The sequence below is a fragment of the Azoarcus sp. Soil_N_20 genome (genome assembly GCF_057656155.1).
Genome location: NZ_JBDGKX010000001.1, coordinates 516,552 through 742,323, shown reverse-complemented (window position 1 = coordinate 742,323; position 225,772 = coordinate 516,552). Strand labels below are relative to the sequence as shown.

General features: G+C 65.7%; 214 protein-coding genes and 1 tRNA gene (2 of these 215 only partly in view). 113 read left to right on the top strand and 102 right to left on the bottom strand.

Translation table 11 applies throughout. The features are described from left to right. Nucleotides 1–582 carry the 3' portion of an HDOD domain-containing protein gene (locus AC3A35_RS03525; RefSeq protein WP_487434507.1) on the top strand. The gene continues 279 nt to the left of window position 1, outside the view, so the window shows 582 of its 861 coding nt (coding positions 280–861); its start codon lies beyond the left edge, outside the window; it ends in the stop codon at nt 580–582. Here the strand turns inward: AC3A35_RS03525 and AC3A35_RS03520 are convergent, their stop codons facing one another. The 19 genes from AC3A35_RS03520 to tpiA form a co-directional block, all read right to left on the bottom strand. Continuing rightward, complete coding sequence (locus AC3A35_RS03520; protein ID WP_487434719.1) at nt 583–1,497, bottom strand: alpha/beta hydrolase; 915 nt, start codon at nt 1,495–1,497, stop codon at nt 583–585. Between the two features lie 44 nt (nt 1,498–1,541). After that, a complete protein-coding gene (locus AC3A35_RS03515; RefSeq protein WP_487434506.1) occupies nt 1,542–2,099 on the bottom strand; it encodes an NUDIX domain-containing protein in 558 nt (185 codons plus the stop codon). 95 nt (nt 2,100–2,194) lie between these two features. Further along, nucleotides 2,195–3,664 carry an NADH-quinone oxidoreductase subunit NuoN gene (gene nuoN, locus AC3A35_RS03510; protein ID WP_487434505.1) on the bottom strand — a complete coding sequence of 490 codons (1,470 nt, stop codon included), beginning with the start codon at nt 3,662–3,664 and terminating at the stop codon, nt 2,195–2,197. 37 nt (nt 3,665–3,701) lie between these two features. Next, nucleotides 3,702–5,183 (bottom strand): NADH-quinone oxidoreductase subunit M, encoded by a 1,482-nt coding sequence (locus AC3A35_RS03505; protein WP_487434504.1) that lies wholly within the window; start codon nt 5,181–5,183, stop codon nt 3,702–3,704. A gap of 75 nt (nt 5,184–5,258) precedes the next feature. Continuing rightward, nucleotides 5,259–7,283, bottom strand: a complete 2,025-nt coding sequence (gene nuoL, locus AC3A35_RS03500) for an NADH-quinone oxidoreductase subunit L (protein WP_487434503.1) — start codon at nt 7,281–7,283, stop codon at nt 5,259–5,261. Between the two features lie 12 nt (nt 7,284–7,295). Then, nucleotides 7,296–7,601: an NADH-quinone oxidoreductase subunit NuoK gene (gene nuoK, locus AC3A35_RS03495; protein WP_487434502.1), complete on the bottom strand. Its 306-nt coding sequence runs from the start codon at nt 7,599–7,601 to the stop codon at nt 7,296–7,298. Nucleotides 7,602–7,656: 55 nt separating this feature from the next. Then, on the bottom strand, nt 7,657–8,259 hold the full coding sequence (locus tag AC3A35_RS03490; RefSeq protein WP_487434501.1) for an NADH-quinone oxidoreductase subunit J: 603 nt from the start codon (nt 8,257–8,259) through the stop codon (nt 7,657–7,659). 32 nt (nt 8,260–8,291) lie between these two features. Further along, nucleotides 8,292–8,777: an NADH-quinone oxidoreductase subunit NuoI gene (nuoI, locus tag AC3A35_RS03485; RefSeq protein ID WP_487434500.1), complete on the bottom strand. Its 486-nt coding sequence runs from the start codon at nt 8,775–8,777 to the stop codon at nt 8,292–8,294. Nucleotides 8,778–8,790: 13 nt separating this feature from the next. After that, nucleotides 8,791–9,840 carry an NADH-quinone oxidoreductase subunit NuoH gene (gene nuoH, locus AC3A35_RS03480; protein WP_487434499.1) on the bottom strand — a complete coding sequence of 350 codons (1,050 nt, stop codon included), beginning with the start codon at nt 9,838–9,840 and terminating at the stop codon, nt 8,791–8,793. Next, nucleotides 9,840–12,173, bottom strand: coding sequence for an NADH-quinone oxidoreductase subunit NuoG (gene nuoG / locus AC3A35_RS03475; RefSeq protein WP_487434498.1), 2,334 nt, complete (start codon nt 12,171–12,173; stop codon nt 9,840–9,842). Before nuoG ends, nuoH begins: the two co-directional genes overlap by 1 nt. After that, the gene (nuoF, locus tag AC3A35_RS03470; RefSeq protein ID WP_487434497.1) at nt 12,167–13,486 is read right to left on the bottom strand and encodes an NADH-quinone oxidoreductase subunit NuoF; all 1,320 of its coding nucleotides are present in this window, start codon (nt 13,484–13,486) and stop codon (nt 12,167–12,169) included. Before nuoF ends, nuoG begins: the two co-directional genes overlap by 7 nt. Beyond that, nucleotides 13,483–13,962, bottom strand: a complete 480-nt coding sequence (gene nuoE / locus AC3A35_RS03465) for an NADH-quinone oxidoreductase subunit NuoE (protein WP_487434718.1) — start codon at nt 13,960–13,962, stop codon at nt 13,483–13,485. Before nuoE ends, nuoF begins: the two co-directional genes overlap by 4 nt. Before the next feature lie 67 nt (nt 13,963–14,029). Next, a complete protein-coding gene (locus AC3A35_RS03460) occupies nt 14,030–15,283 on the bottom strand; it encodes an NADH-quinone oxidoreductase subunit D (RefSeq protein WP_487434496.1) in 1,254 nt (417 codons plus the stop codon). Next, complete coding sequence (locus AC3A35_RS03455) at nt 15,276–15,881, bottom strand: NADH-quinone oxidoreductase subunit C (protein ID WP_487434495.1); 606 nt, start codon at nt 15,879–15,881, stop codon at nt 15,276–15,278. Before AC3A35_RS03455 ends, AC3A35_RS03460 begins: the two co-directional genes overlap by 8 nt. A gap of 14 nt (nt 15,882–15,895) precedes the next feature. Further along, nucleotides 15,896–16,372 (bottom strand): NuoB/complex I 20 kDa subunit family protein, encoded by a 477-nt coding sequence (locus AC3A35_RS03450; RefSeq protein ID WP_011238548.1) that lies wholly within the window; start codon nt 16,370–16,372, stop codon nt 15,896–15,898. Between the two features lie 3 nt (nt 16,373–16,375). Continuing rightward, nucleotides 16,376–16,750: an NADH-quinone oxidoreductase subunit A gene (gene ndhC, locus AC3A35_RS03445; protein WP_487434494.1), complete on the bottom strand. Its 375-nt coding sequence runs from the start codon at nt 16,748–16,750 to the stop codon at nt 16,376–16,378. Between the two features lie 101 nt (nt 16,751–16,851). Beyond that, nucleotides 16,852–16,936, bottom strand: a tRNA-Leu gene (locus AC3A35_RS03440). A gap of 65 nt (nt 16,937–17,001) precedes the next feature. Continuing rightward, nucleotides 17,002–17,364: a preprotein translocase subunit SecG gene (gene secG / locus AC3A35_RS03435; protein WP_487434493.1), complete on the bottom strand. Its 363-nt coding sequence runs from the start codon at nt 17,362–17,364 to the stop codon at nt 17,002–17,004. Between the two features lie 27 nt (nt 17,365–17,391). Continuing rightward, on the bottom strand, nt 17,392–18,135 hold the full coding sequence (tpiA, locus tag AC3A35_RS03430; protein WP_487434717.1) for a triose-phosphate isomerase: 744 nt from the start codon (nt 18,133–18,135) through the stop codon (nt 17,392–17,394). 292 nt (nt 18,136–18,427) lie between these two features. Here tpiA and AC3A35_RS03425 point away from each other — a divergent pair, with 292 nt between their 5' ends. From AC3A35_RS03425 to AC3A35_RS03385, 9 genes are all read left to right on the top strand, one after another. Further along, on the top strand, nt 18,428–18,802 hold the full coding sequence (locus tag AC3A35_RS03425) for an ArsR/SmtB family transcription factor (protein WP_487434492.1): 375 nt from the start codon (nt 18,428–18,430) through the stop codon (nt 18,800–18,802). 2 nt (nt 18,803–18,804) lie between these two features. Beyond that, a complete protein-coding gene (locus AC3A35_RS03420) occupies nt 18,805–19,284 on the top strand; it encodes an arsenate reductase ArsC (protein WP_487434716.1) in 480 nt (159 codons plus the stop codon). Between the two features lie 31 nt (nt 19,285–19,315). Next, entirely contained in the window at nt 19,316–19,690 is a 375-nt protein-coding gene (gene arsD / locus AC3A35_RS03415; protein WP_487434491.1) for an arsenite efflux transporter metallochaperone ArsD, read from the top strand. 228 nt (nt 19,691–19,918) lie between these two features. After that, complete coding sequence (gene arsA, locus AC3A35_RS03410; protein ID WP_487434490.1) at nt 19,919–21,685, top strand: arsenical pump-driving ATPase; 1,767 nt, start codon at nt 19,919–19,921, stop codon at nt 21,683–21,685. Nucleotides 21,686–21,725: 40 nt separating this feature from the next. After that, nucleotides 21,726–22,802, top strand: coding sequence for an ACR3 family arsenite efflux transporter (gene arsB, locus AC3A35_RS03405; protein WP_487434489.1), 1,077 nt, complete (start codon nt 21,726–21,728; stop codon nt 22,800–22,802). Nucleotides 22,803–22,819: 17 nt separating this feature from the next. After that, a complete protein-coding gene (gene sigZ, locus AC3A35_RS03400; RefSeq protein WP_487434488.1) occupies nt 22,820–23,389 on the top strand; it encodes an RNA polymerase sigma factor SigZ in 570 nt (189 codons plus the stop codon). 96 nt (nt 23,390–23,485) lie between these two features. Further along, the gene (locus AC3A35_RS03395; RefSeq protein WP_487434487.1) at nt 23,486–23,881 is read left to right on the top strand and encodes a hypothetical protein; all 396 of its coding nucleotides are present in this window, start codon (nt 23,486–23,488) and stop codon (nt 23,879–23,881) included. A 73-nt stretch (nt 23,882–23,954) separates the two neighbouring features. Next, a complete protein-coding gene (locus AC3A35_RS03390; protein WP_487434486.1) occupies nt 23,955–25,268 on the top strand; it encodes a hypothetical protein in 1,314 nt (437 codons plus the stop codon). A gap of 249 nt (nt 25,269–25,517) precedes the next feature. Continuing rightward, the gene (locus AC3A35_RS03385; protein WP_487434485.1) at nt 25,518–25,748 is read left to right on the top strand and encodes a DUF2789 domain-containing protein; all 231 of its coding nucleotides are present in this window, start codon (nt 25,518–25,520) and stop codon (nt 25,746–25,748) included. A gap of 64 nt (nt 25,749–25,812) precedes the next feature. Here AC3A35_RS03385 and AC3A35_RS03380 read toward each other — a convergent pair whose 3' ends face one another. Together AC3A35_RS03380 and AC3A35_RS03375 are read right to left on the bottom strand one after the other, a co-directional pair. Then, nucleotides 25,813–26,121: a chaperone modulator CbpM gene (locus AC3A35_RS03380; protein ID WP_487434484.1), complete on the bottom strand. Its 309-nt coding sequence runs from the start codon at nt 26,119–26,121 to the stop codon at nt 25,813–25,815. Nucleotides 26,122–26,124: 3 nt separating this feature from the next. Continuing rightward, nucleotides 26,125–27,063 (bottom strand): DnaJ C-terminal domain-containing protein, encoded by a 939-nt coding sequence (locus AC3A35_RS03375; protein ID WP_487434483.1) that lies wholly within the window; start codon nt 27,061–27,063, stop codon nt 26,125–26,127. Between the two features lie 315 nt (nt 27,064–27,378). Between AC3A35_RS03375 and AC3A35_RS03370 the strand changes: the two genes are divergently transcribed. From AC3A35_RS03370 to AC3A35_RS03330, 9 genes are all read left to right on the top strand, one after another. Continuing rightward, nucleotides 27,379–27,642: a hypothetical protein gene (locus AC3A35_RS03370; protein WP_487434482.1), complete on the top strand. Its 264-nt coding sequence runs from the start codon at nt 27,379–27,381 to the stop codon at nt 27,640–27,642. Nucleotides 27,643–27,916: 274 nt separating this feature from the next. Then, complete coding sequence (locus AC3A35_RS03365) at nt 27,917–29,275, top strand: sensor domain-containing protein (protein ID WP_487434481.1); 1,359 nt, start codon at nt 27,917–27,919, stop codon at nt 29,273–29,275. Nucleotides 29,276–29,476: 201 nt separating this feature from the next. Next, entirely contained in the window at nt 29,477–31,018 is a 1,542-nt protein-coding gene (locus tag AC3A35_RS03360; RefSeq protein WP_487434480.1) for a serine/threonine-protein kinase, read from the top strand. Next, nucleotides 31,015–31,464, top strand: a complete 450-nt coding sequence (locus AC3A35_RS03355; protein ID WP_487434479.1) for a TssQ family T6SS-associated lipoprotein — start codon at nt 31,015–31,017, stop codon at nt 31,462–31,464. Before AC3A35_RS03360 ends, AC3A35_RS03355 begins: the two co-directional genes overlap by 4 nt. 270 nt (nt 31,465–31,734) lie before the next feature. Beyond that, the gene (locus AC3A35_RS03350) at nt 31,735–33,135 is read left to right on the top strand and encodes an ATP-binding protein (RefSeq protein WP_487434478.1); all 1,401 of its coding nucleotides are present in this window, start codon (nt 31,735–31,737) and stop codon (nt 33,133–33,135) included. Between the two features lie 74 nt (nt 33,136–33,209). Further along, nucleotides 33,210–33,560, top strand: coding sequence for a hypothetical protein (locus AC3A35_RS03345; protein ID WP_487434477.1), 351 nt, complete (start codon nt 33,210–33,212; stop codon nt 33,558–33,560). A 302-nt stretch (nt 33,561–33,862) separates the two neighbouring features. Further along, the gene (locus AC3A35_RS03340) at nt 33,863–35,608 is read left to right on the top strand and encodes a methanol/ethanol family PQQ-dependent dehydrogenase (protein WP_487434715.1); all 1,746 of its coding nucleotides are present in this window, start codon (nt 33,863–33,865) and stop codon (nt 35,606–35,608) included. Nucleotides 35,609–35,700: 92 nt separating this feature from the next. Further along, nucleotides 35,701–36,141 (top strand): c-type cytochrome, encoded by a 441-nt coding sequence (locus tag AC3A35_RS03335; protein ID WP_487434476.1) that lies wholly within the window; start codon nt 35,701–35,703, stop codon nt 36,139–36,141. Between the two features lies 1 nt (nt 36,142). Then, the gene (locus AC3A35_RS03330; RefSeq protein WP_487434475.1) at nt 36,143–37,036 is read left to right on the top strand and encodes a substrate-binding domain-containing protein; all 894 of its coding nucleotides are present in this window, start codon (nt 36,143–36,145) and stop codon (nt 37,034–37,036) included. Nucleotides 37,037–37,057: 21 nt separating this feature from the next. Here AC3A35_RS03330 and folE read toward each other — a convergent pair whose 3' ends face one another. Continuing rightward, nucleotides 37,058–37,786, bottom strand: a complete 729-nt coding sequence (gene folE, locus AC3A35_RS03325; protein WP_487434474.1) for a GTP cyclohydrolase I FolE — start codon at nt 37,784–37,786, stop codon at nt 37,058–37,060. Further along, nucleotides 37,779–39,050 carry an alanine racemase gene (locus tag AC3A35_RS03320; protein WP_487434473.1) on the bottom strand — a complete coding sequence of 424 codons (1,272 nt, stop codon included), beginning with the start codon at nt 39,048–39,050 and terminating at the stop codon, nt 37,779–37,781. The genes folE and AC3A35_RS03320 overlap by 8 nt, the downstream gene beginning before the upstream one ends. A gap of 194 nt (nt 39,051–39,244) precedes the next feature. Between AC3A35_RS03320 and folK the strand changes: the two genes are divergently transcribed. After that, nucleotides 39,245–39,760, top strand: a complete 516-nt coding sequence (gene folK, locus AC3A35_RS03315; RefSeq protein ID WP_487434472.1) for a 2-amino-4-hydroxy-6-hydroxymethyldihydropteridine diphosphokinase — start codon at nt 39,245–39,247, stop codon at nt 39,758–39,760. A 13-nt stretch (nt 39,761–39,773) separates the two neighbouring features. Here the strand turns inward: folK and AC3A35_RS03310 are convergent, their stop codons facing one another. From AC3A35_RS03310 to AC3A35_RS03280, 7 genes are all read right to left on the bottom strand, one after another. Beyond that, on the bottom strand, nt 39,774–40,451 hold the full coding sequence (locus AC3A35_RS03310) for an HAD family hydrolase (protein ID WP_487434471.1): 678 nt from the start codon (nt 40,449–40,451) through the stop codon (nt 39,774–39,776). Further along, on the bottom strand, nt 40,444–42,381 hold the full coding sequence (locus AC3A35_RS03305; protein WP_487434470.1) for a chorismate-binding protein: 1,938 nt from the start codon (nt 42,379–42,381) through the stop codon (nt 40,444–40,446). Before AC3A35_RS03305 ends, AC3A35_RS03310 begins: the two co-directional genes overlap by 8 nt. Nucleotides 42,382–42,425: 44 nt before the next feature. Then, complete coding sequence (gene fae / locus AC3A35_RS03300; RefSeq protein ID WP_487434469.1) at nt 42,426–42,956, bottom strand: formaldehyde-activating enzyme; 531 nt, start codon at nt 42,954–42,956, stop codon at nt 42,426–42,428. Between the two features lie 63 nt (nt 42,957–43,019). Beyond that, the gene (locus AC3A35_RS03295) at nt 43,020–43,838 is read right to left on the bottom strand and encodes a formylmethanofuran dehydrogenase subunit C (protein WP_487434468.1); all 819 of its coding nucleotides are present in this window, start codon (nt 43,836–43,838) and stop codon (nt 43,020–43,022) included. After that, the gene (fhcD, locus tag AC3A35_RS03290; RefSeq protein WP_487434467.1) at nt 43,835–44,785 is read right to left on the bottom strand and encodes a formylmethanofuran--tetrahydromethanopterin N-formyltransferase; all 951 of its coding nucleotides are present in this window, start codon (nt 44,783–44,785) and stop codon (nt 43,835–43,837) included. The genes AC3A35_RS03295 and fhcD overlap by 4 nt, the downstream gene beginning before the upstream one ends. Then, the gene (locus AC3A35_RS03285) at nt 44,782–46,461 is read right to left on the bottom strand and encodes a formylmethanofuran dehydrogenase subunit A (protein WP_487434466.1); all 1,680 of its coding nucleotides are present in this window, start codon (nt 46,459–46,461) and stop codon (nt 44,782–44,784) included. The genes fhcD and AC3A35_RS03285 overlap by 4 nt, the downstream gene beginning before the upstream one ends. Then, nucleotides 46,458–47,762: a molybdopterin-binding domain-containing protein gene (locus tag AC3A35_RS03280; RefSeq protein ID WP_487434465.1), complete on the bottom strand. Its 1,305-nt coding sequence runs from the start codon at nt 47,760–47,762 to the stop codon at nt 46,458–46,460. The genes AC3A35_RS03285 and AC3A35_RS03280 overlap by 4 nt, the downstream gene beginning before the upstream one ends. Before the next feature lie 197 nt (nt 47,763–47,959). On the opposite strand from AC3A35_RS03280, the gene AC3A35_RS03275 reads away from it, so the two are divergent. Together AC3A35_RS03275 and AC3A35_RS03270 are read left to right on the top strand one after the other, a co-directional pair. Beyond that, nucleotides 47,960–49,081 carry a YncE family protein gene (locus tag AC3A35_RS03275; protein ID WP_487434464.1) on the top strand — a complete coding sequence of 374 codons (1,122 nt, stop codon included), beginning with the start codon at nt 47,960–47,962 and terminating at the stop codon, nt 49,079–49,081. 152 nt (nt 49,082–49,233) lie between these two features. Beyond that, nucleotides 49,234–49,755: an SRPBCC family protein gene (locus tag AC3A35_RS03270; protein ID WP_487434463.1), complete on the top strand. Its 522-nt coding sequence runs from the start codon at nt 49,234–49,236 to the stop codon at nt 49,753–49,755. A 165-nt stretch (nt 49,756–49,920) separates the two neighbouring features. Here AC3A35_RS03270 and AC3A35_RS03265 read toward each other — a convergent pair whose 3' ends face one another. The 8 genes from AC3A35_RS03265 to AC3A35_RS03230 all read right to left on the bottom strand — a co-directional run bounded on the left by AC3A35_RS03265 (nt 49,921) and on the right by AC3A35_RS03230 (nt 57,431). Beyond that, a complete protein-coding gene (locus tag AC3A35_RS03265) occupies nt 49,921–50,739 on the bottom strand; it encodes a quinoprotein dehydrogenase-associated SoxYZ-like carrier (protein ID WP_487434462.1) in 819 nt (272 codons plus the stop codon). Nucleotides 50,740–50,742: 3 nt separating this feature from the next. Continuing rightward, the gene (locus AC3A35_RS03260) at nt 50,743–51,789 is read right to left on the bottom strand and encodes a quinoprotein relay system zinc metallohydrolase 2 (RefSeq protein ID WP_487434461.1); all 1,047 of its coding nucleotides are present in this window, start codon (nt 51,787–51,789) and stop codon (nt 50,743–50,745) included. Between the two features lie 58 nt (nt 51,790–51,847). After that, nucleotides 51,848–52,189 (bottom strand): hypothetical protein, encoded by a 342-nt coding sequence (locus tag AC3A35_RS03255; RefSeq protein ID WP_487434460.1) that lies wholly within the window; start codon nt 52,187–52,189, stop codon nt 51,848–51,850. Nucleotides 52,190–52,236: 47 nt separating this feature from the next. Beyond that, nucleotides 52,237–52,911 (bottom strand): hypothetical protein, encoded by a 675-nt coding sequence (locus tag AC3A35_RS03250; RefSeq protein WP_487434459.1) that lies wholly within the window; start codon nt 52,909–52,911, stop codon nt 52,237–52,239. A gap of 23 nt (nt 52,912–52,934) precedes the next feature. Further along, entirely contained in the window at nt 52,935–53,867 is a 933-nt protein-coding gene (locus tag AC3A35_RS03245; RefSeq protein WP_487434458.1) for a quinoprotein dehydrogenase-associated putative ABC transporter substrate-binding protein, read from the bottom strand. A gap of 4 nt (nt 53,868–53,871) precedes the next feature. Further along, a complete protein-coding gene (locus tag AC3A35_RS03240; protein ID WP_487434457.1) occupies nt 53,872–54,282 on the bottom strand; it encodes a c-type cytochrome in 411 nt (136 codons plus the stop codon). Nucleotides 54,283–54,418: 136 nt separating this feature from the next. Beyond that, the gene (locus AC3A35_RS03235; protein ID WP_487434456.1) at nt 54,419–56,221 is read right to left on the bottom strand and encodes a methanol/ethanol family PQQ-dependent dehydrogenase; all 1,803 of its coding nucleotides are present in this window, start codon (nt 56,219–56,221) and stop codon (nt 54,419–54,421) included. 502 nt (nt 56,222–56,723) lie between these two features. Further along, the gene (locus AC3A35_RS03230) at nt 56,724–57,431 is read right to left on the bottom strand and encodes a HisA/HisF-related TIM barrel protein (RefSeq protein WP_487434455.1); all 708 of its coding nucleotides are present in this window, start codon (nt 57,429–57,431) and stop codon (nt 56,724–56,726) included. Between AC3A35_RS03230 and AC3A35_RS03225 the strand changes: the two genes are divergently transcribed. From AC3A35_RS03225 to AC3A35_RS03215, 3 genes are read left to right on the top strand one after another with little or no spacing between them, the layout of a single operon-like run. Further along, nucleotides 57,430–58,458, top strand: a complete 1,029-nt coding sequence (locus AC3A35_RS03225; RefSeq protein ID WP_487434454.1) for an ATP-grasp domain-containing protein — start codon at nt 57,430–57,432, stop codon at nt 58,456–58,458. The genes AC3A35_RS03230 and AC3A35_RS03225 overlap by 2 nt on opposite strands. Continuing rightward, on the top strand, nt 58,445–59,527 hold the full coding sequence (locus AC3A35_RS03220; RefSeq protein WP_487434453.1) for a hydantoinase/oxoprolinase family protein: 1,083 nt from the start codon (nt 58,445–58,447) through the stop codon (nt 59,525–59,527). Before AC3A35_RS03225 ends, AC3A35_RS03220 begins: the two co-directional genes overlap by 14 nt. After that, complete coding sequence (locus AC3A35_RS03215; RefSeq protein ID WP_487434452.1) at nt 59,518–60,120, top strand: amino acid kinase family protein; 603 nt, start codon at nt 59,518–59,520, stop codon at nt 60,118–60,120. Before AC3A35_RS03220 ends, AC3A35_RS03215 begins: the two co-directional genes overlap by 10 nt. Nucleotides 60,121–60,214: 94 nt before the next feature. On the opposite strand, the gene AC3A35_RS03210 is transcribed toward AC3A35_RS03215, so the two are convergent. From AC3A35_RS03210 to AC3A35_RS03190, 5 genes are read right to left on the bottom strand one after another with little or no spacing between them, the layout of a single operon-like run. Continuing rightward, a complete protein-coding gene (locus AC3A35_RS03210; protein WP_487434451.1) occupies nt 60,215–60,934 on the bottom strand; it encodes a (5-formylfuran-3-yl)methyl phosphate synthase in 720 nt (239 codons plus the stop codon). Beyond that, the gene (locus tag AC3A35_RS03205; protein ID WP_487434450.1) at nt 60,931–61,515 is read right to left on the bottom strand and encodes a DUF447 domain-containing protein; all 585 of its coding nucleotides are present in this window, start codon (nt 61,513–61,515) and stop codon (nt 60,931–60,933) included. Before AC3A35_RS03205 ends, AC3A35_RS03210 begins: the two co-directional genes overlap by 4 nt. Continuing rightward, nucleotides 61,499–62,953 carry a DUF6513 domain-containing protein gene (locus tag AC3A35_RS03200; protein ID WP_487434449.1) on the bottom strand — a complete coding sequence of 485 codons (1,455 nt, stop codon included), beginning with the start codon at nt 62,951–62,953 and terminating at the stop codon, nt 61,499–61,501. The genes AC3A35_RS03205 and AC3A35_RS03200 overlap by 17 nt, the downstream gene beginning before the upstream one ends. Then, nucleotides 62,932–63,525: a flavoprotein gene (locus tag AC3A35_RS03195; RefSeq protein WP_487434448.1), complete on the bottom strand. Its 594-nt coding sequence runs from the start codon at nt 63,523–63,525 to the stop codon at nt 62,932–62,934. The genes AC3A35_RS03200 and AC3A35_RS03195 overlap by 22 nt, the downstream gene beginning before the upstream one ends. Before the next feature lie 4 nt (nt 63,526–63,529). Continuing rightward, entirely contained in the window at nt 63,530–65,536 is a 2,007-nt protein-coding gene (locus AC3A35_RS03190) for a sigma-54-dependent Fis family transcriptional regulator (RefSeq protein WP_487434447.1), read from the bottom strand. A gap of 202 nt (nt 65,537–65,738) precedes the next feature. Between AC3A35_RS03190 and AC3A35_RS03185 the strand changes: the two genes are divergently transcribed. Beyond that, nucleotides 65,739–66,371, top strand: coding sequence for a dihydroneopterin aldolase (locus AC3A35_RS03185; protein ID WP_487434446.1), 633 nt, complete (start codon nt 65,739–65,741; stop codon nt 66,369–66,371). A gap of 99 nt (nt 66,372–66,470) precedes the next feature. On the opposite strand, the gene fae (AC3A35_RS03180) is transcribed toward AC3A35_RS03185, so the two are convergent. The 7 genes from fae (AC3A35_RS03180) to AC3A35_RS03150 form a co-directional block, all read right to left on the bottom strand. Further along, nucleotides 66,471–66,980 (bottom strand): formaldehyde-activating enzyme, encoded by a 510-nt coding sequence (fae, locus tag AC3A35_RS03180; protein WP_487434445.1) that lies wholly within the window; start codon nt 66,978–66,980, stop codon nt 66,471–66,473. 21 nt (nt 66,981–67,001) lie between these two features. Next, the gene (locus AC3A35_RS03175) at nt 67,002–68,051 is read right to left on the bottom strand and encodes a triphosphoribosyl-dephospho-CoA synthase (protein WP_487434444.1); all 1,050 of its coding nucleotides are present in this window, start codon (nt 68,049–68,051) and stop codon (nt 67,002–67,004) included. After that, nucleotides 68,039–69,025 (bottom strand): ATP-grasp domain-containing protein, encoded by a 987-nt coding sequence (locus AC3A35_RS03170; RefSeq protein WP_487434443.1) that lies wholly within the window; start codon nt 69,023–69,025, stop codon nt 68,039–68,041. Before AC3A35_RS03170 ends, AC3A35_RS03175 begins: the two co-directional genes overlap by 13 nt. Continuing rightward, a complete protein-coding gene (gene mch, locus AC3A35_RS03165; protein WP_487434442.1) occupies nt 69,022–70,002 on the bottom strand; it encodes a methenyltetrahydromethanopterin cyclohydrolase in 981 nt (326 codons plus the stop codon). The genes AC3A35_RS03170 and mch overlap by 4 nt, the downstream gene beginning before the upstream one ends. Next, nucleotides 69,989–71,230 carry an ATP-grasp domain-containing protein gene (locus AC3A35_RS03160; protein ID WP_487434441.1) on the bottom strand — a complete coding sequence of 414 codons (1,242 nt, stop codon included), beginning with the start codon at nt 71,228–71,230 and terminating at the stop codon, nt 69,989–69,991. Before AC3A35_RS03160 ends, mch begins: the two co-directional genes overlap by 14 nt. Before the next feature lie 31 nt (nt 71,231–71,261). Further along, nucleotides 71,262–72,179, bottom strand: coding sequence for an NAD(P)-dependent methylenetetrahydromethanopterin dehydrogenase (locus AC3A35_RS03155; protein WP_487434440.1), 918 nt, complete (start codon nt 72,177–72,179; stop codon nt 71,262–71,264). A gap of 69 nt (nt 72,180–72,248) precedes the next feature. Continuing rightward, nucleotides 72,249–73,250, bottom strand: a complete 1,002-nt coding sequence (locus tag AC3A35_RS03150) for a beta-ribofuranosylaminobenzene 5'-phosphate synthase family protein (RefSeq protein ID WP_487434439.1) — start codon at nt 73,248–73,250, stop codon at nt 72,249–72,251. 468 nt (nt 73,251–73,718) lie between these two features. On the opposite strand from AC3A35_RS03150, the gene AC3A35_RS03145 reads away from it, so the two are divergent. Beyond that, the gene (locus AC3A35_RS03145) at nt 73,719–74,213 is read left to right on the top strand and encodes a formate dehydrogenase subunit gamma (protein WP_487434438.1); all 495 of its coding nucleotides are present in this window, start codon (nt 73,719–73,721) and stop codon (nt 74,211–74,213) included. Here AC3A35_RS03145 and AC3A35_RS03140 read toward each other — a convergent pair. Beyond that, the gene (locus tag AC3A35_RS03140; protein WP_487434437.1) at nt 74,176–74,727 is read right to left on the bottom strand and encodes a hypothetical protein; all 552 of its coding nucleotides are present in this window, start codon (nt 74,725–74,727) and stop codon (nt 74,176–74,178) included. The two genes, AC3A35_RS03145 and AC3A35_RS03140, sit on opposite strands and share 38 nt — an antisense overlap. A gap of 31 nt (nt 74,728–74,758) precedes the next feature. On the opposite strand from AC3A35_RS03140, the gene AC3A35_RS03135 reads away from it, so the two are divergent. From AC3A35_RS03135 to AC3A35_RS03120, 4 genes are all read left to right on the top strand, one after another. Next, nucleotides 74,759–75,427 (top strand): molybdopterin oxidoreductase family protein, encoded by a 669-nt coding sequence (locus AC3A35_RS03135; protein WP_487434436.1) that lies wholly within the window; start codon nt 74,759–74,761, stop codon nt 75,425–75,427. Between the two features lie 20 nt (nt 75,428–75,447). Next, a complete protein-coding gene (gene fdhD / locus AC3A35_RS03130) occupies nt 75,448–76,341 on the top strand; it encodes a formate dehydrogenase accessory sulfurtransferase FdhD (RefSeq protein WP_487434714.1) in 894 nt (297 codons plus the stop codon). Nucleotides 76,342–76,344: 3 nt separating this feature from the next. Continuing rightward, nucleotides 76,345–76,572 carry a formate dehydrogenase subunit delta gene (locus AC3A35_RS03125; RefSeq protein ID WP_487434435.1) on the top strand — a complete coding sequence of 76 codons (228 nt, stop codon included), beginning with the start codon at nt 76,345–76,347 and terminating at the stop codon, nt 76,570–76,572. Between the two features lie 90 nt (nt 76,573–76,662). Continuing rightward, entirely contained in the window at nt 76,663–77,313 is a 651-nt protein-coding gene (locus tag AC3A35_RS03120; protein ID WP_487434434.1) for a response regulator, read from the top strand. 140 nt (nt 77,314–77,453) lie between these two features. Here the strand turns inward: AC3A35_RS03120 and AC3A35_RS03115 are convergent, their stop codons facing one another. From AC3A35_RS03115 to AC3A35_RS03075, 9 genes are all read right to left on the bottom strand, one after another. Next, a complete protein-coding gene (locus AC3A35_RS03115; protein WP_487434433.1) occupies nt 77,454–77,999 on the bottom strand; it encodes an arsenate reductase ArsC in 546 nt (181 codons plus the stop codon). 64 nt (nt 78,000–78,063) lie between these two features. Next, entirely contained in the window at nt 78,064–78,828 is a 765-nt protein-coding gene (pstB, locus tag AC3A35_RS03110) for a phosphate ABC transporter ATP-binding protein PstB (protein ID WP_487434432.1), read from the bottom strand. 33 nt (nt 78,829–78,861) lie between these two features. Further along, a complete protein-coding gene (gene pstA / locus AC3A35_RS03105) occupies nt 78,862–79,704 on the bottom strand; it encodes a phosphate ABC transporter permease PstA (protein ID WP_487434431.1) in 843 nt (280 codons plus the stop codon). Nucleotides 79,705–79,714: 10 nt separating this feature from the next. After that, nucleotides 79,715–80,767 (bottom strand): phosphate ABC transporter permease PstC, encoded by a 1,053-nt coding sequence (gene pstC / locus AC3A35_RS03100; protein WP_487434430.1) that lies wholly within the window; start codon nt 80,765–80,767, stop codon nt 79,715–79,717. A 13-nt stretch (nt 80,768–80,780) separates the two neighbouring features. Continuing rightward, a complete protein-coding gene (pstS, locus tag AC3A35_RS03095) occupies nt 80,781–81,824 on the bottom strand; it encodes a phosphate ABC transporter substrate-binding protein PstS (RefSeq protein ID WP_487434429.1) in 1,044 nt (347 codons plus the stop codon). A 166-nt stretch (nt 81,825–81,990) separates the two neighbouring features. Further along, complete coding sequence (gene glmM, locus AC3A35_RS03090; protein WP_487434713.1) at nt 81,991–83,343, bottom strand: phosphoglucosamine mutase; 1,353 nt, start codon at nt 83,341–83,343, stop codon at nt 81,991–81,993. Between the two features lie 31 nt (nt 83,344–83,374). After that, entirely contained in the window at nt 83,375–84,196 is an 822-nt protein-coding gene (gene folP, locus AC3A35_RS03085) for a dihydropteroate synthase (RefSeq protein ID WP_487434428.1), read from the bottom strand. A gap of 84 nt (nt 84,197–84,280) precedes the next feature. Further along, nucleotides 84,281–86,173: an ATP-dependent zinc metalloprotease FtsH gene (ftsH, locus tag AC3A35_RS03080; RefSeq protein ID WP_487434427.1), complete on the bottom strand. Its 1,893-nt coding sequence runs from the start codon at nt 86,171–86,173 to the stop codon at nt 84,281–84,283. Nucleotides 86,174–86,374: 201 nt separating this feature from the next. Then, complete coding sequence (locus tag AC3A35_RS03075) at nt 86,375–86,992, bottom strand: RlmE family RNA methyltransferase (RefSeq protein WP_487434426.1); 618 nt, start codon at nt 86,990–86,992, stop codon at nt 86,375–86,377. A gap of 39 nt (nt 86,993–87,031) precedes the next feature. Between AC3A35_RS03075 and AC3A35_RS03070 the strand changes: the two genes are divergently transcribed. Then, on the top strand, nt 87,032–87,499 hold the full coding sequence (locus AC3A35_RS03070; protein WP_487434712.1) for a YhbY family RNA-binding protein: 468 nt from the start codon (nt 87,032–87,034) through the stop codon (nt 87,497–87,499). Nucleotides 87,500–87,527: 28 nt separating this feature from the next. On the opposite strand, the gene AC3A35_RS03065 is transcribed toward AC3A35_RS03070, so the two are convergent. The 7 genes from AC3A35_RS03065 to AC3A35_RS03035 form a co-directional block, all read right to left on the bottom strand. After that, on the bottom strand, nt 87,528–87,989 hold the full coding sequence (locus AC3A35_RS03065; RefSeq protein ID WP_487434425.1) for a DUF4149 domain-containing protein: 462 nt from the start codon (nt 87,987–87,989) through the stop codon (nt 87,528–87,530). Nucleotides 87,990–87,996: 7 nt separating this feature from the next. Next, nucleotides 87,997–88,473 carry a transcription elongation factor GreA gene (gene greA / locus AC3A35_RS03060; RefSeq protein ID WP_487434424.1) on the bottom strand — a complete coding sequence of 159 codons (477 nt, stop codon included), beginning with the start codon at nt 88,471–88,473 and terminating at the stop codon, nt 87,997–87,999. Beyond that, complete coding sequence (gene carB / locus AC3A35_RS03055; protein ID WP_487434423.1) at nt 88,470–91,697, bottom strand: carbamoyl-phosphate synthase large subunit; 3,228 nt, start codon at nt 91,695–91,697, stop codon at nt 88,470–88,472. The genes greA and carB overlap by 4 nt, the downstream gene beginning before the upstream one ends. 54 nt (nt 91,698–91,751) lie before the next feature. Continuing rightward, complete coding sequence (carA, locus tag AC3A35_RS03050) at nt 91,752–92,894, bottom strand: glutamine-hydrolyzing carbamoyl-phosphate synthase small subunit (protein ID WP_487434422.1); 1,143 nt, start codon at nt 92,892–92,894, stop codon at nt 91,752–91,754. Nucleotides 92,895–93,062: 168 nt separating this feature from the next. Beyond that, the gene (locus AC3A35_RS03045) at nt 93,063–95,552 is read right to left on the bottom strand and encodes a response regulator (protein WP_487434421.1); all 2,490 of its coding nucleotides are present in this window, start codon (nt 95,550–95,552) and stop codon (nt 93,063–93,065) included. An 8-nt stretch (nt 95,553–95,560) separates the two neighbouring features. Then, the gene (gene dapB / locus AC3A35_RS03040; protein ID WP_487434420.1) at nt 95,561–96,367 is read right to left on the bottom strand and encodes a 4-hydroxy-tetrahydrodipicolinate reductase; all 807 of its coding nucleotides are present in this window, start codon (nt 96,365–96,367) and stop codon (nt 95,561–95,563) included. 51 nt (nt 96,368–96,418) lie between these two features. Beyond that, entirely contained in the window at nt 96,419–96,832 is a 414-nt protein-coding gene (locus AC3A35_RS03035) for an outer membrane protein assembly factor BamE (RefSeq protein ID WP_487434419.1), read from the bottom strand. A 118-nt stretch (nt 96,833–96,950) separates the two neighbouring features. Here AC3A35_RS03035 and fur point away from each other — a divergent pair, with 118 nt between their 5' ends. After that, a complete protein-coding gene (gene fur / locus AC3A35_RS03030; protein ID WP_487434418.1) occupies nt 96,951–97,382 on the top strand; it encodes a ferric iron uptake transcriptional regulator in 432 nt (143 codons plus the stop codon). A 105-nt stretch (nt 97,383–97,487) separates the two neighbouring features. On the opposite strand, the gene recN is transcribed toward fur, so the two are convergent. Then, a complete protein-coding gene (recN, locus tag AC3A35_RS03025; RefSeq protein WP_487434417.1) occupies nt 97,488–99,143 on the bottom strand; it encodes a DNA repair protein RecN in 1,656 nt (551 codons plus the stop codon). 61 nt (nt 99,144–99,204) lie between these two features. After that, nucleotides 99,205–100,089, bottom strand: coding sequence for an NAD kinase (locus AC3A35_RS03020; protein WP_487434416.1), 885 nt, complete (start codon nt 100,087–100,089; stop codon nt 99,205–99,207). A 125-nt stretch (nt 100,090–100,214) separates the two neighbouring features. On the opposite strand from AC3A35_RS03020, the gene hrcA reads away from it, so the two are divergent. From hrcA to AC3A35_RS03000, 4 genes are all read left to right on the top strand, one after another. Beyond that, nucleotides 100,215–101,246: a heat-inducible transcriptional repressor HrcA gene (hrcA, locus tag AC3A35_RS03015; RefSeq protein ID WP_487434415.1), complete on the top strand. Its 1,032-nt coding sequence runs from the start codon at nt 100,215–100,217 to the stop codon at nt 101,244–101,246. 52 nt (nt 101,247–101,298) lie between these two features. Further along, a complete protein-coding gene (gene hemH / locus AC3A35_RS03010) occupies nt 101,299–102,396 on the top strand; it encodes a ferrochelatase (protein ID WP_487434414.1) in 1,098 nt (365 codons plus the stop codon). Next, nucleotides 102,396–102,764 carry a phage holin family protein gene (locus AC3A35_RS03005; RefSeq protein WP_487434413.1) on the top strand — a complete coding sequence of 123 codons (369 nt, stop codon included), beginning with the start codon at nt 102,396–102,398 and terminating at the stop codon, nt 102,762–102,764. The genes hemH and AC3A35_RS03005 overlap by 1 nt, the downstream gene beginning before the upstream one ends. Before the next feature lie 98 nt (nt 102,765–102,862). After that, a complete protein-coding gene (locus AC3A35_RS03000) occupies nt 102,863–103,888 on the top strand; it encodes a hypothetical protein (protein ID WP_487434412.1) in 1,026 nt (341 codons plus the stop codon). Between the two features lie 5 nt (nt 103,889–103,893). Here AC3A35_RS03000 and AC3A35_RS02995 read toward each other — a convergent pair whose 3' ends face one another. Then, complete coding sequence (locus AC3A35_RS02995) at nt 103,894–105,258, bottom strand: serine/threonine-protein kinase (RefSeq protein WP_487434411.1); 1,365 nt, start codon at nt 105,256–105,258, stop codon at nt 103,894–103,896. A gap of 451 nt (nt 105,259–105,709) precedes the next feature. Here AC3A35_RS02995 and AC3A35_RS02990 point away from each other — a divergent pair, with 451 nt between their 5' ends. From AC3A35_RS02990 to ribD, 12 genes are all read left to right on the top strand, one after another. Continuing rightward, nucleotides 105,710–107,029 carry a TRZ/ATZ family hydrolase gene (locus tag AC3A35_RS02990; protein WP_487434410.1) on the top strand — a complete coding sequence of 440 codons (1,320 nt, stop codon included), beginning with the start codon at nt 105,710–105,712 and terminating at the stop codon, nt 107,027–107,029. Nucleotides 107,030–107,131: 102 nt separating this feature from the next. Then, complete coding sequence (locus AC3A35_RS02985; protein WP_487434409.1) at nt 107,132–107,845, top strand: OmpA family protein; 714 nt, start codon at nt 107,132–107,134, stop codon at nt 107,843–107,845. A 118-nt stretch (nt 107,846–107,963) separates the two neighbouring features. Further along, nucleotides 107,964–108,668 carry a bifunctional 2-polyprenyl-6-hydroxyphenol methylase/3-demethylubiquinol 3-O-methyltransferase UbiG gene (gene ubiG, locus AC3A35_RS02980; RefSeq protein ID WP_487434711.1) on the top strand — a complete coding sequence of 235 codons (705 nt, stop codon included), beginning with the start codon at nt 107,964–107,966 and terminating at the stop codon, nt 108,666–108,668. 172 nt (nt 108,669–108,840) lie between these two features. Continuing rightward, nucleotides 108,841–110,280 carry a DUF294 nucleotidyltransferase-like domain-containing protein gene (locus AC3A35_RS02975; protein ID WP_487434408.1) on the top strand — a complete coding sequence of 480 codons (1,440 nt, stop codon included), beginning with the start codon at nt 108,841–108,843 and terminating at the stop codon, nt 110,278–110,280. A gap of 123 nt (nt 110,281–110,403) precedes the next feature. Continuing rightward, complete coding sequence (locus tag AC3A35_RS02970) at nt 110,404–110,769, top strand: HPF/RaiA family ribosome-associated protein (RefSeq protein ID WP_487434407.1); 366 nt, start codon at nt 110,404–110,406, stop codon at nt 110,767–110,769. A gap of 311 nt (nt 110,770–111,080) precedes the next feature. Next, nucleotides 111,081–112,163: a TRAP transporter substrate-binding protein gene (locus tag AC3A35_RS02965; protein WP_487434406.1), complete on the top strand. Its 1,083-nt coding sequence runs from the start codon at nt 111,081–111,083 to the stop codon at nt 112,161–112,163. 173 nt (nt 112,164–112,336) lie between these two features. Further along, nucleotides 112,337–112,918 (top strand): TRAP transporter small permease subunit, encoded by a 582-nt coding sequence (locus AC3A35_RS02960; RefSeq protein ID WP_487434405.1) that lies wholly within the window; start codon nt 112,337–112,339, stop codon nt 112,916–112,918. Continuing rightward, a complete protein-coding gene (locus tag AC3A35_RS02955; RefSeq protein ID WP_487434404.1) occupies nt 112,915–114,609 on the top strand; it encodes a TRAP transporter large permease in 1,695 nt (564 codons plus the stop codon). The genes AC3A35_RS02960 and AC3A35_RS02955 overlap by 4 nt, the downstream gene beginning before the upstream one ends. Continuing rightward, nucleotides 114,603–115,250 carry a histidine phosphatase family protein gene (locus tag AC3A35_RS02950; RefSeq protein ID WP_487434403.1) on the top strand — a complete coding sequence of 216 codons (648 nt, stop codon included), beginning with the start codon at nt 114,603–114,605 and terminating at the stop codon, nt 115,248–115,250. The genes AC3A35_RS02955 and AC3A35_RS02950 overlap by 7 nt, the downstream gene beginning before the upstream one ends. 108 nt (nt 115,251–115,358) lie before the next feature. Beyond that, nucleotides 115,359–116,609 (top strand): serine hydroxymethyltransferase, encoded by a 1,251-nt coding sequence (glyA, locus tag AC3A35_RS02945; protein WP_487434402.1) that lies wholly within the window; start codon nt 115,359–115,361, stop codon nt 116,607–116,609. Nucleotides 116,610–116,663: 54 nt separating this feature from the next. Then, nucleotides 116,664–117,179 (top strand): transcriptional regulator NrdR, encoded by a 516-nt coding sequence (gene nrdR / locus AC3A35_RS02940; RefSeq protein WP_487434401.1) that lies wholly within the window; start codon nt 116,664–116,666, stop codon nt 117,177–117,179. Then, entirely contained in the window at nt 117,160–118,251 is a 1,092-nt protein-coding gene (ribD, locus tag AC3A35_RS02935) for a bifunctional diaminohydroxyphosphoribosylaminopyrimidine deaminase/5-amino-6-(5-phosphoribosylamino)uracil reductase RibD (protein WP_487434400.1), read from the top strand. The genes nrdR and ribD overlap by 20 nt, the downstream gene beginning before the upstream one ends. A 10-nt stretch (nt 118,252–118,261) precedes the next feature. Here ribD and AC3A35_RS02930 read toward each other — a convergent pair whose 3' ends face one another. The 5 genes from AC3A35_RS02930 to gpmA all read right to left on the bottom strand — a co-directional run bounded on the left by AC3A35_RS02930 (nt 118,262) and on the right by gpmA (nt 123,071). Continuing rightward, complete coding sequence (locus AC3A35_RS02930) at nt 118,262–119,011, bottom strand: HesA/MoeB/ThiF family protein (RefSeq protein ID WP_487434399.1); 750 nt, start codon at nt 119,009–119,011, stop codon at nt 118,262–118,264. 62 nt (nt 119,012–119,073) lie between these two features. Beyond that, on the bottom strand, nt 119,074–119,523 hold the full coding sequence (locus AC3A35_RS02925; protein WP_487434398.1) for a hypothetical protein: 450 nt from the start codon (nt 119,521–119,523) through the stop codon (nt 119,074–119,076). Between the two features lie 23 nt (nt 119,524–119,546). Next, entirely contained in the window at nt 119,547–120,944 is a 1,398-nt protein-coding gene (locus tag AC3A35_RS02920) for a S41 family peptidase (RefSeq protein ID WP_487434397.1), read from the bottom strand. A gap of 52 nt (nt 120,945–120,996) precedes the next feature. Then, complete coding sequence (locus tag AC3A35_RS02915) at nt 120,997–122,310, bottom strand: murein hydrolase activator EnvC family protein (protein WP_487434396.1); 1,314 nt, start codon at nt 122,308–122,310, stop codon at nt 120,997–120,999. Between the two features lie 11 nt (nt 122,311–122,321). Then, the gene (gpmA, locus tag AC3A35_RS02910; protein WP_487434395.1) at nt 122,322–123,071 is read right to left on the bottom strand and encodes a 2,3-diphosphoglycerate-dependent phosphoglycerate mutase; all 750 of its coding nucleotides are present in this window, start codon (nt 123,069–123,071) and stop codon (nt 122,322–122,324) included. A 124-nt stretch (nt 123,072–123,195) separates the two neighbouring features. On the opposite strand from gpmA, the gene AC3A35_RS02905 reads away from it, so the two are divergent. The 6 genes from AC3A35_RS02905 to AC3A35_RS02880 are packed head-to-tail and all read left to right on the top strand — an operon-like array spanning nt 123,196 to nt 126,189. Then, on the top strand, nt 123,196–123,531 hold the full coding sequence (locus AC3A35_RS02905) for an ArsR/SmtB family transcription factor (RefSeq protein WP_487434394.1): 336 nt from the start codon (nt 123,196–123,198) through the stop codon (nt 123,529–123,531). A 23-nt stretch (nt 123,532–123,554) separates the two neighbouring features. Beyond that, entirely contained in the window at nt 123,555–123,971 is a 417-nt protein-coding gene (locus AC3A35_RS02900) for a rhodanese-like domain-containing protein (protein ID WP_487434393.1), read from the top strand. Between the two features lie 2 nt (nt 123,972–123,973). Beyond that, entirely contained in the window at nt 123,974–124,243 is a 270-nt protein-coding gene (gene grxC, locus AC3A35_RS02895) for a glutaredoxin 3 (protein ID WP_487434392.1), read from the top strand. Between the two features lie 41 nt (nt 124,244–124,284). After that, complete coding sequence (gene secB, locus AC3A35_RS02890; protein ID WP_487434391.1) at nt 124,285–124,743, top strand: protein-export chaperone SecB; 459 nt, start codon at nt 124,285–124,287, stop codon at nt 124,741–124,743. A gap of 10 nt (nt 124,744–124,753) precedes the next feature. Beyond that, on the top strand, nt 124,754–125,200 hold the full coding sequence (locus AC3A35_RS02885; protein WP_487434390.1) for an SH3 domain-containing protein: 447 nt from the start codon (nt 124,754–124,756) through the stop codon (nt 125,198–125,200). Between the two features lie 5 nt (nt 125,201–125,205). Further along, complete coding sequence (locus tag AC3A35_RS02880) at nt 125,206–126,189, top strand: NAD(P)H-dependent glycerol-3-phosphate dehydrogenase (RefSeq protein ID WP_487434389.1); 984 nt, start codon at nt 125,206–125,208, stop codon at nt 126,187–126,189. Nucleotides 126,190–126,221: 32 nt separating this feature from the next. On the opposite strand, the gene AC3A35_RS02875 is transcribed toward AC3A35_RS02880, so the two are convergent. Beyond that, nucleotides 126,222–126,686, bottom strand: a complete 465-nt coding sequence (locus AC3A35_RS02875) for a tRNA (cytidine(34)-2'-O)-methyltransferase (protein ID WP_487434388.1) — start codon at nt 126,684–126,686, stop codon at nt 126,222–126,224. 35 nt (nt 126,687–126,721) lie between these two features. Next, nucleotides 126,722–127,426: a double zinc ribbon domain-containing protein gene (locus AC3A35_RS02870; RefSeq protein ID WP_487434387.1), complete on the bottom strand. Its 705-nt coding sequence runs from the start codon at nt 127,424–127,426 to the stop codon at nt 126,722–126,724. 58 nt (nt 127,427–127,484) lie between these two features. Between AC3A35_RS02870 and bioB the strand changes: the two genes are divergently transcribed. The 3 genes from bioB to AC3A35_RS02855 are packed head-to-tail and all read left to right on the top strand — an operon-like array spanning nt 127,485 to nt 130,078. Continuing rightward, nucleotides 127,485–128,474 carry a biotin synthase BioB gene (gene bioB / locus AC3A35_RS02865; protein ID WP_487434386.1) on the top strand — a complete coding sequence of 330 codons (990 nt, stop codon included), beginning with the start codon at nt 127,485–127,487 and terminating at the stop codon, nt 128,472–128,474. A 9-nt stretch (nt 128,475–128,483) separates the two neighbouring features. Then, nucleotides 128,484–129,407, top strand: coding sequence for a methyltransferase domain-containing protein (locus tag AC3A35_RS02860; protein ID WP_487434385.1), 924 nt, complete (start codon nt 128,484–128,486; stop codon nt 129,405–129,407). Between the two features lie 23 nt (nt 129,408–129,430). Continuing rightward, nucleotides 129,431–130,078 carry a pyrimidine 5'-nucleotidase gene (locus tag AC3A35_RS02855; protein ID WP_487434384.1) on the top strand — a complete coding sequence of 216 codons (648 nt, stop codon included), beginning with the start codon at nt 129,431–129,433 and terminating at the stop codon, nt 130,076–130,078. 10 nt (nt 130,079–130,088) lie between these two features. Here AC3A35_RS02855 and hemB read toward each other — a convergent pair whose 3' ends face one another. After that, on the bottom strand, nt 130,089–131,105 hold the full coding sequence (hemB, locus tag AC3A35_RS02850; RefSeq protein ID WP_487434383.1) for a porphobilinogen synthase: 1,017 nt from the start codon (nt 131,103–131,105) through the stop codon (nt 130,089–130,091). A gap of 196 nt (nt 131,106–131,301) precedes the next feature. Then, nucleotides 131,302–131,964: a ribosome biogenesis GTP-binding protein YihA/YsxC gene (yihA, locus tag AC3A35_RS02845; protein ID WP_487434382.1), complete on the bottom strand. Its 663-nt coding sequence runs from the start codon at nt 131,962–131,964 to the stop codon at nt 131,302–131,304. 120 nt (nt 131,965–132,084) lie between these two features. Between yihA and AC3A35_RS02840 the strand changes: the two genes are divergently transcribed. The 4 genes from AC3A35_RS02840 (at nt 132,085) to phoU (ending at nt 135,700) form a co-directional block, all read left to right on the top strand. Then, nucleotides 132,085–132,711 carry a c-type cytochrome gene (locus AC3A35_RS02840; protein ID WP_487434381.1) on the top strand — a complete coding sequence of 209 codons (627 nt, stop codon included), beginning with the start codon at nt 132,085–132,087 and terminating at the stop codon, nt 132,709–132,711. 284 nt (nt 132,712–132,995) lie between these two features. After that, on the top strand, nt 132,996–134,246 hold the full coding sequence (gene moeA / locus AC3A35_RS02835; protein WP_487434380.1) for a molybdopterin molybdotransferase MoeA: 1,251 nt from the start codon (nt 132,996–132,998) through the stop codon (nt 134,244–134,246). 29 nt (nt 134,247–134,275) lie between these two features. Beyond that, the gene (rpiA, locus tag AC3A35_RS02830) at nt 134,276–134,938 is read left to right on the top strand and encodes a ribose-5-phosphate isomerase RpiA (protein ID WP_487434379.1); all 663 of its coding nucleotides are present in this window, start codon (nt 134,276–134,278) and stop codon (nt 134,936–134,938) included. A 60-nt stretch (nt 134,939–134,998) separates the two neighbouring features. Then, nucleotides 134,999–135,700, top strand: coding sequence for a phosphate signaling complex protein PhoU (gene phoU / locus AC3A35_RS02825; RefSeq protein WP_487434710.1), 702 nt, complete (start codon nt 134,999–135,001; stop codon nt 135,698–135,700). A 90-nt stretch (nt 135,701–135,790) separates the two neighbouring features. On the opposite strand, the gene AC3A35_RS02820 is transcribed toward phoU, so the two are convergent. The 5 genes from AC3A35_RS02820 to AC3A35_RS02800 form a co-directional block, all read right to left on the bottom strand. Then, entirely contained in the window at nt 135,791–136,063 is a 273-nt protein-coding gene (locus AC3A35_RS02820; protein ID WP_487434378.1) for an oxidative damage protection protein, read from the bottom strand. Nucleotides 136,064–136,125: 62 nt separating this feature from the next. Continuing rightward, nucleotides 136,126–137,517: a sensor domain-containing diguanylate cyclase gene (locus AC3A35_RS02815; protein WP_487434709.1), complete on the bottom strand. Its 1,392-nt coding sequence runs from the start codon at nt 137,515–137,517 to the stop codon at nt 136,126–136,128. Nucleotides 137,518–137,584: 67 nt separating this feature from the next. Further along, entirely contained in the window at nt 137,585–138,961 is a 1,377-nt protein-coding gene (gene argA / locus AC3A35_RS02810) for an amino-acid N-acetyltransferase (protein WP_487434377.1), read from the bottom strand. Nucleotides 138,962–139,140: 179 nt separating this feature from the next. After that, nucleotides 139,141–140,628, bottom strand: coding sequence for a polyphosphate:AMP phosphotransferase (pap, locus tag AC3A35_RS02805; protein WP_487434376.1), 1,488 nt, complete (start codon nt 140,626–140,628; stop codon nt 139,141–139,143). 58 nt (nt 140,629–140,686) lie between these two features. Then, nucleotides 140,687–141,409 carry a 16S rRNA (uracil(1498)-N(3))-methyltransferase gene (locus AC3A35_RS02800; RefSeq protein WP_487434375.1) on the bottom strand — a complete coding sequence of 241 codons (723 nt, stop codon included), beginning with the start codon at nt 141,407–141,409 and terminating at the stop codon, nt 140,687–140,689. A 128-nt stretch (nt 141,410–141,537) separates the two neighbouring features. Between AC3A35_RS02800 and AC3A35_RS02795 the strand changes: the two genes are divergently transcribed. The 7 genes from AC3A35_RS02795 to AC3A35_RS02765 all read left to right on the top strand — a co-directional run bounded on the left by AC3A35_RS02795 (nt 141,538) and on the right by AC3A35_RS02765 (nt 148,255). Further along, nucleotides 141,538–142,347, top strand: coding sequence for an inositol monophosphatase family protein (locus tag AC3A35_RS02795; protein WP_487434374.1), 810 nt, complete (start codon nt 141,538–141,540; stop codon nt 142,345–142,347). A gap of 72 nt (nt 142,348–142,419) precedes the next feature. Next, nucleotides 142,420–142,680, top strand: coding sequence for a hypothetical protein (locus tag AC3A35_RS02790; RefSeq protein ID WP_487434373.1), 261 nt, complete (start codon nt 142,420–142,422; stop codon nt 142,678–142,680). Between the two features lie 49 nt (nt 142,681–142,729). Next, nucleotides 142,730–143,605: a phosphoribulokinase gene (locus AC3A35_RS02785; RefSeq protein ID WP_487434372.1), complete on the top strand. Its 876-nt coding sequence runs from the start codon at nt 142,730–142,732 to the stop codon at nt 143,603–143,605. A gap of 82 nt (nt 143,606–143,687) precedes the next feature. After that, nucleotides 143,688–145,709, top strand: coding sequence for a transketolase (gene tkt, locus AC3A35_RS02780; protein WP_487434371.1), 2,022 nt, complete (start codon nt 143,688–143,690; stop codon nt 145,707–145,709). Nucleotides 145,710–145,798: 89 nt separating this feature from the next. Continuing rightward, a complete protein-coding gene (gene gap, locus AC3A35_RS02775; protein ID WP_487434370.1) occupies nt 145,799–146,812 on the top strand; it encodes a type I glyceraldehyde-3-phosphate dehydrogenase in 1,014 nt (337 codons plus the stop codon). 12 nt (nt 146,813–146,824) lie between these two features. Beyond that, the gene (locus tag AC3A35_RS02770; protein WP_487434369.1) at nt 146,825–147,004 is read left to right on the top strand and encodes a hypothetical protein; all 180 of its coding nucleotides are present in this window, start codon (nt 146,825–146,827) and stop codon (nt 147,002–147,004) included. Nucleotides 147,005–147,070: 66 nt separating this feature from the next. After that, a complete protein-coding gene (locus AC3A35_RS02765) occupies nt 147,071–148,255 on the top strand; it encodes a phosphoglycerate kinase (RefSeq protein WP_487434708.1) in 1,185 nt (394 codons plus the stop codon). A gap of 126 nt (nt 148,256–148,381) precedes the next feature. Here AC3A35_RS02765 and AC3A35_RS02760 read toward each other — a convergent pair whose 3' ends face one another. Further along, entirely contained in the window at nt 148,382–148,792 is a 411-nt protein-coding gene (locus AC3A35_RS02760; protein WP_487434368.1) for a hypothetical protein, read from the bottom strand. A gap of 149 nt (nt 148,793–148,941) precedes the next feature. On the opposite strand from AC3A35_RS02760, the gene pyk reads away from it, so the two are divergent. The 4 genes from pyk (at nt 148,942) to AC3A35_RS02740 (ending at nt 152,819) form a co-directional block, all read left to right on the top strand. Next, complete coding sequence (pyk, locus tag AC3A35_RS02755) at nt 148,942–150,387, top strand: pyruvate kinase (RefSeq protein ID WP_487434367.1); 1,446 nt, start codon at nt 148,942–148,944, stop codon at nt 150,385–150,387. Between the two features lie 149 nt (nt 150,388–150,536). Continuing rightward, complete coding sequence (gene fba / locus AC3A35_RS02750; protein WP_487434366.1) at nt 150,537–151,601, top strand: class II fructose-bisphosphate aldolase; 1,065 nt, start codon at nt 150,537–150,539, stop codon at nt 151,599–151,601. Nucleotides 151,602–151,731: 130 nt separating this feature from the next. Beyond that, nucleotides 151,732–152,397: a hypothetical protein gene (locus AC3A35_RS02745; protein ID WP_487434365.1), complete on the top strand. Its 666-nt coding sequence runs from the start codon at nt 151,732–151,734 to the stop codon at nt 152,395–152,397. Continuing rightward, entirely contained in the window at nt 152,394–152,819 is a 426-nt protein-coding gene (locus tag AC3A35_RS02740; RefSeq protein WP_487434364.1) for a gamma-glutamylcyclotransferase family protein, read from the top strand. Before AC3A35_RS02745 ends, AC3A35_RS02740 begins: the two co-directional genes overlap by 4 nt. Nucleotides 152,820–152,834: 15 nt before the next feature. Here AC3A35_RS02740 and AC3A35_RS02735 read toward each other — a convergent pair whose 3' ends face one another. Beyond that, a complete protein-coding gene (locus tag AC3A35_RS02735; RefSeq protein ID WP_487434363.1) occupies nt 152,835–154,700 on the bottom strand; it encodes a diguanylate cyclase in 1,866 nt (621 codons plus the stop codon). Between the two features lie 143 nt (nt 154,701–154,843). After that, nucleotides 154,844–155,764 (bottom strand): LysR substrate-binding domain-containing protein, encoded by a 921-nt coding sequence (locus AC3A35_RS02730; protein ID WP_487434362.1) that lies wholly within the window; start codon nt 155,762–155,764, stop codon nt 154,844–154,846. Between the two features lie 92 nt (nt 155,765–155,856). Here AC3A35_RS02730 and AC3A35_RS02725 point away from each other — a divergent pair, with 92 nt between their 5' ends. The 13 genes from AC3A35_RS02725 to AC3A35_RS02665 all read left to right on the top strand — a co-directional run bounded on the left by AC3A35_RS02725 (nt 155,857) and on the right by AC3A35_RS02665 (nt 169,608). Beyond that, nucleotides 155,857–157,323: a form I ribulose bisphosphate carboxylase large subunit gene (locus AC3A35_RS02725; protein ID WP_487434361.1), complete on the top strand. Its 1,467-nt coding sequence runs from the start codon at nt 155,857–155,859 to the stop codon at nt 157,321–157,323. 129 nt (nt 157,324–157,452) lie between these two features. Next, nucleotides 157,453–157,878: a RuBisCO small subunit-like domain-containing protein gene (locus AC3A35_RS02720; RefSeq protein ID WP_487434360.1), complete on the top strand. Its 426-nt coding sequence runs from the start codon at nt 157,453–157,455 to the stop codon at nt 157,876–157,878. Between the two features lie 94 nt (nt 157,879–157,972). Continuing rightward, nucleotides 157,973–158,974, top strand: coding sequence for a CbbX protein (cbbX, locus tag AC3A35_RS02715; protein ID WP_487434359.1), 1,002 nt, complete (start codon nt 157,973–157,975; stop codon nt 158,972–158,974). 24 nt (nt 158,975–158,998) lie between these two features. Then, entirely contained in the window at nt 158,999–160,087 is a 1,089-nt protein-coding gene (locus AC3A35_RS02710; RefSeq protein WP_487434358.1) for a class 1 fructose-bisphosphatase, read from the top strand. A 12-nt stretch (nt 160,088–160,099) separates the two neighbouring features. Next, complete coding sequence (locus AC3A35_RS02705) at nt 160,100–160,978, top strand: phosphoribulokinase (RefSeq protein WP_487434357.1); 879 nt, start codon at nt 160,100–160,102, stop codon at nt 160,976–160,978. A 191-nt stretch (nt 160,979–161,169) separates the two neighbouring features. After that, on the top strand, nt 161,170–163,197 hold the full coding sequence (tkt, locus tag AC3A35_RS02700) for a transketolase (protein WP_487434356.1): 2,028 nt from the start codon (nt 161,170–161,172) through the stop codon (nt 163,195–163,197). A 43-nt stretch (nt 163,198–163,240) separates the two neighbouring features. Further along, nucleotides 163,241–164,251 (top strand): type I glyceraldehyde-3-phosphate dehydrogenase, encoded by a 1,011-nt coding sequence (gene gap, locus AC3A35_RS02695; protein WP_487434355.1) that lies wholly within the window; start codon nt 163,241–163,243, stop codon nt 164,249–164,251. Further along, complete coding sequence (locus tag AC3A35_RS02690; RefSeq protein WP_487434354.1) at nt 164,251–165,510, top strand: phosphoglycerate kinase; 1,260 nt, start codon at nt 164,251–164,253, stop codon at nt 165,508–165,510. Before gap (AC3A35_RS02695) ends, AC3A35_RS02690 begins: the two co-directional genes overlap by 1 nt. 11 nt (nt 165,511–165,521) lie before the next feature. Further along, a complete protein-coding gene (fba, locus tag AC3A35_RS02685; protein ID WP_487434353.1) occupies nt 165,522–166,574 on the top strand; it encodes a class II fructose-bisphosphate aldolase in 1,053 nt (350 codons plus the stop codon). 254 nt (nt 166,575–166,828) lie between these two features. Beyond that, on the top strand, nt 166,829–167,407 hold the full coding sequence (locus AC3A35_RS02680; RefSeq protein ID WP_487434352.1) for a DJ-1/PfpI family protein: 579 nt from the start codon (nt 166,829–166,831) through the stop codon (nt 167,405–167,407). A gap of 94 nt (nt 167,408–167,501) precedes the next feature. Beyond that, nucleotides 167,502–167,879, top strand: coding sequence for a ribbon-helix-helix domain-containing protein (locus tag AC3A35_RS02675; RefSeq protein WP_487434351.1), 378 nt, complete (start codon nt 167,502–167,504; stop codon nt 167,877–167,879). Nucleotides 167,880–168,163: 284 nt separating this feature from the next. Next, on the top strand, nt 168,164–168,469 hold the full coding sequence (locus AC3A35_RS02670) for a hypothetical protein (RefSeq protein ID WP_487434350.1): 306 nt from the start codon (nt 168,164–168,166) through the stop codon (nt 168,467–168,469). A gap of 101 nt (nt 168,470–168,570) precedes the next feature. Continuing rightward, complete coding sequence (locus tag AC3A35_RS02665; RefSeq protein WP_487434348.1) at nt 168,571–169,608, top strand: RNA methyltransferase; 1,038 nt, start codon at nt 168,571–168,573, stop codon at nt 169,606–169,608. Between the two features lie 257 nt (nt 169,609–169,865). Here AC3A35_RS02665 and AC3A35_RS02660 read toward each other — a convergent pair whose 3' ends face one another. The 3 genes from AC3A35_RS02660 to AC3A35_RS02650 all read right to left on the bottom strand — a co-directional run bounded on the left by AC3A35_RS02660 (nt 169,866) and on the right by AC3A35_RS02650 (nt 174,655). After that, nucleotides 169,866–172,385, bottom strand: coding sequence for a PAS domain S-box protein (locus AC3A35_RS02660; protein WP_487434346.1), 2,520 nt, complete (start codon nt 172,383–172,385; stop codon nt 169,866–169,868). Between the two features lie 103 nt (nt 172,386–172,488). Then, nucleotides 172,489–173,622 carry a response regulator gene (locus AC3A35_RS02655; RefSeq protein WP_487434344.1) on the bottom strand — a complete coding sequence of 378 codons (1,134 nt, stop codon included), beginning with the start codon at nt 173,620–173,622 and terminating at the stop codon, nt 172,489–172,491. Between the two features lie 124 nt (nt 173,623–173,746). Continuing rightward, entirely contained in the window at nt 173,747–174,655 is a 909-nt protein-coding gene (locus AC3A35_RS02650; RefSeq protein ID WP_487434342.1) for a LysR family transcriptional regulator, read from the bottom strand. Nucleotides 174,656–174,777: 122 nt separating this feature from the next. Here AC3A35_RS02650 and AC3A35_RS02645 point away from each other — a divergent pair, with 122 nt between their 5' ends. From AC3A35_RS02645 to AC3A35_RS02625, 5 genes are all read left to right on the top strand, one after another. Beyond that, nucleotides 174,778–175,608 (top strand): DODA-type extradiol aromatic ring-opening family dioxygenase, encoded by an 831-nt coding sequence (locus tag AC3A35_RS02645; RefSeq protein WP_487434340.1) that lies wholly within the window; start codon nt 174,778–174,780, stop codon nt 175,606–175,608. Nucleotides 175,609–175,627: 19 nt separating this feature from the next. After that, the gene (locus AC3A35_RS02640) at nt 175,628–176,176 is read left to right on the top strand and encodes a cytochrome b (RefSeq protein WP_487434339.1); all 549 of its coding nucleotides are present in this window, start codon (nt 175,628–175,630) and stop codon (nt 176,174–176,176) included. 41 nt (nt 176,177–176,217) lie between these two features. Then, entirely contained in the window at nt 176,218–176,796 is a 579-nt protein-coding gene (locus tag AC3A35_RS02635; RefSeq protein ID WP_487434337.1) for a YceI family protein, read from the top strand. A gap of 57 nt (nt 176,797–176,853) precedes the next feature. Beyond that, the gene (locus AC3A35_RS02630; protein WP_487434335.1) at nt 176,854–177,432 is read left to right on the top strand and encodes a YceI family protein; all 579 of its coding nucleotides are present in this window, start codon (nt 176,854–176,856) and stop codon (nt 177,430–177,432) included. Between the two features lie 184 nt (nt 177,433–177,616). Next, nucleotides 177,617–178,906: a DUF3422 family protein gene (locus AC3A35_RS02625; protein WP_487434334.1), complete on the top strand. Its 1,290-nt coding sequence runs from the start codon at nt 177,617–177,619 to the stop codon at nt 178,904–178,906. Between the two features lie 50 nt (nt 178,907–178,956). Here the strand turns inward: AC3A35_RS02625 and AC3A35_RS02620 are convergent, their stop codons facing one another. Beyond that, a complete protein-coding gene (locus tag AC3A35_RS02620; RefSeq protein WP_487434332.1) occupies nt 178,957–179,739 on the bottom strand; it encodes a DUF1194 domain-containing protein in 783 nt (260 codons plus the stop codon). Nucleotides 179,740–180,031: 292 nt separating this feature from the next. Here AC3A35_RS02620 and AC3A35_RS02615 point away from each other — a divergent pair, with 292 nt between their 5' ends. The 4 genes from AC3A35_RS02615 to AC3A35_RS02600 all read left to right on the top strand — a co-directional run bounded on the left by AC3A35_RS02615 (nt 180,032) and on the right by AC3A35_RS02600 (nt 184,665). Next, nucleotides 180,032–180,967 (top strand): phosphoribosylaminoimidazolesuccinocarboxamide synthase, encoded by a 936-nt coding sequence (locus AC3A35_RS02615; RefSeq protein ID WP_487434330.1) that lies wholly within the window; start codon nt 180,032–180,034, stop codon nt 180,965–180,967. A gap of 232 nt (nt 180,968–181,199) precedes the next feature. Next, nucleotides 181,200–181,976: a DUF2189 domain-containing protein gene (locus tag AC3A35_RS02610; protein WP_487434329.1), complete on the top strand. Its 777-nt coding sequence runs from the start codon at nt 181,200–181,202 to the stop codon at nt 181,974–181,976. Nucleotides 181,977–182,071: 95 nt separating this feature from the next. Continuing rightward, the gene (locus tag AC3A35_RS02605) at nt 182,072–184,174 is read left to right on the top strand and encodes a M3 family metallopeptidase (RefSeq protein WP_487434328.1); all 2,103 of its coding nucleotides are present in this window, start codon (nt 182,072–182,074) and stop codon (nt 184,172–184,174) included. Beyond that, a complete protein-coding gene (locus AC3A35_RS02600) occupies nt 184,171–184,665 on the top strand; it encodes a DUF4124 domain-containing protein (protein WP_487434326.1) in 495 nt (164 codons plus the stop codon). Before AC3A35_RS02605 ends, AC3A35_RS02600 begins: the two co-directional genes overlap by 4 nt. Nucleotides 184,666–184,749: 84 nt before the next feature. Here the strand turns inward: AC3A35_RS02600 and AC3A35_RS02595 are convergent, their stop codons facing one another. Both AC3A35_RS02595 and amt read right to left on the bottom strand, forming a co-directional pair. Further along, nucleotides 184,750–186,129, bottom strand: a complete 1,380-nt coding sequence (locus AC3A35_RS02595; protein ID WP_487434324.1) for a YdgA family protein — start codon at nt 186,127–186,129, stop codon at nt 184,750–184,752. Nucleotides 186,130–186,244: 115 nt separating this feature from the next. Next, nucleotides 186,245–189,637 (bottom strand): ammonium transporter, encoded by a 3,393-nt coding sequence (amt, locus tag AC3A35_RS02590; RefSeq protein ID WP_487434322.1) that lies wholly within the window; start codon nt 189,635–189,637, stop codon nt 186,245–186,247. A 520-nt stretch (nt 189,638–190,157) separates the two neighbouring features. Between amt and xth the strand changes: the two genes are divergently transcribed. The 3 genes from xth to AC3A35_RS02575 all read left to right on the top strand — a co-directional run bounded on the left by xth (nt 190,158) and on the right by AC3A35_RS02575 (nt 191,885). Beyond that, nucleotides 190,158–190,919, top strand: coding sequence for an exodeoxyribonuclease III (xth, locus tag AC3A35_RS02585; protein ID WP_487434707.1), 762 nt, complete (start codon nt 190,158–190,160; stop codon nt 190,917–190,919). Between the two features lie 3 nt (nt 190,920–190,922). Further along, on the top strand, nt 190,923–191,594 hold the full coding sequence (locus AC3A35_RS02580; RefSeq protein ID WP_487434321.1) for a Crp/Fnr family transcriptional regulator: 672 nt from the start codon (nt 190,923–190,925) through the stop codon (nt 191,592–191,594). Between the two features lie 96 nt (nt 191,595–191,690). After that, nucleotides 191,691–191,885 (top strand): YgaP family membrane protein, encoded by a 195-nt coding sequence (locus AC3A35_RS02575; protein WP_487434320.1) that lies wholly within the window; start codon nt 191,691–191,693, stop codon nt 191,883–191,885. Nucleotides 191,886–191,930: 45 nt separating this feature from the next. On the opposite strand, the gene rsmA is transcribed toward AC3A35_RS02575, so the two are convergent. From rsmA to AC3A35_RS02555, 4 genes are read right to left on the bottom strand one after another with little or no spacing between them, the layout of a single operon-like run. After that, the gene (gene rsmA, locus AC3A35_RS02570) at nt 191,931–192,743 is read right to left on the bottom strand and encodes a 16S rRNA (adenine(1518)-N(6)/adenine(1519)-N(6))-dimethyltransferase RsmA (RefSeq protein ID WP_487434319.1); all 813 of its coding nucleotides are present in this window, start codon (nt 192,741–192,743) and stop codon (nt 191,931–191,933) included. Next, nucleotides 192,743–193,744 carry a 4-hydroxythreonine-4-phosphate dehydrogenase PdxA gene (gene pdxA, locus AC3A35_RS02565; RefSeq protein ID WP_487434317.1) on the bottom strand — a complete coding sequence of 334 codons (1,002 nt, stop codon included), beginning with the start codon at nt 193,742–193,744 and terminating at the stop codon, nt 192,743–192,745. Before pdxA ends, rsmA begins: the two co-directional genes overlap by 1 nt. Next, nucleotides 193,741–195,057 carry a peptidylprolyl isomerase gene (locus AC3A35_RS02560; RefSeq protein ID WP_487434316.1) on the bottom strand — a complete coding sequence of 439 codons (1,317 nt, stop codon included), beginning with the start codon at nt 195,055–195,057 and terminating at the stop codon, nt 193,741–193,743. Before AC3A35_RS02560 ends, pdxA begins: the two co-directional genes overlap by 4 nt. A 30-nt stretch (nt 195,058–195,087) precedes the next feature. After that, on the bottom strand, nt 195,088–197,628 hold the full coding sequence (locus AC3A35_RS02555; RefSeq protein WP_487434314.1) for an LPS-assembly protein LptD: 2,541 nt from the start codon (nt 197,626–197,628) through the stop codon (nt 195,088–195,090). Between the two features lie 123 nt (nt 197,629–197,751). On the opposite strand from AC3A35_RS02555, the gene AC3A35_RS02550 reads away from it, so the two are divergent. The 9 genes from AC3A35_RS02550 to hemF all read left to right on the top strand — a co-directional run bounded on the left by AC3A35_RS02550 (nt 197,752) and on the right by hemF (nt 207,400). Next, entirely contained in the window at nt 197,752–198,771 is a 1,020-nt protein-coding gene (locus tag AC3A35_RS02550) for an aminoglycoside phosphotransferase family protein (protein WP_487434312.1), read from the top strand. An 8-nt stretch (nt 198,772–198,779) separates the two neighbouring features. Further along, nucleotides 198,780–199,484 carry an N-acetylmuramate alpha-1-phosphate uridylyltransferase MurU gene (gene murU / locus AC3A35_RS02545; protein WP_487434706.1) on the top strand — a complete coding sequence of 235 codons (705 nt, stop codon included), beginning with the start codon at nt 198,780–198,782 and terminating at the stop codon, nt 199,482–199,484. 67 nt (nt 199,485–199,551) lie between these two features. Next, nucleotides 199,552–200,904 (top strand): Xaa-Pro aminopeptidase, encoded by a 1,353-nt coding sequence (pepP, locus tag AC3A35_RS02540; RefSeq protein ID WP_487434310.1) that lies wholly within the window; start codon nt 199,552–199,554, stop codon nt 200,902–200,904. Beyond that, nucleotides 200,891–202,036: an FAD-dependent monooxygenase gene (locus tag AC3A35_RS02535; protein WP_487434308.1), complete on the top strand. Its 1,146-nt coding sequence runs from the start codon at nt 200,891–200,893 to the stop codon at nt 202,034–202,036. The genes pepP and AC3A35_RS02535 overlap by 14 nt, the downstream gene beginning before the upstream one ends. 177 nt (nt 202,037–202,213) lie before the next feature. Then, entirely contained in the window at nt 202,214–203,236 is a 1,023-nt protein-coding gene (dusB, locus tag AC3A35_RS02530) for a tRNA dihydrouridine synthase DusB (RefSeq protein ID WP_487434306.1), read from the top strand. Continuing rightward, nucleotides 203,233–203,469, top strand: coding sequence for a helix-turn-helix domain-containing protein (locus AC3A35_RS02525; protein WP_108950997.1), 237 nt, complete (start codon nt 203,233–203,235; stop codon nt 203,467–203,469). Before dusB ends, AC3A35_RS02525 begins: the two co-directional genes overlap by 4 nt. 106 nt (nt 203,470–203,575) lie before the next feature. Beyond that, nucleotides 203,576–205,171: a bifunctional phosphoribosylaminoimidazolecarboxamide formyltransferase/IMP cyclohydrolase gene (gene purH / locus AC3A35_RS02520; protein ID WP_487434303.1), complete on the top strand. Its 1,596-nt coding sequence runs from the start codon at nt 203,576–203,578 to the stop codon at nt 205,169–205,171. Between the two features lie 13 nt (nt 205,172–205,184). Then, nucleotides 205,185–206,474, top strand: a complete 1,290-nt coding sequence (gene purD, locus AC3A35_RS02515) for a phosphoribosylamine--glycine ligase (protein WP_487434301.1) — start codon at nt 205,185–205,187, stop codon at nt 206,472–206,474. Between the two features lie 11 nt (nt 206,475–206,485). Beyond that, nucleotides 206,486–207,400, top strand: coding sequence for an oxygen-dependent coproporphyrinogen oxidase (gene hemF, locus AC3A35_RS02510; RefSeq protein WP_487434300.1), 915 nt, complete (start codon nt 206,486–206,488; stop codon nt 207,398–207,400). Nucleotides 207,401–207,463: 63 nt separating this feature from the next. Here hemF and dnaE read toward each other — a convergent pair whose 3' ends face one another. From dnaE to AC3A35_RS02490, 4 genes are read right to left on the bottom strand one after another with little or no spacing between them, the layout of a single operon-like run. Then, the gene (gene dnaE, locus AC3A35_RS02505; RefSeq protein WP_487434299.1) at nt 207,464–210,970 is read right to left on the bottom strand and encodes a DNA polymerase III subunit alpha; all 3,507 of its coding nucleotides are present in this window, start codon (nt 210,968–210,970) and stop codon (nt 207,464–207,466) included. A gap of 42 nt (nt 210,971–211,012) precedes the next feature. Further along, on the bottom strand, nt 211,013–211,987 hold the full coding sequence (locus AC3A35_RS02500) for a quinone oxidoreductase family protein (RefSeq protein WP_487434297.1): 975 nt from the start codon (nt 211,985–211,987) through the stop codon (nt 211,013–211,015). 51 nt (nt 211,988–212,038) lie between these two features. Beyond that, nucleotides 212,039–213,196, bottom strand: coding sequence for a phospholipase A (locus AC3A35_RS02495; protein WP_487434296.1), 1,158 nt, complete (start codon nt 213,194–213,196; stop codon nt 212,039–212,041). Nucleotides 213,197–213,209: 13 nt separating this feature from the next. After that, nucleotides 213,210–215,507: an NADP-dependent malic enzyme gene (locus AC3A35_RS02490; RefSeq protein ID WP_487434295.1), complete on the bottom strand. Its 2,298-nt coding sequence runs from the start codon at nt 215,505–215,507 to the stop codon at nt 213,210–213,212. 417 nt (nt 215,508–215,924) lie between these two features. Between AC3A35_RS02490 and AC3A35_RS02485 the strand changes: the two genes are divergently transcribed. Continuing rightward, nucleotides 215,925–216,704, top strand: coding sequence for a ParA family protein (locus AC3A35_RS02485; protein WP_487434293.1), 780 nt, complete (start codon nt 215,925–215,927; stop codon nt 216,702–216,704). 169 nt (nt 216,705–216,873) lie between these two features. On the opposite strand, the gene AC3A35_RS02480 is transcribed toward AC3A35_RS02485, so the two are convergent. Continuing rightward, on the bottom strand, nt 216,874–219,099 hold the full coding sequence (locus tag AC3A35_RS02480; RefSeq protein ID WP_487434292.1) for a UvrD-helicase domain-containing protein: 2,226 nt from the start codon (nt 219,097–219,099) through the stop codon (nt 216,874–216,876). 330 nt (nt 219,100–219,429) lie between these two features. On the opposite strand from AC3A35_RS02480, the gene AC3A35_RS02475 reads away from it, so the two are divergent. The 5 genes from AC3A35_RS02475 to AC3A35_RS02455 form a co-directional block, all read left to right on the top strand. Next, complete coding sequence (locus AC3A35_RS02475) at nt 219,430–219,756, top strand: hypothetical protein (protein WP_487434290.1); 327 nt, start codon at nt 219,430–219,432, stop codon at nt 219,754–219,756. Nucleotides 219,757–220,005: 249 nt separating this feature from the next. Beyond that, a complete protein-coding gene (leuS, locus tag AC3A35_RS02470) occupies nt 220,006–222,627 on the top strand; it encodes a leucine--tRNA ligase (RefSeq protein WP_487434289.1) in 2,622 nt (873 codons plus the stop codon). A gap of 10 nt (nt 222,628–222,637) precedes the next feature. After that, nucleotides 222,638–223,153, top strand: coding sequence for an LPS-assembly lipoprotein LptE (locus AC3A35_RS02465; RefSeq protein WP_487434288.1), 516 nt, complete (start codon nt 222,638–222,640; stop codon nt 223,151–223,153). Next, on the top strand, nt 223,150–224,157 hold the full coding sequence (gene holA, locus AC3A35_RS02460; protein WP_487434286.1) for a DNA polymerase III subunit delta: 1,008 nt from the start codon (nt 223,150–223,152) through the stop codon (nt 224,155–224,157). Before AC3A35_RS02465 ends, holA begins: the two co-directional genes overlap by 4 nt. Before the next feature lie 357 nt (nt 224,158–224,514). Next, nucleotides 224,515–225,772: the 5' portion of a glutamate-5-semialdehyde dehydrogenase gene (locus AC3A35_RS02455; protein ID WP_487434285.1), read on the top strand. Its footprint extends 20 nt past the window's final position; only the first 1,258 of its 1,278 coding nucleotides appear in the window; the start codon lies at nt 224,515–224,517; its stop codon lies beyond the right edge, outside the window.

Below are 225,772 nucleotides of genomic sequence, written 5' to 3'. Positions count from 1 at the left end.
GCACTGCGTTGCCTGGCTTTTGCGGTGGCGGCGGAACAGCTCGCTCAGGAGCATCGCTCCAAGACCATGCGGCTCATCGCCTCCGGCCTGTGGATGCATTCGGTCGATGTCGCGTCGTGGTCCTACGCCCTGGCGCGCAAGTTGCGCACGGTGAATCCGGACACCGCGATGCTCGCCGGCATGATGGTCGATATCGGTCAGTTCTTCCTCCTTGCAAGGTCCTCGGCCTATCCGGCGCTGGAGGAGAACCTGGAACGCTTCTCCGAGTTCGTGGCGGTCTGGAACGAGCCGGTGGGCAGGACGATACTCGAAGTGTTCGAACTTCCGGAGGACATCCTCGATGCATACGAATACGAGAATCCCTACGGTGGATCCTGGCCGCCTGCCAGCTTGGGCGATCTCATTTTCATTGCCTCCCTCGCCGCGGAAACGCCCAACCCCTTCGATTCCGTACTCGGCATGAAACGTCGCCCCGAGCTGTTCGAAGCCTGCATATCGACCATCGGCAAGGACAAGCTCGACGCCTTGCTCGAGGACGCCCGCGCGGGCAAACAGGAAATGCTGGCCGCGGTGTGCGCCTGATCAGCGCTCGCCGGTCAGCTGCCGGCGCAGCACATCGGCCGCGTGGGCGACCGCGCGGTTCGCTTCCGGAAAGAATTTACCCAGCGTGAAGAAGCCATGGACCATGCCCTCGACATGGTACTGCTCGACCTCGCCACCCTCGCGCCGCACCCGTTCCGCGAACGCAATGCAGTCGTCGACGAGCGGGTCGCACTCGGCGGTGACCAGCAGCATCGGCGCCAGCCCTGCGAGCGATGCTGCGCGCAATGGCGACGCCCGCCAGTCCTCGGTATTGCACGTCGGCAGATAGCGGCTGAAGAACCATTCGAGCGTTTCCCGATCGAGGAAATAGCCGTCGGCGTAGCGTTCGCGGGAAGGCCGCGCGCTGATGATCTCGGTACTCGGATAGACCAGCATCAGCATGCGCGGCTGCATGCCCCCCGCATCGCGCAGCGCAAGCGCGGTGACGATCGCCAGATTGCCGCCCGCGCTGTCGCCGCCGAGTGCCACCCGGGCCGGATCGATACCGAGCACCCCGGCCTCATCCACCGCCCAGTCCACCGCCAGCCGTGCATCGTTGATCGCCGCAGGAAACGGATGCTCGGGCGCCAGCCGGTAATCGACCGACAGCACGGCACACCCGCTCCGGTTTGCCAGTTCACGGCACACCACGTCGTAGCTTTCGACGTCGCCCACGCACCAGCCTCCGCCGTGGAAATAGACCAGCAGTGGCAGTACCGTGTCGGGATGGGCCTGCAGCGGTCGATAGAAGCGCGCGAGCAGCACGCTGCCATCACCACGCCCCATCGGCACTTCGGTCACCGAGGCGACCGCGGGCGCCTCCGGCCGGAAGGCATAGTGCAGTTTCTGAAAGGAATGCCGGGCCTGGGCCGGCGTCAGTTCGTGAAAGCGGGGGGCGCCGACACGGTAGACCATGTCGAGCAGGGATTGGGCCTGGGGGCTGACTGGCACGGCAAGACTCAGGGCAACAACGGCAAGGCGAGGAATAGCGCCGTGATCGTCTTGCCGTCGGTGATCCGGCCATCGCGGATCGCCGCGACCGCCTCGTCGGCGGAAAACGACAGGATTTCGAGGAATTCGCCGTCGTCGAGCTGATGGCCGACTTCGGTAAGCCCGGAGGCGAGAAAGATTTCGATGCGCTCGTCCGAGTAGCCGATGCAGGGATGCATTACGCCGACATGGTGCCAGCTCGATGCGGCGTAACCCGTCTCCTCGCGCAATTCGCGCTGCGCACAGTCGAGGATGTCCTCATCGGGATCGATCTTGCCCGCGGGCAGCTCAAGAAAGCTCCGACCGAGTGGATAGCGGAACTGACGCTCGAAAACAAGCCGGCCATCGGGCCGCACCGCGACCACGACCACCGCACCCGGGTGGCGGACATATTCCCGAACCGACTCCTTGCCGTCGGGCAGACGCACCCGGTCACGAACGACCTTCAGCAACCCGCCGTCGAACACCCGCTCGGAATCGATGCAGAACTCGGTCAGCGGATCCTGAGCGTGGGCGTCGGCGCTCATGTCGAAGCCACCTTATCCGTGCGCCCACCCTGCCGTGGCAGACGGGGGACGAATGCGGGGATCGTCATGCCGCTGCGCATGTCCCGCCCGCAAGTTCAGAGCGACGCAAGCAGTGCATACGCACACAGCGACATCAGGGCCTGGGGAGCGATCCCCAATGCCGCGATCGCAAGCCCGTTTGCCGACAGCATGACGCGCAGCTCGGCCGGCGCATGAATCGGTGCGGTGTCGAGCGGCTCGTCGAAGTACATCACCTTGACCACGCGCAGGTAGTAGTACGCGCCGATCACCGACATCACTACCGCGACTGCGGCAAGCCAGAAGTAACCCGCGGCCACGACCGCCTGCAGCACCGACAACTTGGCAAAGAAGCCGATGAAGAACGGAATGCCTGCCATCGAGAACATCACGAACATCATCACCGCGGCGAACCACGGACTGCGCTTGTTCAGCCCTTTGAAGTCGTCGATGCGCTCGGCCTCGAATCCGGCCCGCGACAGCAGGATGATCATGCCGAACGAAGCCAGGCTCATGATCACGTAGGCGACGGCGTAGAACATCGCCGAACTGTATGCATTCAGGGCAAAGTGCCGGTCGCCCTCGACCACCCCGGCAAGCAGTCCGAGGAGCATGAAACCCATGTGCGAGATGCCGGAATAGGCCAGCATGCGCTTGATGTTGCTCTGCGAGATCGCCGCCAGATTGCCGAGGATGATCGACGACACCGCCACGAACATCAGCATCGTCTGCCAGTGATCGGCAATGTCGAACAGCCCCCAGATCAGCAGGCGCACCGCCATCGCGAACGCCGCCAGCTTCGGCGCCGTGGCAAGGATCAGCGTGACCGCCGTCGTGGCCCCCTGATACACGTCCGGCACCCACATGTGGAAGGGCACCACGCCAAGCTTGAACGAGATGCCGGCGACCAGGAAGACAAGACCGAACATCAGCACCGACTTGTTCGCCGCCTGGTTGTATACCGACTGCGCCACGCCGGAAAACTCGAGCGTGCCGGTCGCCCCATAGACCATCGACATCCCGTACAGCAGCAGACCCGATGCGAGCGCGCCGAGGACGAAATACTTCATGCCTGCTTCGGTGGAGCGCGCCGAGTCGCGATCGAAGGCAACCAGCGCATACAGCGCGAGCGACATCATCTCGAGGCCGATATACAGCGTCAGCATGTGATTGGAGGTGATCATCACCATCATGCCCAGCGTCATCAGCATCGCGAGCAGGTAGTACTCGGGCTTGTCCAGATTTCGGTCGGCGAGGTAGCTACGTCCGTACAGCAGTGCAATCGCCATCGAGAAGTAGATCAGCAACTTCAGGAAATCCCCCATCAGGTCGCTGATGAACATGTTGCTGAAGGTGTAGCTCACCTGCCCGTCCATCGTCGCGATCGTGATGAAGGCCGCCGCGATCAGCGTGAACTGGGTGAGGTAGTAGCCGAGTCCGCGAGCGATGCGACGTGCGAAGGTCGTCGTCAGCATGGTCACGAGCGCCATCACGGCGACGAAAATCTCGGCCGCTGCGGGGTAGAAGTCGGGGACAACAAAGTTCATCTTCTGACCAGTCCGGTTAAGTGTCTCGCCCGCTCGCTCAGAGCTTGCTCACGGCAACATGCCGCAGGAGTTCGTTCACCGATGCATGCATCACTTCGGTAAAGGGGAAGGGATACAGGCCCATCGCCAGCACACACAGGGCCAGAATGCCGAGGAAGGCAAACTCGCGACCGTTGATGTCTTCGAGCTCGGCGACATGCTTGTTTGCCACCGCGCCGAACACCACCCGCTTGTACATCCACAGCGTATAGGCTGCACCGAGGATCAGCGTGGTCGCGGCCAGGAAGGCCACCCAGAAGTTGTACTGGACCGCCCCCAGAATCACCATGAACTCGCCGACGAAACCGCTGGTGGCCGGCAGACCGGCGTTCGCCATCGCAAACAGCATGAAGAAGGCGGCGAACTTCGGCATGGTATGCACCACGCCGCCGTAATCGGCGATCTGGCGCGAATGCATGCGGTCGTAGAGCACCCCGATGCAAAGGAACATCGCGGCCGAGACGAAACCGTGGGAGATCATCTGCACCAGCGCGCCCTCGATGCCGAGCGAGTTGAACATGAAGAAGCCCAGAGTGACGAAGCCCATGTGCGAGATCGACGAATAGGCCACCAGTTTCTTCATGTCGGCCTGGGCCAGCGCGACGAACCCGATGTACACCACCGCGATCAGCGACAGCGCGATCACCAGCGGCGCCAGTTGTTGCGCGGCGTCCGGCACGATCGGCAAGGAGAAGCGCAGGAAACCGTAGGCCCCGAGCTTGAGCGCGATCGCCGCCAGCACCACCGACCCGCCGGTGGGCGCCTCGACGTGGGCATCGGGCAGCCAGGTGTGGACCGGCCACATCGGCACCTTGACCCCGAAGGCGATCAGGAAAGCGAAGAAGATCAGGACTTGTGCATCGATGCCGAGCGACACCTGGTGCCAGTCGAGGATGCTGAAGCTGCCGCCCGACTCCATGAACAGGTAGAGCAGCGCGATCAGCATCAACAGCGAGCCGGTCAGCGTAAACAGGAAGAACTTGATCGCGGCATGGACGCGGCTCGGTCCGCCCCAGATGCCGATGACGAGGTAGAGCGGAATCAGCGAAGCTTCGAAGAAGACGTAGAACAGCACGCCGTCGAGGGCGGAGAAGATGCCGTTCATCAGGCCCGACATGATCAGGAAGGAGGCCATGTACTGGGCGACCTTGTCCTCGATCACCTGCCAGCCGGCCACCACCACGATGATGGTGACGAAGGCGTTCAGCAGCACGAACAGCACCGAGATCCCGTCGACCCCGAGGTGGTAGTTGATGTTGAAGCGCTGCACCCAGGGCGCGAGCTCGACGAATTGCATCGCACTGCTGCCGACGTCGAAGCCGGTGTAGAGCGGAATGGTCACGACGAAGCCGACTACCGCCACCAGCAGCGCCAGGGCGCGTGCCAACGGGGCGTTACGGTCGGAGCCGGTGGCGAGCACCAGCAGCCCGCCAATAATTGGCACCCAGACCGCCAGACTGAGGAGGGGAATGTCCGTCATCGTTGCTTTCCGTTCTGTGCGCCGCACGCGGCGCGTTCGCTCTTGTTGTTTGGTCCCTGCGTACTGCGTTCCTGCTTATCCACGGTTGATCCAGAAGGTCAGCAAAACGAACACGCCAATGATCATGGTGAAGGCGTACTGGTACAGGTGTCCGGTCTGGAACAGACTCGAAATCCGTGAAACCCAGCCCACCAGCTTTGCAGTGCCATTGACGGCCACGCCGTCGATCAGGCCCTGATCGCCCCCCTTCCACAAGCCCTTGCCGAGCAGGCGCGAGCCACCGGCAAACACGATTTCGTTGAAACGGTCGAAGTAATACTTGTTGTCGAGCAGGGTGTGCAAGGGCTGGAAAGTACGCTGGATCGCCGCGGGGATCCCGGGATTGACCAGATAGAAATACCAGGCCAGCGCAACCCCGCTGATCGCGAGCCAGAACGGCGCGGTCTGCAGGCCATGGATGGCCATCGCCACCGGGCCGTGGAAGCCGTCCGCGAGTTCCTTCAGGCCGACATGGTTGTCGCCGACGAAGATCACGCCCTTGAAGAACTCGCCGAACAGCATCGGCTCGATCGTGAAGAAGCCGATCAGCACCGAGGGGATCGCCAGCAGCACCAGCGGCAGGGTCACCACCAGCGGCGACTCATGGGGTTTCTGCCCCGGGGCCAGGCCGTGATGATGATCCGCCGAGGGCTCCTCGTCATCCAGATCGCCGTGATGATCATGATGATCATGATTGGCATGGCCGAAGCGCTCCTTGCCGTGGAACACCAGGAAATACATGCGGAACGAGTAGAACGCGGTCACGAACACGCCGAGCATCACGCAGAACAACGCATAACCGGCGCCCGGGATGGTCGAGGCATGCACCGCCTCGATGATCGAGTCCTTGGAGTAGAAGCCCGCAAAGAAGGGAAAGCCGATCAGCGCCAGCGAGCCGAGCAGCGAGGTGAACCAGGTGATCGGCATGTACTTCCACAGGCCGCCCATGTTGCGCATGTCCTGATCGTGGTGCATGCCGATGATCACCGAACCGGCACCGAGGAACAGCAGGGCCTTGAAGAAGGCATGGGTCATCAGGTGGAACACCGCGCCCGAATAGGCCGAAACGCCGAGCGCCACGGTCATGTAGCCGAGCTGCGACAGGGTCGAGTACGCGACCACGCGCTTGATGTCGTTCTGGATGATGCCGAGGAAACCCATGAACAGTGCGGTGGTGGCACCGATCACAACGACGAAGGACAGCGCCACGTCCGACAGTTCGAACAGCGGCGACATGCGCGCGACCATGAAGATGCCGGCCGTCACCATGGTGGCGGCGTGGATCAGCGCGGAGATCGGGGTCGGGCCTTCCATCGAATCGGGCAGCCATACGTGCAGCGGCACCTGGGCCGACTTGCCCATCGCGCCGATGAACAGACAGATGCAGATCGCAGTCAGCAGCGGCCAGCCGGTCACCGCCATGTCCATCGCGGCCAGTTCGCCAGCCTTGGCGAACACTTCCTGATAGTTGAGGCTGCCTGTGTAGGCCACGATCAGACCGATGCCGAGGAGAAAACCGAAGTCGCCCACCCGGTTGACCAGGAAGGCCTTGAGGTTGGCATAGATCGCGGTCGGCCGTTCGTACCAGAAGCCGATCAGCAGATAGGACACCAGGCCCACCGCCTCCCAGCCGAAGAACAGCTGCAGGAAGTTGTTCGACATCACCAGCATCAGCATCGAGAACGTAAACAACGAGATGTAGCTGAAGAAGCGCTGGTAGCCGGGATCCTCCGACATGTAACCGATGGTGTAGATATGCACCATCAGCGACACGAAGGTGACCACCAGCATCATCATCACGGTCAGCGCATCGATCTGGAAACCGACCTCGAAATCGATCCCTCCGGCCTGCATCCAGGTGTAGAGCGTGCCGTTGAAGGTGTTCCCCGCCTGCACATCCTGGAAAATCACCACCGACGCGGCAAACGCGATCGCCACCCCGAGGATGGTGACGATATGTGCTCCGGCACGCCCGATCAGCTTGCCGAACAGGCCGGCCAGGATCGCACCGGCCAGCGGTGCGAGCGGCACCAGGAGGTAGAGTTTCTGCATGTCCGTCATCGTGACGCTTCCTTAACCCTTGAGGCTGTCCAGATCATCCACGTGGATCGTGCGCAGGTTGCGGAACAGTGCAACCAGGATCGCCAGACCGATTGCCGATTCGGCAGCCGCCACGGTGAGGATGAAGAAAACGAAAACCTGACCAGCGATGTCGCCCATGTAGTGCGAGAACGCGATGAAGTTCATGTTGACCGCGAGCAGCATCAGCTCGATGGCCATGAGCAGGACGATGAGGTTCTTCCGGTTGAGGAAGATCCCGACCACACTGATCGCGAACAGGATCGCGCCCAGGATGAGGTAATGGGAAAGCGAAAGCATCTGTGACTCCCTGATCACGCCGGCCACAACCGGCGTGGTTCTTGTTCGCGCCTGTTTATTCCTTCTCGGCCTGCATCTTCACCAGCTCGACGCGACCTTCGCGCTTCACCGCAACCTGCAGGGCGGGATCGATGTACTTGGTGCCCTTGCGCTTTCTCAGCGTCAGCGACACCGCCGCCACCATCGCCACCAGCAGTACCAGCGAGGCCAGTTCGAACGGATAGACGTAGTCGGTATAGAGCACGCGCCCCAGTTCGCGGGTATTGCTGTATCCGGCTTGGGGCTCGGGCGGCATCGGCATCGCGTCGAGGCCGAAATACTGACCGCCCAGCACCATCGCCATTTCGATCACCAGCAGTACGCCGATCAGCGCTCCCACCGGGAGATAGCTCCAGAACCCCTGCCGCACCCGCTCCATGTTGATGTCGAGCATCATCACCACGAACAGGAACAGGACCATCACGGCGCCGACATACACCATCACCAGCGTGATCGCCAGAAACTCGGCGTGCAGCAGCAGCCACACCCCGGCAGCGTTGAAAAAGGCGAGCACCAGATACAGCGCGGCCTGCACCGGATTACGGGCGGTAATCACCTTCAGTGCCGCGAACACCAGGATCGTGGCCAGAAAGTAGAAGACGAAAGTCTTGAATTCCATATTTCGTTCATGGTGCCCGCAGGCACCCTCCGTTATCGGTACTTCGCGTCCTGCTCGCGGTCGGCCGCGATCTGGGCCTCGTTGCGATCTCCCACCGCCAGCAACATCTGCTTGGTGTAGTACAGATCCCCACGCTGCTCACCGTGGTACTCCAGCACCCTGGTTTCGACGATCGCATCCACCGGACAGGCTTCCTCGCAGAAGCCGCAAAAAATGCACTTGGTCAGATCGATGTCGTAGCGCGTCGTGCGGCGCGACCCGTCTTCGCGCTGATCGGACTCGATCGTGATCGCCAACGCGGGACAGATCGCCTCGCACAGCTTGCACGCGATGCAACGCTCCTCGCCGTTCGGATAGCGGCGCAGTGCATGCAGCCCGCGGAAGCGCCCGCTCTGAGGCGTTTTTTCTTCCGGGAACTGAACCGTGATCTTGCGCTGGAAGAAATGCCGCCCGGTCAGGGCCATGCCCTTCACCAGTTCCTTGAGGAACAGACTTCCGATGTAATCTCTGGCACCCATGGTCTTCAGTACCTCACTTCCAGATCGACAGCGGGGACATCATCCACACCGCAACGACGACCACCCAGACAAGGGTGACCGGAATGAACACTTTCCAGCCCAGACGCATGATGTGGTCGTAGCGGAAACGGGGGAACGTGGCCCGCGCCCACAGGAACAGGAACAGGATGAAGGCGGTCTTCAGCGCCAGCCAGGGGAAGCCGTCGGGCAGGAAGCCGACCGGCGACAGCCAGCCGCCGAGGAACAGGACCGAGGTCAGGATAGAGACCAGGATCATGTTGGCGTATTCGGCGAGGAAGAACAGCGCGAACGCCATGCCGGAGTATTCCACCATGTGTCCCGCAACCACTTCGGCCTCGCCTTCGACGACGTCGAACGGCGCGCGATTGGTTTCGGCAATGCCCGAGATCACATACACCACGAACATCGGAAAGAGCGGAATCCAGTTCCACGACAGGAAAGACAGCCCCATGTCATGGAAGCGGCCGCTCCCCTGGGTGGTGACGATGTCGGTCAGGTTGAGGCTGGCCGAGATCATCAGCACGCAGATCAGCGCGAAGCCCATCGACACCTCGTACGACACCATCTGTGCCGCGGCGCGCATCGCACCGAGGAAGGGGTACTTGGAGTTCGACGCCCAGCCGGCGACGATCACGCCATAGACCTCCATCGAGGTGATGGCGAGCAGGAACAGCAAGCCGGCGTTGACGTTGGCCAGCACCAGGCCATCGTCGAACGGAACCACCGCCCATGCCGCCAGCGACGGCGCGATGGCGAGGATCGGACCGAGAATGAAGAGGCCCTTGCTGGCGCCGCTGGGGACGATGATTTCCTTGAGCAGCAGCTTGACCCCGTCGGCGATCGGCTGCAGCAGGCCCAGCGGACCGACCCGGTTGGGGCCGATACGCACCTGCATGTAGCCGATGACCTTGCGCTCGGCAAGCGTCAGGTAGGCAACGCAGATCATCAGCGGGGCGATGATTGCGACGATCTTGGCCAGGGTCCACACCGCCGGCCAGATCGGGCCGAACAGGTCGGCAACCGGTTGCAGCATCGCTTCCATCAGATACGCTCCACGCTCAGTTCACCGCACATCGGACCAAGCGCAACAGTCGAAACATGCGCTGCCGCAATCCGGACACAGCCCGTCGCCACCGCATCGTCTGCCACGGCCGTGAGTTCGACCTGCCCGCTTCCGCCGACACGGACCCGGTCTCCCGAGTTCAGTCCCAACGCGGCGAGGGTGGCGGTCGCCATACCGGCGACCGGCGCGGCCGCGTCGCGGGTCTTCTGCAGGGAAGGCGCGCGACGCACCAGGGCATCGGCAAAATAGATCGGGACGTCCGCAACCCGTTGCAGCCCGCCGCCGTCCTCGGCTGCCGCAGGCTCCAGCGCGCCGACCGCATTGCCGAGACGGGCTGCGATGTCGGTGCCGAGCACCTCGGCGCGCACCGCCTCCGAGTCCGCCTGGGAGAAACCGTCGAGGTCGAGCAGGTTGCCCAGTACGCGCAGCACCTTCCAGCCGGGACGGGTATCGCCCAGCGGACGTGCCACGGCATTGAAGCTCTGCGCAGTCCCCTCGCAATTCACGAACGTGCCCGAGGTCTCCGAGAACGGCGCGATCGGCAGCATGATGTCGGCGGTGTCGCGCAGGGAAGGCGCATCGAAAGCCGACAGGGCGACCACCAGTTGCGCGCTCGCCAGGGCGTTGACCGCGAGCGCACCATCGGCAAAGTCCAGTGCGGGCTCTGCACCCAGGACGACATAAGCCTTGCGCGGAGTTTCCAGCATGGCGTGCGCATTGAGACCACCGGACAGCGGCACCGCATTGGCGAGGTAGCCTCCCACGCTGTTGGCGGCCTCGCCGATGAAACCGGCGACCCCGCCGCACAGCAGGCCAATTTCCTGCGCCAGCACCTGCAACTCTGCCGCGCGGGCATGCTGCACGGCCAGATTGCCGAGCCACACCGCCACCTTGCGACCGCTCGCGAGACTCCGCGCGATGTTCCGGGCAGCGTCCGACGCGGTCGCTGGCAAGTTGCCTGCAAGCGATTCGGTCACCGCCGCACCTTTTTCGGCCGCAAGCGCCACCACGATCTCGCCCAGCATGGCAACCATCGCCGACGGTGCGACCAAGGCGCGCTCGCGCACCGGAATCAGCCATTCTTCGCCATTCGGGCCGACCGCGCTGACCTGCAATCCGCGCTTGGCGGCCTGGCGGATGCGTTGCGCAAGCAGCGGTGCATCCTTGCGCAGGAAGCTGCCGACCACCAGCAAGCGGTCCAGGTCGGCAACACCGGCCACCGCCATGCCCAGCCATGGCGCACCGGCACGAACACTGTCGGCACGGAAGTCGGTCTGACGCAGACGGAAATCGACGTTGTCGGAGCCCAGCCCGCGGACCAGCTTCTGCAGCAGATGGAGTTCTTCGAGCGTGGAGTGTGGCGAGGCCAACGCACCGATGGACGACGCGCCGTAATCCCGGGCAATACCCTTCAGGCCGGTCGCCACGAATTCGAGCGCCACCTGCCAGTCCACCGCCTTCCACTCGCCGCCCTGCTTGATCATCGGCCGGGTCAGGCGTTGCTCGCTGGACAGCGCTTCATAGGAGAAACGGTCCTTGTCCGACAGCCAGCATTCGTTCAAGGCTTCGTTCTCGTGCGGCAGCACGCGCTTGACCAGGTCATGCTTGGTCTGCACGATCAGATTGGCGCCGAGCGCATCGTGCGGGCTGATCGACATGCGGCGCGACAGCTCCCAGGTGCGGGCCGCGAAGCGGAACGGCTTGGAAGTCAGCGCGCCGACCGGGCACAGGTCGATGATGTTGCCGGAGAGTTCGGAATCCACCGTCTTCTCGACGAAGGTCATGATCTCGGCGTGCTCGCCGCGGAAAGCCTGGCCGAGTTCCATCTCGCCGGCGATCTCGGTGGTGAAGCGCACGCAGCGGGTGCAATTGATGCACCGGGTCATGTCGGTGGCCACCAGTGCGCCGAGGTTCTTGTTGAACACGACGCGCTTTTCTTCCTGGTAGCGCGACTTGCTGTCGCCGTAGCCGACTGCCAGATCCTGTAACTGGCACTCGCCGCCCTGATCGCAGATCGGGCAGTCGAGCGGGTGGTTGATGAGCAGGAACTCCATCACCCCCTTCTGTGCCTTCACCGCCTGCTCCGACTGCGTCCATACCTTCATGCCGTTGGTGACCGGCGTGGCACAGGCCGGCAAAGGCTTGGGCGCCTTCTCGACCTGGACCAGGCACATCCGGCAGCTGGCGGCGATGGACAGCTTCTTGTGGTAGCAGAAATGAGGGATATAGGCGCCGGCCACGGCAGCCGCATCCATCACGGTGCTGCCATCCGGTACCTGTATCTGCTTGCCGTCGAGTTCGAGCTCTAGCATGAGGGGCTCACGTAGATTTGGCTGCCTGCGTACTGCACTTCCGGCGGCACCAGGCATTTCTTGTTTTCGATGTGATACGCGAATTCGTCGCCGAAGTGCTTGATGAAGCTTTGCACCGGCATCGAGGCCGCGTCGCCGAGCGCACAGATGGTGCGCCCCATGATGTTGCCGGTCACCGAGTTGAGCAGGTCGAGGTCGTCCGGACGACCGAGCCCGTTCTCGATCCGGTGCACCACCCGGTACAGCCAGCCGGTGCCCTCGCGGCACGGCGTGCATTGGCCGCAGGACTCTTCGAAGTAGAAGTAGGACAGGCGCTCGAGCGCCTTGACCATGCACGTGGTCTCGTCCATGACGATCACCGCGCCGGAGCCGAGCATCGAGCCCGCCTTGGAGATGGAGTCATAGTCCATCGTGCAGTCCATCATCACGTCGCCCGGCACCACCGGCGAGGACGATCCGCCCGGGATCACGCCCTTGATCTTGCGCCCGCCACGCATGCCGCCCGCCATCTCGAGCAGCTCGGAGAACGGCGTACCGAGGTTGATCTCGTAGTTGCCCGGCCGGTTCACATGACCGGAAATCGAGAACAGCTTGGTGCCGCCGTTGTTCGGCTTGCCCAGGTTCAGGAAGCCCTCGCCGCCCATGTTCATGATGAACGGGACCGAGGCGAAGGTTTCGGTGTTGTTGATCGTGGTCGGCTTGCCATACAGGCCGTAGCTCGCCGGGAACGGCGGCTTGAAGCGCGGCTGGCCCTTCTTGCCTTCGATCGACTCGAGCAGCGCGGTCTCCTCACCACAGATGTAGGCGCCGTAGCCGTGATGCGCGAACAGCTCGAAGGAGAAATCCGAACCGAGGATGTTCTGTCCGAGCAGGCCGGCGGCGCGGGCTTCGTCCAGCGCTTGTTCGAACCGGTCGTAGATCTCGAAGATCTCGCCGTGGATATAGTTGTACCCGCGTGTGCAACCCATCGCGTAGGCCGCAATCGTCATTCCTTCGATCACGGTATGCGGGTTGTAGCGCAGGATGTCGCGGTCCTTGAACGTACCCGGCTCGCCCTCGTCGGAGTTGCACGCGAGGTACTTGTCGCCCGGGAAGGAGCGCGGCATGAAGCTCCACTTCAAGCCGGTCGGGAAGCCCGCCCCCCCGCGACCGCGCAACACCGAAACCTTGAGCTCGGCGATGATGGTCTCGGGCGGGGTTTTCTCCGCGATGATCTTGCGCAGCGCGGCGTATCCGCCGCGGGCGATATAGTCCTGGAGCCCCCAGGTGCGGTCGCCATCGACTCCGGCGAGGATCAGTCCGTGCGCGCTCATTTGTCTTCCAGCCCGGCCAGCAGTTGGTCGATCTTGTCGGTGGTCATCCAGCTGCACATCGTGTGGTTGTTGTGCAGCAACACCGGGGCATCACCACAAGCCCCCATGCATTCACCCTCTTTCAGGGTGAACTTGCCGTCGGCCGTGGTCTCGTTGAAATCGATGCCCAGTTTCTGCTTCAGGTAGTCCGCCGCATGCACCCCGCCCGACAGCGCACAGGGCAGGTTGGTACACACCGTGATCTTGTGACGGCCGACCGGCTGCAGGTCGTACATGTTGTAGAAGCTCGCCACCTCGAACGCGGCGATGGCCGGCATGTCGAGATAGTCGGCGACAAAGGCGATGACGTCCTTCGGCAACCAGCCCTTTTCGACCTGGGCGATGCGCAGCGCGGCCATGACGGCAGACTGCTTCTGGTCGGACGGATATTTTGCGATCTCGCGATCGATCTGTTGCAGCGATTCCTGGCTCAGCATGTCGTGCTCGTCTTCCGGATAGCCTGCCGTCTGTTCGTTGGGGACCACGCGCTCCATCGATGGGCGCTCATCTGTCGATCTCGCCGAACACCACATCCATCGTGCCGATGATCGCAACCACGTCGGCGATCATGTGGCCGCGACTCAGTTCGTCCATCGCCGCGAGATGGGCGAAGCCGGGGGCGCGCAACTTCAACCGGTAGGGCTTGTTCGCCCCGTCCGACACCGCGAACACCCCGAATTCACCCTTGGGGTGCTCGATTGCGGCATAGACCTCGCCCTTGGGCACGTGCATGCCCTCGGTGAAGAGCTTGAAATGGTGAATCAGCTCTTCCATGTTGGACTTCATCTGCTCGCGCGGCGGTGGCGCAACCTTGTGGTTGTCGGTGATGACCGGCCCCGGGTTCTTGCGCAGCCATTCGATGGACTGGCGGATGATGCGGTTGGACTGGCGCATTTCTTCCATGCGGCACAGGTAACGGTCGTAGCAGTCGCCGTTCTTGCCCACCGGAATGTCGAAATCCATGCGGTCGTACACTTCGTAGGGCTGCTTCTTGCGCAGATCCCACGCGATCCCCGAGCCACGCAGCATCGGGCCGGAGAAACCCCAGCTCAACGCCTGCTCCGGCGAAACCACGCCGATGCCGACCGTACGCTGTTTCCAGATCCGGTTGTCGGTCAGCAGGGTTTCGTATTCGTCGCAGTAGCGCGGGAAACGATCGGTGAAATCCTCGAGGAAGTCGAGCAGCGACCCCTGCCGGTTGGCATTGAGTTCCTTGATCGCCTTGGCGTTCTTGAACTTGTTCAGCTCGTACTGCGGCATCCGATCCGGCAGATCGCGATAGACCCCGCCCGGACGATAATAAGCCGCATGCATGCGCGCGCCCGAAACCGCCTCGTAGGCGTCCATCAGGTCTTCGCGTTCGCGGAAGGTGTACAGCACCATCGTCATCGCACCGATGTCGAGCGCATGAGTGCCGATGTTGAGCAGGTGATTCAGAATGCGGGTGATCTCGTCGAACATGACCCGGATGTACTGCGCACGCTCCGGCACCTCGACGCCGAGCAGGCGCTCGATCGCCATGCAGTAGGCGTGCTCGTTGCACATCATCGACACGTAGTCGAGGCGATCCATGTAGGGCACCGACTGCACCCAGGTACGGGTTTCAGCGAGCTTTTCGGTGCCGCGATGGAGCAGTCCGATATGCGGATCGGCACGTTCGACGACCTCGCCGTCGAGTTCCAGCACCAGACGCAGCACGCCGTGCGCGGACGGATGCTGCGGACCGAAGTTGATCGTGTAGTTGCGGATCTCAGCCATGACCGACGTTCCCGTAGCTCTCTTCGCGCACGATGCGCGGTGTGTTTTCGCGCGGCTCGATGGTTACCGGCTGATAGACCACTCGACCCTGCTCCGGGTCGTAGCGCATTTCGACGTAGCCCGACACCGGGAAGTCCTTGCGGAACGGATGCCCGACGAAGCCGTAGTCGGTGAGAATGCGGCGCAGGTCCGGATGGCCGGCATACATGATGCCGTACAGATCGAAGGCCTCGCGCTCGAACCAGTTTGCGCTCGACCACAGTTCACAAAGCGAGTCGAGGACCGGGAATGCGTCGTCGTCGGCGAACACGCGCAGGCGCAAACGCCAGTTGTAGTGAATGGACAGCAGATGGGCGGCGGATGCAAAGCGCTTGCCGGTCCAGTCGCGGTTGCCGAAGGTGGAATAGTCGAGACCGGAAACGTCCATCAACTGTTCGAAACGCAGATCGGCATGATCGCGCAGCGTGCGCGCAACCTGCAGATAGTCTGCGGCGGCCACTTCGACGGTGACCTCGGCGCGATCCAGAACCAGCGACTGCAGCTTCTCGCCGAAAACTTCCTGCAGGGTCTGGCTCAGGCGTTCAAGCTTGGAACTCATGATCTGGAGCCTCGTCAGCGTGCAATCGTATTGGTGCGCTTGATCTTGTTCTGGAGCTGGATGATGCCGTAGAGCAGCGCCTCGGCCGTCGGCGGGCATCCCGGCACATAGACATCCACCGGCACGATGCGGTCACAGCCGCGCACGACCGAATAGGAATAGTGGTAGTAGCCACCGCCGTTGGCGCAGGAGCCCATCGAGATCACCCAGCGCGGCTCGGCCATCTGGTCGTAGACCTTGCGCAGCGCCGGAGCCATCTTGTTGCACAGGGTGCCGGCCACGATCATCAGATCGGACTGGCGCGGACTGGGACGGAAAACCACCCCGAAACGGTCCAGGTCGTAACGCGCACACCCTGCGTGAATCATCTCGACTGCGCAACAGGCCAGACCGAAGGTCATCGGCCACAGCGAACCCGTGCGCGTCCAGTTGATCACCGCATCGAGCGAAGTGGTCACGAACCCTTCGCGAAAGACGCCCTCAATGCTCATGCCTTACTCCCAGTCGAGTGCGCCGTTTTTCCACTCGACGATGTAGCCGATAACCAGGATGGCGAGAAACACCATCACCGAACCAAACACGAACCAGGCATGCTCGCCGGCTGAGATGAATTCCTGAAAGACGGTCGCCCACGGAAACAGAAAGGCGATCTCGAGATCGAACAGGATGAACAGAATGGCGATGAGGTAGTAACGGACGTCGAACTTCATGCGGGCGTCTTCAAACGCCTCGAATCCGCACTCGTAGGGAGACAGCTTTTCGCTATCGGGACGATGGGGCGCGATCACGCGCCCGAGAATGACAGGAACAACACCAAAACCAAGACCAACGAGGATGAACAGCAGAACAGGAAAATAGTTTTCCAGCATGGCTCAATAACCCCTATCGAGTTCGGCAGCTTGCTGCTGCCATTATTGTTTTGGCTGCTATTCAAGGAAACGCCCGCATCTGCGGGCGCTCTATGCATTCCTGGTGCCGACGGTGAGACTCGAACTCACACGGCTTTCGCCACTACCCCCTCAAGATAGCGTGTCTACCAATTCCACCACGTCGGCAATCCGTTTGCTACAGCAAAAGAATTATACGGGATTTTGCGCACTGCGCAAAGTGTTGTTTGTACCTACTTGGGGATTTCCCGAGCCTTGGAATCATCCACGGGAGCGGCCGGAGCGGGCGCCACGGCGTCGTTTGCTGGTGCCGTCTGGACGGCCCCTTCCATGACGCTGGAGGGTGCGGCCGGCTTGTTGCTGGCAAGGTAGCTGAGACTGAGACTGGTGATGAAAAACACCGTTGCCAGCACTGCAGTGGTGCGGCTCAGGAAGTTCGCCGACCCCGACGAGCCGAACACGCTGCCCGACGATCCACCGCCGAATGCCGCGCCCGCGTCGGCACCTTTGCCGTGCTGCACAAGGACAAGACCGATCACACCGAGACCGACCAGAACATGCACCGTCAGGACCAGAGGAAAAAGAACATCATTCATCACTGCAGACCTTGAAAAAAACGTATATCACTTTTGTTTAGCCACTGCCGCCCGGCAGATGGTCATGAAATCTTCGGCCACGAGCGAGGCCCCGCCGATCAACCCACCGTCGACATCGGCCGTCGCAAACAATTCGGCTGCATTGTCGGGCTTGACGCTGCCGCCATAAAGGATGCGCACCCCATCCGCAGTCACGCCGTGCGCACGTAGCCAGCCACGAATACCGGAATGCACTTCCCCGACCTGCACCACCGTCGCCGAACGACCGGTTCCGATCGCCCACACCGGCTCATAAGCCAGCACCAGCTTCTCCATCGCCGCCGCACCGACAATTTGCAGCACCGCCGCCAACTGACGTCCGACCACGTCCATCGCCTGGCCGGCCTCACGCTCCGCAAGCGTTTCGCCGACACACACGATCGGTATCAGCCCGGCCTCGATCGCCGCCGCCGCCTTGCGCCCGACCGCCGCGTCATCCTCGGCGAACAGCGCGCGGCGCTCCGAGTGGCCGACGATCACGTAGCGACAGGCGAACTCCGCCAGCATTGCCGCACTGACTTCGCCGGTGTAGGCACCCGCACGGTATTCGCTGACGTTCTGGGCGCCCAGCGCAATGCCACGCAGCCCCGCTCCGACCTGTACCAGATAGGGAAACGGAACGCAGACAGCGATATCGACCCCCGAAACCACATCGAGCGCAGCCAGCAGGGCTTCGTTCGCGGGGAGACTGCCGTTCAGTTTCCAGTTGCCGGCGACCAGTTTGTTAGCCATTCCGAAAGCCGTCCGATAAATCGGCGGATTATAGGCCGCTGCCGGCCGGGTAGCAAACCGCCTCCCGTTACGCGGCTTCCCGGCGTCGCCGCCGGATGACACCCCGAGCGCGGCCTCCACATTCTCCGGGGCGCCCGTCACGCGACCCGGATCGCCGGCATGGCGCCAGCGGCGCGAATCGCGTCGTGGGTCACGGTAGAGTGACGGTCCTCTTGCAGCCGATGCCAGGCGGCGCGCTTGCACAACACCACGACAATCAATACAATCTTTCAAACTTTATTGAAATATTGAAATGAAAAAAGCGGACGCCATTCAGGTCTTCGAGTCACTGTCTTCCGGGGTCAGGCTCGACGTGTTCCGGCTGTTGGTTCAGGCCGGCCGGAGCGGACAGGTGGCCGGCGAGATCGCAGCCACGCTGGACATCCCGCCGACCAATCTTTCCTTCCACCTCAAGACCCTGATCCAGTCCGGGTTGCTGACAGTCGAACAGGAAGGCCGCTTCCAGCGCTATCGCGCCAACATTCCACTGATGCTGGAGACGATCGCCTACCTCACCGAGAACTGCTGTGCCGGACATCCGGAGGACTGTGCCGGAATGCGCGGCGCCATCCCGGGTGCCGACGCGTTGCTGCCCCCGCTCGATTGCGCCAAGGGAGATGCGTGCTGATGATGAATGTGCTGTTCCTGTGTACCGGCAACTCGTGCCGTTCCATCCTCGCCGAGGCCACCTTCAATGCACTGGCACCGGCCGGCATGCGTGCGATGAGCGCGGGCAGCGATCCGGCCGGTTACGTCCATCCGCGCTCGCTGGCCCTGCTCGAACGCGAGGGCATGCCGATCTCCGGCTACCGCAGCAAGTCGTGGAACGATTTGCCGGCGACACCCGATGTGGTGATCACAGTCTGCGCCAGTGCGGCCGGCGAGACCTGTCCGGTGTATCTGGCGCCGGTGCCGCGCGGTCACTGGGGGGTGGACGACCCGGCCAAGGCCACCGGTACCGACGCGGAAATAGATGCCGCCTTCGAGCGGGCCTATCGCATCCTGCGGCATCGCATCGAGGCCTTCCTTGCTCTGCCTGCGGACCTTGCCCAGCGTCACCCTGCTGCATTCAAGGCAGAACTCGCGCGCATCGGGACCCTGCTTCCCTGAATCCATCACGAACACGCGGAGAAACCACTTCATGAAAGCCATTCAGATTTTTGATCCCGCCCTGTGTTGCCCGACTGGCATTTGCGGCACCGAGGTCGACCAGACCCTGATCACGGCCGCTGCCGACCTCGACTGGGCGAAGCAGCAGGGCGCCAACATCCAGCGCTTCAACCTTGCCCAGCAGCCGCTGGCGTTTGCCGAAAACGCGGTGGTGAAGGGTTTCCTCGAGCGCTCGGGGCAGGACGCGCTGCCGCTGGTGCTGGTCGATGGCGAGATGGCGCTTGCCGGGCGCTATCCGAGTCGTGCGGAGTTGTCGCGCTGGGCGGGGATATCGGTGCTGCCGATCGCTGCTGCCGCGACTGCTTCGAAGAGCGACAGTTGTTGTGGGGGAGGGAGCTGCGGGTGATCTTGGGCAAGGCGACGAGCGTGCAAGACTGACCGGGCGATCGCAGCAAGCGCTCGATCCGGGGCATTCCTGCGATGGGCAGACGTTCGCGGCCTTCGGCTTCCCGACGGCCCACCGCAGGAACGCCCCGGCGCGCTTGTTGCGATCGCCCTGCTGATTGCCGACTGCGGACTGGTGTGAGCAAGACCAGCCCTGGCCTTTATTGCCCGATTGAAACTGGAGTTCATCATGCTGTTTCTTGAATCGCCGCCCCGCTACCTCTTCTTCACTGGCAAAGGCGGCGTGGGCAAGACCTCGCTGGCCTGCGCGACTGCGATCCGCCTCGCCGAGGCCGGCAGCAAGGTGCTGCTGGTGAGTACCGATCCGGCCTCGAACGTGGCCCAGGTATTTGAGCAGACCATCGGTAATCGGGTCACCGCCATTACCGAAGTGCCGAACCTCGCCGCGCTCGAGATCGATCCGGAGGCGGCGGCCCAGGCCTATCGCGACCGCGTCGTCGGGCCGGTGCGCGGGGTATTGCCCGACGACGTGGTGCGGGGCATCGAGGAGCAGCTTTCGGGCGCGTGCACGACCGAGATCGCCGCCTTCGACGAATTCACCGGACTGCTGATCGACGGTGAGCTGACCCACGATTTCGATCACATCGTGTTCGACACCGCCCCCACCGGCCACACCATCCGCTTGTTGCAGCTCCCCGGCGCGTGGAGCGGCTTCCTCGACCACAGCGACACCGGCGCCTCCTGTCTGGGCCCGCTGTCCGGGCTGGAAAAGCAGCGCGCCCAGTATCGCGCCGCGGTCGATGCGCTTGCAGATCCGGTCCAGACCCGGCTGGTGCTGGTCGCCCGCGCCCAGACCTCGACCCTGCGCGAGGTGGCGCGCACCCACGACGAACTCGCTGCAATCGGCCTCACCCGGCAATACCTGGTGATCAACGGCATCCTGCCGGAGTCCGAAGTGCGGTCCGATACCCTCGCCGCCGCCATCGCAGGGCGCGAGCAACTTGCGCTGGACAAGGTCCCGGCCGCCTTGCGCGCCCTGCCCACCGACCACGTCCCGCTGATGCCCTTCAACCTCGTCGGGCTGGACGCGCTCAAGGCCCTGCTCGACCCGCAAGCCAGCGGCCCGGCGCCGCTGGCAGCCTCCACCGCGCGGCATCCGGCCCTGCCCAGCCTGTCCACCCTGGTCGACGAGCTCGCCCGGGATGGACACGGCCTGGTGATGCTGATGGGCAAGGGCGGCGTCGGCAAGACCACGCTCGCCGCGGCAGTGGCGGTAGAGCTTGCGCGCCGCGGCTTCCCGGTGCACCTGACCACCTCCGACCCGGCCGCCCACCTTGCCGAGACCCTGGCCGGCGAACTCGAGCACCTGTCGGTGTCGCGCATCGACCCGCATGCCGAGACCGAGCGCTACCGCAAGCATGTGCTCGAAGCCAAGGGCAAGGATCTCGACGCCCAGGGCCGCGCCCTGCTCGAGGAGGACCTGCGCTCGCCCTGCACCGAGGAGATCGCCGTATTCCAGGCCTTCTCGCGCATCATCCGCGAGGCCGGGCGCAAGTTCGTGGTGATGGACACCGCCCCCACCGGCCACACCCTGCTGTTGCTCGACGCCACCGGCGCCTACCATCGCGAGATCGCGCGCCACATGGACAAGAGCGGCGTCGCCCACTACACCACGCCGATGATGCAGCTGCAGGACCCGCAGCAGACCAAGGTACTGATCGTGACCCTGGCCGAAACCACCCCGGTGCTCGAGGCCGCCAGCCTGCAGGCCGACCTGCGCCGCGCCGGGATCGAGCCGTGGGCGTGGGTGATCAATAACAGCCTGTCCGCTTCGACGACCGACTCGCCCCTGCTCGCCCGCCGCGCTGCCCAGGAATGGCCGCAGATCGAGGCGGTGCGCGAACACCACGCCCGCCGCGTCGCCCTCGTCCCGATCCAGGCCGAGGAGCCGATCGGCGTCGACCGGCTTGCCGCGCTGGCCGAAGGCCGAGGCTGACCCCACCAACCCCGATCCATCCGAATTCAGGTACCCACCCATGTCCGCCCAATGTGAAGTCGTCGGCAAACAGGCCGCCGGCGCCCCGATCAGCTTTTTCGAACGCTACCTGACCGTCTGGGTCTTCCTCTGCATCGTCGCCGGCACGGTCTTCGGGCAGATCGCACCGGCCGCGGCACAGGCGGTCGGCCGGCTCGAATTCGCCCACGTCAATATCCCGGTCGGGGTGCTGATCTGGATCATGATCATCCCGATGCTGATGAAGATCGATTTCGGCGCGCTGCACGAGGTGCGTGAGCAGAAGGCAAGCATGGGCATCACCCTGTTCGTGAACTGGGCGATCAAGCCCTTCACCATGGCGCTGCTCGGCTGGATCTTCATCCGCCACGTGTTCGCGCCCTGGCTGCCGGCGGAGCAGCTCGACAGCTATATCGCCGGCCTGATCCTGCTCGGCGCCGCACCGTGCACCGCGATGGTCTTCGTCTGGAGCAACCTGTGCAAGGGCAACGCCAACTTCACCCTGACCCAGGTCGCGCTCAACGATCTGGTGATGGTGTTCGCCTTCGCCCCCATCGTCGCGCTGCTGCTCGGGGTGTCGTCGATTCCGGTGCCGTGGGACACGCTGACGCTGTCGGTAGTGATGTACATCGTGATCCCGCTCGCCATCGCCCAGTTCATCCGCGCCCGCCTGCTGCGCGGCGGCAGGGCGGCGTTCGACGCGGCGCTGGCCCGTATCGGCCCGTTCTCGATCATGGCCCTGCTCGCCACCCTGGTGCTGCTGTTCTCGTTCCAGGGTCAGACCATCATCGCCCAGCCTGCGATCATCGGCATGCTCGCGGTCCCGATCCTGCTGCAGACCCTGTTGATCGCCGCCATCGGCTACTGGCTCAACCGCAGGCTCAAGGTGCGCCACGACGTGGCGGGCCCGTCGACGATGATCGGCGCGTCGAACTTCTTCGAGCTCGCGGTGGCGGTGGCGATCGTGCTCTACGGCTTCGATTCGGGCGCGGCGCTGGCCACCGTGGTCGGGGTGCTGATCGAGGTGCCGGTGATGTTGTGGCTGGTAAAGATGGTGGTCCGCACGCGGGCGTGGTACGAACGCCCCCAGATGGCCTGAAGGCACGGACGAACACAGTGGATCCGACACCGACACCTTGCGCACTCCAGGCCTGGCAGCGCCACGAGGCCGAGTTGCACGGCTTCCTGCGCCAGCGCCTCGACCGCCCGGAAGAGGCCGAGGACATGCTGCAGGACGTATTCCTGAAAGCGTTGCGCCAGGGCAAGGGCTTCTGCGAGATTGAAAATGCCCGCGCCTGGCTGTTCCAGGTCGCGCGTCATGCCCCGATCGACCACTATCGCACCTCGCACCGGACCACCGAACTGCCGGACGATCTGAGCGCCGACACGGATGAGATCGACGCGATCGACACCTTGTCCGCCTGTCTGCCCCGGGTGCTGAGCGAACTCCCCGAGGCCGACCGCATCGCCATCGAGTTGTGCGAGATCGAGGGTCTCACCCAGCAGGCCTTCGCCGACCGCCTCGGGCTCTCGCTGGCGGCAGCCAAGTCGCGCGTTCAGCGGGCCCGGGCGCGTTTGCGCGCGCGCATGAGCGAAGCCTGCAAGGTGCGCTTCGATGCCTCGGGAAAGGTGTGCTGTCATGTCCCCCGCCCGCCGCTCGCCGACGACGCGGAAGTGGACGCCTGAGCGCCCGAAGCGCATCCTTTCGCTCATGCAATCGTCTGCACCAGAAACGGACGATGCAGTCCGATTCGATACAGGAAATACGGAAGGAGGCGAGACATGGAAATGATCAAGCAGATCCTGATGTCATTCAGGAGCGGGTTGCCGAACGACAGCAAGACCGCGGCCGCGATTGACCGCGGCGCGCCTGCGGAAGAGATCGCCAATTGCGCAAGCGAAGAGCAGTTGCATGCGCTGGCAGGGGCATTGTTCGAAGCGCTCGAGGAACAGGGCGGTGCCGCCGGCGATGACAGTGACGGCCGGGTGACGACACAACTGGCAGGCCGCCTGCGCGAATTCCGCGCCCAGATACCGGCCACCAGTGCCACCGCACAGGCCATCGACCGCGGCGCCAGCATCGAGGAGATATCCGAAGCGGCACAGGAAGAAGGCCTGAATTCGCTCACCGCCATGCTGTTCGAAGCCGAGCAGGAGGCCGCACGCACCAAGGACTGAGCGCGGTGCATGCACGGGCCGATGGCCCGTGCCCTATTGTCAATGCATCAGAAATCGGTAACGCGCCAATTTCATGGACCGGATCATCGCCCCCCCGAACCTGTTCGCACCGCGGCGCGCCGCAGCCGAGGTTGCGCTCGCCCTCAACCGTTACTGCAACTGTCGCAGCCTCGATGTCGAACGCCTGCGCCGCCAACTCGAGTCCGAGCCTGCACTGCTCGGACTTGCCGCGGAGATCGAGCGCAACCGCCCGCACCTGTTCTCGGCCACTGCGGTATTCATCCCGCCGGCCACCCTGCAGGCGATGGCCGACATCGTCGCCGCAGCCGAAACCGTCATCGCCCTGCCCGGATTCGGCGAGCAGGCGCTCCGTCGGGCACCGGCGATCGCCCGCCTCGATCCCGGACCGCGCGGCGTGTTCATGGGCTTCGACTTCCACCTGTGCGCGCATGGTCCGCAACTGATCGAGATCAACACCAACGCCGGCGGTGCGCTCCTCAATCGCGCCCTGGCCCACGCCCAGCAGGCCTGCTGCATCGAGGTCGAGCCCTATCTGCGCCCCACCGCCGACCTGGACGCCCTCGATGCGGTCTGGCTGCAGATGTTCCTGGATGAATGGACGCTGCAACGCGGCAGCGGTCGCCCGACCCGCATCGCCATCGTCGACGACGAGCCGGCGCAGCAATATCTCCATCCGGAGTTCCTGCTGTTCCAGCACCTGTTCCGCAGCGCCGGCATCGACGCGGTCGTGGCCGATCCGGCCGGAATGAGCTGGCGCAATGGCCGGCTGACCCACGACGGACAGGCGATCGATCTGATCTACAACCGTCTCACCGATTTCTACCTCGAAGCGCCGAAACTCGCCGCGCTGCGCGCCGCCTTCGAGGCCGGCGCCGTGGTGCTCACCCCCCATCCGCGAGCCCATGCGCTCTATGCCGACAAGCGCAATCTGGCGTTGCTGAGCGACCCGGCCCGCCTCGCGGCACTCGGCGCTCCGGCCGATGCGATCGCGCTACTGGAGGCCGGCATTCCGCGCACGGTCGAGGTCACCCCCGAGCTTGCCGACAGCCTGTGGGCCGCACGCCGTACCCTGTTCTTCAAACCCGCTGCCGGATTCGGCAGTCGCGCCGCGTATCGGGGCGACAAGCTCACCCTGCGGGTGTGGCAGAGCATTGTCGCCGGCGGCTATGTCGCCCAGGCCATCGCCCTGCCCTCGGAGCGCGTGGTCAGCATCGACGGCCAGGACAGCGACCTTAAGCTCGATGTTCGCGCCTACGTGTATGAGGGGCGGATCCAGCTCGTCGCGGCGCGCCTCTACATGGGGCAGACGACCAACTTCCGCACCCCGGGCGGTGGCTTCGCACCGGTGTTCGTGACGTCGGACTGAACGGGCCCGGGCCGTGCCCCGCGGCCGTGCCCGTTATGCGCCGGTCGCAGGCCCGCGCGAAGACATCCGCGCAATCATGACCTATAACATCATGGTCACGCCCCGTGTGGCCAACGAACGCAAGGTGGCGCATGCTGCAGGCGTTCGAGCGCGAAGCGGAACCGAGTGCCCGGGCGCCCGGTTCAAGTAGCGGCACCCTGTCCGCTCTCGCGCCCGCGGCGTCTGTTCATGCCATTGTCGGAGATCGCCATGCAAACACCCGTACACGCATTCACCGACCTGTTCGCGCAACTCGGGCTGCCGAGCGACACCGAGGCAATCAAGCGCTTCATCGAGGCCCACCGCCCGCTCGCGCCCGAGTTCGAGCTGGCGGACGCACCGTTCTGGAATCCCGGTCAGGCCAGCTTCATCCGCGAAGAGCTGCTGCGGGACGCCGACTGGGCCGAGCTGGTGGACCAACTCGACGCCGCGCTCAGGTGAAAAACACGCGCACCTGAGCGTGAAGGCGGCGCGTGCGACGGCGCTGCCACCGGACCGGGAGCACCTACAGGCCGGCCGCCTCGAGTCGGCTGCGAAGCGCGCGCACCTCTTCGAGCAGATCCACCACCAGCGCGGCAAGCTCCGGGTTGGCATCGAAATCGCGCTCCACGGCCACCAGCTGGCGGACACGCGCCAGGTCGGCGCTGACGAAGGTCCAGCATGCGGGTTCGCCGGCGAGCGAGCTACACAGAATGCCGGCCTCGACCCGCTCCACGATCCACTGCGGCTCGATCGCGCAGGCCCGCGCCAGCTCGTCCAGGCTCAGGGTGATGTCGTCTAGCAGTTCGCCGGTCAGGATGTCGTCTCGGGTCATGACTCAAGCCCCCATGGTGCGGCGCGGGTCGAAGGCCAGTTCCCGCGCCATCGTTTCATAGATCTGCCGGGCGGCATCGGAATCGGCGGGCGGGAGCACCACCTCGAGTACGACATACAGATCGCCGGGAGGCTTACCGGGAATGCCGCGCGCTTTCAGACGCAGCTTGCGCCCGGTCTGCGATCCGGCCGGCACCTTCACCTGCACCGGACCGGACGGTGTGGGGGTTTCGATCGCCGCTCCCAGGGCAGCCTCCCATGGCGTCACCGGCACGGTTTCGTAGACGTCCCTCCCGTCCACGCGATAACGGGGGTCGGGGCGAAAGTGGATCTCCAGGTAGAGATCCCCCGCGGTGCCGCCGCCGAGGCCGGGACCGCCCTGACCTGCCAGCCGGATGTGCTGGCCCGCTTTGACCCCAGACGGAATGCGCACGTTGAGCACGTGCTCGCGGAGCGCGACGCGGCCCTGTTCATCCATCCGGGGAACGCGCAAGGTGATCTCGCGCGCGGCTCCCTGATAGGCGTCCGCGAGGTCGATGAGCACCTTGGCGTGGTGATCCTCGCCATGCATCCGGAAGGCCTCCGACTTGCCGGCACGCCCGGCGCGTCCGAACAGGCTGGCAAAGAAGTCACTGCTGTCGCCCATGTCGGCGGCGGAGAACCCGCCGCCCGAAAACTCGAAGCCCGCATCCCAGTCCGGTGGCGGCTGGAACTCCTGCCCGGCCCGGTAACGGCCGCCCAACTGGTCATAGGCTGCGCGCTTCTCGACATCGGACAGCACCGCATTGGCCTCGTTGACCTCCTTCATGCGAATCTCCGCATCCGCCTCCTTGCTCACATCGGGGTGGTATTTGCGCGCCAGCTTGCGGTAGGCCTTCCTGATCTCGTCCGCGCTCGCGGTTCTGTCCACACCGAGCGTCTGGTAGTAATCCCTGAATTCCACGATGCGGCGCCCCCCGAGGTTGTGGTGACACTGAGCAGGCAGCAATCCGGCCAAGCATCGCCGGATCCCTCGACGAGGTCTGTCCGCAAGGTAACGCGGCCCTGGTCGGACGGAAGACTGCCAGCTCCTCGTCATCATAGTAGTTCTTTGCCATCGGCGGCGCCCGGTGCGGGCGGACGACCACACCCGGGGTGCGCCCGTCGAAATGCCCCGCGCTGCACCGGCTGACCCGCCGACAATGTGTGCAAAGCCACAGTCGGGTGCGCCGGTTTCCGGCACAGTGGGATCTCGACAGTCATCAATGGAGGTGACGCCATGAGAACTCGAAACGATCAGGCTATCGACCAGCCGGCACCGCGCTTCCATGCCCGCCGTGCCGATGGACTGTTTACCGCGATCCCGTTCCTTTTCGTGACCGAACGGATGGCCGCGGAGATCCTCGCAGAACGGGAGGCGCTCACCGCGAAGGCAGCCGATCCGAAGAAGCAGGCCGCCCTGTTTGCCTCATACAATCCGCAGACACGTGCCGCGACGTTCAGATCGATCCTGAATCTGTTTCACCCCACACGGGCCGCCTAGCGCACGGCAGCGGACACGGTCGGGCCGGAATCCGGGGCGGACGAGCCACATCGGTTGGCCCCACGTCACCACAATCCCGGCCCGACCCGCCCCAGACACGCGCACCGGCCCGAGCCACCCGAGGTTCCCATGGTTCGGCGCACACGACACGTCGACGACAGGACTTGCCCGCTACGGGCCCGCTTCGACTACGCTATGTGACGCAGAATGCCCGCTGGACCATGTCTGGAGCCGGGCATCCGCCACCACACGTCCTGTTTAGAAGGTAGCCGAGTTGTTTTCACCGTCGCCCAAAGTCATGGATCTGCTGCTCGACGCCATTTGCGTCGTCGACACCGAGGGTCAGTTCGTCTATGTCAGCGCTGCCAGCGAGAGGATTTTCGGCTACACCCCTGCCGAACTGATCGGCACGCCGATGATCGATCTGGTCCATCCGGACGACCGCGAGGCCACGCTGGCGATCGCCAGGGAAGTCATGACCGGACAGCGAAAAAACCACTTCGAGAACCGCTACCTGCGCAAGGATGGCCAGATCGTGCACATCATGTGGTCGGCCAACTGGTGGGCCGACGAACAACTGCGTGTTGCGGTCGCCCATGACATCACCGAGCGCAAACATGACGAAGCCATGCAGGCCGCGGTCTACGCCATCTCCGAGGCTGCCTACGGCGCCGAGGATCTGGGCTCGCTGCTCGGACAGATCCACCGGATCGTCGCCGCACTGCTGCCGGTCAGCCTGTTTTGCGTCGCCCTGCGGGATCGACAGAGCGGCGCACTGAGCTTTCCCTACCATTCCGACCGCGACACCCCGGCCTGCGCCCTGCCATCGCCCGCCGCCAGGGCAATCAGCGCGGAGATCATCGCCTCGGGGGAGCCCGTGCTGCTGACCCCCGACAGCACTGCCGAGCGCCTGACCGTGTTGCCGACACTGCACGGGAAGTCGTTGAACTGGCTGGGCGTCCCGCTGCTTGCCCAGCAGACCACCTTTGGCGCGCTGGTGATTCAGAGCAACACCACGCTACCGCGCTATACGGCCAGAAACAAAGAGTTGCTGCAGTTCGTATCGACCCAGATCGCGGCGGCCATCCAACGCATCCAGATGCAAACGCATCTGCAGTTCCTGTCCCACTACGACCAGCTCACGGGACTGCCCAACCGAACCTTGCTGCACGAGCGCCTCGACCGGGCGCTGATCCGGGCTCGCCGTGAACAGGGCCTGGTTGCACTGCTTTACCTGGACCTCGACAAGTTCAAGCAGGTCAACGACAGCTTTGGCCATGGCACCGGCGACCTGCTGTTGCAGGCGGTCGCCGACCGGCTGGGGCAGTGCGTACGTGCGTCGGACACGGTATCGCGCATCGGCGGTGATGAATTCGTGGTCCTGCTGGAAAGTGTCGAGCGGGTGGACAATGCGCTCGCCATTGCGGAAAAGATTCGCGGCAGGCTCAATCAGCCGTTCCAGCTCCGCGAGCACAGTCTGATGATGATCCCCAGCATCGGCGTTGCGCTGTACCCCGAGCACGGGGAGGAACCCGGCGGATTGCTCGAGCAGGCAGACAAGGCCATGTATGTCGCCAAGAACGGCGGTGGCAATCGCATCGAACTGGCGTCCGGCAGCCGTGCCGACAGCTGAACGGGAATGGTGGCAGGTGCGGGTCGCCGTCCTGCAGGTGGCCTCATAATGACGGTGACAAAGGAAGTGTTCGGTCCCGAGCGGGGAGCCGACCGGCCTCCCGTCCCGCGGCGCGCCACTGAACCGGCCAGTCGCGCTTGTGATACCTTCTCCCTGACGCTCACCCGTTCCCGGATCGCAACGATGGTTTCGCCCGTATCCGTGCCTGAAGCTTCCGCCGCCCATCGGCGCACGATGGGCCGCTATGTCATCTCCACCGAACTCGGTCGCGGCGCGATGGGTACCGTTTACTGCGCCGAGGATCCGCTGATCGAGCGCAATGTCGCGCTCAAGGTACTCGCACTCGACCCGCGCCAGACAAGCCAGGCGGACTTCCGCGAGCGCTTCTTTCGCGAGGCGAAGGCGGCCGGCAGACTCAATCACCCCAACATCGTCACCATCCACGATGTCGGCGAGGACAGCGATGGCACCCCTTACATCGCGATGGAACTCCTGCCCGGGCTGACCCTGCGCGACAGTCTCGACAGCGGCATCGTCGTCCCCCTGCACAAGGTCATCGACGTCGCGATGCTGGTCCTGCGCGGACTTGACTACGCGCACCAGCAGGGCATCGTGCATCGCGACATCAAGCCGGCAAACATCATGCTTGCCCGCAACGGCATGGTGAAGATCATGGACTTCGGCATCGCGCTGGCGGTCGATGCCGGCAAGGAGCTGGACGACCTGATGCTCGGATCGCCGAGCCACATGGCGCCGGAACAGGTGACCAGCGGTCCGGTCGATGCGCGCACCGACCTCTTTGCGCTCGGTGTCACCCTGTACGAGTTGCTGACCGGCAAAAGTCCGTTCGCCGGCGACAGCATGGCCGCGGTGACCCACAACATCCTGCATCTCGACCCGCCCTCGCCCGCCACGCTGAACCCCGACGTCCCCCCCGAACTCGACCGGGTCGTCATGCAGGCACTCGCCAGGGAGCCCGCCGCACGCTTCGCGAGCGCGCGCGAGATGAGTCGCGCGCTCGCGCCGATCCGTCGCATGCTGACCGAAAACCGCGGGGCGAGCGACGCGCGGAGCGAGCTACCCGGTGTGACCGGCGACGCCGCCAAACCCGTTCCCGACCTCGATCCACGACCGGGAGGCCCGCCCTCGAGCGCCGAACGGAAACGGGCAAGGCCGTTCCTGCGACCCGGAATCCTGCTGGTCGGCGGTGCCGCGATCGCGCTGCTCATCGTGCTGAGCCGACTCGATGACGGCGGCGACGCTGTCGCGCCCGCTGCACCCCCGCCGGCCGCGGTCGCCTCGGCCCCGGCCCCGGCCACGGCCGAGTCAGGGGTCACCGAGCCGGAACTGACGGTGGTGGAATCGCCCACGGAACCGGGCGCGGACCCGGTCTTGGCTGACCCTGCCGTGGAGCTTGATCCGCTCCCGTCCGACGCGGACGCGCCGCCCCCGCCGACGACCGCGCCCGAGCCCGAGCCTGCGGTCGCGGATGCCGCGCCGCCGGAGCCGTCGCCGAAGAGCCCGCCTGCACCTGCCCGCGGCACGCTCGGTCTCAGCGTACTGCCCTGGGGCGAGGTGTACGTGAACGGCCGCAAGCGGGGGGTCACGCCGCCACTGCGCGCACTCGAACTGCCACCGGGCACCTACCGGATCGAGATCCGCAACGCGGATTTCCCGCCCCGGGTCGAGAGGGTGAAGATAGAATCCGCCAAGTCCATCAGCATCAGGCACCGCTTCCAGTGAAACCCGGTCCGGTTCGATCCCCACATGGCGGCGTCGCCAGCATTGCCATCCTGCTGTCGAGCCTGCTCTTCGCCGGCTGCGTGAGCGGTCTGCCTTATGAGCCGGTGCCAATTGCCGAACGGGCACCGACGCAATTCGGCGAAGCGGCGGCAGCCCTGAACAGCGGCGTCCTGCTGTACGAGAGCGGCCGCTATGACGCGTCGACGGCCGAACTGAGCCGCGCCCTCGACCTCGGTCTGCGAACCGCGGCCGAGATCGTCCGGGCCCGTAAGTATCTCGCCTTCATCCTGTGCTCGACCGGCAAAGCCGCCAGATGCCGGAGCGAATTCCGCGAGGCGCTCCGGATCGACCCGAATTTCGAGCTCGACAAGGCCGAAGCCGGACACCCGATGTGGGGGCCGGTCTTCATCGAAGTGCGCAAGGAATTCGCCGGCCGCACGCGCTGACGTCCGGTTTCCGTGACCAGGAGCCACTCCGTGCGGCGGGGAGGATTCGACATCACGGCTCCATCCGGGGCTTGACGCCCCCCGCGTCGGCAACCAAGCTGACAGGATGGGAATCGGGAGCATATGATCTCCACCATGGAACGGGACAGTCGAAGTTTGCCCGTTCGATTGTCTTCGTCCACCGCGAAAACGACCGCGAGATGGTGGAAAAGATGCGCCGCCTGGGCATCCAGGCGCAGCCGGCGCACTGAAACTGAAGGAGTCCCGACCATGCGCCGAACCGCCCGCCTTCACGACCGTATCGGCCTCCTCGTGACCGCGGTGGCGGCGCTCCTGCTGCTGCTCTCCAGTTTCGGCTGGGGGCGTGCCACGCGCGCCGCGATCCACGAGGAAGTCGAGGCCGCCACCCGTGTCGCCGAACAGTGGCTGCAGGTGCTCGCCGCCGAGGCCGACGCCGATCCGATGCGCCTCAGCGCCCGGTTGCGGGCAGTGGGCCGCCTGCGCGCCAACGTGCTGGAAGTGGTCGGTACCGACGGCGTCCTGCACTACCGCTCACCCGCGCCCACCTACAAGGCCGGACGCGAGGCGCCGCGCTGGTTCGCCGCATTGATCGCGCCCACCGTCGTCGAACGCCACCTGCCCGCCGGGGCGTACGTGCTGGTGCTACGCCCCGACGTGTCGCGTGCCGTGCTCGACGCCTGGGATGAATTGCTGCTGATCGGCGGCTGGGCATTCGGCCTGCTGGCGCTGCTGTGGCTCGGGGTACGACGTGCCATCGACCGCACCCTCGCCCCGCTCGCCGCGCTCGACACCGCACTCGCGCGCGGCGCCGACGGCAGTTTCGACACCCGCCTGCCGCGCCACGGCGTGGCCGAACTCGACGGCCTCGCCGACAGCTACAACCGGCTCGCCGAACAACTCGACCGCAGCTTGCTGCAAAACGCCCGTCTGGAATCCGACCAGGTCTTCGCCCGCGCACTCAACGCTCGCCTGGAAGAAGAGCGCCGCCAGCTCGCCCGCGAATTGCACGACGAACTGGGCCAGGCGGTCACTGCGGTGCGCGCCATCGCCGGCGCCATCGCCCAGCGCAGCGCCGACCAGCCCACCCTGCATGGCAGCGCCCAGGCCATCCTCGCCATGACCGGCCAGATGCAGGACGGCGTGCGTACCATCCTGAATCGCCTGCGCCGTCCCGACGCCTTGCCTGCGGGGCGCCTGGGCGAGGCACTCGACCAGTATTGCCGGCACTGGGCCGGACTCTATCCGGCGGTCACCCTCGGCGCGCGCCTCGATCCGGTCGACCGCCCGCTCGGCGAGGACTTCTGCCTCACCGTACTGCGCCTGCTGCAGGAGAGTCTCACCAACGTCGCCCGTCACGCCGAGGCGACCCACGTGGCGGTAGACCTCACCTGCGATGAGGACGGCCTGCGTCTGGCGGTCAGCGACGACGGGCGCGGTTTCGACCCAACCCTGCGCAGCGAGCGCTACGGACTTGCCGGAATGCGCGAACGGGTGGCGGCACACCGCGGCGAACTGTTCGTCGAAGCGTCGGCGAGCGGCGGCACGCGCATCCTCGCACGGCTGCCGTGGCCCGATCTGGCGACCATCTGGAGTGGCGATCCTGCGGGCGCCGCGACCCAGCCCGGCAGTTTCCTGTTGACGCGCAAATGACCGACCGGCCGACGAACCGCGCCTGCGGGTGCGCGGCGACGAATTCGTCGTGAATCTACAAAATGGAGACGCCCATGCATCGCTTCATCGCTCACACGCTGCGCGTCGTGGTGTGCAGCCTGCTCGCCGGCAGCGTCCACGCCGCGTCCTTCCCGACCGTGGATCGGGTGGAGTACGTGCTGGAATGCATGAAGGCCAACGGTGGCAGTCACGAATACCTCTACAAGTGTTCGTGCGTCATCGACGCCATTGCCGACGAGTTGCCGTATGACGAATATGTCGAGGCCTCTGCCGTGGCCCGCTACCAAGGCATGGGCGGCGAGCGCGCCGCCGTGTTCCGCGATCCCGAATCCATGAAGGCTCTCGCCAAACGCTTTCGCGCCGTCCACGATGCGGCGAAACAGCGCTGCGCGGTCGGCCGCTAGAATGCCGCCCGGAAAATGCACACGACATACTCCGCAGCCCCGCAGGACGACGTGATCATGCGCCTCCGGCATGCCCTGCGGGCGCTCGCTTGAACCGCTCCCGCGATCTGCTAGATTGAGACTGTCTGGCCGCCGAGCAATGCACTACAACGGGGTGTCCGACCAATAAGCATGGGGCTCGACGACGTTCTACGCGCACGATCAGTGCAGCGAACCGCGAAGACGAGGAGGGTAAACCCGTGAAAATCCACACACCACTCATCCACTGGCCGCTGGCGCTCGCCTGCCTGGCCGTGCCGGCCATGTCCCAGGCCAACGACGACGTGGCCAAGCTGACCAAGGACGCGAAGAACTGGGCGATGCAGGCCGGCGATTTTGCCAACCAGCGCTATAGCGCCCTGGACCACATCAACAAGGACAACGTCAAGGACCTGCGCGTGGCGTGGACCTTCTCCACCGGTGTCCTGCGCGGGCACGAGGGCGGCCCGCTGGTGATCGGCGACACGCTCTACGTGCATTCCCCGTTCCCGAACAAGGTGTTCGCGCTCGATCTCGGCACCCAGAAGATCCTGTGGAAGCACGAACCGCGGCAGGAGCAGGCCGTGATTCCGGTCATGTGCTGCGACACGGTGAACCGCGGGGTGGCCTATGCGGAAGGAAAGATCTTCCTGCAACAGGCCGACACCAATCTGGTGGCACTCGATGCCAAGACCGGCAAGGAGCTGTGGAAGGTCACCAACGGTGACCCCAAGGTCGGCGAGACCAACACCAACGCGCCCCACGTCTTCAAGGACAAGGTGATCACCGGCATCTCCGGCGGCGAGTTCGGTGTGCGCGGTTTTCTGGCGGCCTACGACATCAACACCGGCAAGCAGGTGTGGAAAGCCTATAGCACCGGCCCCGACGCCGAGATGCTGATGGACCCCGACAAGACCATGACCTGGGCCGACGGCAAGCTCGCACCGGTGGGCAAGGATTCATCGCTGAAGACTTGGCAGGGCGATCAGTGGAAGATCGGCGGCGGCACCACCTGGGGCTGGTACAGCTACGATCCGGAACTCAACCTGGTGTACTACGGCACCGGCAACCCGAGCACCTGGAACCCGAAGCAGCGCCCGGGGGACAACCGCTGGTCGATGACCATCTTCGCCCGCGACCTCGACACCGGCATGGCCAAGTGGGCCTACCAGATGACGCCTCATGACGAATGGGACTTCGACGGTGTCAATGAAATGATCCTCGCCGACATCAAGGTCAAGGGCAAGGACACCAAGGCTCTGGTGCACTTCGACCGCAATGGCTTCGCCTACACCCTGGATCGCGTGACCGGCGCCCTGCTGGTGGCAGAGAAGTACGATCCGGTCGTGAACTGGGCGACCCATGTCGACATGAAGACCGGCCGGCCGCAAGTCGTGGCCAAGTACTCGACCGAGGCCCAGGGCGAGGACGTCAACACCAAGGGCGTCTGCCCGGCGGCGCTCGGCACCAAGGACCAGCAACCGGCCTCATTCAATCCGCAGACCGGCCTGTTCTACGTGCCGACCAACCACGTGTGCATGGACTATGAGCCGTTCCAGGTCGAATACACCGCCGGCCAGCCCTACGTCGGCGCCACCCTGTCGATGTACCCGGCCCCCGGCAGCCACGGCGGCATGGGCAACTTCGTCACCTGGGATGCGGGGACGGGCAAGATCGTGCAATCCAAGGCCGAGAAGTTCTCGGTGTGGAGCGGCGTGCTGACCACCGCCGGCGGCATCGCCTGTTACGGCACGCTCGAAGGCTATCTGAAGTGTGTCGATGCCAAGGACATCAACAAGGAGTTGTTCAAGTTCAAGACTCCGTCCGGCATCATCGGCAACGTCAATACCTGGGAGCACAAGGGCAAGCAGTACATCGGCGTGCTGTCCGGGATCGGCGGCTGGGCTGGGATCGGCATGGCCGCCGGGCTGGAGAAGGACACCGACGGGCTCGGCGCCGTGGGCGGCTACCGCGAACTCAAGGACTACACCGAACTGGGCGGCGTGCTGACGGTATTCGAACTGCCATGAGCGCGCCGGGACGATCGGCCGCGCACCGGCATGGTTGCAGGACCCGGTATCGGGCGTCGGTTCCAGGCGCGCGCCACGGAAGGTGGACGGCCGTGACGCTGTTGCCCGTGCTGGCGGCCACCCTGTTCGCAGTCAGCGCGCACGCCGGTGTGGCGCCCGCCGCCGGTGAGCAGGAGGCGCCATACCAGGTCGTCGATGGCACCAGGGTGGACGCGCAGACCCTGAGCGGTTGGCGCACTTGGCGTGCCCTGGCCTGCGAGCGCTGTCACGGCAAGGATCAGCAGGGCATGGTCGGCCCATCGCTGGTGGAGAGCCTGAAGCGGCTGAGCAAGGAGGAGTTCAAGACCGTCGTCCTCAAGGGCCGGCTCGACAAGGGCATGCCCAACTTCGAAGGCAGTGAGATGGTGACGACCAACATCGACGGCCTGTACGGCTTCCTCAAGGGGCGCTCCGACGGCGCGATCGCGCCCGGCCGCCTGGAGGCGTTGCAAGCGGAGACTGCACCGCAACCCGCCCCCGCGCCCGGAAAATGACATGCACGCAGCGCGCCACCACTGGCTCGCGATCGCCATGACGACCGCACTCGCCGCCGTTGCGGTGCCGCTTCCCGGCGCCGCGGCGGAAGGCGTCCTGCGCGTGTGCGCCGACCCGAACAATCTGCCCTTGTCGCACCGCAACGGCGAGGGCTTCGAGAACCGGATCGCCGAACTGTTCGCCCGCGAGCTGGGCTGGCGACTCGAGTACACCTGGTATCCGCAGCGCATGGGTTTCATCCGCAACACCCTGCGGGCACGCGTCGACGGCGGTGAGGACTACAAGTGCGACCTGGTGATGGGGCTGCCGGCGGGCTTCGAACTGGCGGCGACGACCCGACCCTACTACCGTTCGACCTGGGCCCTGGTCTATGTGCGCGGCAAGGGACTCGACGAGGTCCATCGGCCGGACGACCTGCTCGCCCTGCCGGCAGACCGGCGCAAGGCGCTCCGGTTCGGCGCGTTCGGCCAGACCCCGCCGGTGGACTGGCTGCTTCGCCATCGCCTGCTGGCGCAGATGGTGCCCTACCGTCCGCAGACCGGCGACCCCGAGCAGTACCCGGGCGAGATCGTCGAGAAGGACCTGCTCGACGGCAAGATCGATGTCGCCTTCGTGTGGGGGCCGATCGCCGGCTACTTCGCGGGCCGCGATCCGGGCCGGCGGCTGGTGGTCGTGCCCTTTCTGCCGGAGCCCGCGATCAAGTTCGATTACGAGATCGCCATGGGCGTGCGCTTTGGCGAGGCGGAATGGAAGAATCGGGTCCAGCAGCTGATCGACCAGCACCGCGCCCGCATCCAGGAGATTCTTGCCGGCTACGGCGTGCCCCTGCTCGATGCGGCCGGCCAGCCGATCACGGTCACCGGCGAGCGCGGCGGAACGGCCGCACCGCGGTGAGTGCCGACCACACCATCGCCCTCAGCGCAGCCCCGGGGCGTTGCCGCCGCTGGCGATGAGGGCGAAGAACTCGCGGCGTGTGGTGGGATCGTCGCGGAAGGCGCCGAGCAGGCGACTGGTGACCATCGCGCCCCCCGCCTTGTGCACGCCGCGGGTGGTCATGCACTGGTGGCTGGCCTCGATCACCACCGCCACCCCCTTGGGCTGGAGCACCGCCTGCAGGGTGTCGGCGATCTGCACCGTCATCTTCTCCTGAATCTGCAATCGCCTGGCATAGGCGTCCACCAGGCGCGCGAGCTTGGAGATGCCCACGACCCGGTGATGCGGCAGGTAGGCCACGTGGGCGCGGCCGATGATGGGCACCATGTGGTGCTCGCAATGGCTCTCGAAGGGCACGTCGCGCAGCACGATCATCTCGTCGTAGCCGTCGACCTCCTCGAAGGTGCGGGCCAGCAGCACGGCCGGATCGACCTCGTAGCCGGCGAAGAACTCCTCGTAGGCACGCGCCACGCGTGCCGGCGTGTCGCGCAGGCCTTCGCGCTCGGGATCGTCGCCTGCCCAGCGCAGCAAGGTGCGCACCGCGGCCTCGGCCTCCTTGCGGGTCGGGCGCCCGTCGGCCGTGGTCGTCGGCTCTGCGGCCCCGGTAAGCTTCGCGGCCTTGGCAAGCTTGGCCGACTTGACCGGCCGGCGACCGCCTCGGGGGCCGGGTCCCGCCATCCGTGCGGGTTCGGGGGTGTATTCGTCAAGCATGGTTGTTGTCCTTGATGGGGGGGTGCAAGACCGGCCCGGCAACGGCGGGCCATTCGGTGAGTAACTCGGTGGCTGGCGGCTTGCCGAGAAAGCCCTGGGGGCTTGCGCTCGCGCCGTAAGCGCCGGACTGGAACACCGCCACCAGATCGCCCGGCGCCGCCACCGGCAGCAGGATGTCTTCCGCCCAGGTATCGTGGGGCGCGCACAGCGGGCCGGCGACGGTCACCCGCTCCACGGCGCGCCCGCCGGCGCCGAGGACGGCGAGGGGAAAGTGCAGGTGGCGACGGCCCTCGAGGGCGCCGGTGGCCTGCCAGTGATGGTGGGCGCCCCCGTCAACGATGAGAAAGACGCGCCCGCGCGATTGCTTGCGCTCCACCACCCGGGTCAGGTACACGCCCGCCTCGCCGACCAGGTAACGGCCCAGTTCGAGGGTCAGGCGCGCGCCGGGAAGCTTTCGTGCCGCCGCGCCGGCGAGTGCGCGCAGGGCGTCGCCGAGGGTCGCCAGGGCGAGCGGCGTCTCGCCCGCGAAGCACGGAATCCCCAGCCCGCCACCGAGATTGAGCACGCGCACCGGCGCCGGCGCATGGGGAGCGAGTGCGCAGGCGAGTTGCAAGGTGGCGCGTTGGGCCTCGACCAGCGCCAGCGCGTCGAGGCAGCGCGAACCGGCATAGACGTGGAAGCCTTCGAAGGCCAGCGGCAGCGCCCCGATCGCGGCGAGCACAGCCGGGGCGTCTTCGCTGTCCACGCCGAACTTGCGCGGGCCACCGCCCATGCGGGCCTCCGCGGCGAGGGTGAACGGCGGGTTGATGCGCAGCGCCACCCGCGGTCGCGCGCCCCTATCCACAAGCGCCGCCAGGCGGCGTGCCTCGGCCAGCGACTCGACCACGACCAGGGCATCGGCGGCAATCGCCGCGACGAGTTCGGCGTCGCTCTTGCCGGGGCCGGCGAAGCTCAGGGCGGTGCCGGCGACGCCCGCCTGCTGCGCGAGCGCCATTTCGGCGGCGGAGGTCACGTCGCAACCGTCGACCTGCGATGCCAGGCGGCGCAGCACTGCGGGGTGCGGGTTGGCCTTGACCGCGTAAAGCAGGGCCAGACCGGGCGGCAACTCGGCACGCAGGGTCGCCACCTGACGGTCGATAAGCGCTCCGGAATAGAGGTAAAGGGGGGTGCCGTGGCGCACGGCAAGATCGTCCAGCGCCGCCGACCGCCCACCCTCGGGTGCCAGTTGCCAGCGTTCGAGCGCCGCGGCCAGGAGGCGGTTCATCGTTGCACTCCCGCCGCCGGTCGCCGGGCCCCGTTCTTGCTCGGGAACGGACGAGCGGCGGGCCCGCGCCGCACCTGCGTCAGCGGCCCGGCCGCGTGTCCCGATCCCGCGCCAACCGTGCCAGGGCCGGTTGCCGCGCTGGGGCGGGGCCACGCCGCAGGGTTCCACAACATAGCCCGGAGGCTTCCTTCCCCATGGATCACGATGTCTTTCTCGGTCTCGGCAGCAACCTCGACACGCCCGAGCACCAACTGCGGCGCGCGGTGGCACACATTGCCCGCCTCCCCGGCGTACAACTGCGCGGAGTGTCCTCCCTCTATCGCAGCGCCCCGCTGGGCTACACGGATCAGCCGGCGTTCTTCAACGCCGTCGTGCGGCTGTGCACCGGTCTCGCCCCGATGACACTGTTCGCCGCCTTGCAGCGCATCGAGCACGAGCACGGACGCACGCGCGAGTTCCGCAACGCGCCGCGCACCCTCGACGTGGACATCCTGCTCTACGATCAGTGGCGCCAGGACGCCCCTGCCCTCACCCTGCCCCACCCGCGCTGCCATCAGCGTGCCTTCGTCCTCCTGCCGCTGCTCGAACTGGCCCCGGACTGCGTGATCCCCGGACGCGGCCCGGCGCGCGACTGGCTGCCCGGCTGCCGCGATCAGGCGATCGAGAAATGGGGCCCGCTCGCGGGCGGCGAGTCCGGCCCCGAGGCTTGAGGGGGTCCGCTGCCTAGCGCGCATCGGCGAGCGCCTCGATGATGCGCCAGCCGCGCGCCTGCGCCTCGCGCCGGAGGACGGGATCGGGGCCCACGGCGACCGGCTCGGCGACCCGCCCCAGCAGCGGCAGGTCGCTGGCCGAATCGGAATAGAACACGGTGTGGGCGAAATCGCCCCACACCAGACCCAGCCCGTCCAGCCACGCGTCCACCCGCGCCAGCTTGCCCGCGCCGTGGCACATGGCGCCGGCGACCTCGCCGGTGTAGCGCCCGTCGCGGCACTGTGCCCGGCTCGCCAGCAGGTGTTCGAATCCCAGTGCGTGGGCGAAGGGTGCGGCGATGAAGTCGTTGGTTGCGGTGACCAGCGCACACAGCGCGCCCGCATCGCGATGGCCGGCGACCAGGGCACGCGCGGCGGCGGGGATCTCGGTGGCCACCCGGGTGGCGAATTCGGCCTGCCACGCGTCGAGCCTGGCGAGCGGGTGAGCAGCCAGCGGGGCCATCGCGACGCGGTGCAGGGTGCGCACGTCGAGCGCGCCCTGCACGTACCGGTGGCAGCATTCCAGGTAGTGGTCGGCGGCGGCGGCCTCGAGCACGCCGCGCTCGACCAGAAAGCGCAGCCAGGCCATGCCACTGTCGTATGGAATGAGGGTCAGATCGAGGTCGAAGAGGGCAAGGCTGCGTTCAGTCATGATGCACCGGCACGACCGGCGGCGCGGCGAGGGCAGCCTCGGCCGGGACCCGCAGGCGGGCGGCGAGCGGGCCACGCAGCGCGTTGCACACCACGATGCGCTCAGCCCGCAGCAGATCCGCCGGAGTCAGCGTCGCCTCGCACGCGCGCCACGCCGGGTCCGCCAGCAGGGCCGCGCGCATCACCCCGGGCAGCACGCCGGCGCTCAGTGCCGGCGTGCGCCATTCGCCATCGATGAGAAGGAACAGGTTGCTGCGCGCGCCTTCGGTGAGTTCGCCACGCTGATTGACGAACAGCACGTCGAAGGCACCGCGCCGGGTGGCGAGCGCAAGCGCCGCGTCGTGGCGGGTGCGCAGACTGGTCTTGTGGCGGGCGAAGGGATCGTCGCCGTCGACCGGTTCGGTGGCGAGGAGCAGCCCGACCGGTTCGTCCGTGATCGGCGCGAGCGGGCTCACCACCAGGTCGAAGCGACCGTCGTGATGCAGGGCCAGGCGCAGGCGGGCGGGCGCCCATGCCGGCAGCTCGGCGACCTGGGCGCACAGGGCATGTTCGATCTCGGTCAGCGGGCAGGCGAACGCGAACGCCGCGGCGCTCGCGGCCAGGCGCTCGAGGTGGCGATCGAGGTGGCGGATGCCGCCGGTGCGGGTGGCGTACAGCGTCTCGAGGAGGGTAAAGCCGGGGTCGAGCGCGGTGAGGAAACGCGCCTTGAGCGCGCATTCCTCGAATTCCTCGGCCGCCTTGCTGTCACTGACGATCCCCGCGCCGACCCCCATCTGCCCCGCACGCAGTCCGTGGCGCTCGGGGCCGAGGGTAATGGTGCGGATCGTCACCGACAGGCAGAAGTCGCCGCACGCCAGGCGCGCGGGGTCGCCGACGGGAGCGTCGATCCAGCCGATGCTGCCGGTGTAGAGCCCGCGCGGGGTGCTCTCGAACGCGCGGATGAGCTCCATGGTGTGGTGCTTGGGCGCGCCGGTGATCGAGCCGCAGGGGAACAGCGCGCGCAGCACGGCGGGAAAGCCGGTCTCCGCCGGCAGCTCGGCTTCGACCGTGGACGTCATCTGGAACACGGTGGAATACGACTCGACCGAGAACAGCGCCGGCACCCGCACGCTGCCGACGCGGGCGATCTGCCCCAGGTCGTTGCGCAGCAGGTCGACGATCATCAGGTTCTCGGCGCGGTTCTTGGTGTCCGCGGCCAGCAGGCGGGCGATCTCGCTGTCGCCCTCGGCCACCCCGGCACGACACGCGGTGCCCTTCATCGGACGCGCGAGCAGGCGCCCGTCCCGATGCTGCAGGAAGAGTTCCGGCGAACACGACAGCACGTGGCTCGCCCCCTCCCCCGGCGGCAGCGCGATGAAGGCGCCGAAGGCCACCGGCTGGCGCGCGCGCAGACGGCGGTAGAGCGCCACCGGCGAGCCGAAGGCGTGGAAATCGAGACGGTAGGTGTAGTTGACCTGGTAGGTCTCGCCGTCGCCGATCGCGGCGAGGATGCGCGCGATCGCGGTCTCGAACTCGGCCTGGTCCACGCTCGGGCGCGGCGCGAGGATGCCGGCCGGACCGGGATGTGCGGCGCCGTCGCCGGCGGTCGCAGTGCCGTCCTTGCCCGGGTCGGCCTCCTGCGCCTGGAGCCAGGCCGCGACCTCGTCCGCCGACAGGCGGGCCAGCCCGGCGAAGATCAGGATGCGCAGCGCACCGCCGTCCGCGGGCGCGAGGCCCTCGTCACCGGCGCCGCGCAGGCGCGCACCCCATTCGTAGTCGGCGAGCAGCACGGCGTGGCCGCCGGCGCGCAGGTCGGCCTCGACCGCGGCCCACACCGCTTCGAGCGCCTGCGGATCGGCGCAGCGGTGTTCGCGCAGAAAGCCGGTGTACAGCCGGCTGCTGGGTGCCGCCGCGGTGGCGGTGCAATCGTCGAGAAGGGCGAAGCAGGCCATGGTGTGCTCCTGCGGATGGCGGTCGACCGCAGCCGGGTCGGGCCTCAGCTCCAGTCGTCCATGTCGTGGCGGATGCGATGGCGGTTGGCGATCAGCTCGTCGACCGTGGGCTCGTTGGCCAGCGCACGGCGGATCGCCAGCTTGGTGGCCTCGTAGTTGGTACGGTACATGTCCTTCTTGTCGAGTTCGGCATGGGTGGCGCAGCGCGGGTCGATCCACACTAGGCTGACGATGCACAGGTTGTTGGCCTCCTCGCGCGGAATGATGCCCTCGATCAGGCAATCGACCACCGCGTCGGCGGTGGCCGACTGCACCACGCCGCCGAACAGGTCGATATTGGCACTGTCCTTGAGGGTGACCTTGGGCACCATCATCGTGGCCGGGCGGACCAGCTGGTTGCACGCGCGAATGGCGAACATCGCGGTGTGACCCTTGCTCTGCGCCATCATGTTGGCGAAGGCCTGGCCCACCGGGCCGTCGGTGCGGCCGATCAGGATTTCGGGCATGGCGTCGGTGAACTGGCCGTCGGCTGCCAGCACCGTGGCCTCGCCGGCGTGAAAGGTGTAATTGCTCATCGGGTACGGCTCCAGACAATAAAGGTCGAAAGGGAAGCGGGAAGCGAGGCCGTGCGCCGGCGTTCACCCCGGCAGCAGCCACTCCCCCTTGCCGTCGGCGGCCAGATCACCGACCAGGCGGTGCGGACGCCAGCCGGGAAGCTCGGCGAAGGGGCCACCGTGGACGGCGAGGCTGCGCGCCAGCAGCGCCCAGAACACGCGGATGTCGTGGCCGGTGGCGGCGAAGGTGGGCGGGGGTGCGGGCGGCGTGCCGGCAAACACCAGACTGCCACGGCGCATGCCATAAGCGCAATGGGCGCCGACGTCGCCAGCCACGGCGATGGTGCCGGCCACCATGCGCGAGGCGAGGAAGTCCCCGGCGCTGCCGAACACCAGCACGGTGCCGCGCCGCATGCGATCGCCGAGCCGGGCGCCGGCATTGCCGCGCACGATGAACAGGCCACCGCGCATGCCGTCCATGTCGCCGGGGAGCGCAGTGGCGGCATGGTCGCCGACGTCGCCACCCACTTCCAGGCGGCCGCCGGCCATCTCGCACGCGGCCAGCAGTCCGGCGCTGCCGGTGACGTGAATCTCGCCGCTGCTGAGCTGGGCGCCGAGATAGTCGCCGACGTCGCCGTCGACGCGCAGGCAGCCGCCGTCCATGGCGCGCCCGACACCGTCGCAGCGCGACAGATCGCCTTCGAACACCAGGGTCGGGATCTCACCCGGACTCGCCACGACATCGAACAGCTCGCCCAGCGGCAGCGCCTCGTTGCCGTGCCACAGCGGACGCCGGGCGAGTTCGGCGGCGCCCTGCGCGGCCGCGGCGAGCGGGGTGATGCCGGCAAGTTCCAGGCGCAGCGTGGGCTGGGCGCGCAGGCGCAGGCGGAAGGTGGTGCTCATGGCGCGCCCTCCTCGCCCAGCAAGCGGTGCAGGTGGAAATGGTAGGGCCCGAGCTTGCCGCCGTAGTTGCCGGCCGAGATGCGCCGCAATCCCGTGCCCGCCCCGCGCGCCACCGCGGCCGCGATGCCGGCGCGCATGGCATCGGCGACGTCGGCCTCGGTCAGACCGTCGATGACGATCTCCATGACGCAGCCGATGGTGTCGCCCAGTTCGCTCTTCCTCGCCAGCGGGGTCAGTGCCGGACAAAAGGCCTCGTTGGTGGAGGCCATCAGCGCGGCGTACTTGCTGCCGACCTTGGAGCCCGAACGCACCACCCCGCCGGGGAAGGGCATGATCACCCCGGGCACGGCGCGCATCGCCGCCACCGCGGCTTCCGCCGCGGCCAGCGCGGCGTCGGTGTCGTCGGCAAGAAAGATCAGGTTGCCGCCACCGACCGCCTTCACCACCGGCGTGGTCTCCGCGGCGACAAACTCGCCGTCCATCACCGGCACCCGCCAGTAGCGCACGCCGTCGATCATCTTGGAGATCTGCCAGCCGTCACCGAAGAAGCGCAGATTCCTGCCCAGCGCGATCGCCTCGCCGTCGGCCAGGCCGGCATAGATCGCGGTGGTCGGACAGGTCAGCACGCATTGCCCGACCCGGCGCTCCACCTGTTTGGCGAGCTCCTTGCCGGATACCGCGAACAGCAGCACCGCCACCCCCGGGCGTCCATCCGGCGTCTCCTCCGGCGTCAGCACGCGCTCGATGCCGGCCTCGCAACCACAGGCGATCACCGACGTGGCGAAACCGGTCATCGCCACCGCGGCATGGTTCGCCCAGGTGGCGTTGTGGGCGGTGATCAGCACCCGCGTCGCCTTCATCGGAAAGGCTTCGGCGAAGGTGTCGTCGACGCGGACCCCGTTGCGCTCCATGGGGTCCGCCCCGCTCGCTGCGACTGCGGCGCTCATGCCGACCGCCCTCCGCGACCGTGCAGCCGGCACGGCAGCAGCGCGCCGCCGTTGGCGCATGAACACAGCTCGTCGCGGCCGATCGCGGCGTGGCGAAAGGCGAAGGCCAGATGCTCGTCGCTGTAGCGCGCGAGCGTGCGCTCGATGCCGCGATCGAACTCGGGCTCGACGAAGTGGGTGCCGCCCGTGGGGGTGGCCTCGATGCGCCCGCGGCGCGCGACCAGGGTGCCGTCCTTGAACACGTATTCGGGGGTGGTGAACATGGCCTCGCGATCGGCGTCCTCGCGATACACGGCGATGTCGGCGGCCGCCCCCGCGCCGAGCTGGCCACGGTCGGTGAGCCCGAGCAGGCGGGCCGGCGCGGCGCGGGTCATGATCGCGATCTCGTACAGCGAGAGTTCGCGGCGGATCTCGCGCAGCTCGGCGTGGGCGGCCACCTCGGGGTGGAGCCTGGCGAGTTGCTCGTCGCGGAAGGATTTGTCCATGAGCAGGCGGATCAGGTGAGGGTAGCTGGTGAAGGGGCCGCCGTTGGGGTGATCGGTGGTGAGCACCACCCGCCACGGGTCGTCGACGAGCAGGAAAAGCTCGAGCCCGATCGCCCACTGCAGCGCATTGACGTAGCTCTGCTCGCGGTAGCGGAAGGGCACCACGCCGCAGCCGGCGTCGCACTCGATGTCGGCGCCGATCCACTTGCGCGGGCTGCCGAGGTCGGCGTTGGCGTGCTGGCGCATGGTGTCGCCCGATGCGGTGACGGTCTGCCCGAAGATGATCTGGCCGACGTCGATGCTGACGTTGGGGCGCGCGTTCACCTCCTCCGCCAGGCGGCGCGCGGCCGACGAGAACTTGCGCGAACCTTCGGTGCCGTAGCTGTGGAACTGGAGGTGGGTGAGGTGCCCGGGGAGCCCCTCCAGCGCGTCCATGGTGGCCACGGTCGAATCGACGTTGCCGGGCACGCCCAGATTGCTGGCATGGATGTGCAGCGGATGCGGCACTCCCAGCTCGTGCACCGCGCGCGCCAGGGTCTGCACCACCTGGCGCGGAGTGATCCGCCAATGGACGTGATCCTGGTCGACGTCGAGCTTGCGCTGGTTGAACTTGAACGCCGAGATACCGCCCGGGTTCACCACCTTGACCCCCATCGCGCGGGTGGCGTGGATCGCCCAGCCGACATAGTCGCGCACGCGCTCGAAATCGTGGCCCTCGGCGAGCATGCGCAGGAACACCTCCTCGTTGCCCAGCATCACGTAGGCACCGTGGTCGAGGATGGGCGTGTCGCCCATCTCGAAGTGGGCGTGGCGCGCATTGGACACCGCCATCGCCGGCTCGAAGGCGGCGGTATAGCCCATCTCGGCATAGCGGTAGCCGGTGGCCAGCGTGCCGGGGGTGCAGCAGCCGGCGGAGGCGAGCTCGAGCGGATTGTCCGACCGCCGGTTGGCGCGGTGGTCCTCGGGCAGCAGCATGCGGGCGAGGTTCACCTTGCCGCCGCCGATGTGCGAATGCAGATCGATGCCGCCGGCCATCACCACCATGCCGGAGACGTCGTACTCGTGGTCCACCTCCTCGGCCGCGTGCAGCTCGACGATGCGCCCGTCGCGCACGCACAGGTCGCGCACCTCGCCGTCGACGCCGTTGGCCGGATCGACGATGCGCCCGCCGCGCAGACGTAGCGTGCTCATTGCTCACCTCCTGCGGCCGCGCCAAGCCGCGCAAGCCGGGTCGCCAGCACATCGGCGACCTGCGCCACGGTCGGCAGGGTATCGGCGTAGAACGGCGCGAGCGGGACCACCACGCCGCCATCGGCGCGGAACAGGTGACCGGCCGAACCGACGCCGGGAGTCGACACCGGGATGAACACCGTGGTCGCACCCCCCTGCTCCGCCCCTGGCTCCAGCACCGCCGCAAGCTCGGGGTGACCGAGCACCACGCGCGGCAGCGCGGTGGCCGGCGGGACCAGCCCGGGGCCGAAACTGGACACCCACAGCAGCGCATCGACCGCGCCGTCGGCGAGCAGGCGTTCGGTGGCGTAACGTTCGGGCTCGTGGATCAGGCCGCGGGCGTGTACGCCGCTGCGCAATGGCAGCCCCGAGAGCCAGGTAAGCACCTGGTTGGCGGTGTAGCCGCCATCGCCGCCGCCGCAGCAGAAGGCGGCGGCGCGGGTACTGCGGTTGAGGGTATTCACCAGGCGCTGGATGACTTCGGCGATGAGGGCGCCGTGCGCCGGCAGGCGCCCCGACTCCCACACGATCACGGTGTAGCGCGCCGTCTGCATGCGCGCCACCAGCGCCTCCAGCGCGGGCGGAACCTCACCGGCGGGGCGTCCGGCCAGGCGCGCGGCGAGCAGCGCCACGGTGGCGAACAGATCGCCGGCGAGGGGGATTTCCTCGGTCGTGCAGCCGCTCAGGCCGGGCGCTTCGGCTGCCGCCGGCGCACCGAGGAAGACCACGTGACGCGGATCCGGGCTGTCCGCCGCCGGTGCACAGCGGCGGAAGAATTCCGGATAGTGTTCGGCCGGGTCGGTAGCCAGGCAGACCATCAGGTCGGCGCGATTGCGGATCTCCGCCAGCGTGGCGTAGAACACGCCGCGGTCCTGCAGCGCGCGGGTGGAATGCATCAGTGCCTCGCCGCGCGCATGGTCGAGGATCGCGCCGCAGCCGTTGGCCAGCCGGTACAGGGCACGTACCCCGGCCACGTCGGTGGCGAGACCGGAAAAGAGCGGCTGGCGGCTGGCGGCGAGCACCTGCGCGGCGGCGTCGAGCGCGGCCTCGAGGTCGACGGCCTGCCCGTCCACCCGGGGCGCGGCGATCGCCGGACGATCCCCGAAACAGGCCAGGGCAGCCGCCGCGGTCGGGCAACGGCTGTCGGTGAGGGCCGGCCGCGCCGGATCGAGCGCGAAGCCGTCGCACAGCAGCGGACAGAAGGGGCAGGTCCAGGGCTGGCCGGAAGGGGCGGTCCCGGTGGGGGCAGGAGTGGCGGTCATGGACTCCCTTCAGCAAGCCATATGCCACGTCGGCTTTGCCGCCTGTACCGCGGCCTGCACCCGCGACCGCGGAGCGACCACCGCCTGGGCCTCAACAAAGTGTCAGGGCTGGACCCGAACCGCGTGCAACAGACTGTCACCACCGGCGGCTAGCAGGCCCCCGCACGGCGCGTATCGGGTGCTGGCATGGATCCTGAATGCGGAGTACCGGAGACGCCCGCCTCACAGCGCGGGGCCTCGCCCGCAAACCGACCCGCAGCCCGGAAAAAAAGCGCATGTTCTTCGCCCGCTGGAAATTCCGCATCGCCCGCCTGCCCGCCACCTTCGTGCTCGGGCTCGCATGCGCAACCGCGACACCCGGCGCTGCGGGCGCCGCGCCCGGCAGCGAGCCGCCCCGGTATGCCTATATCACCAACCAGGGCTCCCACGACCTCAGCGTGATCGATGCCGCCACCCTGAAAGTGGTGGCGCGGCTGCCGACCGGACGCTCGCCCGCGGGGATCGCGGTCAGCACCGCAAGCGGCAAGGCCTTCGTCAGCAACCCGGACAGCGCAACGGTCAGCGTGATCGACCTCGCCGCGCGCAAGACCGTCGCCAGCCTTGCGATGGACGGCAGCCCGGTGGGCATCGCCACCTCGCCCGATGGCGGCCGGCTCTACGTCGCCGACTGGTACGGCAACCGCCTGCGCGTGTTCGCCACCGCGGACCATCGGGCGCTCGCCGACATCGCCGTCGGCCGCGCACCGGCGGGCATCGCGGTGACCGCCGATGGCGCCACGGTCTATGTCGCCAACCGCGACGACGACAACCTGAGCGTGATCGACGCTCGCCAGCTGCGCGTGACCGCCACCCTGCCCGCCGGGCGCCACCCCTTCGCCCTCGGCCTGAGCCCCTCGGGCCGCCACCTGCTGGCGCTCAACGTGCAGGGCGATGACGTGAGCGTGATCGACCCCGCCAGCGGCCGGTCGTTGGCGACCGTGGCGGTGGGCCACGCGCCCTACGGCGTCGCCTTCGACCCGGCCGGCCGGCGCGCCTTCGTCACCAACCAACAGGCCGACAGCGTGTCGGTGCTCGACCTCGACCGTCTGCAGGTGACCGCCACCTGGCCCACCTCGGCCTACCCCGAAGGCATCGCCTACGAGCGCACCGACGCGGGTGACGGCGGACGGCTGTGGGTCGTGAGCTGGATGGACGACGAAGTGGTGCTCCATGACGCGGCCGGCGGCCGGACCCTGGGTCGGGTGGCGGTCGGACGCAACCCGCGGGCCTTCGGTGACTTCCTCGGCAGCACTGGGCCTGCCCGGTCGGTGCAGCCATGACGAGCGCGCCGTTCTGGCCGCCCGGTGCCCATGCCCGCCCCCTTTCCCCGCAGGCGGCCGCGTTCGGCCACCTGTGCTTTTCCTGCCCGCCCTCATCTCGTCCCTCCGGGGCGGGCAGGCTTCTTCCACTGCAATGTCGGAGACCGACCCAGATGTCCAAGAAACTGCTCCTTGCCGCCCTGCTGTGCGCCACCACCGCCACCTGGGCCCATGGCCCCACCCGCCAGAAGGTCACCGAGACGATGACTGTCGCCGCCAGCCCGGAGGCGGTTTGGAAGCGTGTCGGTGATTTCAGCGCGCTGCACAGCTGGCATCCGGTGGTGGAGTCCTCCGAAACCACCAAGGGCAACGAACCGGGTTCCATCCGCACGCTCCACCTCAAGGGCGGCGGCACCATCATCGAGGAACTCACCAAATACTCGGCCGACGAGCGCCGCCTGAGCTACAAGATGAAGGATCCGGGGCCGCTGCCGGTGACCAACTACAGCTCCACCCTGAGCGTGAGCGCGGGCAGCGGCGGCACCAGCACGGTCGAATGGCGCGGCGCCTTCTACCGCGGCGACCCCAATGGCGACCCGGCTCCGGAAAAGAACGACGAAGCCGCCATCGCCGCGATTACCGGGGTGTACAAGACCGGGCTGGAGAACCTGAAGAAGGTGGTGGAAGGCCAGTAAGCGACGCGGTCGGCCCGGCTCCCATGCGCCGAGCCGCCTCAACCCCGGCGAGCATCCTCGATCCGCGCGGTGGCGGGCTACTGCCTGCTGCCACCGGAGATCCGGACCGGGCGAGTGTGTGCCAGTCGCGTCGGTCCGGGCTCCCGGGCCGGCTTGCGGGCGGATTCAACTCCCGGCCGTCCCCCCGACCTGGACCCGGCTGACAAAACTCAGGTTCTCGGTATCGACCACCCTGGCCTCGAGCTCACCACCGCTGCCGGGGAGGAAACGGAAGCTGAAGTCGGGATTCTCGCTGATGGCGAAGGTCAGCTCGGCCTGCAGCACTGGCTGGCCGCGGTAGAGGATGTTCAGCTCGCGCACGAAGTGCGGTTTGGCGTAGAAGCGGGTGAGCTGGTCCATGGCCAGGCCCGAGGTGTTGGGGTGGCGGATCATCAGGCGCGCCCGGCGCGGCCCTTCCTCGAGTGCGGCCTCGGCGCGCAGGCGCAACTGGCCGAGATTGGCCGCCGCCGCTGCGGGGTCCTTACCGGCCGGCGCCGAGCAGCCGCCGGCCGCCTTGACGAAGCTGCTGGCCAGATGCAGGGAGCCGTCGTTGAGTTCGGAAATGGCGCGCACGAAGGTGTATTGCTCGACCCGCACCCGGGTCTCCAGCTCGGCCCGCCCGCTCTCCGGCGTGAACCGGAAGATCGCCGCCAACGGCCCGGGATTGCGGTCGATCACCAGAAACAGGGTCTTGACGTAGCGGCTGGCCGACTGGTCGAAGGGGCTGCGGATGGCGAGTGGTACCGTGGCCGCGTCCGCGGCGCGCGCCGGCACCTCGAGGGTCGGCACGGCGGGTCCCTCGGTGGCGATCGGGCGGTCACTGAAAAGCTGTGTCCGCAACTGGTCCCATTCCGGAGTGGGCTGATTGTCGTCCGCGCGGGCGAGGCCGAATCCCCAGGCGGGAACGAGGACCGCGCTACCGAGCAGGAATTGTCTGCGCTCCATGTGCTAATCCTCCCACTCAAGTTCGACATAGGCCGCGGTGACGTTGCGCCGGTGATACTCCTCGGCCAGCTTCCAGCCGGTGAGCCGTGCCGGGTCGGCGGCGTCCACGGTCTCGGCAAGGCTCTTGCGCGCACGCAGCGCGCTGCGAACCTCGGTCGCCAGTTCGCCGAGATAGCCTTCCATCGGCGCCACTGCGGCCGGCCACGGCAGATCGACAGCGCCATGACCGGGGATCGCGTGGCCGGCCTGCAGCGTGCGCAATTCGGCCAGCACCGCGAGCCAACCGCGCACGCTGCCGTCCACCACCGGAATCCGTCCCTCGAACAGGAGATCGCCGAGCCACAGGGTGGCGGTCGCCTCGTCGAACACGGTCAGGTCATTGTCGGTGTGGGCGGTGGGCCAGCTGCGCAAACGCAGAACCCGGCCGCCGAGATCCAGACTCATCTCGCCGTCCACCAGCAGGTCGGGAGGGACCGGTCGGGCCGCGAGCGCGGCCGCCTCCGAGCCTTCCCCGCCGGTGCACGCGCAGGGCTCCCCGGTCGCCAGCGACATGGCTGATTGGTAGACAGCGGTTCGGGCCGCAAGTGCGGCGGGCAGGCGAATGCTGCCGACGAAACGCACGCCGCCCCCCGGTTCGACGAAGGCGGCGTTGCCAAGAATGTGATCCGGGTGCATGTGGGTGTTCACCACGTAGCACACCGGCAGCCCGGTACGCTGTCGGATCGCCGCGCGCAGCGCGTGCCCGATGGCCGGGGTGCCGCCGCTGTCGACGACCGCCACGCAGCGCTCGCCGATCACGAAGCCGATGTTGGCGATGTCCCCGCCGTTATCCACCGAATTCTCTTCGTGCCGTCCCTGATGAACGAACACCCCCGATGCGACCTCAGTCACCGGCAGCACATCGGCGGGCTGGCCACGCGCAAGGTCGACGCCGGCCATCCCGAGCAGAAGGAGGACCACCAGGCGACGGAAAATGCGCGCCGGCAGACGTTCCCGCCGTGGTCGCCTCGGCTGACCTGGCGCCCTGTGCTGCGCTGCGGCTAGGGACATGTCGATCCACCTCGTGGCGCGGGAGAAGAAAACCGCTGAACGGCCCGCGTGCCGCCGCTCAGCGCATGAAGCAGCCCTTGCGCGCCTCAGCCTGGACGGTGCGATAGCGGCCCGCCATCTCCTTGCCGTCCCCGTAGGCCCGCATCACCTCGCCGCGCTCGCCGCCAATGCTGAACGCGTTGGCCGCGGTCGAGACCTTTACATACTCATCGTAGGTCAACTGCTCGGCGATGGCGTCGATGACGCAGACGCACTTGTAGATGTTCTCCCGCGGGGATCCCTCCGCGTCGCGCGCACAGCCGAGGACGAACTCGACCCGCTCGAGCGTCGGATAATCGTTGCCCGCGGCCGCGCCCAGGGGCATGACAACGCCGGCGATCAAGAGCAGCAGTTTGTTCATGACTACGAATCCCTATCCGTGATGTATCGCCCTCCGTTACCGGTGGGCTAGTTTGCGCGCAGCGTCAGGGTTTCCTCGAGCAGCGGCGTACCGCTGCCGGTCTCGTCTTCGACCACGGTGCGCAATTCGTAGACGCCGCCGGGCACCTGCGGCGAAAGTGTGAACAGATAGGCCTTGTGCGCCGTTCCCTGGAAACGCTCGCGCTGTTCGTCGTTCGCATAGGGCCGGATCACGACCTGGGTCGCCTGCATCGCTTTTCCGTCATGGGTGATCGCGACTTCGCGCAACTCCGCCGACTCCACCAGGGCAAGCCGGATGCGGCGCCGGAAATAGTTCTCCTGTCCCCCCAGGCGGCGGCGCATCGCGCGCACGTCGGCCTCGAGGAAATACAGAATGAGCGGATTGCTGCTGGCCTGCTCGACTTCGGGCAGCATCAGATGTCGCTCGCCGTGCAGGTAGTCGACCTGGGCGACCCGTCCGCGCTGCGCGTCTTCCTGCGTGGCAAGGACCACTTCGTCCTCCACCGGCGCTTTCCCGGCCTCGCGCAGACGGTAGTCGTAGTGCAGGGTCGCGGCAGCGGGCAGACCGTCCAGATGGGGATCGACGAACACGCGCCGCTCGGCGAGCGAGATCTCCTCGCCGGCGGCGGCGGCCGGTGCCACCACCGAACCGCTGCCCAGCAGCACCACCGTCAGCAGGCAGGACGCGACCAGCGCGCGCATGCCCGCCCTTCTGTCCGCGGCGCTCACCGCGGTGTCGGCTGTGCCACAGCCACCTGAGGTCCGCTGCCGTCCATTGCGGGAGCGGTCGACACCGGCTGCGACGCCGGTTCGGGGAGCAGCGGGACGCCGAACTCGCCAAGGATCTCCGCGATCTCCTTCCGGTTGCGCGTGATCAGTTCCTCGATTTGCGCCTTCCAGGCCTTCTCGCCGAAGCGCACGCCCATTGCCATCGCATAATCGAACTTGACCCCGGGCTCCGACGCCAGCGGGACCACCCGCAGGTTCATGTCCTTGGCCTGGCGCGCCAGATAGCCGCCGATCGGGCCCCACACCACCGCGGCGTCGATCGCCCCGCTGGCCAGGTCGCGGGCGATGAGTTGCGCGGGGGCTTCGTCCGGGTTGGGACTCATCAGGCGGTAGGGCACGCCGGAATCGACCAGCTTATGGCGGTCGAGCCAGGCCGAGGCGGGCGAGCGGTCGAACACGCCGATCCGCAGGGCGGCGAGGGTCTCGCGCGGCAGGCCGAGGAAGTCTTCTGCACGCTGGACCTCGGCCAGTTCCTTCACAGCGGGGAACACGAGCACGTAGGTCGAGCGGTAATAGGGCATGGTGGGCAGGACCTGGCCGAAGCCGGCGGGCACTCCCATCACGATGTCGCAGGGGTAGTCGGCCCCCGGCACCTTGAAGCGCAGCGTATTGCGGATGAAACCGAGACGCTGGGGAAAGGCGTAGGTCTCCACCGGCAGGTCGAGCTGGCGGGCAAACAGTGCCGCAATCCGATCCTCGAAACCCTCGCCGTTGGCATTGGTAAAGGGCATGTTGCCCGGATCCTTGCACACGCGGAACGCTTTGCGCGGCGACGGGTCCGCGGCATCGGCAAAGGCTGCGCCACCCGCAAGGACCAGCGTAAGGAGCAGGCTCAGGCCGCGACGCCGGACACAGGCATGGGGCGACATGATGTCACTTCCCCTGCTCGACGACCTTGGCGCGGGTGATCGCCCCGTCCGAGCGTCCCTTCAGATAAGCGTAAAGCTGGTCGATGTTCTGTTTGACCTTGGGATTCTCACCGAAGCTCGGCATGCCCTTGGCGAGGCGTCCCTCGAGGACGGTGGCCTTGAACTCCTCGGCAGTGAGGACCTTAAGCCGTTCGATCAGCGATGGGCCGACCATGCCTTCCTGGTTGGGACCATGGCAGCGGTCGCAGGCCGCGGCACGCCAGGTCCGAAAGCCCTGCATGGTGTTCTCGTCGACCTTGTAGCCGTCGGAAACCGAATACAACGGCTTGCCTGAATTGCTGTCGCTGAGGGCGGTCGCCGGAACTGCGACGCTCGCCATCATGGCCGCCATGGAAAAATAGAAAACGCCTTTCATCGATCTGTCTCCTCTGTGTTTGAGGTGGGGCGCCCTGTCCGGCCCCGGGGCCGGACGGGCATCTCTCCGGGATACTGCGCTTGCGCGACGTGCCGCGGTGGCAACCGAAGTCACCTCCGCGGCCCATCGCTCAAGCTCAGTTGGGCAGCGCGAAGACGGTGAGCGAACCGCCGAGCGCCGTGTATTTCTGCAAGTCACGGTATCCGCCCACCGCGCCGAGGCCGTCGTTGTCCTTCTCGAGACCCGCCGCCATGCCGATGCCGGCCCAGCCGCCGATGCCCGAATAGACGCCAACGTACTGCTTGCCGCCGTGCATGTAGCTGAACACGTTACCGATGATGCCGGACGGGGTCTTGAATTTCCACAACTCCTTGCCGTCGGCGAGGTTCACCGCCTTCAGGTAGCCTTCCAGCGTGCCGTAGAAGATCACGTCACCGGCCGTGGTGAGCGCTCCGCTCCACACCGAGAACCGCTCCGGCTTGGACCAGGCGATCTTGCCCTTGCCCGCATCCCAGGCGATGAAGTTACCCATGCCGCCATGGCTCTTGGGCGCCGGGTACATTGCCAGGGTGGCGCCGACATACGGCTGACCAGCGGTGTATTCCACCTCGAACGGCTCGTAGTCCATGCACACGTGGTTGGTGGGCACGTAGAACAGGCCGGTCTTGGGATGGAAGGCCGCGGGCTGCTGGTCCTTGGACCCGAGCGCCGCCGGGCAGACACCCTTGGTGTTCACGTCCGGACCGTTCTGCGCCGTGCTGTACTGCGCCACCACCTGCGGACGGCCGGTCTTCATGTCGACATGGGTCGCCCAGTTGACCGCCGGATCGTATTTCTCTGCCACCAGCAGTTCGCCGGTCACGCGATCCAGGGTGTAGCCGAAGCCGTTGCGGTCGAAGTGCACCAGGGCCTTGGTTTTCTTGCCCTTGACGTCGATGTCGGCGAGGATCATTTCGTTGATGCCGTCGAAGTCCCATTCGTCATGGGGCGTCATCTGGTACACCCACTTCGCCACGCCGGTATTCAGGTCGCGGGCCATGATCGTCATCGACCACTTGTTGTCGCCAGGGCGCTGCGACGGGTTCCAGGTGCTCGGGTTGCCGGTGCCGTAGTAGACCAGGTTCTGCTCCTTGTCGTAGCTGTACCAGCCCCACGTCGTACCGCCGCCGATCTTCCACTGGTCGCCCTTCCAACTCTTGAGCGAGGAGTCCTTGCCCACCGGCGCGAGCTTGCCGTCGGTCCAGGTCATGGTCTTGTCGGGGTCCATCAGCATCTCGGCATCGGGGCCGGTGCTGTAGGCACGCCAGGCAAGCTTGCCGGTCTTGATGTCGTAGGCGGTCAAGTGCCCGCGCACGCCCCACTCGCCACCCGAGATACCGGTGATCACCTTGTCGCCGAATACGTGAGGAGCGTTGGTGGCGACTGCGCCGAGCTTGGGATCGCCGTTGACCACCGACCACACCACCTTGCCGGTCTTGGCGTCCAGCGCCTCCAGCGTGCTGTCGGCGCGCTGCAGGAAGATCTTGTCGTCACCGTAGGCCAGACCGCGATAGACGGTGTCGCAGCACATCTGCGCCACCACCGCGGAATCCTGCTTCGGTTCGTACTTCCACAGGATCTCCTGGGTCTTGATATCGAGCGCGAAGACGTTGTTGGGGAAGGGGGTGTGGATGAACATGGTGTCGCCGATCACCAGGGGCGAGCCCTCGTGGCCGCGCAGCACGCCGGTGGAGAACGTCCACGCGACCTGCAGCTTGCCCACGTTGGCCGCAGTGATCTGCTTCAGTGCGCTGTAACGCTGGTTGTAGTTGTCGCCCGCCTGTGCGGCCCAGTTGCCCGGATCCTGCATGGCCTTGTCGAGCGCCACGTCGGCCACTGCGACTCCTGTACAAGCGCAGGCGCACGCAGCCACGAGTTGATGCTTGAAGCTGTGTTTCATTTGAGATGTCTCCTCTTATTTTCCGACTGCTTCCGTTGCCGAACCCCGGCAGTTACAACCGTCCGACCTACCATCAATCGCTGCAAAGCTCGGGGCCCACGCGGGCCACCATTCCCGGGACAAGCGGGAACCTTCCTTGGTGCTGTCCTGGATAAGCCGAACGCAAGTGACGTGCCATCACCGCTGCAAGCCCCGTGTACCGGTCCCTGCGCGGGCGGGCAGCGGCGTGAATTCGGGAGCCGGCGCGGCGGTCAGGAGCAACGGCGGGACCTTGCCAGGCGCGGAAGAGGCGTTCCCGCCGCACCGCCGAAGCGGCGATACACCCGGCGAACGGTTACACAATGCCCCGTGACACAGTGCTCCTGAATACGAACAGTCGGCACCTGCGGCCGACGGCAAATCGGTCGCCCGCCGGGCGCAGAACCGGATGGACGACGCTTGGCATGGTTCGTGTTTTGTATCCCTCGGCAAGCCCGCCACGGTCCGCGCTTTTTCCGACAGATCAGCGCGAGGCGGGATACGGCGCGAGCCGGCGGTCGTGAAGCGCGGATGCCACCAACCAGGCATCGGCACCGGCGGCGGCAGCGGCATGCAGGTCCGCCGCGTCGCGGATGCCGCCGGCGCCAATGAGGGTGGCTCCCGGCGCCCGGCAGCGCAGTGCGGCGAGGGTCCGCAGGTCCGGGCCGGCGAAGGCGCCTACGCGCTCGAGCGTCATGACGATGATGCGCTCGGGCCACAGCGCCTCGGTGGTCCAGCAGGACGCAGGATCGAGCGGCAGATCGCCGCGCCGGTCGAGCGAGAGGATGGCCCGCCGCGGGTCGGCCAGACAGCCCCGGGCTGCTTGCGCGGTGGCCAGCGATTCGCTGGCGAACACCGGCGTAAGCCGTGCGCCGGCGACGCCGAGTTGGCGGGCGAGTGCGGCGAACGCCGCGGCGTCGCGGAAGCCGCCGTCGAGCCAGATCGCGGTCTGCGGCAGCGCCGCGAGCAGGGTCGCCAGTATGGACGTCTGAGCCGTTCCGCCGAGGAGGGCGTCGAGGTCGGCGATGTAGAGGGTATCGGCGCCGCTGTAGTCAAGCAGCGCGCGGGCCACGCCGAGCGGCTCACTGCCGGCGCACAGGGCGGAACGGATCGGCCGGTAGCCGGCGCGTTCCCCACGGACCGCGCGCACGACCTGGCCGGCCATGAGATCGATGACAGGAATGACACGCATGACAGTGAAGGAAAGAGTGTTGGTATACGAATGTATCAGCGCCGGCGGCCTACCCGCCAGCGCCGGCGCCACTGCGCCGCCGGCGCCCCCTGGCGCCGACCTCCTCGCCCAGGGCGTGGCGATGCGCGACGCGGTGGCCACCGATCTGCAGCGCCTGGAGCAGGTCGCGGTGTCGTGCGCGACCGCCCGTTACGCGCCGCTGGGTGCGGCGCTGGCAGGGGTGCATGCGGTGCACCCCGATGCGGCCTGCGATCCGGCCGACTTCCTGACCGGTCAGGCCCAGCGGTACGACCGGGTCTGGGTGATCGCCCCGGAGAGCGACGGCCTGCTCGCCACCCTGGCCGCAGCGGTCGGCCACGGGCACGGAGTGGGCTGCGCCGTGTCGGCCATTCGCCTCGCCTCGTCGAAGGCGGCCACGCGTGCCGTGCTCGCCGCCCACGACATCCCGGTGCCCGCTTCATGGCATCCCGGCCAGGCCGAACCGACCCTCGGCACGCGCTGGGTGGTCAAGCCGGACGACGGTGCCGGCTGCGTGGCGACCCACCTGCACACGGACTTTGCGCAGGCATGCGCGGACCTGCAGAGCCGCCTCGCACGTGGGATGGCCAGCACCCTCGAACGCTGGATCGACGGCATCCCGCTGAGCCTGTCCGTGCTGTGCACCGACGGCCGGGCCGAGGTCCTGAGCATCAACCGCCAGCGCATCGTCGCCCGTCCGGGGCAAGCGGTCGCCTACCACGGCGTGGACGCCGGAGTGATCGCGCTCGACAATGCGGACGGCCGCCTGCTGGCCCGCCTCGCCCAGCGGATCGCCGACGCGGTGCCGGGCCTCGCCGGCTATGTCGGGGTCGACCTGGTGTGGCGCGCGGCGGCCGCCGACGGCCGCCGTGGCGGGCCGGTCGTGATCGAGATCAACCCACGCCTCACCTGCTCATACGTGGGGCTCTCGGCCGCGCTCGGCCGTAATCTGGCAGGCGAGATCCTGCGTGCCCGTCACCCGGAGAGCGCCACCGATGTCGCCCATTGAGCACCACCCCGCCGCACCGCTCATCGGCTGGGACGTGGGTGGCGCCCACGTCAAGGCCAGCCTGCTGGTCGACGGCGGCATCCGCGACGTCGCGCAATGGCCCGCCCCGCTGTGGCAGGGCCTGTGCCACCTCGACGCCGCCATCGACGCCGCCCAGGCGCGCTGGCCGGCACTCGGCCCGACCCGGCACGCGGTGACCATGACCGCGGAGATGACCGACCTGTTCCCCCACCGCGAGGCGGGGGTGCTCGGCATCGTCGACCATCTCGCCACCCGGCTCGGTCCCGACACCCGGTTCTTCGCCGGCGTCGCAGACTGGCCAACGGTCGCCGAAGCCGGCGCGCGCTGGCGCGACATCGCCTCGGCCAACTGGCTCGCCACCGCGCACCGGATCGGCGCCCGCCACCGCGCCGCCCTCCTCGTCGATATCGGCAGCACCACGACCGATCTGATCCCCGTCATCGACGGCCAGCCGCGGCCGCAGGGGCGCAGCGACGCCGAGCGCCTCGCCTCGGGCGAACTGGTGTATATGGGGGTGGTCCGCACCCCGCTGTGCGCCCTCGCCCGCCAGATCCCGTTCGGCAGGCGGAGCCGCAACGTCATGAACGAGTGGTTCGCCACCAGCGCCGACGTGTTCCGCGTGACCGGCGAACTCGACCCCGCCCACGACCAGCAGCCGACTGCCGATGGCGGCGACAAGAGCGAGCCGGCGAGCTGCCGCCGCCTGGCGCGGATGATCGGCATGGACGCCCGCGACGCCGAGCCCGGGGAGTGGCGCGAGCTCGCTGCGCGCTGGCGGGAGGAGATGCTCGGCGAGATCGCCATCCATCTCACCCGCGTCGCCCGCGCGGCGGGCTTGCCCGCCGATGCGCCGGTGGTGGGGGCCGGCTGCGGTCTGTTCCTGGCGCGCCAGCTGGCCGCGCGCAGCGGTCGCCCCTTCGTTCACTTCCATGAGCTTGCCAACCTGGCGCCCCTCGCGGCGCCCGGCGCCGGTGCCTGGGTGGACACTTGTGCGCCGAGCGTGTCGGTCGCACTTCTTCTGGCGCACTGGAGTCAGCCATGTGGGTGATCAAGATCGGCGGCAGCCTGGCGAAGGACCCGCTGCTGGTGGACTGGCTCGAACAGTTGAACGACCTCGGCGGTGGCCGGGTGGTGATCGTCCCCGGTGGGGCCGCATACGCGGACGCGGCCCGGCTCGCCCAGAGCGAATGGCATCTGGACGACGTGGTCGCCCACAACATGGCCATCCTCGGCATGGGCCAGTTCGCCTTCATGCTCCAGGGGCTGTGCCAGGATCTGGTGCTGGCCGCCGACGAGCGCGAGCTGGAGCGCGCCGTGCACAGCGGACGGGTGGCCCTGTGGATGCCCCTCGAACTCCTGCGCCGCCAGGCCGACGAACTGACGACCTGGGATGTCACCTCGGACAGCCTGGCGCTATGGCTCGCCAACCGCCTCAATGCGGAGCGGGTGATCCTGGTGAAGTCCTGCCCGGTGCCGCTGGCACCGCCCACCGCGGTCCAGTGGGAAAACCTCGCCGCGGACGGGGTGGTGGATCGCCGTTTCCCCACCTTCGCCGCCGAGGCGGCCTATCCCATCCATCTTCTGGAACGCACCGATCTGGCGCGGATGCGTGAACTGCTGCTCGATAGCCCACCCTGCTGAAGTCGCGATCGGGCGCCGTGAAGTTTGCCGGCCCCTGCGCGTGCCGGATTTACGCCACGCACCCGCAGCAGGCGCGCGGCGCCTTCACCGCGGCTCAGTCGGTACAGAGCTCGGCAGCCGCATTCCGGGCGTGGGTGCGCAAGGCTCGCGCCATGTGACGAACCTTGTCGGGGTCGAGGACGCCGGTGCGCACGCCGTCGCACAGGGCGCCGCGGAAACCCGCGAAGTCCGGCGCCAGCGCAGCCAGTTGGGGCAGGTGGTGAAGGCGGAGCGCACCCGACAGCCCGGCGAGCTTGCCGGCCAGGCGCGCGCGCCGGACGAAGTCCGCCAGCGTGGCCGACGGAACGCAGTCGAACAGGCTGCCGACAGCCTTATCCTCGGTGTCGATCATCAGCGCCGCAAAGGGCAGTCGGCAGGCCGCCGCGATGGCCTCCCCGACCAGCCCCCGATCGGCGATGAAGACCGGCACCACCGGCCACGGCGCCGCCGCCAGGCGCGCCACCAGCGCGCACTGCGCAGGCGGCTCACCCCCGGCGACGCCGACCTTGACGTAGTCCACACCGCAGCGGCCGACGACCGCCACCTGGTCGTCGATCCGTGCCAGCTCGTCGGCGGCGTGGTCACCGATGGTGGCGCTGATCGGCAGCCCCGGATGGACGCGGCGCAGGGCGCCGACGATGTCCCGGATGCGCGCCGCGGGCAGGCCGCCGAGCGCGCCCGCGCGCGGCTCCTTGAGGTCGATGAAGTCGGCACCGGCGGCGGCCGCGGCCAGCGCCTCGTCCACGTCGCGCACACTGGCGAGAAAGCCGATCATGCCGCCACCTTCGCATCGGCCGGGCCGGCGCGAAACGCCGCCACCGCGCCGGTAAGCCAGCTCCACGCCTCGAGTTCCGCCGGACCCGCGGTCTTGTCGATTGCGATCTGCAGATAGGCCAGTTCGCGGTCCACCTTGTCCGGCGGCAGCATGCGCAGCCGGCTCACCAGCACCGCGGCTTCGATGACCGCGGCCTGGGCGCGGTTGAAGCCGGGAAAGGCACCGTGGGTGCCCTCCCATACCCGGCCCATACGCAGCAGCGGACGCTGCGGGTCGTCGTCGCAGCGCAGCAGGCGCAGTTCGACGTGAGCCAGCGCCGCGCTCAGCCGGCGTCCGGCGATCCGCTCCGCGGGCAGGGTCGGCCATTCGCGGCGGCCGGTGACGCAGCCGGCAAAAATACGCACGTCGGTGCTCAGATTGAGCACCGCACAGCCGCCGGCAAGGATGTTATCGAGCGTGGTCGATGGCCGGAATGGCATCAGCACCACCTCGTCGCCGGCATATTGCGCGCCCATCGGCGCGCAATGCACCGTGCCGTCCGCAGCGACAGTGGTAACCAGGGTTTCAAAGATCATCGGCATGAGGGGAAGGGGCGTACTGGTCGCCCTGGGGTGGGAGGTCCGGCTGCGACTGGGGCTGGCGGCGCGGACGGGTGGGCGCTGGCGCGCAGTGGTGGAGGAGATCTTCCGCACGCCGTTCGGCGGCACAGCCCCAGTCCAGCGCCTGATCCTGGCTGTAGCGTTTGCCCAGCGACCACGCGATCTCCGCGCGCGCGAGTTCCACCCCCATGTAGAACGCGTGGCCGCCGTCGCCTTCCAGACCGAGACGGGGAAAGAGTTCGAACGGGTCGCTGGCCACGTGATGGCCGTCGCGGTTATAGACGTGCAGGCCGTCCAGCGCGGTCTGCACGCGAAAGCTCGGATCGCGCACCGCACGGGCGGTCTCGATGATCTCCTCGGCGGAGTCGGGGAACGGATACTTGCCGTGCACCGTCATCAGCGCCTCGGTGAAGCCCTTGGGCAGGGAACTCGTCTCGCGCGCCTGGTACATCACCCGCCGGGCGACGTCGGCCTCGCGCACCGCCCGCCGCGCATGGTTGCTCACCTGGGTGGTCAGCACCGCGCGCGCGCGCAGTTCCGCGGCGATTCCGAACAGCACCGCGTTGATGCCGCTGGTATCGGCCTCGGTGAGTTCGGTGACGTTGCCGACCCCCATCATGATCGCCACCTCGGGGAAGCGTTCGCGCAGGCGCTGGTAGCGACACAGGGAAGCGAGCAGGCCGAACGGGATGGGGTCGAGGATGGAATCGGCGAGGAAGGGTCGGCCGCGGCGCGCGAGCGCCTCCACCGCGGTATGCAGCGAGGCCTCGTCGGCCGGCTCGCGCGGAATGAGGATCGGGGTGGCGGCCACCTCGTCGGCGATCCACAGGGTATCGATGGTCAGGCTGAGCAGGTAGTCCGCGCCGGCTCGGCCGCCGCGCAGCAACTCGCCGCTGTCGATCGAATCCACGCTCACCCGGTGTCCTTCGCCCTTGAGCGCAGCCACCGCCTCCTCCAGATGGGGAAACGGGGTCGCCGGCAGGCAGCCGAGGTCGATCACGTTGGCGCCGTCCGCGCGCAGGCTCGCGGCCCGGGCGACGATCGCGTCCACCCCGAGGCGCGGCGCGTCGACGATCTCGGCGAAAATGTCTATGTCATAGTCGGCGAGGCTGCTCGCGCGCGCCGGACGGTTGAAATGGCGCGGCAGGTCCTTGAGCTCTTCCGGCCCGCGCTCCACCGGCACGCCGTAGTGCGCGGACAAGGCCTCGAGATCGCCCCGGCAACGACCGGGCACCATCACGCGGTCGGCCGCCAGCGGCGGCGACACTCGCCGGCGGATCAGATCCGCAGTCATCAGCCCCGCCACCTGCAGGCCGATCTCGCGCACCTCCCAGGTAAAGGGCGCCGGCGTCATGCCGGCGAGCACCCGCTCCAGGCTGTGCTGCGCAAGCCGTCCCGTCAGGAAGACAATGTGCTCCATTTCAGCGACAGCTCCGCGAGACGTGCATTGAGGGCCTGCTCCAGGCTTGGGACCGATTCCACCACCCGGCAGTGTTCGATCCGTCGCAAGCGCTCCACGTTCTCGAGATCGATATTGCGCGGACGCAGTTCGACCCAGTCGCTCGGGCTCTTGGTGATCACCACCGGTTCGGTGTCGCACGCAAAGATGATGCCAGGGATGCCGAGCTTGCCGGCCTGAGCGAACATGTTGGTGGGCAGGGTGTCGGACAGCCCCAGGGCGCACTTGGCCACCGTATTGCTGGTCGCCGGCGCCACCACCACGGTGTGATACACGTCGTCGTAGAGCATGCCCACCGGCCGCCCGCTGGCGCTCTTGTCGCGAAATACGCGAAAGCGTTCGCGCAGGCGCTTGATCGGGTAATCGTAGAGCGGCAGCACCTCTTCCGCCGCGGCGGACAGAAAGAAATCCACCTGCGGCAGACGAAAGGCGAGTTCCAGGGATTCGGTCAGGAAATGGCCGGACCCGGTGAGGGTCCACGCAAACCGATGGCGACGCGCAGGGTCTCTGGCCCGGCCGTGTTCGGGCGGCACATGCTCAGTCGGCAACGGCGTCGCTGTGGGAAAGGGGGATCCGCAGTCGGTGCAGCCTGCGGTAGAGGGTGTTGCGACTGACGTCGAGGGCCTTGGCGACATTACTTACGTTCCAGCGTTGTTCTTCGAGCAGGCCGAGCAGTACCGCACGCTCGCTGGCCTGGACAGGGTTGAGGCACACCTCGTCGACATCGGCTGCCGCCTCGGCGGCAGTTGCGGACGCCATCACGGTGGCGGGCGCTGGCGGCTCCAGGCGCTCGCGCACGCCCTGGCGCAGGACCGGCGGCAGAGCCGCCAGACTGAGCCGGCCGCCGTCGGCGAGGACGGCCGCAGTACGCAGCACATGGCGCAGCTGGCGCAGGTTTCCGGGCCATGGGTAAGTCATCAGCAGCGCCTCCGCGTCGGGATCGATGGCCATGCGCATGCCGGCCTCCTCCTCCAGCACCCGGTACAGCAGTTCGCGCTTGTCGCTGCGCTCGCGCAGCGCCGGCAGGGTGACCTCCAGGCCGGCGAGCCGGTAGTAGAGATCCTCGCGGAACACGCCTTCGGCCACCAGCTTGGGCAGGTCGCGATGGGTGGCGCTCACCAGCTGGAAGTCCACCGGAATCACGTCCTCCGAGCCGAGCGGCGAAATCCGACGCTCGTCGAGGACACGCAAGAGACGGGCCTGGAGCGTGAGCGGCATGTCGCCGATCTCGTCCAGGAACAGCGTGCCGCGGTCGGCCTGCAGGATCTTGCCGCGCCGGCCGGTGCGTTGGGCGCCGGTAAATGCCCCCGCCCGATAGCCGAACAGCTCGCTCTCGATCAGGCTCTCCGGCAGCGATGCGCAGTTCACCGCCACCAGCGCGCCGGCGGCGTACGGGCTGCCTTCGTGCAGGGCGCGCGCGAAGACTTCCTTGCCCGCCCCGGTCTCGCCGTGCAGCAATATCGGAATGCGTTTGGCGATGACCCGGGCGGCCACCCCCATCTGCGCAAGAATGCGCGCATCGCCGAACTGGCGGGCAGCCGCACTGTCGCTCACCGGCGCGGCCGGAGCGGCGGGCACTGCCACGCCGACCCGCTCGACCGACACCAGGGAAACGGTTGCGGGCTGCTGGGCGACCACGAAGAACCGGCTGGAACGCCCGGCGCAGAAGGTCGGAATGGGATGGAAGGAGCTGCGTGCACTGCGTTGCAGGATGTCCGGCAATGTGGTCTGGAACACCTGGTCGATCTGCTTGCCGCGAATGTCGTCGATCGACGGAAAACCGAGCTGGAACAAGGCGCTGCGATTGGCGCCGCGGATGCTGCCGTCTTCGGCCACGACCAGCTTGCCCTCGTGGAGGGTATAGACGAACTCCGGCCGGCTGTGGAAGTGGATCGGACAGGCATCCCGGTAGCGCAGATCGAGGAGGCGGTTCTCGATCATCTGCGCGGTCATGCCAAGCAGCACCAGCGAGTGCTGCTGCATGAGCTGGGAACGGCTGGTAACGTCGAGCACGGCGACCAGTTCGCCGTCCGGATCGAAGATCGGCACCGCCGAACAGGTCAGCGAGGTATAGGCGCCGTAGAAGTGGTCCTGCTGACGCACCACCACCGGCTCGCGCGCCACCAGGCAGGTCCCCATGCCGTTGGTCCCGACCGCCGACTCGCTCCAGATCGCACCGGCGCAAAAACCCACCTCGCGCATGACGCCGGCAAATTCGGGCGCCGCCACCATGTGCAGGATGACGCCGTCGGTGTCGACCAGGACCACCGCCGACTCGCGGTCGCCGAACTGCTGGAACAGGGTGGTCATCTCGAGCTTGGCGCACTCGATGATATCGCTGGCACGTTCGCGGTGTTTCTCGAGCAGGCGCTCGGCGAGGACGTCCGGTCGCCGCGGCTTTTCGGGATCGAGACGGTAGTCGGTGAGGCAGCGCGTCCACGAACGGGTCACCTGATCGGTGGTCACGGACCGCGCGCGGCCATCCACCACCTCGTGCACCCGCCGAGCATGCTCCCGCGGTCCGGGCATGGTTGAAATGCTCATCGTCTCCTCCGTTGCTGCGTACCGACTCGCGGTGGGTGCATGGCATCTGGTGTGCCCTGTCGCGTCACCGCGGTTTGCGGCCCCCTGCGCTGGAGGCCTGCCGGTCGCGGCCGCCTCGCGGCGACAGACCGGCGTCGCGTTCGCTGGACGCGACTGATTTCGCTTCGAGTATAAGCCCCTTGCTCCATGATCGACACCCCGAATGGGACGATTCTTGCTTGTGCATTGCACCATTGCAACCCTGGCCTGCTTTTCGCTTCATTCCCCGGGCGGCATCCGCAGTCCGGTACGCCGCGCCCTGGAAACCCTCACGCAGGAGTCCGCCATCGTGCACTCGCCCCACCCACTGCAGCGCCTGCCCGCCAGCCCCGTGCCCGCGAGCGACAGCCCGCCGCCGATGGACGTCATCTTCATCGACGGCTTTCGCGGCGACACCATCATCGGCATCTGCGACGACGAATTGCACGCCCCCCAGCCGGTGCGCATCGACCTGAGCGCCGGCCTGCCGCGCAGTCTCGCATGCAGTACCGACCGAATCGGCGACACCATCGACTATGGCGAGGTGCGCGCCGCCCTGCGCGAACTCCTGGCCACCCATCGCTTTCAGCTCCTCGAGGCATTCGCCGAGGCGATCGCAACGCTGCTGCTCAGCCGCTTCGGCGCCCACTGGCTGCGCGTCGCCGTGACCAAGCCGGGCAAGTTCGATGACGTGGAAGGCGTCGGCGTGGTCATCGAGCGCCGCCGCGCCGCCAGCGAGCATCCCGCTCCCCGCCGTGCCGCAGAGGTCCTTCATCTGTTGGGTTCGGGCCTGATCCCGGACGCGCGCGCCGACTGACGTCCGCGCAAGCGAAAAAAAGCCGAAGGATACCTTCGGCTTTTTCCATGGGTCGCGCGCCGGGCCAGCATCGGCCCAACGGCGCGCCCCCGGTTACCCTTAGTGGGCGGCGAACGGGTGCTCTGCCGTGCGCTTCTTCTCCAGTACCTCGGCGGCACTCGGCTGCCCCGCTACCGCACGCTGGATCGCCTCACGGGTCGCCTGGTAGTTGTACTCCTGGATCTTCTTGTCGTCTTCGGCCAGCCAGTGAATGAAAACGCCGACGCAGACAAACAGATTGTCCGCCTCGGCGAGCGGAATCGTGCCGTCCTCGACGCTGTCCGCCACCGCCATCGCGACTCCGCGCTGCGCCGGGCCGAACATCTGCACTGCCTGTTTGGCGCCCTTGATGGTCACCTTGTTGAACATCACCGTCGCCGGCTTGGTCAGCAGGTTCGGGGCAACGACGGCGAGCAAAGACGTGAAGCCGTCCTTGTTGTTGGTCAGGGCGTTGCTGAACGCGGTTTCGGCAGCGCTGCCGCGGGGTCCGATCAGAAGGTCGATGTGCGCGACCTCGTTACCGTCTCCTACCAGCGATTCCCCTACCATCATTCGATCGATTTTTGCCATTGCGTTACGCTCCTCTTAGTGTCAGCGGGCCCTTCCGGGAAGAAGGGTTGTCGTTGTATCGGACGTCGGAAAAGGTCCGATGCCGATTTGGTGAATACACGATCCATGCCAGGTCGCGTCGGGCGCCATGCCGATCAGCTCGGGGCGGGTCAGCGCGGCAGCAAAAAGCGTGCATACAGTGAGGTCTGCGCTCGTTCCGGGGTTGATTCCGGCGCTCTTGAGGCTTTCGTCCCATTGCGCGAACGCGGCGCTGTCGCCCGCGGCCGGATCGGCGTGGAGGCGGCTGCGCCACACTGCGGCCTCGGCGGTGACAGTCTGCGCCACGCCCGCTCCGAGTTTTCGCACAATGTGTGAATCCGGGCGGCCGGCGAGCAAGCTCACGAAGAGGGTCTGCACCGCGCCGGCCAGACAGCCGTCCGAGGCCGCGAGTGCGGCAAATCCGTCGCCGAAGATCTCCGCAAAGTCGTCGGCGTACTGGCGGGCGATGCTGTCGCGCTCCGCCGCAAGTGCCATCGCGGCACGCAGGTTCACGTCGGGCGGCGCGGCCACGTCCTGGCTCGGGGCGCGCCCGAGTCCGCCCGGATTGGCCAGCGCGATGGCGCGGTAGGCGGCGCGCGCGTCGGCCACGTCGAGCGCGGCGAGCACGCCGCGCACGGCCGCGCCCAGTGCGGCCGGCTCGCAGCCCGCTGCGCCACCGTGGTCGCCGGCAGTCCGGTCGGGGCTGCGCACGAACGCAGGCGGCGCGACGGTGGCGCCCAGGCGCTCGAGCGCGGCGGCCAGGGGCGCGCACAGCAGCAGAATGCCGAGGTTGGTGTTGCAGCCCACGGCGGCCCGGGTCGCCACCACCGCGCCCTCGATGCGTTCGCCCACCGGTAGCCCGCGCGCAAACAGCGGACCCGCCGCCGCCTCGGCACTGGCCAGAAACTGCGCCGCCTCCATGGCATGGCCGGCCGAGGCGACGCTCACGTTGCCCGGCTTGCGCACCGCCACATCCAGCCCACAGGCCCACAGGAAGGCCGCCTGCCCGCGAGCGAGCCATCCAGCGACGCCGTCCCCGTTCACCCGGCGCATACCACGGTGCCGGTCAGCGCCGGCGAAGCGAGGTCGAGGCCGAGCCGGCGCTGCAGCAGATCGTCCACCATCGCCTGCGCGATGTCGAAATCGGTGACCGATTGCAGGCCGCGCCACGCCGCCACGCCGTTCACCTCGAGCACCTGGGCGCCGCCGGGGGCGGTCGCGTCGGGCACCAGATCCACGCCGGCGTAGTCCATCCCCAGCGCATCCGCGGCGGCCTCGGCCACGACGGCGATGGCGGGGGTCAGCACCGCAGGAAGGCAGCGCGCACCCTGCGCGACGTTGCGCACCCAGTGCCGGCTCACGCGCTTCATCGCCGCCTGCGCCCGCCCCCCCACCACCAGCACCCGCCAGTCGAAACCGGGGCAGCCGGGACCTTCCGGCTGCGGCACGAAGCGCTGCAGGTAGGCGAGCCGGCCATAAGTCGCAAGGTCGGGGAGCGCGACCGGCGCCCCGTCCACCAGCCCCACCCGCTGCAAGCCCTTGCCCTGCGAACCGAACAGCGGTTTCAGTACCAGGCAGCGGCCGGCGGCAGTCTCGGCCATCACCAGGCGCCGCGCCTGCGCTTCCGATTCCATGGCCCACGCCGGCGGGGTGGCGATGCCGGCACGGTGAAGCAGGAAGCTGGTCATCGATTTATCCACGCTGCGTTCGATCGCGCGCGCGTCGTTGTACACCGGCACCGCCAGTTCGCGCAGCGCATGCAGGATGCCGAGACGCTTGGTGACCTGCTCCAGGCTGCCGCCGGCGATGCCGCGCACGATGACGGCCACCGGCAGTTCGCGGCCGAAGCCGGGGATCACGATCCCGGGGCCGGAGCGCGCGGTATCGAAACGGCAGTCCTCGAGATCGGCGCAGCGCCCGTCGAAGCCGCGGTGGGCCAGGGCACGCCGCAGGCGTCCGGTATGCCAACCGGTCTCGTCGGTGAGGATGGCGACACGCGGGCCGCCGGCGCCGGCCGAGGTCTTCATGCTTCCTCCAGCCACAAGCCGCGCAACAGCGCGAGATCGGTCTTGCCGGCGTGCCAGGTCTGGCCAGTGGAGAGGCTGCTCACCCACACCTCGGCCGGGGCAAACAGCGCCGGGTCGATCTTGTAGAAGTCATAGTCGTAGTCACGGAAGATGTCGGCGAAGGAGCGTCCGTAGTCGCGCGCGGTGTCCGACGGCAGGCAGCGCGCGAGCTCGCGCGCGGCCGCTCCGTCCCCTGCCACGGTGAGGTGCACCTGGCCACCATAGAGAATCGCGTCGTTGGTCCGCCCCATCGCCACGCCGCCATCGGGACTGGGCGCCGGCAAGGGCGCGCGGGCACTGCCGCCGACGACGTCGCCGAGCGCGAAGCCGAGTTCGTGTGCCTTGTGCAGGGCCACTTCGAGTACCCTCGCCACCACCTGGGTGGACCCTGCGAGGCTGCTGGTGGGGGTCAGGATGAGGGTGAGCTGCGCCGGTTCGAGGCCGCAGTCGTGCAGGATCTTGTCGATCACCACCGGCGGCGGCGTCCGGTCCACCTCCAGCACCAGCACCGCGCCGCGGTCCGCCCGGTCACGGTAGCCCAGCTCCTCGAACAAGGGCTCGCGTCCGGCCAGCGCCCGCGCCGGGCCGGAGCCGAGGGAGAAGAACTTCTTGCCGCCCGCCTCCTCCTTGCTCGCTGCCAGGCTCCAGCCGGCGTACTGGCTGGCGAGGCAGGCGAGCACCGGCTGCGCGCTGTCCACTTCCAGCCAGGTCGGCCAGGCGGTGGCGCTGCCCGGGCCTTCGGTGGCCAGCCGCACGCGGCCCAGTCCGCCCATGCAGATCTCGCCGATGGCGAGGCCGGCCTCCACACTGCCGGGCACGCCGATACCGCCGTCGACCACGGTCACGCCATTGGCAAGGCGCTCCACGCCCAGGCGCAGCTGGACGGCACGGGCGATGAGGTCGGCGACCAGCGGCGCGGCCAGTTCATTGACACTCAAGCACGTGTTGCCCGGGGATACGAGGCTCGGAGGGGGCGTTGAGGCTTGATTCATCGTGTTGCTCCAGCAGGAAGGGAATTCGTCTTCGGCGTCGCGCGAGCAGGGCCTGAACCTCGGCTGCGGTGTCCGCCGCCGCCGAAACCGTGCACACCGGCGCGCCGCTCATGAGATGGCTGCCGGCCAGCGGCAGGTCGTGACACCAGGGGCGGCGCGCGAGGGTGTCGGTGGCCGCGGCGTCGACGCGACGGGACGCGCGGGCGAACACCACTTCGAAGCCGCGCACCGCGGTCGCAGCCGCCGTCCGCGCGGGCACGCGCACTGCGGCCACCGGCAGACGCCCGGCCTGGCTCGCCGCCAGATGGGCGCGGACCAGGCCGCCGGGCAGTGCATCGCGGTACAGCGCCATGCTCGCAGGAGGCCGCGGGTTGAGTTCGAGCACGTTCAGCCGATCACCGTCGAGGAGGAAGTCGAGTCCATTGAGCCCGCGCAGCCCGAAGTCCTCGACGAGGACATCGATGATGTCGTGCACTTCATCGCGCAGCGCGGGCGTCACCGGCAGCGGGCCGATGCAGCCGCGAAAGACGAAGGGGCGATCATCCAGGCTGCGCGCGATCTGGCGATTGACGCCGAGCACGTGGCCGCGCCGCCCATCGGCCAGGAAGAGCGCCGACATGGGCAGGCCAGGCACCACACGCTGGTAGTGGATCCACGCCGGGTCCGCGCTGCCGCCCATCGCGTGCGATCCCGGCAACGCCGCGCCCCCGACCGGGCGCACGTCCCAACCGCCGCTGCTGCCGGCATTCTTGCGCAGCCAGCCGGCGGCGTCCGGCGGCAGCGTGAGGCGAGTCTCCGGATGGGGAATGCGCAGCGCGTCGAGGCGGCCGAAGAAGCAGGCCGGGTCGCGTACCGCGGCGGCGACCTCCGGCGTATTGCCGATCAGCGGTAGCAGCCGCGCGGCGGCGGCGAGCACGCCGGGCATGCCCTCGAAACCGCTGCCCGCCACCCATCCCGCCACGCCCGCGCCGCGCAGGCGGTGGAGGACCGCGAGCAGGGCTTCGCCGTCGATGGCGAGTCGTGCGGGATCGCCGATCGGCCACCATGCGCGGGCCGCGCGGCGGGTATCGGCATCGCCGAACAGATCCAGCGCGACCGAGCGAAGGCCGCCGTCGTTCGCTGCTTCGACCAGCATGCGCACCGACAGGCCGGCGAGCGCGAGCACGGTGGTCACCGGTGTCGCCTCGCGTCGCCGGCGGCCGCGCTCAGCCCTGCGTGGCCGATTTCTCGGCCACGACCTCGCGTGCCATCGCGAAGGCCTCGCGAAAGCCGAGATAGAGGGGCTTGTCGGCACCGCGCATCGCCGCCAGCAGGCGGTGCTCGACCTGGTACTTGACGTTGCCCACGGCGAGCGCGCCGACACCGACCGCGCGCCCCTCGGGCAGTGCCTTGCCGTCGTCCATCACGCCGACGCCGGCAATGCCCTCCGGCGGCACCGCATTGACGTCGGCCGCCACCAGCAGCCGGGTCGCCGCGGCGCGCTCCTCGGCACTGACCACCTGGACGCCCGCCGCTGCGGTGGCGAGCACCACGTCGGCCTCGGCCAGTGCGGCCCGACGTGCCGCCGGCGTGCTCGTATCCGCCCCGTGCAGCACGCAATCGAAGCGCACCCCGGTGGCCCGGGCAGCCTCCTCGGCAATCGCCAGTTCGCGGTGGTGGCCGAGGGCCACCCGCGCCCCGAGACCGGCCGCGAGCACGCCGGCTATGCGCCCCACGGTGCCGGCGCCACCCAGGATCAGGACGCGCTTGCCTGCGAGGTCGGTGCCGTGGACCTGCCGCAACTGCTGCTCGACGCAGGCCACCAGGGCCGCGGCGGTGGTGTAGGAGCCGCTGGGATCGGCCATCACCGACACCTGGAAAGGCGGCACCATCGCCTCGCGGGCAGTATCCAGCATGTCCGCGGCGAGCAGCACGTCGCGCCCGCCGATGAAGATGGCGGTGGCCTTCACCCCCTTGGGGCCACGGGAAAAGATCGCATCCTGGGTCAGGCCGCGGATCTGCGCGGCAGTCACCTCGCAATACGGCGCCACGATCTGGTATCCGGCATCGACCGCCATGTTGATGTCGAACGGGCTCATCTGTTTGCCGGGGGTGAACATGTGAAGAATGTATTGGCGTTCCATGGGCGTGTCCGCAAAGTCAGTCGGAGAAGGAATTCAAAAAAGGAGGCCGGAGGCGGAGCTGTGCCCGCCTCAGCGGCCATCCAAGGGAGGAAGCTTGTCGTTGCTCACCCGGGCGCCGTAATTGCGCCCGCCCACCACCAGCAGATGCAGCGCCGGATCGACCACACCGGCGGCGCGCGCGGCGAGAATCACCTCGGCCGCGCGCGCCGCCGACGGCAGGATGGCGAAGCCGGTCGGTCCCCACGAGCTCTGCCCGATACCGGCGTGGTAGCGGGGACGGATCCACTCCAGCACTCGCGCAACCGCCGCGCTGGTGTACATGGAGCCACCCTGGGCCGGCGCGAAGTACTCGCCGATCAGTTGCTGAACGGTGGACACCCCCGCGGCGAACGGGTCGAAATCGCTTTCGAGCGCGGCAGGCAGGACCCGCATCAACACCTGGTGACAAAGCTCCGCTGCGAGTTCCGCGGGAAAGGGCGGCAGGCTGCCCATGGCACAGCGCTCGGCCGAACCGTGGAGGCCGTCCATGCGCTCGTCCAGTACGAGCAGCACGCGCCACCCGGCCGGGAAGGCGGCACGCGCCAGCAGTGGCGCCGCCATGCCGTCGGGCCCGGGTCCGCCGTCGAGCAGGAAACCGCCACGCTCGAACCCGGCGATGCCCACTCCGGAGCGTTCGCCGCGGCCGAGCATTAAGGCGATCCGCCGGGTACCCAGGTCCAGCCGGTGCACGCTGGCAAAGGCGTGCCCAAGGGCGAGCGCCAACTGGGTACCGGAACCGAACCCGGCATGGGCCGGCGGCGTGTCACACACGGTCACGCGCAAGGGTTGATCGACCCCGGTCTCGCGCTGCAGTGCGACCAGATGGCGCGCCAGGCGTTCGCGCACGGCGTCGCCGGATGTGGCCACGACTTCGTTGCGGCTCGCTGCGGCCAGGTGCAAGCGCGTGTCCATGCCGTCGATCACCAGGCCGAGACTGGCGAACCTGCGCCCGAGGCTGGCGCTGGGATCGAGAAACCCGAGGTGCAGCCGCGCCGGGGCCTCCACCAGCACGGGGATAAGCGAGGAAGACACGGTAGCGATCGGAGCCAGGGAAGTGATCATGGGGGTAGCGCAGTCTGGGTGCCGGATGTCGCGCTGCCTGCGGGTCTTCCCGCCACAGCCGACGCATGTTGGATAGCCATGAGCAAGGTCCATTCCACACGCCCCATCGCCCCCCTGGCGGGACTCCGGCAGCGCCGACACCTCGGCGGCAGGACACAGTGTCACCGCGGCTGTCACGCATTCCGGGCAGCCTGCTCCATCGGGCGGAGCCTGGCGCCGGGATGGCGCCAACCGGCGCCGAACGGCCATGCGCGCCCGCGACCGCCGTGCCGGCCCCCCGTTCTGCCTGCCCACGCTCGCCTGGCACGGAATTCGCGTATGTCGGCAGGCCCGATCGCACGCCGCGCTGCCGGGCCTGCGCTGGCGGCCTCGCTTTGCACCTGGCCCGCCGCTCCACGGCAGCCCCGATCGGCCCCGAAAACCACGGAGATTTTCTTGATGGTGAACGCACCCCGACCCGACGAACTCACGCCGATCATCCGCTCCATCGTCGATGCGCGACGGGCACTTCCCGGCGCCTTGCTGCCCATCCTCCACGCGCTCCAGGACGAGCTCGGATGGGTCCCGGCCTCGGCGGTGCCGATCATCGCCGGCGCGCTCCATCTGAGCCGCGCCGAAGTCCATGGCGTAATCAGTTTCTACCACCACTTCCGCACCAGTCCGCCGGGTCGCCACGTGGTACAGGTGTGCCGCGCCGAGTCCTGTCAGGCAATTGGGGCCGAAGCGCTCGAGGCCCACCCCAGGGCGAGCCTCGGGGTGGACTACCATCAAACCACCGCCGACGGCGCGGTCACCCTGGAGCCGGTCTATTGCCTGGGCAACTGCGCCTGCTCGCCGGCAAGCCGCGTCGACGACCGCATCCTCGGGCACGTCGATGCCGGACGTTTCGACGAGCTCATCGGCGAATTGCGCGCGGAAGGGGCGATGGCATGAGCAGACGGATCTCGTCCCGCTCGACTCGAGCGCGCGCTCTCTCGGCGCCGAGCGCGTGGCGCAGGCGATCGCCGCCGAAGCCGCCCGCCGCGGCGAGACGATCACCCTGGTGCGCAATGGCTCCCGCGGCATGTTCTGGCTCGAACCCATGGTGGAGGTCGACACCCCGGCGGGACGCCTCGCCTACGGCCCGGTGCAGGAGCAGGACGTGGCGGGGCTCTTCGCCGCCGATTTCCTCGCCGGCGGCGCACACCCGCTCGCGCTCGGCGCGGTCGCGGCGATCCCCTACTTCGCCGACCAGGAACGTCTCACCTTCACCCGCGTCGCTGTCACCGACCCGCTGTCGATCGACGACTACCGCGCCCACGGCGGCTTCGCCGGCCTCGTCCGCGCCCTTGCCCTGCCCGCGGCCGAGGTGGTCCGGGAGGTCACCGACTCCGGCCTGCGCGGGCGCGGCGGTGCCGCCTTTCCGACCGGGATCAAGTGGAACACCGTGCTCAAACTGGGAGGTCACGGTCGCGCTCGCCAACGCGCTCGGCCACCCGATGCACTACGCCCACCCGACCAAGATCATGGACGAGATCGCGCGCCTCACGCCGACCTTCCACGGCGTGAGCTACACCGCCCTCGACCGCCTGGGCAGCATCCAGTGGCCGTGCGACGAGGCCGCCCCGGACGACACCCCGATCATGCACGTCGACCAGTTCGTACGCGGCAAGGGCCGCTTCATGGTCACCGAGTACGTGGCCACCGAAGAAAAGGTGAACCGGCGCTTCCCCCTCATCCTCACCACCGGTCGCATCCTGAGCCAATACAACGTGGGCGCCCAGACCCGCCGCACCCCCAATGTCGCCTGGCACGCCGAAGACCGCCTCGAGATCCACCCGGTCGACGCGGAGAATCGCGGCGTCCGCGAAGGCGACTGGGTGGGGATCGCCAGCCGCGCCGGCGAAACCGTGCTGCGCGCCACGATCACCGAGCGCGTCCAGCCGGGGGTCGTCTACACGACCTTCCACTTCCCCGAGTCCGGCGCCAACGTGATCACCACCGACAACTCCGACTGGGCCACCAATTGCCCGGAGTACAAGGTGACGGCGGTCGAGGTCTTGCCGGTGGCCCAACCCTCGGCGTGGCAGGAACGCCACCGCCAGCAGCACCGCCGCCAGACCGGGCTCCTGCCGGGAGATGGCGCGGTGCGTGGCGAACGGGTGTGAGGGAGAGCGCGGTGGCAAGCATGGTCCGCTTCCGCGACGACGATGACACTTCCGCTTGCGGCGCGGCGACGGCGCGCCGTGCGCCGCCCGCCGACGCACAGCCGGGCGACATGACCTGGCCCGCCCGCAGCACCGTGCCGGCGCGCCGCATCGCCGGCGGGCGGGCGGTGGACAGCCTGGAATGCCTGATCCAGGAGGTGCCGGTGGCGCTGGTCTATAACGGCATCTCCCATGCCGTGATGCTCGCCAGCCCGACCGACCTCGAAGACTTCGCCCTCGGGTTCAGCCTGTCGGAAGGCATCCTCGCCACCCCCGGTGAACACTACGATTGCGAGATCGCGGAGAGCGCCGACGGCATCGAGGTCCATCTGGAGATCGCCAGCGAGGGTCTGGCGGGTCTCAAGACCCGCCGCCGCAGCCTTGCCGGACGCACCGGCTGCGGCCTGTGCGGGGTGGACAGCCTGCAGGCCGCGGTGCGCCAGCCCGCTCCGGTGGCGAGCCGCCGCCCCCTGCCGACGGCAAGCATCCACCGCGCCCTCGCCGAGCTCGCCGCCTGGCAGCCACTGCACCGCGCGACCGGCGCCGCCCACGCCGCCGCGCTGGCCGACAAAGAGGGCACGCTGCTCATGGTCCGCGAGGACGTCGGCCGCCACAACCCCCTGGACAAGCTCGTCGGCGCGCTCGCCCGGCGCCGCTTCGACCCCGCCGACGGGTTCGCGCTCGTCACCAGCCGCGCCCGCTACGAGATGGTGCAGAAGGCCGCCGCCGCAGGCATCGGCGTCCTCGTCGCCGTCTCCGCGCCTACCGCCTACGCCGCCCGCGTCGCGGCCGCAGCCAATCTGACCCTGGTCGACATGGCTCGCGCCGGCCGCCTCACCGCCTATACCCACCCGGACCAACTGACCGGACCCTGACCCATGAATATCGACAAGCTCGTCAAGATGGCCAACCAGATCGGCAACTTCTTCGAGGCCTGGCCCGACCCCGGCGCGGCCCGCCACGAAGTCGCCAACCACCTCCGCCGCTTCTGGGATCCTCGCATGCGCAATGCGCTCATTGCACACATGGAATCCAGCGGCGATAGCAGCGGTCTAACGGCTTTGGTTACGGAAGCGGTGGTCACGCTCAGCGGCCGCTCGGCGTGAGCGGGCAGGCAGGCGCGCGATGCCTTCGTGCTCCCTGCCGTCCGGTGCCACGCACCTGATCCGCTCCGGCTGTACTGAAGAGGCCCGACCATGACCCCACTCCCGCTCAACGGCAAACGCATCCTGATCGCCGACGATCACGCCGTCGTGCGCATGGGCTTCCGCCTGCTGATAGAGGGCGCCGGTGCCACGGTCGTGGCCGAGGCCGACAGCGGCGAGGCGGCGCTCGCCCTGTACGCCGAGCATCGCCCCGACGCCCTGATGATGGACGTCTCGATGCCGGGCGTGGGCGGGCTGGGCGCGCTCGAACGGCTCGTGGCACGCCATCCCGAGGCCCGCGTGCTGATGCTGTCGGCGCACGAAGACCTGCAGATCCCGACCCGCGCGCTCAAGGCCGGCGCGACCGGCTACCTGTCCAAGCGCGCCCAACCGGACGAACTGGTACGCGCGCTCGCCCAGGTCGCCCGTGGCCAGCGCTATGTCGACCCCGAACTCGCCCCCCAACTCGCACTGGCGCAACTGGGTGGTGCAGCGAACCCGACCGAGGTCCTCACCGACAAGGAGTTTGCCGTCTTCGTCCAGGTCGCCCAGGGCCACTCGGTCAGCGATGTGGCGGCCAGCCATCACCTGAGTCCGAGCACGGTCGGCACCCATCTCTATCACATCAAGCAGAAGCTCAATGCCTCCAATGCCGCCGAACTCGCGCTGATCGCGGTGCGCGCCGGGCTGATCGAGCTCTGACAGGATCGCTCACGTACGTCGCCGAGCTGTTCGCCTGGCCGCCCGGAATCTGCAGGCCAATGTACGCCGTCCGCCCGGAGCAGCGCGTGCGGGTGGATCTCGGTGGATCGCCGCAACGCTGTCGGGATCAGGTGAACGAGTCAAAGAGCATTCCCGTTGGCGGGCTCATTGCGCGCCTCACCGCCGATCTTGTCGAGCTGCTTTTTCAGGCTCAGGCGATCCAGCGCACTGATCCTGAGGCTGATGAATATCTCGAGACGACGACGCAGCATCTTGAATGTATCGGCAAAGGCGAGGTGTTGCTCGACCGGTGTTCCCTCAACGGCGGCAGGATCCGGCATTCCCCAATGTGCCGTAACCGGCTGCCCCGGCCACACCGGACAGACTTCGCCGGCAGCGTTGTCGCATACGGTGAATACGAAGTCCAACGTGGGTGCATCCGTGCGTGCGAACTCGTCCCAGCTCTTCGAGCGCAGCTCACTCACCGGATAATCCAGTCGCTGCAAGAGCTCGAGGACCGTCGGATGTACTTGTCCCCGCGGATGGCTCCCTGCCGAATGGGCCCTGAACCTTCCTCCCCCCTCGCGATTGAGAATGGCTTCGGCCAGTATGGATCGGGCCGAATTGCCGGTACACAAGAAGAGTACGTTATAGACTTTTTCCTGATTCATGATCTTGGCACTCACATCATTTCAAGATTACTTGAAGTGTTAGTCAAAAAAATGGGGCAAATGCCCCATCCTTCACCTCTCAGCCGAAGCGACCAGTAATGTAGTCCTCGGTTTCCTTTCTCTTCGGTTTGAGAAACAGCTCGTCGGTGACGCCGAACTCCATCATCTCTCCGAGGTACATGTATGCCGTGTAGTCCGAGATCCGGGCCGCCTGCTGCATGTTGTGCGTCACGATGACGATGGTGAACTCGTTCTTGAGTTCATCAATGAGTTCCTCGATACGGGAGGTGGATATCGGATCGAGTGCAGACGTCGGCTCGTCCAGCAGGATCACTTCCGGCTTGACCGCGATCCCCCTGGCAATGCACAGCCTCTGTTGCTGACCGCCGGACAGACTCATGCCGCTCTGATTGAGCTTGTCCTTGACCTCATCCCACAGCGCGGCCTTGCGCAACGCCCATTCCACGCGCTCGCTCATCTCCGGGACGGACAGCTTTTCATGCAGTCTCACCCCGAAAGCGATGTTGTCGTAGATGGACATCGGAAAAGGTGTCGGCTTCTGAAATACCATGCCGATCTTTGCCCGCAGGACGCTTACATCGATGCCCGGATCCAGCAGGTTCTTCCCGTCGAACAACAGGCCACCCTCTGCCCTCTGCTCCGGATAGAGGTCATACATGCGGTTGATCGTGCGCAATAGCGTGGACTTCCCACAGCCCGACGGGCCGATGAAGGCCGTCACCCGATGCCGTGCCATCTTGAAATTGATGTTCTTCAGCGCATGAAACTTGCCGTAGTAGAAGTTGAAATCCTTGAACTCGATCTGTGCGTCGGTAATTTCCATGGTCATCTCGAATCTTGAGCTCGCTGCCGAGCCTCAGTTGATCTTCTCTGCCCGGAGCACGACGCGGGCAACAATGTTCAGCGCCAGAACACCAAGTGTGATGAGGAATACGCCCGCCCAGGCCAGGTTCTGCCAATTCGTAAAGGGACTCATGGCGAACTTGAAGATCGTCACCGGCAGATTGGCCATCGGCTCGTTCAGGTTCAGCGACCAGAACTGGTTGGAGAGCGCGGTGAATAGCAGCGGAGCTGTCTCGCCGGCAATCCGGGCCACTGCCAGCAATACCCCGGTCATCACGCCCGCTCGAGCCGCACGCAGGGTGACTTTCGAGATCACGACGCTTTTCGGGGCGCCGAGCGCAAACGCCGCTTCGCGCAGCGTGTCCGGAATCAGCTGCAGCATGTTCTCGGTGGTACGCACGACCACCGGCAACACGATCAGCGCCAGAGCCAGCACTCCGGACCACGCTGAGAACTTGCCGGTCTGGGCGACAACCACGGCATACACGAACAGACCGATCACGATCGACGGGGCCGACAGCAACAGATCATTGATGAAACGGGTGACCTTCCCGAGCATGTTGAAACGTCCGTACTCGGCCAGGTAGACGCCCGCAAGGATGCCGATGGGCGTTCCCAGCAAGGTTGCGAGCACGACCAGGATCAGGCTTCCCACGATCGCGTTGAGCAAGCCCCCGACGTCTTCACCCGGTGGCGGAGTCATCTCGGTGAATAGCGTCAGCGACAGACCGGAGATGCCCAACTGGAACACGGTAAACAAGATCCACGCCAACCACACGAGGCCGAATACCATTGCCAGCAGCGACAGCGTCAGTGCGACCTTGTTGACCAGTTTGCGTCTTGCAAGGAGGTTCATGATTGGCCTATCAAGCCTTTGCACCTTCGCCTTTGGCGAGTTGGAGCAACAGCAGTTTGGAGATGATCAGCACGACCATCGTGATCAGGAACAGAATCAGGCCCAATTCCATCAATGCCGCTGTATGCAGGCCCGGGTCCGCTTCGGCGAATTCGTTCGCCAGTGCAGAGGTAATACTGTTGCCGGGCGCAAACAAGGAGGCCGAGTTCAGGAAGTTGGTATTCCCGATCACGAAGGTAACAGCCATCGTTTCGCCCAGAGCCCGCCCCAAGCCGAGCATGACGCCGCCGATCACCCCGGTTTTGGTGTAGGGGAGCACCACACCCCACATAACCTCCCACGTCGTGCACCCCACGCCATACGCAGACTCCTTGAGCAGCGGCGGGGTGACGTCGAACACGTCGCGCATTACCGACGCAATGTAAGGAATGATCATGATCGCGAGAATGATCCCTGCGGTAAGCAAGCCGATGCCCAGAGGAGGTCCGGCGAAGAGCGCACCCACGACCGGCACATTGCCCAGGGTCGCCTGCAGGAATGGCTGTACGTACTTGGCGAATATCGGCGCAAACACCAGCAGACCCCACATGCCGTAGACAATGCTGGGGATCGCGGCGAGCAACTCGATTGCCGTCCCAAGAGGACGGCGCAACCAGATGGGGGACAGTTCGGTCAGGAACAGCGCAATCCCGAAACTCACGGGCACCGCAATCAGCAGGGCTATTGCCGACGTTACGAGCGTCCCATACACCGGGATCAGCGCACCAAACCTCTCCATCGGAGGATTCCACTCCGGCGAGAAGATGAAGCCCAGACCAAACGCACGGATGCTGGGCCAGGACTCGAGAATCAGGGAGAGGATGATCCCGGCAAGGAGGACCAGCGTCAGGATCGCAAAAGAACGCGACGAGAAGGCAAACAGCCGGTCGCCAAACTTCTTGAATGCAGAAGACTTGAACTCGATCGTACTCATACCGGCACCGGAAAGGGTGGCAGCGTCGCCGCCAGCCACCACGATACCGAAGGCCTCCTCGGCCTTCGGTTGCTCTTTGAGACGAGTCACCTAACCTTCCCGCTCACTTGTCGGAAAAAACAGACTTGCCCGACGAATCCTTCATCTGCCCCCAAGACATCTTGATCAGCTTGATCGTCTCGGCGGGCAGCGGAACATAATCAAGCTCAGATGCCAATTTGCCACCATTCGCATAGGCCCATTCGAAGAACTTCATCGCTTCGACAGCCTGTTGCGGCTTGTCCTGGACCTTGTGCATCAGGATGAAAGTCGCACCGGTGATCGGCCAGGAAGCCTTGCCCGGCTCTTCCGTCAGGATCTCGTAGAATTCGGCCTTGTTCCAGTCTGCACTGGCAGCGGCGGCAGCGAACGCCTCCTCGGTCGGCCCGACGAACTGCCCATCCTTGTTCTGCAGCAGCGTGTAAGTCAGCTTGTTCTGCTTCGCATAAGCATACTCGACATAGCCGATAGAACCCGGGAGGCGCTGCACGAAAGCGGACACCCCTTCGTTACCCTTACCGCCGAGACCCACCGGCCATTGCACGGCGGTACCTTCACCGACTTTCTCTTTCCAGGTCGACGAAACCTTGGACAGGTAGTTCGTGAAGATGAAGGTAGTCCCCGAACCATCCGCGCGGCGAACCACCCCGATATCCTGATCTGGCAATGCAACACCCGGGTTCAGTGCAACGAGCGCCTTGTCATTCCACTTGACAATCTTTCCTTCGTAGATGTTGGCCAGCAATTCACCGGTCAGCTTGATCTCGCCCGACTTGATGCCCGGAAGATTGACCACCGGCACGACTCCGCCAATTACGGTCGGAAACTGCTGCAGACCGCCCTTCGCCAATTCCTCGGGCTTGAGGGGCATGTCCGACGCGCCGAAATCGACAGTCTTCGCGTTGATCTGGCGGATACCACCGCCGGAACCGATGGACTGATAGTTGACCCTGTTACCGGTCGCCTTCTGGTAAGCATCTGCCCACTTGGAGTAGATCGGGGCCGGGAACGATGCGCCAGCACCGGTAACCTCCGCAGCCTGCAGCCCCATCGAGAAGAGCGCGGCCGTGGATGCAACAACTGCGAATTTGGTCGAAACGCGAATCATGACTACCTCTTGTTGGAAGACTGAGTCCGTACCTTACCAATCGATTGTTACAAGCACGTTTCACTTCAGCGTCCACATCGATGAAGCCATAGGAAAGCGCTTAAATCACCTTAATGTTCATAAGGTTGTGAAAAATCGCAATGTTACGGCCACCCCGTTCGGAGCACTACCCGACGGCAGTTTCGACTGCTCCTGCAATCTGCTTCGCAAGCCGTTCGACGAGTATCCCGTCCTGCCCTTCCACCATGACCCGCAACAGAGGCTCGGTGCCGGAGGGCCGCAGCAATACTCGCCCGTTGTCGCCGAGCGCACTTTCGGCATCGGCCTGCGCAGTCGCAATCCCGCGATCCGCACACCAGTCGAAGCCGAGCGGCAGGCGCACGTTGATCAGGCGCTGCGGATAGAAGACGAGATCGGCGCAGGCCTCGGCCAAAGTCTGTCCGTGCTGCTTGAGCGCGGCCAGCACCTGCAGCGCCGACACGATGGCATCGCCGGTGGAGTGGCAGTCGAGACAGATGATGTGGCCCGAGTTTTCGCCACCGAGTTTCCAGCCCTTGTCGTGCAGCAATTCAAGCACATAGCGGTCACCGACTTTGGCACGGGCGAACGGTACGCCGAGGCGCCCGATCGCATGCTCGAAACCGAGATTGCTCATCAGCGTACCGACCACGCCCTCGAGTCGCCCCTGCGCCTTGCGCGCCGCGGCAATGACATAGATCAGCTTGTCGCCGTCGTAGATCTCGCCCTGGCGGTCGACCATGACCAGACGATCGCCGTCACCGTCGAGCGCGATGCCGATATCCGCGCCGTTGGCCAGTACGGTCTGGCGCAGGAATTCCGGGCGGGTGGCACCGACCCCGTCGTTGATGTTGAGGCCGTTGGGCTCGATGCCCACCGGAACCACGTCGGCCCCGAGCTCGTGGAAGACGCTCGGCGCGATGTTGTAGGCCGCACCGTGCGCGCAGTCGAGCGCGATCCGCATGCCGCGCAAATCGAGCTCATGGGGAAAGGTGCTCTTGCAGAATTCGATGTAGCGGCCGGCGGCATCGTTGATGCGACGGGCACGCCCGAGATGGGCCGAGTCAACGCAGCCCATGGGCTCGTCCAGATGGGTTTCGATCTCGGCTTCCATTGCGTCCGGCAGTTTGGCGCCGCCGGCGGAGAAAAACTTGATGCCGTTATCGTAGAACGGATTGTGCGAGGCGGAGATCACCACGCCCGCCTGCAAACGCAAGGCGCGGGTCAGGTAGGCGACGGCGGGGGTGGGAATCGGCCCGGCCAGCATCACATCCACGCCAGCCGCGGCAAATCCGGCCTCCAGGGCCGCCTCCAGCATATAGCCGGAAACCCGGGTGTCCTTGCCGATCAGGATCGCCGGCCGTTCCCCTGGTGGAAGATGTTCGCGCGCCACCAGCGAAACCCCGGCTGCATAGCCGAGCCGCATCACGAATTCAGGTGTGATCGGCGCCTCGCCGACGCACCCCCGGATTCCGTCAGTGCCGAAATACTTCCGTCCCATCATTCCCCCGACCACGCATCAAAAGGAAGGATTATGACACTGCTCGCCACACCATGAGTGCGTCCCGGGTCGGCTCGACATCATGAACCCGCACGATGGAGGCGCCACGCTGAACCGCGATCAAGGCCGCCGCAACACTGGCTGCGACCCGCCGGTCGACGGGACGACCGGTGATCGCGCCAAGAATCGATTTGCGCGAAAGGCCGACCAGCACCGGCAAGCCCCCTAACGTGAACGCGCCGAGTTCGCGCAACAGGGTGCAGTTGTGTTCGGTCATTTTGCCGAAGCCGAAGCCCGGATCGAGGACAATGCGTGCCCGCGCCACGCCCGCAGCCTCGAGCACCGCCACCCGTTGATCGAGAAAGCTCCCAACCTCGTTGACCACATCGCCATAAACCGGGCTGTGCTGCATGGTCCGCGGCTCCCCCTGCATGTGCATCACGCACAGGGCTGCGTTGCCGGCGGCCACCGCCTCGACTGCGCCTTGCGCACGAAATCCATTGACGTCATTGATCATGTCCGCGCCCGCAGCAAGTGCGGCCCGCATCACCGCCGGCTTGAGCGTGTCCACCGAAATCGGCACCTGCCAGCGGACCAGCTCTTCCACCACCGGCAGCAGGAAATCGATCTCCTGCTGCTCGGGTACCGGATCGGACCCTGGACGGGTGGATTCGGCGCCGATATCGAGGATCTCCGCCCCTTCCCGCACGGCCTCCTCGGCACGCCGCAGCGCGGCAGAATGATCGCCGCGCAGACCATCTCCGGAAAACGAATCGGTCGTCAGGTTGACGATCGCCATGATCTTCGGCGCGGTCAGATCGAGGTCGAAACGACCGCAAGCTAGCATGGACATGGAGCAAATCCCTCGTGCGCCGCCAGACGGGCGCACCAAATGCAACGGGCCGGAAAACCGGCCCGTGTGGACAACAATGGTGGATCAGGCGGCCGGTGCGGCAGCCGTCGGTGCTGCTCCGGGGGTATCGTCGGAGGAGCGTACCGGCGGTACCTGGACCGGCTTCGGCGGACGCGGCGGACGACCTTCCATGATGTCGTTGATCTGCTCGGCATCGATGGTCTCGAGTTCGAGCAGGGCGGCCGTCATCGCTTCGACCTTGCCCTTGTTCTCCTCGATCAGGCGACGCGCCAGCGCGTACTGCTGATCGACGATGCGCCGAATCTCCGCATCGACCTTCTGCATCGTCGCCTCGGACACGTTACGGTGGGTGGTCACCTGGCGGCCGAGGAAGATTTCACCCTCTTCTTCGCCGTAGACCATCGGCCCGAGCGTGTCCGACATGCCCCACTGCGTGACCATGCGACGGGCAAGGTCGGTCGCACGCTGGAAGTCGTTCGATGCCCCGGTGGTCATCTGCTTCATGAAGATCTCTTCGGCAATACGACCGCCGAACAGGACCGTAATCGTCTGCAGCAGTCGCTCGCGATCCTGGCTGTAACGGTCTTCGGTCGGCAGCTGCATGGTCACGCCAAGGGCGCGGCCGCGGGGAATGATCGTGACCTTGTGCACCGGGTCGGTCTTGTCCAGCAGTCGCGCCACCACCGCATGGCCGGACTCGTGATAGGCGGTATTGCGGCGCTCCTCTTCAGGCATGACCACCGATCGGCGCTCGGCCCCCATCATGATCTTGTCCTTGGCGCGCTCGAAGTCTTCCATATCCACCAGACGCTTGTTGCTGCGGGCGGCGAACAGGGCGGCCTCATTGACCAGATTGGCGAGGTCCGCACCAGCAAAACCCGGCGTCCCGCGTGCCAGCACTTGCGGCTCGACATCGGGCGCAATCGGCACCTTGCGCATGTGCACCTTCAGGATCTGCTCGCGCCCACGAATGTCGGGCAGCGACACGACCACCTGACGGTCGAACCGCCCCGGACGCAGCAGCGCGGGGTCGAGCACGTCCGGACGGTTGGTGGCGGCGACCACGATCACGCCGGCCTGGCCTTCGAATCCGTCCATTTCCACCAGTAACTGGTTCAGTGTCTGCTCACGCTCGTCGTTGCCGCCGCCCATGCCGGCACCACGCTGGCGCCCGACCGCATCGATCTCATCGATGAAAATGATGCATGGCGCATGCTTCTTGGCCTGATCGAACATGTCGCGCACACGGGCGGCACCGACACCAACGAACATCTCGACGAAATCGGAACCGGAGATCGAGAAGAACGGCACCTTGGCCTCGCCCGCGATCGCCTTGGCCAGCAGCGTCTTGCCGGTACCCGGCGACCCGACCATCAGCACGCCCTTGGGAATACGGCCGCCGAGTTTCTGGAATTTTGATGGATCGCGCAGGAACTCGACCAGTTCGAACACTTCTTCCTTGGCTTCGTCACAACCGGCGACATCGGCAAAGGTGATCGAGTTGGCCGATTCGTCCAGCATGCGCGCCTTGCTCTTGCCGAACGAGAACGCACCGCCCTTGCCGCCGCCCTGCATCTGCCGCATGAAGAAGATCCATACGCCGATCAGCAGCAGCATCGGGAACCAAGACACGAAAATGCTTGCAAGGAAGGATTGCTCTTCTTCCGGTTTGCTCGCTGTCACCGCGACGCCGTAACGCATCAGGTCGGACACCATCCAGATATCCTGCACACCCGGCGTATAGACTGTGATCGAGCGACCCTCCTGGGTTGTCGCGCGCAGCATCCTTCCGTCGACCGTGGCCTTGGCAATACGACCGGCCTTGGCTTCCTCGAGGAACTGCGAGTACTCCATCGTGTTGGGCGCGGTCTGGCGCGTGTTGAACTGGTTGAATACGGTCATCAGCACTACACCGATGACCATCCAGATCGCGAGATTCTTGAAGAGATTGTTCAACGTCTTACCCCGAATGCCCGTGATGGGCGTACGTATCATTGAGTCATTCTAGTGGCGATCGTTCCCGCCGGCAAACCAATGAGCGCCATTGGCAACTGCTATCGCAACGCTTGTGTCACGCCTACAACGTACGCCAGTGTCAGATGCCGCGACCCTGGTTTGAACGGGACCTGGCTGCGGTCCAGCCTCGGCGGCCAGGGCTCAGCGCAACTTGGCCGCCAGCAGGTACACCTCTGCGCTTCGGTCCCGCGACGCCTTGGGCTTACGTACCTGGACCGAGCCGAAATGGCGCTCGATGGTCTTGCGGAACTCCATGAAGCCTTCGCCCTGAAATACCTTGACCACGAAATGACCACCCGGACCGAGGTGCTTGACTGCGAAATCGAGCGCCAGTTCGCCCAGCATGATCGAGCGCGCCTGATCCACCGTGGCAACCCCGGACAGGTTGGGCGCCATATCTGACAGTACAACATCTACATGGGTGCCAGCGAGGCGTTTTTCAAGCTCGACGAGCACCGCGTCATCGGAAAAGTCGCCATGGAGGAAATCGACGCCGTGCAAGGTCTCGATCGGCAGCAGATCGAGCGCAAAGACCTTCCCTGCCGGTCCGCACCGCTGCACCGCCACCTGGGACCACGACCCCGGTGCCGCGCCGAGATCGACCACGACGCTGCCGCGCCGGAACAGATGGTCGCGGTCATCGATCTCCATCAGCTTGTACGCGGCGCGGGCGCGGTAACCCTCGGCATTGGCACGCAATACATAGGGATCGTTGAGATGTTCGTGCAACCACGCTTTGCTGGTCTTGTTTCGCTTCATCAGAGTAAAATCCGGGGCCTACAGAGGTAAATAATGTCCATTATCGAGCTAACGCCGGCCCAGCGCCGCGAACTTCGCGCCCGTGCGCATCACCTGAGTCCCGTCGTCACCGTTGCAGATAACGGTCTCGCGCCCGGCGTCGTCGCCGAACTCGAGCGCTCGCTGCAGGCCCATGAACTGATCAAGGTTCGTGTCCAGGGTGCCGAACGGCAACAGCGCGACATCCTGATGCAGGAGTTGTGTGCCACGCTCGATGCCGCTCCGGTACAGCATATCGGCAACATCCTTGTGGTGTGGCGCCAGCGCAGGGAAGAAGAAAAGAAATCCGTGGTGCCGGTCCCCAAGCGGGCGCCCCGTGCGGCGACGGCAAAATCCGCTGCCGCGTTCGCTGCTGCAGCCCGCCGTGCCGCGCTCACCAAAGCATCGGCAGAAAAGGCCCGCTCCGCTCGGCCACCGGCCGGACGCGGACGCCCGGCGGGCGCTTCCGGTTCAGGCCGCGGGCGCTGAATGCCCGCAGCGGCGTCTGTCCTGCGCGTCAGCGCAGGACACGCCGGATGCCGACGACAAGCGCAATCCCAAGCACACTCTGGAACAGATAGAGCACGCTCGACACCCCGTGCCAGGTCGCAAAGCGGTCACGCATCACGCTGTCCATCACCTCGCGCGGCCACGCACTCGCCTTGAGCTCGGCCATCAGCGGCTGAATACCGAATTGCCCCGCCAGCGTGCACAACAGCAGGATGAGCACGGTCCAGAACAGACCGTTGCGAAACGCCTGCCAGCCGAGCCGGATCGCCAGCAGCAGCAGCAGATAGGCCGCCGAGCCCATGCCGATCCAGGCCACCAGGATAAACATGCGCCCGGCGAGGCTGCCGGCAAGGCTGCGGTCAGTCAGCGTCGCAAACAAGGTCGGTGCGACGACATAGCCCACCGCCCACATCGCACCGATCCACAAGGTGACCAGCAGCAGCGCGAAGTACTCGACCAGACGGCTCATCACGGCTTCAGAGGTACGCGACCTCGATGATCTCGAACTCGCGAACACCGCCCGGCGCCTGAACCTCGGCAATGTCGCCCGCGTATTTTCCGATCAGGGCACGGGCAATCGGCGAACTGACCGAGATCTTTCCGGCCTTGATGTCGGCTTCGTCCTCGCCGACGATCTGGTAAGTCAGTGTCAGCCCGGAGTCCATGTCCTCGAGCGTCACGGTGGCGCCGAATACGCAGCGCCCATCTGCATCGAGCAGCTTGGGATCAATGATCTGGGCATTCGAGAGCTTGCCCTCGACCTCCATGATCCGCCCCTCGACAAAGCCTTGACGCTCCTTGGCGGCATCGTACTCGGCGTTTTCGGAGAGGTCGCCATGTGAACGGGCCTCGGCGATCGCAGCGATCACGCTGGGCCGGTCCACGGTCTTGAGGCGGTGCAGTTCGACACGGAGTGCTTCCGCACCAACGACAGTCAGAGGAGTCTTGTTCATGTGCGCTGCTTCAGTTCTGCGTGCAGTTGCTGCACGGAATAGACTTCCATGTCCGACAGATGGCTCAGGCCCATGCACGCAGCCCGGGCGCCCTCGATCGTCGTGAACACGGTGACCTTCGCGGCCAGCGCGCTGGTGCGGATGGAGCGCGAATCGGTGATCGCCTGACGCTTTTCCTCCACCGTATTGATCACCAGCGCGATTTCCTGGTTCTTGATCATGTCGACGATATGCGGTCGACCCTCGTTCACCTTGTTGACCATACCGACCGGGATGCCGGCTGCCTGGATCACCGAACCGGTACCCCGCGTTGCCACCAACGCAAAGCCGAGGTCGTGGAGCGCCTGTGCCACTTCGATCGCCGCCGGGCGATCAGTGGGCTTGACGCTGATGAAGGCGGTGCCCGAGGTCGGCAAACGCACGCCGGCGCCGATCTGGCTCTTGATGAAGGCCTCGGCAAAGCTGCGGCCCACCCCCATCACCTCGCCGGTCGACTTCATTTCCGGCCCGAGTATGGTATCCACACCCGGGAACTTGACGAAGGGGAAGACCGCTTCCTTCACCGAGTAATACGGCGGCACGATCTCGCCGGTGATCCCCTGGCTGGCAAGACTCTGACCGGCCATGCAGCGCGCCGCAATCTTGGCCAGCGGCAGGGAGCAGGCCTTGGACACGAAGGGCACGGTGCGCGACGCCCGCGGGTTCACCTCGAGCACATAGACGACGGCGTTGTCGCCCTCGCCCTGGATTGCGAACTGCACGTTCATCAGGCCCACCACGTCGAGCGCGCGCGCCATCGCCTCGGTCTGCCGGCGCAGTTCATTCTGCAACTCGGCGGACAGGGTGTACGGGGGCAGCGAACACGCCGAATCGCCCGAATGGACGCCGGCCTGCTCGATGTGCTCCATGATGCCGCCGATGATGACCTGGGTGCCATCGGACAGCGCATCGACGTCGACTTCGACCGCGTCGTTCAGAAAGCGGTCGAGCAGCACCGGCGATTCGTTCGAGACCTTGACCGCCTCGCGCATGTAGCGCTCGAGATCCTTCTGCTCGTGCACGATCTCCATCGCCCGGCCACCCAGCACGTAGGACGGACGCACGACCAGCGGGTAGCCGATCTCGGCGGCCAGGCGCACGGCCGCTTCGGGCGTGCGTGCGGTGCGGTTGGGGGGCTGGCGCAGACCGAGGTCGACCAGCAGCTTCTGGAAACGCTCGCGATCCTCGGCCGCATCGATCATGTCGGGACTGGTGCCGATGATGGGAACACCGTTCTCTTCGAGCGCACGTGCCCTCTTGAGCGGGGTCTGACCGCCGAACTGCACGATCACGCCGACCGGCTTCTCGATATGGACGATCTCGAGGATGTCTTCCAGCGTGATCGGCTCGAAATACAGGCGATCGGAGGTGTCGTAGTCGGTGGACACGGTTTCCGGGTTGCAGTTGACCATGATGGTCTCGTACCCGTCTTCACGAAGCGCCAGCGCCGCGTGCACGCAGCAGTAGTCGAACTCGATACCCTGTCCGATACGGTTCGGCCCGCCGCCGAGTACCATGATCTTTTTCTTGTCGGTGGGCTGCGACTCGCACTCGTCCTCATAGGTGGAATACATATAGGCGGTGGAGGTGGCGAACTCGCCCGCGCACGTGTCGACGCGCTTGTACACCGGGCGCACACCGAGGGTGTGACGATGCAGGCGCACCGCGGTCTCGTCGACACCGAGCAGCTTGGCGATGCGGCGATCGGAGAAACCCTTCTTCTTCAGGTCACGGATCTCGCCGACCAGAATCGCCTTGAGCGAACGGCCGACCAATGCCTTCTCGGTGAGCACGATGTCTTCGATCTGGGCCAGGAACCAGGGGTCGATCTTGGTCAGGTTGAACACCTGCTCCTGGGTCATGCCTTCACGGAAGGCCTGACCCACGTACCAGATACGCTCGGCACCCGGGCTGGCCAACTCGTGCTCGAGATCTTCCCGATCCGCCTCGACTTCGTCCAGTCCATACACGCCCACTTCGAGGCCGCGCAGGGCCTTCTGGAAGGACTCCTGGAAGGTACGACCCATCGCCATCACTTCGCCCACCGACTTCATCTGGGTGGTCAGGCGATCGTTGGCCTGGGGGAACTTCTCGAACGCGAAACGCGGGATCTTGGTGACGACATAGTCGATCGACGGCTCGAACGAGGCCGGCGTGGCACCGCCGGTGATGTCGTTGCGCAGCTCGTCCAGGGTGTAGCCCACCGCCAGCTTGGCCGCGACCTTGGCGATCGGAAAACCGGTGGCTTTGGAGGCGAGCGCCGAGGAGCGCGACACCCGCGGGTTCATCTCGATCACGATCATGCGTCCGTCTTGCGGGTTGATCGCGAACTGGACGTTCGACCCCCCGGTGTCGACCCCGATCTCGCGCAACACCGCGATCGAGGCATTGCGCAGGATCTGGTACTCCTTGTCGGTCAGGGTCTGCGCCGGCGCCACGGTGATCGAATCACCGGTGTGCACGCCCATCGGATCGAGGTTCTCGATCGAACACACGATGATGCAGTTGTCGGCGCGGTCGCGCACGACTTCCATCTCGAACTCCTTCCAGCCGAGCAGCGACTCTTCGATCAGCAACTCGCTGGTCGGGCTGGCCTCGAGACCGCGCTTGCAGATCTCATGGAACTCTTCCATGTTGTAAGCGATGCCGCCGCCGGTACCGCCCAGGGTGAAACTCGGGCGAATGATCACCGGAAAGCCGATGCCGCCCTGCACCTGCAATGCCTCTTCCATGCTGTGGGCGATGCCGGAGCGCGCGGAGCCGAGACCGATCTTGGTCATCGCGTCCTTGAACTTGAGGCGGTCCTCGGCCTTGTCGATGGCCTCCTCGGAGGCCCCGATCAGTTCGACACCGTACTTTGCCAGCACGCCGTGGCGGCCGAGGTCGAGCGCGCAGTTGAGCGCGGTCTGCCCGCCCATGGTGGGCAGGATGGCGTCAGGGCGTTCCTTCTCGATGATGCGCTCGACCACCTGCCAGGTAATCGGCTCGATATAGGTCACGTCGGCGGTACCGGGATCGGTCATGATCGTGGCCGGGTTGGAGTTCACCAAGACGACCTTGTAACCTTCCTCGCGCAGCGCCTTGCAGGCTTGAGCACCGGAGTAGTCGAACTCACACGCCTGTCCGATGATGATGGGGCCAGCACCGATAATCAGGATGGTCTGGATGTCTGTACGTTTGGGCATTGCGTTGCCTCGGAAATTCGCGGGCGGCGGGCGACGCCCGCCGGGGATGCTGTATTACTTGCCGGCTTCGATCAGTTTGATGAAGCGGTCGAACAGATAGGCCACGTCGTGCGGCCCGGGGCTCGCTTCCGGGTGCCCCTGGAAGGAGTAAGCCGGCACGTCGGTGCGGGCGATGCCCTGGTTGGAACCATCGAACAGCGACACGTGGGTGACCCGCAGCGTATCGGGCATGCTCTCCGGATCCACCGCAAAGCCATGGTTCTGGCTGGTAATCAGCACCTGCCCGGTATCGACATCCTTCACCGGATGGTTGGCGCCATGGTGACCGAATTTCATCTTCATGGTCTTCGCACCGGATGCGAGCGCCAGCAGCTGGTGCCCCAGGCAGATGCCGAAGGTCGGCACGCGGGCCGCGAGAATCTCGCGGATTGCCTCGATCGCGTAATCGCAGGGCTCCGGATCGCCAGGACCATTGGACAGGAACACGCCGTCGGGCTTGAGCGCAAACACGTCCTTTGCGGGAGTCTGTGCCGGAACCACGGTCAGGCGACAGCCGCGCGACGCGAGCATGCGCAGGATGTTGCGCTTGACGCCGAAATCGTAGGCCACGACATGAAAACGCGCTGCGGTCTGCGTCCCATAACCCTCGCCGAGCGCCCACTCGCTCTCGTTCCACTCGACCGGGGAGGTGGCGCTGACCACCTTGGCCAGATCCATGCCGCCGAGACCGGGGAAGCCGCGTGCGGCAGCGATCGCCGCCTCGGCATTGAGCGTCTCGCCCTCCGCAGCGCTGACGATGCAACCCGCCTGGGCGCCCTTCTCGCGCAGGATGCGGGTCAGCTTGCGGGTATCGAGCCCGGCGATCGCCACCACGCCCTCGTCCCGCAGGTAGGCGTCGAGGCGCTGATCCATCCGGAAATTGGAGGGCAGGATCGGCAGATCCTTGATCACGAGACCAGCAGCGTGCACGCGGCCCGCCTCGACGTCCTCTCGATTGACACCGGTGTTGCCGATGTGGGGATAGGTCAGCGTCACGATCTGGCGGCAGTAACTCGGGTCCGTCAGGATTTCCTGATAGCCCGACATCGAGGTATTGAACACCACCTCGCCGACCGTACTGCCAACCGCACCGATACCCTTGCCGTAGAAAACCGTTCCGTCGGCAAGCGCAAGAAGGGCGGGCGGGAAAGCAGTCACGAAAAACTCCTGGATTCAGCCGAAATGACTGGATCAGACCCGGCTCGGGCCAGTCCATATGCGAAAAAACGGGACGAGCCTGATGGCCAATCCCGCTATTAGATCAGCGGAATTCTATCGATTTTTGCCGTACAAGGCAACGCGCGCCGAGCTCGAGCCACCCGGACACTAGCGCCGTACGTGCTGGCGCAGCGCACTCGCAAGGGCGTTCATCTCGCGGATCAGGGTCTCCAGCAATACCCCCGAAGCCGCCGGATCGGCGCCGCGCGCGGCCATCTCCACCGCCTTCGCCGCGTCGGTGGCTCGACGCGCCCCGAACAGCCCGACCGAGCCCTTGATCGAGTGCGCCAACTCGTTCAGGCGGACGAGATCCCCGCGTGCCCCTGCCCCCCGGAGATCGGACATCGTGGCGCCAAGATCGCGAAAGAAAACCGTGAGCAACTGCTGAACGACGTTTTCATCACCGTCGAAGATCGCCCTCGCCTCATCCAGATTGGCAATCTCATTCCCTGCCACCCCGCCGACCTCGAGCAGACTCCGATCGCCGTCGGCATCGTCGACGGAGGCCGGATTGCACATTCGCTCGATCGCGGCAACCAGATCTGCCGGACGGATCGGCTTGCTCACATAGTCGTCCATTCCGGCCTCGATACAGCGCTCGCGATCGCCCGCCATGGCATGGGCCGTCATGGCGACGATCGGCGTCGGCCGCCAGTCGCCCTGGATCGCCCAGCTGCGACGCGCCTCACGCGCGCGGATTGCCTGGGTGGCTTCGAGACCGCCCATCACCGGCATCTGCACATCCATCAGGATGAGATCGAAACGTCCCGCATCGAAGGCCTCGACTGCTTCTTCGCCGTTGTTGGCGATGGTCACGGCGTGGCCGAACTTTTCCAGTATGCGCGAGGCAACGGTCTGATTGACCGGATTGTCCTCGACCAGCAGGATGTCCAGCCGACGGGTCGGGCCGGCCTCCTCGCGCAACATCTCCGAGATGGAAAGCTCCGCATCGAACGCGGCGAGCATCTCGGTGGAAGCGCCTGCTCCGCGCTGCGCGACCTGCAGCGCCTCGAACAGATCCTCCGCCGAAAACGGCTTCGACAGCCGCGACTGCAATCCCAGCTGGCCACAGCGACCGAGATCGTTACGCAGCGAATGGCTATCGAGCATCATCAGGATACGATCGAGCCAGGGCGCGGCCTCGCGAAAGCGCTGCGCCAATGCGAAACCGCCCGGATCGGGCATCGCCGCATCCATCAGCACGAAGTCGAAGGGATCCTCGCCGGTATGGGCATCGGCGAGCGCCGCGAGCACTTCGTTCCCGCTTCCGACCGACCGAGGACGCATCCCCGACGCCGCGAGGGTGTGACAGACCGATCGGCCGAACGCGGCATTGACCGTTGCCACTAGGACCCGCGCACCCCGCAGCGTCGCCAATGCGGGCAACTGCGCCTCTGCCACCGCTTCGAGCCGGGCATTGAAACTGAAGCGACTGCCTACGCCCGGCTCGCTGCTGAGCTCGATGACCCCCTCCATCAGCTCGACCAGATGACGACAGATCGCCAGGCCGAGACCGGTACCGCCGTACTTGCGCGTCGTCGAACTGTCTGCCTGCGAGAACGCCCCGAATATGGCATCCTGCTTGTCCTTGGGGATCCCGATTCCGGTGTCGCGCACCGCAAGCCCCAGATCGATCGAAGCCCCGTCGCGCGAGCGTACGCCGACCTCGACCTCGATCTCGCCATGGTCGGTGAACTTGATCGCGTTGCCGATCAGGTTCATCAACACCTGTCGCAGCCGCACCGGGTCGCCGCGCATCACCGAAGGGACCTCCGGTGCGATGGTGAAATACAGCTCGACGCCCTTCTGGTGCGAACGCAACGCCAGTGCGCGCACCGTTTCGGAGACCACCGCGGTGATCGAAAAATCGATCTGCTCGAGCGTCATCCGTCCGGCTTCGATCCGGGAAAAGTCGAGGATGTCGTTGATGATCGTGAGCAGCGCTTCGGCCGACGATTTCACCGTCTGCAGGTATTCCCGCTGCTCCGGCGCGAGCGCGGAATCGAGCAGCAACTCGGTCATGCCGAGAATGCCGTTCATCGGGGTGCGGATCTCGTGGCTCATGTTGGCGAGGAAATCGCCCTTGGCCCGGCTGGCGGCCTCGGCCTGCTCCGTGGCCTGCAGCAGTTCGAGTTCGCGCATCCGCTCCCGGGTGATGTCGGCATAGGTCCCGACCACCCGCTGCCACCGGCCATCGGCCATGCGATCCCGCACCTGTCCGCGCGCGCTGAGCCAGCACCATCTCCCGTCAGCGGCGCGAATCCGGAATTCGACTTCGAAGAGCGGCACCTCGCCACGCAGATGAGCGGCCAGGCAATTGCGCATGCGCAACCGGTCTTCGTCGGGAATCAGCGGCTGCCAGTCGTCCGGGGGCACCTCATGCGAGCCCGGTTCGTAGCCCAGCCAGCTGCGCCAGCGGGCATCCACGACCAGGCGGTCTGCAGCCAGATCCCAGTCCCACAGCCCGGAATGCGTTCCGAGTTTGACCAACTCCAGACGGTCGCTCAGGATCACGACTTCGCGCAAGGCCGCGTCGCGCTCTGCGCGCAGTTGGTCGAGGGCTTCAGTTCCGCCGGCCACGGACGACGAGTCGGTCACCGGGAGGCTCAACGCAGGCCGAGTACGTCCTGCATGTCGAACAGCCCGGTCTTGCGTCCGGCGAGATAGCGCGCGGCACGCAGCGACCCGAGTGCGTAGGGCATGCGGCTGCCCGACTTGTGGGTGATCTCGATGCGCTCGCCGAGACCGGCAAACAGCACCGTATGGTCGCCCACCACGTCGCCCCCGCGTATGGTGGAAAAACCGATGGTTTCCGCCTTGCGCTCGCCGGTCACGCCCTCGCGCCCATAGATTGCACAGTCATCGAGACTGCGACCGAGCTCGCGCGCCACCACCTCCCCCATGCGCAGGGCGGTGCCGGAAGGTGCATCCACCTTGAACCGGTGATGCGCCTCGATCACCTCGATGTCGTAGCCTTCGTTGAGAATGCGGGCCGCCACTTCGAGCAGGCGAAACACCGCGTTCACGCCAACGGCCATATTTGGCGCAAAGACAATCGGGATCGACTCCGCGGCGGCCGCAATCGTGGCCTTGCCGGCGCCATCGAAACCGGTGGTGCCAATCACCATCGCCTTACCCTGCCCGCACGCAAGGGCAAGATGTTCCAGCGTCCCCTCGGGACGGGTGAAATCGATCAGGCAGTCCGCTGCAGCAATCGCCGCGGCGGGGTCGTCACCGATCGCCACGCCACTGGCCACCCCCATCATCTCGCCGGCATCGCGGCCCACAAAAGGGGTGCCCGGGCGATCGAAGGCAGAACCAAGCACCACGTCCTCGTCCCGCAGCGCGGCCTCGATCAACATGCGACCCATGCGGCCGGAAGCGCCCGCAATCGCAACGCGGATAGGCGTCATTTTCAACATCCTGTCAGTCATCATGGCCCGACAGCCGGGCACGCAAAAAAATCAGTCCTTGGTGGCAGCAGGCACTTCGACGACGCGTGACCGCGTTGCCTGCTGGGCTTCGAGCTCGGCGCTTGCATCGCCGCCGCTCACATCGCCGTCGACGCGATCCAGACGGTCATCGACGAAAAACACCGAAATCACCCGCTGCTGCGGTTCACCCTGGCCGGGCTTGAAGCGATAGACGTAGTCCCAGCGATCGGTACGGAAGACATCGGCAATGAGTGGCGAGCCGAGCACGAAGCGCACCTGATCGCGGCTCATGCCGCGCTTGAGCTGCGCGACCATCGCCTGATCGACATAATTGCCCTGCCGGACGTCGATACGGTAAGGATTGACACGATCGGCGATCGAACCGAAGGAGCAGCCGGCAAGCAGACTGGCGGCGGCAAGCGCCGAAATGAGCGTAGGACGCATGGAAAGGGTCACAGTGATGCGCGCGCAAACGCGCAAGGTTCTCAGTAAAGGACAAAAAATATAACATAGCGTCGCAACACAACGTTGTCTTGCTCCTCAGCCACACCGACAGGCGACCATGTCCGACAATTCGCAGAACCTCAAAAGCATCGGCCTGAAGGCCACCTACCCACGCCTGAAGATCCTCGACCTGTTCCAGAATGCAGAGCAGCGCCACCTCACGGCCGAGGACGTCTATCGTCTGCTGATGAACGAGGGCATGGACATCGGTCTGGCCACAGTCTATCGCGTACTGACCCAGTTCGAGCAGGCCGGCTTGCTCGAACGTCACTACTTCGAATCTGGTAAGGCCGTGTTCGAACTCAACAAGGGGGGACACCACGACCATCTGGTGTGCCTGCAGTGCGGCAAGGTCGAGGAGTTTTACGACCCGGAGATCGAGCGCCGCCAAAACAGTGTCGCCGAGGAACGCGGCTTTGCAGTCAAGGAACACGCGCTGTATCTGTATGCCGACTGTCTACGCAAGGATTGTCCCAACCGCGCCCACTGAACCGCGGCGAAATTCCCGGCCCGCAATCATTCATTCCGACGCCGCGTAGCGCTCACCGGCGGTTTCCCCGGGGCGACAGCCTGACCCGCCGGGCGCCGTTCGGGGTCAGATCTGGCCGAGCATTTCCGCGGCATGGCGCCGGGTTGTTTCGGTGATATTCACCCCACCGAGCATACGGGCAATCTCTTCGACCCGATCGGATGCGCCCAGCGTGGTCACGGCGCTCAGCGTTTCCCCATCCCGTTCGGCCTTGGCGATCTGCCATTGCCAGTCGGCACAAGCGGCGACCTGCGGCAGATGGGTGACGCACAAGACCTGGCGGTCCCGCCCCAGCCGATGCAGCAGCTTGCCGACGATCTCGGCAACCCGCCCGCCGATACCGACGTCGACCTCGTCGAAAATCAGGGTCGGGGTCGCGGAGTCGCGGCTGGTCATCACCTGTATGGCAAGCCCGATACGCGACAGCTCGCCCCCGGACGCCACTTTGGCCAAGCCGCGCAGCATCTGTCCCGGATTGGCCGCGACCTGGAACTCGACGCTCTCCACGCCATGGACCGAGGGTTCGCAAGCTTGCAGCGCGACTTCGAAGCGGCCACCGGCCATCGCCAGCGATTGCATGGCGTCGGTGATCTCGTCCGAGAGCGTGGTCGCAGCCGGGCGGCGGGCGGCGGAAAGACGCGCTGCCGCAAGCATATACTCCTCGCGCGCTGCCACCTCGGCCGCTTCGAGCCGCGCAGGATCGGCGCTCTCGTCGAGCGCCTCGAGACGCGTGCGCCACGCCTCCTCGAGCTCCGGCAGCGCCTCCGGCGCCACGCGATGCTTGCGCGCCACATCCATGACCGCCGAAATCCGGCGCTCGATCTCGGCCAGCCGCTGCGGGTCGAGATCGAGCCGTTCGCGATAACGGCGCAGCGCATGCAGTGCCTCGTCGGCCTGAATCGCCGCCGAGGCGACCAGTTCGCGCACGTCGGCAAGCGCGGGGTCGATGCCGGCCATGTCGGCAATTTGTGCATCGAGCCGGCGCAGAATGGCGGTCACCGCGAAGTCGCCGTCGCCGAGCGCATCCAGGCTCTCGTCGGCACCTGTCATCAGCCCGGCGGCATGCCCCAGGCGGCCGTGCTCGGCATTGAGTTCGGACCACTCATCGGCCGTGAACCCGAGTTCCTGCAGCTCCCTCAACTGCCAGCCGAGCAATTCGCGCTCGCGGGCGGAGGCAGCCGAATCGCGCTCGGCGCTGCGTCGCAGGTCGGCAATGCGCTGCCACTCACGCCAGCACTCGGCCACCGCCGTGGCCAGCGCTCCCGCACCGGCATGGGTGTCGAGCAACTGGCGCTGCGCGTCGGCGCGCAGCAACGCGTGATGGGCGTGCTGGCCATGGATGTCGGCGAGCCAGTCGCCGGCCATACGCAACTGCGCAAGCGTGACCGGTGTGCCGTTGATCCACGCCTTGCTGCGACCACCGCCATCCACCACCCGCCGCAGGATGACGTTGCCCTCGTCAACCGGCAGTTCCTGCTCGGCGAGCCAGGCTCCCAGCGCCGACGCCGGCGGCAGATCGAACTCGGCCGCAATATCGGCCTTGTCGCGCCCGACCCGGACGACGCCACTGTCGGCGCGCACGCCGAGCGCCAGTCCGAGCGCATCGAGGAGGATGGACTTGCCGGCACCGGTCTCGCCGGTCAGGGCGCCGAAACCCGCGCCGAAATCGAGTTCCAGACGGTCGACGATCACAAAATCACGGATGGTCAGGCGGCGCAGCATGGTCTCGGATTCAGGTTGGTCGAACTGTCGCGCACCGATGGCAATGCGCGGGAATGGTGCATCAGATGTGTCGCGGCGCCGCGCTCCAGTGCAACTTCTCGCGCAACATGGCGAAGTAGCTGTAGCCCACCGGATGCAGCAGGCGCAAGCTCAGGGGCGAACGCGTGATTCGTATCCGATCCCCGGCCCGTGCATCGAAGCGGGCCTGCCCGTCGAAATGGACGCGGGCATCGTGCGGCGGCAACAATTCGATCTCGATGCGGCACGAGTCGGGCAGCGTGACCGGGCGCGCGGTCAGGGCATGCGGGCACAGCGGCACCAGCGCGATGCCGCCGACGCTCGGGTGCAGGATCGGACCATTGGCCGACAGCGCGTAGGCAGTGGAGCCGGTCGGCGTCGACACGATCATGCCGTCGGAGCGCTGGGTATAGACGAATTCGCCGTCGATCGACAGATCGAATTCGATCATCCGCCCCAACTCGCCCCGGTTCACCACCACATCGTTGAGCGCGAGCGTCCGGTAAATATGCTGGCCGCCACGCAGGACCTCGGCGTCGAGCATCGAGCGCGACTCCTCGCAGTACTTGCCGTCGAGGATCTCGCCCAGACGCAGCAAGACGTCCTTGCGTGCGATGTCGGTCAGAAAGCCGAGCCGGCCGAGGTTCACGCCGGCCAGCGGCACGGCACGGTCAGCGAGCCGCCGCGCGGTATGGAGCATGGTGCCGTCGCCACCGACGACGACCGCGAGATCCGCCTTTTCGGCGATCTCTTCGTAGGTCGCGACCGGAAAACCCTCGGCGTTGCCGATGGAACTCGCCGTACCCTGTTCGATCACAACTTCCAGACCCCGCTCGCGCAGGAAACGGGCGATCAGCAGCACCGACTCGGCCACATCCGGGCTCTGGTATTTTCCGATCAGGGCAATGTTGGAGAAGCTCAAGGTCATGGCTGCGGATTAAACCACATTCGGATTCCGTCATGCGCGCATGGCCGCACTTCGTGCGCCCACGCAGGCCGGCTTGGCAGCAAGGCACGCAGTTCCCTAGAATCGGGCTATATTCGGTTCCAATCATGAAACAACAGCTCGACACCCGCTCCCAAATCCTGCTCAAGACGCTGATCGAACGCTACATCGCGGAGGGTCAGCCGGTGGGCTCGCGCGCGCTGTCGCGTTATTCGGGGCTGGAGCTTTCGCCGGCGACGGTGCGCAACGTGATGAGCGATCTCGAGGAGATGGGCTTCATCGCCAGTCCGCATACCTCCGCCGGGCGCGTGCCCACGCCGCTCGGATACCGCTTTTTCGTCGACGCCCTGCTCACCGTGCAGCCGATGACGAACACCCGGGTGCAGGAACTCAGGGGGCAGTTCCTCCCCGACCAACCCCAACGCCTGATCAATTCCGCCTCGCACCTGCTGTCGGACCTCACCCAGTTCGCCGGCGTGGTGGTTACGCCGCGCAAGGACACCGTTCGCATTCGCCAGATGGAGTTCATCAGCCTGTCGGAGAACCGCATCCTGCTGATCATCGTCACCTCGGCAGGCGATGTACAGAACCGTATTCTGGTCACCCGTCGCAGCTACACGTCGGCGGAACTGAGTTCGGCGGCGAGCTATCTGAACGAACATTTCGCCGGGCTCGCCTTCGAGGAGATCCGCAAGCGTATCCAGGCCGAGCTCAAGCAGTTGCGCAGCGACATGACCGAACTGATGACCGCCACCGTCGAAGCGGGTTCGGAGGCGGCCGAGGAGTCCTCGGCAAACTATGTCATTTCCGGCGAAACCAACCTGCTCGATATCGAGGATCTGTCGTCGAACATGTCGCGATTGCGCGAGTTGTTCAAGCTCTTCGAGCAGCGCACCGGCTTGATGCAACTGCTCGACCTGTCGAACCGGGCACAGGGCGTTCAGATCTTCATCGGCGACGAGTCGGGGCTGGCACAGCTCGACGGCTGCAGCGTGATCACCGCACCCTACGAGGTCGATGGCCGCATCGTCGGCTCGGTGGGCGTGATCGGCCCGACCCGCATGGCTTACGACCGGGTCATTCCGATCGTAGACATCACCGCCCGCCTGCTGTCGGGCGCACTCTCCGCCAACAACTAGTCGGCACCCCGCGGGGATCGCCGCGCGCGACACACTACTCTGAAGGATCAGCATGGCCCGCTACTGGCCCGAATCGCCCTACACGCATGGAACCCCTGAACGCACTGCGGTGCTGCTGGTCAATCTGGGCACTCCGGCGGCCCCCACCGCCGCGGCACTGCGCCCCTACCTGAAGCAGTTCCTGTCCGACCGGCGGGTGGTCGAGATTCCGCGCCTGGTGTGGTGGCCGATCCTCAATGGCATCATCCTCAACACCCGCCCGGGGAAGTCGGCGGCAAAGTACGCCAGCGTGTGGATGGAAGAAGGTTCGCCACTCAAGGTGCATACCGAACGTCAGGCCAAGCTGCTCGACGGCTACCTGAACGCCGAAGCAAGGACCGATATCGACGTCGCATGGGCCATGCGCTACGGCGCACCGTCCATTCCCGATACGCTGAATGCACTGCGTGCGCGCGGCTGCGCCCGCATCCTGGTGGTGCCGCTCTATCCCCAGTTTGCCGGCAGCACGACCGCGAGCGTGATCGACGAAGTCAGCCACAGCCTGCAGCACTGGCGCAACCTTCCCGAGCTCCGCTATGTGCGCAGCTACGCGGACGAGCCCGGTTACATCGCGGCACTCGCCCAGAGTGTGCGTGACCACTGGATGCAGAACGGCGAGCCCGACCGGCTGGTGATGAGCTTTCACGGCATCCCGCGGCGTACGCTCGAGCTCGGCGATCCCTATCATTGCGAGTGTCACAAGACCGCCCGCCTGGTCGCCGAGTCGCTCGACTTCCCGGCCGAACGCATCCTGATCACCTTCCAGTCCCGGTTCGGCAAGGCGGAGTGGCTCAAGCCCTACACCCAGCCCACGCTCGAAGCATTGGCACGGGAAGGAGTCGGGCGGGTCGACGTCATGTGTCCGGGCTTCGTGTCGGACTGCCTCGAAACCCTCGAGGAGATCGCCATCGAATGCAAGGAGGCCTTCCTGACCCATGGCGGCAAGACCTTCCACTACATCCCCTGCCTCAACGAGCGCCACGACTGGATTGCCGCGCTCACGACCCTTACCCGCCGCCACCTGGGCCACTGGCTGGACCGCCCTGCCGACACCGCCGAGGCCTGCGCCGCGGCACGTCAACGTGCCCTGGGCCTGGGAGCGAAGCGTTGATGACCCCCAACCTGCGCCTGTTGCTGCGCTGGGCATTGAACGCGGTCGCCATGCTCATACTCCCCGAGATCATCGCGGGGATTGCGGTCGAGAGTTATCTCTCCGCGCTCGCGGCAGCCATGCTGCTCGGCCTGGTCAATGCGCTGATCCGCCCGATCCTGATCCTGATCACCCTGCCCATCACGCTGCTCACCCTCGGCCTGTTCACCCTGGTCATCAACGCCTTCCTGTTCTGGGGCGTCTCCGGGCTCATCGGCGGTGTGCAGGTGAGCGATTTCTGGACCGCCTTCTGGGGTGCGCTGCTATACAGCCTGCTGACCTGGATCGTGAACGTGGCGGTCGGCGACGCCGAGCGCAAGCTCCGCTGAGGAGAGCAGACCACAGCGGGGCATCGATCCCGCGCCGCTCAAGGATTTTCGGTAGCAGCCGTTAACAGGCCCGGAGAGAAACACCCCGGGAGGCCACCATGAAGATCGCGAGCGCCAGCATCGAACTGCAGTCCAGCCACATTTCGATGCAGTACCTGCAGGTGAGCGAGCGGCTCGAAATGTGGAGAGACTCCCCCGGCGCGGCTGCCCGCGGCCAGGCCCCGGCAAAGCCGGATCTCGTGTGCGTGTCGGACGAAGGCATTGCGGCACAGCGAGCCGATGCGATTGCCGCGGCCGAGGATGCGGCCGAATCCGATCCCCGCCTGTCGGTGCTGATCCGCATGGTCGAGTTCCTCACTGGCCGGCCGGTGCGAGTCATGCGCCTGAGCGACCTCGAAGGCATGGGCGCCGTACCCTCGTCCGGCGGTCAGGGTAGCGGAGCCCCGCCCGGACGTGCCGGCTTCGGCATCGAGTACGACTATCAGGCGACTTACGCCGAGTTCGAGCAGACCCTTTTTTCCGCCGAAGGGGTGGTGCGCACCGCCGACGGCGCCGAGGTCCGCTTTCAGGTCGGCTTCACGCTGGAGCGCAGCCACGCCGAGTCGGTCTCGATGCAGGTTCGCGCCGGCGATGCCCCCCTGAAAGATCCGCTGATACTTGATTTCGCGGGCTCCGCAACATCGCTGTCCGATCTGCGCTTTGCGTTCGACCTCGACGCGGATGGCGACACGGAACAGGTGCCCCTGGTCGGCGGGAGCGGTCTTCTGGCCTTCGACCGCAATGCGAATGGCCGGATCGACGATGGCCGGGAGTTGTTCGGGCCGACGAGCGGCAACGGGTTTGCCGAACTTGCGCAACTGGATGGTGACGGCAACCGCTGGATCGACGAGAATGACGCCGACTTTGCTCGCTTGCGCGTCTGGCAGCCGGACCCGAGCGGGGGCGGCACATTGAGGTCCCTGACCGAAGCAGGCGTCGGGGCACTGTATCTCGGCGCCATCGACACCCCGTTCAGCGTCCGCAATGCGGTTCGGCAGACGCTGGGCGAGATGCGTTCGAGCAGCATCTATCTGCGCGAGGACGGCGGCGTCGGCACCGTCAGCCAGATCGACCTGAGCGTCTAGTCCGGTCAATCCTCGACCAGTTGCAGATCCAGCCCACCGGTCGCCGTATAGTCGCCCCGGATCGCAGGTTCGCAGTGCTTGGCCAACGCACGGCTGACTTCGGCCAGCCGCCGGACGACGACCGTTGATACCTGCCGCCGGAACAGCTCCTGTACCTCATCGGTCGCCAGCGCCAGGGCCGCGGGGTTGATCTCGAGATATGTCATCGGCTCGAGCGACACCGCGGTCATCATGTGTCGATGCTCGAGGTGGTCCAGCCAGGCCTGTTCGCCAAACACCTCACCAGGACCGAGTTCGAGCACCTTGCGCCCCTCGACCGACAGTTCGACGCGCCCCGACAGCACGATGCCGAACCGCTGATCGGCATCGCGCTCACGCATCAGCGTCACATGTTCGTCGGCCTTGCGCCACGAACTGATGCGTAACACCTCCCACAACTCGATGTCGTCGAACTCGGTAAAGAATGCCAGCTTGCGCAACATCGTGAACCGGCTGGTGTCCGCCGGCACGAAGCTGTCATCGAGGATCTTGTAGCGGACCGCCGCAAGGTCCTTGGCAAATTCGGCACCGTTCTTGTAGCGTGAATAAAGATCCTTCTCCAGCGCTTTCCGGATCACTGCATCCATCTGCTCCGGGATATCGGGGTTGAGTTGCGACACCGAGGGCTGGTCGGCATTGATGATCTTGTACACCAGTTGCGCAGGATTCGCCGCCCGGAACGGCAGCCGCCCAGTGAGCAGATGAAAGAGCACCACGCCCAGCGAATACAGGTCGGTCTTCTGATTGAGCGGATAGCCCTTGATCTGCTCCGGGCTCATGTAAGCGGGCGAACCCACGCCCATGATGAAGGTGGAGTCGGTCTCGATCTTCTTGCTGATGTTCAGCGCGAGTCCGAAATCGGTAATCTTTACGTTGTCCTGGTCATCCACCAGGATGTTGGCCGGCTTGATGTCGCGATGGACGATACCGTTGCGGTAGGCATGATCGAGCGCCATGCAGCACTTGAAAATGATCCCGATCACGCGGTGAATGGGAAGCAGACGCTCGAAGCTGCAATACCGCTCGAGGGTCAGGCCCGGGAAATACTCCATCACCACGTAGGCCTCGCTGGCCTCCACCACGGCCTCGAAAATTCGGATGATATTGGGATGATCGAGGCGTCTTGCCACCGCTTCCTCGGCCTTGAGCAGCTTCAGCAGACGGCGATTCCACTTCGCCTCGTCGCGCGCCTTGTCGTCGAACTTGACATGCTTGAGCGCAACCGGTTCAGGGTAATGAGGATTCTCGGCAAGATAAACGACCGCCGTTGCCCCGCGCCCCAACTCGCGCACGATCCGATACTTGCCGACTCTTTCGGGCATCTGTCCCATGGCATCCTGCTGGCGCGTGAAGCACCCTACACAAGCACGTTGCAATCGTGTCAATTGTGTCACGATCACCGTACATAGAGAATCTTCAGGTGAAAAACGTTCCGATTGACGTTAACGTAAATTGATACTGTCCGCTCCTTGCCCATTGTGCTTAAATCTCAAAGCAAAAACCGAAACCCCCGCTCGACGGGGAAAATAACCGGTGAAGCGGTCAAGAATGGCATGGTCGGCAAGGGCATCGATGCAAACAGGATCGACACCATCCGGTTCGGGAAGACCCAGCCGGTCGGCGTCGTCTCCTGCCCCGCTACTCTGGGCCGCACCAAGCTGACTGAGTGTCTCGAACCGCACCGCCGCGCGGTGGTTCTTATTAAGGGTCCGACGAAGTAACCACCGCCGACTGCCAAGCCCGCCCCCGCAACAGCCGGGGTTTTCATTTCGGAGCCCGATCGTGAGCGAACCCGTCGACCAACTCATACACCCGCGGTGGCTGGTTCCGATATCGCCTGCCGACACCCTGCTGGAACATCACAGCGTGGCGATCCGCTCCGGTCGGATTGTGGATATCCTGTCTCAGGCCGAGGCCCGCCTCCGCTACCGGGCCTCGGAGACTACCGAACTGCCGGATCATGTTCTGATCCCGGGTCTCGTGAATCTCCATGCGCACGCGGCCATGAACCTGATGCGGGGCATCGCCGACGACCTTCCGCTGATGCGCTGGCTGCAGGAAGCGATCTGGCCTGCCGAGGCGAAGCACGCATGCCCGTCCTTCGTTCATGATGGAACCTTGCTGGCCGCAAGGGAAATGCTGCGCGGCGGGATCACCACATGCAACGACATGTACTTCTACCCGGATGCAGCGGCAGCCGCTTTCGACAAGGCCGGAATGCGCGCCGTCATCGGCATGATCATGCTGGATTTTCCGACCTCCTACGCCAGCGATGCAGACGACTGCCTGCGAAAGGGGCTTGCCATCCGGGACAAATGGCGAGCGCACCCGCTGCTCGGGTTCTCGGTTGCACCTCATGCACCATACACGCTCTCGGACAGCAGCCTCGAACGGGCCGGCAGCCTCGCAGCAGAACTGGACGTACCGATCCATATTCACGTCCATGAAACCGCAAGCGAAATTGCGGAGTCGCTGGCGGCACACGGCATGCGCCCCCTGCACCGGCTCGAGCGCCTGGGCCTGCTGGGGCCGAACCTGATCGGTGTCCACGCCGTACATCTCGATGACACCGACCTCGCCCGACTCGCACACCATGGCTGCAACGTCGCCCATTGCCCCACTTCGAACATGAAACTGGGCAGTGGCATCGCCCCACTTTCGCGGCTGGTCGAATGCGGTATCAACGTCGGCCTCGGAACCGACGGTGCGGCAAGCAACAATCGGCTCGACCTGTTTCAGGAGATGCGCCATGCCGCGCTGCTTGCGAAGGCGGTCCAACAGGATGCAGCAGTCATTCCAGCACACCTCGCCCTTCACATGGCAACGCTGGGCGGTGCGCGGGCGCTGGGCATGGATCGTGACATCGGATCGATCAGTGTCGGCAAGCGTGCAGACCTGTGCGCAGTCTCGATCGCCGACCCGCTGATGACACCGTGCTTCGACCCGGTTTCGCACCTGGTCTATGTCTGCGGACGTGAACAGGTCTCCCACGTGTGGATTGACGGCGCACTGCGGGTGAGAAATGGCACGGTGATGTTGCAAATAAGCGACAAAGAATTGCTCGGCATCACAACGCTATGGCAAACTAAACTCGTTAATTGAACCGAATTAATTCCGTTCGAACGCACGCGACACGGATTCAAAGACCGTTTTCGCCCGGTTGCAGCGGCTACAACCGTCTCTCGCCCTACACATGAGGAAACCATGACCAAACAGACCAAGAAACAGATGCTCATGCTGGCCGCCATCGCTTCGATCGGCCTCTCCGCTCCCAGCGCCTTTGCTCAGGCCAAAGATGTCGTCGTCGATGGCAAGGGTGAAATCCCCTACCTGATCGACGGTCGTAACGTCGTCGCCCGCAGCGGCACTGGCTTGTGCTGGCGCACTGGCTACTGGAGCCCGGCTGCCGCCGGGTCTGCCATGGCTGGTCAGTTCCCGGCCGGTTGCGAATGTGACGGCGACATCGTTCCGAAGGAAAAGTGCGTTGCCCCGATGGCAGCCGCCCCGGCAGCACCTGCTGCCCCTGCTCCGAAGCCCACGGCTGACAAGATCAAGCTCTCCGCCGATGCCCTGTTCGACTTCGACAAGGCTGTCCTGAAACCCGAAGGCAGGGCCAAGCTCGACGACCTCGCCGCCCAGTCGAAGCAAGTCAAGCTGGAAGTGATCCTGGCTGTCGGCCACACCGACCGCCTCGGTTCCGACGCCTACAACCAGAAGCTGTCGGAGCGTCGCGCTGCCGCCGTGAAGACCTATCTGGTCTCCAAGGGCGTGGAAGCCAACCGTGTCTACACCGAAGGCAAGGGCGAAAAGCAGCCCGTGACCGGCACCACCTGCGACAGCGTGAAGGGCCGTACGGCACTGATCGCCTGCCTGCAGCCGGACCGTCGCGTTGAAGTCGAAGTCATCGGCTCCAAGTAATCCGACTCCGCTTGTGGAAAAAGCCCTGCCTCGGCGGGGCTTTTTCTTTTTGCGAACCTCGCCGAACGCATTCGGATGCGCTCGGTCTTCACCACTGTGTCCGTTTCAGGCCAACATGATGAGCACGCTCAACGCAGACCCCGCCGAACTCCAGAAATTCAGCGACCTCGCCCACCGCTGGTGGGATCCGGCCTCGGAATTCAAACCCCTGCACGAGATCAATCCGCTTCGCCTCGACTGGATCGACAACACGGCCAGCCTCGCAGGAAAAGACGTACTCGACATCGGCTGCGGCGGCGGAATTCTCTCCGAGGGGATGGCGGCGCGAGGCGCAACCGTCACCGGGATCGATCTATCGGAGAAAGCACTCGGCGTCGCACGGCTGCACCTGTTCGAAAGCAGCCAGAAGGTCGACTATCGACTCGTCAGCGCCGAGGAGTTTGCCGCGCAGCGCCCCGGGCAGTACGACATAGTCACCTGCATGGAGATGCTCGAACACGTACCCGACCCGGCGAGCACCATCACGGCATGCGCGAGGCTGGTCAGGCCCGGCGGCCATGTATTTTTCTCCACCCTCAATCGCAACCTGAAGTCGTACTTGTTTGCGATCATCGGGGCCGAATATGTGCTCAATCTTCTGCCCCGAGGCACTCATGAATACGCAAAGTTCATCAAACCATCAGAGCTGAGCCGCTATTGTCGCGATGCAGGACTCTCTCCGCAGGAGCTGATCGGCATGGACTACAACCCACTGACCAAGATCTACTCGCTCGGGCGCGGCACCGACGTAAACTACTTGATGCACACCCACCGCGAGGCATGAAGGCGGCCAACACCACCCAAGGACTGCACTGATACCTTGAAGCGCCGCGACCAACCGCACATCCGGTTGGTTTTTCTACCCCGGCCCGCAACGGCGTGCGCTGCTCGCGCGAATACCCAGTTCGACGACCGTTCCGACATCGTTGTCCGTTTTCAACGGAGAGCAGGCTCACATGGCTGATGACAACCAGTTCTTCCGCCCGGCAAGGGATTTCTGTCAACGCCAGGTCGTGAGCTGCCAAGCCGGCGCGCCGCTTGTCGATATCGTTGCAATCATGCGTGAGAAGAGCATCTCAAGCATGGTGGTCATCGAAGAGGGCAATCCAAGCGGAATATTCACCGATCGCGACCTGCGCAACAAAGTCGTCGCGCGCGGCCTCGACCCGAATTTGCTGACGGTACGCGATGTCATGAACTCACCGCTTTCGGTGATCGGCGAGGACGATTCCCTCTACGAGGCGCTGTACCAGATGTCGCGGCGGGGCATCCATCGCCTGGGGGTGGTCGATGGCAAGGGCGCACTCGCGGGCATCATTACCGACACCGATATCCTCAAGCTGCAGACGAACTCCCCACATCAACTGGTCCTGGATATCGAGCAAGCCACCGACCTGGACGAGCTTGAACGACTTCATCAGCGCATCGAAGGGCTGGTATTGCATCTGAGCGGAACCGGCATGCGCACCCGCGACATGGTGCGCTTGATCGCCAATCTCAACGACCAGATCCTGCGGCGCCTGATCGCCCTCCTGCGCAAGGACCGATTCGCCTGCCTTCCGCCGGATTTTGCATTCGTGGTGATGGGAAGCGAGGGGCGCCGGGAACAGACCCTGGCGACCGATCAGGACAACGCACTGATCTACGCCGACGACCTTAGCGCGGCCGAGGTCAGTCAGCTCAAGGCCTTTGCCACCGAACTGATCGATGCCCTGATCGCAATCGGTGTTCCCCCGTGCCCCGGCGGCATCATGGCCAAGAACACCGCCTGGCAGGGGAGCGTGAGCCGGTGGAAGGAGGAGATCAATCGCTGGTTCAACACGCCTACCCCGGATCACATCATGAAGGGCAGCATGTTCGTCGACCTGCGCACCCTGTATGGCGACCCGCAACTCGAGCAGCAGCTCAAGGCCTATGTTTTCAAGCACGTCGCTGGCAATCGGGGTTTCCTGATGCGGATGACACAGAACATGATGGGCTTCAGGCCGCCATTCGGCTGGTTCGGAAAGATCAAGACCGAAACCAGCGCTGAGCATCGCGGCGAGATCGACATCAAAAAGGCCGGCATCTTTGCAATCACCGACGGCATCAAGGCGTTGTCGCTCGAAGCCGGCAATCTCGACGGCGGCACCCACGAGCGTATCGCGTCACTGGTGGCGGCAGGGTTGTTGCCTGCGGAGGTGGCGGCGGATGCCGAAGAAAGTTTCGAGTTTCTCGTGCGAATGCGCTTGCGTGGCCAAGTCCAGGCAATACAGGCTGGCCGGAATCCGACGAACTACGTTGCACTCGACCAGCTCAATCCCATGGAGGTGGCGCAGTTGCGTAGCGCGCTGGAAGGCGTTGGGCGATTCCAGCGCCTCATCAAACACCATTTCAATCTCGATCTGTTACGTTGATACGGTGCGCACGTCACTTCCGATGGAACGACGTCCGCCCACCGTGGGTCTCTATCCCAAGATCGGCGAGTTTTGTTCCGCTCGATCGAGCATCCACGCACGAACCGTTCAACAGGAGTCACCATGCAAGTGCACTTCAATTCTGACGAGAGCCTTGAAGGCCATGAAGCGCGTAGGCACCACGCCGAAAAAGTGGTGAGGCATGCACTGAACCGCTTCGGGGAGCAGATCACCCGGGTCGAGATTCACGTCAGCGACGTAAACGGCAGCAAGGCCGGCGAGGACGACAAACGCTGCCTGATGGAAGCTCGACTCGCCGGTCGTCAGCCCATTGCTGTCACCGAGATGGCCGGCTCATTGCACCAGGCCATCGACGGCGCGGCGCAGAAGCTGAGACGCTCGATCGAGAGTGCGCTCGGCAAGCAGCAGGCCGATCGGAGAACGCCCCCCCCACTTTCGGAAGATCTTCCCGAGTCGCAGTCCGACTAGAACCAGTCCGAGGCGCGAAGACTGCGCGCACGGCAGGACAAGCAAAAAATCCGGGCCTGCCGGATCCCCGTCACACCCTGCCATTCCGTCGATAACCGCCACGCCCCTGGATCAGCTCACTGCTCCGGGGGCTTTGTTTATTTTGTCGGCATTGACGTTCCCCCGACGATCGCACCCCATGGGACAACCCCAACTGGAGCAACTCGGGCAAATCCCCGGATCGTTAGGGTTTTCCGCGGTTTTCGACGGCCCTGTAATCCCTATAATCGCCGCTGCAAGTCCATAACACACACAGACATCGAGGAGATATTGTGGAACGTCGTAAATTCCTGAAGAGCGCAGGTATAGCTGGCGTACTGGCGGCAGGAACCGCACCGGCCATCGTCAATGCGCAGCAGCAGATTCGTTGGCGCCTTGCCTCCAGCTTCCCGAAATCACTCGACACCATTTACGGCGCCGCCGAAGTCTTTTCCAAGAACGTGGCTGATGCCACCGGCGGCAAGTTCCAGATCTCGGTCCACGCTGCAGGCGAACTGGTGCCGGCTTTCGGCGTTGTCGATGCCATTCAGCAAGGATCCATCGATGCGGCGCACACCGCACCGTATTACTTCTTCGGCAAGGACGAGGCGTTCGCCTTCGATTGCGCAATTCCCTTCGGCATGAACTCGCGCCAACTCACGGCGTGGATGTATGAAGGCAACGGCATGAAATTGATGCGCGAGTTCTATTCGCAATTCAACATCATCAATTTCCCGCTGGGCAACACCGGAGCGCAGATGGGTGGGTGGTACCGCAAACAGATCAAATCGCCGGCCGACATCAACGGCATGAAAATGCGTATCGGCGGCTTCGGCGGGCGCGTACTCGCCAAGATGGGTGGCGTACCGCAGAACATTCCGGGCGGCGAAATCTATCAATCACTCGAGAAGGGCACGATTGACGCAACCGAGTGGGTCGGTCCCTATGACGATCTGAAGCTGGGCTTCCACAAGGTCGCCCCCTTCTATTACTACCCCGGCTGGTGGGAAGGCGGTGCCCAACTGTCGCTCTACATCAACGACAAGCAGTGGAATTCGCTCTCCAATGAGTACAAGGCCATCGTACGCCAAGCCGCCTCGGATGCGCACGTGGTCATGCAGGCGCGCTACGATGCGCGCAACCCCGGCGCCTTGAAACAGCTCATTGCCGAGGGCGCCAAGCTCGACCGCTTCCCCAAATCGGTGATGGACGCTGCCTACAAGGCACGCAATGAAGTGTATGCGGAACTGAACGACAAGAACCCGAACTGGAAGAAGATCTACGGGGACTATGCCAAATTCCTCGCCGACTCCTATCAGTGGGCTCCGATTGCCGAAGGCAGCTTCGATCAGTACATGTCCGGGATGAAGCTCTAACGGATCGGCAAAAAGGCGCGCCTCGGGAGCGATCCCGGAGCGCGCCTCTCTGTACCCGGAAGCGCAGGCGGCCGGGCTATCGAACCGGTGGCATACTTCAATCCGTGGCTCGTCTTGACACGCGTATACCAGACCGGCGTAATCAGCATCCTCGGGGCCAGGCCGAACTTCTCATGGGTATCCTTCTCAAGCTTTCCGGACTGATCGACAGTCTGACGCGGCTGATCGGCAAGTGCATTATCTGGCTTGTCCTTGCCGCCGCCATCATCAGTGCCTTGAATGCCATTGCACGAAAGGCTTTCAACGTTGGCTCGAACGCCTTTCTCGAGATCCAGTGGTACATGTTCGGAGCCGTTTTCCTGCTCGGTGCCGGCTATACCTTCATGCAGAACGCCCATGTACGCATCGACGTGCTGGCGAACAAGGTTTCCAAGCGCACGCGCACCCTCATCGACATTGGCGGCATTCTGATTTTCCTGCTGCCGATGTGCTTTTTCATGATCGATTTCGCCTGGCCCATCGTCCATACCGCTTATGTATCCGGCGAGATGTCGTCCAATTCGGGCGGACTGATCCGCTGGCCCGCTTACGCCCTGGTACCGCTCGGTTTCGGCCTGCTGGCGCTGCAAGCGTTTTCTGAACTCATCAAGCGCATCGCGTATCTCGCGGGCAAGGCACCCGACCCCACCTTGCACGGTGGCCATGGTGACAATTCAACCGAACACGAGTCCGACGGCGCAGGGGCCCACCAATGATCGAGTTCTTCTCAGCAAACGCTGCGCCGATCATGTTCGGGGCAGTCGTATTCTTCCTGCTGTCGGGGTTCCCGGTCGCGTTCGCCCTTGCAGCGTGTGGCCTGTTCTTCGGTTTTATCGGGATCGAAGCCGGGCTGCTACCGGCGTCGATGTTCCAGGCGCTGCCATTGCGGGTGTTCGGCATCATGCAGAACGATACTCTGCTGGCCATTCCCTTCTTTACTCTGATGGGCCTGATTCTCGAGCGTAGCGGCATGGCCGAGGATTTGCTCGACACCGTCGGCCAGGTATTCGGCCCGATTCGCGGCGGCCTGGCCCTGGCAGTCATCTTCGTCGGCGCCCTTCTGGCCGCCACGACCGGCGTGGTTGCGGCATCGGTAATCTCGATGGGTCTGATCTCGTTGCCGATCATGTTGCGCTATGGTTACAGTCGCGAAATCGCGAGCGGCGTGATTACCGCCTCGGGCACGCTCGCGCAGGCGATTCCCCCTTCGCTCGTACTCATCGTGATGGCTGACCAGCTCGGTCGGAGTGTCGGCGACATGTACAAGGGGGCCTTCATTCCGGCCTTTCTGCTGGTGACCCTTTATGCGCTGTTCATCATCGCGCTCGCCATCTTCAAGCCAAAGTTGGTGCCTGCATTGCCGCCGGAGGCACTGACCCATCGCGAACCGGACGGGTCGTCGGGTCTGCGCTCGCTCACCGTGCTCGCGGCCGGGATCACCGTGGTATCGGCATTGTTCGGGAACCACTATGGCGAAATCCTCGGCATGTTCAAGACTCAAGAGGTGACGCCGGCGCTCGACGAGACGATCGTCGTGGCACTGACCTTGGGTACGGCGCTTGCGCTCGGCCTTGCCGGCCTCAACCGTCTGTTCGGCCTCGGTCTGCTGTCGCGTATCTGCGAACGCGTCGTGTTTGTTCTGATTCCGCCGCTGGCACTGATTTTCCTCGTGCTCGGTACCATCTTCCTAGGTATCGCCACGCCGACCGAGGGCGGTGCGATGGGGGCCGTTGGCGCGCTGATCATGGCGGGTGCGCGCAGGCGCCTGGATCTGGTGACGCTGAAGCAGGCGCTGGAATCCACCACGCGGCTGTCCTGCTTTGTGCTGTTCATCCTGATCGGCTCGACCATCTTCAGCTTCACCTTCACCGCGGTCGATGGCCAGCTGTGGGTCGAGCACCTGTTCGACAAGCTGCCCGGCGGTCAGATCGGCTTTCTGATCTTCGTGAATGCGGTCATTTTCGTGCTTGGCTTCTTCCTCGACTTCTTCGAGATTGCCTTCATCCTGATCCCGCTGCTGGCCCCCGTCGCCGACAAGCTCGGTATCGACCTGATCTGGTTCGGCGTCATCCTCGCGGTCAACCTGCAGACCTCCTTCCTGACTCCACCGTTCGGATTCGCGCTGTTTTACCTGCGCAGCGTGGCGCCGGTAAGTGCCTTTCTCGACCGGGTAACGGGAAAACGCATCGAAGCGGTGAAGACCACGCAGATCTACCGCGGCTCGGTTGTCTTCGTCCTGATCCAGGTCCTGGTTCTGGCCGCCGTCATCGCGTTCCCACAGCTCGTCACCGGTAATCTCGATGCCAAGGTCGAGGTGGATCTCGATACAATCCGGATCGAGGCCCCCCCGTCCGACGGAGGCTGGGGCGAATCGACGAACGGCGACGAAAGCAAAGGCGGATGGTGAGCACCTATACCCGACTGTGCCTGGTGAGGCACGGCGAAACGACTTGGAACGTCGAAAGGCGTCTCCAGGGACATCTCGATATCGAGCTCAATGAAACCGGCGTCGCGCAGGCGCGGGCAACCGCTCGCGCGCTGGCAGGCCGATCATTTCTCGCTGCCTACAGCAGCGATCTGCGCCGAGCGCAGTTGACGGCGGAGGTCATCACCGCTGCCACCGCTTTGCAGGTCACGCCCGAACCCGGATTGCGTGAGCGCCACTACGGACTGTTTCAGGGCCTGAGCTACCAGGAAGCGCAGACGCGACATCCGACCGACTACGCCCGCTTCATCAGCCGCGAAGCGGACTTTGCATTTTCCGGGGGCGGGGAAAGCCTTCGAGCCTTCGCCGACCGTATCAGCGACACGCTGAGCCGCATTGCCAACCGTCACCGCGGCGAAGACATCTTGATCGTGACCCATGGCGGAGTGCTCGACATCGTTCATCGCCTCGCCACCGGCAAGGTACTCGAGGCGCCACGCGATTTCACGATCCCCAACGCGGCGTTGAACTGGGTCGATCACGACCGGGGCCAGTGGCAACTGGTCAGCTGGGGCGACCAGAGCCATCTGGACGACGCCCGCGACGAACTCGCCAACGCCTGAACGGACATCCGCGCAGGCCACTCGGATCGAGTCGCGCGCTGCCCGCCATGCATGCCCGCGCTGCATGGTAATATCCGCTTTTAAAAACCACCCTGTCGAGTCCGTTCCATGTTCTCTTCGCAAGACACCCTCGCCAAGGTCGATCCCGAGCTGTGGGCCGCCGTGCAGGCGGAAAACCGCCGCCAGGAAGACCACATCGAATTGATCGCTTCCGAGAACTACGTCTCCCATGCAGTCATGGAAGCGCAGGGCTCCCAGCTGACCAACAAGTATGCGGAGGGCTATCCCGGCAAGCGCTATTACGGCGGCTGCGAGCACGTCGACGTCGCCGAGCAGCTCGCCATCGACCGGCTGAAGAAGTTGTTCGGCGCCGAGGCGGCCAACGTGCAGCCCAACTCGGGTTCGCAGGCCAACCAGGCCGTGCTGTTGGCCTTCGCCAAACCGGGTGACACGATCATGGGCATGAGTTTGGCCGAAGGCGGCCACCTCACCCACGGCATGCCGCTCAACATGTCGGGCAAGTGGTTCAACGTGGTGGCCTACGGCCTCGACGCCAAGGAGGAAATCGATTACGACAAGATGGAAGCGCTGGCACGCGAGCACAAGCCGCGCATCATCATCGCCGGCGCTTCGGCCTATTCGCTGCGTATCGACTTCGAACGTTTCGCGAAGATTGCCAAGGAAATCGGCGCGACTTTCTGGGTGGACATGGCCCACTACGCCGGCCTGATTGCAGCCGGGTACTACCCGAACCCGGTGCCGCATGCCGACGTCGTCACCTCCACCACCCACAAGACGCTGCGCGGCCCGCGCGGCGGCATCATCCTGATGAAGGCCGAGCACGAGAAGGCGATCAACTCTGCCATCTTCCCCGGCCTGCAGGGCGGTCCGCTGATGCACGTCATCGCGGCCAAGGCAGTCGCATTCAAGGAAGCGGCAACGTCCGGATTCCGCAACTATCAGGAACAGGTGATCGCCAACGCCCGCGTGATGGCGCGCGTCCTGGGCGAGGAACGCGGCCTGCGTATCGTCTCCGGCCGCACCGAAAGCCATGTCTTCCTCGTCGACCTGCGCTCCAAGAAGATCACCGGCAAAGCGGCGGAAGCGGTGCTGGGCAGCGCCCACATCACGGTAAACAAGAACTCGATCCCGAATGATCCGGAAAAGCCCTTCGTGACCTCCGGTATCCGCATCGGCTCTCCGGCGATGACGACCCGCGGCTTCACCGAGATCGAATCCGAGCAAATCGCCCACCTGATCGCCGACGTGCTCGATGCGCCCGACGACAGTGCGGTGATCGAGCGCGTGCGCGGCAAGGTGTCCGAACTGTGCGCGAAGTTCCCGGTGTACGGCAGCTGAGCCAATGCCTGCAGTGAGCCTCCCTGGTTCGCTGCAGGCGTTCGCATCTTCGCCATGAAGTGCCCATTCTGCGGCGATCCCAATACCCAGGTCACCGACACCCGCGAAAACGATGACGGTGACGTGGTCCGTCGACGTCGACGCTGCGCCAGCTGCGACAAGCGCTTTACCACGTACGAACGCATCGATCTGAAGATGCCGCACATCGTGAAGCGCAACGGTAGCCGCAGCGATTTCGACCATGCCAAACTCGCGGGCAGCATGAAGCTCGCGCTGCGCAAACGCCCGGTCACCACCGAAGCGCTGGAGGCGGCGGTCGATCGTATCGAGGCCCGTCTGCTGGCACTGGGCGAGAACGAGGTATCCAGCGAGCGAATCGGCGAACTGGTGATGAAGGAACTCAAGCAGCTCGACAAGGTGGCGTACATCCGCTTCGCTTCGGTATACCGCAACTTTGCCGATGTCGACGAGTTTTCCGAGGTCATCCGCGAGGTGCAGACCCGCCCCAGGCGTGGCCGTGCGAACCCCAAACCTCCGGCCGATACCGAGCATGACCTTTTCGGCGACTGATCACGCCTGCATGGCGCGCGCCCTGGCGCTGGCCGAACAGGGAGTGAATACGACCACGCCCAATCCGCGAGTCGGTTGCGTGATCGTGCGTGACGATCGGACGGTGGGCGAAGGCTGGCATTCCCGCGCCGGCGAGGCCCACGCCGAAGCACTCGCCCTTAGACAGGCAGGCGAGGCGGCGCAAGGTGCGACCGCCTATGTCACCCTGGAGCCCTGCTCCCATTTCGGCCGCACCCCGCCTTGCGCCGATGCATTGATTGCGGCCGGCGTCTCCCGGGTCGTAGTCGCCATGGAGGACCCGAATCCGCTGGTTTCCGGTCGTGGCCTGGAGCGCCTCCGCGCAAGCGGGATCGTCACTGCGCGCGGTCTGCTCGAGCACGAAGCCAGGGAACTCAACATCGGTTTCAACTCGCGGATGACCCGCGGCCGTCCGTGGCTGCGACTCAAGGCGGCGAGCACGCTGGACGGCAAGACCGCATTGAACAACGGCGTGAGCCAGTGGATTACCGGGCCCGCCGCCCGCACCGACGGACACCGCTGGCGCGCACGCTCCTGTGCGATCCTCACCGGTATCGGCACGGTGAAGGAGGACGATCCTCAGCTTACGGTACGCGCCATACCGTGCACACGCCAGCCTCTCCGTGTGCTCGTGGATGCCCGGCTCGATGTATCCCTGGCTGCCCGGATCCTGCAAGGCGAGCCGATCATCATCGCCACCGCCTGCCCCGACGCGGAGAAAGCGGCGCGCCTGACCGACGCCGGCCACCGACTGTTACAGATTCCCAACAACGGGGGCAAAGTGGATCTCCCAGCGTTGATGAGCGAGCTCGGCACACTCGGCCTCAACGAGATTCACGTCGAGGCCGGCTTCAAGCTCAATGGATCACTGCTGCGCGAGGGCTGCGTCGATGAGTTGCTGCTCTATCTCGCACCGATGCTGGTGGGCGACGCTGCCCAGGGACTGTTCAACCTTGCCGCGCTCACCCGGCTCGACACCGCGCTGCGGCTCGACGTGCGCGACCTGCGCCGGATCGGCGACGACTTCCGCCTGATCGCCCGCCCGCGGACTTGAGCGTTTCAGGTCAGCGTCCACCGCACACCGCGCATTCCGGATCGCGCCCGAGCGACACGCTGCGCCATTCCATGCCCAGCCCGTCGAGCAACAGCAGACGGCCGTCGAGCGAGGTCCCGCACCCGACAATAAGCTTCAGTGCCTCGGCCGCCTGGGTGGACCCGATGATGCCGACGAGCGGCGCAAAAACCCCCATCACCGCACACCTGACCTCCTCCAGCTCTTCGCCTTCGGGGAATAGACAATGGTAGCAGGCGCTTTCCGGCTTGCGCAGGTCGAACACCGACACCTGACCGTCGAACCGGATCGCCGCGCCCGACACCAGCGGCTTGCGATGCTTGACACACGCGCGATTGACGGCATGGCGGGTAGCGAAATTGTCGCAGCAATCGAGTACCACATCTGCGGCCGCGACCTGGGCGTCAAGCTCGTCGCCCTGCAGCCGGACTGGCAGCACCTCCACCCGGGCGAGCGGATTGAGTCGATACAGCGTATCGCGGCCGGATTCGACCTTGAGCCGGCCGATGCACTCTGCACTATGCAGAATCTGCCGCTGCAGGTTGGTCAGATCGACCGTATCGCCATCGGCCAGCACCAGGGTTCCGACACCTGCTGCAGTCAGATACATGGCAGCCGGCGACCCCAGCCCGCCGGCACCGATCACCAGTGCGCGCGCCGCGAGTATTGCCTCCTGCCCCTCCACATCGATCTCGGACAGCAGGATGTGGCGGCTGTATCGCAGTAGCTGATCGTCAGTCATGTGGCACGCAACAAAAAAGGGCTGCACCCGGCAGCCCGAATGCAAGCGACAAGGAGCGAACGCTACTTGTACTCACGCAGATCGGGCGGGGTTTCATCATGGTCGCCATGAGCATGATGATCCCAGGCCTGAATGTAGACTTCGTTGGACTGCTTGAGCAGGCGCTCGGGCGACTCGAGGTTATGGCGCTGGGTTTCCTCGCAGAAATACACCAGCGCCCTTACCAGTTTCGAGTAAAGGCTGTTGTCGAGCGCAAAACCCGCATCCCGCAAAGCGTCTTCGAGCAACTCCAGGCTGTAGTCGAGTACTGAATAACGGACGATCAGCGTGTAGTCACCGCTCCCGCGCTCGACCTGGAGACCCTTCAACATCCGCAAGGCGCGCAGAGCCCGGTCAACCTGACCGGGCGGCAACTTTTTGAATCGCAACTCCCGCTGCTTGTCGATTCCTGCCCCGACGACGGGATGGTCGTGACGCCTGCCGGCAAGCTTGTAGGCGGTTTCACGTCGCATCACAACCCTCACATTGATATGGATTATTTTTTATTCTGGACGAACTGCAGGCCCTTGAGAAGGATTACTGCCTGACCGAGCTGGTAATCGTCCTTGCCAGCGGGCTCGAACCTCGCGGCCTGCTCGGAATCGTCTTCCTCCGGGCTAAGCTCCCCACCCTTGGCATCCCCACCCTTGGCATCCCCGGCCTTGCGCTCGGTCTCGGGGTCACGGTCGTTGCCCAGATGGCGATCCAGATCCGCCTCGCGCAGGCGTCTTGCCGACCCATTGGCCGATTCTTCGACAACGATGTCGGGCTCGATGCCCTTGGCCTGGATCGAACGCCCGCTGGGGGTGTAGTAGCGGGCCGTGGTCAACTTGATGGCGGTGGTGTTGTTCAGTGGCAGAATCGTCTGCACCGAGCCCTTGCCGAAGGTCTTGGTGCCCATGATGACCGCCCGCTTGTGATCCTGTAGCGCACCGGCAACGATCTCCGATGCCGAGGCCGAACCGGCATTGACCAGAACGACCATGGGCACATCCCGCGCCCACTTCGGCAAGGCACGCAGAAAATCATCCCGCGAGCCGCGCAGATAGTCCTCCGGCGCTGCACGATATTCGCGCTTCGCGTCCTCGGTGCGCCCATCGGTCGACACCACCACGATGTTGCTCGGCAAGAAGGCGGCGGCCACGCCGACCGCGCCATGAAGCAGTCCGCCCGGGTCGTTGCGCAGATCGAGCACCAGGCCTTTCAACTGCCCTTCCTTCGCCAGCTTCTCAAGATGCTGGACCACCGAGTTGGCAGTGTTTTCCTGGAACTGCGCTACCCGCAGCCAACCATAGCCGGGTTCAATCACCTTCGACTTGACGCTCTGAACCTTGATCACCTCGCGGGTGAGGGTCAGAACAATCGGCCGCGCCTCACCCTTGCGCATGATGGTCAGAGTGATGTCGGTCTTCGGTTTGCCCCGCATGCGCTTGACCGCATCATTCAGGTTCATGCCCTTGATCGGTGTATCGTCGAGCTTCACGATCAGATCGCCTGCCTTCACCCCCGCGCGGTAGGCCGGCGTATCCTCGATCGGCGAGACCACCTTGACGAAACCATCCTCCATGCCGACTTCAATGCCAAGTCCACCGAACTCGCCCTGGGTCCCGACCTGGAGATCCTTAAACGCCTCCGCATCGAGATACGCCGAGTGCGGATCGAGTCCGCTCAGCATGCCGCTGATCGCATGGGTAACGAGCTTCTTGTCGTCGACCGGCTCCACGTAGCCCTGCTTGATCGCGTTGAACACGTCCGCAAAAGCCCGCAGTTCCTCGACCGGAAGCGGCGCCAGAGTCACCTTGTCGGCGTTGGCGGAGAAGTTCAGGCTGATCATCACCCCGGCGAATACGCCGGTCATCACGAGCCCGAGTTGTTTCAGCTTGCTGCTGGGCATGAGCACTCCATCGGGAATATGCCAGCGTGGCCACTCGGGCCACGCTCTGTGTCTAGTTAAGCCGGACCCACTGCATCGGGTCGAGCGCCCGTCCTTGATGACGGATTTCGAAGTATAAACCCGATTCCGGGCCCCCTCCGCTCGCCCCTACGCTGGCGATCGCATCACCACCCGCGACGGTATCGCCAACTTCTCGGAACAGCGCATCATTGTTACCGTACACCGAAAGATAGTCACCGCCGTGGTCCACAATCAGCAGGTTCCCGTACCCCCGCAACCAGTCCGAAAACACCACCTCGCCGGCGCCGACCGCCCGAACCTCTGCGCCGCTGGCTGCACGAATGAACACCCCTTTCCAAGTGGTGCCACCTCCAGCCCTTTGAGCGCCGAAACGGCCAATGAGTTCTCCGCGCACCGGAAAACGCAACTGACCACGCAACTGGGCAAATTTCACCCCGGTCGGAGTCGGACCGGCGGACTGCCGGATCTCGCCCACGACCGGCTCGGATCGACGCGACGCCGTGCCCTGGCCGGCCGGGGGCGCCCCTGCCGCTTGCGCCGCCCGACGCTCTGCAGCGACACGTGCTGCGGCCTGTCGCGCGGCAACTTCCCGCGCACGCTGCGCCAGGGTCTCGATGAGGCGCGCGAGCCGCTGCTCGTCCGCCCGGAGCGCATCGACCTCCTGCTTCTGCGACTTGAGCTGCCCGGCGATCTCGACCAGCGCCTGTCGACGCATCTCGTGCACTTTCGCCAGCGCCTCCTGCTGGGCACGCTGCTCGACCTCGAGCTGCGCCATACGATCGCGGCGGGCCGCAATCTCGGACGCGCGTTCCGCCTTGTTGCGCAGATCGTGGCGCAGGCCGTCGATCAGTTCCAGCCGCGCGCGACCAAGATGCTCGAGATAATGCGCATCACGCGCCAACTGGTTGGGGTCGCGCGCGGCAAGCAGGGGAGCAACGCCATCGGCCGAGCCGAACATGTAGTGCCGCCGGAGCCACTCGGAAAGCTCCCCCTGACGCGCGGCGACACGGGCTTCGACTTCGCGCTGCTCGGACTCGAGCACGGCCAGCTTCTTTTCCGCATCCGCACGCTCGCCGGCAAGACGTCGCACATCACGCGCCACCCTGGATACGGCCCGCTCGGCCTCCGCAAGTGCACTTGCCGCGCTCGAACGGGTGGCCTCGGTCTGTGCCATGTCCTTCTGCAACTCGCGGATCCGCCGTTTGAGATCGTCCAGATCGGACCGCTTCTCGCTGATCTCGGCCGGCGCCTGGGCATGCGCAGCCCCAGACAGTGCCGCTCCGGCGAGCAACACGACCAGTAGCGAGCCGCACGCGACGAGCGTCCTGACAGGACAACCGCTCATGGTCAACGGGTTCAGGCCTTCGCCTTGCCCTGACCGGCCACGGCTGCCTGCGCCGCGCGAATGGTGTCCTCGTCCGCAAGGTAATAGCCCTTGACCGGTTTCAGGTTGACGTCAAGCTCATACACCAGCGGCTGCGCGGTGGGGATGTTGAGGCCGACGATCTCGCGGTCGGAAATATTGTCGAGGTACTTGATCAGCGCGCGCAGGCTGTTGCCGTGCGCTGCCACCAGAATGCGGCGGCCGGCGAGAATCTGCGGCACGATGACCGTTTCCCAGTACGGCACGACGCGCGCCACGGTATCCTTGAGGCACTCGGTACGCGGAAACCTGGCGCGCGGCAGCGACGCATAGCGCGGATCATCGCAATTGAGCCGTTCGTCCCCGTCCTCCAGCGGCGCCGGCGGGGTGTCGTACGAGCGCCGCCACACCAGCACCTGTTCGTCCCCGTAGCGGGCTGCGGTCTCGGCCTTGTTCAGCCCCTGCAGCGCACCGTAATGACGCTCGTTCAACCGCCACGAGTGCTCAACCGGCAGCCACAGCGAGTCGAGTTCCTCGAGCACGATGTTGAGCGTCTTGTTGGCCCGCTTCAGCACGGACGTAAACGCGAGGTCGAAAACATAGCCTTCCTGCTTGAGCAACTGCCCCGCCGCCTGCGCCTCCTCGACCCCCTGCTCGGTGAGGTCGACATCGGTCCAGCCGGTAAAACGATTTTCCTTGTTCCAGGTGGATTCACCATGGCGAAGCAGAACGATCTTGTACATAGAAAGTCTAGGTCCGATAAAAGTTGAGACTGCAGGTAGAATTCATGGGTTCGCGCAACAGAACTGGCGCGCTGAACGCTGGCGCGTTATTTTATACTATTGGTTTTGCCCACCCGGCCCTCTCGTGATCAATCAAGACATATTCGAGCTGATCGATAAGAGCGAACATATCGAGACAGCTGCCCGCGCGCTCAAGGCGATTGCGCATCCGCTGCGCCTCAAGATCCTGTGCGTCCTGGGCAGCGAGGAAGTCTGCGTGCAGGACATCGTCGAAGCGGTGGGCACATCCCAGAGCAACATCTCGCAGCATCTCGCGATCCTGCGCGACAAGGGTGTGCTGCAGACACGCAAGGACGCCAACCGCGTCTACTATCGCGTGGGCGATCAGCGCACTCTGCAATTGATCGTGCTGATGCGCGAAGTCTTCTGCGGGGTTGCCCCCGGCAACGCCAGCAAATAACCCCCATCCGGAGCATCGATTTCGTGGAATTCCTGCAAGATAACCTGCACTGGGTCGCACTGGCCGCGGCCTCGGGCGGCTGGCTGCTGTTCGATTTCATCCGCAACCAGGGCAACAAGACACTGCTCAGCCCCGTCCAGGCCACCCTGTTGATCAATCGCGAGGATGCGGTCGTGCTCGACGTTCGTGATCAGGGCGAGTACAGCCAGGGACATATTCCGAATGCGCGTCATCTGCCGCTGGGCGAACTGGCCCGGCGCACCAACGAACTGGAGAAGCTGAAGGACCGCCCCATTATCCTGTGCTGCGCCAGCGGTGCACGTTCGGCGTCGGCCCTGTCGACGCTGAAAAAAGCCGGCTTCGAGAAGCTGTACAACCTGCGCGGCGGCCTGTTCGAATGGGAAAAGGCCGGTCAGCCGATCACCCGCAAGAAGAAGTGACCATGGCCCCGACCATTCGCATGTACACCAGCAATTACTGCCCCTACTGCGCGCGCGCCGAACAGCTGTTGCGCGCACGCGGGGTAACCGAGATCGACAAGATCCGCATCGACCTCGATCCCGCACAACGGGATCTGATGATGCAGGCGACCGGTCGCCGCACCGTTCCACAGATATTCATCGGCGACCACCATGTCGGCGGTTGCGATGACCTTTACGCACTCGATCAGAAGGGGGGACTTGCCCCCCTGCTCGGCCTCGACGCCGACTGAGCCCCATCACCCAGACACACCAACCGATCCAGGCAGCTCACATGACCGAAAACGCACAACCCGTATTCTCGATCGAGAAAATCTACGTCAAGGACCTCTCCCTCGAGGTTCCCAACGCCCCGCAGATCTATCTCGAGCGCGAGAATCCGCAGATCAATGTTCAATTGCGCACCGATGGCAACGCCGTCGACGAGGGCCTGTTCGAAGTTACCCTGACCGTTACCGTCTCGGCGAAAATCGGTGAAGACCGCTCGGTCTTCCTGGTCGAGGTGGCTCAGGCCGGCGTATTCCAGATCCGTAACATCCCCGAGGGCGATCTCGAGCCGGTCATGATGATCGGCTGCCCCAACATTCTCTTCCCCTATGCCCGTGAAGCGGTGTCCGACGCCATCACCCGCGCCGGGTTCCAGCCCGTCCTGCTCGCTCCGGTCAATTTCGAAGCCCTTTACCAGGCGCGCCAGCAGCAGCAAGTAGCCGCCGGCGAAGTGCCGATCCAGTAAGCGTCCGCAGATGATCGCTCGCAACCTTCGCCTGACGCTCGCCTGCATCCTGTCGCTGGCAAGCGGCGCCGGCTTTGCCATCGAGTTCCGCTCGGTTGCAGAACCGGCGATCCTTTACGACACCCCTTCCGACAAGGGCAGGAAACTTGCCATCATCCTCGCCGGCACCCCGGTGGAAGTGGTCGTGCCGCTCGACAAATGGGTGAAGGTGCGCGACCCGGCGGGCATCCTGTCGTGGATAGAATTCCGCGCGCTCGCCGAACGAAGAACCCTGCTGGTCACTGCTGCGCGGACGACGGTGCGTCAGCAAGCCGACGAATCGTCGCCGCCGGCATTCACCACGATCAAGGATGCCGTACTCGAATTCGTCGAGCCGCCGGTAAATGGCTGGATCAAGGTTCGCCACCCGGACGGCGCGAGCGGATACCTCCGGGTAACCGAGGTATGGGGACTCTAGACCGGATGCGGATTTCGGTATTCGGCGCGGGTGCCTGGGGCACGGCGCTTGCCCAGACTTTCTCCGCAACCCATCAGGTCATCCTGTGGGCGCGCGACCCCGCACACATCGAGGAGCTTCGGCGCGATCGCGAAAACCGGCGCTACCTGCCCGGCCTCCCGTTCCGTCAGGCGCTGGAGCTGACTGCAGACTTCGATACCGCTGCCTGCAACACCGACCTGCACCTGGTGGTCACGCCGCTTGCCGGGTTGCGCGAAACGACCCACGCCCTTCACCTTCGACAGCCTGCAACACCGCTCATCTGGGCCTGCAAGGGGCTTGAAGCGGGAAGCGGTCGCCTACCGCACGAAATTGTTGCCGAGGAACTTGGCCCCGATGCCGCCTGCGGCGTGCTGACCGGCCCGAGCTTTGCGGCCGAGGTCGCCGGCGGACTGCCGGCAGCGATCGCTCTCGCCTCTGCCGACACGGCGTTCGCGACCGCCTGGGTGCAGGCCCTCCACCAGCCCCGACTACGCCTGTATGCCAACACCGATGTCGTCGGATGCGAAATCGGCGGCGCCATCAAGAACGTGATGGCCATTGCCGCCGGCGTTTCCGACGGCATGGGTTTTGGCCTCAATGCGCGCGCGGCACTCATCACCCGGGGCCTGGCCGAGATTGCCCGCCTGGCCGAGGCCCTCGGCGGCCGCCCGGAAACACTGATGGGGCTGGCCGGCATGGGCGACCTGATCCTGACCTGTACCGGAGATCTGTCGCGTAATCGCCGCGTCGGCCTTGCATTGGCGGAGGGCAAGACACTGGACGACATCCTGCGCGATCTCGGTCATGTCGCCGAAGGCGTGTCCACCGCCCGTGAAGTCACCAGACTGGCGCAGCGGGTGGGCACCGAGATGCCGATCTGTTCTGCGATCAATGCGGTCCTGCACGAAGGACAGGCCGCCCGTGAAGTGGTCGAACAACTGCTCTCACGAGACCCCCGGCACGAGTAGGCACCGGGCGGAGAGCGCGCGCCGCCACAGCATCAGACTGCGCCCTCGAATCCGAGCTGGCGCCACCCCTCGTATACCACCACAGCCACCGCATTCGACAGATTGATGCTGCGATTCGCCGGCCGCATCGGGATCCGCAAGCGTTGCGCTGACGGAATTGCCCGCAGGACATCGTCCGGCAAGCCCCGGCTCTCCGGACCGAATACCAGCACATCGCCCGCCCGATACCCGACGGTATCGTGCCTCACCGTGCCGCGGGTACTCAGCGCGAACAGCCTTTGTCCGACAAACCGCCGCATGCACGACGGCCAGTCACGATGAACGGTCACATGCGCCAGATCGTGATAGTCCAGCCCGGCGCGCGACAACTGCTTGTCGCTGAGATCGAAACCGAGTGGCTCGACCAAATGCAGACGGGCTCCCGTATTTGCAGTCAGACGGATGATGTTGCCGGTATTCGGCGGAATCTCGGGCTCGTAAAGGACGATATCGAACATCGATCAGGATGAAGATGGAAAGCGCGCACTCTAGCTCAGAGCGGCGCCGGTGTGCGGGCCACGACGCGATTCTCCACCCTGGTCGCACCACAGCGCTTCAGGCAACGGGCGACCTCGTCCAATGACGCGCCGGTCGTCATCACGTCATCGATGACCACGACGCTCATGCCATCCAGGCGCATGCCGCAGGCAAAGGCGCCCCGCAGATTGCGCACTCTCTCGTCGCGCCCGAGTTGCGCCTGGGCCGGGGTGTCGCGCACCCTGGCAACGCGCGTCAGCTCCATCGGCAGACCGGTGGTGCGTGCCAGCGGACGGGCGATTTCGACTGCCTGATTGAACCCCCTTCCCGCGAGCCGACGGGGATGCAAGGGCATCGGCAGAATCAGATCGACCTTCGCAGGGAGTGCAAGCTTCGCGGCGAAGAATCCGGCCAGCGACAGCCGGTGGCGGTACTTCAGGGCCTGAATCAGCACATCGACAGGGAACGCGTAGTCGAACACCACCCGGGTCGCATCGAATGCGGGCGGGGTGCGCAGACAGCGCCCGCACACTTCGCCTGCAGCGGTCGGCAGCGCACATACCGGACACACGGCGGCGGCGTGAAACGGCAGTTCCGCATGGCATGACGCACACACCGGCTGGTCACCTGCGAACGCCCCACACAGGTAGCAATCGTGCGGCATGACCATCTTGAACGCATGGTTTAGCGCTCCCCGCAGCGCCGCAGCGGAATTTGACAAGTTTTCATCCTGTGAACGAAGATGGCGAGTTACCGAATTACAGCCCGGATCACGAGACATGACAAGCACATCAACCATCAAGTTCGCCCGCAAGGCCGTCGCGGCCGTACCCACAGATGCGAAGTGGACGGTTGCCGCCGTTCAGGCCTTGTTCGACATGCCCTTTCTCGACCTCGTGTTCCGGGCACAGCAGGTACATCGCGAGCACTTCACGGCCGGCGAGATCCAGCGCTCGACCCTGCTGTCGATCAAAACCGGCGGCTGCTCGGAAGACTGCGGCTACTGCTCGCAGTCGGCCCGCTACGACACCGGGCTCGAGCGCGAGCAGTTGATGGCGGTGAAGGAAGTGCTCGAACACGCGCGTGCCGCCAAGGCCAAGGGCTCCTCACGCTTTTGCATGGGCGCCGCCTGGCGCGGTCCCAAGGAAAAGGACCTGCAGCCAGTGCTGGAGATGGTGCGCGAAGTGAAAAAGCTCGGGCTCGAGACCTGTGTCACCCTCGGCATGCTGGGCCGTGGCCAGGCCGAGCAACTGGCCGATGCCGGCCTCGACTATTACAACCACAACATCGACACCGCGCCCGAGTACTACAGCGAGGTCATCACCACCCACACGCTGCAGGACCGCCTGGACACCCTGGACAAAGTACGCGAAGCCGGCATCAACGTGTGCTCGGGCGGCATCATCGGCCTGGGCGAAACGCAAACCGGGCGTGCCGGCCTGATTGCACAACTGGCCAACATGAACCCGCCGCCCGAGTCGGTCCCGATCAACAACCTGGTCCAGATCCCCGGCACGCCGCTCGCCGACGGCAGCAAGATCGATCCCTTCGATTTCGTCCGTACGGTCGCCGCCGCACGCATTACCATGCCCACCAGCTTCGTCCGCCTGTCCGCCGGCCGCCAGGAAATGAGCGACGAATTGCAGGCGATGTGCTTCATGGCCGGCGCCAACTCGATCTTCTACGGCGAACGCCTGCTGACCACCGACAACCCCGACGCCGATCACGATGAACAGCTGTTCGCACGGCTCGGGCTGAAATCGATCTGACGCCTGAACGTGGCGCTCGACCCTGATTTCCGGCTCGACCGGGGATTGCTGCGGCGTCGCTTCGAACGTTGCGCTGCGCGTTACGACAGTGTCGACGTCCTCGCACGCGAGATCGCCCGGCGCATGGACGAGCGCCTCGACTACATCCGGATCGCTCCCCGACGGGTGCTGGATCTGGGATGTGGCACCGGCGCCGACCTGCTACGGCTGGCCGAACGCTATCCGGATGCCGATCTGCTCGGGCTCGATTTCGCGCTGCCCATGCTCGCACGCAGCCATCTGCGAACGCGTCCCCGGCACAGTCCGATGGGGGGACTGCTCCGCCGCCTGCTCGGTGCGACCGCACACGCCATGCCGGCACTTGCGGCGGACGCCTCGGCACTGCCCGTCGCACGCGCCAGTGTGTCGCTGGTGTGGTCGAATCTGATGCTTCCCGCCCTGCACGACCCGCTACCGGCATTTCAGGAAGTTCACCGGGTGCTGGAGACAGGCGGACTGCTGATGTTCTCCACGCTGGGACCCGACACGCTGCGCGAACTGCGCGGCGCACTGTCCGACCGGACCGGGGAACGGGTACACCGTTTCATCGACATGCACGACATCGGCGACGCCCTGGTCCAGGCGGGCTTCTCCGACCCGGTGATGGACATGGAGATGGTGACCCTGACCTACACCGGACTGGATGAGCTGCTCCACGACCTGCAGGCCAGCGGGAGCAACAATGCGGCCAGCTCGCGACCACGCGGCCTGTCGGGCAAGCAGGCCTGGGCCGAGGCCCGCGCCCGCTACGAGCAGCTGCGCAGCGCGGGAAGGCTGCCGGCCACGTTCGAAGTCATCCAGGGACATGCCTGGAAGTCCGCCCCCAAAACCACCGAAGACGGGCGTGCGGTCGTGCACTTTCATCCGCGCCCCACGGCCAAGCCTTCGACCTGAGCCACGGCATCGGAAACGCCTTCATGACCGCTGCACCCGTCTGGCTGTTCGATCTCGACAACACCCTGCACAACGCCAGTCCGCACATTTTTCCGCACATCAACCGCAGCATGACAGCCTACCTCGAGCAGCATCTGGCGCTGAGTACCGAGGACGCCAACGCGCTGCGCCTGAAGTACTGGCACCAGTATGGCGCCACGCTGCTCGGCCTGGTACGGCACCACGCTACCGATCCGCATCACTTCCTGCGCGAAACGCATCGTTTCGAACGGCTGCGCAAGATCGTCGTGTTCGAGCGCGCCCTGAAGGGCATGCTGAAAAAGCTGCCCGGGCGCAAGATCGTGTTTTCCAATGCACCGCGTGCCTACGCCGCGGCGGTGCTCGACGTCATGGGCATCCGCGGCCTGTTCGATGCCGTGGTCGGCATCGAGGCACTCGACTTTCAACCCAAGCCGAGCATGGCAGCCTACCGCTGCATCATTCGACGCTACCGACTCAACCCCCGGCGCTGCATCATGATTGAAGATACCGCGGTCAACCTGCGCACTGCACGCCGCCTCGGCATGCGTACGGTGCTGGTGGGCCGCGGCACGCGCCATCCGGCCTATGTGGACGTGAAGATCAGCTCGATCATGAAGCTGCGCCGGGCAACCGGCGGCTTGTTCCGCTGAGGCCCGGCGATCAGCCGCCGCTACGCATCCAGCGCGCGGCATCGAGCGCAAAATAGGTCAGGATGCCATCCGCGCCGGCGCGCTTGAACGCCAGCAGGGCCTCCATGACACACGCACGCTCGTCCAGCCAGCCATTGGCCACGGCAGCCTTGAGCATCGCGTATTCGCCACTGACCTGATACACGTAGGTCGGCACCTGCAGCTCGGCCTTTACCCGGCGTACGATATCGAGGTAGGGCATGCCGGGCTTGACCATGAACATGTCGGCACCCTCGGCGATGTCGAGCGCCACCTCGCGGATGGCCTCGTCACTGTTGGCCGGGTCCATCTGATAGGTGTACTTGTTGCCCTTGCCCAGGTTGCCGGCAGAACCGACCGCGTCGCGAAATGGGCCGTAAAAGCTGGATGCATATTTGGCCGAATAGGCCAGGATGCGGGTATGAATGCGGCGATCGGCATCGAGCTCGGCGCGAATGCGCGCAACCCGCCCGTCCATCATGTCGGATGGCGCCACCACGTCCGCACCGGCCCGGGCATGGCACAAGGCCTGTTTCGCCAGGGCCTCGAGCGTTTCGTCGTTGAGCACATAGCCGCGCGGATCGTCAGGATCGATCAAGCCGTCCTGTCCGTGGCTCGTGTAGGGGTCGAGCGCCACATCGGTGATCACGCCGAGTTCGGGAAAGCGGTCCTTGAGCGCCTGCACCACCCGCGGCACCAGACCGTCCGGGTTCCAGGCCTCCTCGGCCTGCGCACTCTTGCGTGCGGTATCGATCACCGGAAACAGGGCCAGGGCCGGCACCCCAAGGGTCAGCGCCTCCTCGGCGAGATGGAGCAGACGGTCGAGCGATACGCGGCTCACGCCTGGCATCGAGGTCACCGGCTCCACCGTATCCTGCCCCTCGAGGACGAATACCGGGTAGATCAGATCGGCGGGCGTCAATACGTTCTCACGCATCAGCCGCCGGGAAAAATCATCGCGGCGCATGCGCCGCATACGTGTCGTGGGAAAGCTGGCTTGGGCTGGCATATCGGATCCGGCAACAGTGACCAACAGGAATCAGACCAATCGGTCAGGTCAAAAAAACAAATGGTAACGAGTGGGAGCGGAACTTCCTGTCTTCGTTCAGCTCACAGATGACAGATGGTGCAAGCCATCTCCCGCTTCACCTCCCTGAGCGGGGCCTCGACAACTCGAGGCATTTTTTCACCCCCGGCCTCCCCCCTTAGCCGGGGGTTTTTGTTTCTGCGCCCGAGACCGCGGTCATACCCGCCGCCTCATCGGTCGGCAACGCCCCAAGCCCCAACCAGTCGGTCACGATGGCCTCGCATTCCTCGACTCCGGTTTTCTTCAAGCTGGAGAAAAGCTGAACGGTGACCTGCGGACCGTAGGCGGATAATTCCCGGCGGACCGCTAGCAGCGTCGCGTTGGCCGGGCCGCGTGAAAGCTTGTCACTCTTGGTCAGCAGCACATGGATCGGCCGCCCGGAAGGTGCAAACCAGCCGATCATCTGGCGGTCCAGGTCGGTCATCGGATGCCGCGAATCCATCATCAGCACCAGCCCGACCAGGCTTTCACGCTCTTTCAGGTAGGTTTCGATCAAGGCGCCCCAGTCGCGCCGGACTTTCTCCGGTACGGCAGCGTAGCCGTAGCCGGGCAGATCGACCAGAATAGCGCCGCAATTGAGGCGGAAAAAATTGATCAGTTGTGTGCGGCCCGGGGTCTTCGACACGTAGGCGAGCCTGACATGCCCCGCCAGCGTATTGATTGCGCTGGACTTCCCGGCATTCGATCGACCGGCGAAAGCGATCTCCGGTCCGTTTGCAGGCGGCAGCCCGGATGGCTTGGCGATCGAGATCTCGAATTGTGCGTTGCGAAAGATAGGCATTGAAAAGTGGCGCGAAGGCCGTTGTACGGGGTAAAAACCCTCATCGCGTCGCGCAACAAGCGTTTCGTGATATAGAATACCGCGTTTTGAGACAACAATTCACGGCTTTCCGAGGACATCATGATCAAGCGTTCCCTGTTGCTCTCGCTGCTGCTGGTCGCAGGCAGCCTCCAGGCCCAGGATCAGGCACCCGACCTGGCCAAGGCAAAACAGACCGCTGAAACGGTCTGTGCAGGTTGTCATATGGCGGACGGCAACAGCCAGCTCGCGGCCAACCCGAAGCTGGCGGGTCAGCACTCCGAATACCTCTTCAAGCAATTGCGCGAGTTCAAGGGCTGGGACGGCAAGCCGCCCGTCCGCGACAATGCGGTGATGGGCGCGATGGTCGCCGGCCTCGACGAAGGCGACATGAAGGGTCTGGCCCAGTATTTCTCGACCCAGAAACTGCAGCCCGAGGCAGCGAAGAGCCTGGAGACGATCGAACGCGGTCAGCAAATCTGGCGCTCCGGGATCGCATCCAAGGGTGTTCCCGCCTGTGCCGCCTGCCACGGTCCCGCAGGCGCGGGACTGCCCGCTCAGTATCCGGCACTCGCCGGGCAGTTCGCCGACTACACCGAAGCCCAGCTCAAGGGCTTCCGCGACGGCGTCCGCGCCAACGATCCGAACAGCATGATGCGTATGATCGCAATCAAGATGACCGACCCGGAGATGAAGGCGGTGGCCGACTACGCAGCCGGTCTGCGCTGAGGCGTTCGACCGGCACGACGAATGGGGTGGCTTGTCCACCCTATTTTTTTGTCCATTGCTCATTGCGCTTGCGCGGCAATGCGTCATTGGCGGACTGGAAGCTGGACGACCGGCAACTGGAAGACGTGCAGCCGGCAGGATGATTCCAACGGTGGCTCGACGACACGACCTGCTTGCATGGACGCCTCGTCGGGGACCGGCGCGGCGTCGCACGACGGATAGCCCTCAATGTGTGAAAATGCAGAGCCGTAGCCCCAGCGGACACCTCGTTTCCGGATAAGCAGATGACCCAGCCAGCGACAGGCGCCGACCCAGGGCGCAATTTTCTCGGCGTTGCCGAGGCACGCAGTGCGATTCTCGACTCCATCGAGCCGGTGACCGGCTGGGAGCGGGTCGCCGTGCGCAGCGCCCTTGGCCGCATCCTCGCCGAGGACGTGATCGCGCCGTGCAATGTGCCGGCCCACGACAATTCGGCGATGGATGGATATGCGGTACGCGCCGCCGACCTCGGTGGCGGCGGCGACACCGTGCTCACAGTGGTCGGCACCGCCTTCGCCGGCAAGCCCTTCTCCGGCATCGTCGGTGGCGGGCAAGCCGCCCGCATCATGACTGGTGCCGAGATTCCCGAAGGCGCCGACACGATCGTGGTGCAGGAGGTGGTCCGCCGCGAGGACAACCGGGTGTTCATCCCGGCCGGCCAGCGTAGCGGACAGAACCTGCGCCGTGCGGGAGAGGACCTTGCGCTCGGTGGCATCGCACTGGCAGCAGGTAGCCGCTGCGGCCCGGCCGAACTCGGCCTGATCGCTTCGCTCGGCATCGCCGAGATCGTCGTCCATCGCCGGCTCCGGGTGGCGTTCTTCTCCACCGGCGACGAAATCGCCACCATCGGTCGCCCCCTCGCGCCCGGCCAAGTCTACGACAGCAACCGCTATACGCTCTTTGGCGCGCTCAGTCGGCTTGGCTGCGAGCTTATCGACATGGGGGTCATCGCCGACCATCCGGCCGCACTCGAGGCGGCCTTCAGCGACGCCTCGCAGGCAGCGGATGTGATTATCACCAGCGGCGGGGTATCGGTCGGCGAGGCCGACTTCATCCGCGAAATGATGACGCGAATGGGCGAGGTCGCATTCTGGAAGCTGGCGATCAAGCCCGGACGGCCGATGGCCTTCGGCCGCATCGGCGAGGCCCGGCTGTTCGGTCTTCCCGGCAATCCGGTTGCGGTCCTGGTCACCTTCTACCAGTTCGTTCAGGACGCCTTGCTCAAGTTGATGGGTGTCTCCCCGCTGCCGGCCCCCGGACTGTTCGAGGTCACCTGCACCGAGACGGTCCGCAAACAAGCCGGGCGCTGCGAATACCTGCGCGGCCGCATGACGCGCGCCGATGGCCGGATCAGCGTGGCTCCGGCCAGCGCCCAGGGATCGGGCATTCTGCGCTCGATGTCGGAAGCCGACTGCTTTATCGTGCTCCCCGAAGACTGCACGGGTGTGCAGGCCGGGGAGCGTGTACTGGTGCAACCCTTCGACGGGCTCGTCTGAACCCCGTCCCACCTCCTACGGATCCGCCCATGACCCAGGACGAACTCAAGAAAGCCGCGGCCCTCGCCGCTTTGCAGGAAGTCGAGGAAGGCAGCATCGTTGGCGTCGGTACCGGCTCGACGGTGAACCATTTCATCGACGGCCTGGCCGGCATGCGTGACCGCATCCGTGGCGCCATCTCCAGTTCGGAAGCCAGCTCGCAGCGCCTTGCGGCCCACGGCATCCCGCTGTTCAGCCTGGACGATATCGAGGAGTTGCCGGTGTATGTCGACGGCGCCGACGAGATCGATGGCGGCTTCTGCATGATCAAGGGCGGTGGCGGCGCGCTGACCCGCGAAAAGATCATTGCCGCGGTGTCGCGGCGCTTCGTCTGCATTTGCGATGCGAGCAAGAAGGTCAGCATTCTCGGTCGCTTCCCGCTTCCGGTCGAGGTCATTCCGATGGCCCATGCCCAGGTCGCCCGCGAACTGGTAAAACTGGGCGGGAACCCGCGCCTGCGCGAAGATTTCGTGACCGACAACGGCAACCTGATCCTCGACGTGCATGGCCTGTCGATCAACGACCCGGTTGCCATGGAAACGGAGCTGAACCAGATTGTCGGCGTCGTGACCAACGGCCTTTTTGCCCGTCGCGGTGCCGATGTCCTGCTGCTGGCGGCAGCTACCGGAGTCGAGCGCCAGGTTCGCCACTGACACAAAACAGTAATTTTTACCTGTTAGCCTGTCCCCTTCCTGGATACCGCAATGGCAAAAATGACCGAACATACCCATAAGCAGTTCGACACCGAACTGGAAACGATCCGTACCGGCGTACTGCAGATGGGCGGCCTGGTCGAAACCCAGGTTGCCAACGCATTGGAAGGGCTGAAAACCGGCAACATCGGCCTGCTCGAACGCGTCATCGAAGGCGACCACCGCATCAACCTGCTCGAAATCGAGCTCGACGAAGACTGCAACCAGATCATCGCCAAACGCCAGCCAGCTGCCGTCGACCTGCGCCTGGTGATGACGGTGATCAAGTCGATCGCGGATCTGGAGCGCATCGGCGACGAAGCCAAGAAGATCGCCAAAGCCGCCAAGCGTCTGCATTCGGGCGAAATGCCATTCTCACTGCGCATCGACCTGGGCTATTCGGCCGGGCTGGCGCTGGACATGTTGCGCAGCGCGCTGGACAGCTTTGCCCGCGCCGATGCATCGAACTGGACTGCGATCAGCAAGCAGGACGAGGAAGTGGACGCCTGCTTCAAGGGCATCATGCGGCAGCTGATCACCTTCATGATGGAAGACCCGCGCACCATCTCCAACAGCCTCGAGGTCCTGTTCATCGCCAAGGCTATCGAGCGCATCGGCGACCACTCGAAGAATGTCGCCGAATACGTCGTCTTCCTGGTTCAGGGACGCGATGTGCGTTACGCCAAATCGGTCGTCGCCGAAGGTCTGCCGCCCAAGCCCTGAGCACTGCAGGTCGTTAAAAAGGATGGTTGCCGACCATCCTTTTTCTGTCGAAGGCCGTTCAACACGGCATCACGGTGCAACCGACCGATCTCACTGAGCCGGCGGCACGTACCCTGAAACCTGGTCTGCCCCGCCCTCGAAGAAGTGCTTTTCCATCTGTTCGGCGAGGTATTTGCGCGCGCGCGCATCCATCAGGTTGAGCCGGTTCTCGTTGATCAGCATGGTCTGATACTTCACCCACTGCTGCCACGCCTCCTTCGACACACTGGCGTAGATACGTTTGCCCAGTTCGCCCGGCACCGGCGGCAGATCGAGACCTTCGGCCTCCCGACCCAGCTTCACGCAATTGACCATACGGGCCATCGTTCAATCCTCTCTACAAATAACGGGGTTGTCGAAAATTCAGGCCCCCATTCTACATCCGCTCAGCGCCCGGCCAGCACCCAGCGATTCCGCCCGTTGGCCTTGGACCGATACATGGCGGCATCGGCCGCGGCCATCAACGCCTCACCGTCGATCCCGTCCTGCGGATAGCAGGCCACGCCGATACTGGCGGTAACGCCGGCAGCCTGCCCTCCAAAATGGAACGGCAGCGCGGCGATGCCTTCGACCAGCCGGGTGGCGAGCTCCGACAGGGCCTCGACCGTGGCTTCCGGCACCAGCACGGCAAACTCGTCGCCACCCAGGCGGAAGAACATCTCGTTGCGCCGCACGATACGTCGTACGCCCTCGGCCAGCGTGACCAGGACTTCGTCCCCCGCCTGATGACCGTACTGGTCATTGATCGGCTTGAATCCGTCGAGATCGAAAGTCAGCAGCCCCACCCGGACTTCGCGCCGCCCGCCATCGGCCAGCAGACGGTCCAGCTCCTCATGAAAGCGCCGGCGGTTGAACAGATTCGTCAGCGGATCGCGCTCGGCAAGCGCCACCAACTGTTGCGCCACGCGGCGGCGTTCGGTGACGTCCTCATAGATCCAGACCCGGCCGATACCGCGTCCGTCCTGGCCGCCTTCGACCACCGCCGACAGGTCGGTCACGACCCGGCCGTCCTTGAAGTGGATCTCATAGGGTTCGCTGACCTCGGCCCGGCGAATCACCGCCTCAATGTGGGCAAGGTATTCTGCAGGCGACTCCAGCAACGGGGTGACGGTGCTCTGCAGCACCACGTCGCGGACACCGATCAGGTTCTCATCGGGTGGATAGGCCCACAGATCGAGCATCGCGCGGTTGTAATACAACACCCGGTGATCACGGTCGATGAACAGGATACCCAGCCGGATCACGTTGAGCAGTGCGGAGAGGCGATGGCGCTCGTCGTTGCTGCGGGCGAGATAATGCTCACGCAAAGCCTGGGCACGGCGAAGTTCGGCCACGGTTTCGAGCAGCGTGTATTCGGTTTCCTTCCGTGCCTGGATATCCTCCGCGGACAGACGCACACCGGCAACACCGCCCACGCGGTCACGCAAGGCGCGCCAGTGGCAGGCCACCCAATTGATGCCACCGTCGTCGCGATGCAGACGGAGCTCGAAGTCACGCGCCTCACCCGATTCCAGCACCTCGCCCATCACCCGCCTGGAATAGGCCAGGTCGGACGGATGAACGAGCAGCGCAAGCGGATCGTCGGCCGTCAGAAAGGTGGACGGCGGCCGGGCGGTGAGTCGCTCCACCGAAGGGCTGATCCAGCGCAGTTCCCCGGCGGCACCGAACAGCACCTCGATACCATGGATGCCTTCAACGACGCCGCGCAACAATTCCACCTCGGCGACCGTGGCATCGGGCACGGCGGAACAGGGCGACGAACGCCAGAAGCGCGGCAGCTTCACAGCCGGCCCTCCAGCAGCGCCGGCATGCGGCAGGTCGGCGACAGGGCGCACCGGATCGTTGTCATAGCGGTTTCACGAAGACCTTGGAGCGACGCTGCAGATTGTAGAGCTCACGTTTTTGCTGCGGCAGGGCTTCGGGACCGATTTCGCTGAATCCGCGTTCCCGAAACCAGTGCGCGGTACGCGTGGTGAGCACGAACAGACGCTCCAGGCGCTGCATTCGGGCACGTCGCTCGATACGCCGGAGCAACTGATCACCGAGCCCCGCACGGCGATACTCGGGCACCACCGCGAGACAGGCCAGTTCGGCTGCATTGTCCTCGCTGAAAGGATAGAGCGCCGCACACCCGACCAGCATCCCGTCGTGCTCGACCACGGTGAAACGCTCGATCTCCTGCTCGAGCAGTTCCCGTCCGCGTCGAACCAGGGTGCCATCGGCCTCCATCGGCGAAATCAGCGAGACCAGCGCGGCGACGTCGTCGACGCTCGCCTCGCGCAGCCGGAACAGCACATCGCGCGACACCACGGTACCGACTCCTGCATGGGTGAAGAACTCCAGCAACAGCCCGCCGTCCTTGTCGCGGTCGATCAGATGACAGCGTGCGACGCCCTTGCGTACCGCCCGGATCGCACACGGAAGGTAGAGGTGGAGATCTTCGGTCAGGCCCTCGCCCGCATCGAACTTGCGCTGGGCCTCGTCCGCAGTCACGGCTTCGATCAGCTTGCCATCGGCATCGAGCAGGCCCGGCGCGTCGCACAGATAGATCAGCTTCTCGGCCTTCACCGCCACTGCGACTGCCTCGGCCACTTCTTCCATGCACAGATTGAAGATCTCGCCCGCCGGAGACACGCCGAGCGGGGTGATCAGCACCACGTTCTGCTGATCGAGGTCAGCGTTGATTTCCTCGGCAATGATCTTGCGTACTGCACCGGTGTACTGGTAATCGATGCCATCGACGACGCCGAACGGGCGCGCGGTAATGAAGTTGCCACCGGTCACCCGCATGTAGCTGCCCGCCATCGGCGTGTTGGGCAAGCCCTGCGACAACAGTGCCTCGACTTCGAAGCGGGTCACCGCCATCGCCGACTTGACGCACTCGAGTGTAGCCGGATCGGTCACCCTGAGACCATTGTGAAAGCGCGGCTCCAGACCGCGACGCGCCATCTCCGCATCGATCTGCGGACGGGCGCCATGGACCAGCACCAGGCGGATACCGAGTGCCGCCAGCAGATTGCAGTCGTAGGCCAGGCTTTGCGCCAACTCGCCGCCGGCCACCTCGCCGCCGAAACCGACAACGAAGGTCTTGCCACGAAACGCATGGATATACGGCGCGGCACCACGCACCCAGGCCACGAATTGCGCGGTCGAGTCGAGCGCGGTGCCCGCCGCAGCGACGGCATGGTCGGGAGGGGTTTCGGGGGAAGATTCAGCGCTCAAGAATTCACCGCTCGGTTGGCTCGGTTTGGCACAGACAGCGCGCGCTTCAGGCGCATGCCACCTTATCGTTGTCATATCCGGATTCTAGCGGATGCGGCCGCGAGTTTTGGTGCACCGCGAAGTGAATCATATGCAACAAAATTCCTTCCCGTGCGCCGACGCGCAGCACGCTCCGCCACTCAGTGCGCCAATCCGGCCTCGACCGACTCGCAAATCGTACGCAGGATCTTGATCCGGGCAAACAATTTATTGTCGGCCTCGATCAGGGTCCACGGGGCGATTTCGGTACTGGTGCGATCGACCATGTCGCACACGGCACGCGCGTAGTCGTCCGCCTTGTCGCGATTGCGCCAGTCGTCATCGGTAATCTTGAAGCGTTTGTGCGGCTCGGCCTCGCGTTCCCGGAAGCGCGCCAGTTGTTCGTCGGCGCTGATCGCCAGCCAGAACTTGACCACGATCGCTCCGGACTGGGCGAGCTGATCCTCGAAATCATTGATCTCGGAATAGGCGCGCATCCAGTCGGCTTCGGAGCACAAGCCCTCGACCCGCTCGACCAGCACCCGGCCATACCACGAACGATCGAACATCACCGCTTTTCCACGACTGGGCAGGTGTCGCCAGAAACGCCACAGATAAGGCTGCGCACGCTCTTCCTCGGTCGGTGCCGCAATCGGCACGACGCGGTACTGACGCGCATCGAGCGCCGCAGTCACGCGCCGGATCGCGCCCCCCTTGCCGGCGGCGTCGGCACCCTCGAACACCAGCACCAGCGAGCGATTGCGGAACGCATCGTCGCGGGTCAGCAAGGCCAGCCGCCCTTGATAGCGCTCGAGCCTGTCCTTGTACTCGTTCTTGCTCATCTCCTGCTGCATCTGCAGACTATTGAGCAGATTCAGCGCATCGATTGCCGGCGGCAAGGCTGCAGCCGTCTTGCGCGCAGCCCAGTGCTGCTGCGCCGCGCTCAAGCGCCTGCGCAACGCATCGATCAGGGCCCGCCCGACGAACAGGGCACGAAAGCGCGGATCGCTGCCATCCACGATCGTCCACGGGCAGTCTCCGGTACTGGTGAGGCGTAGCGCATGGCCGGCAACATCGCGATAGCGATCATAAAGGTCATAGAAGCGCCAGTCGCGCTCGGTCACCCGCCAGCGCGTCCTGGGATCCTTCTCAAGATCCTTGAGCCGCTTTTTCTGTCCATCCTTCGACAGGTGAAACCAGAACTTGATCAGCAGCACGCCCTCGCGGGTCAGCATCTCCTCGAAGCGGCGGATCTCGTCCAGGCGCTGGTCGAAGTCGGCTTTCTTGCTGCTGCGCTCGACCCGCTCGTGGATGGGGTCGGTATACCAGTTGTTGAACAACACCCCGATCTTGCCCGCCGGCGGCAACGCGCGCCAGAACCGCCACATGAACGGACGCGCAGACTCTTCCTCGGTCGGGGCATCGAAGGCCCAGGCCTGGATATGACGCGGATCCATCCACTCGTTGAGCAGATTCACCGTTTCGCCCTTGCCCGCACCATCGATGCCGTTGATCAGCACAACCACGGCAAACTGCTTCAGGTCGAGCAGTTCGAACTGGGCATCGAGCAACTCGGCCCGCAACGCGGGTACCGTGGCGTCGAACGCATCCTTGTCGGTGCTGTGTCCAAGTTCGGCCGATTCGAACATGTGCGTTCTCCCCCTCGAGTTGTTGTTGGATGCGGTTGCAGGTCGCAACGGCACGTGCTCAGAAATCGCCCCAGCGCGCCTGTAGTGCGGCCAGGGCGGCCAACCCGGCCGTCTCCGTGCGCAGGACCCGAGGCCCGAGGCCGACTGCGATGCACCCCGACGCTCGACAAGCCGCAAGTTCGGCATCGGTCCAGCCCCCTTCCGGACCGATCATCAGGTGCAAGGCCGTCTCCGGCCGGGGCAGGTCGGCCAGTGGTCGCTCGCCACCCGGCGCCAGGATCAGTCTGCTCACCGTGGGCGTATCGTCGAGGTAGGCGGCAAGCGAGCGCAGCGGCCCGACTTCGGGCACGAGATTGCGCCCGCATTGTTCGCAGGCCGAGACCGCGACCTGTTGCCAGTGCGCCCGGCGCTTCTCGGCACGATCGCCGGTGAGCCGCAACACCGAGCGCTCGGCCTGCACCGGCATCACCGCGACCGCGCCGAGCTCGACCGCCTTCTGCACGATCCAGTCCATCTTGTCGCCGCTGGCCAGCGCCTGCACCAGCACCACTCGCAGCGGCGACTCGCGATTGATCTCGCGCCTGGCGCCGAGACGGGCAAAACCATGCTTGCCGCGAACCACGAGATGGGCCTCGACCTCGACCCCGGAGCCGTCGAACAACAGCAGCGGCTCCTCCGCGCGCAACCGCAAGACGCGCAGTGCGTGATGGGCGATCGTCTCGGGAAGTGCTACTTCTCCGTCCTGCGGCAGGACGCCGGAAAAATGGAAACGTGAAATCATCGTAAGATTATAGGCATGCGTACTCGCCGGAGACATGCCCGGACCGCTCCCGCAGGCCAGGAACCCTTTCCGCCGAAGCCGGGACGTCCCCGGGCACTCACCGCCCCACCCCCGAAGGAGTGCAAGAAATGTCGACAGCAGCCCAACGTCTGGCGCGCGCACGCGCCCTCGAATCCGTCGTGCGCGACATCACCCGCACGGAAATCCTGCCGCGTTACCTGAAGTCCTCGAGCAACCGCAAGTCGGACGGCTCGCTGTTTACCGAGGCCGACCTCGAATCCCAGCGTTGTTTCACCGAGGCCCTGCCCCAGCTGATGCCCGGTCCGGTGCTCGGCGAAGAAATGAGTGCCGAGGAACAGGGCCGTCTGTGGAGCGCCGGGCGACACGGACTGTGGTGTATCGATCCGATCGACGGCACCACCAACTTCGCCAACGGCATCCCCTTCTTTGCGGTTTCGATCGCCTATCTGGTCGATCACGAACCGCGTTTCGGCGTGGTGTACAACCCGATCACCGACGAGAGCTTCTACGCCGCCAAGGGCGCCGGCGCCTTCCTCAACGGCATTGAACTGCCCCTGCGCGCCGGCGCACAACACCTGGGCGAAGCGGTCGCCGGGGTGGACTTCAAGCGCATCAGCCACCATCTCGGCGACGAGCTGGCAGTTCGGCCACCGTACTACTCGCAGCGCAATTTCGGCTCGAGCGCCCTGGAGTGGTGCTTCGTCGCGGCCGGACGACTCGACGTCTATCTGCACGGCGGACAGATGCTGTGGGACTACGCGGCCGGACAGTTGATCCTGTCGGAATCGGGGGGCCAGGCCATGGCCCTGGACGGCGGCACCCTGATGGCGGGCCCGGCAGTCAAGCGCGGCATCATCGCCGCGACCAGCCCGGCACTGTTTGCAGAGTGGCGTGCCTGGGTCCAGGCCCACTCCTGACCGAAACCACCACGCCCTCGCCGCACAGCATCCGGGTTTATTATCCCTCCTGTCGTCATGCCCGCTACCATCATGAGCCCGTCCAGCCCCGCCGCAACCGAACCCGAAGTCCAGACCGACCGACGACAGTATCACCGTGTCCGCGCGCTCTTCGAGGAAGCCTACGTGTTGATCGCGCCCTTCTTCGCCAAGGAGAACCGCTGGGCGAACGCGACCCTGGACCACCTCGCCTATCGCGTCGTGCGCGACCACTATCCGGAGCTTTCCGCCGCCGAGGTCCATGTGCTGGTGGTCGCCGCCAGGCGGGTCTATGGCGACGGTGGGAACCCATGAAACCGGCAACGCCCCGTTCCCAATCTGTACGCTGCCCACGGATTCCATCATGTCCCTGAAGCATCCCATCATCGCTGTGACCGGCTCTTCGGGTGCCGGCACGACCACGGTCAAGCACACATTCGAGGCGATCTTTCATCGCGAGAACGTCAACGCCGGCATCGTCGAGGGTGACAGCTTTCACCGCTACACCCGGGCCGAGATGCGGGCGCTGATCGAGGAGGCCGAACTTGCCGGCAAGCGCGGTATCAGCCACTTCGGCCCGGAGGCCAACCTGTTCGAGGATCTCGAGAACCTGTTCAGGGCCTACGGCGAATCCGCCACCGGACGGCGTCGGTATTACATCCACAACGAGGCCCAGTCGATGCGCTGGAACCTGCCGATGGGCAGTTTCACCGCGTGGGAAGACCTCCCGGTCGGCACCGACTGCCTGTTTTACGAAGGCCTGCACGGCGCAGTCGTTGCCGACCGGGTCGACGTATCACGCCATGTCGACCTGCTGATCGGCGTGGTGCCCACGATCAACCTCGAGTGGATCCAGAAGCTGCACCGCGACACCCGGGTCCGCGGCTATTCGGCCGAGGCGGTACAGGACACCATCCTGCGCCGCATGCACGACTACGTCCATTACATCGTGCCGCAGTTCTCGCGCTCCCATATCAACTTCCAGCGCGTACCGGTGGTCGACACCTCCAATCCCTTCATCGCCCGCGACGTGCCGACCCTGGACGAATCCATGGTCGTGATCCGGTTCAAGGATCCACGCGGGGTGGATTTTCCGTACCTGCTGCGGATGATTCACGATGCATTCATGAGTCGCGCCAACACCATCGTCATCCCGGGCGGAAAGCTCGATCTGGCCATGCAGTTGATCCTTACGCCCTTGATCTGGAAGCTGATGGAGCGGCGACGACAGTGGGTCTAAGCGCCATGCCCCTACCAATACCCCCCCGTTTTCGGCGATAATTCCGGTTTTTCCAGCCGCCCCTCCCGGCCTCGAGGAAACCATGTCGCTGTCCAGAAACGTCACGCCCCCGGTTTTCAACCCCATCACCGGTGCCATTCGCGCCCTGGCGATGGACGCCGTACAGAAGGCCAATTCCGGCCATCCGGGAGCGCCGATGGGGATGGCCGAGATCGCCGAAGTCCTGTGGCGTCATCATCTGAAGCACAACCCGGCCAATCCGAAATGGGCCGACCGCGACCGCTTCGTGCTCAGCAACGGACATGGCTCGATGCTGATCTATGCCCTGCTCCATCTCACCGGCTACGATCTGCCGATCGACGAGCTCAAGCGTTTCCGCCAGCTGCACAGCATGACTCCGGGCCACCCCGAATACGGCTATACCCCTGGCGTCGAGACGACCACCGGGCCGCTCGGCCAGGGTATTGCCAACGCAGTCGGGATGGCGCTGGCCGAGAAAGTGCTCGCCGCCGAGTTCAACCGCTCCGGTCACGCCATCGTCGATCACCACACATGGGTTTTCCTCGGCGATGGCTGCCTGATGGAAGGGGTCAGCCACGAAGCCTGCTCGCTTGCCGGCACCCTGGGTCTGGGCAAGCTGACCGCGTTCTATGACGACAACAATATCTCGATCGACGGCCACGTCGACGGCTGGTTCACCGACGACACGCCGAAGCGCTTCGAGGCCTACGGCTGGCAGGTGATCCGCGATGTCCAGGGCCACGATCCGGTGGCGATCGAGGCCGCGATCGCGCAGGCTCGGGCCGACGCGACCCGGCCCACACTGATCTGCTGCAAGACCATCATCGGCGCCGGTGCCCCCAACAAGCAGGACAGCCACGACGTGCACGGCGCCCCGCTGGGCGCGACCGAGATCGATGCCGCACGTGCCCACATCGGCTGGAATCACCCGCCGTTCGAGATTCCTGCCGAGGTCTACGCGGCGTGGAATGCGCGCGACCAGGGTCGTGCGGCAGAGGCCGCGTGGAACGACAGGCTTGCGGCCTACGCAAAGGAATTTCCCGAACTCGCCACCGAGTTCCGCCGCCGGGTGATCGACAATGAACTACCTGCCGACTGGTCGAGCCACGTCGATGCCGTGATTGCAAGGATTGTCGACAAGGCCGAGACCATCGCCACCCGCAAGGCCAGTCAGAACAGCATCGAAGCCTTCGCGCCGAGCCTGCCCGAGCTGCTCGGCGGCTCGGCCGACCTCGCCGGCTCCAACCTCACCCTGTGGTCGGGCTCTAGGGGCGTCAGCAAGGCCAGTGGCGGCAACTACATCTATTACGGCGTGCGCGAATTCGGCATGGCCGCGATCGCCAACGGCATCAGCCTGCACGGTGGCCTGATTCCGTACACCGCGACCTTCCTGATGTTCAGCGAGTACGCCCGCAACGCCCTGCGCATGGCGGCGCTGATGAAACTGCGCCAGGTGTTCGTGTTCACCCATGACTCCATCGGCCTCGGCGAAGACGGCCCGACCCACCAGCCGGTGGAGCAGACCGCCACCCTGCGCCTGATCCCCAACATGGACGTGTGGCGCCCGTGCGACACCACCGAGTCGGCCATCGCCTGGGCGTGTGCCATCGAGCGCAAGGGCGGCCCGTCCGCGCTGTGCTTCTCACGCCAGAACCTGCCCTTCCAGGCGCGCACACCGGCACAGATCGCCGAGATCCGCCGCGGCGGCTACATCCTGTCCGAAGCGGCCGGCGGCAAGCCGCAGGCCGTGATCATTGCCACCGGCTCCGAAGTCGCACTCGCCACCGCGGCACAGAAGGCATTGCTCGCCGACGGCCTCGCGGTACGCGTAGTGTCCATCCCGTCGACCAATGTCTTCGACCGCCAGGACACCGCCTACAGGACGTCGGTCCTGCCTGCCGGACTGCCACGCATCGCGGTTGAGGCCGGAGTCACCGACGGCTGGCGCAAGTACGTCGGTCTCGAGGGCGCCGTGGTCGGCATCGACAGCTTTGGCGAATCCGCACCGGCCGGCGACCTGTTCAAGCACTTCGGCCTCACCACCGAGAGCGTGGTGCACGCGGTCAAGCAACGTATCCAGTAATCGCGCCGTCACCGCCGGACCGGCGCAGCACAGGCCGGTGCCAGGGGCGACGGCCCTCATTTTCAGTCCTTCAAGTCCGGAGTCTTTCAATGACCATCAAGATCGCCATCAACGGCTACGGCCGCATCGGCCGCTGTACCGTCCGCGCACTCTACGAACTCGGCCTGCGCGACCAGTTCGAGATCGTCGCCATCAATGCCTCCGGCGACCTGACCACCAACGCCCACCTGACCAAGTACGACACCACGCATGGCCGCTTCGCCTTCCCGGTCGAGACCGAAGGCGAGAACACCATCATCATCAACGGTGACCGCATCCCGTTCTACTCCACCAAGGACCCGCTGGCGATCAACTGGGGCGACCTCGGCGTGGATGTGCTGCTCGAATGCACCGGCGCCTATACCACCAAGGCCAAAGCCGACGTGCACCTGAAGCAGGGCGCGAAGAAGATCCTGATCTCGGCGCCGGGCGGCGACGACGTGGACGCGACCATCGTCTACGGCGTCAATCACGACGTGCTGACGAGCGCGATGACCGTGGTCTCGAACGCGTCGTGCACCACCAACTGCCTCGCCCCGGTGGCCAAGGTGCTGCAGGACAACATCGGCATCGAGAAGGGCCTGATGACCACCATCCACGCCTACACCAACGACCAGGTGCTGGTCGACGTGCGCCACAAGGACCTGCGCCGCGCCCGCGCCGCCGCGCACAACATCATCCCGACCAAGACCGGTGCGGCCAAGGCCGTCGGCCTGGTGTTGCCCGCGCTCAAGGGCCGGATCGACGGCTTCGCCCTGCGCGTGCCGACCATCAACGTGTCGCTGGTCGATCTCACCTTCACCGCCAGCCGCGCCACCACCAAGGAAGAGATCAACAGCCTGATGATCGAAGCCTCCAAGGGCGCGCTCAAGGGCGTGCTCGCGGTGAACGACGAACCGCTGGTGTCGATGGACTTCAATCACGACTCGCACTCCTCGGTGTTCGATGCCACCCAGACCCGCGTGATGGAGGGCAATCTGGTCAAGGTGCTCGCCTGGTACGACAATGAATGGGGCTATTCCTGCCGCATGCTGGATGCGGCCAAGGCGCTGGCCCAGGCCTGACGCGGCACCGACATGCGCACCGTCATGACCGGCAAGGCGTGGATCCCGTTCCACTTCGACACCGACGGCCACCGCTTCGAGACCGTTTACAAGGGTCGGGGCAGCCTGATCTACACCGACGGTGCCATCGGCGGCGCACGCGGCGTGCCAGTGGGTGTCAACCATGACGCGCGCAAAGACAGTTACCAGTAATCACAGTATCGGGCCGGGCCTCCTTCGGGCGCCCGGCCTCTTTCTTTCCGGAATCTCCAAATGCCCCTGCAAGTCAAGAAACTCGCCGAGCTCGATGTGCGCGGCAAGAAAATCTTCATCCGCGCCGACCTCAACGTGCCGCAGGATGACGCCGGCAACATCACCGAAGACACCCGCATCCGCGCCTCCATCCCGTCCATTCAGTACTGCCTGGACAACGGCGCCGCGGTCATGGTCACCTCCCACCTCGGCCGCCCCACCGAAGGGACCGTCGGCCCCGATGACACCCTCGCCCCGGTCGCGGTGCGCCTCGGGCAGTTGCTGCACAAGCCGGTGAAGCTGATCACCGACTGGGTCGACGGCGGCTTCACCGTCGAACCCGGCCAGATCGTGTTGCTGGAGAACTGCCGCTGCAACAAGGGCGAGAAGAAAGACAGCGAAGAACTGGCACAGAAGATGGCCGCCTTGTGCGACATCTATGTCAATGACGCCTTTGGTACCGCGCACCGCGCCGAGGCCACGACCCACGGCATCGCCCGCTTCGCCCCGGTGGCCTGCGCCGGCATGCTGATGGGCGCCGAGATCGACGCCCTGTCCAAGGCGCTGCACGCCCCGGCACGGCCGCTGGTCGCCATCGTCGGCGGCGCCAAGGTGTCGACCAAGCTCACCATCCTCAAGACGCTGGCCGAAAAGGTGGACCAGCTCATCGTCGGTGGCGGCATCGCCAATACCTTCCTGCTCGCCGCGGGCAAACGCATCGGCGAGTCGCTCGCCGAACCCGAGATGGTGCGCGAAGCGCAGCAGGTCATGGACATCATGAAGGCCCGCGGCGCCGAAGTACCGCTGCCGGTCGATGTGGTGGTGGCCGACGAAGTCTCGGCACTGGCGCGCGCCAACCGCATTCCGGTGGACGAGGTCGGCGCCCACGACCGCATCCTCGACTTCGGTCCGAAGTCCTCGGCCAAGCTCGCCGACATCATCGCTCACGCCGGCACCATCGTCTGGAACGGCCCGCTCGGGGTGTTCGAGCACGCCCAGTTCGCCGGTGGCACCAAGATGATGGCCTCGGCCATCGCCCACTCCGAGGCGTTCTCGATCGCCGGCGGCGGCGACACCCTGGCAGCGATCGCCAAGTTCCATATTGCCGACGACGTCGGTTACATTTCGACGGGCGGCGGCGCCTTCCTCGAGTTCCTCGAGGGCAAGACGCTCCCGGCGATCGCGGCGCTGGAAGCGCGGTATAACGATTGACGCACCGGGATGACAGCCACCGCAAGGCGGCTGTCATCCGCCGGCCGGGTCCGCGAACCCGCCGCGCCGGTCACTCCCGTCCCGGCGTGAATCGAACATCCACGCGAGCCTGTGCGCTTGCCCGAATCAATGCGGACCGAACAACATGCGGTCGGACTGCCTCCGTCCATTCTTGGCCCGGCGTTCCTCTACACGCTCGCCGACTTCGTACGCCTTGTGCAGGTAGACGTCGCGCCGCTGGACCGATCGCCGGTCGTCGAAATGGACATACACGCACGAACACGCGCTCCGTTTGCAGGACGGCAGCGGAATGGGCGGTGCCTCGGTCGACAGGAAGCGTTTGCCGCGCACGGCGCGGGCGGCATCACACGCGCCGCCCGCCGAGCGCACCTCCACCGCATGGAAAGACGCCACGCGGCTATCCCCCCCCAGGTCGAGTTCCTCCGCATCCTTGCCGCCGCTCCATTTCAGAAACGCGAAACACGCCAGCACAATCCCCGCGGCCAGTATCAGCAGGATTCCCATGTCGCTCATCATTCACCTCCCCATGTCTTTGTTTTTAGCATAGAACACGAAGCCGGCGCCGTCGCCCCGCCCCATCGGCCACCACTCCGCTAGAATCACGGGCGGCCTGCTCCCCACTATGCGCTGGACCAACCCGCGTCGTCACAACAACAGGAGACCGCATGTCCCGCCACACCAAGATCGTCGCCACCCTCGGCCCCGCCTCGACCGACGCGCACGTGCTCGAACGTATGGTCCATGCCGGCATCGACGTGGTCCGGATGAATTTCTCACATGGCAAGGCGGAGGACCATGTCGCCCGCGCCAACACCATCCGTGAGGCCTCGGAACGCGCAGGGCGGCCGGTCGGCATCCTCGCCGATCTGCAGGGACCGAAGATCCGGGTGGGCAAGTTCGAGGCCGGCAAGGTCACCCTCAGTCGCGATGCCGAATTCATTCTCGATGCACGGTGCGAAATCGGCAACGGGCTACGGGTCGGGCTGGACTACAAGGACCTGCCCAAGGATGTGAAGCCGGGCGACGTTTTGCTGCTCGATGACGGTCGGCTGAAACTGGTCGTCGAGCGGGTACTCGGCCACGAAATCCACACCCGCGTGCGGGTCGGCGGCGAACTGTCGAACAACAAGGGCATCAACCGTCAGGGCGGCGGGCTGACCGCACCGGCGCTCACCGCCAAGGATATGGACGACATCAAGACCGCCGCCCAGATCGGGGTCGATTTTGTCGCGGTCTCCTTCCCCAAGAGCGCCGCCGACATGTACATGGCGCGCCAGTTGCTGCGCGCCGCGGGCAGCGACGCCCTGCTGATCGCCAAGATCGAGCGCACCGAGGCAGTGGCCAATCTCGACGAGATTCTCGACGCCTCGGACGGGATCATGGTCGCGCGCGGCGACCTTGCGGTGGAAGTCGGTGATGCGGCCGTGCCCGCACTACAGAAAAAAATGATCCGCGCGGCCCGCGATCGCAACAAGCTCACCATCACCGCCACCCAGATGATGGAATCGATGATCCTCAGTCCGGTCCCGACCCGCGCCGAAGTGTCGGATGTGGCCAACGCGGTGCTCGATGGCACCGACGCGGTGATGCTTTCGGCCGAGACCGCTTCGGGCCAGTTCCCGGTCGAGGTGGTCGAGGCGATGAGCCGGGTGTGTCTGGAAGCCGAGAAGTCGGCCGAGGTCAGTCTCGACCGCGAAGTGTTGAACCGCGTGTTCACCCGCATCGACCAGTCGATCGCGATGGCGGCGATCTGGACCGCCTATCACCTCAAGGTGAAGGCGATCGCCTCGCTCACCCAGACCGGCTCCACCGCGTTGTGGATGAGTCGCCTCAATAGCGGCGTGCCGATCTACGCCATCACGCCGGAAGTCAGCGCACGCAACCAGATGACGCTGTACCGCGAGGTCTATCCGCTGCTGATCAGCCAGACCCACTATGATCGTGACCTGCTGCTGTGGGAAGCGGAGCAGATCCTGCTCGACCAGGGCGTGGTCGATTATGGCGACCTGATCGTGCTGACCATCGGCGAGCCGATCGGCGCCTCGGGCGGCACCAATACGCTCAAGATCGTGCGGGTCGGCGAACATCCCCACCCGGGCAGCCTGGAGTAAGCCGGTCGGGTGACACCTTGTCACCGTTGCGATTGTCTCAATCCGTGTGAGCCTGTTCCGGCCGGAGCGGCTCACGGGATAAAATGAATGCCGTCCTTATCTACCCGCACCTACCGGTCGCCCTGCGCCGGCGCCCTCGGAGATTTTCCATGCCTCTCGTATCCATGCGTCAGCTGCTCGATCACGCTGCCGAAAACGCCTATGGTCTCCCGGCCTTCAACGTAAACAACCTGGAACAGGTCCAGGCCATCATGGAAGCAGCCGCCGAAGCGGACAGCCCGGTGATCATGCAGGCCTCGGCCGGTGCGCGGAAATATGCCGGCGAAGCCTTCCTGCGCCACCTCATCGCCGCGGCAGTCGAGGCCTATCCGAACATCCCGGTGGTGATGCACCAGGACCACGGCCAGAGCCCGGCTATCTGCATGGGCGCGATCCGCTCCGGTTTCTCCAGCGTGATGATGGACGGCTCGCTGCTCGAAGACGGCAAGACCCCCTCGTCCTACGACTACAACGTTGCGGTGAGTCGCGAAGTGGTGAAGTTCTCGCACGCCATCGGGGTGACCGTGGAAGCCGAACTGGGCTGCCTCGGCTCGCTCGAGACCGGGCAGGCCGGCGAGGAGGACGGCGTCGGCGCCGAAGGCACGCTGGACCACTCCCAGTTGCTGACCGATCCTGACCAGGCCGCTGATTTCGTCCGGCAGACCGACTGCGACGCGCTCGCGATCGCCATCGGTACCAGCCACGGCGCCTACAAGTTCACCCGCAAGCCCACCGGCGACATTCTCGCGATCGAGCGCATCAAGGCCATCCATGAGCGCCTGCCGAACACCCACCTGGTGATGCACGGCTCGAGCTCGGTGCCGCAGGAACTGCTCGAGATCATCCGCCAGTACGGCGGCGACATGAAGGAAACCTACGGCGTGCCGGTCGAGGAGATCGTCGAAGGCATCAAGTACGGCGTGCGCAAGATCAACATCGACACCGACATCCGTCTGGCGATGACCGGCGCGGTGCGCAAGTTCCTGTTCGAGAACCCGTCCAAGTTCGACCCGCGCGAGTTCAACAAACCGGCGCGCGAAGCCGCAAAGCAGGTGTGCAAGGCCCGCTTCGAAGCCTTCGGCTGCGCCGGCATGGCCTCGAAGATCAAGCCGCTGTCGCTCGACGCCATGGCAGCGCGCTACAAGTCGGGGCAACTGACCCAGATCGTGCGCTGAATCCGCACCGCCCCGGCGACGGACGGCCTTCGGGGCGCGTGCTGCGTTCTCCGCCGTATCCGCACATTCCGGATGCGCACAAAGCGGGCGTTAACGCATAATCAGGGGCATCACGGAGGAGCACCGTACGATGTCCAAGGCCAATCTCAGGCTACGTATCACTTTCGACTTCGAGCTCGCGGCGCCGGGTGCGTTGGCGACCTCCGACCATGAGGCCCTGTGCCGGGAAATGCACAGTCTGCTCGGCCCACTGGTCTTCCAGGGCATGCCGACGGTCACCGCCAAGCAACTCGCCAAAGCGGGCGCCGCGATCCTCGGCCACCACCACCACCTCGACGTCCGCAATCTGGCAGCGCCCACCATCGCGCGTGAAGCGCTGATCGCTGCCGCCCCGCATCTGACCGACGACGAACTCGACCAGCTCGGTCACCGGGCAACTGCCAAGGCGCCGGCTGCTGCCGACGAACTGCAGCGCTTCCTGCGCCGTCAGGCCCTGGCGATGGTCAACGACTACCGTCTGGTGCCGTGCACAGTCGAGGCCCGGCTCAATTCGGGTGCCGATGCGCGCCTGACGGCGACCCTCAACCTGACCAACGGCAGCGTGATGGTCGGCGAGCGCGACCGCCAGCACCGGCTGCAGGCAAAGCAGGACGAGATCACCGTCGTCGCCGGCAGTGTTCGCCTGCCGGCCTCGTGCGCAGGGCATACGCTGAGCGGCCCGGTGATCGAAGTCGCGGTATCCGAGATCGCCCGCTCCCGCACGCCGCTCATCGCAAGTTGGCAGAAGCACGCATGAGCGCGCCCCGCCGTCACTGCTTCACTTACGGCTCGCTGATGTGCGAAAACATCATGTTCGCCGTCTGTGGCGTGGCGCTCGCGGCAACCCCCGCCGTGCTCGAGGGCTTCAGCCGCCACCCGGTGCGCGATGAAGACTATCCCGGCATGGTGCCGGCAGGCGACGGCAAAGTCCGCGGGGTGTTGTATTACGACCTGCCGCCATCGGCCATCGCCCGCCTCGACACGTTCGAAGGCGAGCAGTATGTCCGCCGCGAGGTCAGGGTGACGTTCGCCGACGGCAGCACGGTCGACGCGGACACCTACCTCTTCCGCCCCGAACATGCCGCCCTGCTGCTGCCCGGCGACTGGGACTATGCGCGTTTCCTGCGCGAAGGCCGACAACGCTTCGAGCGCCGCTATCTCGGCTACACGCGGATCTGAAGACGGGGCGAGCGCTCAGTACGTTTCGCTCTGTCCGCTCCACATCTCCGGCTCGAACGCGACCACCCGGTTGCGGCCGCTCTCCTTGGCCCGGTACAGCGCCACGTCGGCGAATTTCACCGTCTGCCAGAACGAGTTGTTGTCATCGGCAAGCATGGCAAGGCCCACGGAAATCGTCTTCTGCAGCACCAGACCGTTGATCTGCACCTTCATTGCCTCGACCGTCTGGCGGATGTTCTCCCCCACCTTCAGCGCCGCGTTCTGATCGGCATCCTGCAGCACGATCAGGAACTCCTCGCCACCGAAGCGGATCACCATGTCGGACGCGCGCACCGCCTGCCGCAGCACGCCCGCCAGCGCCTTGAGCACCGCATCGCCGGCATCGTGGCCGTGGGTGTCGTTGACCACCTTGAAGTAGTCCAGATCGAGCATCATCACCGCCAGCGGCATCTTGCGCCGCCGCGCGTTGGCGATCAGGGTATCGACGTACTCCTCGAGGAATCGGCGGTTGTTGAGCCCGGTCATCGCATCGCGCAGCGACGATTCGCGCAGGGTTTCGGTCAGGCGCTTGGCCTCGAGCACCGGCGCCATCTCGCGCAGATAGACGTGGACATAGGGCACCTGCTCCGCGAGCGCGGCGGCGTCGTGCTCGGCCACCACCAGCTGGATCACACTGCCCACGGTGCCCGACTGGATGATCGGCACGCAGTAATGGCGTCGCGGCTCGCTCGCGTCGGCAGGCTGGCGGAAGGCGTAGCACAGCCCGGGGTGAATCAGGCCGTCGACCAGATGTCCGGTACGCCGCGCACGACACATGTCGCTGCGCCCCAGGATCTGCGGATCACACCAGCGGCATTCGCCACCCGGCAGGCCGTCGACCGCGATCGGCACCATCTGCTTCGCGCCCTCGGTCTCATAGATCGAGAACTCGCGGATGCCGAAGCGCTCGACCAGCACCTTGCCGAAACGATCGTAGATCTCGCGCTTGTGCTCGTCCTCTTCGATCGCCTGTTTGAACGTCGACGCGTCGGCCAGACCATTGACCATGTCGATGGTGGCTTCGAGCTGGTTCTCGTCCTGCCCCGGGTTACGACCGGTCAGTTGCACCACGCGCTGGCTGATGCGCGACAGACCCTCGTCGAGGAACGCGAGCAGGCTGTTGGTCTGACTGGCAATCTTGCCGATCTCGTCGTCGGTTCTCTGCTCCAGGCGTCCCTTGAAATCGCCTTTCAGCGCGCGCTGTACCGCCTTCTCGACGGCCTGCGCGGCTTCCCCGACCGGCACGATGAGGCGGCGGGCGAGGATCAGCGCCGCCAGCGAGAACAGCGCCACCGCCAGCATGATGATGGCCACCGCCACCAGCGCCGTGCGCTTGATCTCCTCCAGCGACAACTCGATCGTCACCGCGCCGAGTACCGTACCCTCGGTCACCTGGTGGCACTGCAAACAATTGGGAACGCCGCGCGACGTGGCGGCAAAAGGGATGGTGCCGCGAAACGCCGCCCCGGCGCTGGTGTCGTTCAACGCGTAGTGGGCCTGGCCGCTCGCCAAGACCTGGCGTTCGATCTCGTCTGCAGCCTCCTCCTGGGCCATGCCCTTGCCGAACTGCGCGTTGACGTGATGCGAGCGGATCACCCGCGCCGACAGCAAACCTTCCACCTCCTTGAGGCGAGCGAGGAACTGTTCGCGCTTGTCGATCACGCCATGAATCATGGCTTCGGTCAGATGTACCCGCACCATCTCCGCCGCCGTGCGGACATGCGCCGTGGACGACGAAATCGAGAAACTACGAAAGGCGTAGAGGCTGATCAGGGCAAGCGTCAGCAGGATACCGAGTGCCACTGCGGCCAGCAGGAGCGTGATCTTGCGGTTCAGATTCATGCATGCTCCAACATCGATGGCGTTGACTGCGTCTGAAGCCGGCGATTATCGCAGATATAACCATTTTACTAAAATAGACAATACTCGCCGTACCGCCCGATGTGCGCCCCCGGGGCATCAGCGGAACCCGCCTTTCCGGCTGCTCAGGGACTGATCGCGCGCATCATCGCCGCACCGTCCGACTGCAGGAATTCGAGCAAGGCCTCGAGTGCGGGGGTCAGCGGCCGCTCGGCCTGTACCAGCACGTTCCACTCACGGATCACCGGCGTGTCCTGCACATCCAGCCGTACCAGGCGGCCGCTTTCGACCTCCATCGCAAAGGTGTGATGCGACAGGAAGGCGATGCCCATCCCCGCCATCACCGCCTGCTTCAGGGTCTCATTGCTGCCGAGTTCGTCCGCGGCCAGCGGCTTGATGCCGTGTGCGCGCAGAAAGCGCTCCAGATTGGTTCGCGTGCCCGAGCCACGCTCGCGCAGCAACAGGCGCTCGCCGGCCAGCGCCGATGGCAGGATATGGTGCCGCCCGGCGAGCGGATGATCCGGCCGCGCGACGAAGGACAGCCGATGCGGGGCGAACGGAATCCGGCGCAGCGTCATGCCGCGCGGCGGCTGACCCATGATCGCGAGGTCGGCGCGCTGCTCCTGCAGCAGGGCATGCACACGATCGCGGTTCTCCACGGTGAGTCGAAACTTGATGTCGGGATGGCGGCGGCCGAACTCGGCCAGCAGATGGGGCACGAAATATTCCGCGGTAGTGATCGCCACCACCTCCAAGGTCCCCGAGGCCACTCCCCGCATCGACTTGAGCTCGACTTCCGCCATTTCCAGCGCCGCCAATGCCTCGCGCGCGCGGCGCACGAACACCTCCCCCGCGGAAGTCAGGTGAATCTCGCGCCGGCCGTCGACCAGCACCTGCCCGACGATCGCCTCCAACTCCTTGATCTGCATCGATACTGCCGGCTGGGTAAGATGCAGCAGACGCGCGGCCAGGGTGAAGCTGGCGGTTTCGGCCACGGCGACAATGGCGCGGATCTGCCTGAGGGTCAGACGTTGCGCGAGTTTCATCAGAAAACCTTATCTCAAATGCACAATATTCATCATTGGAGCTTATCTCACTAAATCCTTAATGTCTCATCACCAGACCAAAGGAGACCGACATGGGCGCACCCGATACCCCGCAGCAAATCCTCGATCCCAAGAAGCGCTATCAGCCCGGCGTGCTCAAATACGCGCAGATGGGCTACTGGGACGGCGACTACGAACCCAAGGCCACCGACATCCTGGCGGTCTTCCGCATCACTCCGCAAGAGGGCGTGGATCCGATCGAAGCCGCTGCGGCCGTTGCCGGTGAGTCCTCCACCGCGACCTGGACCGTGGTGTGGACCGACCGCCTCACCGCCTCCGAGATGTATCGTGCCAAAGCCTACCGCATCGACCCGGTGCCGGGACAGGAAGGACAGTATTTCTGCTGGGTGGCCTACGACCTCGATCTGTTCGAGGAAGGCTCGATCGCAAACCTCACCGCCTCGATCATCGGCAACGTGTTCAGCTTCAAGCCGTTGAAAGCCTGCCGCCTGGAGGACATGCAGTTTCCGGTGGCTTATGTGAAGACCTTCCGCGGCCCACCGACCGGCATCGTGGTCGAGCGCGAGCGCCTGGACAAGTTCGGCCGTCCGCTGCTGGGCGCGACGATGAAGCCCAAGCTCGGCCTGTCAGGCAAGAACTACGGCCGGGTGGTGTACGAAGGCCTGCGCGGTGGGCTTGATTTCACCAAGGACGACGAGAACATCAACTCGCAGCCCTTCATGCACTGGCGCGACCGCTTCCTGTACTGCATGGAAGGGGTCAACCAGGCCGCGGCACAGACCGGTGAGATCAAGGGCCACTACCTCAACATCACCGCCGGGACCATGGAAGAGATGTACAAGCGCGCCGAACTGGCTCGCGATCTCGGCTCCTGCGTGGTCATGATCGACCTCGTCATCGGCTGGACGGCGATCCAGTCGATGAGCAACTGGTGCCGCGACAACGACATGATCCTGCACATGCACCGTGCTGGCCACGGTACCTACACCCGGCAGAAGAACCACGGGGTGAGCTTCCGCGTGATCGCCAAGTGGCTGCGTCTGGCCGGCGTCGATCATCTGCACGCGGGCACCGCGGTGGGCAAGCTCGAAGGCGATCCGATGACGGTACAGGGCTTCTACAACGTCTGCCGCGACACCGTCACCAAACAGGACCTGCCGCGCGGCCTGTTCTTCGACCAGGACTGGGCGAGCCTGAACAAGGTGATGCCGGTTGCCTCGGGCGGCATCCATGCCGGGCAGATGCACCAGTTGCTCGACCTCTTCGGCGACGAAGTGGTGTTGCAGTTCGGGGGCGGCACCATCGGCCACCCGATGGGCATCCAGGCTGGCGCCCAGGCCAACCGCGTGGCCCTGGAGACGATGGTGATGGCGCGCAATGAAGGCCGCGACATCGTGAATGAAGGCCCGCAGATCCTCGTCGAAGCCGCGAAATGGTGCCAGCCGCTGCGTGCCGCGCTCGATACCTGGGGTGACATCACCTTCAATTACACCAGTACCGACACGTCGGACTTCGTGGCCACGCCGACCACGGCGTAAGGGCGAGAAGCGGCGGGTTGAAACCCGCCCGGCGCCGTGCCCGGAACAGGGCTCGACGCCGAGACCCGTATCCCGAGGCGCAATGGCCCCCCGGCCGGCGCCACGACCGAACATAGAGGAGACACCATCATGCGCATCACCCAAGGCTGCTTTTCCTTCCTGCCCGACCTCACCGACGCCCAGATCGCCGCCCAGGTCGCCTATTGCCTGCAACAGGGCTGGGCGGTTTCGCTGGAATACACTGACGATCCCCATCCGCGCAACAACTACTGGTCGATGTGGGGCCTGCCGATGTTCGACCTCGCCGACCCCGCCGGCGTGATGCAGGAACTCGCCGCCTGCCGCGACGCGCAGCCGGAACACTACATCCGCGTGAACGCTTTCGATTCGACCCGCGGCTGGGAGACGGTGCGGATGTCCTTCATCGCCCAGCGCCCGTCCGTGGAGCCCGGCTTCCGCCTCGTGCGCCAGGAAACCGACGGCCGCAAACTGCAGTACCGGCTGGAGAGCTACGCCGTGCTGCGCAGCCCCGAGGGCGAACGCTACAGCGCTTGACGGACGCCGTGCGGTGCGAGATCTCGCGATCTTGCACCGTCCCGCCCGACCCACCGCATGCGCGCCACCATCCGTTGTACCGCAGGAGACCATCATGACCGCAAGCGACCTTCAGCATCTGGCCCCTCCCGGGGAAACCGCCCGGCCGGTGGCCGAGCACCGCATCGACCTCGCCGCCGAGTACGCCGAAGCCGGCATCGCCGATGTGCTCGAACGACTCGAGCAAGACCTCGTCGGCCTCGCCCCGGTCAAGCGCCGGGTGCGCGAGATCGCCGCCCTGCTGCTGGTCGACCGCGTGCGTCAGCGTCTCGGGCTGGCGACCGAAGCGCCCTCGCTGCACATGAGCTTCACCGGCAACCCCGGCACCGGCAAGACCACGGTCGCGATGCGCATGGCCGAGATCCTGCAGCGCCTCGGCTACTGCCGACGCGGCCATGTGGTGGCGGTCACCCGTGACGATCTCGTCGGCCAGTACATCGGTCACACCGCGCCCAAGACCAAGGAGGTGCTCAAGCGTGCCATGGGCGGGGTGCTGTTCATCGACGAGGCCTATTACCTCTACCGCCCGGAGAACGAGAAGGACTACGGCCAGGAAGCGATCGAGATCCTGCTTCAGGTAATGGAGAACCAGCGCGACGACCTGGTGGTGATCCTCGCCGGCTACGCCGAACGCATGGAGCACTTCTTCGAGTCCAACCCCGGCATGAAGTCGCGCATCGCTCACCATGTGGACTTCCCCGACTACGGCACCGCCGAACTCGGCGAGATCGCCGAGCGCATGCTGTCGCAATGGAACTACCGTTTCGACCCGGCCGCCCGGCTCGCCTTCAACGAATACATCGCCCTGCGCCGTGCCCGCCCGCACTTCGCCAATGCGCGCAGCATCCGCAACGCCCTCGACCGCATGCGCATGCGCCAGGCCTTGCGCCTGTTCGAGTCGGGCGCGACCGTCGATGCCATCGCCCTGACCACCCTGACCGAGGCCGACGTCCGCGCCAGCCGCCAGTTCACAGCCGCAGCCACCCGCACGCTCACCGACGACGAACGCGATGTGGACTTCGACCCCGAGCGCGGCACCGACCGCATCGACTACTGAATCACGCACTTCGAGGCCACTGCCATGTTCAGCATCGACCGCAGCACCCTGACCGAATACCTGATCGACAACCGCCGCCAGCACCCCGAGGCCACCGGCGAACTCAACGCCCTGATCCTGCAGGTCGCCCAGGCGTGCAAGGCAATCTCGCGCGCGGTCGCCCACGGCGCGCTGGCCAATATGCTCGGAGACTACGGCCAGGCCAACGTGCAGGGTGAGCAGCAGAAGAAACTCGACGTGCTCGCCGACGAGATCTTCCTGCGCGCCACTCATTGGGGCGGCGGGCTGGCCGGCATGGTGTCGGAGGAGAACGAGGCGCCGATTCCGCTTCCCGCAGGAGACACCCGCGGCAAGTACCTGCTGGTGTTCGACCCGCTCGACGGCTCGTCCAATATCGACGTCAACGTGTCGGTCGGCTCGATCTTCTCCATCCTGCGCGCCCCCACGCCGGGCGAGGATGCCGAACCCGAGGACTTCCTGCAGCCCGGCACCCGCCAGGTCGCCGCCGGCTACGCCATCTACGGCCCGTCGACCATGCTCGTGCTGACTGTCGGCAACGGGGTGGCCGGGTTCACCTTCAACCCGATCATCGGCGACTTCTTCCTCACTCATCCGGACATCCGCATCCCCGAAGCCACCCGCGAGTTCGCCATCAACGCCTCCAACGCCCGCTTCTGGGAGCCACCGGTGCGCCGCTATGTGGACGAGTGCCTCGCCGGCAAGGGCGGTGCGCGCGGCACCGACTTCAACATGCGCTGGGTGGCCTCGCTGGTGGCCGAGACTCACCGCATCCTGATGCGCGGCGGCGTCTTCCTCTACCCGCGCGATCGCAAGGATCCGGTCCGGCCCGGGCGTCTGCGCCTGCTCTACGAGTGCAATCCGATCGGCCTGATCATCGAACAGGCGAGTGGTCGCGCCTCCACCGGAGAACATCCGATCCTCGATGTCCAACCCGAGTCCCTGCATCAACGCATCGGCTTCGTGTTCGGCTCGAAGGAGGAGGTCGAGCGCATCGAGCGTTATCACGCCGATCCGCTGTTCGGCACCGTTGACACGCCCTTGCCGCTGTTCAACAGCCGCTCGCTGTTCAACGACCCCGCATTCTCACAGTAAGGGAGGACCATCATGTCCGAACGCCATCCGATCGTCGCCATCACCGGTTCTTCCGGCGCCGGCACCAGCACCGTGCAGCGCACCTTCGAGGAGATTTTCCGCCGCGAATCCGTCACCGCCGCGGTGATCGAGGGCGACAGCTTCCACGCCCACGACCGCATGGCGATGCGCGCCAAGCTCGCCGAGGCCGAGTCCGGCGGCAAGCTGTCGCACTTCAGCCACTTCGGCTCCGAAGCCAACCTGTTCGCCGAACTCGAGCAGTTGTTCCGCTCCTATGCCGAATCGGGCAGCGGCCGCCGTCGCAGATACCTGCACAGCCGCGAGGAGGCCGAGCCCTACAAGCAGGAACCGGGCACCTTCACCGCCTGGGAGGACATTCCGACGGGCACCGACCTGCTGTTCTACGAGGGTCTGCACGGCGCGGTGCAACACGACGGCATCGACGTCTCGCGCTTCCCCGATCTGCTGATCGGGGTGGTCCCGGTGGTCAATCTGGAGTGGATCCAGAAGCTGCATCGCGACAAGAACATGCGCGGCTATTCGACCGAGGCGGTCACCGACACCATCCTGCGCCGCATGCACGACTACGTGCATTACATCGTGCCGCAGTTCGCCCGCACCCATGTGAACTTCCAGCGCGTGCCGATGGTGGATACCTCCAACCCGTTCATCGCCCGGACCATCCCGACTGCCGACGAATCGATGGTGGTGATCCGCTTCGCCAACCCCAAGGGGATCGACTTCCAGTATCTGCAGAACATGGTCCACGGCAGCTTCATGAGCCGGGCGAACACCATCGTGGTGCCGGGCGGCAAGATGGAACTGGCGATGCAGCTGATCTTCACCCCCTTCATCTGGCGCCTGATGGAGCGGCGGAGGAAGCTGCTGTGACCCACGGTCCCGACGCGCACGCAGCCAAGCCCGATGTATGGGGCGTTTGTGCAGTGGGCGAGGACTGTCCGAGCCCGCAGGGCGAGTTCCGCAGCCCACGGAGCAAATGCCCCGTACAGCGGGCGGTTCGGAGCAATTAGCGCTCGGCGCGACCTGAACCTCGAATTCACGACTACCGGAGACCAGCTCCCATGAATATGCGCCTATCCCAGACCGCGCAGGACACCCTCTGCGCCAACGCCCTGCGCTTCCTCGCCATCGACGCCGTCGAAGCCGCCCAGTCCGGACACCCGGGCATGCCCATGGGCATGGCCGAAATTGCGGTCGCGCTGTGGACCCGTCACCTCAAGCACAACCCCGCCGACCCCGCCTGGCCGGACCGCGACCGCTTCGTGCTCAGCAACGGCCACGGCTCGATGCTGCTCTACAGCCTGCTCCATCTCACCGGTTACGACCTCCCGCTCGACGAACTCAAGCGCTTCCGCCAACTTCACAGCAAGACCCCCGGCCACCCCGAACATGGCCTCACCCCGGGCGTCGAAACCACCACCGGTCCGCTCGGCCAGGGCCTCACCAACGCCGTCGGCATGGCGCTCGCGGAGAAACTCCTCGCCGCCGAGTTCAACCAGCCTGGCCATGCCATCGTCGACCACCACACCTGGGTCTTCCTCGGCGACGGCTGCCTGATGGAAGGCATCAGCCACGAGGCGGCCAGCTTCGCCGGCGTCCAGCGCCTGTCGAAGCTGATCGCCCTGTGGGACGACAACCGCATCTCGATCGACGGCGATGTCGCCGGCTGGTTCGGCGACGACACCCCGGCGCGTTTCCGCGCCTACGGCTGGAACGTCATCGAACAGGTGGACGGCCACGACGTCGACGCCGTCGACCGCGCCCTGCGCGATGCGCGCACCAACGCCGACAACGACGTCGGCCCCACGCTGATCTGCTGCCGCACCACCATCGGCCGCGGCAGCCCGGCACGCGCCGGCACTGCCGGCATCCACGGCGCCCCGCTCGGCAAGGAAGAAATCGCCGCCACCCGCGACGCCCTCGGCTGGCATCACGCCCCGTTCGAGATCCCGGAGGAAGTCCGCGCCAGCTTCGACGCCCGCATCACCGGCGCCGCGTGCCAAGCCGACTGGCAGCAGCGCTTCGACGCCTACCGCGCCGCCTGGCCCGACGCCGCCGCCGAATTCACCCGCCGCATGGCCGGCGCCCTGCCCACCGGCTTTCGCGTGCTCGCCGACGCCATCCTGCGTGGGGTGCACAACGAAGCGGCCACGGTGGCCAGCCGCAAGGCCGGTCAGCAGGCCATCGGGCGGCTGGCGCGCGCGCTGCCCGAACTGCTCGGCGGCTCCGCCGACCTCACCCACTCCAACCTCACCGACTGGCCCGGCTGCGGCGCAGTGCGCGCCGACCAGCCGGGGCGCCACATCAACTGGGGCGTGCGTGAATTCGGCATGGCCGCGGCGCTCAATGGCGTCGCCCTGCACGGCGGCTACCTGCCCTTCGGCGCCACCTTCCTGGTGTTCTCCGACTATGCGCGCAACGCGATCCGGATGAGCGCACTGATGCACCAGCGCATGGTGTACGTGATGACCCACGACTCGATCGGCCTCGGCGAGGACGGCCCCACCCATCAGCCGATCGAACACATCCCCAGCCTGCGCCAGATCCCCGGGCTCGACGTGTGGCGTCCGTGCGACGCGGTCGAAACCCAGGCCGCATGGAACGCAGCGGTACTGCGCGCCGACGGTCCCAGCCTGCTCGCCCTGTCGCGCCAGAACCTGTCCCACCAAACACGCGATCCGGAGCAACTCGGCGCGATCGCCCGCGGCGGCTACGTGCTGGCCGAAGCGCAGGGCGAACGCCCGGCCATGGTGCTGATCGCCACCGGCTCGGAGGTCGCGCTGGCGATGTCGGCCCGTGCCCTGCTTGAAGCCGACGGCATTCCGACCCGCGTCGTGTCCATGCCCTGCACCGCTGCCTTCGATCGCCAGGACGCCGATTGGCGTGGCGCGGCACTGCCCGCCGGCATCCCCCGGGTCGCGGTCGAAGCCGCGCACCCGGACGGCTGGTGGAAATACCTCGCCGGCGCCCCGCGCGCGGCCGTGGTCGGCATCGACCGCTTCGGCGACTCCGCCCCCGCCGGCGAACTCGCCGCACTGTTCGGGATGACGCCCGAACGGGTCGCCGACACCGCCCGCCGATTGCTCTGAATACCGCTCAATTACCTGGCTATCATCACTCGAGGAGACACCCATGACCATCAGAGTCGCGATCAACGGCTACGGCCGCATCGGCCGCAACGTGCTGCGCGCCCACTACGAGTACGGCAAACAGCACGACATCGAGATCGTCGCGATCAACGATCTCGGCAGCCCCGAAACCAATGCCCACCTGACCCGCTACGACAGCATCCACGGCCCTTTTGCCCATCCGGTCGAGGTCGGTGACGGTGAGATGAGCGTCGCCGGCGACCGCATCCGCGTGCTCGCCGAGCGTGACCCAACCCGCCTGCCGTGGCAACAGCTCGGCGTGGACGTGGTGCTCGAATGCACCGGGCTGTTCACCACCCGGGCCACGGCCGGCGCCCACCTCGAAGCGGGCGCCGGCAAGGTGCTGATTTCCGCCCCCGGCGGTGCCGACATCGACGCCACCATCGTGTACGGGGTCAACGACCAGGTGCTGCGCCGCAGCCACCGCATCGTCTCCAACGCGAGCTGCACCACCAACTGCCTCGCCCCGCTCGCCTTCGCCCTGCACCGCCCGCTCGGCATCGTGCGCGGACACATGGTCACGGTGCATTCCTATACCAACGACCAGGTGCTGATCGACGTCCATCACGCCGACCTGCGCCGCGCGCGCTCCGCCACCCAGTCGCTGATCCCGACCAAGACCGGCGCCGCCGCCGCGGTCGGGCTGGTGCTGCCGGAACTCGCCGGCCTGCTCGACGGCTATGCGATGCGGGTGCCGACGCCCAATGTGTCGTTCACCCACTTCACCTTCCTCGCCGCGCGCGAGACCGGCGTCACCGAGGTCAACGACCTCGTGCGCGAAGCATCCCACGGTGCGTTGCGCGGCATCCTCGCGGTCAACGAGCTGCCGCTGGTGTCGTGCGACTTCAACCACAACCCGCACTCCAGCCTGTTCGACACCACCCTGACCAAGGTCGACCACAACCTGGTCACGGTCACCGCCTGGTACGACAACGAGTGGGGCTTCTCCAACCGCATGCTCGACACCGCGTGCGCGATGATGGAGGCCGAGTGATGGCGACCGACAGCTTTCTGCGCCTCGATACCCTGATCGGCAATGGCGCCCTCGCCGGCCGCCGGGTGTTCATGCGCGCCGACTTCAACGTGCCGCTCACGGCGGACGGCGGCATTGCCGACGACAGCCGCATCCGTGCCACCCTGCCCGGCATCCACGCCTGCCTCGATGCCGGCGCGGCGCTCGCGATCGCCTCCCACCTCGGCCGCCCGCAGGAAGGGGCACTCGCCGCCGCCGACAGTCTGGCTGCAGTGGCCACCCACCTGTCCGCCCTGCTCGGACGCCCGGTGCCGCTGGTGAAGGACTGGATCGACGGCGACTTCGAGTTCGCCGACGGTGAGGTGGTGGTGCTCGAAAACTGCCGTGGCAACCGTGGCGAAAAAGCCGACGACCCGCAACTCGCGGCACGCATCGCGCGCTGGGTGGATGTCTATGTGAACGAAGCCTTCGGCACTGCGCACCGCAGCGAATGCACGCTGCACGCGCTCGCGCTCGCCGCCCCGATGGCGTGTGCCGGCCCGCTGCTGACCGCCGAACTCGATGCGCTCGGCACCGCGCTCGCCGCGCCGGCGAGGCCGCTGGTCGCCATCGTCGGCGGCTCCAAGGTATCGACCAAGCTCGCCATTCTGGAATCGCTGGCTGACAAGGTGGACCTGCTGGTGGTCGGCGGCGGCATCGCCAACACCTTCATCGCGGCGCGCGGCCACGGCATCGGCAAATCGCTCGCCGAGCCCGATCTGGCCGAGGCCGCGCGCCGGGTGGAACAGCGCCTGGCTGCGCGTGGGGCCCGCCTGTGGCTGCCCCAGGACGTGGTCGTCGCCGACCGTTTCGCCGCCGATGCGTGGACCGGGGTGCGCAGCATCGACAGCGTGGGCGATGGCGACATGATCCTCGACATCGGCCCCGCCAGTGCCGCACAACTCGCCGCCGAACTCGCCGACGCCGGCACCATCGTATGGAACGGGCCGCTCGGCGTATTCGAGCTCGAACCCTTTGCCGGCGGTACCCGCGCCCTGGCCGAAGCGATCGCGGCCAGCCCCGGCTTCAGCATCGCCGGCGGCGGCGACACCCTGGCCGCGATTGCCGCGTTCGGGGTCGCCGACCGCGTCGATTACATCTCGACCGGCGGCGGCGCCTTCCTCGAGTTCCTCGAAGGCCGCGAACTGCCTGCGGTCGCCGCGCTGCGCGCCCGGGCGCGGCCCAACAGCAGGCGGATCAATCCGGTGCCGGCTTTCGAGCACGAGCCCCAATACAACTAAGGAGCGTCCCCATGGCCATGATTTCACTGCGTCAATTGCTCGACCACGCCGCCGACCACGACTACGGCATTCCCGCATTCAACATCAACAACATGGAGCAGATCCAGGCGATCATGATGGCCGCCGCGGTCACCGACAGCCCGGTGATCCTGCAGGCCTCGGCCGGCGCCCGCGGCTACGCCGGCGAATCCTTCCTGAAAAAAATGGTGGAGGCCGCGGTCGAGCAGTGGCCGGACATCCCGATCTGCCTGCACCAGGACCATGGTTCCAGCCCGGCGGTGTGTCAGCAATCGATCCGCGCGGGCTTCACCAGCGTGATGATGGACGGCTCGCTGATGGAAGACATGAAGACCCCCGCAAGCTATGACTACAACATCGCCGTGACCCGCCGCGTGGTCGACATGGCGCACGCGGTGGGGGTGTCGGTGGAGGGTGAGCTCGGTTGCCTGGGCTCGCTCGAGACCGGTCAGGCCGGGGAGGAGGACGGAGTCGGCGCCGAAGGCACCCTCGACCACAGCCAGATGCTCACCGATCCGGCGGAAGCGGCGGACTTCGTCGCCGCCACCGGGGTGGATGCGCTGGCAGTCGCGATCGGCACCAGCCACGGGGCCTACAAGTTCACCCGCCCGCCCACCGGCGACATCCTCGCGATCGAGCGAATCGCGGCGATCCACCGTCGCATCCCCGACACCCACCTGGTGATGCACGGCTCCTCCAGCGTGCCGCAGGAGTGGCTGACGATCATCCGCGAACACGGCGGGGACATCGGCGAAACCTACGGAGTGCCGGTCGAGGCCATCGTCGAAGGCATCCGCAACGGGGTGCGCAAGATCAACATCGACACCGACCTGCGGCTGGCGATGAGCGGGGCACTGCGTCGCCTGGTGGACACCGATCGCAAGGAGTTCGACCCGCGCAAGTTCTTCAAGGCCGCGCGCGACGCTGCCGCCGGAATCTGCCGCGAGCGCTTCGAAGCCTTCGGTTGCGCCGGTCAGGCCAGCCGCATCAAACCGCTGTCCCTCGACGCCATCGCCCGCCGCTACGCGCCGAAAAAGGCGGCCTGAGCGACAACACCTACCCGAGTCCCAAGACTCCCTTCCCTTCTCGGGTATTTCGCCCGCCATCGCAAGATGGCGGGTTTTTTCCGTTCCCCACCACTGCCACAGCGCCTGCGCCAGCCCGCGCCACACCCTCACGTCACAACGGGGTACCACCCCCGAGGCCCCGACTTCGCCCAGACTCGTCACCACCGCTCGGCAGTGGTACGGCAGCCATACGCCGCCGAGCGCGTGTGTCCACACAATTCGAGGAGACGACGATGGGCAAGAAAATCCTGATGATCTGCGGCGATTACTGCGAAGACTACGAGACCATGGTGCCGTTCCAGACCCTGCTCGCGGTGGGCCATGAAGTGCATGCGGCCTGCCCGGGCAAGAAGGCCGGCCAGTCGATCGCCACCGCCATCCACGACTTCGAGGGCGATCAGACCTACTCCGAGAAGCGCGGACACAACTTCGCGTTGAACGCGAGCTTCGACGAACTCGACCCTGCGGACTACGATGCGCTGGTGATCCCCGGCGGGCGCGGCCCGGAATACCTGCGGATGAACGACAAGGTGATTGCCGCGGTGCGTCACTTCTTCACTGCCAACAAGCCGGTCGCGGCTGTCTGTCACGGCGCGCAGCTGCTGGCCGGCGCCCGCGTGCTCGAGGGCCGGCGCTGTTCCGCCTATCCTGCGTGCCGTGCCGAAGTGGAACTGGCCGGTGGCACCTACGCCGACATCCCGATCGACCAGGCCGTCACCGACGGCAATCTGGTCAGCGCGCCGGCCTGGCCCGCCCACCCGGCCTGGCTGGCGCAGTTCCTTGCCGTGCTCGGCACCCGCATCAGCCACTGATCGTGCGGCATCGGGTGCCGGCCGGAGCGGCGTGTCGCGAACGCTGCGATCAGCACCTACAATGCCTGTGTGATCATTGCCCGCGGAGTCGCCCATGTGCCAGATCTTCACCAACGCCGACCCCGATCTCTACGTTTGCCGCGCACGCTCCGTTCGCCTGCGTGGCGTGGCGACGAGCATCCGCCTGGAGAACATCTTCTGGCGCGTGCTGGAGGAGATCGGCCAGCGCGACGGACTCAGCGTGCCCCAACTCGTCACCCGTTTGCACGATGAGTTGCCCGACACCGGCGCCCCGCACGACCGTGCGAACTTCACCTCCTTCCTGCGCGTGAGCTGCACCCGCTATCTGCAGTTGCAGGTCATCGGGCTGATCCCCGCCGACAATTCGGTGCCGATCCGCAGCCTGAACGCAGCCAAGGTGCTCGCCGGCGAACAGCGGCTGAGCGGAGCGCCGGTGCGCACGGCCGCTTAGGACTTCGTGCCTGGCGCCAGCACGCGCCACTGCCCGCCCGCTGCGGCACGACCGTCCGAGCTCGCGATCGCTCATCGCCCGGCACAGTTCATCATCATGCAAAGCGCGAATGCTCTGATACGCGTATCCGGAGCCGGTGTGGTGCCCGGTGAAGACACGCGTCGCCTCTTTTCTGCCCGCGGGCGCACCACCGGATGCGTTTGCAAAAAAAGCTTGACACCAAATCTCAAAGGAGTACATTGGCGTCAATTGCTGCACTGCAACATAACCAAAGGAGCAACACCATGGCCGCAAAACCCGATTTCCAGAACCCGATCGAAGCCGTTCAAGCCCTGATGGCGATTCAAGCCCAGACCATCGGCAAGTCCATCGAACTGCAGAAGAAAGCCAGCGAAGAGCTGATGGCCTTCTTCCAGTCCGAAGCCCAGAAGGCGACCAAGCTGAAGACGCCGGAAGAGCTGGTCCGCTTCAACGTCGATGCCAACACCGCGCTGTTCAAGCTCCTGCAAGCTCAGGGCGAAGCCTTCACCGCGCTGGCGACCGAAGTCAGCCAGACCGCGATGGCCAAGTTCCAAAGCGCCGGCAAGTAATACCTGCCGCGGTCTCCCGGGACCGCAGGCTGCAAGCCCCGATGGCAATGCCGTCGGGGCTTTTTGCTGTCTACCCGGTGTCGGGCTAGAATCCACGTCCCATGCGCATCGAACAGATCACCGCCCGCCTGTCCGAACTCGGCGCCAAGCCCTGTCATCAGCAGCGGATACTTCGGGCCTGGCTTCAGGGCCAGCCGCTCGATGGCGGACGCCGCCCGGCCGAACACTTTCTGCCACAGCCGGTCCGCCACGCCCTGCCCGAGCTGATGGCCGGCCTGCACGGCCTCGCACGACTGCGCTCCGAGCACCCGGGCAACGATGACTCGGCGCGGTTGCTGGTGGAGTTGGCCGATGGCCAGACAGTGGAGAGCGTGCTCCTGCCGCGCGACGGCCTGTGCGTGTCGACCCAGCTCGGTTGCGCGGTGGGTTGCGTGTTCTGCATGACCGGGCGGGACGGCCTGATCCGCCAACTGGGCAGCGCCGAGATCGTGGCCCAGGTCGTTCTCGGCCGCAGCCGCCGGACCGTGCGCAAGGTGGTCTTCATGGGCATGGGCGAACCGGCCCACAACCTCGACAACGTGGTCGATGCGATCGAGCTCCTCGGGACCGCTGGCGGCATCGGTCACAAGAACCTGGTGTTTTCCACCGTGGGCGACCCGCGTGTGTTCGAACGCCTGCCGCAGATGGCGGTAAAGCCGGCGCTTGCGCTGTCGCTGCATTCGAGCCGCGCGGAACTGCGCGCGCAACTGCTGCCGCGCGCGCCCCGCTTCGAACCCACCGAACTGGTGGCGCAGGGAGAACGCTATGCCCGCAGCACCGGCTATCCGATCCAGTACCAGTGGACCCTGATCGACGGCATCAACGACAGCATGGACGAGATGGAAGGCATCGTCCGTCTGTTGCGCGGCAAGTACGCGATCATGAATCTGATCCCGTACAACACGGTGGCCGAACTCGACTTCAAGCGCCCGTCCTGGGAACGTGCCTCCGAGCTGGGGCTGTGGCTGCACCGGCACGGCGTGCTCACCAAACTCCGTCACTCGGCGGGACAGGAGGTCGACGCCGGCTGCGGTCAGTTGCGTGCACGGACGATCCGGCTGGAACGCCGCCCGCGGCAGGCCGACGAGGCCGCCGCCTGAATCGATCCGGCTCACGGCTTCAAGCCGGGCGCGCACCGGTCGACCGTCACCGATGACCGCGCATCGTGCCGCGAACCCGGCCACTCCGGCCCGGACCGGAATCGCTGACCGGCCTCGAACAGTTGTCCGACCGGGGCGGGCCGCCCAAACAGATAACCCTGATATCCACCGAAAGCATTTCGCTCATGGCCTCCTGCCCGGATGCGAGCGGGGTCCGGGCGGGCATTGCGCGGATCGGCATGCTTTGGGCAGGTCCATCACGGCGATTCGTATCCGCCCCGCTCCAGCACGGCAAGCGCCTCCGGGTAACGGAATCCGTCAACATGCCGGGCAAACTCGTCGAAGGCCGCACCGAGCGCCGCTTCGAACAGATCGCGTTCGCGTGCCAGCAGCTGGTTGGCACGCATGTTGGACACCGCCAGCAGTGCGCTCATCTCGCGCGCGATCGCGCCAAATGCCGCGATCGCGGGCCGGTCTGCGCCGACTGTAGCGGCACCCAGTGACGATGCCAACGGCACGGCGGAAAGCGTGCGCACCGGCAACCAGCGCAGCAGCGTCGAAAACAGCTGGACGGGGTCGACCGGCTTGGCGACGAAATCGTCCATTCCTGCGCTGGAGCACGCGCGCCGGTCCTCGTCGAAGACATTGGCCGTCATCGCGACAATCGGCGTATGCCGGTGGCGGCCGCCGGCGCGGAGCGCGCGCGTGGCCTCGAGTCCATCCATGACCGGCATCTGGATGTCCATCAGGATCAGGTCGAAATCGCGCTCGGCACATCGATCGAGTGCCGCCAGACCGCTGCCGACCGCCTCCACCGCCAGGCCTGCGCCACGAAGCAATTCGACCGCGACTTCGCGGTTCACCGAATTGTCCTCGGCCAGCAGCACCCGGGCACCCGCATGCCCGGCCCGCAACAAGGCCGCCGGTTCGGTCGCCAGCGCATGCGACAGCGTGTCGCCGGCGCCATGGCCGCGGCCGAGCACCGCGGTGAACCAGAACGTGCTGCCACGGCCGTGCTCGCTCTCGGCGCCGGCCTCGCCGCCCATCAAGTTCGCGAGGCGGTGGGCAATTGCCAAGCCGAGGCCGGTTCCGCCGTAGCGACGGGTCGTGGACACGTCGAGCTGCTCGAAGGCGGTGAACAGTTGCGGCAGCTTGTCGGCCGGGATCCCGATGCCGGTATCGCGGACCTCGAAACGGACGAGCACGTCTTCGCCCCGGTCCTCGACGACCCTGACCTGCAGCGAGACCTTGCCCTGCTCGGTAAACTTGACCGCGTTGCCGGCGTAATTGAGTAGCGCCTGACGCAAACGGGTGGGATCACCCCGCAGGAAAGTCGGCGTATCGCCTGCATCGATCTCGATTGCCAGCCCCTTGCTGGCGGCCTGTTCGGCGATCAGGGAACGCACGTGGTCGAGAATGGCATCGAGGGCGAACTCGGCGTGCTCCAGCTGCATGCGCCCGGCCTCGACCTTGGACAGGTCGAGGATGTCGTTGATGATCGACAACAGATGACGCGCGGCGCTGTCGATCTTGCTCAGCCGTTCGGCCTGGCGCGGCACCGGAGCATCGTTCCTAAGCAAGTGGGTGAGGCCGATGATGGCGTTCATCGGCGTACGGATCTCATGGCTCATGTTGGCAAGGAATGCGCTCTTGGCCCGATTGGCGGCCTCGGCCTGTTGCTTGGCCGTGTTAAGCGCTGTGGTCCGCTCGATCACCAGTTCTTCAAGGTGCAGACGGTGCCGATCGAGTTCGGCGGCGATACGCCTTTTCTCGGTGACGTCCTCCTGGATCGACAGGTAGTGAGTGATGCGCCCGTCGGGCTGGTGTATCGGTGCCACATGGGCGAACACCGTGTACGGCTGGCCATCCTTGTGGCGGTTGACGAATTCCCCGGTCCAGGTCTCGCCACGCAACAGTGTCACCCACAACGCCTCGTAGGTGGCGGCCGGGGTGAGCTCACTACCCAGCGACGCCACCGCCTGCCCGAGGACCTCATCCGCCCGATAACCACTGTGGACGGTAAAGGCCGCATTGACGTACTCGATCCGACCTTCGAGGTCGGTGATGATGACGCTCTCCGGACTCTGTTCGACCGCCAGTGACAGCTTGCGCAGCTCGAACTCCGCCGCCTTCAGGATGGAGATATCGCGCGAGATGCCGAACATGCCGATCACCCGCCCCTCGGCATCGTGCAACGCGCCCTTGGTCGCGAGGAAGACGATCGTGCCCGCGGTGGTGGCCACTTCTTCCTCAAAGGTCACCGTCGCATCGCGATCCATCACTTCGCGGTCGTTGGCCATCACCTGGGTGGCCTGCTGCGGCGGAAACAGCACGGTGTCGTCCTGGCCCAGCACCCTGTCGGACGCCTTGCCGGTCACTTCGACGGCGGCCTTGTTGAACAGCAGGTAACGGCCCTGCAGATCCTTGGCGAAAATGGCATCGGTCGAACTGTTGGCGATGGTGTTCAGCAGGTCGAGCGCCTGCAGCCGTCTTGCCTGCTCGTCATACTGACGCCGTGCAGCCTCGGTGATCTGCAGCAGCATGCGGTGCACCAGACCGTACAGCAGCAGCGCGGTGACGATGACGAAGAACCAGCCCTTCAGGGTCTGCAGCCAGACCTGTCGGGCAGGCGCAACCGGCAGCAATTCCACCACCCGGTCGGAAAGCACGATCCACAACCCGGCGAAGATCATATACGGCAACACGACACGCCATACCGCACGCCTGATCATGCCTTGACCGGACGCGGTGGCCAGTTCGGCCGGATCGACATTCATTGCAATCCTCCTCGACCGCCGCGGCCACACCGGCGGCACACTCCGCCGCCCATTCCCTTGTCCCGCTGCGGCAGCGCCCCCGCAGACTTGAATTCAGGCCGGATCACCGGTGATCGTCGTGATAACGGCAGGCGATGGCGACAAAATCCTCGTATCCGGCAAGGAAGGTATCGACGACATCGGGATCGAATTGGCTGCCTCCGCCGGCAGCGATCAGGTCACGCGCCTCGGAAAACGGCATCGACGGCTTGTACACCCGCGCGGTGATGAGGGCATCGAATACATCGGCCACCGCCATCAGCCGCGCCGAAACGGGAATCGCCTCTGCGGTCAGACCATCGGGATAGCCTCCGCCGTCCCAGCGCTCGTGATGCCAGCGCGCGATCTCCTTGGCCAGCGCGAGGAAGGGAAGCGGCTGCTCGATATCCTGCTCGGCCAGTTCGATGGCCTCTGCGCCGAGCCGCGCATGCGTCTTCATGACCGTCCATTCGCCCGGCGTGAGCCGGCCCGGCTTCTGCAGGATCTGGTCGGGGATGCCGACCTTGCCAATGTCATGCAAGGGCGCCGAGCGCGCAAGCAATTCGACATAGCGATCATCGAGTACCGCGGCAAAACGCGAATGCTGCTGCAGCCGGACGGCCAGCAGGCGGACATAGGCCTGGGTGCGCAGAATATGATTGCCGGTTTCCGGATCGCGGGTCTCCGCCAGGTGGGCCAGCGCGCGGATCGTCACCAACTGGGTGAGGTCATTCTCGGCCATGCGCCGGGCGACCTCGGCCTCGAGAAAGCTGTTCTGGTCGCGCAGCCAGTCGCGGGCGCGCCGGGTTTCGAGTTGATTGCGCACGCGAGCCAGAACCACCGCCGGCCGGATCGGCTTGGTGATGTAATCGGCGGCCCCCAGTTCCAGGCCACGCTCTTCGTCGCGCGCATCGTCGAGCGCGGTCAGGAAGATCACCGGGATGTCGCAGGTCGCCGGATTGTCCTGCAGCCGGGCCAATACCTGGTAGCCATCCATGACGGGCATCATCACGTCGAGCAGGATGAGGTCGGGCGCCGGCTGCCGGGACGCGATCTCCAGTGCCCTGGCCCCGGACGGCGCCGCCAGTACGTCGTACAGCGGCTGCAGCAGCCCGCCCAGCACCGCGAGGTTATCCGGTACGTCATCGACGATCAGGATCGTTGCCGAGGCAGGTGCAGGCAGGATGACACCGTCGGGGACGCTCGAAACATCATTCATCGGAAAAGTCCGTGGAAGAGACGCCATGCAACACTGCATGACCCACGGGGCAATGCCAGACCACCCCGAGCACCGACGATCATGCCATGAGCGGATGGCATACCGCCGAGGAAAAATTCCTGTGTCAGCGCGAAGACTGCGCCCAGTCGGGGTGTTCGAAAGCCGCCGCAAGAAAATCCACCAGCGCGCGGATCTTTACCGACAGGTGCTTGCGCGAAGGATAGACCGCATAGACCCCGACTTCGGGGCCGCGGCACTCGGGCAGCACTTCGATCAGACGTCCCTGCGCCAGATCGGTGCCGACAAGGAAATCGGGCTGCAGCACCAGGCCCTGATGGGCGAGCGCCACCGCACGACAGGTGTCGCCGTTGTTGGTGCGCATGCGCGCCCGGGTCTGCACCTCGCGCACGCCGTCGGCGGTGGTGAAACGCCAGACGTCGCCCTGCGATGCATAGCTGTAGGCGATCACCGGATGGTTGGCGATCTCCTCCACCGTGGCCGGACTGCCGTGGCTGGCAAGGTATTCCGGGCTTGCGCAGAGCAGGATGCGGGTGGTGGCGAGACGCCGGTAGACCAGCGTGGAATCCTGCAGCCGGCTGATCCGGATGACCACGTCGAATCCGTCCTCGACCACATCCACCAGCCGGTCGGACAGGGTCACGTCGAGATCGACCTCCGGGTACTGCTCCATGAACTGCCCCCACAACCGCGCCAGATGCAGGATGCCGAACGAGAACGGCGCATTGACCCGCAGCCGCCCGATCGGATGGCCGGTCACCATCCCGACCGCCCGGTCCGCCTCTTCGAGTTCGGCCAGGATCTGCTTGCAGTGCCCGTAATAGGCGCGGCCGGCTTCGGTCAGCGACAGTCGCCGGGTGGTACGTTGCAGCAGGCGTGCGCCGAGTCGGGACTCAAGCTCGATCACGCTGCGCGACACCGCTGCCTTCGACACCCGGAGCGCATCACCTGCCGCGACGAAACTGCCGGCCTCGACCACAGCGACAAAACTGCTCATCTCGCGAAAACGGTCCATTGCAGCATTGTCTCGAATACCGCAACAGTCAGTCAAACGTATCGGTATTTATCCACAGACGAACCCTCAATAGACTGTTGCCATCGAATGCCGCTCAGAGTCCGACTGCTCCAATACGCCACATGACACCACTGCCCACGCTGTTCATCTCCCACGGTTCGCCGACTTTCGCCCTGGCGCCCGGTCTGCTCGGACCGCAGCTCGGCGCGCTCGGCCGCAGTCTGCCGCGTCCGCGCGCCGTGCTGGTGGTGTCGCCGCACTGGATGGCCCGCGGCATCGAGGTGCTGGCCGCAGCCGAACTCGACACGATCCACGATTTCGGCGGGTTTCCGCGCGCGCTGTATGCGCTGCAGTATCCGGCCCCCGGCGCTCCGCATGTCGCCGCCGAGGTGATCGCCGCGCTGGACCGTCACGGGCTCAAGGCAAGCGCCAACCTCGCCCGCGGACGCGACCATGGCGCCTGGGTGCCGCTGATGCATCTTTATCCCGACGCGGATGTACCCGTTATCCAGCTGTCGCAGCCGGCGGCCCCGTCCCCGCTTGCCCTGCTGGAACTGGGGCAGGCGCTCCAGCCGCTGCGTGAGCGTGGCGTGCTGATCGTGGCCTCCGGCAGCCTGACCCACAACCTTCACGACCTGCGTCGCGAACAGGCGCCCGACACCGACGTCGAAGCCTATGCCCGCGGCTTTGCGGACTGGGTATGGATGCAGATCGGCCAGGGCAACCTGGGCGCCCTGCTCGATTACCGCACACAGGCACCCGATGCGGTGCGCGCTCATCCCACCGACGAGCACTTCCTGCCCCTGTTTCTTGCCATCGGTGCCGCAGGAAAAGACTGGGCCACAGCCGGCCGCATTGCCGGCGGTGTCACCTACGGTGTGCTGTCGATGGACAGCTACACCTTCGGCGCCGGCGTCGCAGCCGGTGCACCGCAACCCACGCTGAACGCCTGAATCCTTGCAGAGGGCAAGCATGAACAACACCTACACCCGAACCGCCATTGCGCTGCACTGGCTCATCGCACTCGGCCTGATCGGGGCCTTTGCCCTCGGCACCTACATGAGCGAGCTGCCGCTGTCGCCACGCAAGCTGCAGCTCTATTCGTGGCACAAATGGGCCGGGGTCAGCCTGTTCGCACTGGTGCTGCTCCGCCTCGGCTGGCGCCTCATCCACCCGGCACCGCCGCTGCCGGCGAGCATGCCCGCGCCGCTGCGCACGGCCGCCCATCTCACCCATGTCGCGCTCTACATCCTGATGATCGCGATCCCGCTGTCGGGCTGGCTGATGAGTTCGGCCAAGGGCATCCAGACCATCTGGTTCGGCTTCCTCCCGCTGCCCGACCTCCTCGCCAAGGATGCCGATCTGGGCAAACAGCTCGAGTTGCTGCACATGGTCCTCAACTACACCATGGCCGCGCTGGTGCTCGCCCACGTCGGCGCCGCGCTCAAGCATCACTTCGTCGACCGCGACGACATCCTGCAGCGCATGTTGCCCGGCGGGCGTCAGCGCAGATCTGCCTGAATCCGCGGCCCCCTGTCCGCACCACCCTCACGGAGATTTCCATGATTGCACGAACCCTGCGCGCGATCGCCGCCGCCGCCCTGCTCGCACTTGCTGCAGCCACCCCCGCCCTGGCCGTCGAGTACACCCGCATCGATACCGGCGCGAGCCGGATCAGCTTCAAGTACACGCAGATGGGAGTGGGCATGGACGGCCACTTCGAACGCTTCGGCGCCAGCATCAGCTTCGACCCGACCCGCCTGGAAGCCGCCCGTGCCTCGCTCGAGCTCCAGCTCGCCAGCATCGACACCGGTTCCACCGAAGCCAACGAGGACGTAAAAGGCAAGGTCTGGTTCCACACCGCGGCGCACCCGGTGGCGCGCTTCGAATCGACCGGCTTCAAGGCCCTCGGCGGCGATCGCTACGAGGTCGTCGGGACGCTGACGATCAAGGGCCGGAGCCGCAGCGTCAGCGCCCCCTTCACCTTTGCCCCTGGCGGCAATTCCGCCGACGTCAACGGCACGTTCACCCTCAAACGCAGCGATTTCGGCATCGGCGAAGGGGAGTGGGCCGACGTTGCCATCGTCGCCGACGAGATCCGCATCGGTTTCCAGCTGCGCGCCGTGCAGGGTGCGCAGTAGCCCCTCCCCCCATCCCGTCCCCTCTCCAACCCCGTCAATACCGCACAAGGACAAACCATGAAAAAAACCCTCGCCGTAATCACTCTCGCCGTCGCTGCCACCCTGCCTGCAGCACCGTCGTTCGCCGCACCGGAAACCTACGTCGTCGACGGCACCCACACCTTTCCGCGTTTTTCGTACAACCATTTCGGCTTCACCAAGCAGCTGTCGCGCTTCAACAAGACCAGCGGCACGGTCACCCTCGACAAGGTCGCCATGACCGGCGCGGTGGATGTCATCATCGACATGAAGTCGGTGGACACCGGCTTTCAGCTGTTCGACGGCCACATCCAGGGCAGCGACTTTCTCGATACCGCGAACCACCCGACCGCAACTTTCAAATCCACCCGCGTGGTGTTCGACGGTGACAAGCCGGCCACTGTCGAAGGCAAGCTGACGATCAAGGGCACCACACGCCCGGTGACCCTCACCATCACCTCCTTCCAGGCCATGCCTCATCCGATGCTGAAGAAAGACGCGATCGGTGCCAACGCCGTCGCCATGATCAAACGCAGCGAATTCAACGCCGGCAAATACGCCCCCAACGTCGGTGACGAGGTGACGCTCGAGATCGCGATGGAAGCGATCAAGGAGTAAGCCCGACCCGGCGCCACGGGGCGCCGGCCGGGAGGCTTTCACCGGGTCCGCCCGGCGCGTGTCATGCCAGCGTCCCGCAGCCGCAGGACTTTGCCATACGGTTTGCTTGTCAGCGTCGGCACCGATAGGCAAGAATGCGCCATCCCGCCCGCTCCGGGGCGCCATCAGGCCCGATACCGACCTCATGTCCCTGTTCAACCTGCATCCACTGCGCCAGTCGCTCAACGACGAGGTCCACGCGCGTCCGCCGGTACCGCTCGAGACCCCGGAGTTCGTCACCTATCTTGCCTTTCTGCACGACGACGGTAGCGCCGGCCGCGAAGCCGGCCACCTGGCCTTGCTCGCCGAGCAACTCGGACTACCGCCTCCGCATACCGAGAGCGGCCACATTTTCATCGATGCAGGCACGTTCCGGCTGAAGTGGGAACGCCACAACGAGTTCTCCAGCTACACCTTCATCCGCCGCATCGAAGCCGATGACGGCGCCGACGAACACGCCCTGCTCGCCGTCCCCGCTACCTGGCGCAAGGCCATCCCGGGCCAGCTGGTCGCCGCCACTCACATCGAACTGCGCTCGGTCACCGACGTCCCCCCGGACACGGTCATGGTGCAGCTATCGCCGCACGGCGAAACCCTGGTCGCGGCCCAGGTGGCCGAAGGTGCCGGCTGGGTGTTTACCGACTTTCATATCCACGAAGGCTTTTCGCGCTTCCTGCTGGTCGACGCCGGCCTCACCCCTCGCCAGGCTGGACGGATGGTGCAGCGCCTGGTCGAAATCGAGACCTACCGGGTGATGGCGCTCCTCGCCTTCCCCGTGGCCAAGGAGGTCGGCCGCCTGCTGTCGCGCGCCGAGGATGAACTCGCAGACCTGATGGACGGCCTCGAACACGCCCGCAACACCGAGGATGACCGCGCCATGCTCGGCCGCCTGACCCGGCTCGCCGCCGACATCGAGCGTTCGGTGGCGCGCACGACCTTCCGTTTCGGCGCCGCCGCCGCCTACTACCGGCTGGTTCAACAGCGCATCGACGAACTGCGCGAGGCGCGCCTGTCGGGTTTTCCGACCATCAAGGAGTTCATGGAGCGCCGCCTCGCCCCCGCGATCAACACCTGCGCCACCATCTCCCGCCGCCAGGAAGACCTCTCCAGCCGCATCGCGCGCAACTCCCAGTTGCTGCGCACCCGGGTCGACATCGAACTCGAGCGCCAGAACCAGGAACTGCTCGCACAAATGAACCGCCGCGCCAAGATCCAGCTCCACCTGCAGGAGACGGTGGAAGGGCTGTCGGTGGTGGCGATCACCTACTATGCCTCGCAGCTGGTGAACTACATGTCCAAGGGCGGCAAGGACTTGATCGCTCCGCTCACACCGGAGATCGTCACCGCGATCTCGATTCCGGTGATTGCGGTGCTGGTGGCTCTGAGCTTGAGAAGAATGCGAACGGCACTGGGCGAGAAGGAAGAGCAACCATAAGAAACGCCCGCAAATGCGGGCGTTTTTTCTTATCCGCCAGCCTGAAGCAATCAGGCGGATTCGACCCTGCGGCGGCGCAACGCACCCAGACCTGCCAGGCCAATACCGAGAAGCCCAAGCACGCCCGGCTCGGGAACCGGGTTCGGATCGATCGTTCCGGTCTCGATCCTGAGCTTTTCCGTTACCGCTGCGCTGAAATCACTGAAGCTCGAAGCGGCCTGAACAAAGCCGTCGTCGGTAATCACCGCATTCGTATAGTGATTCGTGATCGTAGTGCCACCAATGGGCAAGCCGTTGATGGTGATATCGTTGTTCTCCGCGCGCGTACGGGCCAACTGACTTTGGGTGGTACTGCTCGTACCGTCTCCGGAAACATCGACGACGAGATTGGTCGTGCCCTCCAGCGCACCGCCGGTTGCGATGGCGGCAAGCATCAGATCGAGCGCACGATTGGTACCGGTGTAGATCGCAGTACCGCCAGTTCCCGGACGCACGAAAGTGTCGAGAAGATCGGCAAAGCTGTTGATCGCAGCCGCGGAATCGAGCAGCGTAAAGCTGTCAAGCACGGTGGTGAAGAAGCTATCCGAGAAGAACACGACATTGATGGCAGTGACCCCGTGAGTGCCACCAAGCATGTTGGTCTGAATCGTGCTGTCGCGGAAGGCGTTGGCGTAGCCATCCATCTGCAGGTTGTATTCGTTGGTGTCGACACTGCCTGAAACGTCGATTACCAGCGACAGCGCCAGGTCCGCCGGTACGGCCTGCGCAGCCGAACCGAAGCCGAGCATGGCGGCAGCCAAGGCGGTAACCGCCGCGACTTTCTTGAGTTTCATCTTCGAGTCTCCAAAACGTTGAATTGCCCAATCAGGACGATCTACGACCACGGGGAGTGCATGCAATTATCATTCCACACCCCAATAATCAATGCTTTAGCATAAACTAGGGGTCATCATATGCCGCCATTGTAAAGTCTGCCGACATAAACTCCGTCGGCGACCGATACGCAGCGTGGGGTGATCAACACACTCCGGGAGACTGCACGTGCCGGCCATCATCCACCCGAGACCGGAGAGATCGGTGGCCCTATAATGCAGAACTTTCCAGTGCAGCCGAGACGTTCTCATCGTGACCACACCGCTTTTCGAATCCACCATCAACAGCTTGCCGCTGCTCGGCCGTGGCAAGGTCCGTGACATCTACGCGGTCGATGCCGACCGCCTGCTGATCGTCACCAGCGATCGGCTGTCCGCCTTCGACGTGATCCTGCCTGATCCGATTCCGGACAAGGGCCGCGTGCTGGTCGCGATGGCCAATTTCTGGTTCGACAAGCTCGCGCACGTGATTCCCAACCAGCTCACCGGCATCGACCCCGAAACCGTGGTTGCCGCCAACGAGCGCGATCAGGTCCGCGGCCGTGCCCTGGTGGTGAAGCGGCTCAAGCCCCTTCCGATCGAGGCCGTGGTACGTGGCTACGTGATCGGCTCGGGGTGGAAGGACTACCAGGACACCGGCGCGATCTGCGGCATCGCCCTCCCCGCGGGGCTGACGCAGGCGGCAAAGCTGCCGGCACCGATCTTCACCCCGGCCTCCAAGGCCGAGGTCGGCGACCACGACGAGAACATCTCCTTCGCCCAGGCCCAGGCCCATTGCGACGCGGTGCTGGCCGAGGCGCTCGCCGGCACCGGAAAGACCGGCGCGGGGCTTGCCGAGGAAGCGCGCCAGGCCGCAATCGCGCTGTATACCCAGGCGGCGGACTACGCCGCGGGGCGCGGCATCATCATTGCCGATACCAAATTCGAATTCGGCATCGATGCCGCCGGCACCCTGCATCTGATCGACGAGGCACTGACGCCGGACTCTTCCCGCTTCTGGCCGGCAGACAGCTATCGTGCAGGGATCAGCCCGCCGTCCTACGACAAGCAGTACGTGCGCGACTACCTCGAAACGCTGGTTTGGAACAAGACGGCGCCGGGACCGGCGCTTCCGACCGAGGTGATCGAACGCACCGCCGCCAAGTATCGCGAAGCCTACACCCGCTTGACCGGCCTGCAACTGGCCTGAGCCGCAGGTGACCCGGTGGGGGCACGGCCCCGCATGTGCCCCACCGTGCGCGGCACGACGGGACCGATCCGCCGGGCACCGCCCGCCCACGTCTCATTCGCACGGTGATGATCGGTCCCGGAATCACTCGCATTCGCGAACTTTGCGCGTCCATGCCGATCCAATCCGCAGCCCGGAACAGTTCCGCGCCGACGACAGGGCTGTCCGGTTTGTCCCGCCAATGGAGGTTGCCATGGACAACTCACTGCACCCGCTGGATCACCACTTCAATCTGCCCCATATGCGCCAGGTCGAGGCCTCGCGCCCGATGCGCTGGCTCAGCCTGGGCTGGAACGACATGCGCGAGAATTTGGGGGCCAGCCTCCCCTACGGCGTGTTCTGCGCGCTCGCCGGATACCTGATCCTCGCCTTCGCGGCAGACAGACCCTACCTGTTCATTGCAGCGATCTCGGGTTTCTTCCTGGTCGGACCGCTTGCGGCGGCAGGACTTTACGAGATCTCGCGGCGCCACGAAAGCGGGCAATCCGCGTCGCTCGCCGACTCGTTCCAGGGCTTGCGCAGGCACGGCGACGGACTGATGTATTTCGGACTGTTCATGGCCGTCACGCTGATCGGCTGGGAGCGCATCTCCGCCATCATGTTCGCGCTGTTCTACCCGGGCAATGTGCCGGAACTGTCGAACTTCTTCAGCCAGATCGTCCTGTCCGGTGAATACACCCACTTCGTCGTCGCCTATCTGGTGGTCGGCGGCGTGCTTGCAGCAGTGGTGTTCTCGCTTGCCGCCGTATCCATTCCGATGTTGATGGACCGCGACACCGACATCATCACGGCGGCGATGACCAGCATGCGCGCAGTCGGCGCCAACCTTGGCGCGATGGCCGTATGGGCCGCACTCATTGTGGTGCTGATCGGCATCGGCTTCGCGACGATGATGATCGGCATGGTCGTCCTGCTGCCCCTGCTCGGTCATGCCACATGGCATGCCTACCGGGACCTGGTCGAGCACTGACGCGCCATCAGTCCCACCGTGGGCGCCGATAGCGGCGCCCTTCCGTTTATTTGCGGCACAATAGGGCCCACTCGCCGTCAACCGATCCGGACATCATGCACGACACCATCACCCCGAACGCTGCCAACCCGCTGCTCGATTTCTCGGGCCTGCCCCGGTTCACCGACATCCGCCCGGAGCATGTCACCCCGGCCATGCGACAACTGCTGGACGAGTACCGGACCCTGGTCGAAGACCTCACCGCCGCGCCGGCACTGCCCACCTGGGACAGCTTCGTGGTGCCGATGACCGAATGCGGCGAGCGGGTCGGACGTGCATGGGGCGTGGTCGGCCACCTGCACAGCGTGATGGACGTGCCCGAATGGCGCGAAGCCTATAACGCGATGCTGCCCGAGGTATCGCGCTTCTATGCCGAGCTCGGCCAGAATCTTGCCCTGTTCCAGAAGTACAAGGCGCTGCACGACAGCGCGGAATACCACAGTCTGTCGCCCACCCGGCAGCGCATCCTCGACCACGAAGTACGGGACTTCCGCCTCTCGGGCGCCGAGTTGCCGGATGAGCTCAAGCCGCGCTTCCAGGCCATTCAGGAGGAGCTCTCGCAACTCGGCGCGAAATTCTCCGAGAACATCCTCGACGCCACCAACGCGCATGCCGAATGGATCGACGCCGAAGCCGACCTTGCGGGCATTCCGGAAGATGCCCGCGCCGCCGCCCGTGCGGCCGCGGAAAAGGACGGCAAGCCGGGGTGGAAATTCACCCTGCAGATGCCGGCCTACCTGCCGGTGATGCAGTACGCCGACAACCGTGCCCTGCGCGAACGCATGTACCGCGCCTACGCCACCCGCGCCTCCGAGCAGGGCAAGCCCGAGTGGGACAACGGCCCGCTCATCGGCCGCATCCTTGCGCTGCGTGATGAAGAGTCGAAGCTGCTCGGCTACCACAGTTTTGCCGAGGTTTCGCTGGTCCCCAAGATGGCCGACACGCCGGCGCAAGTGCTCGATTTCCTGCGCGAACTGGCCGCCAAGGCCAAGCCGTTTGCCGAACGCGATCTCGACGAACTGCGTGCCTTTGCCGGCAGCGAGCTCGACCTTGCCGACCTGCAACCGTGGGATGTCTCGTATGCAGCGGAAAAACTGCGCGAAGCCCGTTACGCCTATTCCGACCAGGAAGTGAAGCAGTACTTCCCCGAACCCAAGGTGCTCGACGGCCTGTTCGGCGTGATTCGTTCCCTGTACGGCGTGGACATCCTGCCCGACGAAGCCCCGCGCTGGGATCCGGACACGCGATTCTTCCGTATCGAGAAGGCCGGCGAACTCGTCGGCCACTTCTACCTCGATCTGCACGCGCGCGAAACCAAGCGCGGCGGCGCGTGGATGGATTCAGCCCGCAGTCGCTATCGGGGCACCGAGGGCAGCACCACGCCGGTTGCCTATCTGGTCTGCAACTTCCCGGGTCCGGTCGGCGAGGGTGCGCAGATGCGACCAGCCACCTTCACCCACGACGACGTGCTCACCCTGTTCCACGAAGCCGGTCACGGCCTGCACCACCTGCTGACCCGGGTGGACGAACTGGCCGTGTCCGGCATTCATGGCGTCGAATGGGATGCGGTCGAGCTGCCGAGCCAGTTCATGGAAAACTTCTGCTGGGAATGGGACGTGCTGTGCGGCATGACCGCCCATGTGGATACCGGTGCGCCCCTGCCGCGCGCGCTCTACGACAAGATGATCGCCGCCAAGAACTTCCAGAGCGGCATGCAGACGGTGCGTCAGCTCGAGTTCTCGATGTTCGACCTGCGCCTGCATGGCGAAATCGAACCCGAGGGAAACGGCGATGCACGCGTGCCGATCGAGCGCGTCATGGCGCTGCTCGCCGAGGTGCGCGCGGAAGTCGCGGTGCTGATCCCGCCGGCCTGGCACCGCTTCCCGCACAGCTTTTCGCACATTTTTGCGGGTGGTTATGCCGCCGGGTACTACAGTTACAAGTGGGCCGAGGTGCTGTCGGCCGATGCCTTCGAGGCCTTCGAGGAAGCCGGCGCGGGCAAGGGCAGCCTGCTCGACGCCGAGACCGGCGCCCGCTTCTGGCGTGAGATACTCGCCGTTGGCGGCAGTCGCCCGGCGCTGGAGTCGTTCAAGGCGTTTCGAGGGCGTGAGCCGCGAGTGGACGCCCTGTTGCGGCATAACGGAATGGTGACTGCATGATCAGACCTGCCCTGCTCGTCCCGCTGCTCGTGTTCGGCCCGGCGGCCGGCGTACTGGCACAAACCACCACCTATCGGTGGGTGGACGAGCGCGGCCAGGTCAACTTCTCCGACCAGCCTCCCCCGCCGTCGGTCAGGATCCTGGAAATCAAGCGCGTTGCCACCGCCGGCCAGAACCCGGACCGCCCCCTGTCTTACGCCTTGGGCAAACTCGCCACCGACTTCCCGGTCGTGCTCTACACTTCGGACAATTGCGGCGAGCCCTGCGACGCTGCGCGTGCCCTGCTGAGCACGCGGGGCATCCCGTTCACCGAATCGAAGATCGCCACCGAGGAAGGCCTGGCCGATTATCGCCAGCGCTTTGGCGCCCCCGAAACAGTGCCCACCGTAAGTGTCGGCACCACCCCGTACAAGGGCTTCGAGCGCGGCGAGTGGAGCCGCATGCTGGACAACGTCGGTTATCCGAAGGCACCCTCCGCGGCCGGGCGCTGACGACCGGTCGAGGTCCCGAAAGGCGCGACTGCCAAGCCGGTCAGGCGTCAACCCGAGGCCCGGCCCGGGTTCCGCATGGCAGGGTCAGAACGGCAGGCCCAGCGCGCCGAGTTCACCAGGCTGCAGTGGGCGACCGTTAACCTCGAACGCACCCGCCTTGTAGACCAGCGCGGTCGTCAGCAAGCCGTCCTTCTCCTGCATCAAGCCGCCGCCGGTCATGCCCGCCAGCCGCTCTGTCACCGCTGCACGCACCGCATCCTCGACTTCCTGTTCTTCGGCATCGATCTCCATCTCGTCAAGGTAATCGCGGATGGTCTGGCGCTCGTTCAATTCCACCAGCCTTGCCAGCAGCCCCCTGGGCAGGCTCAGGCGCAGGTTGCCGGCCAGATCGCTGACCGGATCGAAAGCACCCGCCTCCCCCTTCCCGGTGTAGGCAATACGGGCGCCGAACTCGGCCGGCCCCTCGGCAAGCCGGGCGCCCATCCTCTTCACCTCGATCGCCGGCGCGCGGGTCAACAGCACCGGCAACTGCTCGAGCAAGCCGGTCATCAGCCGTGCCTGCTGCGCCTCGATACCGCCCGGCTCCTTACCGGCGAGCTCGGCGATGCGGGCAATGGCGTCGAGCGCCCCGGCGTCGATCCGCTCGAGCGCGAGCGAGACGCTCAGTTCCTCGACCGCCTCGCCGCCACCGGCAGCCTTCGCGACCCCGAAGTCGACGCTCATGTTCACCACATCGCCGTCCAGCGCCGCCTGCGATCCGATCTGCAGCGTATCCAGTTCGAACAGGGCCTGCCCGCCGGCCCTGAACGACGCCCGCGCGACGCTCATCGATGAAGGCCCGATCCAGAAACGATAGGGCTGCGGGCGAACCGAATCCACGGTGAGCGCGACGCGTTCGATCACCAGCGCGCTGCCGTCCTGATCGCGGACATCCAGCCCCGGCGCCTCGATACTGCCGCTGGCGTGGGACCCGTCGGCACTCACCGTGAATTCGCCGCTGATGCCACCCCAGACCAGATCGAGATCGTCGCCGACCTTGCCCTTGTAGTCCGGCGACGAGATCCGATGTTGCAGTTCGCCCCTCCATCCCGCCAGGGTCAGCACCCCGAGCGGAGCGCGTCCCTGGAGAGCGCTCCCGAACGTATCGGCAAGCGCCTCGGGGACGACCAGCTCGGAGCGGATCTGTGCCGCCTTGCCGGCAGGCAGCGGACCATGGTCGATGCGGTGAGTCACGCTGAAATCGAGCGGCTCATCGCCGTCATTGAGCGTCCACATCGTCCGCGCTTCGGCGCCGAACAGGCCGCGGCGATAGTCGATGATCCGCACTTGCAGGCCGCCACTGTTCATTGCCGCCACGTTGTCCTTGAAGCCGGACTCGATGTGCCCACCGATCACATAGCTGCCGCCCACGAGGGCAAGCGCTGCCACTCCGATCACCCCCGCAACCACTGCTGCCTTGCCCATATGCATCCTCGTCGAGATCGGGTTCGCACGCGCCCCACGGCGCAAGGGCGGCATTATGACTGCTGTCGGGAGAAAACGGCACGCCATGTCCTGTACTCCGCCCGGCCGCCTGCGTTCAGCGCGGCATCATCCGTACCCGCCCCATTTCGACCAGCGGTCGCGGCATGCCCAGGTGGTAGCCCTGGGCATAGTCCACCCCGAGTTCGCGCAGCACTTCGAGGATGGCCTCATCCTCGACGAACTCCGCGATCGTGACCAGACCCATGGTGTGCCCGATGGTATTGATCGCCTGCACCATTGCCCGGTCGGTCGGGTCGATCGCGACATCGCGCACGAAGGAACCATCGATCTTGAGGTAATCCACGGGCAGATTCTTGAGGTAGGCGAACGACGACAGCCCGCTGCCGAAGTCGTCGAGGGCAAAGGCGCAGCCGAGTCTCTTCACTTCGCCGATGAAGCTCACCACCCGTGACAGATTGGCCACCGCCGAGCTCTCGGTGATCTCGATGCACAAGGCCCCGGGCGGCAGCGCGGCGCGCACCAGTCCGGCGCAGATGTCGGCCAGCAGGCGTTCATCGCTGAGCGAGTTGCCCGACAGATTGATGCACCAGGTGCCCTCGATCCTACCTTCCTTGCGGTAGGTGTCGCCCACCCAGGCCAGCACATTGCGAAACACCCACTCGTCGATGCGCGGCATCAGGTTGTAGCGTTCGGCGGCCGGGATGAAGCTGCCGGGATTGATCAGGCGCCCGTTCTCCTCGAGCCTCACCAGCACTTCGTAGTGAATCGCCCCGCCGTGGACGAGGGGCACGATCGGCTGGACGTAGAGGCGCAGACGGTCCTCGTCGAGCGCGCCATGAAGCCGGGCCACCCATTGCATCTGGCCGTGGCGTTCCATGAGCTGGTCGTCATCGGGGCGATAGAGATGCACCCGGTTGCGCCCGCCCTCCTTGGCCGCGTAGCAGGCGGTATCGGCCGCCGACAGCACCCGTCCCATGTCGCGATCGGCCGCACTCACCGGTACGAGTCCGATGCTGACCCCGATCGAAAACGACTTTCCCTCCCAGCCGAAGCGATAGTCGCGGATCGCCCCGCGGAAGCCCTCCGCCATCGCCAGCGCCCGATCCGCCGGACAATTGAAGAAGATCACGCCGAACTCGTCACCCCCGAGACGGGCGAGCAGGTCGGCCGCCCGCATGCGCGCCCTCATCAGGGCGCTGACCTGCCGCAGCAGTTCGTCACCCGCCACATGACCGCAGGTGTCGTTGACCACCTTGAACTGATCGAGATCGAGATAGCACACGATGTGGGTCGTGGCCGGTTCCACGCCACGCGTGAGGAGGTCGGCGAGGCGGCGTTCGAACTCGCGCCGGTTGGGGATGCCGGTCAGAGCATCGTGGCTGGCCTGGCGGGTGAGCTCGCGGGTCAGATTGAGGGTCACGGTCACGTCGTGGCACACCAGCACCACACCGATCAGATAGCCGAGGCGGCTGCGGATGGGCGCCGCCGTATCCTGAACCGGGATCCGCTCGCCATCGCGGCGCAGCAGCAGGCCATGGTCCTGGGCCCGGGTCTCGCGGCCGTTGGCGAGCACCGCTCGTACCGGGTTGTCGAGCACGCGTCCGCTCGCTTCGTCCTCGACCCGGTAGATGGCGGCAATGTTGCGTCCCTTCGCCTCCTCCAGCACCCATCCGGTCAGCCGTTCCGCGGTCGGATTCAGGTACTGCACGATGCCGGCCTCGTCGGTGGTGATCACACCATCGCCGATCGACGCAAGCGTGACCTGGGCCAGATCGCGCTCGCGCTGCAGCTGGTCGGCCATCTGCCGGCGCTCGGTGACGTCGCGCACCAGGCCGGTAAACACCGGTTCGCCATCGACCAGCCCCTCGCTCACCGAGATCTCGAGCACCTTCGGTTCCATGCCGCGACGGTGCATCCGCACCTCGGTCTTGTCACTGCGCCCCATCAGGCGCTCGACCTGACGTTCCGGGAGCAGCGGTGGATCGCCGAGCAGGCGGGCGAGCGGCATCCCCACCGCGGACGCGGCCTGTACCCCGAGCAACTGCTCGGCCCCCGGATTGAGGCTGCGCAGCACCCCGTCGCGGCCGAAGGTGACAATGCCGTCGCGTACGTCGCGGATGATGGCGCGGGTCTGTCCGACCGCACGTTCGAGCGTGTCCATCATCCGGTTGTACGCGCTGGCGATCTGGCCGACTTCGGTAAACGGCTCGACCGGCACCCGCACCGAGAGCTGGCCGGTCTTTTCGTGCACTTCCATCGCCTGCAGCAATTCGAGCAACTCGGTGCGGGCACCATGTTCGGACACGTTGAGCCCGAGCTGCTCCTCTGTCGCCGACACCCGCAACGGAAGAAAGCGATCCAGTCCGCGCAGCAACACCCAGGCCACGCCGAACGACCACAGGCCGCAGCACACCACGCCGAGCAACTGCACCAGCGCCTGCTCGCCGCGCCCCAGTCCGGTGCCGAGCGCCACCGGGTCACCGAATACGGCCAGCGCCAGCGTGCCCCAGGCACCGGCCGCGAGATGCGCCGGAATCGCCCCGACCGCATCGTCGATGCGAAGTTTCAGCAGCCACTCGTGGCACAACACCATCACCAACGCACCGACACCGCCGACCACGACGGCACCACCTGCGCCCAGCGCATGTGCGCCCGCCGTTACCGCCACCAGCCCCGCAATCGCGCCGTTCAAGGTCTGAATCACATCGGCGTAGCCGCGCACGCGCCATCCCAGCGCCAGTCCGACCAGGATCCCGGCCACCGCCGCAAGCACGGTATTGACGAGGATGCCCGGCACCCGTTGGTCCAATGCCAGCGTACTCCCGCCATTGAAGCCCAGCCAGCCGAACAGCAGCAGCATGACGCCGAGCATGGCCAGCGGCAGATTGCCGCCGGCGATCGGCTGCACCCGGTCGGCGGCATCGAACCGTCCGCTGCGCGGACCGATGATCAGTACGCCAGCAAGCGCAACCCAGCCTCCCACGCTGTGGACTACCGTAGACCCGGCGAAATCGACGAAACCGAGCTCGGCAAGCCAGCCCCGCTCGCCACCGAGCGTGCCACCCCAGGCCCAGTGTCCGAACACCGGATAGACCAGTCCGCCCACGATCGCAGCCACGACGAGGTAGGCCGAGAAATGCATCCGCTCGGCCACCGCGCCGGAAACGATGGTGGCTGCAGTCGAACAGAACATCGCCTGAAAAAGGAAGAACGCTGCCAGCGAATTCACGCTGCCATGGCCGACCTGCACCATGAACCGGTCTGCACCGATCAGCCCGGCGGCAGAGGTGCCGAACATAAGGGCAAAGCCCAGCCCCCAGTACAGCGCGACCGCGATCGCGAAATCGACCACGTTCTTGATCGCGACATTGATGGCGTTCCGGCTCCGCGTCAGCCCGGACTCGAGACAGAGAAAGCCCGCCTGCATGACGAATACCAGCCCGGCACAGACCACCACCCACATCACATCGATGTCGACCGCACTCATCTGCTCACCCCGTTGCCGGCCCTGCGGCCCGGGACGGGGCACAGCAGCTCACGTACACGCACCAGTCCGGTGCGGCAAATTTGATTCAGGTGCCCGCTTCCAACCTCTTCCGAAGCGTTAGCAAGAAGGGTGCCGTTTGCAGGACGCACGCCCGCCATTTTTCGCCGCACGACGCCCGCATCCCGTTGCCCCCATTACACGACGTCGTTGCAGTGCAATCCGCCGTCGATCCGGGCCGACGTGACACCGAACGGTTCCATACCGCGGCCGGACCTTCCACCTCCTTGCCGCGCTGAGGAAGTCACCCCTTCAGAGGCGCTTTGCGCACGGCTTGCAGTCGAGTTGACTCGCAACTGGCGAGCCATCGGCGCCGATGCGAGAATATCGCTACACGATTGCCATCACCGACGGATCGCGGTGCCCTGTCATCCTCGACATGAAGGTCCACATGGATGGCCAAACCGGCGAATGGGTCGGAAAACCGCGATAATCACCTACCGATCACTTGCTCATGACTTTGATGAAAATCGCCACCTGGAACGTGAATTCGCTGAAAGTCCGCCTGCCTCACGTCCTCGACTGGATGGTGGCGAACGGCCCGGACGTTCTGTGCCTGCAGGAACTCAAGCTGGAAGACAAGCTGTTTCCGCTCGCCGAGCTCGAGGCTGCCGGCTATCACACCGTCTTCAACGGCCAGAAAACCTACAATGGCGTGGCCATCCTGAGCCCGCACGCGATCACCGACGTCGTGCGCGACATTCCCGGCTTCGAGGATGCGCAAAAGCGCATCATCGCCGCCACGGTCGGGGACGTGCGGGTGATCTGCGGCTACTTTCCCAATGGCCAGGCGGTCGGCTCCGACAAGTACGCGTACAAGCTGCGCTGGCTCGCGGCGCTCACCGAATGGGTCCGCGACGAGTTGCGCCAGCACCCGAAACTGGTGCTGACCGGCGACTTCAACATTGCCCCGGAGGATCGCGACGCGCATCCCGACTGGAAGGACGAGATCCATGTTTCCGAACCCGAACGGGCCGCATTCCGCGCACTGACCGGTCTCGGCCTGGTCGATGCCTTCCGGCTGTTCGAACAGCCGGAGCGCAGCTTCTCCTGGTGGGACTACCGGATGATGGCGTTCCGGCGCAATTTCGGCCTCCGCATCGATCACGTACTGGTCTCGCCGGCACTGCTGCCCGACTGCCGCACCTGCACCATCGACAAGACCCCGCGCAGGCTCGAACGGCCCTCCGACCATGCGCCGGTGGTCCTCGAACTCGGCAACTGAACCGTGATCGACGCCGATCGTCTGCGCGCGTGCTATCCGGTCATCGGCGAGCTGTCGTCGACTGCCCGCACCCGGTTGCTCGGCGCCGCGCGCTGCCTCACGGTACCGGCTGGTACCGTGCTGTTCGACGAACGCCAGACCTGCGAGGGCTTCCCGTTCGTCATCGAAGGCTCGGTGCGGGTCGCCAAGTGCGCGCCGAACGGGCGGGAACTGCCGCTATACCGGGTGACCCCGGGCGAGACCTGCATCATTTCCTCGTCCTGCCTGCTCGGCAACGAGGACTACAATGCGCGCGGCATCGCCGAGTCCGACACCTTGCTGATGTTGCTGCCGAAGGCCGTTTTCGATGTATTGCTGGGCGAGCCGGCGTTCCGCGGCTTCGTGTTCAACCTGTTCGCGGAGCGCATCGCCGACCTGATGCAGCTGATCGAAGAGGTTGCCTTCCAGCGCCTCGATCAGCGTCTTGCCGCCCTGCTGCTCGGCAAAGGACGGCTGGTGCATACCACCCATCAGCAGCTCGCCGACGAACTGGGCAGCGTACGGGAGTTCGTCAGCCGGCTGCTCAAGGGATTCGCTGCGCAGGACCTGGTCAGGCTGTCGCGCGAGCAGATCGAAATCCTCGATCCTGGCGGCCTGCGCCGTATTGCCAGCGGCACCGACGCGCACCCGAACTGAAACCCCGTCCACCGCGTGCGCCTGTGTAACCCGGGTTACAGACCGGCGATCGATGGTCGTGCTCCAATGGCCTCACTTTCTCCGAGGAGCATGAAAATGAAATCGAATGTTGGCGGTATCGACAAAATCCTGCGCATCGTTGCCGGCGTGGTGCTGCTGGCGCTGGCCATCATGGGCATCGGCGCACCATGGACCTTCATCGGCATCGTGCCGCTGGCCACCGGCCTGATGGGCTGGTGCCCGGCCTACAGCCTGCTCGGCATGAACACCTGCCCGCTCAGGAAACAATGAGCCCTGCCATCGGGAGCACGACCAAGCCGGGCAAGCCCGGCTTTTTTACGTCCGTCGCCCGTGCGCCGCACAATAATTGGCGATCGCAACGAACTCCGGCATCGACAGTCGCTCGCCACGCAAACCGGGGTCGAGCCCGAGCGCGGCAAATCCAGGCTGATCGAGGAACTCCTTCAGCGTATTGCGCAAGGTCTTGCGCCGCTGACCGAATGCCGCGGTCACGATGCGAGCGAACAGGCCCTCGTCCCGCGCGCCAAGCTCGTCCGCCGGCAGCGGCACCAGGCGCACGATGCTCGACATGACCTTCGGCGCCGGGCGGAACGCTCCGGGCGGCACATCGAACATGCGCCCCATGCGGAAGCGGTACTGCAGCATCACCGACAGTCGGCCGTAGTCCTCGGTGCCGGGTTCGGCCACCATGCGCATCACCACCTCCTTCTGCAGCATGAAGGTCATGTCCTTCACCTGCCCGGCAAATTCGGCGAGGTGAAACAGGATGGGCGTGGAAATGTTGTACGGCAGGTTGCCGACGATGCGCAGCGGCCGCGCCGGGTCGGCGCACAGGCTCCCGAAATCGAACTTCAGCGCGTCGCCCTCGTGGATGCTCAGGCGCTCGGCGGGATAACGCTCGCGCAGACGTGCGATCAGATCACGATCGATCTCGACGACATGCAGATGGTCGAGGCGCTCGAGCAGAGGGTCCGTCATCGCCCCCAGTCCGGGCCCGATCTCGACCATGGTCTCGCCCGCCTGCGGCCGGATCGCGTCGACGATGCGGCGGATGATGTTCGGGTCGGACAGGAAGTTCTGCCCGAAGCGCTTGCGCGCACGATGGCCGTCGGTTTCACGATCCTGCATCAGACCGCCTCCCGCCTTGTGGCCGCCATCGCGATCGCCAGCTCCACGGCCGCGAACAGGCTGCCGGGGTCGGCGCGGCCGCTACCGGCCAGATCGAGCGCAGTGCCGTGGTCGACCGAGGTCCGGATCACCGGCAGTCCCAGGGTGACATTCACCCCGCCGCCAAAGCTCGCGTGCTTGAGCACCGGCAACCCCTGGTCGTGGTACATCGCCAGCACCGCATCGCCTTGCTCCAGCGTATGCGGCACGAACAGGGTATCGGCAGGCAGGGGGCCGAGCAGACTCATGCCTTCACCACGCAGCTTGTCCAGCACCGGGGTGATCACCTCGATCTCTTCGCGCCCCATGTGGCCGCCTTCGCCGGCATGCGGATTGAGTCCCGCCACAAGGATGCGCGGCGCGGCCACCCCGAAGCGGGTCATCAGGTCGCGGTGCAGGATGCGCAGCGTCTGCTCGAGCACTGCCGGCGTGATCGCGGCCGGCACCGCCGCCAGCGGCAGGTGGGTCGTGGTCAGCGCCACCCGCATGCCGCCGCCGACCAGCATCATCACCACCAGCGGGGTGTCGGTCTTGTCGGCGAGGTATTCGGTATGCCCGGAAAAGGGCACGCCGGCGTCACAGATGACGCCCTTGTGCACCGGCGCCGTCACCATGCCGGCGAACTCGCCGGATACGCAGCCGCGCAGCGCACGGTCGAGCAGCGCAAGCACATAGGGCGCATTGGCCGGGTCGAGTTCGCCGGCACGTGCGGGGCGGGCGAGCGGCAGATGCAAAACGTCGAGCATGCCGGGCTGGCACGCAAGATCCGGCGCCCACGGCCGCACCCGCACCGTACTGCCCAGGCGCGCCAGGCGCTCCTCGATCAGTCCGGCATCGCCCAATACCACAAGGCGTGCAGGCCATTCGCGGCCGGCGAGCGCGGCGCACAATTCGGGGCCGACCCCGGCCGGCTCGCCGCTGGTGACCGCAAGGACCGGCCGCTCACCGGGCAAGGCGCTCACTCGCGCTCCAGACGGTATTCGACATAGGTACTGTCGCGCAGTTGGCGCAGCCAGTCCTCGTGGGCCTCCTCGGCCTTGCGCTCGCGCAGGATGGCGCGCGCGGCGTTGCGCTTGCGTTCGTCGGTCACATCCTGCAGGCGGCGCTCGATGACCTGGATCAGGTGCCAGCCGAAGGGCGAACGTACCGGCGGACTGACCTCGCCCGGCTGGAGCGCATTCATCGCCCGCTCGAACTCGGGCACGGTATCGCCCGGGTTCACCCAGCCCAGATCGCCGCCCTTGGCCGCCGACAGATCCGCAGAGTTGGCCTTCGCCAGCTCGGCGAAATCGGTGCCATTGACCACCCGCTCGCGCAAGCCCAGCAGGCGGGACTCGGCGTCGGCATCCGACAGCACTTCGGAGGTCTTGATCAGGATGTGGCGGGCGCGGGTCTGTTCGAGTTGTTGCGGGCCGGCGGCGGCGCCGCCACGCTTGTCGACCAGCCTCACGATGTGCAGACCGGAGGCGCTGCGCAGCACCGGCGACAGCTGACCGGGCTCGAGCTCACGGGCCGCATCGGCATACAGTGCCGGCAGCCGGTCGCGCTCACGCCAGCCGAGATTGCCGCCGCTGATGCCGTCCGGCGCGTCGGACATCTCCGCCGCCACGCGGGCAAAATCCTCGCCCGAACGCAAGCGCCTCATCGCCTGCTCGGCGCGCTCACGCAGCTGAGCGATCTGGTCCGGAGTCGCGCCCTCGGGGGCACGCAGCAAGATGTGCGCAAGCTGGAATTCAGCCCCGGAAAAGGCATCGGGATTGGTGGCGAGGAAGTTCTCGACCTCGGAGTCGGTCACCACGATCTTGTTGTCGACTTCGCGCTCGCGCAGCCGGGTGAGCAGGATCTCGGTGCGAATCTCGTTGCGGAACCGGCTCCACGACACCCCGTCGCGCTCGAGCGCGGCACGCAGTTCGGTGGCCGACAGACGATTGTTCTCGGCGATCCGGGCGATCGCGCGTTCGAGCATGGTGTCGTCCACCCGCAACGAGGTTTCGCGCGCCAGCTGAAGCTGCGCGCGCTCGATGATCAGGCGCTCGAGCAGCTGGCGTTCGAGCACATCGGCCGGCGGCAACTGGGTGCCCTGACGCTGGAGCTGGCGGGTGGCCTGGGCAACCCGCTCGCGCAGTTGCAATGCAGTGATCACTTCGCTGTTGACCACGGCGATGATGCGGTCGACCTCGACCGAAGTCGGTGCGGCGTGGGCGGGCGCCGCCAGCACGGCGCAGGACAGGCCGATGGCGGCAAGGACACGGGTACGGGACAGAAATCGTTTCATGGCTTCTCTATGAATGTGGACCGCTGGCGGTCATTCGATGCCGAACACGCGGTCGGCGCCGGGCTCGTTGATCTTGCCATAGCCTGGCACGCTGCGTTTGATCAGGCTGACCGGGCTCGAGCCGATGCTCGCCAGATCGTTGAGTTCGAGCTGGACGAAGAAGGCCTTGGTGACCTCGTCATCGCGGGTGGCGAAACGGTGCATGGCAACGCGGACAACCCAGCACCCACCGTCATACTCGACGCCGCCGATGGCCTCGGTCAGGCGACGATCCTTGAGCGAATGGGTAAGCCGGGTCACCCCGTACCAGCCCCCGCCGAGCGGCCACTGGCCGGACACGTCGACATCGCGCAGGATGTCGCGCGCGTAGCGGTAGCTCAGGTTCAGCGCCTTGGCAAATGCCGGCTGATAGCGGAAATTTGCGTTGAAACGCTCGGTCCAGCTGTCACGCGGGTTGTACTGCCACAACGACTCGAACGAGGTATCGCTGGTGAAACGCCCGCCGATGCCGGCGAGCACGTCGGCGCGACGGCTAGTGCGGGGCGTCTCGCGATTCACCAGGTTGCCGTTCGAATCGTAGTAGTTGAGGGTAACGTGCTGGTCCTCGAAATAGTACCGCTGCCCCAGCAATACGCGCATGCGCTCGGCCCCGGTCTCGGGATCGATCAGGCGCGACGTGACCGCCGCGGTCAGCTGATTGGCGTCGGCAATGCGGTCGCCTCCGGTGTATAGATTCTCGGAGAAGATCTGTGCAAACCCGAAGTCGTAGCGACTGGTATCGAACAGCGGGATATCGTCCTGGCGGCGGTCGGCGACGTTCAGGTAGTACAGCCGCGGCTCCAGGGTCTGGATGAAATCCTGCCCGAAAAAATTCGTCTCGCGATCGAAGACCATTCCGGAATCGATCGAGAAGATCGGCACCGTGCGATTGATCGAATCACGCAAGGTCGGCAGCGACTGCGCACGATCGATGTCGTAACGCGTGTAATGCACGCCGACTTTGGGGGTGATGTAGTAGCCGGCACGCTGGATCGGCAGCGAGAGCTGCGGATACGCGGTCAGACGGGTCGCGTCCGGCCTGGCCTCGTCCGGGTGGGCGAAGCGGACGTACTCGCTCTGCCAGGCAAACGCCGCGCCGCCGGCAAGATCCGGTCGCGACGCTCTGAGCAGGAGCTGCGGAAGCCGGCGATAGGGCGTGGTGACGGGATTTTCGGGGTCCGGACTCAGGGTCTGGTAACTCTGGACCAGTGCGGAGGCGCTCCACCACGGACTGCCGGCATAGACGAGTCGCCCCTGACGCAACAGATTGACCTTGGAGGCGACCGACACCCGCGAACTGAGGTCCTCGAAATATTCGTCGTCGGAGACGCCATTCAGATCGAGCGAACCGTACAGCGTCCGGGTAATCCAGTGCTGGTGCTGCAGGGAGCCCAGGGTGCGCTGCTCACCGGTAACATTGTCGCGCGGAAGCCACTCGACCCGGCCCTCACCACGATAGTTCGTGCCCAGGTAGCGAACCTCGCCGCCGACCTGCATGCCGCGACGACTCATCCAGCGCGGGGCAATGGTGGCATCGTAGTTGGGCGCAATGTTCCAGTAGTAGGGAACGGTGAGGTCGAAACCGGTCTTGTTCGACGACCCGAAGGTGGGCGGCAGCAACCCGGACTGACGCTGGCCGACGAGCGGGAACTCCGCCCACGGCATCCAGAACAGCGGCACATCCATGAACACCACGGTGGAGTTGCGGGCGACGCCGATCTCGCGGTCGTAGTCGAGGGTCAGGTCGCGCGCCTTGATGTACCAGTCGGGATCGTCCACCTGGCAGGTGGACCAGGTCGCATTCTCCGCCCGGTACTGGTTCTCGCCTTCGAAATAGAGCGCATCTGCATGCCCGCCGCCGGTCACCTCCCGCGGCGGATCACCGGGTTCCAGCGGCTCGCGGATGCGGGTAATCGCATAGCGTGGCGACTCGAATACGCCTACCTGGTCGCCGATCACCAGACTCGCAGCCGGGCCGGACATTTCGTCGGTTCCCCGGCGCAGGCGGACGTTGCCTTCGGCAATCGCCTCGTCGGTCGGTTCGCGATAGGTCAGGCGATCCGCCGTCAGCATCATCTCGCCGCGTTGCAACTCGGCATCGCCGTCGGCAACCAGTTCGACCGCACGCGTGCCGCTGATGCGCAGCGCGCTCACTTCGGTCGCACTCGGCGCTGCGGACGGGGGCGACGGTGCACGACCTGCTGCGCCGGCGCCCGCCCCGGGCATCGGCGCCGCCGGCGTCGAGATGGGTGCGGCGGAATCCGGACTCGGTACATCGTCGCCTACCGTGGCGGCCGCCGGCGACGACGGCTCGACCCGGCGCACCGGGCGCGGCGGAACCTCGACCACCTCGGCACCGCCTGCTGTCGACGCCGCGTCCGGCTGTGCTTGCCGGGCTTCAGGCTTTGCCGGACCCGCCTTGCGCGCGGCGGCGGGGCCGCGCACCAGGTCGGGGGACACCACCAGCGCCGGCATGCCGGCCGCCAGCGCGGAGCCGGACATGCAGCACAGCAGCAGCGGAATCAGTCGCATCCGCGTCTTCAAACCCAAGTCTGGCAAAGCGATCCCCGTTGAGCAGAAAGTAAGCGGCCGCCCGCACGGACAGCCGTATTGATAAACTCGCGAATTCTACACGAACGATCGCGGAGAACCTGCTTGCCCAGACTCGCCCAACTCCAGCAATGGCTCGCCGACCAGCTTCCCGGCCGCCAATTCGAGCTCAGCCCGGCCTCGGCCGACGCCAGTTTCCGACGCTACTTCCGCGTCAGTTTCAGCGACGGCAGCCACAGCATGATCGTGATGGATGCCCCTCCCGAGCACGAGGACTGCCGCCCCTGGCTGGAGGTCGCCTCCTTGTTCCGTACGGCCGGCGCTCACGTTCCCGACGTGCTCGCCGAAGACCCGGACGCGGGCTTCCTGCTCTTGTCCGACCTCGGCAGCACCACCTATCTGAATGCCCTGCAGCAACCCGAGTGCACCCAGCTCGAAGCCGCACACCTCTACGCCGACGCCATTGGTACCTTGCTCGCGATCCAGGCTTCCAGTCGGCCCGGCGTGCTGCCCGAGTACTCGGCCGAACTGCTGCGCCGCGAACTGATGCTGTTCCCGGAGTGGTATGTCGGCCGCCACAAGGGGATGACGCTCGACGCCGCCGACCAGGCCACGATGATGGCGGCGTTCGACCAGATCGTCGCCGTCAACCTCGCCGAGCCCAGAGTCTTCGTCCATCGCGACTTCCACTCGCGCAACCTGATGCGGGTCGACACCGGCACCAACCCCGGGGTGATCGATTTCCAGGATGCGGTCTACGGCCCGATCACCTACGACCTGGCGTCGCTGCTCAAGGACGCCTATATCCGCTGGGACGAAGACTTCGTCCTCGACCTGCTCGCCCGCTACTGGGAGATGGCACGCAAGCTCGGCCTGCCGGTACGCGAAGACTTCGGCGCCTTCCATCGCGACTACGAGTGGATGGGCGTGCAGCGCCACCTCAAGGTGCTCGGCATCTTCGCCCGCCTGTGCCACCGCGACGGCAAGGAAGCCTACCTGAACGACATGCCGCTGGTGATGGATTACCTGCGCAAGGCGTGCGACCGCTACCGCGCCCTCGGGCCGCTGCTCAAGGTGCTCGACAAACTCGATCCGGTGCCGGTCGAGTACGGCTACACCTTCTGATGAAGGCCATGATCCTCGCCGCCGGCCGCGGCGAGCGCATGCGCCCGCTCACCGACACCTGCCCCAAGCCGCTGCTGGCCGCCGGCGGCAAGCCGCTGATCGTGTGGCACATCGAACGCCTGCGCGCGGCCGGCATGACCGAACTGGTGATCAACCACGCCCATCTCGGACATCTGCTCGAGCAGGCGCTCGGCGACGGGAAAGCGCTGGGCGTGCACATCGAATGGTCGCCGGAACAGACCGCACTGGAAACGGCAGGCGGCATCCGCAAGGCGCTGCCGATGCTCGGCCGTGAGCCCTTCATCGTGGTCAATGGCGACATTTTCTGCAATGCCGACTACGCGACCCTGCAGGCCGCCGGCAGGCAACTGGACGCCGCGGGCGATCTCGCGCACCTGCTCCTGGTCGCCAATCCGGCGCACCACCCGGAGGGCGATTTCGTGCTCGCCGCCGACCGGGTCCGGGACAGTGGCGAGCCCCGGCTGACCTTCTCCGGGATCGGTGCCTATCATCCGCAGCTGTTCGACGATCTCGTCGCCGGCGAAGCCGCCCGGCTCGCGCCGCTGCTACGCGCTGCAATGGCTACGGACAGGGTCGGCGGCACGCAGCATGGAGGGCGCTGGGTCGACGTCGGCACCCCCGAACGTCTGCGCGAACTCGACGCCGAACTCGGCGCCGGCAACCCGGGCGCCCCCCGCCACACCCAGCGCTGAGCCCGGCGGCACCTTCCCGCTCCCGCACGGTCAGACCGTGGGCCTGCAGCCGTGCCATAATTTCGCCATGAACGCTCTGACCGATCTGCAACGTCCCGACATCGCCCCCTTCCGTGCCCGCCGCGAGCGCCTGCTTGCGCGCATGGCCGCCACCGGCGGCGGAGTCGCGATCCTGCCCACCGCCCCCGAGCGCGCGCGCAATCGCGACACCCACTACCCGTACCGGCACGACAGCTATTTCTACTACCTGACCGGCTTCCGCGAACCCGAGGCGGTGGTGGTCCTGGTCGGCGGCGAAACGCCGAAGCAGATCCTGTTCTGCCGCCAGAAGGACGAAGAGCGCGAAATCTGGGACGGTTTCCGTTACGGCCCCGAGGCCGCCCGCAGCCTGTTCGGCTTCGACGAGGCGTGGACCATCGGCGACCTCGAGCGCCGGCTGCCCGACTTCCTCGCCAACCAGCCGGTACTGTGGTGCGGGCTCGGCTACGACAACGACTGGGACACCCGGGTGATGGCCGCGCTCAACACCGTACGCGCCAACGCCCGTACCGGCGTCACCCCGCCCCACTCGGTGCGCGACCTGCGCGCCGAGCTCGACGAGATGCGCCTGGTCAAGGACGCGAGCGAGCTCGACACCATGCGCCGCGCCGCCCGCATCTCCGCCGGCGCCCATTGCCGCGCGATGCGCCACACCCGGCCGGGGCGCTTCGAATACGAAATCGAGGCCGAACTGCTGCATACCTTCCGCGCCGCCGGCAGCCAGGCCCCCGCCTACACCTCGATCGTCGCCGGGGGCGCAAACGCCTGCGTGCTCCATTATGTGGAGAACGAAAGCCGCCTGCGTGACGGCGACCTGCTGCTGATCGATGCCGGCTGCGAGCTCGACGGCTACGCCTCCGACATCACCCGCAGCTTCCCCGTCAATGGCCGCTTCAGCGGCGCGCAACGCGACGTCTACGCGCTGGTGCTTGCTGCCCAGCACGCCGCCCGAGCCGCGATCAGACCCGGTGCGCACTGGAACGAGCCGCACGAAGCAGCCGTCGAGGTGCTGGCGCGCGGCATGCTCGATCTCGGCCTGCTCAAGGGCAGCTTCGACGAGGTCATGGAGAAGGGCGACTATCGCCGCTTCTACATGCACCGCACCGGGCACTGGCTGGGCATGGACGTGCACGACGCCGGCGAATACAAGGTCGGCGGCGAATGGCGCGCGCTCGAGCCGGGCATGGTACTGACCGTCGAGCCCGGCTGCTATATCCGCCCTGCCGCGGACGTCCCGGAGGCATTCTGGAACATCGGCGTGCGCATCGAGGACGATGCGGTGGTCACGGCGGACGGCTGCGAATACCTCACCGACGACGTCCCCCGCGAGATCGACGAGATCGAGGCCCTGATGCGGGACAGCACCCATGCACCGGCATGACCTGCTGATCGTCGGCGCCGGCCCGGTCGGCCTCGCCCTCGCGCTGTGCCTGAAGGATGCCGGACTGGACATCGTGCTGGCCGACGCCCGCCCGCGCGCCGCCGCCGCCAGCGACCCACGCATCCTCGCCCTTGCCCACGGCACCCGGCTGACGCTGGAACGCCTGGGGGTATGGCCGGGCCTGCCGGCGACCCCGATCACCACCATCCACATCTCGCAGCAGGGCAGCTTCGGCCGCTCGGTGCTGCGCGCCGCCGACTACGACCTCCCCGCGCTCGGCCATGTGCTGCAGGCCGGCGCGCTCGCCGCCGCACTGCGGCGCAAGGTGGACGCCGCCGGCATCACCGTGCTCGACGAGACCGCGGTCACCCGGCTCGCGCCCGGCGCCGACGACGTGATCGCCAGCCTGGCGGGGGTGCAGGCCGGCACCGTGGCGGCCCGTCTGGCGGCCTGCGCCGAAGGCAGTGTCAATGCCGGCGATGACGAAGTAGTCGAACGCGACTACCGGCAGCACGCCCTGATCGCACACCTGACGGTATCCGGTGGCCCCCGGCACACCGCCTTCGAGCGTTTCACCACTTCCGGTCCGGTTGCGCTGCTCCCGAGCGGGCAAGGCTATGCGCTGGTGCACGTCGTCTCCGCGGACGACGCCGACGCATTGCTGCAGCTCGATGATGCAAGCTACCTCGCGCGCCTGCAGGCCATCATCGGCCACCGCGTCACGCTGACCGCGATCGCCGACCGCCTGCGCTATCCGCTCGGCCTGCGCTATCGCAAGAACCCGATCGGCGAACGTACCGTGTGGCTGGGCAACGCCGCCCAGACCCTGCACCCGGTGGCCGGCCAGGGCTTCAACCTCGCGTTGCGCGACGTCCATGCACTGGCCGAGACCCTGCTCACCCGTGGCGGCGATCCCGGTGCGCCAGCGACGCTTGCCGCCTATTGCAAGACCCGCGACCTCGACCGCCTGGGCACGATCCGCTTCACCGACGGCCTGGTACGGCTGTTCAGCAACGACATCGCGCCGCTGCGCCATGTCCGCGGCGCCGGCCTGTTCGCGCTCGACCTGTGCCCGCCGCTGCGCCACTTCATTGCCCGGCGGATGATGTTCGGGGCCCGCGCCTGGCCCTAGCGCGGAAAGGACGCCGCGCCCCCCTCACCGGTCGTCGCACACCACAGGCGTCCGTCTCGCCGTGTGCAATTTCGCACATCCAGAATCAAATCGGCGACCCGACAGGCAGGACCATGCCCCCCCAAGCCCCCCCGGCATGGGGTAAAATGCCGCTCTTTTCCCGCACCGCCCACGCCCATGCAGTTCGCCGGATTCACCTTGCGCAACAACCTCTTCGTCGCTCCGATGGCCGGTGTGACGGACCGTCCCTTCCGCCAGTTGTGCAAGAAACTGGGGGCCGGCGTGGCCGTGTCCGAAATGGTGACCTCGAACTCGCTGCTCTATGGCAGTGCCAAGACCCAGCGTCGGGCCAACCACGACGGCGAGGTCGATCCGATCTCGGTGCAGATCGCCGGCGCCGACCCGGCAATGATGGCCGAGGCCGCGCGCCACAACGCCGATCGGGGCGCCCAGATCATCGACATCAACATGGGCTGCCCGGCCAAGAAAGTGTGCAACGTGATGGCCGGCTCGGCGCTGATGCAGGACGAACCGCTGGTCGCGCGCATCCTCCAGGCCGTGGTCAAGGCGGTACCGGATACGCCGGTCACGCTCAAGTTCCGCACCGGCTGGAACCGCCAGAACCGGAACGCGCCGCTGATCGCCCGCATCGCCGAGGAATCCGGCATCCGCGCGATCGCGATCCATGGCCGCACCCGCGCCGACCAGTACATGGGCGAGGCCGAGTACGACACCATCGCGCTGGTCAAGTCGCGGGTGAAGATTCCGGTGATCGCCAACGGCGACATCACCACCCCGCAGAAGGCCAAGTACGTGCTCGACTACACCGGTGCCGACGGGGTCATGATCGGTCGCGCCGCGCAGGGCAGGCCGTGGATCTTCCGCGAGATCGAACATTTCCTCGCCACCGGAGAGGAACTTCCGCCGCCGCTGGTCAGCGAAATCCTGCAGGTGTGCCGCGAGCACCTCGCCGATCTCTACGCCTTCTATGGCGAGGACACCGGGGTCAAGATCGCGCGCAAGCACATCTCCTGGTACACCAAGGGGCTGATCGGTTCAGCCGCCTTCCGCCGGACGATGAACCAGATACCCGACATTCCGGCACAGCTTGCAGCGGTGGACGATTTCTTCGGTCGTCTGGCCGAAGCGGACACCCGCCTGCGTTACGAAGTCGAACTGCCTCAGGAACTCGCAGCATGAGCCGCAGCAACGAGATTGCCGATTCTGTCTTCCGGACCCTCGACCAGTATTTTCGCGACCTCGACGGCGAACGACCGGCCGCCATCTACGACATGGTGATCCGCAATGTCGAACGCCCGATGCTCGAGTTCGTGCTCCAGCAGGCCAAGGGCAACCAGACCGTGGCGGCCGACATGCTCGGCATCAACCGCAACACCCTGCGCCGCAAGCTGACCGACTACGACCTGCTGTAAGCCAGCCGGCAACGGGCGTCGCCTCGACCGCGCCACCCGGCGTCCGGCGGCGGCACCGCGTGCAGCAAAGATTTCTCCGATTCACCTCTTCAAGCCAGGCCTCACGATGAACGTCACCCAAGCCCTGATCAGCGTCTCCGACAAACGCGGCGTACTCGAATTCGCGCGCGACCTCGCCGGACTCGGCATCAAGCTCCTGTCCACCGGCGGTACCGCCAGCCTGCTGCGCGATGCCGGTCTCGACGTAACCGACGTCTCCGAGCACACCGGCTTTCCCGAGATGCTCGACGGCCGGGTCAAGACCCTGCATCCGAAGGTGCACGGCGGCATCCTGGCCCGCCGCGACCTGACCGAGCACATGGCCACGATCGCCGCCCACGACATCAGCCGCATCGACCTGGTGGTGGTGAACCTCTACCCGTTTCAGGCGACCGTGGCACGCCCCGACTGCACCCTGGAGGACGCGATCGAGAACATCGACATCGGCGGTCCGACCATGGTCCGCGCCGCGGCCAAGAACCACGGCAACGAAGCCGGCGGCGTCGGCATCGTCACCAACCCGGAAGACTATGCGGACATCGTCGCCGAACTGAAGTCCAACGGCGGCAAGCTGAGCTACAAGACCCGCTTCGCACTGGCGGTGAAGGCCTTCACCCACACCGCGCGCTACGATGCGGCGATCTCCAACCACCTCACCGCGCTGGTCACCAACGAAGCCGGCGACGTGTCGAAGCAGGCCTACCCGGAACGCTTCCAGCTTGCCTTCGACAAGGTGCAGAACCTGCGCTATGGCGAGAATCCGCACCAGAGCGCGGCCTTCTACAAGGAACCGAACGCGCCCGAAGGCGGCGTCGCCGGCTACACCCAGCTGCAGGGCAAGGAGCTGTCGTACAACAACATCGCCGACGCCGACGCCGCCTGGGAATGCGTGAAGGCCTTCGAAGGCGATCAGAGCGGCACCGCCTGCGTTATCGTCAAGCACGCCAATCCCTGTGGGGTCGCGCTCGGCACCACTGCGCTCGAAGCCTACAAGAAAGCGTTCTCGACCGACCCGACCTCGGCCTTCGGCGGCATCATTGCCTTCAATGCCGAAGTCGACCGCGCCGCGGCCGAAGCCGTCTCGGCCCAGTTCCTCGAAGTGCTGATCGCGCCGTCCTACACCGCCGACGCGCTCGAACTGCTGCGCGCCAAGCAGAACGTACGCGTGCTCACCTGCCCGCTCGGCAAGCCCGCGGGCGCCCTCGACTACAAGCGGGTGGGCGGTGGTCTGCTGGTGCAGAGCGCCGACGAGGCCCGCATCCAGCTCGCCGACCTCAAGGTGGTGACCCGTCGCGCCCCGACCGAAGCCGAGCTGCGCGACATGCTGTTCGCCTGGCGCGTGGCCAAGTACGTCAAGTCGAACGCGATCGTCTATTGCCGCGACGGCATGACCATCGGCGTCGGCGCCGGGCAGATGAGTCGAGTCGATTCCGCGCGCATCGCCAAGATCAAGGCCGAGAATGCCGGACTCCAGATCGCCGGCTGCGTGGTCGCGTCGGACGCCTTCTTCCCCTTCCGCGACGGCCTCGACGTCCTCGCCCAGGCCGGCGCCACCGCGGTGATCCAGCCCGGCGGCTCGATGCGTGATGCCGAGGTGATCGCCGCCGCCGACGAGCAGAACATCGCGATGGTGGTCACCGGCTTCCGTCACTTCCGCCACTGATCCGGAGCAGCTCATGAAAGTCCTCGTCATCGGTGCGGGCGGTCGCGAACACGCGCTGGCCTGGAAACTGGCGCAGTCGCCCAAGGTCACCCGTGTGCTGGTCGCCCCGGGCAATCCCGGCACCGCCCGCGAGCCCAAGCTGCACAACGTCGCGCGGACGGCGGTGGCCGACCTGGTCGAACTGGCCCGCAAGGAGCAGGTCGGATTCACCGTGGTCGGCCCCGAGGCGCCACTGGCGGCCGGGGTGGTCGATGCCTTCCGCGCCGCCGGTCTGGCGATTTTCGGACCGACCAAAGACGCTGCTCAACTCGAAAGCTCGAAGGACTTCGCCAAGCGCTTCCTGATCCGCCACCATATTCCGACCGCCAGGTATCAGACCTTCGCCGACGCCGCCGCAGCCCATGCCTACATCGATGCCGAAGGCGCGCCGATCGTGATCAAGGCCGACGGTCTCGCCGCCGGCAAGGGCGTCGTCGTCGCGATGACGGCAGACGAAGCCCACGCCGCGATCGACATGATGCTGTCCGACAACACGATGGGCGTGCAGTATGGTGAGGCCGGCGCCCGCGTCGTGATCGAGGAGTTCATGCAGGGCGAGGAAGCCAGCTTCATCGTGCTCGCCGACGGCAAGCATGCGCTGCCGCTGGCCACCAGCCAGGATCACAAGCGCCTGCTCGACGGCGACCAGGGCCCCAACACCGGCGGCATGGGCGCCTACTCACCGGCGCCGGTGGTCACCCCCGAAGTGCATGCGCGGGTGATGCGCGAAGTGATCCAGCCGACGCTCGTCGGCATGGCCGCCGAAGGCCTGCCCTACACCGGCTTCCTCTACGCCGGGCTGATGATCGACGAAGCGGGCAAGCCACGTGTGGTGGAGTTCAACTGCCGCATGGGCGACCCCGAGACCCAGCCGATCATGATGCGGCTCAAGACCGATCTCGCCGACCTGATCGAAGCCGCGATCGCGGGCAGGCTCGACCAGATCGACGCCGAGTGGGACCGCCGCGTTGCGCTGGGCGTGGTACTCGCCGCCGCCGGCTATCCCGACAGTCCGCGCAAGGGCGATCCGATTACCGGCCTGCCCACCGTCGGCAACGACGAAGCGCATGTGTTCCACGCCGGCACCGCGGAACAGGACGGCGCCATCGTCACCGCCGGTGGCCGCGTGCTGTGCGTCACCGCGCTCGGCGACAACGTCAAGGCCGCGCAGAAGCGTGCCTATGAGCTCGCGGCCGCGATCCATTTCGACGGCGGCCAGTACCGCCGCGACATCGGCTACCGCGCGGTCGCGCGCAAGGCCTGACGAGCGCCGGCATGAGCATCGACCTCGACAGCATCAAGCAGTATCTCACCGGACTGCAGGCACGCATCGTCGCCGAGCTCGAGGCGTTCGACGGCCTGGCCTTCCGCGCTGACAGCTGGGAGCGGCCGGGTGGTGGCGGCGGACTGACCCGGGTCATCGAGGATGGCCAGTTCTTCGAACGCGGCGGGGTCAATTTCTCCCACGTGATGGGCGATGGCATGCCGGCCGCGGCCACCGCACACCGGCCGGAACTCGCCGGTCGCCGCTTCGAGGCGATGGGCGTGTCGCTGGTGTTGCATCCGCGCAACCCGTATTGCCCGACCGTGCACATGAACGTGCGCTGCTTCGTCGCGCTGGCAGAGGGCAAGGCGCCGGTGTGGTGGTTCGGCGGCGGCATGGACCTGACCCCGTACTACGGCTTCGAAGAGGATGTCCGTCACTTCCACGCCACCTGCAAGGCGGCGGTGCTGCCTTTCGGCGGCGAGCCCGAATACATCCGGCTGAAAGAGTGGTGCGACCGCTATTTCTTCCTCAAGCACCGCAACGAGCCGCGCGGTGTCGGCGGGCTGTTCTTCGACGACCTCGGCGCCGACGGCCACACCGACTTCGGCACCGCATTCGGCCTCACCCGCGCGGTCGGCGACGCCTTCCTCGACGCCTACCTGCCCATCGTCGAGCGCCGCCGCCACGCGAGCTACGGCGAGCGCGAACGCGAATTCCAGGCCTACCGCCGCGGACGCTATGTGGAGTTCAACCTGGTCTTCGACCGCGGCACCCTGTTCGGCTTGCAGTCGGGCGGGCGCACCGAATCCATTCTGATGTCGATGCCGCCCGTGGTGCATTGGCGCTACGACTGGCACCCGGAGCCCGGTTCGGCCGAAGCGCGGCTCTACGAGGTGTTTCTCAAGCCGCAGGACTGGGTGTAGCACACCCGGGCGGAACCGCCTCCAGCGGTCCGCGCCCTGACGCCGACCGCGTCCTGCCCGTCCTCAGTTCGGATACACCACCTCGACCGCCTCGGCCGGCAGCCACTCGCGCAGGCTCTCGAGCAGGTTCTCCTCCAGCCGTACCCGCCAGCCGTCACCGAAGGGCAGTTCCGCCTCGGCCACCGCATTGCGGTAACTCACCTTCACCGGGCAGCCGCCATCGCGAAACGGCGTCAGCAGGGTCTGCAGCCGCTCGGCGGTGGCGATCGCCCCGCCGGACTCGCCCACTTCACCGTTGAGGCGCAACTGCAGCGCGCGGGCAAAGCGGCTGCGCGCCTCGCCCAGGGTCAACAGCTTGTCGGCGATGATGCGGAACCCGCCGGAGAACTCGTCATTGCTGACCTTGCCCTCGATCACCAGCACCTCGTCGGTGACGATCTTGCCGCGGTTGGCGTCGAGCACCTCGGAATAGACCGCGACCTCGCGCGGCTGGGTGCCGTCGTCGAGCAGCACGAAGGCCATCTTGCCGCGATTGCCGACCTTGGTCCGCACCTCCATCACCACCCCGGCCATCATGGTCAGGTCGCGCGAGGGTTCGATCTGGGCCAGAGTGCGGCGCACGAAACGGCGGACCTCGGGCTTGAACGCATTGAACGGGTGGCCGGAGAGGAAAAAGCCGATCGCGATCTTCTCCTCCTTGAGCCGCTCGCGCTCGGTCCACGGCCGCATCTTGACGAACTCGACCCCGGCACCGGCCGCCTCCGGCACCATGTCGAACAGCCCACCCTGCATGGCGTTGGCGGCGATCTGCTCGGCCGCCTCCATCGCCAGCGACACGGTCGCCATCAGCTGCGCACGGTCGAGTCCCTTGTGGCGCTCAAGGGCGTCCATCGCGCCTGCCCGGATCAGGGCCTCGATCACGCGCCGGTTCACCAGCCGCCGGTCGACCCGCTCGCAGAAATCGAACAGGTCGCGGAACGCTCCACCCTTCTCGCGCGCGGCGATGATCGCGCGCACCGCCGGCTCCCCGGCCCCCTTCACCGCGCCGAGGCCGTAGCGGATGGTCTTGCGGTCGACCGGCACGAAGCGGTAATCGGAAGAATTGACGTCGGGCGGCAGCACCGCGATCTTGTTGGCGAGGGTGTCCTCGTAGAAGATCTTCACCGTGTCGGTGTTGTCGAGGTCGGACGACATCGTCGCCGCCATGAAGGCCGCGCAGTGGTGGGCCTTGAGCCAGGCGGTATGGTAGCTGACCACCGCGTAGGCCGCGGTGTGCGACTTGTTGAAGCCGTACTCCGCGAACTTGGTCATCAGGTCGAACAGCTGCTCGGCCAGCGCCGGGTCGTAACCCTTTTGCTTCGCACCGGCGGCGATGGTCTCGCGGTGCTTGGCCATCTCGTCGGCCTTTTTCTTGCCCATCGCGCGGCGCAGCATGTCGGCGCCGCCCAGGGTGTAGCCGCCGATGATCTGGCTGATCTGCATCACCTGTTCCTGATACACGATCACGCCGTAGGTCGGTTCCAGGCAGGCCTTGAGATCGGGATGGAAGTAGTCGATCTCCTGCTGGCCCTTCTTGCGCAGGATGAAGTCGTCCACCATGCCCGAGCCGAGGGGGCCGGGGCGATACAGCGCGAGCACTGCGATGATGTCCTCGAAGCGGTCGGGCGCGAGCTTTTTCAGCAGCTTCTTCATTCCCTCCGATTCGACCTGGAAGATCGCCGTGGTGTTGGCATCCTTCAGGATCTGGTAGGCGGCGGGATCCCTGAAGCCGAGGCTCATCAGATCGGGCCGGCTACCGGTCATGCGCGCGATGTACTCCAGTGCGAGTTCGATGATGGTCAGGTTGCGCAGACCGAGGAAGTCGAACTTGACCAGGCCGACCGCCTCGACGTCGTCCTTGTCGAACTGCGACACCGGGGTGGCGTCGTCGCCGTCGGCGATGTACAGCGGGCAGAAATCGGTGAGCTTGCCGGGTGCGATCAGCACCCCGCCGGCGTGCATGCCGACGTTGCGCGACAGGCCCTCGAGCGGCAGCGCCAGGCTCCACAGCTCCTGCACCGATTCGCCGTCGTTGCCGTCCTTCATCATGTCGCCGATCTGCGGCTCCATCTCGTAGGCGCGGGTCAGCGACACCGGCTTGGCACCTTCCACCGGCACCAGCTTGGACAGCCGGTCGCACAGGCCGTAGGGCAGATCGAGCACACGCCCGACGTCGCGCACCACCGCCTTCGAGGCCATGGTGCCGAAGGTGGCGATCTGGCTCACCGCCTCCTTGCCGTAGCGCTCGCGCACATACTCGATCACGCGGTAGCGGTTGTCCTGGCAGAAGTCGATGTCGAAGTCGGGCATCGACACCCGCTCCGGGTTCAGGAAGCGCTCGAACAGCAGCGCGTACTCGAGCGGATCGAGGTCGGTGATGTCGAGCGAATAGGCCACCAGCGAGCCGGCACCGGAGCCGCGCCCCGGCCCCACCGGCACGCCGTTCTTCTTGCCCCAGCGGATGAAGTCGGCCACGATCAGAAAGTAGCCGGGGAAGCCCATCTGGATGATGGTGTCGGTCTCGAACCTGAGCCGGTCCTCGTAGCGCGGGCGCTGGCGTTCGCGCTCCCCGGGGTCGGGGTAGAGCTGGGCCAGCCTGCGTTCGAGCCCGTCCTTAGCCTCCTGAATCAGGAAGTCGTCCAGCGTCATGCCGTCCGGGGTGGGGAACTGGGGCAGGAAGTTCTTGCCCAGCTGCACCGTCAGCGAACAGCGCCGTGCGATCTCGACCGCGTTCTCGAGCGCCTCGGGGAGATCGGCGAACAACGCGCACATCTCGTCCTGGCTCTTGAGGTACTGCTCCTCGGTGAAGTCGCGCGGCCGGCGCTTGTCGGCCAGCACGTAGCCCTGGGCGATGCACACCCGCGCCTCGTGAGCCTTGTAGTCCTCACGGGTCAGGAACTGTACCGGATGGGTCGCCACCACCGGCAGGCCGAGGCGGCTCGCCAGCAGCACCACCTGACGGATGTAGGCCTCGGTGCCGGGGTGGCCGGCCCGCTGCAGTTCGATGTAGAACGCGCCCGGAAACAGCCGGCTCCAGTCCGCCGCCAGTTGCTCGGCGATCTCCGGGTTGCCGTTGATCAGCGCCTGGCCCACATCGCCCATCATCGCCCCGGACAGGCACAGCAGTTCGCTCGCCGCGCCCCCCTCGAACCAGGCCCGGCGCATCTCCGCCCGACCGCGGTATTTGTTCTCCAGGTAGGCCCGGGTCAGCAACTCGCACAGCTGCCCGTAGCCGATCCGGTTCTTGCAGATCAGCAGAACCCGATACGGCTTGTCGCGCTCGACCTCGTTCTCGATCCAGACATCGACGCCGATCACCGGCTTGATGCCCTTGCCACGCGCACCCTTGTAGAACTTGACCATGCCGAACAGGTTGACCAGGTCGGAGATCCCGAGCGCGGGCATGCCATCGGCGGCGGCGCTGGCAATGGCCTGATCGATCTGGACGATGCCGTCGGTAATCGAGTATTCGGTGTGCAGGCGAAGGTGGACGAAACGGGGGGCGTACGGAGCAGGCTGGTGGGAAGTCATGCCCCGGATTTTACCCGAGGCATGCCGATCCGGCCTGCCTGATCACGGCAGCAGGATGGTCGACCCGGTGGTTTTTCGTGCTTCCAGGTCGCGGTGCGCCTGCGCCGCATCCTTGAGCGCGTAGCGCTGGTTGATCTCGATCTTCACCTTGCCCGCGCTCACGACGTCGAACAACTCGGCGGCCATGGCCACCAGATCGGCGCGCTTCGCGGTGTAGGTAAACAGCGTGGGGCGGGTCAGGAACAGCGAACCCATCTTCGCCAGCAGGCCGCAATCGAAGGGGGCAACCGGCCCCGAGGCCGCGCCGAACAGTACCATCATGCCGAGCGGGCGCAGGCAGGACAGCGAATCCATGAAGGTGTCGGCACCAATGGAGTCGTACACCACCGCCACCCCCTCGCCACCGGTAAGCTCGCGCACCCGTTCGGCGAACTTTTCGCGGGTATACACGATGGGATGATCGCAGCCATGGGCGCGCGCCGTTGCCGCCTTTTCGTCGGAGCCGACAGTGCCGATCACGGTCGCACCGAGCGCCTTCGCCCACTGGCACACGATCGACCCGACCCCGCCCGCCGCGGCATGGATCAGGATGGTGTCGCCCGGCTGCACGCGGTAGGTGCGACGTAACAGATACTGCGCGGTCAGCCCCTGCAGCATCATCGCCGCGCCCTGCTCGAAGGAGATTGTGTCCGGCAGCTTCACCAGGCGATCGGCGGGGATGTTGCGCACCTCGGCGTAGGCCCCGAGCGGACCGCCGGCATAGGCGACGCGGTCACCCGGGACCAGATCGCCGACCCCCGCGCCCACGGACTCGACCACACCCGCGCCCTCGAGGCCGATCCCCGAGGGCAGCGCCACTGGATACAAGCCGCTGCGGTGATAAGTGTCGATATAGTTCAGGCCGATGGCGTGGTGGCGCACGCGGGCCTCGCCCGCCGCCGGGACGCCCGGATCGAAGGCTTCCCACTGCAGGACGTCGGGGGAGCCGGTGTGGTGAAAGCGGATGGCATGGGACATGGCGGTCTCCTGGCGGGGGCGAGCCCACGGTGGCCTCTGCCCCGGGTTCGCTCAGCGTACGATCGAAACGCCGATTCTAAACTGCGGATGGCGCGATTCGTCGTACTCGAGCAGGGTCTGGCCGTAGCCGTTGAAATACTGCAGATGGAGGAAAGCCCCGACACCGGAAAAAATGCTCTGGCGCAGCGGATAGGACAGGTCGAGCTGGGTGCTGCCGACCCCGGCCGTGCCACGCCGCAGCAGCGCAGTCAGCATCAGCCCGTCGTCGCGCCCGAATCGCAGGCCGAGCTGGCCATAGCCGCGGTAGCGGGTGATGTCGGGGTTGTCTTCCTTGTCGATGTAGGTCCACACCTTGGGCTCGACACCGACGTAGGTGCGACGATCGGGAAGGTAGTAACGCCCCTCCGCGCGCACGAACAGGGTGTCGATGCTGCGCGAATCCGAATTATCGCGCCCGTTGGATTCGTGCTCGTAGCCGGCCGACAGCGCGCCCGAGGTCCCGTCGCTCGGGTCGGACAGCTTCCACTGATAGAACAGCGATGGCCGGAAACTGGTGTCGCGGAAGGGCTTGGAGTCGGACGACAGGTCCCACAGCGAAGTCTGGGTGAAGCCGAAATACAGGCCGCGCACCAGCGGCAGGGTTTCGGCGACGACCCCGAGATCGTCGAACAGGCGATAGCGGAAGCTGATCTGGTAGCGTGCCGAGCGCGGATCGTTGCCGCCCACGAGGAAATACATCGGCTCGTGGAATCCCAGCGGTGCGGAGCTCAGTGGCGCCGCCTGCGCGTCATGCGCCGAAACGTCCGCAATTGCCGCGACCGTTCCGAGCTGCGCAGTGTCGACGGCGGTGCGGCTGGCCGCAGCGGCATCGAGGAGCAGGCGCGCCGACGGCGCGTCGACCAGCGACAGCGTCGCCACCCCGACCACCTCGCGCGGCCAGTGTCCGATATAGCGATGCTGCATCGGTCCACCGGCCCCGGTTGCCGCCAGGTCGACCGCGATCCGCGGCCCACCGTCCGGCAATTCGACCTGGGCCGCCAAGCGCTGCGGCCAGACGCCGTCCGCAGGTTCCCCGATCACGATCAACTCGAAGGACTCGCCCGGCGCCACCCGCGGATCGGGTGAGGCCAGCAACCAGCCCGCCGCATGTGCTGGCGAAGCGGTGACCACCACCGCTGCCAGCACCAGCGGCAGAAGACGGTTGCGCACGTCCGGTCGCAACTCAAGCATCCCGGGCGCGGCGCAGCTCTGCGGCGTCCACCACCGCGAGCGCGGTGATATTCACCAGCCGCCGTACGGTAGCCGACGGGGTCAGGATATGCACCGGCTGTGCCGCGCCGAGCAGGATCGGGCCCACCGACACGCCGTCACCATTGGCCATCTTCATCAGGTTGAACGAGATGTTGGCGGCATCGAGGTTGGGCATCACCAGCAGATTGGCGTCGCCCTTGAGCGTGGACTCCGGATGCAGCTTGGCGCGAATCTCCGGCGACAGTGCGGCGTCGCCATGCATCTCGCCGTCGCACTCCAACTCGGGGGCGGTGCGGCGCAGGATCTCGCTGGCCTCGCGCATCTTGCGTGCCGACGTCGAACGCGAACTGCCGAAATTCGAATGCGACAACAAGGCGACCCGCGGCTCGAGACCGAAGCTGCGCAGTTCGGCAGCGGCCATCAACGCGATATCGGCCACCTCCTCGGCGCTCGGATTCTCGTTCACGTAGGTATCGGTCACGGCCAGCGTACGCTTGGGCAGTAGCAGCAGGTTCATGGCCGCGAACTGCCTGGCGCCCGGCTTGAGGCCGATCACGTCCTCGACCTGCTTGAGGTGGTAGTCGTAGGTCCCGAAGGTGCCACACACCAGCGCATCGGCATCGCCACGGCGCAGCAGCATCACGCCGATCAGCGTGGTGTCGCGGCGCATCTTGGCCTTGGCCAGGTCGGGCGTGACGCCGTCGCGCGCCATGATGCGGTAGTACTCGTTGCACAGCTCGCGGTAGCGCGGATCGGATTCCGGATTGACGATATCGAAATCACGCTCGGGCACCAGGTTCAGGCCGATCTTCTTGATCCGCATCTCGATCACGCTCGGGCGTCCGATCAGGATCGGGCGCGCCAGACCTTCGTCGATCGCGACCCGCGCCGCGTGCAGTACGCGCTCGTCCTCGCCTTCCGCGTAGAGCACCCGCTTCTGCTCGATCGGTACGCGCTTGGCCGCCGAGAACACCGGCTTCATGACGATGCCGGACTGGTACACGAAATCGCTCAGACTCGCGGCATAGGCGACCATGTCCTCGATCGGGTGTGCCGCCACCCCGGAATCCATCGCGGCCTGGGCCACGGCCGGGGCGATCTTGACGATCAGGCGCGGATCGAAGGGCTTCGGAATGATGTATTCGGGACCGAAGCTGAGTTCGGCGCCGCCGTAGGCCGAAGCCACCACGTCGTTCTGCTCGGCCTGGGCGAGTTCGGCGATCGCCTTGACGCAGGCCAGCTTCATCTCTTCGTTGATCGTGCTCGCGCCGACGTCGAGCGCACCACGGAAGATGAAGGGGAAACACAGCACGTTGTTGACCTGGTTCGGGAAGTCCGACCGGCCAGTGGCAATGATGCAATCCGGTCGCACCGCCTTCGCATCGGCCGGCAGGATCTCGGGATTCGGGTTCGCCAGCGCGAAGATCAGCGGCTGATCGGCCATCTTCGCCACCATTTCCGGCTTGAGCACGCCGGCCGTGGACAGGCCGAGGAAAACATCGGCCCCCACGATCGCTTCGCCCAGCGTGCGGGCGTCGGTCGTCTGCGCATAGCGCGCCTTGGTCGGCTCCATCCGCTCGTCGCGACCTTCGTAGATCACGCCCTTGGAGTCGCAGACATAGACATTCTCGCGCTTCAGCCCCAGGCTGACCATCAGGTCGAGGCAGGCGATCGCCGCCGCTCCCGCGCCGGAGCACACCAGCTTGACCTTGTCGATGTCCTTGCCGACCACCTTGAGACCATTGATCAGTCCGGCCGAGGAGATGATCGCGGTGCCGTGCTGGTCGTCGTGGAAGACCGGAATCTTCATCCGCTCGCGCAGCTTCTTCTCGATGTAGAAGCACTCCGGCGCCTTGATGTCCTCGAGGTTGATCCCGCCCAGGGTCGGTTCGAGCGAGGCGATGATGTCGATCAGCTTGTCGGGATCGTTCTCGTTCAGTTCGAGATCGAAGACGTCGATGTTGGCGAACTTCTTGAACAGGCAGCCCTTGCCTTCCATCACCGGCTTGGAAGCGAGCGGACCGATGTTGCCCAGACCGAGGACAGCGGTGCCGTTGGTCACCACTGCGACGAGGTTGCCACGGCTGGTGAGTTCGCGCGCTTGCGAGGGATCGGCCACGATCGCGTCGCAGGCCGCGGCGACGCCCGGCGAATAGGCCAGCGCGAGGTCGCGCTGATTGGTCAAGCCCTTGGTCGGAACGACCGAAATCTTGCCGCGCGTCGGTGCACGATGGTAATCCAGCGCCGCGGCGATGAAGTCCTGATCCATGGTTCTCCCTTCCTGTATGGTGTGGCGTTCGTATGAACGTCCGGGCATTGCAGCAGGCACCCGCCCTCGCCTTGCCAATTGAGATCATCCGCAGCGCATTCTTCTTGCTCTGGCGTCTGGCGCCCTGCCACGGACCGAGCCCGACCGGGCTCGCATGCCGACCGCCATGGGGCGCAGGCAGCAACGGTCATGAATAACGGTCAGGCAGTTTAGCGCAGGGCCGCCACCTTGGGCAGGGGCACGGTGTTGCCGACTGTTTCGACCGCACGTGGGCACCGACATCGTACGCAACCAGTCCCCATTTGCCGTCCGACGATCAGCGCCCGCCCGCCACGAAAATCCGGCCCGCCGTCCACGGAGCCGCGATGCGGAGGCCGATTTTTGGCACAATGCCGCAACTACCGGGGGAAATCGAAAATGCGTCGAGTGGTGTTCAATCAGAAGGGCGGGGTCGGCAAGTCCACCATCACCTGCAACCTGGCGGCAATCAGCGCCTATCAGGGCAGGCGCACGCTGGTGATCGACCTCGACCCGCAGGGCAACTCCACCCGATATCTGCTTGGCGCCGCAGTGGACAGTCTCGATGCCACCTTGGCCGATTTTTTCGACCAGACCCTGAATTTCAAGCTGAACCCGAAGGCGACCGAAGACTTCATCGTCGAATCACCCTTCGACGGGCTGCATGTAATGCCCTCGCATCCCCAGCTTGAAGAATTGCAGACCAAGCTCGAATCCCGCTACAAGATCTACAAACTTCGCGATGCGCTCGATGAAATTGCCGACGACTACGACTGCATCTTCATCGACACGCCGCCGGCGCTCAACTTCTACACCCGCTCGGCACTGATCGCCGCCCATGCCTGTCTGATTCCGTTCGATTGCGACGATTTTTCACGACGGGCGCTGTACTCGCTGCTGGAGAATGTGGACGAGATCAGGACCGATCACAACCGGGACCTGCGGGTGGAAGGCATCGTGGTAAACCAGTTTCAGCCGCGCGCAAGCTTGCCGCAGAAGATGGTGCAGGAACTGATCGGGGAGGGGTTGCCGGTGCTGCAGCCCTATCTGTCCGCGTCGGTTAGGATCAGGGAGTCACACGAGCAGTCGAAACCGATGATCCACCTCGATGCGAAGCACAAGCTCTCGCTGGAGTTCGTCGCGCTGCACGACTCGCTGGCGCGCAAGTACGGGGTCTGAGACCAGCCGGATCGCCGACCGACGGTAGCGTTGTTCGGCAAGGCTGGCGTCAGTCCCACGCAGGTGGCGCCATGGGCTGCCCCTGGTGGCCGACCGAAATCGGCCCTGCAGCACGCCGCAAGGCATGCGCTGTAAGGCGCCCCCAAGCCATACCCCCGACGCCGCCCCTCTACGCCGGGGTCAGCTTCGCCACCGCCAGCAACAGCCACTTCACCCCGGCCGTCCCGAAATTGACCTGTACGCGGGCATCGCTGCCACCGCCCTCCGCGGCCACGATGACCCCCTGACCGAACTTCGCATGCATGACCAGCTGGCCGATGCGCAACCCGCCCGGCAAGGTCGCGAACGACGGCCGCGGCTCGCGCGGCAGCGCTGGCCTGGACGATGCGGTGAAATAACTCCCCCCCGCGCCACCGGTTGCGCCGCCCATGGCCGTCTTGGGGTTGGGTGGGGTGAGCCACTTGGTGAGCCCGACCGGAATCTCTTCGAGGAAACGCGAGCGAAGGTTGTAACGGGTCTGACCGTGGAGCATGCGGCTCTGCGCAAAAGACAGATAGAGACGCTCCCGTGCGCGGGTCACGGCGACGTACATCAGGCGTCGCTCCTCTTCCAGTCCCTCGGCTTCGAGAATGCTGTTCTCGTGCGGAAACAGTCCCTCCTCCAGTCCCGACAGGAACACCACATCGAACTCCAGCCCCTTGGATGAATGCACGGTCATCAGCTGGACGGCATCCGCCCCCTGATCCGCCTGGTGATCACCGGCCTCCAACGACGCATGCGCAAGAAAATCGGCGAGCAGACCGTGTGACGCATCCGCCTCCGCAGCGATACCGGTCTCGCCCGGCTGCCGCTCGGCGAGAAAGTTGGCTGCCGCGTTGAGCAGTTCGTCGAGGTTTTCCAGACGGTCGCTGCCTTCTTTCTCGGCTTTGTAATGATCGCGCAGGCCGCAACGATCCAGCACATGGTCGACCACTTCGGGCAGGCTCAGCGCCCCGGTCTCGCGACGCAACTCTTCCATCAGACGAACGAAGTGTCCGAGCGACGTACCGGCCTTGCCCGACAGGTGCGGCACGGTGGCATACAGGCTGGTGTTGTAGGTCCGCGCGGCATCCTGCAGCACTTCGAGCGACCGCGCGCCGATGCCGCGGGTCGGAAAATTAACCACTCGCACGAACGCGGTATCGTCGTCCGGATTGGCGATCAGGCGCAGATAGGCCAACGCATGCTTGATCTCCTGGCGCTCGAAGAAGCGCAATCCGCCATAGACCCGATACGGAAGACCGGCGGTAAACAGGCGGTGTTCCAGCACCCGCGACTGGGCGTTCGATCGATACAGCAGAGCGATTCCGGAACGCGAGTGGCCGTCGCGCACCAGCGCCTGGATCTCCTCGACGATCCAGCGCGCCTCGTCGGTATCGGCAAAGGCCTCGAATACCCGGATCGGCTCACCGGCGCCCTGATCGGTCCACAGGTTCTTGCCCAGCCGCTGCGCGTTGTTGCGGATGACCGCATTGGCGGCATCGAGGATATTGCTGCGCGAGCGGTAGTTCTGCTCCAGCCGGATCACATTCTGTACCCGGAACTCGCGCTCGAAATCGCGCATGTTACCGACCTCGGCACCACGGAAGCGATAGATGCTCTGATCGTCGTCGCCGACACAGAACAGCGCCGCCCCCCCGCCGCGCCCGTCGTCGGCAAGCAGCTTCAGCCAGCGGTACTGCAACACATTGGTGTCCTGGAATTCATCGACCAGGATATGGCGAAAGCGGCGTTGATAGTGGCGCCGAACCGGCTCGTTACGCTCCAGCAGCTCGTACGTGCGCAAAAGCAACTCCGCAAAATCCACAACAGACTCGCGCTGGCACTGTGCTTCATACTCCTGATAGAGCTGAACGCGCTGGCGGGTGAAGTCATCCCAGGCCTCGACCGCGTGCGGGCGGATGCCGGCTTCCTTGTTGCCGTTGATGAAATGCTGCAGCTCGCGCGGCGGAAACTTCTCGTCGTCGACATTGAGCGTCTTCAGCAGACGCTTGATCGCCGCCAGCTGGTCGGCCGAGTCGAGGATCTGGAACAGCTGTGGCAGACCGGCATCGCGATGATGGGCGCGCAGCAAGCGGTTGCACAGCCCGTGAAAAGTGCCCACCCACATGCCGCGCGGGCTGATCGGCAGCATGGCGCCAAGACGGGCCAGCATTTCCTTGGCTGCCTTGTTGGTGAAGGTCACGGCAAGGATGCCGGAGGGATCGACTTGCCCCGACTGGATCAGCCACGCGATCCGGGTGGTGAGCACGCGAGTCTTGCCGGAGCCGGCCCCGGCAAGAATGAGCGCGTGTTGTGGCGGCAGGGTGACGGCCTGGCTTTGTTCCGGGTTGAGATTCGCGAGCAACGTGGACATGGGTTTTCCTTTCTGGCCGCCATTCTAACCGCGGATACCGGCGTGGCCGGGCCGGCAGTGGAGCGCACGACAAACCATCAGCACCTGATTACCAAGGTGTTGTAGTTGTGCGACAAGTGCTTGAGCGGGCCTCTCAAGTGGGCTAGCCTGAAATTGTGCACAGCAACAATTTGTTGAACTAATTCACGGAAACTCTGCCGAAGTGGGCATAGAATCTGAATCAACAGCAATAGACAGATCTTTTGCAATACAACATTCCGTGCGCGAATTCATGGATCCACGAGACCCTCGAGCGCACACCGGCCGACCCAGGCCGCAAGGAGAACAGAGATGAAAGCACCCAAATTACTTCCGTGGTACGCCCGCAAGGCCGGCGTCCCGATCGAGCGCGCCAACACCCTGTGGCGCAAGGCCGTGCGAGAAGCCACCGCCCAGACCGGCTGGGTGGGCAATTCCGAGTACTGGGGAGCGGCCATGGATAGCTTCCTGGTGCTGCTCGAAGCCGAAAAAGACACCTTGTGCACACCCTGCGTCACCCCCTTCGTGCGCAGCCAGAACCGCATGTGGTGCTTGCCCCTGATTGCCATGGAGGACATGTTCTGTGCGATGTCCGCAAGTTGGCAGCGCCGCACCGACACGCACCGCAGGGCAGCCTGATCCACCCGATTCGGGCGTGATCGCCAGGCGATCGCGCCAACCATCTTCCTCCCTCTCCTGCAATGGAGATTTGGCATCCGACGTCACGGTCGGGTGCCATTTTTTTGCCCGGACCGCGGTCGAACCGGGCGCTGCAACGCACGCATCCGGCCCGGTCACCGCGCCGCACCGCAGGCTGTCCGCGCGCGGCACCCGGGCTTCGCGATATACTTTCGCGTTTTCAACGATTTGAGCGCAGGCACCCCGCCCATGCAGGACAAATACCAGCCCGCAGCCGTCGAGACGGCCGCCCAGCAGCACTGGGACTCCACCGAAGCCTTCCGAGTCACCGAAGACGCCGGCCGCCCGAAGTACTACTGTCTGTCGATGTTCCCCTACCCCTCGGGCAAGCTGCACATGGGCCACGTGCGCAACTACACGATCGGCGACGTGCTCGCGCGCTTCCATCGCATGCGCGGCTACAACGTGCTGCAGCCGATGGGCTGGGACGCTTTCGGCATGCCGGCCGAAAACGCCGCGATCCAGAACGACGTGCCGCCGGCGAAATGGACCTACGCCAACATCGACTACATGAAGACCCAGTTGAAGCGCCTGGGCTTCGCCATCGACTGGTCGCGCGAGATCGCCACCTGCACCCCGGAGTACTACCGGTGGGAACAGTGGCTGTTCACCCGCCTGTATGAGAAGGGTCTGATCTACAAGCGCCTCGGCACCGTAAACTGGGATCCGGTCGATGACACCGTGCTTGCCAACGAACAGGTCATCGACGGTCGCGGCTGGCGCTCCGGCGCGCTGGTGGAAAAGCGCGAGATCCCCATGTACTACATGAAGATCACCGCCTACGCCGACGAACTGCTCGACGCGCTCGACGGCCTGTCCGGCTGGCCGGAACAGGTCAAGCTGATGCAGAAGAACTGGATCGGCCGCTCCGAAGGGGTCGAGGTGCACTTCCCCTACGATCTGTCCACCATCGGTCAGGCCGGCGTACTCAAGGTGTTCACCACCCGCGCCGACACCCTGATGGGGGCGACCTATGTCGCGGTTGCGGCCGAACACCCGCTCGCGACCCATGCCGCAGCCGGCAATCCCGAACTCGCCGCCTTCATCGAGGAATGCAAGCATGGCAGCGTGGCCGAAGCCGACCTCGCCGCGATGGAAAAGAAGGGGATGCCCACCGGCCTGCGCGTGGTCCATCCCATTACCGGCGAATACCTGCCGGTGTGGGTCGCCAACTACGTGCTGATGGGCTACGGCGAGGGCGCGGTGATGGCGGTGCCGGCGCACGACGAGCGCGACTTCGCTTTCGCCACCCGGTACAAGCTGCCGATTGCGATGGTGGTGCGCTCCACCCGCGACGCCTACGAGAACACGGTGGCCCCCTGGATCGACGCCTACGCCGAACAGGGCCGCCTGGTGAACTCGGGCAAGTACGACGGCCTGCACTTCCAGGACGCGGTCGACGCGATTGCCGGCGACCTCGCGGCCAAGGGCCTCGGCGCCAAACGCGTGCAGTACCGCCTGCGCGATTGGGGCATCTCTCGCCAGCGCTACTGGGGCTGCCCGATCCCGATGATCCACTGCGCCGACTGCGGCGACGTGCCGGTACCGGACGATCAGTTGCCGGTCGTGCTACCGGAGAACGTCGAGATCACCGGACGCGGCTCGCCGCTGGCGAAGATGGCCTCGTTCTACGACTGCAGCTGTCCGCAATGCGGCAAACCGGCGAAGCGCGAAACCGACACCATGGACACCTTCGTCGAGTCGTCATGGTATTTCATGCGCTATGCGTGCGCCGACAATCACGGCGCGATGGTGGACGAACGGGTCAACTACTGGGCGCCGGTCGACCAGTACATCGGCGGCATCGAGCATGCCATCCTGCACCTGCTCTATTCGCGCTTCTTCACCCGGGCGATGCGCGACTGCGGTCTGGTGAACGTCGCCGAGCCGTTCGCGAACCTGCTGACCCAGGGCATGGTGGTGGCTGAGACCTATTTCCGTGCGCTCGACGGCGGCAAGAAGCAGTGGCTCAACCCGGCCGACGTGGTGGTCGAGCGTGACGAGCGCGGCCGTATCATCGCGGCCAAACTGGCCAGCGACGGTCTGCCGGTGGTCATCGGCGGGGTCGAGAAAATGTCGAAGTCGAAGAACAACGGCGTCGACCCGCAGTCGCTGGTGGACCAGTACGGCGCCGACACCGCACGCCTGTTCACCATGTTCGCCGCGCCCCCCGACCAGCAGCTGGAATGGTCCGACTCCGGCGTCGAGGGGGCATCGCGCTTCCTGCGCCGGGTGTGGAACTTCGGCCACGGATTTGCCGGCGACATCCGCGCCGCCCTGCCGGGCAAGCGTCTGCTCGCCGCGGGTGAGCTGCCGGCGGCGCTGGCCGAGATCCGGCGCGAGATCCACACTCACCTCAAGCAGGCCAACTACGACTTCGGCAAGCATCAGTTCAACACCGTGGTGTCGGCCGCGATGAAGATCCTCAATGCGCTCGAAAAAGCGCCGCGAGAGCATGCCGGCGCGCATGCCGAGCTTGTCGAGGAAGGCCTCTCCATCCTGCTGCGCGTGCTGTCGCCGATTGCGCCGCACATCACCCATGTGCTGTGGCAGGACTGCGGCTACGGCAGCGATATCCTCGCCGCCGCGTGGCCGGAGCCGCTCGAGGCTGCCCTCAGGCAGGATCAGGTCGAGCTGATGGTGCAGGTCAACGGCAAGCTGCGTGGCAGCATCAAGGTCGCGGCCGATGCCGGCAAATCCGCCATCGAAAGCGCCGCACTGGCCTCCGAAGCCGCGCAGAAATTCATGGAAGGGAAGCCGCCGAAGAAGGTGGTGGTGGTTCCCGGCCGTCTGATCAACATCGTGGTCTGAGGACGCGTACATGCACTTCAACCCTGCCCGCCGCCGCCTGCTCGTCGCCGGGTCTGCCCTGACCGCCGCGGCACTGCTTGGCGGCTGCGGTTTCCGCCTGCGCGGACCGCAACCGCTCGCGTTCGCCACACTGCACGTCGGGGTGAGCGAATTTTCCGATCTGGGCGCCACCTTGCGCCGCCAGGTCGCCACCAGCGGCACCACCACGGTGGTCGAAGACCCGGCGCAGGCCGAGGCCCGCCTGCAGATTCTCGCCAATGCACGCACCCGCGAGATCCTCAGTTTGACCGGCGCCGGCAAGGTGCGCGAATATCAGCTTGGCCAGCGTATCCGTTTCCGCCTGATCGACAAGGCGGGAGGCGAACTGATACCGCCCACGGTCATTTCCGCACGCCGCGAATACACCTTCAGCGACGAGGAAGTGCTTGGCAAGGAACAGGAAGAGGCGCTGCTCTATCGCGATATGCAGGCCGATCTGGTGCAACAGCTCATGCGCCGGCTCGCCATCTATCGCCGCCCGTCGTGAACCTGCGTCCGGACCAGCTTGCCGCCCAGCTCGACAAGCCGCTCGCCGCGTTGTGGGTCTTGCACGGCAACGAGCCGCTCTTGGTGCTGGAGGCGGGTGACGCGCTCCGTGCCGCCGCACGGCGACAAGGCTACAGCGAGCGCGAAACCCTGGTCGTGGGCCAGGGTTTCCGGTGGGACAGCCTCACCTTGGCGGCGGGCAACATGTCGCTGTTCGGCGGCGAAAAATTGGTCGACCTGCGCATTCCCACCGGCAAACCCGGCCGCGAAGGCGGCGAGGCCATGCAGCGCTACGCCGCCAGACTGCCGGAAGGCGTGCTCACGCTGATCTCGCTCCCCGAACTCGACTGGCAGACACGCAAGACCAGCTGGTTCAAGGCCCTGTCCGACGCCGGTGTCGCGATCGAACTCAACGCCCCCGAGCGCGAGCGCCTTCCGGCCTGGGTCGCGCAGCGTTTGGCTGCGCAAAACCAATCGGCCTCGCCCGAGGCCCTGAGCTTCATCGCCGAGCATGTCGAAGGCAACCTGCTTGCCGCCCACCAGGAGATCCGCAAGCTGGGCCTGCTGCATCCCGAGGGTGCGATCAGCCTCGAACAGGTGCAGGACGCGGTCCTCAATGTTGCACGTTACGACATCGACAAACTCCGCCAGGCGATCCTCGAGGGCGACCCCGCCCGCTGCGTTCGCCTGCTCGACGGTCTCAGGGGAGAGGGCGCCGCGCCGCCCCTGATCCTGTGGGCGCTGGCCAACGAAACCCGCAGCCTGGCGACCCTGCGTGCCGGACGCGACGCCGGCCAGCCCCTTGCGGCCGTGTTCAAGGCCGAACGCATCTTCGACAGCCGCCGCCAGCAGATGGTGGGTCGTGCCCTCGAGCGTCTCACCCAGGTCACCCTGCGCGCCGCACTGATGCACGCGGCCCGCATCGACCGCATGATCAAGGGCGTCGCGAGCGGCGACGTGTGGGACGAGTTCCAGCATCTGGCGCTGCGCCTGAGCCGTCGCTAACGCCCCCGCAACCCCTTCGGAGCGTTCTGCCGGGGGGCTGGCAAGCGGTGCGCCGCGGTATCCCTGCCGCAGGCTGTCGAGAGCGCCCGGTGGAAAGGCGTCAGCGGGGAAACTAGGCGATGCATGTCTGAGGGCGCGCAGCGACCGAGTTTGCATCGCCGCCCCGATGACGTCTTTCCACCGGGGAAGCCGCAGGCCGCGAACGTCTGCCCGCGGCAGGGATACCCCGGTGCAAGCGCCGCTTGCCAGCCCCCCGGTAGAAACGGGCACACTTGCCACCTACGCCGCATTCAGTGATCTAATTGTCTTTGGCCCGCCTCTGGCCCCCGTTCTTACCTTTCGCGCCCGGAACCACAGATGGACATCCAGCCCTACATGCACACCCTCGGCAAACAGGCCCGCGCCGCATCGCGCCTGCTCGCCGCCGCCTCCACCGAGGCCAAGAACAACGCCCTGCTCGCCATGGCCGCAGAGATCCGCACGCGCCGGGCGGCCCTGCTCGCCGCCAACGCAAGGGATCTCGACGCCGCGCGCGGAGCCGGCCTCGACGCTGCCATGATCGACCGCCTGACGCTCAGCGAGAAAGGCGTCGAAGCGATCGCGGTCGGGCTGGAGCAGGTCGCCGCCCTGCCCGACCCGGTGGGCGAGATGACCGACATCAAGCGCCGCCCCTCGGGCATCCAGGTCGGCAAGATGCGGGTGCCGCTCGGCGTCATCGGCATCATCTACGAGGCCCGCCCCAACGTCACCGCAGATGCCGCGGCGCTGTGCCTGAAGTCCGGCAATGCCGCGATCCTGCGCGGTGGCAAGGAGGCCTTGCACTGCAACCAGGCGATTGCCGCATGCGTGCGCGCAGGTCTTTCCGCTGCGGGTCTGCCGGAACACGCGGTGCAGGTCGTCGACACCACCGATCGCGCCGCCGTCGGTGCGCTCATCACCATGCCCGAGTTCGTCGACGTGATCGTGCCGCGCGGCGGCAAGGGACTGATCGAGCGCATCTCGCGCGAATCCCGGGTGCCGGTGATCAAGCACCTCGACGGCAACTGCCACGTCTATGTGGACGACGAAGCCGACCCCGCCAAGATCGTATCCATCGTCGAGAACTCCAAGACACAGCGCTACGGCACCTGCAACACTGCCGAGTCGCTGCTCGTGTCACGCACTATTGCCGACCTCTGTCTGCCCGCGATCGGCACCATGCTCGCCACCAAGGGGGTGGAGATGCGCGCGTGCCCGGAAGCGCTCGCACTGCTGCGCGAAGCCGATATTGCCGCGAGCAAACTCGTCGCCGCCACCGAACAGGACTGGTCGGAAGAGTACCTGGCGCCGATCATCGCGATAAAGATCGTCGCCGGACTCGACGAGGCCATTGCCCACATCAACACCCACAGTTCGGGCCATACCGAATCCATCATCACCGAGAACTACACCCACGCCATGCGCTTCCTGCGCGAAGTGGATTCGGCCTCGGTGATGGTGAACGCCTCCACCCGCTTTGCCGACGGTTTCGAGTACGGGCTGGGCGCCGAGATCGGTATCTCCACCGACAAGATCCATGCACGCGGCCCGGTCGGACTCGAGGGCCTGACCAGCCAGAAATGGATCGTATTCGGCA

What these genes read in the sequence shown, in the direction of transcription:
- ribD (WP_487434400.1), top strand. Translation starts at nt 117,160, where the DNA reads ATGACCTTTTCGGCGACTGATCACGCCTGCATGGCGCGCGCCCTGGCG.
- ubiG (WP_487434711.1), top strand. Translation starts at nt 107,964, where the DNA reads ATGAGCACGCTCAACGCAGACCCCGCCGAACTCCAGAAATTCAGCGAC.
- AC3A35_RS02710 (WP_487434358.1), top strand. Translation starts at nt 158,999, where the DNA reads ATGTTCAGCATCGACCGCAGCACCCTGACCGAATACCTGATCGACAAC.
- grxC (WP_487434392.1), top strand. Translation starts at nt 123,974, where the DNA reads ATGGCCCCGACCATTCGCATGTACACCAGCAATTACTGCCCCTACTGC.
- AC3A35_RS03155 (WP_487434440.1), bottom strand. Translation starts at nt 72,179, where the DNA reads ATGGAACGCCAATACATTCTTCACATGTTCACCCCCGGCAAACAGATG.
- AC3A35_RS02575 (WP_487434320.1), top strand. Translation starts at nt 191,691, where the DNA reads ATGAAATCGAATGTTGGCGGTATCGACAAAATCCTGCGCATCGTTGCC.
- fhcD (WP_487434467.1), bottom strand. Translation starts at nt 44,785, where the DNA reads ATGAGCGCCGCAGTCGCAGCGAGCGGGGCGGACCCCATGGAGCGCAAC.
- secG (WP_487434493.1), bottom strand. Translation starts at nt 17,364, where the DNA reads ATGAATGATGTTCTTTTTCCTCTGGTCCTGACGGTGCATGTTCTGGTC.
- pstS (WP_487434429.1), bottom strand. Translation starts at nt 81,824, where the DNA reads ATGATTCGCGTTTCGACCAAATTCGCAGTTGTTGCATCCACGGCCGCG.
- AC3A35_RS02760 (WP_487434368.1), bottom strand. Translation starts at nt 148,792, where the DNA reads ATGATGAGCGACATGGGAATCCTGCTGATACTGGCCGCGGGGATTGTG.
- AC3A35_RS03000 (WP_487434412.1), top strand. Translation starts at nt 102,863, where the DNA reads ATGAAGATCGCGAGCGCCAGCATCGAACTGCAGTCCAGCCACATTTCG.
- gap (WP_487434355.1), top strand. Translation starts at nt 163,241, where the DNA reads ATGACCATCAGAGTCGCGATCAACGGCTACGGCCGCATCGGCCGCAAC.
- AC3A35_RS02640 (WP_487434339.1), top strand. Translation starts at nt 175,628, where the DNA reads ATGAACAACACCTACACCCGAACCGCCATTGCGCTGCACTGGCTCATC.
- AC3A35_RS02660 (WP_487434346.1), bottom strand. Translation starts at nt 172,385, where the DNA reads ATGAATGTCGATCCGGCCGAACTGGCCACCGCGTCCGGTCAAGGCATG.
- AC3A35_RS03170 (WP_487434443.1), bottom strand. Translation starts at nt 69,025, where the DNA reads ATGAAGACCTCGGCCGGCGCCGGCGGCCCGCGTGTCGCCATCCTCACC.
- dapB (WP_487434420.1), bottom strand. Translation starts at nt 96,367, where the DNA reads ATGACGCCTATCCGCGTTGCGATTGCGGGCGCTTCCGGCCGCATGGGT.
- AC3A35_RS02605 (WP_487434328.1), top strand. Translation starts at nt 182,072, where the DNA reads ATGCACGACACCATCACCCCGAACGCTGCCAACCCGCTGCTCGATTTC.
- hemF (WP_487434300.1), top strand. Translation starts at nt 206,486, where the DNA reads ATGAGCATCGACCTCGACAGCATCAAGCAGTATCTCACCGGACTGCAG.
- AC3A35_RS02875 (WP_487434388.1), bottom strand. Translation starts at nt 126,686, where the DNA reads ATGTTCGATATCGTCCTTTACGAGCCCGAGATTCCGCCGAATACCGGC.
- AC3A35_RS03125 (WP_487434435.1), top strand. Translation starts at nt 76,345, where the DNA reads ATGAATATCGACAAGCTCGTCAAGATGGCCAACCAGATCGGCAACTTC.
- AC3A35_RS03450 (WP_011238548.1), bottom strand. Translation starts at nt 16,372, where the DNA reads ATGAGCATTGAGGGCGTCTTTCGCGAAGGGTTCGTGACCACTTCGCTC.
- AC3A35_RS03420 (WP_487434716.1), top strand. Translation starts at nt 18,805, where the DNA reads ATGAATGTGCTGTTCCTGTGTACCGGCAACTCGTGCCGTTCCATCCTC.
- AC3A35_RS02840 (WP_487434381.1), top strand. Translation starts at nt 132,085, where the DNA reads ATGATCAAGCGTTCCCTGTTGCTCTCGCTGCTGCTGGTCGCAGGCAGC.
- gpmA (WP_487434395.1), bottom strand. Translation starts at nt 123,071, where the DNA reads ATGTACAAGATCGTTCTGCTTCGCCATGGTGAATCCACCTGGAACAAG.
- nuoG (WP_487434498.1), bottom strand. Translation starts at nt 12,173, where the DNA reads ATGCTAGAGCTCGAACTCGACGGCAAGCAGATACAGGTACCGGATGGC.
- AC3A35_RS02560 (WP_487434316.1), bottom strand. Translation starts at nt 195,057, where the DNA reads ATGAAACGATTTCTGTCCCGTACCCGTGTCCTTGCCGCCATCGGCCTG.
- AC3A35_RS02675 (WP_487434351.1), top strand. Translation starts at nt 167,502, where the DNA reads ATGTGCCAGATCTTCACCAACGCCGACCCCGATCTCTACGTTTGCCGC.
- AC3A35_RS02955 (WP_487434404.1), top strand. Translation starts at nt 112,915, where the DNA reads ATGATCGAGTTCTTCTCAGCAAACGCTGCGCCGATCATGTTCGGGGCA.
- murU (WP_487434706.1), top strand. Translation starts at nt 198,780, where the DNA reads ATGATCCTCGCCGCCGGCCGCGGCGAGCGCATGCGCCCGCTCACCGAC.
- fae (WP_487434445.1), bottom strand. Translation starts at nt 66,980, where the DNA reads ATGGCAAAAATCGATCGAATGATGGTAGGGGAATCGCTGGTAGGAGAC.
- AC3A35_RS02535 (WP_487434308.1), top strand. Translation starts at nt 200,891, where the DNA reads ATGCACCGGCATGACCTGCTGATCGTCGGCGCCGGCCCGGTCGGCCTC.
- bioB (WP_487434386.1), top strand. Translation starts at nt 127,485, where the DNA reads ATGACAAGCACATCAACCATCAAGTTCGCCCGCAAGGCCGTCGCGGCC.
- AC3A35_RS03310 (WP_487434471.1), bottom strand. Translation starts at nt 40,451, where the DNA reads ATGACTGAACGCAGCCTTGCCCTCTTCGACCTCGATCTGACCCTCATT.
- AC3A35_RS03455 (WP_487434495.1), bottom strand. Translation starts at nt 15,881, where the DNA reads ATGAGTTCCAAGCTTGAACGCCTGAGCCAGACCCTGCAGGAAGTTTTC.
- AC3A35_RS03460 (WP_487434496.1), bottom strand. Translation starts at nt 15,283, where the DNA reads ATGGCTGAGATCCGCAACTACACGATCAACTTCGGTCCGCAGCATCCG.
- arsD (WP_487434491.1), top strand. Translation starts at nt 19,316, where the DNA reads ATGAAAGCCATTCAGATTTTTGATCCCGCCCTGTGTTGCCCGACTGGC.
- leuS (WP_487434289.1), top strand. Translation starts at nt 220,006, where the DNA reads ATGCAGGACAAATACCAGCCCGCAGCCGTCGAGACGGCCGCCCAGCAG.
- AC3A35_RS03035 (WP_487434419.1), bottom strand. Translation starts at nt 96,832, where the DNA reads ATGCGTCCTACGCTCATTTCGGCGCTTGCCGCCGCCAGTCTGCTTGCC.
- pyk (WP_487434367.1), top strand. Translation starts at nt 148,942, where the DNA reads ATGTCCCGCCACACCAAGATCGTCGCCACCCTCGGCCCCGCCTCGACC.
- AC3A35_RS02480 (WP_487434292.1), bottom strand. Translation starts at nt 219,099, where the DNA reads ATGTCCACGTTGCTCGCGAATCTCAACCCGGAACAAAGCCAGGCCGTC.
- AC3A35_RS03265 (WP_487434462.1), bottom strand. Translation starts at nt 50,739, where the DNA reads ATGGAGCGCAGACAATTCCTGCTCGGTAGCGCGGTCCTCGTTCCCGCC.
- AC3A35_RS02690 (WP_487434354.1), top strand. Translation starts at nt 164,251, where the DNA reads ATGGCGACCGACAGCTTTCTGCGCCTCGATACCCTGATCGGCAATGGC.
- rpiA (WP_487434379.1), top strand. Translation starts at nt 134,276, where the DNA reads ATGACCCAGGACGAACTCAAGAAAGCCGCGGCCCTCGCCGCTTTGCAG.
- AC3A35_RS02985 (WP_487434409.1), top strand. Translation starts at nt 107,132, where the DNA reads ATGACCAAACAGACCAAGAAACAGATGCTCATGCTGGCCGCCATCGCT.
- AC3A35_RS03065 (WP_487434425.1), bottom strand. Translation starts at nt 87,989, where the DNA reads ATGAGCCGTCTGGTCGAGTACTTCGCGCTGCTGCTGGTCACCTTGTGG.
- AC3A35_RS03145 (WP_487434438.1), top strand. Translation starts at nt 73,719, where the DNA reads ATGGTGAACGCACCCCGACCCGACGAACTCACGCCGATCATCCGCTCC.
- pstA (WP_487434431.1), bottom strand. Translation starts at nt 79,704, where the DNA reads ATGAACCTCCTTGCAAGACGCAAACTGGTCAACAAGGTCGCACTGACG.
- glmM (WP_487434713.1), bottom strand. Translation starts at nt 83,343, where the DNA reads ATGGGACGGAAGTATTTCGGCACTGACGGAATCCGGGGGTGCGTCGGC.
- recN (WP_487434417.1), bottom strand. Translation starts at nt 99,143, where the DNA reads ATGCTGCGCCGCCTGACCATCCGTGATTTTGTGATCGTCGACCGTCTG.
- AC3A35_RS02680 (WP_487434352.1), top strand. Translation starts at nt 166,829, where the DNA reads ATGGGCAAGAAAATCCTGATGATCTGCGGCGATTACTGCGAAGACTAC.
- AC3A35_RS03280 (WP_487434465.1), bottom strand. Translation starts at nt 47,762, where the DNA reads ATGACCGCCACTCCTGCCCCCACCGGGACCGCCCCTTCCGGCCAGCCC.
- nrdR (WP_487434401.1), top strand. Translation starts at nt 116,664, where the DNA reads ATGAAGTGCCCATTCTGCGGCGATCCCAATACCCAGGTCACCGACACC.
- AC3A35_RS03490 (WP_487434501.1), bottom strand. Translation starts at nt 8,259, where the DNA reads ATGGAATTCAAGACTTTCGTCTTCTACTTTCTGGCCACGATCCTGGTG.
- AC3A35_RS03390 (WP_487434486.1), top strand. Translation starts at nt 23,955, where the DNA reads ATGGACCGGATCATCGCCCCCCCGAACCTGTTCGCACCGCGGCGCGCC.
- AC3A35_RS03305 (WP_487434470.1), bottom strand. Translation starts at nt 42,381, where the DNA reads ATGGCCTGCTTCGCCCTTCTCGACGATTGCACCGCCACCGCGGCGGCA.
- folK (WP_487434472.1), top strand. Translation starts at nt 39,245, where the DNA reads ATGGATCACGATGTCTTTCTCGGTCTCGGCAGCAACCTCGACACGCCC.
- AC3A35_RS03515 (WP_487434506.1), bottom strand. Translation starts at nt 2,099, where the DNA reads ATGAGCGCCGACGCCCACGCTCAGGATCCGCTGACCGAGTTCTGCATC.
- AC3A35_RS02465 (WP_487434288.1), top strand. Translation starts at nt 222,638, where the DNA reads ATGCACTTCAACCCTGCCCGCCGCCGCCTGCTCGTCGCCGGGTCTGCC.
- AC3A35_RS02665 (WP_487434348.1), top strand. Translation starts at nt 168,571, where the DNA reads ATGCGCATCGAACAGATCACCGCCCGCCTGTCCGAACTCGGCGCCAAG.
- AC3A35_RS03225 (WP_487434454.1), top strand. Translation starts at nt 57,430, where the DNA reads ATGACAGTGAAGGAAAGAGTGTTGGTATACGAATGTATCAGCGCCGGC.
- dusB (WP_487434306.1), top strand. Translation starts at nt 202,214, where the DNA reads ATGCAGTTCGCCGGATTCACCTTGCGCAACAACCTCTTCGTCGCTCCG.
- nuoK (WP_487434502.1), bottom strand. Translation starts at nt 7,601, where the DNA reads ATGCTTTCGCTTTCCCATTACCTCATCCTGGGCGCGATCCTGTTCGCG.
- AC3A35_RS02740 (WP_487434364.1), top strand. Translation starts at nt 152,394, where the DNA reads ATGAGCGCGCCCCGCCGTCACTGCTTCACTTACGGCTCGCTGATGTGC.
- glyA (WP_487434402.1), top strand. Translation starts at nt 115,359, where the DNA reads ATGTTCTCTTCGCAAGACACCCTCGCCAAGGTCGATCCCGAGCTGTGG.
- AC3A35_RS02915 (WP_487434396.1), bottom strand. Translation starts at nt 122,310, where the DNA reads ATGAGCGGTTGTCCTGTCAGGACGCTCGTCGCGTGCGGCTCGCTACTG.
- AC3A35_RS02975 (WP_487434408.1), top strand. Translation starts at nt 108,841, where the DNA reads ATGGCTGATGACAACCAGTTCTTCCGCCCGGCAAGGGATTTCTGTCAA.
- AC3A35_RS02785 (WP_487434372.1), top strand. Translation starts at nt 142,730, where the DNA reads ATGTCCCTGAAGCATCCCATCATCGCTGTGACCGGCTCTTCGGGTGCC.
- AC3A35_RS02555 (WP_487434314.1), bottom strand. Translation starts at nt 197,628, where the DNA reads ATGCGACTGATTCCGCTGCTGCTGTGCTGCATGTCCGGCTCCGCGCTG.
- fae (WP_487434469.1), bottom strand. Translation starts at nt 42,956, where the DNA reads ATGAGCAATTACACCTTTCACGCCGGCGAGGCCACGGTGCTGGCAGCC.
- AC3A35_RS02500 (WP_487434297.1), bottom strand. Translation starts at nt 211,987, where the DNA reads ATGTCCCATGCCATCCGCTTTCACCACACCGGCTCCCCCGACGTCCTG.
- tpiA (WP_487434717.1), bottom strand. Translation starts at nt 18,135, where the DNA reads ATGGCTAACAAACTGGTCGCCGGCAACTGGAAACTGAACGGCAGTCTC.
- AC3A35_RS03135 (WP_487434436.1), top strand. Translation starts at nt 74,759, where the DNA reads ATGCACTACGCCCACCCGACCAAGATCATGGACGAGATCGCGCGCCTC.
- AC3A35_RS02475 (WP_487434290.1), top strand. Translation starts at nt 219,430, where the DNA reads ATGAAAGCACCCAAATTACTTCCGTGGTACGCCCGCAAGGCCGGCGTC.
- folP (WP_487434428.1), bottom strand. Translation starts at nt 84,196, where the DNA reads ATGTCCATGCTAGCTTGCGGTCGTTTCGACCTCGATCTGACCGCGCCG.
- gap (WP_487434370.1), top strand. Translation starts at nt 145,799, where the DNA reads ATGACCATCAAGATCGCCATCAACGGCTACGGCCGCATCGGCCGCTGT.
- AC3A35_RS02995 (WP_487434411.1), bottom strand. Translation starts at nt 105,258, where the DNA reads ATGGGACAGATGCCCGAAAGAGTCGGCAAGTATCGGATCGTGCGCGAG.
- AC3A35_RS02705 (WP_487434357.1), top strand. Translation starts at nt 160,100, where the DNA reads ATGTCCGAACGCCATCCGATCGTCGCCATCACCGGTTCTTCCGGCGCC.
- cbbX (WP_487434359.1), top strand. Translation starts at nt 157,973, where the DNA reads ATGACCGCAAGCGACCTTCAGCATCTGGCCCCTCCCGGGGAAACCGCC.
- phoU (WP_487434710.1), top strand. Translation starts at nt 134,999, where the DNA reads ATGACCGAACATACCCATAAGCAGTTCGACACCGAACTGGAAACGATC.
- AC3A35_RS02735 (WP_487434363.1), bottom strand. Translation starts at nt 154,700, where the DNA reads ATGAATCTGAACCGCAAGATCACGCTCCTGCTGGCCGCAGTGGCACTC.
- AC3A35_RS03245 (WP_487434458.1), bottom strand. Translation starts at nt 53,867, where the DNA reads ATGTCGCCCCATGCCTGTGTCCGGCGTCGCGGCCTGAGCCTGCTCCTT.
- nuoL (WP_487434503.1), bottom strand. Translation starts at nt 7,283, where the DNA reads ATGACGGACATGCAGAAACTCTACCTCCTGGTGCCGCTCGCACCGCTG.
- AC3A35_RS02655 (WP_487434344.1), bottom strand. Translation starts at nt 173,622, where the DNA reads ATGAATGATGTTTCGAGCGTCCCCGACGGTGTCATCCTGCCTGCACCT.
- AC3A35_RS02650 (WP_487434342.1), bottom strand. Translation starts at nt 174,655, where the DNA reads ATGGACCGTTTTCGCGAGATGAGCAGTTTTGTCGCTGTGGTCGAGGCC.
- AC3A35_RS02925 (WP_487434398.1), bottom strand. Translation starts at nt 119,523, where the DNA reads ATGCGACGTGAAACCGCCTACAAGCTTGCCGGCAGGCGTCACGACCAT.
- AC3A35_RS03075 (WP_487434426.1), bottom strand. Translation starts at nt 86,992, where the DNA reads ATGAAGCGAAACAAGACCAGCAAAGCGTGGTTGCACGAACATCTCAAC.
- AC3A35_RS03200 (WP_487434449.1), bottom strand. Translation starts at nt 62,953, where the DNA reads ATGGAGCACATTGTCTTCCTGACGGGACGGCTTGCGCAGCACAGCCTG.
- AC3A35_RS03505 (WP_487434504.1), bottom strand. Translation starts at nt 5,183, where the DNA reads ATGACGGACATTCCCCTCCTCAGTCTGGCGGTCTGGGTGCCAATTATT.
- AC3A35_RS03215 (WP_487434452.1), top strand. Translation starts at nt 59,518, where the DNA reads ATGTGGGTGATCAAGATCGGCGGCAGCCTGGCGAAGGACCCGCTGCTG.
- hrcA (WP_487434415.1), top strand. Translation starts at nt 100,215, where the DNA reads ATGAAACAACAGCTCGACACCCGCTCCCAAATCCTGCTCAAGACGCTG.
- AC3A35_RS02880 (WP_487434389.1), top strand. Translation starts at nt 125,206, where the DNA reads ATGCGGATTTCGGTATTCGGCGCGGGTGCCTGGGGCACGGCGCTTGCC.
- nuoH (WP_487434499.1), bottom strand. Translation starts at nt 9,840, where the DNA reads ATGGAAGCGATGCTGCAACCGGTTGCCGACCTGTTCGGCCCGATCTGG.
- AC3A35_RS03210 (WP_487434451.1), bottom strand. Translation starts at nt 60,934, where the DNA reads ATGATCGGCTTTCTCGCCAGTGTGCGCGACGTGGACGAGGCGCTGGCC.
- hemB (WP_487434383.1), bottom strand. Translation starts at nt 131,105, where the DNA reads ATGCCAGCCCAAGCCAGCTTTCCCACGACACGTATGCGGCGCATGCGC.
- AC3A35_RS02630 (WP_487434335.1), top strand. Translation starts at nt 176,854, where the DNA reads ATGAAAAAAACCCTCGCCGTAATCACTCTCGCCGTCGCTGCCACCCTG.
- nuoI (WP_487434500.1), bottom strand. Translation starts at nt 8,777, where the DNA reads ATGGGTGCCAGAGATTACATCGGAAGTCTGTTCCTCAAGGAACTGGTG.
- AC3A35_RS02610 (WP_487434329.1), top strand. Translation starts at nt 181,200, where the DNA reads ATGGACAACTCACTGCACCCGCTGGATCACCACTTCAATCTGCCCCAT.
- hemH (WP_487434414.1), top strand. Translation starts at nt 101,299, where the DNA reads ATGGCCCGCTACTGGCCCGAATCGCCCTACACGCATGGAACCCCTGAA.
- AC3A35_RS02855 (WP_487434384.1), top strand. Translation starts at nt 129,431, where the DNA reads ATGACCGCTGCACCCGTCTGGCTGTTCGATCTCGACAACACCCTGCAC.
- nuoF (WP_487434497.1), bottom strand. Translation starts at nt 13,486, where the DNA reads ATGAGCGCGCACGGACTGATCCTCGCCGGAGTCGATGGCGACCGCACC.
- nuoE (WP_487434718.1), bottom strand. Translation starts at nt 13,962, where the DNA reads ATGCTGAGCCAGGAATCGCTGCAACAGATCGATCGCGAGATCGCAAAA.
- AC3A35_RS03120 (WP_487434434.1), top strand. Translation starts at nt 76,663, where the DNA reads ATGACCCCACTCCCGCTCAACGGCAAACGCATCCTGATCGCCGACGAT.
- pepP (WP_487434310.1), top strand. Translation starts at nt 199,552, where the DNA reads ATGAACGCTCTGACCGATCTGCAACGTCCCGACATCGCCCCCTTCCGT.
- AC3A35_RS02770 (WP_487434369.1), top strand. Translation starts at nt 146,825, where the DNA reads ATGCGCACCGTCATGACCGGCAAGGCGTGGATCCCGTTCCACTTCGAC.
- AC3A35_RS02730 (WP_487434362.1), bottom strand. Translation starts at nt 155,764, where the DNA reads ATGAAACTCGCGCAACGTCTGACCCTCAGGCAGATCCGCGCCATTGTC.
- greA (WP_487434424.1), bottom strand. Translation starts at nt 88,473, where the DNA reads ATGAACAAGACTCCTCTGACTGTCGTTGGTGCGGAAGCACTCCGTGTC.
- AC3A35_RS03380 (WP_487434484.1), bottom strand. Translation starts at nt 26,121, where the DNA reads ATGACCCGAGACGACATCCTGACCGGCGAACTGCTAGACGACATCACC.
- AC3A35_RS02670 (WP_487434350.1), top strand. Translation starts at nt 168,164, where the DNA reads ATGGCCGCAAAACCCGATTTCCAGAACCCGATCGAAGCCGTTCAAGCC.
- AC3A35_RS03395 (WP_487434487.1), top strand. Translation starts at nt 23,486, where the DNA reads ATGGAAATGATCAAGCAGATCCTGATGTCATTCAGGAGCGGGTTGCCG.
- pstB (WP_487434432.1), bottom strand. Translation starts at nt 78,828, where the DNA reads ATGGAAATTACCGACGCACAGATCGAGTTCAAGGATTTCAACTTCTAC.
- AC3A35_RS02885 (WP_487434390.1), top strand. Translation starts at nt 124,754, where the DNA reads ATGATCGCTCGCAACCTTCGCCTGACGCTCGCCTGCATCCTGTCGCTG.
- AC3A35_RS03005 (WP_487434413.1), top strand. Translation starts at nt 102,396, where the DNA reads ATGACCCCCAACCTGCGCCTGTTGCTGCGCTGGGCATTGAACGCGGTC.
- yihA (WP_487434382.1), bottom strand. Translation starts at nt 131,964, where the DNA reads ATGCCTATCTTTCGCAACGCACAATTCGAGATCTCGATCGCCAAGCCA.
- AC3A35_RS03275 (WP_487434464.1), top strand. Translation starts at nt 47,960, where the DNA reads ATGCGGAGTACCGGAGACGCCCGCCTCACAGCGCGGGGCCTCGCCCGC.
- AC3A35_RS02595 (WP_487434324.1), bottom strand. Translation starts at nt 186,129, where the DNA reads ATGGGCAAGGCAGCAGTGGTTGCGGGGGTGATCGGAGTGGCAGCGCTT.
- amt (WP_487434322.1), bottom strand. Translation starts at nt 189,637, where the DNA reads ATGAGTGCGGTCGACATCGATGTGATGTGGGTGGTGGTCTGTGCCGGG.
- tkt (WP_487434356.1), top strand. Translation starts at nt 161,170, where the DNA reads ATGAATATGCGCCTATCCCAGACCGCGCAGGACACCCTCTGCGCCAAC.
- arsA (WP_487434490.1), top strand. Translation starts at nt 19,919, where the DNA reads ATGCTGTTTCTTGAATCGCCGCCCCGCTACCTCTTCTTCACTGGCAAA.
- AC3A35_RS02635 (WP_487434337.1), top strand. Translation starts at nt 176,218, where the DNA reads ATGATTGCACGAACCCTGCGCGCGATCGCCGCCGCCGCCCTGCTCGCA.
- AC3A35_RS03220 (WP_487434453.1), top strand. Translation starts at nt 58,445, where the DNA reads ATGTCGCCCATTGAGCACCACCCCGCCGCACCGCTCATCGGCTGGGAC.
- AC3A35_RS02625 (WP_487434334.1), top strand. Translation starts at nt 177,617, where the DNA reads ATGTCCCTGTTCAACCTGCATCCACTGCGCCAGTCGCTCAACGACGAG.
- AC3A35_RS03320 (WP_487434473.1), bottom strand. Translation starts at nt 39,050, where the DNA reads ATGAACCGCCTCCTGGCCGCGGCGCTCGAACGCTGGCAACTGGCACCC.
- AC3A35_RS02620 (WP_487434332.1), bottom strand. Translation starts at nt 179,739, where the DNA reads ATGAAACTCAAGAAAGTCGCGGCGGTTACCGCCTTGGCTGCCGCCATG.
- fba (WP_487434353.1), top strand. Translation starts at nt 165,522, where the DNA reads ATGGCCATGATTTCACTGCGTCAATTGCTCGACCACGCCGCCGACCAC.
- AC3A35_RS03370 (WP_487434482.1), top strand. Translation starts at nt 27,379, where the DNA reads ATGAGAACTCGAAACGATCAGGCTATCGACCAGCCGGCACCGCGCTTC.
- AC3A35_RS03250 (WP_487434459.1), bottom strand. Translation starts at nt 52,911, where the DNA reads ATGCGCGCGCTGGTCGCGTCCTGCCTGCTGACGGTGGTGCTGCTGGGC.
- AC3A35_RS03185 (WP_487434446.1), top strand. Translation starts at nt 65,739, where the DNA reads ATGGGACGATTCTTGCTTGTGCATTGCACCATTGCAACCCTGGCCTGC.
- AC3A35_RS03205 (WP_487434450.1), bottom strand. Translation starts at nt 61,515, where the DNA reads ATGCCGATGATCTTTGAAACCCTGGTTACCACTGTCGCTGCGGACGGC.
- AC3A35_RS03385 (WP_487434485.1), top strand. Translation starts at nt 25,518, where the DNA reads ATGCAAACACCCGTACACGCATTCACCGACCTGTTCGCGCAACTCGGG.
- AC3A35_RS03285 (WP_487434466.1), bottom strand. Translation starts at nt 46,461, where the DNA reads ATGAGCACGCTACGTCTGCGCGGCGGGCGCATCGTCGATCCGGCCAAC.
- AC3A35_RS02795 (WP_487434374.1), top strand. Translation starts at nt 141,538, where the DNA reads ATGTCGACAGCAGCCCAACGTCTGGCGCGCGCACGCGCCCTCGAATCC.
- AC3A35_RS02950 (WP_487434403.1), top strand. Translation starts at nt 114,603, where the DNA reads ATGGTGAGCACCTATACCCGACTGTGCCTGGTGAGGCACGGCGAAACG.
- rsmA (WP_487434319.1), bottom strand. Translation starts at nt 192,743, where the DNA reads ATGCAGGATCGTGAAACCGACGGCCATCGTGCGCGCAAGCGCTTCGGG.
- AC3A35_RS03330 (WP_487434475.1), top strand. Translation starts at nt 36,143, where the DNA reads ATGCACGCAGCGCGCCACCACTGGCTCGCGATCGCCATGACGACCGCA.
- AC3A35_RS02960 (WP_487434405.1), top strand. Translation starts at nt 112,337, where the DNA reads ATGGGTATCCTTCTCAAGCTTTCCGGACTGATCGACAGTCTGACGCGG.
- purH (WP_487434303.1), top strand. Translation starts at nt 203,576, where the DNA reads ATGAACGTCACCCAAGCCCTGATCAGCGTCTCCGACAAACGCGGCGTA.
- AC3A35_RS03235 (WP_487434456.1), bottom strand. Translation starts at nt 56,221, where the DNA reads ATGAAACACAGCTTCAAGCATCAACTCGTGGCTGCGTGCGCCTGCGCT.
- fba (WP_487434366.1), top strand. Translation starts at nt 150,537, where the DNA reads ATGCCTCTCGTATCCATGCGTCAGCTGCTCGATCACGCTGCCGAAAAC.
- AC3A35_RS03255 (WP_487434460.1), bottom strand. Translation starts at nt 52,189, where the DNA reads ATGAACAAACTGCTGCTCTTGATCGCCGGCGTTGTCATGCCCCTGGGC.
- purD (WP_487434301.1), top strand. Translation starts at nt 205,185, where the DNA reads ATGAAAGTCCTCGTCATCGGTGCGGGCGGTCGCGAACACGCGCTGGCC.
- arsB (WP_487434489.1), top strand. Translation starts at nt 21,726, where the DNA reads ATGTCCGCCCAATGTGAAGTCGTCGGCAAACAGGCCGCCGGCGCCCCG.
- secB (WP_487434391.1), top strand. Translation starts at nt 124,285, where the DNA reads ATGACCGAAAACGCACAACCCGTATTCTCGATCGAGAAAATCTACGTC.
- AC3A35_RS02790 (WP_487434373.1), top strand. Translation starts at nt 142,420, where the DNA reads ATGAGCCCGTCCAGCCCCGCCGCAACCGAACCCGAAGTCCAGACCGAC.
- pap (WP_487434376.1), bottom strand. Translation starts at nt 140,628, where the DNA reads ATGTTCGAATCGGCCGAACTTGGACACAGCACCGACAAGGATGCGTTC.
- carB (WP_487434423.1), bottom strand. Translation starts at nt 91,697, where the DNA reads ATGCCCAAACGTACAGACATCCAGACCATCCTGATTATCGGTGCTGGC.
- AC3A35_RS03020 (WP_487434416.1), bottom strand. Translation starts at nt 100,089, where the DNA reads ATGACCTTGAGCTTCTCCAACATTGCCCTGATCGGAAAATACCAGAGC.
- fdhD (WP_487434714.1), top strand. Translation starts at nt 75,448, where the DNA reads ATGGTCCGCTTCCGCGACGACGATGACACTTCCGCTTGCGGCGCGGCG.
- AC3A35_RS02800 (WP_487434375.1), bottom strand. Translation starts at nt 141,409, where the DNA reads ATGATTTCACGTTTCCATTTTTCCGGCGTCCTGCCGCAGGACGGAGAA.
- dnaE (WP_487434299.1), bottom strand. Translation starts at nt 210,970, where the DNA reads ATGACTTCCCACCAGCCTGCTCCGTACGCCCCCCGTTTCGTCCACCTT.
- AC3A35_RS03520 (WP_487434719.1), bottom strand. Translation starts at nt 1,497, where the DNA reads ATGGTCTACCGTGTCGGCGCCCCCCGCTTTCACGAACTGACGCCGGCC.
- tkt (WP_487434371.1), top strand. Translation starts at nt 143,688, where the DNA reads ATGTCGCTGTCCAGAAACGTCACGCCCCCGGTTTTCAACCCCATCACC.
- AC3A35_RS03340 (WP_487434715.1), top strand. Translation starts at nt 33,863, where the DNA reads ATGTCCCAGGCCAACGACGACGTGGCCAAGCTGACCAAGGACGCGAAG.
- AC3A35_RS03230 (WP_487434455.1), bottom strand. Translation starts at nt 57,431, where the DNA reads ATGCGTGTCATTCCTGTCATCGATCTCATGGCCGGCCAGGTCGTGCGC.
- AC3A35_RS02920 (WP_487434397.1), bottom strand. Translation starts at nt 120,944, where the DNA reads ATGCCCAGCAGCAAGCTGAAACAACTCGGGCTCGTGATGACCGGCGTA.
- AC3A35_RS03175 (WP_487434444.1), bottom strand. Translation starts at nt 68,051, where the DNA reads ATGCGCCGGGTGAACGGGGACGGCGTCGCTGGATGGCTCGCTCGCGGG.
- AC3A35_RS03190 (WP_487434447.1), bottom strand. Translation starts at nt 65,536, where the DNA reads ATGAGCATTTCAACCATGCCCGGACCGCGGGAGCATGCTCGGCGGGTG.
- AC3A35_RS02645 (WP_487434340.1), top strand. Translation starts at nt 174,778, where the DNA reads ATGACACCACTGCCCACGCTGTTCATCTCCCACGGTTCGCCGACTTTC.
- AC3A35_RS03345 (WP_487434477.1), top strand. Translation starts at nt 33,210, where the DNA reads ATGCATCGCTTCATCGCTCACACGCTGCGCGTCGTGGTGTGCAGCCTG.
- ndhC (WP_487434494.1), bottom strand. Translation starts at nt 16,750, where the DNA reads ATGCTGGAAAACTATTTTCCTGTTCTGCTGTTCATCCTCGTTGGTCTT.
- AC3A35_RS02525 (WP_108950997.1), top strand. Translation starts at nt 203,233, where the DNA reads ATGAGCCGCAGCAACGAGATTGCCGATTCTGTCTTCCGGACCCTCGAC.
- AC3A35_RS02720 (WP_487434360.1), top strand. Translation starts at nt 157,453, where the DNA reads ATGCGCATCACCCAAGGCTGCTTTTCCTTCCTGCCCGACCTCACCGAC.
- AC3A35_RS03240 (WP_487434457.1), bottom strand. Translation starts at nt 54,282, where the DNA reads ATGAAAGGCGTTTTCTATTTTTCCATGGCGGCCATGATGGCGAGCGTC.
- AC3A35_RS02745 (WP_487434365.1), top strand. Translation starts at nt 151,732, where the DNA reads ATGTCCAAGGCCAATCTCAGGCTACGTATCACTTTCGACTTCGAGCTC.
- AC3A35_RS02820 (WP_487434378.1), bottom strand. Translation starts at nt 136,063, where the DNA reads ATGGCCCGTATGGTCAATTGCGTGAAGCTGGGTCGGGAGGCCGAAGGT.
- AC3A35_RS02600 (WP_487434326.1), top strand. Translation starts at nt 184,171, where the DNA reads ATGATCAGACCTGCCCTGCTCGTCCCGCTGCTCGTGTTCGGCCCGGCG.
- AC3A35_RS03260 (WP_487434461.1), bottom strand. Translation starts at nt 51,789, where the DNA reads ATGTCCCTAGCCGCAGCGCAGCACAGGGCGCCAGGTCAGCCGAGGCGA.
- fur (WP_487434418.1), top strand. Translation starts at nt 96,951, where the DNA reads ATGTCCGACAATTCGCAGAACCTCAAAAGCATCGGCCTGAAGGCCACC.
- AC3A35_RS02930 (WP_487434399.1), bottom strand. Translation starts at nt 119,011, where the DNA reads ATGACTGACGATCAGCTACTGCGATACAGCCGCCACATCCTGCTGTCC.
- AC3A35_RS02490 (WP_487434295.1), bottom strand. Translation starts at nt 215,507, where the DNA reads ATGGATCAGGACTTCATCGCCGCGGCGCTGGATTACCATCGTGCACCG.
- AC3A35_RS03270 (WP_487434463.1), top strand. Translation starts at nt 49,234, where the DNA reads ATGTCCAAGAAACTGCTCCTTGCCGCCCTGCTGTGCGCCACCACCGCC.
- AC3A35_RS02970 (WP_487434407.1), top strand. Translation starts at nt 110,404, where the DNA reads ATGCAAGTGCACTTCAATTCTGACGAGAGCCTTGAAGGCCATGAAGCG.
- AC3A35_RS02725 (WP_487434361.1), top strand. Translation starts at nt 155,857, where the DNA reads ATGGGCGCACCCGATACCCCGCAGCAAATCCTCGATCCCAAGAAGCGC.
- nuoN (WP_487434505.1), bottom strand. Translation starts at nt 3,664, where the DNA reads ATGAACTTTGTTGTCCCCGACTTCTACCCCGCAGCGGCCGAGATTTTC.
- folE (WP_487434474.1), bottom strand. Translation starts at nt 37,786, where the DNA reads ATGCTTGACGAATACACCCCCGAACCCGCACGGATGGCGGGACCCGGC.
- AC3A35_RS03295 (WP_487434468.1), bottom strand. Translation starts at nt 43,838, where the DNA reads ATGAGCACCACCTTCCGCCTGCGCCTGCGCGCCCAGCCCACGCTGCGC.
- AC3A35_RS03425 (WP_487434492.1), top strand. Translation starts at nt 18,428, where the DNA reads ATGAAAAAAGCGGACGCCATTCAGGTCTTCGAGTCACTGTCTTCCGGG.
- AC3A35_RS02485 (WP_487434293.1), top strand. Translation starts at nt 215,925, where the DNA reads ATGCGTCGAGTGGTGTTCAATCAGAAGGGCGGGGTCGGCAAGTCCACC.
- moeA (WP_487434380.1), top strand. Translation starts at nt 132,996, where the DNA reads ATGACCCAGCCAGCGACAGGCGCCGACCCAGGGCGCAATTTTCTCGGC.
- AC3A35_RS03350 (WP_487434478.1), top strand. Translation starts at nt 31,735, where the DNA reads ATGCGCCGAACCGCCCGCCTTCACGACCGTATCGGCCTCCTCGTGACC.
- xth (WP_487434707.1), top strand. Translation starts at nt 190,158, where the DNA reads ATGAAAATCGCCACCTGGAACGTGAATTCGCTGAAAGTCCGCCTGCCT.